Origin of the sequence: Paenibacillus pasadenensis (genome assembly GCF_023715725.1) — a bacterium.
GTDB lineage: Bacteria > Bacillota > Bacilli > Paenibacillales > Paenibacillaceae > Paenibacillus_O > Paenibacillus_O pasadenensis_A.
Genome location: NZ_JAMBOT010000002.1, coordinates 401,720 through 632,405, shown reverse-complemented (window position 1 = coordinate 632,405; position 230,686 = coordinate 401,720). Strand labels below are relative to the sequence as shown.

220 protein-coding genes, 2 tRNA genes, 1 other RNA gene, 3 pseudogenes and 1 riboswitch (2 of these 227 cut by a window edge) are annotated in these 230,686 nt (G+C 52.6%); of the genes and pseudogenes, 61 read left to right on the top strand and 165 right to left on the bottom strand.

From position 1 onward, the window contains the following. The 15 genes from lysA to M3223_RS08155 form a co-directional block, all read right to left on the bottom strand. On the bottom strand, positions 1-1,157 hold the 5' portion of the coding sequence (gene lysA, locus M3223_RS08225) for a diaminopimelate decarboxylase (RefSeq protein WP_251560787.1). 175 nt of this gene lie to the left of the window's left edge; the window shows 1,157 of its 1,332 coding nt (coding positions 1-1,157); its start codon is at positions 1,155-1,157; the stop codon falls past the left edge of the window. A 148-nt stretch (positions 1,158-1,305) separates the two neighbouring features. Then, entirely contained in the window at positions 1,306-3,039 is a 1,734-nt protein-coding gene (locus M3223_RS08220) for a spore germination protein (RefSeq protein ID WP_435368004.1), read from the bottom strand. Positions 3,040-3,859: 820 nt separating this feature from the next. Beyond that, positions 3,860-4,288: a stage V sporulation protein AB gene (locus M3223_RS08215; RefSeq protein WP_251560786.1), complete on the bottom strand. Its 429-nt coding sequence runs from the start codon at positions 4,286-4,288 to the stop codon at positions 3,860-3,862. After that, a complete protein-coding gene (locus M3223_RS08210) occupies positions 4,281-4,937 on the bottom strand; it encodes a stage V sporulation protein AA (RefSeq protein WP_251560785.1) in 657 nt (218 codons plus the stop codon). The genes M3223_RS08215 and M3223_RS08210 overlap by 8 nt, the downstream gene beginning before the upstream one ends. 114 nt (positions 4,938-5,051) lie before the next feature. After that, positions 5,052-5,807 (bottom strand): RNA polymerase sporulation sigma factor SigF, encoded by a 756-nt coding sequence (gene sigF / locus M3223_RS08205; protein WP_251560784.1) that lies wholly within the window; start codon positions 5,805-5,807, stop codon positions 5,052-5,054. An 18-nt stretch (positions 5,808-5,825) separates the two neighbouring features. After that, on the bottom strand, positions 5,826-6,287 hold the full coding sequence (spoIIAB, locus tag M3223_RS08200; protein ID WP_251560783.1) for an anti-sigma F factor: 462 nt from the start codon (positions 6,285-6,287) through the stop codon (positions 5,826-5,828). Then, positions 6,284-6,637 (bottom strand): anti-sigma F factor antagonist, encoded by a 354-nt coding sequence (gene spoIIAA / locus M3223_RS08195; RefSeq protein ID WP_251560782.1) that lies wholly within the window; start codon positions 6,635-6,637, stop codon positions 6,284-6,286. Before spoIIAA ends, spoIIAB begins: the two co-directional genes overlap by 4 nt. 115 nt (positions 6,638-6,752) lie before the next feature. Beyond that, positions 6,753-7,940 (bottom strand): D-alanyl-D-alanine carboxypeptidase family protein, encoded by a 1,188-nt coding sequence (locus tag M3223_RS08190; protein WP_435368003.1) that lies wholly within the window; start codon positions 7,938-7,940, stop codon positions 6,753-6,755. A 301-nt stretch (positions 7,941-8,241) separates the two neighbouring features. Then, on the bottom strand, positions 8,242-8,415 hold the full coding sequence (locus tag M3223_RS08185; protein ID WP_251560780.1) for an aspartyl-phosphate phosphatase Spo0E family protein: 174 nt from the start codon (positions 8,413-8,415) through the stop codon (positions 8,242-8,244). Positions 8,416-8,527: 112 nt separating this feature from the next. Then, positions 8,528-9,349, bottom strand: coding sequence for a purine-nucleoside phosphorylase (locus M3223_RS08180; RefSeq protein ID WP_251560779.1), 822 nt, complete (start codon positions 9,347-9,349; stop codon positions 8,528-8,530). Positions 9,350-9,377: 28 nt separating this feature from the next. Beyond that, a complete protein-coding gene (locus M3223_RS08175) occupies positions 9,378-10,346 on the bottom strand; it encodes a tyrosine-type recombinase/integrase (RefSeq protein ID WP_251560778.1) in 969 nt (322 codons plus the stop codon). A gap of 211 nt (positions 10,347-10,557) precedes the next feature. After that, positions 10,558-10,794, bottom strand: coding sequence for a DUF4227 family protein (locus M3223_RS08170; RefSeq protein ID WP_251560777.1), 237 nt, complete (start codon positions 10,792-10,794; stop codon positions 10,558-10,560). 158 nt (positions 10,795-10,952) lie between these two features. Next, entirely contained in the window at positions 10,953-11,411 is a 459-nt protein-coding gene (locus tag M3223_RS08165; protein WP_251560776.1) for a Fur family transcriptional regulator, read from the bottom strand. 87 nt (positions 11,412-11,498) lie between these two features. Then, a complete protein-coding gene (spoIIM, locus tag M3223_RS08160; RefSeq protein ID WP_251560775.1) occupies positions 11,499-12,134 on the bottom strand; it encodes a stage II sporulation protein M in 636 nt (211 codons plus the stop codon). 102 nt (positions 12,135-12,236) lie between these two features. Continuing rightward, a complete protein-coding gene (locus M3223_RS08155) occupies positions 12,237-12,818 on the bottom strand; it encodes an NUDIX hydrolase (RefSeq protein WP_251560774.1) in 582 nt (193 codons plus the stop codon). 78 nt (positions 12,819-12,896) lie between these two features. On the opposite strand from M3223_RS08155, the gene mciZ reads away from it, so the two are divergent. Beyond that, entirely contained in the window at positions 12,897-13,085 is a 189-nt protein-coding gene (mciZ, locus tag M3223_RS08150) for a Z-ring formation inhibitor MciZ (protein WP_251560773.1), read from the top strand. Positions 13,086-13,170: 85 nt separating this feature from the next. Here mciZ and M3223_RS08145 read toward each other — a convergent pair whose 3' ends face one another. Further along, complete coding sequence (locus M3223_RS08145) at positions 13,171-14,301, bottom strand: M20/M25/M40 family metallo-hydrolase (protein WP_251560772.1); 1,131 nt, start codon at positions 14,299-14,301, stop codon at positions 13,171-13,173. Between the two features lie 152 nt (positions 14,302-14,453). Between M3223_RS08145 and prli42 the strand changes: the two genes are divergently transcribed. Then, positions 14,454-14,552 carry a stressosome-associated protein Prli42 gene (gene prli42, locus M3223_RS08140; protein ID WP_251560771.1) on the top strand — a complete coding sequence of 33 codons (99 nt, stop codon included), beginning with the start codon at positions 14,454-14,456 and terminating at the stop codon, positions 14,550-14,552. A 131-nt stretch (positions 14,553-14,683) separates the two neighbouring features. Here the strand turns inward: prli42 and lipB are convergent, their stop codons facing one another. The 5 genes from lipB to lpdA form a co-directional block, all read right to left on the bottom strand. Further along, complete coding sequence (lipB, locus tag M3223_RS08135) at positions 14,684-15,358, bottom strand: lipoyl(octanoyl) transferase LipB (protein ID WP_251561015.1); 675 nt, start codon at positions 15,356-15,358, stop codon at positions 14,684-14,686. A 47-nt stretch (positions 15,359-15,405) separates the two neighbouring features. Beyond that, entirely contained in the window at positions 15,406-16,791 is a 1,386-nt protein-coding gene (locus tag M3223_RS08130; RefSeq protein WP_251560770.1) for a dihydrolipoamide acetyltransferase family protein, read from the bottom strand. 92 nt (positions 16,792-16,883) lie between these two features. Then, positions 16,884-17,867, bottom strand: a complete 984-nt coding sequence (locus tag M3223_RS08125; RefSeq protein ID WP_251560769.1) for an alpha-ketoacid dehydrogenase subunit beta — start codon at positions 17,865-17,867, stop codon at positions 16,884-16,886. A gap of 2 nt (positions 17,868-17,869) precedes the next feature. Beyond that, positions 17,870-18,892 (bottom strand): thiamine pyrophosphate-dependent dehydrogenase E1 component subunit alpha, encoded by a 1,023-nt coding sequence (locus M3223_RS08120; protein WP_251560768.1) that lies wholly within the window; start codon positions 18,890-18,892, stop codon positions 17,870-17,872. 100 nt (positions 18,893-18,992) lie between these two features. Beyond that, positions 18,993-20,420 (bottom strand): dihydrolipoyl dehydrogenase, encoded by a 1,428-nt coding sequence (gene lpdA, locus M3223_RS08115; RefSeq protein ID WP_251560767.1) that lies wholly within the window; start codon positions 20,418-20,420, stop codon positions 18,993-18,995. A gap of 184 nt (positions 20,421-20,604) precedes the next feature. Here lpdA and M3223_RS08110 point away from each other — a divergent pair, with 184 nt between their 5' ends. Beyond that, the gene (locus M3223_RS08110; RefSeq protein WP_251560766.1) at positions 20,605-20,889 is read left to right on the top strand and encodes a DUF2627 family protein; all 285 of its coding nucleotides are present in this window, start codon (positions 20,605-20,607) and stop codon (positions 20,887-20,889) included. 80 nt (positions 20,890-20,969) lie between these two features. Then, complete coding sequence (locus tag M3223_RS08105; RefSeq protein WP_251560765.1) at positions 20,970-21,359, top strand: hypothetical protein; 390 nt, start codon at positions 20,970-20,972, stop codon at positions 21,357-21,359. Between the two features lie 237 nt (positions 21,360-21,596). Here M3223_RS08105 and M3223_RS08100 read toward each other — a convergent pair whose 3' ends face one another. From M3223_RS08100 to M3223_RS08085, 5 genes and pseudogenes are all read right to left on the bottom strand, one after another. Next, complete coding sequence (locus tag M3223_RS08100) at positions 21,597-22,019, bottom strand: hypothetical protein (protein ID WP_251560764.1); 423 nt, start codon at positions 22,017-22,019, stop codon at positions 21,597-21,599. Positions 22,020-22,576: 557 nt separating this feature from the next. Beyond that, a complete protein-coding gene (locus tag M3223_RS08095; RefSeq protein ID WP_251560763.1) occupies positions 22,577-23,410 on the bottom strand; it encodes an N-acetylmuramoyl-L-alanine amidase in 834 nt (277 codons plus the stop codon). Between the two features lie 197 nt (positions 23,411-23,607). Continuing rightward, positions 23,608-23,701, bottom strand: a pseudogene (locus M3223_RS24640) (sporulation transcription factor Spo0A); the annotation flags it as partial. A gap of 225 nt (positions 23,702-23,926) precedes the next feature. Beyond that, positions 23,927-24,673: an N-acetylmuramoyl-L-alanine amidase gene (locus tag M3223_RS08090; RefSeq protein WP_353057683.1), complete on the bottom strand. Its 747-nt coding sequence runs from the start codon at positions 24,671-24,673 to the stop codon at positions 23,927-23,929. Between the two features lie 58 nt (positions 24,674-24,731). Further along, entirely contained in the window at positions 24,732-24,959 is a 228-nt protein-coding gene (locus tag M3223_RS08085) for a phage holin family protein (RefSeq protein WP_353057682.1), read from the bottom strand. Positions 24,960-25,067: 108 nt separating this feature from the next. Between M3223_RS08085 and M3223_RS08080 the strand changes: the two genes are divergently transcribed. Then, positions 25,068-25,430, top strand: a complete 363-nt coding sequence (locus tag M3223_RS08080; protein WP_251560761.1) for a phage holin family protein — start codon at positions 25,068-25,070, stop codon at positions 25,428-25,430. A gap of 49 nt (positions 25,431-25,479) precedes the next feature. Here the strand turns inward: M3223_RS08080 and M3223_RS08075 are convergent, their stop codons facing one another. The 34 genes from M3223_RS08075 to M3223_RS07910 form a co-directional block, all read right to left on the bottom strand. After that, complete coding sequence (locus M3223_RS08075; RefSeq protein WP_251560760.1) at positions 25,480-26,004, bottom strand: hypothetical protein; 525 nt, start codon at positions 26,002-26,004, stop codon at positions 25,480-25,482. Positions 26,005-26,020: 16 nt separating this feature from the next. Continuing rightward, positions 26,021-27,292 (bottom strand): hypothetical protein, encoded by a 1,272-nt coding sequence (locus tag M3223_RS08070; protein ID WP_251560759.1) that lies wholly within the window; start codon positions 27,290-27,292, stop codon positions 26,021-26,023. A 335-nt stretch (positions 27,293-27,627) separates the two neighbouring features. Next, a complete protein-coding gene (locus M3223_RS08065; protein WP_251560758.1) occupies positions 27,628-28,308 on the bottom strand; it encodes a tyrosine-type recombinase/integrase in 681 nt (226 codons plus the stop codon). A gap of 265 nt (positions 28,309-28,573) precedes the next feature. Then, positions 28,574-29,398 carry a sporulation transcription factor Spo0A gene (gene spo0A, locus M3223_RS08060; RefSeq protein ID WP_251560757.1) on the bottom strand — a complete coding sequence of 275 codons (825 nt, stop codon included), beginning with the start codon at positions 29,396-29,398 and terminating at the stop codon, positions 28,574-28,576. Positions 29,399-29,593: 195 nt separating this feature from the next. After that, on the bottom strand, positions 29,594-30,919 hold the full coding sequence (gene spoIVB, locus M3223_RS08055; protein WP_251560756.1) for a SpoIVB peptidase: 1,326 nt from the start codon (positions 30,917-30,919) through the stop codon (positions 29,594-29,596). A 117-nt stretch (positions 30,920-31,036) separates the two neighbouring features. After that, a complete protein-coding gene (gene recN, locus M3223_RS08050; protein WP_251560755.1) occupies positions 31,037-32,737 on the bottom strand; it encodes a DNA repair protein RecN in 1,701 nt (566 codons plus the stop codon). A gap of 33 nt (positions 32,738-32,770) precedes the next feature. Next, the gene (gene ahrC / locus M3223_RS08045) at positions 32,771-33,220 is read right to left on the bottom strand and encodes a transcriptional regulator AhrC/ArgR (protein WP_285891200.1); all 450 of its coding nucleotides are present in this window, start codon (positions 33,218-33,220) and stop codon (positions 32,771-32,773) included. Positions 33,221-33,223: 3 nt separating this feature from the next. Continuing rightward, a complete protein-coding gene (locus tag M3223_RS08040) occupies positions 33,224-33,691 on the bottom strand; it encodes a hypothetical protein (RefSeq protein WP_251560753.1) in 468 nt (155 codons plus the stop codon). A gap of 145 nt (positions 33,692-33,836) precedes the next feature. Then, a complete protein-coding gene (locus tag M3223_RS08035; RefSeq protein WP_251560752.1) occupies positions 33,837-34,658 on the bottom strand; it encodes a TlyA family RNA methyltransferase in 822 nt (273 codons plus the stop codon). Between the two features lie 64 nt (positions 34,659-34,722). Next, a complete protein-coding gene (gene dxs / locus M3223_RS08030; RefSeq protein WP_251560751.1) occupies positions 34,723-36,618 on the bottom strand; it encodes a 1-deoxy-D-xylulose-5-phosphate synthase in 1,896 nt (631 codons plus the stop codon). A 100-nt stretch (positions 36,619-36,718) separates the two neighbouring features. Continuing rightward, positions 36,719-37,615: a polyprenyl synthetase family protein gene (locus M3223_RS08025; RefSeq protein WP_251561013.1), complete on the bottom strand. Its 897-nt coding sequence runs from the start codon at positions 37,613-37,615 to the stop codon at positions 36,719-36,721. A 14-nt stretch (positions 37,616-37,629) separates the two neighbouring features. Further along, positions 37,630-37,893: an exodeoxyribonuclease VII small subunit gene (gene xseB / locus M3223_RS08020; RefSeq protein ID WP_251560750.1), complete on the bottom strand. Its 264-nt coding sequence runs from the start codon at positions 37,891-37,893 to the stop codon at positions 37,630-37,632. Beyond that, positions 37,890-39,248: an exodeoxyribonuclease VII large subunit gene (xseA, locus tag M3223_RS08015; protein ID WP_251560749.1), complete on the bottom strand. Its 1,359-nt coding sequence runs from the start codon at positions 39,246-39,248 to the stop codon at positions 37,890-37,892. The genes xseB and xseA overlap by 4 nt, the downstream gene beginning before the upstream one ends. A gap of 4 nt (positions 39,249-39,252) precedes the next feature. Beyond that, entirely contained in the window at positions 39,253-40,107 is an 855-nt protein-coding gene (gene folD, locus M3223_RS08010; RefSeq protein ID WP_251560748.1) for a bifunctional methylenetetrahydrofolate dehydrogenase/methenyltetrahydrofolate cyclohydrolase FolD, read from the bottom strand. 48 nt (positions 40,108-40,155) lie between these two features. Continuing rightward, positions 40,156-40,599 (bottom strand): transcription antitermination factor NusB, encoded by a 444-nt coding sequence (gene nusB / locus M3223_RS08005; protein ID WP_251560747.1) that lies wholly within the window; start codon positions 40,597-40,599, stop codon positions 40,156-40,158. Positions 40,600-40,726: 127 nt separating this feature from the next. Next, positions 40,727-40,957 carry a DUF2273 domain-containing protein gene (locus M3223_RS08000; RefSeq protein WP_251560746.1) on the bottom strand — a complete coding sequence of 77 codons (231 nt, stop codon included), beginning with the start codon at positions 40,955-40,957 and terminating at the stop codon, positions 40,727-40,729. A gap of 13 nt (positions 40,958-40,970) precedes the next feature. Further along, complete coding sequence (amaP, locus tag M3223_RS07995) at positions 40,971-41,531, bottom strand: alkaline shock response membrane anchor protein AmaP (protein WP_251560745.1); 561 nt, start codon at positions 41,529-41,531, stop codon at positions 40,971-40,973. 83 nt (positions 41,532-41,614) lie between these two features. Continuing rightward, entirely contained in the window at positions 41,615-42,022 is a 408-nt protein-coding gene (locus M3223_RS07990; RefSeq protein ID WP_251560744.1) for an Asp23/Gls24 family envelope stress response protein, read from the bottom strand. A 108-nt stretch (positions 42,023-42,130) separates the two neighbouring features. After that, complete coding sequence (gene accC, locus M3223_RS07985; RefSeq protein ID WP_251560743.1) at positions 42,131-43,507, bottom strand: acetyl-CoA carboxylase biotin carboxylase subunit; 1,377 nt, start codon at positions 43,505-43,507, stop codon at positions 42,131-42,133. Positions 43,508-43,531: 24 nt separating this feature from the next. Further along, positions 43,532-44,017, bottom strand: a complete 486-nt coding sequence (gene accB / locus M3223_RS07980) for an acetyl-CoA carboxylase biotin carboxyl carrier protein (RefSeq protein ID WP_251560742.1) — start codon at positions 44,015-44,017, stop codon at positions 43,532-43,534. 276 nt (positions 44,018-44,293) lie between these two features. Then, entirely contained in the window at positions 44,294-45,037 is a 744-nt protein-coding gene (locus tag M3223_RS07975) for a SpoIIIAH-like family protein (protein ID WP_251560741.1), read from the bottom strand. Positions 45,038-45,111: 74 nt separating this feature from the next. Continuing rightward, positions 45,112-45,753 (bottom strand): stage III sporulation protein AG, encoded by a 642-nt coding sequence (gene spoIIIAG / locus M3223_RS07970; protein WP_251560740.1) that lies wholly within the window; start codon positions 45,751-45,753, stop codon positions 45,112-45,114. An 18-nt stretch (positions 45,754-45,771) separates the two neighbouring features. Then, positions 45,772-46,527 (bottom strand): stage III sporulation protein AF, encoded by a 756-nt coding sequence (gene spoIIIAF, locus M3223_RS07965; protein WP_251560739.1) that lies wholly within the window; start codon positions 46,525-46,527, stop codon positions 45,772-45,774. A gap of 31 nt (positions 46,528-46,558) precedes the next feature. Beyond that, positions 46,559-47,800, bottom strand: a complete 1,242-nt coding sequence (gene spoIIIAE / locus M3223_RS07960; protein ID WP_251560738.1) for a stage III sporulation protein AE — start codon at positions 47,798-47,800, stop codon at positions 46,559-46,561. Between the two features lie 4 nt (positions 47,801-47,804). Beyond that, the gene (gene spoIIIAD, locus M3223_RS07955) at positions 47,805-48,200 is read right to left on the bottom strand and encodes a stage III sporulation protein AD (protein WP_251560737.1); all 396 of its coding nucleotides are present in this window, start codon (positions 48,198-48,200) and stop codon (positions 47,805-47,807) included. A 24-nt stretch (positions 48,201-48,224) separates the two neighbouring features. Beyond that, positions 48,225-48,428: a stage III sporulation protein AC gene (gene spoIIIAC, locus M3223_RS07950; RefSeq protein ID WP_251560736.1), complete on the bottom strand. Its 204-nt coding sequence runs from the start codon at positions 48,426-48,428 to the stop codon at positions 48,225-48,227. 13 nt (positions 48,429-48,441) lie between these two features. Next, positions 48,442-48,960, bottom strand: a complete 519-nt coding sequence (gene spoIIIAB / locus M3223_RS07945) for a stage III sporulation protein SpoIIIAB (RefSeq protein ID WP_251560735.1) — start codon at positions 48,958-48,960, stop codon at positions 48,442-48,444. Beyond that, on the bottom strand, positions 48,957-50,024 hold the full coding sequence (gene spoIIIAA / locus M3223_RS07940; protein WP_251560734.1) for a stage III sporulation protein AA: 1,068 nt from the start codon (positions 50,022-50,024) through the stop codon (positions 48,957-48,959). Before spoIIIAA ends, spoIIIAB begins: the two co-directional genes overlap by 4 nt. 118 nt (positions 50,025-50,142) lie before the next feature. Further along, on the bottom strand, positions 50,143-50,409 hold the full coding sequence (locus M3223_RS07935) for a YqhV family protein (RefSeq protein ID WP_251560733.1): 267 nt from the start codon (positions 50,407-50,409) through the stop codon (positions 50,143-50,145). Positions 50,410-50,605: 196 nt separating this feature from the next. Beyond that, entirely contained in the window at positions 50,606-51,871 is a 1,266-nt protein-coding gene (locus tag M3223_RS07930) for an aspartate kinase (protein WP_435367997.1), read from the bottom strand. 172 nt (positions 51,872-52,043) lie between these two features. Next, positions 52,044-52,601 (bottom strand): elongation factor P, encoded by a 558-nt coding sequence (efp, locus tag M3223_RS07925; RefSeq protein WP_251560732.1) that lies wholly within the window; start codon positions 52,599-52,601, stop codon positions 52,044-52,046. A gap of 24 nt (positions 52,602-52,625) precedes the next feature. Beyond that, a complete protein-coding gene (locus tag M3223_RS07920; RefSeq protein WP_251560731.1) occupies positions 52,626-53,693 on the bottom strand; it encodes a M24 family metallopeptidase in 1,068 nt (355 codons plus the stop codon). 48 nt (positions 53,694-53,741) lie between these two features. After that, on the bottom strand, positions 53,742-54,191 hold the full coding sequence (aroQ, locus tag M3223_RS07915; protein WP_251560730.1) for a type II 3-dehydroquinate dehydratase: 450 nt from the start codon (positions 54,189-54,191) through the stop codon (positions 53,742-53,744). A 163-nt stretch (positions 54,192-54,354) separates the two neighbouring features. Continuing rightward, positions 54,355-54,882 carry a YqhR family membrane protein gene (locus M3223_RS07910; RefSeq protein WP_251560729.1) on the bottom strand — a complete coding sequence of 176 codons (528 nt, stop codon included), beginning with the start codon at positions 54,880-54,882 and terminating at the stop codon, positions 54,355-54,357. 171 nt (positions 54,883-55,053) lie between these two features. On the opposite strand from M3223_RS07910, the gene M3223_RS07905 reads away from it, so the two are divergent. Together M3223_RS07905 and M3223_RS07900 are read left to right on the top strand one after the other, a co-directional pair. Continuing rightward, positions 55,054-56,037, top strand: a complete 984-nt coding sequence (locus M3223_RS07905) for a DUF1385 domain-containing protein (RefSeq protein WP_251560728.1) — start codon at positions 55,054-55,056, stop codon at positions 56,035-56,037. Positions 56,038-56,069: 32 nt separating this feature from the next. Continuing rightward, the gene (locus M3223_RS07900) at positions 56,070-56,393 is read left to right on the top strand and encodes a hypothetical protein (protein ID WP_251560727.1); all 324 of its coding nucleotides are present in this window, start codon (positions 56,070-56,072) and stop codon (positions 56,391-56,393) included. 74 nt (positions 56,394-56,467) lie between these two features. Here the strand turns inward: M3223_RS07900 and mntR are convergent, their stop codons facing one another. After that, positions 56,468-56,893 (bottom strand): transcriptional regulator MntR, encoded by a 426-nt coding sequence (gene mntR / locus M3223_RS07895; RefSeq protein WP_251560726.1) that lies wholly within the window; start codon positions 56,891-56,893, stop codon positions 56,468-56,470. Positions 56,894-57,085: 192 nt separating this feature from the next. On the opposite strand from mntR, the gene splB reads away from it, so the two are divergent. Continuing rightward, on the top strand, positions 57,086-58,132 hold the full coding sequence (gene splB, locus M3223_RS07890) for a spore photoproduct lyase (RefSeq protein WP_251561011.1): 1,047 nt from the start codon (positions 57,086-57,088) through the stop codon (positions 58,130-58,132). Between the two features lie 120 nt (positions 58,133-58,252). On the opposite strand, the gene M3223_RS07885 is transcribed toward splB, so the two are convergent. From M3223_RS07885 to yidD, 3 genes are all read right to left on the bottom strand, one after another. Beyond that, positions 58,253-58,963 carry a cytochrome c biogenesis CcdA family protein gene (locus tag M3223_RS07885; protein ID WP_251560725.1) on the bottom strand — a complete coding sequence of 237 codons (711 nt, stop codon included), beginning with the start codon at positions 58,961-58,963 and terminating at the stop codon, positions 58,253-58,255. Positions 58,964-59,005: 42 nt separating this feature from the next. Next, complete coding sequence (metG, locus tag M3223_RS07880; RefSeq protein WP_251560724.1) at positions 59,006-61,009, bottom strand: methionine--tRNA ligase; 2,004 nt, start codon at positions 61,007-61,009, stop codon at positions 59,006-59,008. 409 nt (positions 61,010-61,418) lie between these two features. After that, entirely contained in the window at positions 61,419-61,634 is a 216-nt protein-coding gene (gene yidD / locus M3223_RS07875) for a membrane protein insertion efficiency factor YidD (protein WP_251560723.1), read from the bottom strand. Positions 61,635-61,826: 192 nt separating this feature from the next. Here yidD and M3223_RS07870 point away from each other — a divergent pair, with 192 nt between their 5' ends. From M3223_RS07870 to M3223_RS07860, 3 genes are read left to right on the top strand one after another with little or no spacing between them, the layout of a single operon-like run. Then, positions 61,827-62,828 carry a Gfo/Idh/MocA family protein gene (locus M3223_RS07870; RefSeq protein WP_251560722.1) on the top strand — a complete coding sequence of 334 codons (1,002 nt, stop codon included), beginning with the start codon at positions 61,827-61,829 and terminating at the stop codon, positions 62,826-62,828. A gap of 12 nt (positions 62,829-62,840) precedes the next feature. Continuing rightward, the gene (locus M3223_RS07865) at positions 62,841-63,785 is read left to right on the top strand and encodes a helix-turn-helix transcriptional regulator (protein WP_251560721.1); all 945 of its coding nucleotides are present in this window, start codon (positions 62,841-62,843) and stop codon (positions 63,783-63,785) included. Positions 63,786-63,790: 5 nt separating this feature from the next. Next, positions 63,791-64,900, top strand: a complete 1,110-nt coding sequence (locus M3223_RS07860; protein ID WP_251560720.1) for a Gfo/Idh/MocA family protein — start codon at positions 63,791-63,793, stop codon at positions 64,898-64,900. Between the two features lie 67 nt (positions 64,901-64,967). Here M3223_RS07860 and M3223_RS07855 read toward each other — a convergent pair whose 3' ends face one another. From M3223_RS07855 to M3223_RS07835, 5 genes and pseudogenes are all read right to left on the bottom strand, one after another. After that, positions 64,968-66,923 (bottom strand): stalk domain-containing protein, encoded by a 1,956-nt coding sequence (locus M3223_RS07855; protein WP_251560719.1) that lies wholly within the window; start codon positions 66,921-66,923, stop codon positions 64,968-64,970. A gap of 124 nt (positions 66,924-67,047) precedes the next feature. After that, positions 67,048-67,269, bottom strand: coding sequence for a hypothetical protein (locus tag M3223_RS07850; protein WP_251560718.1), 222 nt, complete (start codon positions 67,267-67,269; stop codon positions 67,048-67,050). 117 nt (positions 67,270-67,386) lie between these two features. Next, complete coding sequence (locus M3223_RS07845; RefSeq protein ID WP_251560717.1) at positions 67,387-67,587, bottom strand: hypothetical protein; 201 nt, start codon at positions 67,585-67,587, stop codon at positions 67,387-67,389. Positions 67,588-67,768: 181 nt separating this feature from the next. Then, positions 67,769-68,909, bottom strand: a pseudogene (gene tnpB, locus M3223_RS07840) (IS200/IS605 family element RNA-guided endonuclease TnpB). 153 nt (positions 68,910-69,062) lie between these two features. Continuing rightward, a complete protein-coding gene (locus tag M3223_RS07835) occupies positions 69,063-69,554 on the bottom strand; it encodes an Hsp20/alpha crystallin family protein (RefSeq protein WP_251560716.1) in 492 nt (163 codons plus the stop codon). A gap of 178 nt (positions 69,555-69,732) precedes the next feature. Between M3223_RS07835 and M3223_RS07830 the strand changes: the two genes are divergently transcribed. From M3223_RS07830 to M3223_RS07805, 6 genes are all read left to right on the top strand, one after another. Beyond that, on the top strand, positions 69,733-69,972 hold the full coding sequence (locus tag M3223_RS07830; protein WP_251560715.1) for a spore germination protein: 240 nt from the start codon (positions 69,733-69,735) through the stop codon (positions 69,970-69,972). Next, positions 69,969-70,184: a spore germination protein GerPB gene (locus M3223_RS07825; RefSeq protein WP_251560714.1), complete on the top strand. Its 216-nt coding sequence runs from the start codon at positions 69,969-69,971 to the stop codon at positions 70,182-70,184. The genes M3223_RS07830 and M3223_RS07825 overlap by 4 nt, the downstream gene beginning before the upstream one ends. Positions 70,185-70,217: 33 nt before the next feature. After that, complete coding sequence (gene gerPC / locus M3223_RS07820; protein WP_251560713.1) at positions 70,218-72,452, top strand: spore germination protein GerPC; 2,235 nt, start codon at positions 70,218-70,220, stop codon at positions 72,450-72,452. Between the two features lie 5 nt (positions 72,453-72,457). Next, on the top strand, positions 72,458-72,796 hold the full coding sequence (locus M3223_RS24455) for a hypothetical protein (RefSeq protein WP_353057675.1): 339 nt from the start codon (positions 72,458-72,460) through the stop codon (positions 72,794-72,796). Then, positions 72,793-73,269, top strand: a complete 477-nt coding sequence (locus M3223_RS07810) for a spore germination protein GerPE (RefSeq protein ID WP_251560712.1) — start codon at positions 72,793-72,795, stop codon at positions 73,267-73,269. The genes M3223_RS24455 and M3223_RS07810 overlap by 4 nt, the downstream gene beginning before the upstream one ends. Before the next feature lie 117 nt (positions 73,270-73,386). After that, a complete protein-coding gene (locus M3223_RS07805) occupies positions 73,387-73,566 on the top strand; it encodes a hypothetical protein (protein ID WP_251560711.1) in 180 nt (59 codons plus the stop codon). 151 nt (positions 73,567-73,717) lie between these two features. Here M3223_RS07805 and M3223_RS07800 read toward each other — a convergent pair whose 3' ends face one another. The 10 genes from M3223_RS07800 to M3223_RS07755 form a co-directional block, all read right to left on the bottom strand. Then, positions 73,718-75,682 (bottom strand): glycoside hydrolase family 15 protein, encoded by a 1,965-nt coding sequence (locus M3223_RS07800; RefSeq protein WP_251560710.1) that lies wholly within the window; start codon positions 75,680-75,682, stop codon positions 73,718-73,720. Next, entirely contained in the window at positions 75,664-77,127 is a 1,464-nt protein-coding gene (gene glgA / locus M3223_RS07795; protein ID WP_251560709.1) for a glycogen synthase GlgA, read from the bottom strand. Before glgA ends, M3223_RS07800 begins: the two co-directional genes overlap by 19 nt. A gap of 258 nt (positions 77,128-77,385) precedes the next feature. Continuing rightward, the gene (gene glgD / locus M3223_RS07790) at positions 77,386-78,498 is read right to left on the bottom strand and encodes a glucose-1-phosphate adenylyltransferase subunit GlgD (RefSeq protein ID WP_251560708.1); all 1,113 of its coding nucleotides are present in this window, start codon (positions 78,496-78,498) and stop codon (positions 77,386-77,388) included. Next, positions 78,495-79,658 (bottom strand): glucose-1-phosphate adenylyltransferase, encoded by a 1,164-nt coding sequence (locus M3223_RS07785; protein ID WP_251560707.1) that lies wholly within the window; start codon positions 79,656-79,658, stop codon positions 78,495-78,497. The genes glgD and M3223_RS07785 overlap by 4 nt, the downstream gene beginning before the upstream one ends. Positions 79,659-79,676: 18 nt before the next feature. Then, complete coding sequence (gene glgB, locus M3223_RS07780; protein ID WP_251560706.1) at positions 79,677-81,593, bottom strand: 1,4-alpha-glucan branching protein GlgB; 1,917 nt, start codon at positions 81,591-81,593, stop codon at positions 79,677-79,679. Positions 81,594-82,037: 444 nt separating this feature from the next. Next, positions 82,038-82,697 carry a transcriptional regulator gene (locus M3223_RS07775; RefSeq protein ID WP_251560705.1) on the bottom strand — a complete coding sequence of 220 codons (660 nt, stop codon included), beginning with the start codon at positions 82,695-82,697 and terminating at the stop codon, positions 82,038-82,040. A gap of 145 nt (positions 82,698-82,842) precedes the next feature. Further along, positions 82,843-83,313, bottom strand: a complete 471-nt coding sequence (locus tag M3223_RS07770; RefSeq protein WP_251560704.1) for a disulfide oxidoreductase — start codon at positions 83,311-83,313, stop codon at positions 82,843-82,845. Positions 83,314-83,315: 2 nt separating this feature from the next. Further along, complete coding sequence (locus tag M3223_RS07765) at positions 83,316-84,047, bottom strand: DsbA family protein (protein ID WP_251560703.1); 732 nt, start codon at positions 84,045-84,047, stop codon at positions 83,316-83,318. 154 nt (positions 84,048-84,201) lie between these two features. Further along, positions 84,202-86,490 (bottom strand): hypothetical protein, encoded by a 2,289-nt coding sequence (locus M3223_RS07760; RefSeq protein ID WP_251561010.1) that lies wholly within the window; start codon positions 86,488-86,490, stop codon positions 84,202-84,204. Between the two features lie 88 nt (positions 86,491-86,578). Next, a complete protein-coding gene (locus tag M3223_RS07755) occupies positions 86,579-87,151 on the bottom strand; it encodes a GNAT family N-acetyltransferase (protein WP_251560702.1) in 573 nt (190 codons plus the stop codon). A gap of 114 nt (positions 87,152-87,265) precedes the next feature. On the opposite strand from M3223_RS07755, the gene M3223_RS07750 reads away from it, so the two are divergent. Next, positions 87,266-88,498: an aminopeptidase gene (locus M3223_RS07750; protein WP_251560701.1), complete on the top strand. Its 1,233-nt coding sequence runs from the start codon at positions 87,266-87,268 to the stop codon at positions 88,496-88,498. An 87-nt stretch (positions 88,499-88,585) separates the two neighbouring features. Here M3223_RS07750 and M3223_RS07745 read toward each other — a convergent pair whose 3' ends face one another. Further along, positions 88,586-90,556 carry a PAS domain-containing hybrid sensor histidine kinase/response regulator gene (locus M3223_RS07745; RefSeq protein ID WP_251560700.1) on the bottom strand — a complete coding sequence of 657 codons (1,971 nt, stop codon included), beginning with the start codon at positions 90,554-90,556 and terminating at the stop codon, positions 88,586-88,588. Between the two features lie 174 nt (positions 90,557-90,730). Here M3223_RS07745 and comJ point away from each other — a divergent pair, with 174 nt between their 5' ends. Next, on the top strand, positions 90,731-91,219 hold the full coding sequence (gene comJ / locus M3223_RS07740; RefSeq protein ID WP_251560699.1) for a competence protein ComJ: 489 nt from the start codon (positions 90,731-90,733) through the stop codon (positions 91,217-91,219). Positions 91,220-91,242: 23 nt separating this feature from the next. Here comJ and M3223_RS07735 read toward each other — a convergent pair whose 3' ends face one another. The 4 genes and pseudogenes from M3223_RS07735 to M3223_RS07720 all read right to left on the bottom strand — a co-directional run bounded on the left by M3223_RS07735 (position 91,243) and on the right by M3223_RS07720 (position 94,607). Next, positions 91,243-92,052, bottom strand: coding sequence for an acyltransferase domain-containing protein (locus tag M3223_RS07735; protein WP_251561009.1), 810 nt, complete (start codon positions 92,050-92,052; stop codon positions 91,243-91,245). A gap of 101 nt (positions 92,053-92,153) precedes the next feature. Further along, a pseudogene (locus tag M3223_RS07730) lies at positions 92,154-92,282 on the bottom strand (SDR family oxidoreductase); the annotation flags it as partial. An 86-nt stretch (positions 92,283-92,368) separates the two neighbouring features. Next, positions 92,369-93,085, bottom strand: coding sequence for a response regulator (locus M3223_RS07725; protein ID WP_251560698.1), 717 nt, complete (start codon positions 93,083-93,085; stop codon positions 92,369-92,371). Next, the gene (locus M3223_RS07720) at positions 93,069-94,607 is read right to left on the bottom strand and encodes a DUF4118 domain-containing protein (RefSeq protein ID WP_251560697.1); all 1,539 of its coding nucleotides are present in this window, start codon (positions 94,605-94,607) and stop codon (positions 93,069-93,071) included. Before M3223_RS07720 ends, M3223_RS07725 begins: the two co-directional genes overlap by 17 nt. A gap of 180 nt (positions 94,608-94,787) precedes the next feature. On the opposite strand from M3223_RS07720, the gene M3223_RS07715 reads away from it, so the two are divergent. After that, positions 94,788-95,228, top strand: coding sequence for a ribonuclease domain-containing protein (locus tag M3223_RS07715; RefSeq protein ID WP_251561008.1), 441 nt, complete (start codon positions 94,788-94,790; stop codon positions 95,226-95,228). 82 nt (positions 95,229-95,310) lie between these two features. After that, entirely contained in the window at positions 95,311-95,589 is a 279-nt protein-coding gene (locus M3223_RS07710; protein ID WP_251560696.1) for a barstar family protein, read from the top strand. Positions 95,590-95,653: 64 nt separating this feature from the next. Here the strand turns inward: M3223_RS07710 and M3223_RS07705 are convergent, their stop codons facing one another. From M3223_RS07705 to M3223_RS07695, 3 genes are all read right to left on the bottom strand, one after another. Next, a complete protein-coding gene (locus M3223_RS07705) occupies positions 95,654-96,403 on the bottom strand; it encodes a C40 family peptidase (protein WP_251560693.1) in 750 nt (249 codons plus the stop codon). A gap of 257 nt (positions 96,404-96,660) precedes the next feature. Beyond that, the gene (locus M3223_RS07700) at positions 96,661-98,061 is read right to left on the bottom strand and encodes a hypothetical protein (protein ID WP_251560691.1); all 1,401 of its coding nucleotides are present in this window, start codon (positions 98,059-98,061) and stop codon (positions 96,661-96,663) included. A 181-nt stretch (positions 98,062-98,242) separates the two neighbouring features. Next, on the bottom strand, positions 98,243-99,331 hold the full coding sequence (locus M3223_RS07695) for a glycosyltransferase (RefSeq protein ID WP_251560689.1): 1,089 nt from the start codon (positions 99,329-99,331) through the stop codon (positions 98,243-98,245). A 191-nt stretch (positions 99,332-99,522) separates the two neighbouring features. Here M3223_RS07695 and M3223_RS07690 point away from each other — a divergent pair, with 191 nt between their 5' ends. Beyond that, on the top strand, positions 99,523-107,304 hold the full coding sequence (locus M3223_RS07690) for a beta strand repeat-containing protein (protein WP_251560688.1): 7,782 nt from the start codon (positions 99,523-99,525) through the stop codon (positions 107,302-107,304). A 58-nt stretch (positions 107,305-107,362) separates the two neighbouring features. On the opposite strand, the gene M3223_RS07685 is transcribed toward M3223_RS07690, so the two are convergent. Beyond that, on the bottom strand, positions 107,363-110,674 hold the full coding sequence (locus tag M3223_RS07685) for a DEAD/DEAH box helicase (RefSeq protein WP_251560686.1): 3,312 nt from the start codon (positions 110,672-110,674) through the stop codon (positions 107,363-107,365). Positions 110,675-111,171: 497 nt separating this feature from the next. Between M3223_RS07685 and M3223_RS07680 the strand changes: the two genes are divergently transcribed. The 4 genes from M3223_RS07680 (at position 111,172) to M3223_RS07665 (ending at position 116,793) form a co-directional block, all read left to right on the top strand. Next, positions 111,172-112,677: a right-handed parallel beta-helix repeat-containing protein gene (locus M3223_RS07680; RefSeq protein ID WP_435368002.1), complete on the top strand. Its 1,506-nt coding sequence runs from the start codon at positions 111,172-111,174 to the stop codon at positions 112,675-112,677. 244 nt (positions 112,678-112,921) lie between these two features. Beyond that, positions 112,922-114,439, top strand: coding sequence for a choice-of-anchor Q domain-containing protein (locus tag M3223_RS07675; protein ID WP_251560682.1), 1,518 nt, complete (start codon positions 112,922-112,924; stop codon positions 114,437-114,439). Positions 114,440-114,678: 239 nt separating this feature from the next. Continuing rightward, entirely contained in the window at positions 114,679-116,235 is a 1,557-nt protein-coding gene (locus M3223_RS07670) for a right-handed parallel beta-helix repeat-containing protein (RefSeq protein WP_251560680.1), read from the top strand. Positions 116,236-116,376: 141 nt separating this feature from the next. Next, complete coding sequence (locus M3223_RS07665) at positions 116,377-116,793, top strand: hypothetical protein (protein WP_251560678.1); 417 nt, start codon at positions 116,377-116,379, stop codon at positions 116,791-116,793. Between the two features lie 415 nt (positions 116,794-117,208). On the opposite strand, the gene M3223_RS07660 is transcribed toward M3223_RS07665, so the two are convergent. From M3223_RS07660 to melA, 5 genes are read right to left on the bottom strand one after another with little or no spacing between them, the layout of a single operon-like run. Beyond that, entirely contained in the window at positions 117,209-118,162 is a 954-nt protein-coding gene (locus tag M3223_RS07660) for a 1-phosphofructokinase family hexose kinase (protein WP_251560676.1), read from the bottom strand. Continuing rightward, positions 118,152-119,021: a class II fructose-bisphosphate aldolase gene (locus M3223_RS07655; protein ID WP_251560674.1), complete on the bottom strand. Its 870-nt coding sequence runs from the start codon at positions 119,019-119,021 to the stop codon at positions 118,152-118,154. The genes M3223_RS07660 and M3223_RS07655 overlap by 11 nt, the downstream gene beginning before the upstream one ends. An 18-nt stretch (positions 119,022-119,039) precedes the next feature. Continuing rightward, positions 119,040-120,101 carry an SIS domain-containing protein gene (locus M3223_RS07650; RefSeq protein WP_251560672.1) on the bottom strand — a complete coding sequence of 354 codons (1,062 nt, stop codon included), beginning with the start codon at positions 120,099-120,101 and terminating at the stop codon, positions 119,040-119,042. Between the two features lie 44 nt (positions 120,102-120,145). Next, positions 120,146-121,078 (bottom strand): carbohydrate kinase family protein, encoded by a 933-nt coding sequence (locus tag M3223_RS07645; protein ID WP_251560669.1) that lies wholly within the window; start codon positions 121,076-121,078, stop codon positions 120,146-120,148. A 4-nt stretch (positions 121,079-121,082) separates the two neighbouring features. Continuing rightward, on the bottom strand, positions 121,083-122,390 hold the full coding sequence (gene melA, locus M3223_RS07640) for an alpha-galactosidase (RefSeq protein WP_251560667.1): 1,308 nt from the start codon (positions 122,388-122,390) through the stop codon (positions 121,083-121,085). A 227-nt stretch (positions 122,391-122,617) separates the two neighbouring features. Here melA and M3223_RS07635 point away from each other — a divergent pair, with 227 nt between their 5' ends. Further along, positions 122,618-123,382, top strand: coding sequence for a DeoR/GlpR family DNA-binding transcription regulator (locus M3223_RS07635; RefSeq protein ID WP_251560665.1), 765 nt, complete (start codon positions 122,618-122,620; stop codon positions 123,380-123,382). 4 nt (positions 123,383-123,386) lie between these two features. On the opposite strand, the gene M3223_RS07630 is transcribed toward M3223_RS07635, so the two are convergent. From M3223_RS07630 to M3223_RS07615, 4 genes are all read right to left on the bottom strand, one after another. Further along, on the bottom strand, positions 123,387-124,424 hold the full coding sequence (locus tag M3223_RS07630; RefSeq protein ID WP_251560663.1) for a LacI family DNA-binding transcriptional regulator: 1,038 nt from the start codon (positions 124,422-124,424) through the stop codon (positions 123,387-123,389). Between the two features lie 229 nt (positions 124,425-124,653). Next, positions 124,654-126,006: an ABC transporter substrate-binding protein gene (locus tag M3223_RS07625; RefSeq protein ID WP_251560661.1), complete on the bottom strand. Its 1,353-nt coding sequence runs from the start codon at positions 126,004-126,006 to the stop codon at positions 124,654-124,656. 19 nt (positions 126,007-126,025) lie between these two features. After that, positions 126,026-126,856, bottom strand: a complete 831-nt coding sequence (locus M3223_RS07620) for a carbohydrate ABC transporter permease (RefSeq protein ID WP_251560659.1) — start codon at positions 126,854-126,856, stop codon at positions 126,026-126,028. Next, on the bottom strand, positions 126,856-127,755 hold the full coding sequence (locus M3223_RS07615; RefSeq protein ID WP_251560657.1) for a carbohydrate ABC transporter permease: 900 nt from the start codon (positions 127,753-127,755) through the stop codon (positions 126,856-126,858). The genes M3223_RS07620 and M3223_RS07615 overlap by 1 nt, the downstream gene beginning before the upstream one ends. 227 nt (positions 127,756-127,982) lie before the next feature. Here M3223_RS07615 and M3223_RS07610 point away from each other — a divergent pair, with 227 nt between their 5' ends. After that, on the top strand, positions 127,983-128,465 hold the full coding sequence (locus M3223_RS07610) for a hypothetical protein (protein WP_251560655.1): 483 nt from the start codon (positions 127,983-127,985) through the stop codon (positions 128,463-128,465). A gap of 96 nt (positions 128,466-128,561) precedes the next feature. On the opposite strand, the gene M3223_RS07605 is transcribed toward M3223_RS07610, so the two are convergent. The 5 genes from M3223_RS07605 to M3223_RS24450 all read right to left on the bottom strand — a co-directional run bounded on the left by M3223_RS07605 (position 128,562) and on the right by M3223_RS24450 (position 135,433). After that, complete coding sequence (locus M3223_RS07605; RefSeq protein WP_251561007.1) at positions 128,562-130,898, bottom strand: histidine kinase; 2,337 nt, start codon at positions 130,896-130,898, stop codon at positions 128,562-128,564. Between the two features lie 69 nt (positions 130,899-130,967). After that, complete coding sequence (gene kdpC, locus M3223_RS07600; protein ID WP_251560654.1) at positions 130,968-131,543, bottom strand: potassium-transporting ATPase subunit KdpC; 576 nt, start codon at positions 131,541-131,543, stop codon at positions 130,968-130,970. Positions 131,544-131,568: 25 nt separating this feature from the next. After that, complete coding sequence (kdpB, locus tag M3223_RS07595; RefSeq protein ID WP_251560652.1) at positions 131,569-133,590, bottom strand: potassium-transporting ATPase subunit KdpB; 2,022 nt, start codon at positions 133,588-133,590, stop codon at positions 131,569-131,571. Between the two features lie 31 nt (positions 133,591-133,621). Next, entirely contained in the window at positions 133,622-135,289 is a 1,668-nt protein-coding gene (gene kdpA / locus M3223_RS07590; RefSeq protein ID WP_251561006.1) for a potassium-transporting ATPase subunit KdpA, read from the bottom strand. Between the two features lie 72 nt (positions 135,290-135,361). Continuing rightward, positions 135,362-135,433, bottom strand: a complete 72-nt coding sequence (locus M3223_RS24450) for a potassium-transporting ATPase subunit F (RefSeq protein ID WP_353057680.1) — start codon at positions 135,431-135,433, stop codon at positions 135,362-135,364. 277 nt (positions 135,434-135,710) lie between these two features. Next, a riboswitch (cyclic di-AMP (ydaO/yuaA leader) is annotated at positions 135,711-135,907 on the bottom strand. Between the two features lie 378 nt (positions 135,908-136,285). On the opposite strand from M3223_RS24450, the gene M3223_RS07585 reads away from it, so the two are divergent. Both M3223_RS07585 and M3223_RS07580 read left to right on the top strand, forming a co-directional pair. Further along, entirely contained in the window at positions 136,286-136,768 is a 483-nt protein-coding gene (locus M3223_RS07585; RefSeq protein WP_251560649.1) for a hypothetical protein, read from the top strand. 133 nt (positions 136,769-136,901) lie between these two features. Beyond that, a complete protein-coding gene (locus M3223_RS07580; protein ID WP_251560640.1) occupies positions 136,902-137,375 on the top strand; it encodes a YjcZ family sporulation protein in 474 nt (157 codons plus the stop codon). Positions 137,376-137,453: 78 nt separating this feature from the next. On the opposite strand, the gene M3223_RS07575 is transcribed toward M3223_RS07580, so the two are convergent. Further along, positions 137,454-141,536 (bottom strand): carbohydrate-binding protein, encoded by a 4,083-nt coding sequence (locus M3223_RS07575; protein ID WP_251560637.1) that lies wholly within the window; start codon positions 141,534-141,536, stop codon positions 137,454-137,456. A 342-nt stretch (positions 141,537-141,878) separates the two neighbouring features. Between M3223_RS07575 and M3223_RS07570 the strand changes: the two genes are divergently transcribed. Next, positions 141,879-142,358 carry a hypothetical protein gene (locus tag M3223_RS07570; RefSeq protein ID WP_251560635.1) on the top strand — a complete coding sequence of 160 codons (480 nt, stop codon included), beginning with the start codon at positions 141,879-141,881 and terminating at the stop codon, positions 142,356-142,358. A 340-nt stretch (positions 142,359-142,698) separates the two neighbouring features. On the opposite strand, the gene M3223_RS07565 is transcribed toward M3223_RS07570, so the two are convergent. The 4 genes from M3223_RS07565 to M3223_RS07550 all read right to left on the bottom strand — a co-directional run bounded on the left by M3223_RS07565 (position 142,699) and on the right by M3223_RS07550 (position 147,804). After that, entirely contained in the window at positions 142,699-143,382 is a 684-nt protein-coding gene (locus M3223_RS07565) for an SDR family NAD(P)-dependent oxidoreductase (protein ID WP_251560633.1), read from the bottom strand. 163 nt (positions 143,383-143,545) lie between these two features. Further along, on the bottom strand, positions 143,546-145,639 hold the full coding sequence (locus tag M3223_RS07560; RefSeq protein ID WP_251560631.1) for a CocE/NonD family hydrolase: 2,094 nt from the start codon (positions 145,637-145,639) through the stop codon (positions 143,546-143,548). A gap of 3 nt (positions 145,640-145,642) precedes the next feature. Further along, positions 145,643-146,806, bottom strand: coding sequence for a dipeptidase (locus M3223_RS07555; protein ID WP_251560629.1), 1,164 nt, complete (start codon positions 146,804-146,806; stop codon positions 145,643-145,645). Positions 146,807-146,823: 17 nt separating this feature from the next. Then, the gene (locus M3223_RS07550) at positions 146,824-147,804 is read right to left on the bottom strand and encodes an ornithine cyclodeaminase family protein (RefSeq protein ID WP_251560627.1); all 981 of its coding nucleotides are present in this window, start codon (positions 147,802-147,804) and stop codon (positions 146,824-146,826) included. Between the two features lie 211 nt (positions 147,805-148,015). Here M3223_RS07550 and M3223_RS07545 point away from each other — a divergent pair, with 211 nt between their 5' ends. Next, on the top strand, positions 148,016-148,486 hold the full coding sequence (locus M3223_RS07545) for a hypothetical protein (protein ID WP_251560625.1): 471 nt from the start codon (positions 148,016-148,018) through the stop codon (positions 148,484-148,486). Positions 148,487-148,606: 120 nt separating this feature from the next. Here the strand turns inward: M3223_RS07545 and M3223_RS07540 are convergent, their stop codons facing one another. Continuing rightward, a complete protein-coding gene (locus M3223_RS07540; protein ID WP_251560623.1) occupies positions 148,607-149,725 on the bottom strand; it encodes an alpha/beta fold hydrolase in 1,119 nt (372 codons plus the stop codon). 143 nt (positions 149,726-149,868) lie between these two features. Here M3223_RS07540 and M3223_RS07535 point away from each other — a divergent pair, with 143 nt between their 5' ends. Further along, entirely contained in the window at positions 149,869-150,438 is a 570-nt protein-coding gene (locus M3223_RS07535; RefSeq protein ID WP_251560621.1) for a TetR/AcrR family transcriptional regulator, read from the top strand. Between the two features lie 87 nt (positions 150,439-150,525). Here the strand turns inward: M3223_RS07535 and M3223_RS07530 are convergent, their stop codons facing one another. Both M3223_RS07530 and M3223_RS07525 read right to left on the bottom strand, forming a co-directional pair. After that, positions 150,526-151,452, bottom strand: a complete 927-nt coding sequence (locus tag M3223_RS07530; protein WP_251560619.1) for a sugar phosphate isomerase/epimerase family protein — start codon at positions 151,450-151,452, stop codon at positions 150,526-150,528. Next, positions 151,442-152,251, bottom strand: coding sequence for a phytanoyl-CoA dioxygenase family protein (locus M3223_RS07525; protein ID WP_251560617.1), 810 nt, complete (start codon positions 152,249-152,251; stop codon positions 151,442-151,444). Before M3223_RS07525 ends, M3223_RS07530 begins: the two co-directional genes overlap by 11 nt. A 182-nt stretch (positions 152,252-152,433) precedes the next feature. On the opposite strand from M3223_RS07525, the gene M3223_RS07520 reads away from it, so the two are divergent. Next, a complete protein-coding gene (locus M3223_RS07520; RefSeq protein ID WP_251560616.1) occupies positions 152,434-153,246 on the top strand; it encodes a helix-turn-helix domain-containing protein in 813 nt (270 codons plus the stop codon). Positions 153,247-153,331: 85 nt separating this feature from the next. Here the strand turns inward: M3223_RS07520 and M3223_RS07515 are convergent, their stop codons facing one another. The 3 genes from M3223_RS07515 to M3223_RS07505 form a co-directional block, all read right to left on the bottom strand. Further along, positions 153,332-154,372: a hypothetical protein gene (locus M3223_RS07515; protein WP_251560614.1), complete on the bottom strand. Its 1,041-nt coding sequence runs from the start codon at positions 154,370-154,372 to the stop codon at positions 153,332-153,334. A gap of 191 nt (positions 154,373-154,563) precedes the next feature. Further along, the gene (locus M3223_RS07510; RefSeq protein ID WP_251560613.1) at positions 154,564-160,176 is read right to left on the bottom strand and encodes an S-layer homology domain-containing protein; all 5,613 of its coding nucleotides are present in this window, start codon (positions 160,174-160,176) and stop codon (positions 154,564-154,566) included. Positions 160,177-160,634: 458 nt separating this feature from the next. Next, positions 160,635-163,370 (bottom strand): adenosylcobalamin-dependent ribonucleoside-diphosphate reductase, encoded by a 2,736-nt coding sequence (locus tag M3223_RS07505; protein WP_251560611.1) that lies wholly within the window; start codon positions 163,368-163,370, stop codon positions 160,635-160,637. Positions 163,371-163,552: 182 nt separating this feature from the next. On the opposite strand from M3223_RS07505, the gene M3223_RS07500 reads away from it, so the two are divergent. The 3 genes from M3223_RS07500 (at position 163,553) to M3223_RS07490 (ending at position 167,496) form a co-directional block, all read left to right on the top strand. Further along, complete coding sequence (locus tag M3223_RS07500) at positions 163,553-165,394, top strand: DEAD/DEAH box helicase (RefSeq protein ID WP_251560609.1); 1,842 nt, start codon at positions 163,553-163,555, stop codon at positions 165,392-165,394. Further along, positions 165,391-166,335, top strand: coding sequence for a YqhG family protein (locus M3223_RS07495; RefSeq protein ID WP_251560607.1), 945 nt, complete (start codon positions 165,391-165,393; stop codon positions 166,333-166,335). The genes M3223_RS07500 and M3223_RS07495 overlap by 4 nt, the downstream gene beginning before the upstream one ends. Before the next feature lie 159 nt (positions 166,336-166,494). Continuing rightward, positions 166,495-167,496, top strand: coding sequence for a hypothetical protein (locus M3223_RS07490; RefSeq protein WP_251560605.1), 1,002 nt, complete (start codon positions 166,495-166,497; stop codon positions 167,494-167,496). An 18-nt stretch (positions 167,497-167,514) separates the two neighbouring features. Here the strand turns inward: M3223_RS07490 and M3223_RS07485 are convergent, their stop codons facing one another. Then, the gene (locus M3223_RS07485; protein ID WP_251560603.1) at positions 167,515-167,697 is read right to left on the bottom strand and encodes a YqzE family protein; all 183 of its coding nucleotides are present in this window, start codon (positions 167,695-167,697) and stop codon (positions 167,515-167,517) included. A 126-nt stretch (positions 167,698-167,823) separates the two neighbouring features. On the opposite strand from M3223_RS07485, the gene M3223_RS07480 reads away from it, so the two are divergent. Next, positions 167,824-168,567, top strand: a complete 744-nt coding sequence (locus tag M3223_RS07480; RefSeq protein WP_251560600.1) for an N-acetylmuramoyl-L-alanine amidase family protein — start codon at positions 167,824-167,826, stop codon at positions 168,565-168,567. Here the strand turns inward: M3223_RS07480 and M3223_RS07475 are convergent. The 3 genes from M3223_RS07475 to M3223_RS07465 all read right to left on the bottom strand — a co-directional run bounded on the left by M3223_RS07475 (position 168,532) and on the right by M3223_RS07465 (position 171,379). Continuing rightward, positions 168,532-169,365: a divergent polysaccharide deacetylase family protein gene (locus tag M3223_RS07475; protein WP_251560598.1), complete on the bottom strand. Its 834-nt coding sequence runs from the start codon at positions 169,363-169,365 to the stop codon at positions 168,532-168,534. The two genes, M3223_RS07480 and M3223_RS07475, sit on opposite strands and share 36 nt — an antisense overlap. A gap of 131 nt (positions 169,366-169,496) precedes the next feature. After that, positions 169,497-169,832, bottom strand: a complete 336-nt coding sequence (locus tag M3223_RS07470; protein WP_251560596.1) for a c-type cytochrome — start codon at positions 169,830-169,832, stop codon at positions 169,497-169,499. A gap of 119 nt (positions 169,833-169,951) precedes the next feature. Continuing rightward, positions 169,952-171,379, bottom strand: a complete 1,428-nt coding sequence (locus tag M3223_RS07465; RefSeq protein ID WP_251560594.1) for an MDR family MFS transporter — start codon at positions 171,377-171,379, stop codon at positions 169,952-169,954. A 113-nt stretch (positions 171,380-171,492) separates the two neighbouring features. Between M3223_RS07465 and M3223_RS07460 the strand changes: the two genes are divergently transcribed. Beyond that, complete coding sequence (locus M3223_RS07460) at positions 171,493-172,086, top strand: TetR/AcrR family transcriptional regulator (protein WP_251560592.1); 594 nt, start codon at positions 171,493-171,495, stop codon at positions 172,084-172,086. A 57-nt stretch (positions 172,087-172,143) separates the two neighbouring features. Here the strand turns inward: M3223_RS07460 and M3223_RS07455 are convergent, their stop codons facing one another. The 3 genes from M3223_RS07455 to M3223_RS07445 form a co-directional block, all read right to left on the bottom strand. After that, the gene (locus M3223_RS07455) at positions 172,144-172,842 is read right to left on the bottom strand and encodes a polysaccharide deacetylase family protein (protein WP_251561005.1); all 699 of its coding nucleotides are present in this window, start codon (positions 172,840-172,842) and stop codon (positions 172,144-172,146) included. A 247-nt stretch (positions 172,843-173,089) separates the two neighbouring features. After that, positions 173,090-173,173, bottom strand: a tRNA-Leu gene (locus M3223_RS07450). 51 nt (positions 173,174-173,224) lie between these two features. Further along, entirely contained in the window at positions 173,225-173,626 is a 402-nt protein-coding gene (locus tag M3223_RS07445; protein WP_251560589.1) for a winged helix-turn-helix transcriptional regulator, read from the bottom strand. Between the two features lie 124 nt (positions 173,627-173,750). Here M3223_RS07445 and M3223_RS07440 point away from each other — a divergent pair, with 124 nt between their 5' ends. Continuing rightward, a complete protein-coding gene (locus M3223_RS07440) occupies positions 173,751-174,473 on the top strand; it encodes an SDR family oxidoreductase (RefSeq protein ID WP_251560587.1) in 723 nt (240 codons plus the stop codon). A gap of 90 nt (positions 174,474-174,563) precedes the next feature. Here M3223_RS07440 and M3223_RS07435 read toward each other — a convergent pair whose 3' ends face one another. After that, positions 174,564-177,236, bottom strand: a complete 2,673-nt coding sequence (locus tag M3223_RS07435) for a family 78 glycoside hydrolase catalytic domain (protein WP_251560585.1) — start codon at positions 177,234-177,236, stop codon at positions 174,564-174,566. 128 nt (positions 177,237-177,364) lie between these two features. On the opposite strand from M3223_RS07435, the gene M3223_RS07430 reads away from it, so the two are divergent. Further along, positions 177,365-178,231 (top strand): AraC family transcriptional regulator, encoded by an 867-nt coding sequence (locus M3223_RS07430; protein ID WP_251560583.1) that lies wholly within the window; start codon positions 177,365-177,367, stop codon positions 178,229-178,231. 41 nt (positions 178,232-178,272) lie between these two features. On the opposite strand, the gene M3223_RS07425 is transcribed toward M3223_RS07430, so the two are convergent. The 9 genes from M3223_RS07425 to M3223_RS07385 all read right to left on the bottom strand — a co-directional run bounded on the left by M3223_RS07425 (position 178,273) and on the right by M3223_RS07385 (position 186,092). Continuing rightward, a complete protein-coding gene (locus M3223_RS07425; RefSeq protein ID WP_251560580.1) occupies positions 178,273-179,955 on the bottom strand; it encodes a DUF4091 domain-containing protein in 1,683 nt (560 codons plus the stop codon). A 282-nt stretch (positions 179,956-180,237) separates the two neighbouring features. Then, entirely contained in the window at positions 180,238-181,428 is a 1,191-nt protein-coding gene (locus M3223_RS07420) for a NupC/NupG family nucleoside CNT transporter (protein ID WP_251560578.1), read from the bottom strand. A 478-nt stretch (positions 181,429-181,906) separates the two neighbouring features. Further along, a complete protein-coding gene (locus M3223_RS07415; protein WP_251560576.1) occupies positions 181,907-182,449 on the bottom strand; it encodes a methylated-DNA--[protein]-cysteine S-methyltransferase in 543 nt (180 codons plus the stop codon). 22 nt (positions 182,450-182,471) lie between these two features. Next, positions 182,472-183,956 (bottom strand): DNA-3-methyladenine glycosylase 2 family protein, encoded by a 1,485-nt coding sequence (locus M3223_RS07410; RefSeq protein WP_251560573.1) that lies wholly within the window; start codon positions 183,954-183,956, stop codon positions 182,472-182,474. Positions 183,957-184,118: 162 nt separating this feature from the next. Further along, a tRNA-Leu gene (locus M3223_RS07405) sits at positions 184,119-184,205 on the bottom strand. 89 nt (positions 184,206-184,294) lie between these two features. Further along, positions 184,295-184,765, bottom strand: coding sequence for a hypothetical protein (locus M3223_RS07400; RefSeq protein ID WP_251560571.1), 471 nt, complete (start codon positions 184,763-184,765; stop codon positions 184,295-184,297). A gap of 20 nt (positions 184,766-184,785) precedes the next feature. Next, entirely contained in the window at positions 184,786-185,007 is a 222-nt protein-coding gene (locus M3223_RS07395) for a hypothetical protein (RefSeq protein ID WP_251560570.1), read from the bottom strand. A gap of 103 nt (positions 185,008-185,110) precedes the next feature. Further along, the gene (locus tag M3223_RS07390; protein ID WP_251560568.1) at positions 185,111-185,440 is read right to left on the bottom strand and encodes a hypothetical protein; all 330 of its coding nucleotides are present in this window, start codon (positions 185,438-185,440) and stop codon (positions 185,111-185,113) included. Between the two features lie 79 nt (positions 185,441-185,519). Further along, on the bottom strand, positions 185,520-186,092 hold the full coding sequence (locus M3223_RS07385) for a xanthine phosphoribosyltransferase (protein WP_251560566.1): 573 nt from the start codon (positions 186,090-186,092) through the stop codon (positions 185,520-185,522). A gap of 155 nt (positions 186,093-186,247) precedes the next feature. On the opposite strand from M3223_RS07385, the gene M3223_RS07380 reads away from it, so the two are divergent. Then, on the top strand, positions 186,248-187,297 hold the full coding sequence (locus tag M3223_RS07380; protein WP_251560564.1) for a YkvI family membrane protein: 1,050 nt from the start codon (positions 186,248-186,250) through the stop codon (positions 187,295-187,297). Here the strand turns inward: M3223_RS07380 and M3223_RS07375 are convergent. Then, entirely contained in the window at positions 187,294-188,436 is a 1,143-nt protein-coding gene (locus tag M3223_RS07375; protein ID WP_251560562.1) for a glycosyltransferase family 4 protein, read from the bottom strand. The genes M3223_RS07380 and M3223_RS07375 overlap by 4 nt on opposite strands. A 226-nt stretch (positions 188,437-188,662) precedes the next feature. Here M3223_RS07375 and M3223_RS07370 point away from each other — a divergent pair, with 226 nt between their 5' ends. Beyond that, positions 188,663-189,832 carry a GGDEF domain-containing protein gene (locus tag M3223_RS07370; RefSeq protein WP_251560560.1) on the top strand — a complete coding sequence of 390 codons (1,170 nt, stop codon included), beginning with the start codon at positions 188,663-188,665 and terminating at the stop codon, positions 189,830-189,832. A 26-nt stretch (positions 189,833-189,858) separates the two neighbouring features. Here M3223_RS07370 and M3223_RS07365 read toward each other — a convergent pair whose 3' ends face one another. From M3223_RS07365 to M3223_RS07340, 6 genes are all read right to left on the bottom strand, one after another. Beyond that, entirely contained in the window at positions 189,859-190,572 is a 714-nt protein-coding gene (locus tag M3223_RS07365) for an HAD family hydrolase (protein ID WP_251560558.1), read from the bottom strand. Further along, positions 190,569-191,303 carry a metallophosphoesterase family protein gene (locus M3223_RS07360; protein WP_251560556.1) on the bottom strand — a complete coding sequence of 245 codons (735 nt, stop codon included), beginning with the start codon at positions 191,301-191,303 and terminating at the stop codon, positions 190,569-190,571. Before M3223_RS07360 ends, M3223_RS07365 begins: the two co-directional genes overlap by 4 nt. A gap of 66 nt (positions 191,304-191,369) precedes the next feature. After that, positions 191,370-192,101, bottom strand: a complete 732-nt coding sequence (locus tag M3223_RS07355; RefSeq protein ID WP_251560554.1) for a DUF4247 domain-containing protein — start codon at positions 192,099-192,101, stop codon at positions 191,370-191,372. A gap of 11 nt (positions 192,102-192,112) precedes the next feature. Then, entirely contained in the window at positions 192,113-192,619 is a 507-nt protein-coding gene (locus M3223_RS07350; RefSeq protein ID WP_251560552.1) for a DUF4178 domain-containing protein, read from the bottom strand. A 31-nt stretch (positions 192,620-192,650) separates the two neighbouring features. Further along, a complete protein-coding gene (locus M3223_RS07345) occupies positions 192,651-193,067 on the bottom strand; it encodes a DUF350 domain-containing protein (protein WP_251560550.1) in 417 nt (138 codons plus the stop codon). 65 nt (positions 193,068-193,132) lie between these two features. Further along, on the bottom strand, positions 193,133-193,801 hold the full coding sequence (locus M3223_RS07340) for a PspA/IM30 family protein (RefSeq protein ID WP_251560548.1): 669 nt from the start codon (positions 193,799-193,801) through the stop codon (positions 193,133-193,135). A gap of 210 nt (positions 193,802-194,011) precedes the next feature. On the opposite strand from M3223_RS07340, the gene M3223_RS07335 reads away from it, so the two are divergent. After that, positions 194,012-195,091 carry an AI-2E family transporter gene (locus M3223_RS07335; protein ID WP_251560546.1) on the top strand — a complete coding sequence of 360 codons (1,080 nt, stop codon included), beginning with the start codon at positions 194,012-194,014 and terminating at the stop codon, positions 195,089-195,091. A gap of 68 nt (positions 195,092-195,159) precedes the next feature. On the opposite strand, the gene M3223_RS07330 is transcribed toward M3223_RS07335, so the two are convergent. Then, a complete protein-coding gene (locus M3223_RS07330) occupies positions 195,160-195,924 on the bottom strand; it encodes a DUF3891 family protein (protein WP_251560544.1) in 765 nt (254 codons plus the stop codon). Positions 195,925-195,959: 35 nt separating this feature from the next. Then, complete coding sequence (locus tag M3223_RS07325) at positions 195,960-196,835, bottom strand: GNAT family N-acetyltransferase (protein WP_251560542.1); 876 nt, start codon at positions 196,833-196,835, stop codon at positions 195,960-195,962. A 155-nt stretch (positions 196,836-196,990) separates the two neighbouring features. On the opposite strand from M3223_RS07325, the gene M3223_RS07320 reads away from it, so the two are divergent. From M3223_RS07320 to M3223_RS07305, 4 genes are all read left to right on the top strand, one after another. Beyond that, positions 196,991-197,254, top strand: coding sequence for a substrate-binding domain-containing protein (locus M3223_RS07320; RefSeq protein ID WP_251560540.1), 264 nt, complete (start codon positions 196,991-196,993; stop codon positions 197,252-197,254). After that, complete coding sequence (locus tag M3223_RS07315) at positions 197,251-198,255, top strand: N-acetylglucosamine kinase (protein WP_251560537.1); 1,005 nt, start codon at positions 197,251-197,253, stop codon at positions 198,253-198,255. Before M3223_RS07320 ends, M3223_RS07315 begins: the two co-directional genes overlap by 4 nt. A gap of 2 nt (positions 198,256-198,257) precedes the next feature. Next, positions 198,258-199,562, top strand: coding sequence for a 6-phospho-beta-glucosidase (locus M3223_RS07310; protein WP_251560535.1), 1,305 nt, complete (start codon positions 198,258-198,260; stop codon positions 199,560-199,562). A gap of 176 nt (positions 199,563-199,738) precedes the next feature. Further along, complete coding sequence (locus tag M3223_RS07305; RefSeq protein ID WP_251560533.1) at positions 199,739-199,954, top strand: hypothetical protein; 216 nt, start codon at positions 199,739-199,741, stop codon at positions 199,952-199,954. Positions 199,955-199,973: 19 nt separating this feature from the next. On the opposite strand, the gene M3223_RS07300 is transcribed toward M3223_RS07305, so the two are convergent. Genes M3223_RS07300 through M3223_RS07290 form a run of 3 tightly spaced genes read right to left on the bottom strand, consistent with a single transcriptional unit; the run spans position 199,974 to position 201,157 of the window. Continuing rightward, positions 199,974-200,594: a nitroreductase family protein gene (locus M3223_RS07300; protein WP_251560531.1), complete on the bottom strand. Its 621-nt coding sequence runs from the start codon at positions 200,592-200,594 to the stop codon at positions 199,974-199,976. 34 nt (positions 200,595-200,628) lie between these two features. Further along, positions 200,629-200,940 (bottom strand): hypothetical protein, encoded by a 312-nt coding sequence (locus tag M3223_RS07295; RefSeq protein ID WP_251560529.1) that lies wholly within the window; start codon positions 200,938-200,940, stop codon positions 200,629-200,631. A 7-nt stretch (positions 200,941-200,947) separates the two neighbouring features. Next, on the bottom strand, positions 200,948-201,157 hold the full coding sequence (locus tag M3223_RS07290; RefSeq protein WP_251560527.1) for a YwbE family protein: 210 nt from the start codon (positions 201,155-201,157) through the stop codon (positions 200,948-200,950). Positions 201,158-201,389: 232 nt separating this feature from the next. Between M3223_RS07290 and M3223_RS07285 the strand changes: the two genes are divergently transcribed. Continuing rightward, complete coding sequence (locus M3223_RS07285; RefSeq protein WP_251560525.1) at positions 201,390-203,078, top strand: DEAD/DEAH box helicase; 1,689 nt, start codon at positions 201,390-201,392, stop codon at positions 203,076-203,078. Positions 203,079-203,214: 136 nt separating this feature from the next. Then, positions 203,215-203,313, top strand: a complete 99-nt coding sequence (locus M3223_RS07280) for a YjcZ family sporulation protein (RefSeq protein WP_251560523.1) — start codon at positions 203,215-203,217, stop codon at positions 203,311-203,313. A 193-nt stretch (positions 203,314-203,506) separates the two neighbouring features. On the opposite strand, the gene M3223_RS07275 is transcribed toward M3223_RS07280, so the two are convergent. From M3223_RS07275 to M3223_RS07255, 5 genes are all read right to left on the bottom strand, one after another. Beyond that, on the bottom strand, positions 203,507-203,842 hold the full coding sequence (locus M3223_RS07275; protein WP_251560521.1) for a CD3324 family protein: 336 nt from the start codon (positions 203,840-203,842) through the stop codon (positions 203,507-203,509). After that, complete coding sequence (locus M3223_RS07270; RefSeq protein ID WP_251560519.1) at positions 203,805-203,948, bottom strand: hypothetical protein; 144 nt, start codon at positions 203,946-203,948, stop codon at positions 203,805-203,807. Before M3223_RS07270 ends, M3223_RS07275 begins: the two co-directional genes overlap by 38 nt. 278 nt (positions 203,949-204,226) lie before the next feature. After that, on the bottom strand, positions 204,227-205,072 hold the full coding sequence (locus M3223_RS07265; RefSeq protein WP_251560517.1) for a pseudouridine synthase: 846 nt from the start codon (positions 205,070-205,072) through the stop codon (positions 204,227-204,229). 129 nt (positions 205,073-205,201) lie between these two features. Continuing rightward, entirely contained in the window at positions 205,202-206,020 is an 819-nt protein-coding gene (locus tag M3223_RS07260; RefSeq protein ID WP_251560515.1) for a GTP pyrophosphokinase, read from the bottom strand. An 18-nt stretch (positions 206,021-206,038) separates the two neighbouring features. Then, entirely contained in the window at positions 206,039-207,136 is a 1,098-nt protein-coding gene (locus tag M3223_RS07255; RefSeq protein ID WP_251560513.1) for a quinone-dependent dihydroorotate dehydrogenase, read from the bottom strand. Between the two features lie 215 nt (positions 207,137-207,351). On the opposite strand from M3223_RS07255, the gene M3223_RS07250 reads away from it, so the two are divergent. After that, entirely contained in the window at positions 207,352-207,492 is a 141-nt protein-coding gene (locus M3223_RS07250) for a hypothetical protein (RefSeq protein ID WP_251560511.1), read from the top strand. A gap of 15 nt (positions 207,493-207,507) precedes the next feature. On the opposite strand, the gene M3223_RS07245 is transcribed toward M3223_RS07250, so the two are convergent. From M3223_RS07245 to M3223_RS07235, 3 genes are all read right to left on the bottom strand, one after another. After that, the gene (locus M3223_RS07245; protein ID WP_251560509.1) at positions 207,508-209,109 is read right to left on the bottom strand and encodes a L,D-transpeptidase; all 1,602 of its coding nucleotides are present in this window, start codon (positions 209,107-209,109) and stop codon (positions 207,508-207,510) included. A gap of 178 nt (positions 209,110-209,287) precedes the next feature. Continuing rightward, complete coding sequence (locus M3223_RS07240) at positions 209,288-209,524, bottom strand: ferredoxin (protein WP_251560507.1); 237 nt, start codon at positions 209,522-209,524, stop codon at positions 209,288-209,290. An 87-nt stretch (positions 209,525-209,611) separates the two neighbouring features. Then, positions 209,612-210,892, bottom strand: coding sequence for a DNA polymerase IV (locus M3223_RS07235; protein WP_251560505.1), 1,281 nt, complete (start codon positions 210,890-210,892; stop codon positions 209,612-209,614). Positions 210,893-211,082: 190 nt separating this feature from the next. Here M3223_RS07235 and cimA point away from each other — a divergent pair, with 190 nt between their 5' ends. After that, positions 211,083-212,702: a citramalate synthase gene (gene cimA / locus M3223_RS07230; protein ID WP_251560503.1), complete on the top strand. Its 1,620-nt coding sequence runs from the start codon at positions 211,083-211,085 to the stop codon at positions 212,700-212,702. Between the two features lie 64 nt (positions 212,703-212,766). Here the strand turns inward: cimA and M3223_RS07225 are convergent, their stop codons facing one another. Then, a complete protein-coding gene (locus M3223_RS07225) occupies positions 212,767-213,318 on the bottom strand; it encodes a TlpA family protein disulfide reductase (protein WP_251560500.1) in 552 nt (183 codons plus the stop codon). Positions 213,319-213,431: 113 nt separating this feature from the next. Here M3223_RS07225 and M3223_RS07220 point away from each other — a divergent pair, with 113 nt between their 5' ends. Then, a complete protein-coding gene (locus M3223_RS07220; protein ID WP_251560498.1) occupies positions 213,432-213,902 on the top strand; it encodes a Mov34/MPN/PAD-1 family protein in 471 nt (156 codons plus the stop codon). Here the strand turns inward: M3223_RS07220 and M3223_RS07215 are convergent. The 3 genes from M3223_RS07215 to M3223_RS07205 are packed head-to-tail and all read right to left on the bottom strand — an operon-like array spanning position 213,876 to position 217,119. Next, entirely contained in the window at positions 213,876-214,610 is a 735-nt protein-coding gene (locus M3223_RS07215) for an exonuclease domain-containing protein (protein ID WP_251560496.1), read from the bottom strand. The two genes, M3223_RS07220 and M3223_RS07215, sit on opposite strands and share 27 nt — an antisense overlap. A gap of 19 nt (positions 214,611-214,629) precedes the next feature. Beyond that, positions 214,630-215,700: a DUF294 nucleotidyltransferase-like domain-containing protein gene (locus tag M3223_RS07210; RefSeq protein WP_251560494.1), complete on the bottom strand. Its 1,071-nt coding sequence runs from the start codon at positions 215,698-215,700 to the stop codon at positions 214,630-214,632. A 60-nt stretch (positions 215,701-215,760) separates the two neighbouring features. After that, positions 215,761-217,119 (bottom strand): ammonium transporter, encoded by a 1,359-nt coding sequence (locus M3223_RS07205; RefSeq protein WP_251560492.1) that lies wholly within the window; start codon positions 217,117-217,119, stop codon positions 215,761-215,763. 403 nt (positions 217,120-217,522) lie between these two features. Here M3223_RS07205 and M3223_RS07200 point away from each other — a divergent pair, with 403 nt between their 5' ends. Next, positions 217,523-217,960 (top strand): MerR family transcriptional regulator, encoded by a 438-nt coding sequence (locus tag M3223_RS07200; RefSeq protein ID WP_251560490.1) that lies wholly within the window; start codon positions 217,523-217,525, stop codon positions 217,958-217,960. Between the two features lie 32 nt (positions 217,961-217,992). After that, complete coding sequence (locus M3223_RS07195; protein ID WP_251560488.1) at positions 217,993-218,676, top strand: zinc metallopeptidase; 684 nt, start codon at positions 217,993-217,995, stop codon at positions 218,674-218,676. A 76-nt stretch (positions 218,677-218,752) separates the two neighbouring features. Here M3223_RS07195 and M3223_RS07190 read toward each other — a convergent pair whose 3' ends face one another. After that, the gene (locus M3223_RS07190; protein WP_251560486.1) at positions 218,753-219,415 is read right to left on the bottom strand and encodes a rhomboid family intramembrane serine protease; all 663 of its coding nucleotides are present in this window, start codon (positions 219,413-219,415) and stop codon (positions 218,753-218,755) included. A gap of 103 nt (positions 219,416-219,518) precedes the next feature. Between M3223_RS07190 and tpx the strand changes: the two genes are divergently transcribed. Beyond that, positions 219,519-220,031, top strand: coding sequence for a thiol peroxidase (gene tpx, locus M3223_RS07185; RefSeq protein ID WP_251560484.1), 513 nt, complete (start codon positions 219,519-219,521; stop codon positions 220,029-220,031). A gap of 82 nt (positions 220,032-220,113) precedes the next feature. Here the strand turns inward: tpx and M3223_RS07180 are convergent, their stop codons facing one another. The 3 genes from M3223_RS07180 to M3223_RS07170 form a co-directional block, all read right to left on the bottom strand. Then, positions 220,114-220,503: a DUF1499 domain-containing protein gene (locus tag M3223_RS07180; RefSeq protein WP_251560482.1), complete on the bottom strand. Its 390-nt coding sequence runs from the start codon at positions 220,501-220,503 to the stop codon at positions 220,114-220,116. A 96-nt stretch (positions 220,504-220,599) separates the two neighbouring features. Further along, a non-coding RNA gene (ssrS, locus tag M3223_RS07175) (6S RNA) lies at positions 220,600-220,785 on the bottom strand. Positions 220,786-220,852: 67 nt separating this feature from the next. After that, positions 220,853-221,632: a YesL family protein gene (locus tag M3223_RS07170; RefSeq protein WP_251560480.1), complete on the bottom strand. Its 780-nt coding sequence runs from the start codon at positions 221,630-221,632 to the stop codon at positions 220,853-220,855. Between the two features lie 175 nt (positions 221,633-221,807). Between M3223_RS07170 and M3223_RS07165 the strand changes: the two genes are divergently transcribed. Further along, positions 221,808-221,894, top strand: coding sequence for a YjcZ family sporulation protein (locus M3223_RS07165; protein ID WP_251561004.1), 87 nt, complete (start codon positions 221,808-221,810; stop codon positions 221,892-221,894). Between the two features lie 180 nt (positions 221,895-222,074). On the opposite strand, the gene M3223_RS07160 is transcribed toward M3223_RS07165, so the two are convergent. Beyond that, positions 222,075-223,703, bottom strand: a complete 1,629-nt coding sequence (locus M3223_RS07160; protein ID WP_251560478.1) for a DEAD/DEAH box helicase — start codon at positions 223,701-223,703, stop codon at positions 222,075-222,077. Between the two features lie 164 nt (positions 223,704-223,867). Here M3223_RS07160 and M3223_RS07155 point away from each other — a divergent pair, with 164 nt between their 5' ends. From M3223_RS07155 to M3223_RS07145, 3 genes are all read left to right on the top strand, one after another. Continuing rightward, complete coding sequence (locus M3223_RS07155) at positions 223,868-224,701, top strand: YitT family protein (RefSeq protein WP_251560476.1); 834 nt, start codon at positions 223,868-223,870, stop codon at positions 224,699-224,701. 157 nt (positions 224,702-224,858) lie between these two features. Then, positions 224,859-225,047 (top strand): hypothetical protein, encoded by a 189-nt coding sequence (locus tag M3223_RS07150; RefSeq protein WP_251560473.1) that lies wholly within the window; start codon positions 224,859-224,861, stop codon positions 225,045-225,047. A gap of 142 nt (positions 225,048-225,189) precedes the next feature. Further along, positions 225,190-226,377, top strand: a complete 1,188-nt coding sequence (locus M3223_RS07145) for a putative glycoside hydrolase (protein WP_251560471.1) — start codon at positions 225,190-225,192, stop codon at positions 226,375-226,377. A 101-nt stretch (positions 226,378-226,478) separates the two neighbouring features. Here the strand turns inward: M3223_RS07145 and M3223_RS07140 are convergent, their stop codons facing one another. The 6 genes from M3223_RS07140 to M3223_RS07115 form a co-directional block, all read right to left on the bottom strand. Beyond that, complete coding sequence (locus M3223_RS07140) at positions 226,479-226,682, bottom strand: DUF3906 family protein (protein WP_251560469.1); 204 nt, start codon at positions 226,680-226,682, stop codon at positions 226,479-226,481. A gap of 21 nt (positions 226,683-226,703) precedes the next feature. Continuing rightward, on the bottom strand, positions 226,704-227,672 hold the full coding sequence (gene pfkA / locus M3223_RS07135) for a 6-phosphofructokinase (RefSeq protein WP_251560467.1): 969 nt from the start codon (positions 227,670-227,672) through the stop codon (positions 226,704-226,706). A gap of 58 nt (positions 227,673-227,730) precedes the next feature. After that, the gene (locus tag M3223_RS07130) at positions 227,731-228,813 is read right to left on the bottom strand and encodes a tetraprenyl-beta-curcumene synthase family protein (protein ID WP_251560465.1); all 1,083 of its coding nucleotides are present in this window, start codon (positions 228,811-228,813) and stop codon (positions 227,731-227,733) included. 23 nt (positions 228,814-228,836) lie between these two features. Then, positions 228,837-229,154, bottom strand: a complete 318-nt coding sequence (locus M3223_RS07125; protein ID WP_251560463.1) for a hypothetical protein — start codon at positions 229,152-229,154, stop codon at positions 228,837-228,839. Positions 229,155-229,429: 275 nt separating this feature from the next. Next, positions 229,430-229,627, bottom strand: a complete 198-nt coding sequence (locus M3223_RS07120; RefSeq protein ID WP_251560461.1) for a cold shock domain-containing protein — start codon at positions 229,625-229,627, stop codon at positions 229,430-229,432. A 103-nt stretch (positions 229,628-229,730) separates the two neighbouring features. Beyond that, positions 229,731-230,468 carry a methyltransferase domain-containing protein gene (locus tag M3223_RS07115; RefSeq protein ID WP_251560459.1) on the bottom strand — a complete coding sequence of 246 codons (738 nt, stop codon included), beginning with the start codon at positions 230,466-230,468 and terminating at the stop codon, positions 229,731-229,733. A gap of 177 nt (positions 230,469-230,645) precedes the next feature. On the opposite strand from M3223_RS07115, the gene M3223_RS07110 reads away from it, so the two are divergent. Beyond that, positions 230,646-230,686, top strand: the 5' end (the start) of a protein-coding gene (locus M3223_RS07110) for a hypothetical protein (RefSeq protein WP_251560458.1). The gene runs 193 nt beyond the window's last position; 41 of the gene's 234 nt are visible here — the first part of the coding sequence; the start codon lies at positions 230,646-230,648; its stop codon lies off the right edge, out of view.

The window sequence follows — 230,686 nt, the reverse complement described above, 5'->3', positions numbered from 1 at the left end:
CAGAATACAGCGAGCAGATCTCCGGTTTCTGCCTTTGGAAGCTGCAGATCCCAGATCAGCATGTCGCCGCTTTCGCAGCATTTGCCCGCTACGGAAACCGTCTCGGCAGCCGGCTCAGTCGCACGGTTCGCCAGAACCGCTTCATACTTGGACTCGTAAAGAGCAGGACGCGGGTTATCCGTCATGCCGCCGTCAACTGCGATGTATTTGCGAACGCCGGGGATGTCCTTGTTGGTGCCGACCGTGTACAGCGTCGTGCCGGCATCGCCGACGATGCTGCGGCCCGGCTCAACCCAAATTTCCGGCAGCGGGTAAACGGCATCCGTAAAGTTGACGCGGATCGCGTCGGTAATAGCGCCGATATATTCCTTAACCGGAAGCGGGCTGTCCTCGCTCGTGTAACGGATGCCGAAGCCTCCGCCAAGATTGATGACGCGGAATACCTGTCCCAGCTTGTTGCGGACGTCGACCGCGAACTCGGCGACTTTAGCCGCAGCCATGCGGAAGCCTTCCACCTCGAAAATTTGCGAGCCGATGTGGGAGTGAACGCCAAGCAGAACAAGATTGTCCAGCTTAAGCGATTCCTCAACCGCCTTGAATGCTGCTCCGCCCGCGAGGTCAAAGCCGAATTTGGAATCCTGCTGGCCGGTGGAGATGTAATCATGCGTATGAGCCTCTACACCAGGCGTAATGCGCAGCAAAATATTAGCCTTGCGGCCTTTGGAAGCGGCAATTGCGTTCAGCAGCTGCAGCTCGGAGAAATTGTCGGCAACAAAACAGCCAATGCCGGCATCAAGCGCCATTTCGATTTCGAAAGGCGTTTTGTTGTTGCCGTGGAAGTGGATGCGCTCAGCCGGGAAGCCGGCCTGCATAGCCGTATGCAGCTCGCCGTCGCTGACGACGTCAAGGGACAGGCCTTCCTGCTCGGCGATGGCGCACATGGCCACCGTGCTGAACGCCTTGCTGGCGTATGCAACCTGGAAACGGAAGCCGGAAGCCTTGAACGCTTCCACATACTCGCGGGCGCGCTGGCGTACAAGCGCCTCGTCCACGATGTACAGCGGGGTGCCGAACTGCTCGGCGAGATCCTTCGTATCACATCCGCCGATTTCTAAGCGGCCCTGGTCGTTAATTTTGGAGGTTCCGTGAAAATACATTGATCCATACCTCTTTCTCCCCGGCAACAGCTAAAAAGGGGTTCGTTTGTCCTATTATGACATAAGTATAAACGAACCCCGGCAAAAGGAGAAATGGATTTTGTGTCGTTTCATTTGCATTTCTTACATTAGGGGTTGCCCAGGAGGCTTAGTTCGGTTCGCCGCGCGGCATTTTGTTCTGTTGCTGCGGCCTCAGCAGATTCGGGCGGGTCTTGTTTTTCATCACCGGCAGCCGCAGCAAAATGTTAAGCATGCCGCGCGGGTCAAACGGGATGAACGGCCACAGGTAAGGCCGGTTGAACGAACGCTGCATGCAGAGCATGATGAACACAGCTGTCCAGCCGATGACGAGACCCGGCACATGGAACAGTGAAACGAGACAGATCAGCGCCAGCCTTACAATCCGGTTTGCCAAACTAAGCTCATAACTCGGCGTTGCGAACATGCCGACCGCCGCCACGGCCATATAAAGAATAACCTCGTTAATGAACAATCCCGTCTGCACCGCTATATCGCCGACGAGTATCGCCGAAACGAGCGATATGGCAAGCGCCAGCGGCGTCGGAGTGTGAATGGCGGCCATCCGCATCAGATCGATGCCGGCCTCCGCGAGCAGAAATTGAAACACCAGCGGAATTTTGCTGAACTTGTCGGGCCCGATGAACGCCAGCGACGGCGGCAGCATGCCGGGATTAATCGCAAACAGCAGCCAAACCGGCACAAGGAACAACGAGCCCAATATGCCCATAAAACGAATCCAGCGAAGATAGGTGCCGATAAACGGCGTTTGCCGGTTCTCCTCCGCATGCTGCACCAGATCAAAAAAGGTTGTCGGCAAAATCATGACGCTTGGCGAGGTATCCACAAATACAGCTACGCTGCCCTCCAGCAGATGCGCCGAGACGACATCGGGGCGTTCCGAGTAACGAACCATCGGGTATGGGTTCCACCCCCGTTTGACGGTCGCCTCCTCCAGCTGTTTGTCCGCAAGCGGCAGGCCGTCAATCTGCACGGCGGATATTTTATCGCGGATCGACTCCAGCAGCTCTTTATCTACGATATCGTCAATATAAGCGATACAGACGTCGCTGCGGGTCCGCTCGCCGACGCGCAAAATTTCGTAACGAAGCATAGGATCGCGCAAACGGCGGCGCACAAGCGATACGTTCATGAGCAGCGTCTCGACAAAGCCGTCGCGGGAACCGCGCACGACCCGCTCCAGCGACGGCTCCTCCGGACTGCGGATCGGGAACGATTTTGCATCCAGGATGAGCATTCTCGGCTCGCCATCGATAAACATGCCGGTGGAGCCGCTCAACACGGCCGTCAGCATCATGTTCCAGTCATCCTCTTGCTCCACCTGAACGGCCGGCACATATAACCTCATGAACGATTCCAGCGCGTCGGTGGTAATGCTGTCTGATTGCAGAAACGTAAGCCGCTGCAAAACCTCCGTCATAACTAGGCCGTTCGTCAAGCCGTTTAGCATGAAAAAGGCGGTTTTTCTGCCGCCAAGCGTCATTTCGCGAACGATGACGTCGAAGCTTGTTTTGTAGCCGACCTCTTCCTTCAGCCGGTCGACAACAGCTTCAATGTCTTCCGGAATCGGCTCCATATCGCCGTCCGTCCCCGGGGCCGCATTAGCGCCCTCTTTATCTCCAGCCTTCTTCTGCTTTTCACGCCCCCCGTCATCATGACCGTGGTGCGCATTTCGGTTCCGTCCCGATCCTTCAGCGGATTCTTCCTTGCGGTCCGGGCTGCGCTCTGCACGAAGCTCCTTCCCGCCGCGGCGCGGGTCTTCTTCTCTGTCTAAAGCTGCTTCACCGCTCCCGCCCTTTGCTTGATGCGAGCGTCCTTCCGATTCCTTGCCACGCCGCTCCATTTTTATATGCTTCGCGCCTTCCCGGTGGCCAATGCCCGCTTCACGGGCAAGCTCCCGATCAGACATGGGCTTCATCTCAGCGTCCCGGTCATGCATCTCGGCTTCCTCACGGCCATGTTCTGCAGCGTCCCGGCGGTCGCTTTTGTCTCTTTGATTCGCATCCTTGTCACGCCTGCCGCTGCGGCCGGCCTCGTCTGGATGCGTTCGAAGATGCTCAGGATTGGCGCTCATGCGCGGCGCTTCATCCCGGTCCTTTTCCAATTCGGCAGGTTTCGCATGGCGCTCGCGCAGCTCCGCATCCCCGTCTCCGTCCTGCAGCAGCGCGTCGGCAAGCTCGTCCAGCCCATCGTCAAACCGGTTCTGGTCTTTGCCGTTTACAGCGAATGAGCTTTCCCGAGTCTCTTGTCCTCGCACCTGCGTGCGATCCGTGTCAAGCCGGCGCTCGTTGTGCTTCCCTTTTTCCTCATCCAGCAGCGCTACCCAATCGTCTTCGCCAGCTGAATGCTCTCTGGCTGCCTCCGGCTCACCAGGATCGGCCGCTGTTTCCAGCAGCAGAGCTTCCATCCAATCTTCTCGCCCGTCAGAGCTTTCCCGGTCGGAACGCCTTGCTATAATCGGCTGCGGAATCCGTTCAGCCTGATCCTGGCGGTCGACTTCTTCCAGCAGGCCTTCCCATTGTCCGTCGCCCGTTTCACCGTCATCCCGGTCAAGCTCCCGTTCAGGCGATCCTTCTTCCTTGTTCTCCTCGCCGATCCGTCTTACACGCTGCCATTTCGTCACGCAGCATCACCCCTCTTTGGTTTGAACTTTTCCAGAAGCGTTACCATTGATAAACGAGCCAATCGAACAGCGAGCCCACCGTTTTGCCCAGCACCATCGCCATGACTAAAGCTCCCAGATAAGCGGTAAGCCGCAGACGCTTGGCCAAAATCGGCAGTACGTTCATAACCTCAGTAAGCGCAGCTGCCAGCATGCCGATGAAAATGCCGCAGAGCAGACCCGGCAAAGGAAGCGCGAGCTGCGGCGGTAATGACAGCTTCCATTCAAAAAAGTCCGCCCATGTCCAAAACAGGGAGCCGCCGACAACCGCTGACTCAAACACGGCGGACAAACGGAACGCCCGGGACAGCTGGGCAAGCCGCGGAATAAGATCAAACACGATCAGCAGCGCTACCATGCCGCTGCCAACCGCTACCCCGCCGGCTAGACCAAGCAACGCCATAAACAATCCCGCCAGTAAATCAGTCATGCTCCTGCCCCTCTACGCGGCTGGCTTTTTTGCGCATTTCATCGGAAATGACGTACGCATTAATATTTTCCTGATAGTTGTACATTTCAAGCTCCAAGGGGTTAGGCTCCTCGTTCAGCTTTTTGCGGAACAGATGGTTGAAGAACAGCACCATACCGAGGCCTACTCCGATGGAATAAGGAATCTGGAACCAAAGCGGATGGAGCGACTCCTTCCCGGTAAGCAGCAGCGCCAGCCGTTGATGAACCTCCTTCATGCTCACATCCGTGTGAAAATTCATAATCGCAAGGCCCGCTCCGAAAAATAACAGCAGCCATGCGCCTGCCAGCACCGCCATGCGCGGGGATCTGGAGTCCTGCGTTTCCACCATGATCAGCACCTGCGGGTCTCCATACGTTTCCACGTCGGCATCGGGGGCCGTTTCGCGCAGCGCCTTTATAATCTGCAGCACATCGATTACGACGCGGTTGCCGTCTTCCGGCCGGTGGGTATAAAGCGGGATGCGCCTTAGCTGCTCCGTCAGCCCTTCTTCAGCAAGCAGCCTGGCGACCGAGCCGAGCAGCACCGTGCCGCCCGGCGGACAGGAAATTCGCTTTTTCATCCTCAGGTAAACGGTGCGCCCCCCGGAATGATGTCCTCTGCGCGGCATGGCACCGCCTCCTTCCGGCAACATTTCCGTCTCCTGGTTAGTATGGAACAGCCTTGCTGCCGCTACTCTTATCCATGCCTTTTTTTGCACAGCCAAAAAAAACCAGACCGCCCGTCATTGGGCGATCTGGTCTTTAATGGACTGCAATATTTTTTTCTCCAGGCGCGATACCTGAACCTGGGATATGCCCAGCCTTCCAGCCACCTCGGACTGGGTTTGATCGCGGTAATAGCGCAGATAAACGATGAGCCGCTCCCGCTCGCTCAGGCCTCCGATCGCTTCATTCAGCGCCAGCTTGTCGAACCAGCGCTCACTTGATTCGTCGGCAATCTGATCCATCAGCGTGATGGGATCGCCATCGTTCTCAAACACCGTTTCGTGAATGGAAGAAGGCGGTTTATTCGCTTCCTGCGCAAACACGACATCCTCCGGCGTGATGCCGAGGAATTCCGCCACCTCGCTGATTGTCGGCAGCCGGCCGAGCGTTTTGGACAACTCATCCTTCGCCTTGCGCACCTTGTTCGCCGTTTCCTTGAGCGAGCGGCTCACCTTAAGCGTGCCGTCGTCGCGAAGAAACCGCTGAATTTCTCCGATAATCATCGGAACCGCATAGGTGGAGAATTTCACGTCATAGCTAAGATCGAATTTGTCAACTGACTTGAGCAGCCCGATGCAGCCGATTTGGAACAAATCCTCCGGCTCATAACCGCGATTCATGAAACGCTGCACGACAGACCACACCAAACGAATATTGCAGCGGGCCAGCGTATCTCTGGCAAGCGTATCCCCGGACTGGCTCAGCGCGATCAGTCGCTTCACCTCTGCATCGTCCAAAAACGGGCCCGCGTTCTTTTTCAGATCGGCATCCATGATTCAGCCCCTATGCGCCTAATTGTACAGCGCTTTTTTGGATTCAATGCGCTTGGTCATGGCGATTTGCGTACCGCGTCCGGGCTCGCTGGTCACCTCAAAGCTGTCCATGAAATTCTCCATAATCGTAAAGCCCATGCCGGACCGCTCCAGCTCCGGCTTGGACGTGTAAAGCGGCTGGCGCGCAAGCTCCAGATCCTCAATGCCATTGCCCTCGTCGGCAATGACAATCGTAACGGAATCTCCGCTAATTGCTGCGCGAATATGCACCATTTTGCTGGAGTTGCTATCGTAGCCGTGAATAATTGAATTGGTTACCGCTTCGGAGATGACCGTCTTAAGATCGTTCAGCTCCTCCATCGTCGGGTCCAGCTGCGAAATGAACGCAGCGACGGCAACGCGGGCAAAAGCTTCGTTTTCGGATTTGGCGCTGAAGCTCAGCTTCATTTCATTGGCCCCGGCCTGCTGACGCTCGCTCATAAAGCCACCTCCAGGCTTGAGAGCGCTTCGCTCTCTTTGTCATGAATCGGCATAATTTTGAACAGCCCCGACAGCTCGAACAGCCGGTAAACACCAGGACTGGCCTCGCAGATGACCATTTTTCCGCCACGGCTTTTAAGCAGCTTATAACGGCCGAGAATAACGCCAAGGCCAGAGCTGTCCATGAAAGCCAAATCCTTCAAGCTCAGCACCACATCGGTGCTGCCGCCTCTCAGAATCGCTTCCTCCATTCGGACCCGCACCGTGTCGGCTGTATGATGGTCAAGCTCGCCCTGCAATCGGACAATCAAAACATGGCGCTGATGCTCCAGATCCACATGAAGACTCATTGGCGCTGCACACTCCTCCCGTTGAATGGTGGAAGATTTCTCTTTTGCAGCGCCGCTTTCCTGCCTGACGACAAAACTAGAAGCAGGCCGTCAGGCTATGACATTTCTCGCCGATTTAGCTGAACAGGCTGCCTGTGGAGCGTTTAAACAGCTTCCACCAGCCGGCGCGTTCGACGGATACCGGCATTTCAAGCGGGAATTCCTTGATGACCTTATCGCCCTGATACACAATCAGCTTGCCGACGCGATCCCCAAGTTTAACCGGAGCTTTTACAGGGCCGTCCCAGACGATCTCATGACGGATGTCTTTAGCTGCGGCGCCTTTTTTCATCAGAATGCTGTAGTTATGCTGAGCCGTAATCGGCAGCTTTCCTTGTACGCCTTTTTCAACCGTCAGCGTTCCCATGCTGTCGCCTTTTTTCAAAATCGGATAGTTGGCGTACTGCGCGAATGAATAATCCAGCATGCCCGACACCTCGGCATTGCGCGTTTTGGTGTTCGGTTCGCCCATAACGACGGCAACAAGCCTCATTCCATCCCGCTTCGCGGTAGCAGACAAACAGTATTTAGCCTCGCTCGTATACCCGGTTTTCAGCCCGTCCGCTCCAGTGTAAAAACGAACGAGTTTATTCGTATTGACCAGCCAAAACGGCTTCTCGCTGTCCTTCCGCAAGTAGTCCTGGTATTGTCCGGTATATTTCGTAATTTGGCTGTGCTTGAGCAGCTCGCGCGACATAACGGCAATATCATGCGCCGAGGTGTAGTGATTCGCCGCCGGAAGTCCGTTCGGATTGGCAAAACTCGTGTCCTTGAGGCCAAGCTGAGCCGCTTTTGCATTCATCATCGCGACAAATTCAGCCTCGGTTCCGCCGATTTTTTCAGCCATTGCGACAGACGCGTCATTGCCGGAAGCCATCGCGATGCCCTTCAGCATATCGTCCACCGTCATCTGTTCGCCGGGCTCCAGAAAAATTTGCGAGCCGCCCATCGATGCGGCATATTCGCTCGTCGAAACTTTGTCGGTCAGCTTCAGCTTGCCGTCTTGAATGGCCTCCATTACAAGCAGCATCGTCATAATTTTCGTAATGCTGGCCGGAGGCAGCTTGTCATGACTGTTTTTTTCGTAAATGATCGTCCCGCTATCCGCATCCATCACAATGGCGGAACGGGCGGACGGAGCGAGATCGCTTCCGGTTGCCGACGGTGCGCCTGACACATTGGCTTCGGTGTTGTCCAGCGCGCTTGGCAGCTGCAGTCCGGTGTCCGGGTTAACGTAAGCAAACGCAGGCTGCTCCTGCGGCATTGCGGTTCCCGCAAAGGCGGGAGCGGCTGCGGTCAGCTGGAGTACAGCTACGGCAGCGGCAAGAATAACCGATATTCTTCGTTTCAACACATGTTCCCTCCTAGTGAATGGGTCAACTGCCGCTGTCGCTAGAGACAGACGGCATTCTACTTGTTTCCAGTATCGCCCATTTAACAGAAGGTTATTCCGCTAGAAAACACAAATAACGGGCAGAGCCGCCGCAGCTCCGACGCAGTAAACGTCGAAAGCTGCGGGCAAGCTTGCCCGCTTTGCGATCCTTGAGCCGAAGGCTTAAGGCGAATTATTTGCGCAGTCGAGTCAATCTCTCTTCCTGCACCCGAACGATAAGCAGGTCAAGAGATTGGCTAATCTGCAGGACCTCTCCGTCAAACAGCGTGTTATGCAGCGCTGCCGTTTCTACCATCTGGCCCCGCAGTCTTTCGATTTGCTGATGCAGCTGAACGTTTTCCGTCATTACATTCCTCTCCAAGTTTCATGATTGGTCACGGTCATCATATAACGGAGAGTAGAAAAAGGCTGTCATAACCCGTCGAGACTAAAGAATTATTTTCAGCCCATTTCTAGTACTAAAGACGTGAAACAAGCGTTTGCACAAGACTTAAAAAGCGGGATTTGACACGTTCTGTCGTTTCAATGACCTCTGTGTGCGACAAAGGCTGATCCAAAATACCTGCTGCCATGTTCGTAATGCACGAAATTCCAACAACTTCCATGCCGCAATGGTTAGCCGCAATGACCTCTGTCACCGTGGACATGCCGACTGCGTCCGCCCCCAGCGTGCGCATCATGCGGATTTCCGCCGGAGTCTCGTAAGAAGGACCCATAACAGCCAAATACACGCCTTCGCGCAGCTGGAAGCCCTGCTCATCCGCAATGCCTTTGGCCACGTCGCGCAGGCGGCGGCTGTAACCTTCGGACATATCAGGGAAGCGCACGCCGACATTGTTGTCATTTTGTCCAATGAGCGGGTTGCGGCCCGTGAAGTTGATATGATCGGAAATGAGCATCAGGTCGCCGTCCGCGAAGTTGGTGTTGATGCCGCCCGCTGCGTTTGTAACGACCAGCTTGTCCGCTCCAAGCGCTTTCATGACGCGGACTGGGAACGCCGTAAGCTCAGCCCCATAACCTTCGTACATATGGAAGCGGCCCTTCATGAGCACGACCGGAACGCCGGACAGAGTGCCTACCAGAAGCTCGCCAGCATGGCCTTCAACCGTAGAAACCGGAAAATGCGGAATATCGCTATAGGAAATCGTTACAGCTTGTTCAATATAATCAGCCAGTACGCCGAGTCCGGAACCCATAATTAAACCGACCTGCGGCTTGACCGGGCTTTGGGAACGAATAAACTCTACGGCTTCCTGGATTTGTTTGGCTTGTGTGTTCATTTGTCAATCGTCCTCTCGTCATTAAAAATTAACTGTCGTTCCGGCTGCCTTCAATGCGGACGCCGGAACGGGGATGCGCTTGTTCGTACACATCCTTGACTCTGGGCCGGTCGGGTCCGGCGTAACGCTCGGTCGACACGATGCCCTCATGCCCCATCATTTCCTGCACGGCCCGCAGATCGGCCCCCCGCTCCAGCATATGAGCGGCGAATGAGGTGCGCAGCGTATGCGGCGTAATCGCTCCGCCGTCCTCGATGCCGGAGCTGCGGGCATGCTTCTTGATGATTTTCCAAAATCCTTGCCGGGAAAGCGGCTCCCCCGACACATTCAGAAAAAGCTGGTCCGGGCCGGCAACTCCCTTGCGGGCCAAAGAGCTCGCTCCGGCCCGCTGTTCCAGCAGCACCGGCCTGCCCTCGCGCAAATAAAGCGCCATCCAGCCTGCGGCAATTTGGCCAAGCGGCACAATTCGTTCTTTGTTGCGCGGGGAGCACACTTTGACATATCCAAGACCCGGCTGAGGATCGCCGGACTTCATCGCCAGCAGCTCGGACACGCGGACGCCGGAGCCGTACAGCAGCTCAAGCATCGCCTTGTCGCGCAGTCCGGCCGGAGAATCCGTCTCCGGGGCATTGAGCAGCTGCTCTACCTGGTCCAGCGTCAGCGGCACGGGCCTCGCCAACTCACCGCGGGGCAGCTCCACATGCATGGAGGGGTCGCGGTCGGTGTAACCGACCTTAGTCAAAAAACGGTAAAAGGAACGGATGGATGCAAGGCGGCGGCTGACCGTCGAGCTGCGGCTGCCTTCCTCGCGGCAAGCCTTCAGATAAGCCGTCAGATGATGGCGTCCTACGCTGCCGATTGTGGACAACCCTTGGCCTTCCAGCCAGCCGATTGCATGCTCCAAATCCCGTTTGTACGCATCGTAAGTTGCCGGCGACACTCTGCGGCCGTTCTGCAGCTCGTCCAGCCAGGCATACAGGCACTGAGTAAGGTCCATTTCCTTCCCCCCTCGCTCCACAGTATAGACGCTCGGATGCCGTTCTGCAAACATCCGTTAAAGCGCCTTCATTTTGTCACAAAGCCGCCGCTTCAATGCATTTTTATGAAATCCATTTCGCTGCTGCGGCTAAAGCGGCTTACGCAAAAAATCAGCCCGGAACAGCTGTCCCGGGCTCATCGCTTACGGTTATCGAGTTGATCGCAGGCAATCATTCGCCATTGTAATAAAACCAGCGCAAACGATCCATGATGGAGCCGCCCTCCGGCGGGACCTCGTACGGCTGTTCGAATACTTTCAGCGCCTGTCCGCGTGGAACCGCGTACGGATCAAGCGGCCTGATCCAGACTTGAGCGAGCTGAAAGCCTTCATATACAATGGCGGTTAAACAAGCAAATATTGCCGCAAAAACAAGCCTGGACAACCATCTGCGCACAGAGACGATCATTTCCCGGGCCGCCCCCTTTCCCATAAGACAAGGTATGCGCAGCAGGAAAGGGTTATGTCCCGGTCCTCCGCTGGAGCCTTGAGGGGACCGATTAAATTAAACAGCTCCGGCATTCATCGCCAGCCCGTAAATAGGGATGGACGATGAATACGGAGCTGTTAGGGCTTCTTCGAATCGTTGGCTTCCCGGCAACGCCGGCAAATGCCTTGGAAATCCAGGCGGTGGTCCAGCACGGTGAATCCGAATTCTAGTTCCAGCCGTTCCTCTAGAGGTCCGAGCCAGTCCTCCTTGATCTCTTCCATCGATCCGCACTGCACACAAATCAAATGATGATGATGATGCTTGCTGTTATCTGTTCTCAAGTCATAGCGGGCCACGCCATCGCCGAAGTTCATCTTCTCCACGACGTGCAGCTCCGTTAGTAGCTCCAGCGTGCGGTAAACGGTAGCGAGACCGATCTCAGGCGCTTTGTCCTTGACGAGCATGAACACGTCCTCGGCGCTGAGATGATCCTCTTCGTTCTCGAGGAGAACGCGTACGGTTGCTTCACGCTGCGGGGTCAACTTGTAGCCCTGCGACTGGAGCTGCTGCTTAATGGAATCAATCCGGGCTTCCATAACTTTCCCCCTTGCCACAAGAAAACCGGCTAGCCGCCGGCACTTATGAATCTATTATAGTTGCAAGCTGAACCCCAAGTCAATGATTCAGCCCGCAATGAGCCACTCCGCAGCCCAAGCCATGAGCGCGGGCGACAACCACGCATCAAGCGCCGATGCCCCGGCAAGCACCAAGAGCATCCCGGCGGTTGTAACCGCAAGCGTTGAAGCTGCGGGCAGCAGCGATCCGGAACGGCGGATGAGGCGGAAGCGGATTATAAACGTTGCGAATGATATAGAAGCCGCGCTTGCCGCAAGATATGCCGGCACGCTGAGCAAATTCGCCGGAAGCACCGACAGAAGCGAGAAGGCAAGGCCTTTTCCGCCATGCTGGATCGCCAAAGTTGCCACGGCGAAGCCTACCAGCACGCCTTTGAAAAAATCAAGCGCCAGAATGACCGGCAGGCCAATGACCGCCAAGCCCATCAGCGCAATGACGAGCAGCCAGCGGCCGTGCAGCCAGAAGCTTTGCCAAAATTCCGCTTTACCGCCCTCGTCTCCGGAACCATGCTGGGCCAGCTGCAGCAGGAACACGTTCAGCTCCTCCTGCAGCACGCTCCGCTGATCCCCGTCGAGCCCGCTGGCCAGAAGCGCTCCGAATATAACGCCTGCACCGAACAGAATCGTCAAAAAAAGGAGCAGCACACGCTGCTCCGTACCCTTTTTTACCGCCGCAGCAAGCATATTTGCCCCTCCCTCTCCGAAGCAAGTCCGTTGAGGACAGCATATGCTCAGGAAGAGGAGAATATGATGCTTGTTATGCCGCCTAGATGTCGCAACCTGACATCAGCCGCGCAGACCGATCTGTCCGGTATGCTTGGAAAGCTTCCATAGATAAACGGCCATAAGCGTTTTGGCGTCGCCAATTAGTCCGCGTTCTATATAATCCTCGGCCTGCTCCATTGTGAGCGCCTCTACATGCAGCTCCTCATCCTCGTCAGGCTGACTTTCTCCCTGCTCCAGTCCTTCTGCTACGTAAAGATACACCTTCTCGTCCGCAAATCCGGGTGATGTGTAGAACGCGTCGACGAGCCGGACCGAAGCGGCGGTAATGCCCGTCTCTTCCTTCAGCTCGCGCGCTGCGCATACAGCCGGATCTTCTCCCGCATCCAGCTTGCCGGCTGGAATTTCCACCTGGTATTTGTCCATCGGCTTCCGGTACTGCCCAACCGTCAGCAATTTTCCGTCCACAATGGCGATTACCGCCGCTGCGCCGGGGTGACGGATAATTTCCCGTGTTGACGTCGCGCCGCTAGGCAGCTGTACCTCATGCACCTGAAGCGAAATGATTTTCCCCTGGAACTTGGTCTCGCTGGAAAGCGTAATTTCCGGTCCGGGCATGCTGCCTGCCTGTTTTGTGTCACTCATGCGCTGTTCCTCCTTGGAATAACTTGTCCCATCTCCGCATATCGTGGTCATATCTTCTATCGGAGGGCGGGATTTCGGATGAAAATGTACTTGGGTGAAAAAGAGCTTCGGCTTGTTGGAAAAGCATGGGAAATTCGCCACACGCTGCGCAAATTAAGCCGCGAATCGGACAAGCCCGGAAAGTTGAAAGATCGTTCAACGCGCGGAGGAGCGGCCGAAAATGCGGCGCCTGGACAATTGCAGTCCTTGTTGAACCGGCGATCATAAATCGGAGCTGCCTCTGAGGGGGCTGAAGCCCCTCAAAACCTTGCTGGTCATCGACTCTGTGAGCGAACACGTTTAGTTAAACCATTTAGCCCTGAGCTGCCGTGCGCGTAATAATCGCCGTCACCAGTTCAGCCGTGCGAACCAGATCATCCGCTTTAAGCTGCTCTTTAGTCGTGTGGATATGCTCGTATCCAATAGCAAGATTGACCGTAGGCACGCCTAACCCGTTGAAAATATTGGCGTCGCTGCCGCCGCCGGAATGGAACGTCCGCGGCGTCAAGCCAATGGAGCGAATCGCCTCGGCAGCCGCCTGCACAACCGGTGAATCGTCGCCATGATTGTAGGATGGGTACAGGAGGAGATCCTCCAGCTTGCCCGAAGCACCGAACTCCGCCGCCGTTTGCTCCACCGAGCTGCGCATCGCCTCTACCTGGCGCTTCAGCTTGTCGCCGTCGATGCTCCGAGCCTCCGCCAGCAGTTTTACATAATCGCAAACGACGTTGGTCGCCCCGCCGCCTTCAAAGCTGCCGATGTTAGCCGTCGTCTCGTGATCAATGCGCCCAAGCGGCATACGCGCAATCGCTTTGGATGCAACCTGAATCGCGCTGATTCCGTCTTCGGGGTTGACGCCGGCATGAGCGGAGCGGCCCGTTACGTGGATCGTCAGCTTGGACTGGGCAGGCGCAGCGGTCGCGATGCCGCCGATTTCACCGTTGGAGTCCAGCGCGTAGCCGAATTCCGCACGCAGCTTTGAGCGGTCAAGCGCCCTGGCTCCGGCCAAACCCGATTCCTCGCCAACGGTAATGACAAACTGCACCTCGCCGTGTTTGGCGCCCGTTTCCTTGAGCACGCGGATTGCCTCAAACATCGCAGCCAGTCCCGCCTTGTCATCGCTGCCGAGAATGGTCGTGCCGTCGCTTCGCAAGTAGCCGTCCTCGTCGAGGCGCGGCTTAATTCCGTTTCCGGGTTTCACCGTATCCATATGCGAGGTAAAAAAAATAATCGGAGTCCCGTTCGAGCCGTTGGCTGCCAGCGTTGCAAACAGGTTGTTCGCGCCGTGTCCAGTCGCAGCCGCAGCTTCATCCTCCTCAAGCGCCAGGCCCAGCTCGGCGAATTTGGCCTTCAGAACCTCGCTAATAGCGGCTTCATGACCCGTTTCGCTGTCTACCTGTACCAATCCCATAAATTCTTCGATCAGCCTGCTGCGGTTTATCATTACAGCCACCGTCCTCTATTATGTAAAGTTTCATTCAATCGATTTTGGATAGGTAATCCGCTATTTTCCCGTAATGTCAGCTTGGCTTTTACCCCTCTGATTCGTTACAATAGAGTCATATGGGTTGTCCGCCCCGGAAGGAGAGGATCAAGTTGAACCAACCAAATCGCGCCGTCAAAATCGTTGTTTATGTCGTGCTGATCACCCTCCTGGTGACCACGATTCTTTCCAGCATCGGCCTGCTGCTGTAAGCGTTATTTCACAGGCTTAACGTCCGGCTTTTCGGCCGCATTTAGCCGTTGTTGCCGGCCTGACAACTGCCTTAGAAGAACGGGACTGCCCTTCAAAGGGGCCGTCCCGTTTTGCGTTTGCTCTATCAGCGTCAGGCGGGATGAAAGCCGAACCGTTTCATAAAATGAGGCAATATCTCCCTCGCGGCGCGCTCCAGCTCCATCGTTTGTCCGGTCAAATCTTCAAAAGAGGTTACCCCAAACTCCTGAATCCCGCACGGAACAATACCGGTAAAGCCTTCCTTTCCGATACCTGCTTTAATGTTTAGCGCAAAGCCGTGGCTCGTCACAAATCCCCGGCGCAGACGCGACTTGTTAAATTTAATGCCGATCGCAGCAATTTTGTCATCCCCGACCCACACCCCGGTGTATTCCGGCTTGCGGCTGCCCGAAATGCCGTAATCCGCCAGCCAGTCAATGATGACCTGCTCCAAATCCCGCAAAAAACCGTGCAGATTCAGCCCTTTGGCATCCAAATACATAAGCGGATATCCAACCAGCTGGCCGGGGCCGTGATAGGTGATGTCTCCGCCTCGGTCAATCTCGTAGACCGAAATGCCTCGCTCGCGCAGCTCTTCAGGAGCCAGCAGCAAATGCTCGGGATGCCGGTCCGTACCTAGCGTATACGTCGGCGGATGCTGAAGGAGGAGCAGCGTTTCCACGCGCTCCCCCCGATCGATTTCGCCGACGTATTCTTTTTGCAGGTCCCAGGCTTCGCCATAGTCAATGCTGTTAATGTAACGTGCGGCCAACGGCCGCGTGATGATATTCGTTTCCACCTGTGATCCTCCTGCTCTGGATGCCCGCGCAGCCTTTAGTACAGCTGCGTTTCCGAATTATAGCTCTCCAGGTTCTCCTTCACCCGCTGCAAGAAGCGGCCGCAGATTACACCGTCCAAAATCCGATGGTCCAGCGACAAGCAAATATTCGCCATTGAGCGTACGGCCAGCATGTCGTTGATGACGACCGGCCGTTTGACGATCGACTCAAACGTAATAATTGCCGCCTGCGGGTAGTTAATAATCGGCTGAGTGAGAATTGCCCCGAAGGAGCCTGTGTTGTTGACGGTAAAGGTGCCGCCCTGCACATCGTCCAGCTTCAGCTTGCCGTCCCGCGTTTTGCGGGCAAGCGTTTCGATCTCATGCGCCAGGCCGGCGATATTTTTCTGGTCGGCGTTGCGAATGACCGGAGTGACAACAGAATCCTCCGTACCGACCGACAGAGAAATATTGATGTCCCGTTTAACAATAATTTTGTCAACCGCCCAAACGGAGTTGATAATCGGGAAGTCCTTGATTGCATTGACGACCGCTTTGATGAAAAAGGCTAAGTACGTCAAATTTGTACCTTCGCGCTTTTTGAAGTCGTCCTTAAGCTTGCTGCGCAATACGACCAGATTGGTCACATCCACCTCAATCATCATCCAGCCGTGCGGAATCTCCGTCACGCTCTGGCGCATGCGGGAAGCGATCGTATTGCGTACAGGCGTTACGTCAATAAAATATTCACCGCGCCCAGGGATCGACTGTCCCTCTACTTCAACAGAAGGAATACGCGGCGTTTCCGTAAGATGAAGTCCCGAAGAGCGTACCGGTCCTTTTGCCTCGACAATGCGGTCGCCGGGCTGAATCATCGTCGATTCCGGCTGGGCTGCTGCCGTTTGGCCAGAAGATGCTGCCCGTCGTCCGGCTGCTGCACCCGTTGCGGCGCCTCCGCCTGCGACATAGGCTAAAATATCTTTCCGCGTTACGCGTCCGCCTGCTCCTGTGCCCGGGATATCGGCCGGATTAATTCCATGCTGTGAGGACAGCTGCAGAACAGCCGGTGAATAACGGCCGCGCATTGCTGAATCGCCTAGCTGCGGCCGGGCCGGGCCTGGCGGCGCAGCCTCAACCGCAGAGTCCGGCGTCTGTGCTGCAGCTGACGGCGCTTCCGTTGCCGCGCCTGCTCCGGCTTCGGTTTCAATCAGGCAGATCGGAGTCCCGACCTCTACCGTCTCCCCGACTCCGACCAGCACTTTAACGAGCGTGCCCGTAATCGTGGATGGAATTTCCGCTCCGACTTTTTCAGTAATAATTTCGCATAACGGCTCGTACATGCCCACCTGATCTCCAGGCTGCTTCAACCAGCGCTCAATTGTCGCGCTTACGACCGATTCGGCCAGCTGGGGCATAACGATCTCCTGTATCGTTGCTTTCATCGTATCGCTCCTTGCCGGGACAGCTGCAGCCGGAAGCTGGCGCGCTGCCCTCGGGATACATTACCTATCAAACATTGTGGTGATTCACTGTATTAATAGAGCGCCAGCTCTCTCATCGCTTCAAGCACTTTATCCTTATTCAGCATAAAAAACTTCTCGCCCGGAGGATTGATCGGCATCGCAGGGACGTCAGGACCGCATAAACGGCGGATCGGCGCATCCAGCTCATAGAGCATTTCCTCAGCGATAATGGCTGACACTTCAGCCCCGATGCCGCCGGTTTTGTTGTCCTCATGAATGATGAGCACTTTGCCGGTGCGGCGCGCAGCTGCCAGAATGCCTTCCTTGTCCAGCGGCTGAAGCGTACGCAGATCCAGAATATGCGCGTTAATGCCTTCCTCCGCCAGCTCCTCGGCTGCCTGCATTGCAAAATGCAGCGGCAAGCTGTAGCTGATGACCGTAATGTCGTCGCCTTCCCGCAGCACATTGGATTTGCCGATTTCGATCTCGTAGTCCCCTTCGGGTACCGGACCTTTAATCAAGCGGTAACACTTTTTATTTTCAAAAAAGAGGACGGGGTCGGGATCGCGAATCGCCGCCGTCAGCAGCCCCTTGGCGTCAGCAGGCGTGTAAGGCGCGACGATTTTAAGTCCCGGCGTGCCAAAAAAGACCGATTCCGGGCACTGGGAATGATACAGCCCGCCGAAAATGCCGCCGCCGATCGGCGCACGGATGACGACCGGGCAAGTCCAATCGTTATTGGAACGATAGCGGATTTTGGCCGCCTCGCTAATGATCTGATTCGTAGCCGGAAACATAAAGTCCGAATACTGCATTTCAGCGATCGGCTTCATGCCGTACATGGCAGCGCCAATGGCGACGCCTGCAATCGCCGACTCCGATAGCGGCGTGTCCATGACGCGAGCTTCGCCGAACTGCTCCTGCAGCCCTTTAGTCGTCGTAAATACTCCGCCCTTTACGCCAACATCCTCGCCGAGCACAAATACGTCGGGGTCGCGCTCCATCTCTTCCTTCATGGCGAGACGAATTGCTTCAATATAGTCCATTACCGGCATGATTATCGTCCCTCCTGTGGCGCGTCGCCCGCATACACATGCCAGAGAGTGCTCTCCGGCGTCGGGAACGGTGCTTCATCCGCATAACGCGTCGCTTCATCCAATTCCCGGCGGATAACGGCAGCCAGCTCGTCTTCCTGCTCCTCGCTCCAAATTCCGGTTGCAAGCAGATATTGTTTATATGCAGTTACGCCATCGCGGGAGCGGTTCTCTTCCACTTCCTCTTTGGTCCGGTAAGCGAGGTCGTTGTCGGAGGTTGAATGCGGCGAAAGCCGGTACATCATTGCCTCAATCAGCGTCGGGCCTTCGCCTGCGATCGCGCGCGCTCTGGCTTCCTTGACCGTCTGGAATACAGCCAGCGCGTCGTTTCCGTCCACGCGCAGACCGGTGAAGCCGTATCCGAGCGCCCGGTCGGCCACTTTGCCGCCCAGCTGCTTGTGAACCGGAACGGAAATGGCATACTGGTTATTTTCGCACATCAGAATGACCGGCAGCTTATGCACGCCAGCAAAGTTGCAGCCTTCATGAAAGTCACCCTGGTTGCTGGAGCCTTCGCCAAACGTCACAAAGCTAACCCGCTGCTCCCCCTTCATCTTGGCTGCCAGCGCAATGCCGACCGCATGAGGAACTTGAGTCGTAACCGGGGAAGAACCCGTGACGATGCGAAGCTTTTTATGTCCAAAATGGCCCGGCATTTGCCGGCCGCCGCTTGTCGGATCTTCCGCTTTGGCAAATACGGAGAGCAAAAGCTCGCGCAGCGTCATGCCGACAGAGAGGACAAATCCGTAATCCCGGTAATAGGGAAGGTAATAATCCTGTGCGCGATCCAGCGCCCAAGCCGCCGCAACCTGCGCAGCCTCCTGGCCGATGCCGGATACGTGGAAGTTAATTTTGCCTGCACGCTGAAGCAGCAGCACCCGCTCATCAAACATGCGTGCCGTTCTCATCATCTTATACATGTCAATAGCGTCCTGGTCGGACAAGCCAAGCTCGCGATGCCGCGAATCTACTTGTGGTCGGCTCATGAAAGAACCTCCTCTTTCTCCCAGGCTTAATACCTGGTACTAATACTTGATAGTAGTATTATAACTCTGCCCGCACGAAAAGAAAACCTTTGCTCGGCTTCTAGAAGTTTAGCGACTTACCGCTAATGGCCAGCATCGCTTCACCAAGCGCTTCCGATAAGCTTGGATGAGGATGGAAGCTTGCTCCTACTTCCCAAGGAACCGCATCCAGGAACTGCGCCAGGGAAGCTTCAGCAATAAGCTCCGTTACATGAGCTCCAGCCATATGAACGCCGAGCAGATCATTTGTAGCACGGTCGCTGATTACTTTGACAAACCCTTCCGTATCTCCTTGCACAATCGCCTTTGCGATCGCGGCAAACGGAATTTTTGCTACAACCGGATCATACCCTTTTGCCCGAGCCTGCTCTTCTGTGTAGCCGACACTTGCCGTTTCCGGCCTGCTGTAGACGCAGCGCGGAATCCGATGGTCGGACAGCGGATGAGGTTCAAGGCCAAGCAAATGCTCTACGGCAAAAATACCTTCATGCGCGGCTGCATGCGCAAGCTGGACACCGCCGGTAACATCGCCAATCGCATAAATATGCGGCTCAGCCGTCTGCAGCGTTGCTTTCACTTTAATCCAGCCGTTTTGCAGCGCAATATCGGTATTTTCCAAGCCCAGACCTTCTACGTTTGCCTGACGGCCAACGGAAATAAACAGCTTGTCCGCCTGCAGCGTTTCATCGGAATCACCGTTTTTCACCGTAACGGAGACGCCTGCAGCGCTTTTGACCAGGGAATCGGCCTGAATCATAGCTCCGGTAACAATGCGAACTCCGCGCGAAGCCAGCGCTTTGGAGATTACTGCAGAAACGTCCGGGTCCTCTGCCGGCAGCAGCCGGTTTGCCGCCTCAACAAGCGTCACCTTCGTCCCAAAATCACTCAGCATCGATGCCCATTCCACCCCGATCACACCGCCGCCGGCAATCAGCATCGATTCAGGCAAAGACTCAAGGCGCAGCGCATCGTCGCTGGTCAGCACATATGTTCCATCCGCCTCCAAGCCCGGAAGCTGGCGAGGCCGGGAGCCTGTTGCAATGATAAGGTGATTCGACACAACGGATTCCATTTCGCCGTTCTCCAGTTCAACGGCCAGCGAACCGCTTTTTGGAGAAAAGATAGACGGGCCGACAATCCGCCCTTTTCCGTATACAATTTCGATGCCGTGTTTTTTCATCAGTCCCATAAGCCCGCGGTGAAGCTGCTCCACCGTTTTGTCTTTACGGGCCTGAACGGCGCCAAAATCGAGTTGAACCGCTGCCCGGTCCACTTTGATTCCATATGTATCCGCTTCAAGCAGAGAGGCGTAGATTTCGGCGCTTCGCAGCAGCGCTTTGCTTGGAATACAACCTTGATGGAGACAGGTGCCCCCAATGCGGCCCCTTTCTACAATAGCTACCTTTTTTCCTTCTTGAGCGGCGCGGATCGCAGCCGAGTAACCTCCCGGTCCGCCTCCCAATACCGCTACATCCACTTGAATTGGCATTGCATCATTTCCCTTTCCCAAGCGCGGTCATTCGCGCAGATTGTTGTGATCGTGAACAACATGCTAGGGAATATTGTACCTTTTTTGCGGCCCGAATAACACTGCATGGACAAGGCTGTTATGTTTGAAGTAAGATTAAATATGGACAACTCTGCATCTAAGGCCGGATTAAGGAGAGAACACCATGAAAGTAGTTATTTCCAGGTTTGTTGCTATTCTTATTCTCGTCATACCTGGCATCATCGCCTGTTACGGTTTTTTGCAAATGAAAAAAGCAACCTTTGATTACTTTGCTGCTTTTGGCAATGATGCCGTAATTCCTGACTTTAACTGGATTACGTTTATTGTCGGTTTTATTCTTTTTGCAATAGGCATCGGTTTCATCGGCGGCTGGATTTTCTTCCGCGACCGAAAGCATAATTATGTAGCGCCGCGCTTCAAAAAGAAACGTCCAAGACCCAACGTTTGACCCTACATGGCATTGGCACAAGCAACATCTCCTCCTCAGCCGTACAATACATTATCCAACAAGGAGAGGAGATGCTTTGAATGTCTTGTGGCTGCAATCGTAATCGCATTTGCCCTGATGAGACAGTAGTCGATCCGGTTCAAACCATTTACCGTGACCAATATCATCCCCAACTGGTGCGTGTCGTTCATCCTGTAGAAATCGTAACTCGCCATCATTGCTTCCCTGTTCGCTGCGACGTATATAAAGTTTTCTGTCGCAATGAATTTGTCGGCGGCCCTGAGGAAGGCGTTCCTTATGACAATGATAACGGATATGCCAATGGCGCGGCTAATGGATTTGCCAACAATTACAATAACGCCTACGAAAACAACAGAGTTATGGAAAATGGCGTTTACGGCGATTTTGACCGCCCTACCATTTCCCGCAAAAAACCTAAAAAATCTTCTAAAAAACGCTCTAAAAAATAATGGCTTCATTCTGATAAAGAAGACCGTTGCGGCCTGTGCCCAACGGTCTTCTTTTTGCAGATGTCGATCCGATTGATTCATGCTATCTAATGTCAATCCGGCCGTAAATTCGTTTTCCAATTCCTAGTATACTTTAATACGGAAGCTTGTCAATAAACGTGTTTTGTCGGAAATGGTCAGTTATTACCGAATAAAATAGTTTAAATAAATTTTCTTGGATTATTTTTCATTTATTAATTATACTTTTTGAATTTTAAAGGTGAATTTCCAAGTCGCTTGTTCTCCAGAATAACGTCCCCGATTTTCTTCAACCGTTACATTTAAAGATTTAGTAATCGTCCCCTTAACGGAAGACACTTTAATGGATTTGTTTGCTGCGCCTTCTTCAGGAATTTTGTCCTGTTCTTGAGCCTCGGCTTTAAGCTTGATCGTATCTGAGCTTTTTAAAGTAAGCGTAACGGAGCTACCTTCTTCGAGTTCTTTCCCATTGACGTAACTGCCCCACCACCACTCGTTACCAACATGATTGTTTTCCACAAGTTCAGCACTGACTAACGTTACTTTTACTTTAATTGTTTTGGGTGCCGCCGATAGCGGCTGAATAGCCAACGTAAACATGATGATTAAGATTAGCGTAATTCCAATAAATTTAGTTCGCATAACATCCTCCGATTAGGTATTTTTACCCATTTAGCCTATCATATCATAGTTAAATGGTATATAGAGGATATATATACTATGGTTGCATAAACATAGAAAAAGAGCCAATAGCGGCTCTTTTAGTAACAAAAATTTTTAGTTCTGATTGTTCATCATGCCAGCCAGCTGCTTCCAAGCTAATCCATTGTCTGCTCGGTCCCGGGACGGCATAGTTTTCACCTTGTCAAAAAATAACGATTCGCTACGGTTTGACGAATTCGCCAAAAAGGATTGTATTAGAATAATCAATGCCATCAGGACCGTGCAGGATATACTGCCATAAAATGCCAGACTTCAAATCAAACTGTTGAATCCTATTCGCAGATCCTTGAGGTCCCTACCACTGATAAATGCTCGTCGTTTGTCCACGCATCAAATACAATATTTCGAGGCGCTTCATGAATGCGGTTAATTTGATCCCACGAACGCCAGTTTAAATTTCGTTGCTGGTTCCAGCGTTATTTGGGGTCATCATTTCTCCCTCCAACTTAGCTCTCTAATCTAGTTTAAATAGATTTCTATTCGTTCCAAAAATAAATTGTTTTTGTTTTCCCATCCCATTCCAGCTTTTTCTTTGTCACCTGAGCAAGCTCGGCGGACCATGCGTAAGTGACCCCATCCTGGTTCACCGTAGACTTCATCACCGTTCCGTCCACACTGGTTAAGCCTGACTTACTGTCCCAAGCCACTTCTGCGCCCAACGCCTCGCCAATGGCTCTGATTGGCGCATAGGATCGGCCATCTATGAGAATTCCTTTCGCAATAACATGATCATCTACAGCTACTTGGATACCTCTGTCAGAGATATGCGTGTCAGAGGTTAACTCCGGTTGAGTCAATGCCTCATAAGCAGTCTCAACATCTTTAACCATATCCGCCCAAGATTTGCCCCATTGTTTTAAATATGCGATTGGATCGGTATGAGTAGTGCCTCCTAAATTTCTGCGAACCCAATCATGGGACACTAAAGTCACGCCATCCATAACGCCTAACTTGCGCTCATTCAGCTTTAACGCTGCAAGCCAACATGTGCGCTTGTAAATTTCATTAAATTCTGCCGCTGATTGAGCGGAGCACATCTCAATATTAATAAATCGATTGTTCCCATTTCCGCATCCCCAGGACTTAAATTCCCATTTGGCACATTGAGTCATAGAAGTGCCATCAACGAAAGCATGGACAAATGCTTTACGGCTCCTCCAATTGCGCTTGAAGTAGGAAACTTCACTGTCCATGCTGTCACCGGGACACTCCGTATCATGGATACAAACGCCTTCCCAAGCTGCAATTCCGTTTCTGTACGCTTCGCTTGGAAGGTCAGGAATCAAATCTACATGAATGTCATAACTCATCGCCGTTCACCTTATCCTTTTTATATACGTTGGAGCTTATCCCCCCTCTATCCTATTCCGAAGCTCTTATAGTGCTATCAATAGTAGAAGCAAATAGGCTATTTCAATAGATTTGACAAAGGATTTAATATAACAAAAAACACCCCTCTACTGGTTGATGTAGCAACCAATAAAGGAGTGAATATAATTCAGTCAGATTAGCTTATTTTATGCTCAATCCGCAGCTTGTCTGCTACCCATCGCGATGAATTCGCTGTTGGTAGGTTTCGACTTGCTGATGTTAATCGTGTAAGGTCAGGCGTATCAAGGGTTCTTAGGGTATCATGACATCTATAACTTCAAACACGTTATTGGCTTGTTATTGGAAAGTTTATTGGTTAAATTGCTTTCCATTTTTCAGTATAACTCAATCCCATAGCTTGTCAATGAATGTAATTTGTATACTAAGTATAAATTTGCTCCAAGACAAAAAAAAAGCCCATGCTTTATCAGCACAGGCTTATCATCATGTTATTTCTAATAGTGAACCGTCTTCGTCTTCCCATTCCATTCAAGCTTGGTATTCGTTACCTGAGCAAGCTCACCAGACCAGCCATATGTAATGCCATCTCGATTCACTGTAGATTTAATTACAGTTCCATTTACGCTTGTCTTGGCTTGCTTATCGTCCCAGACAACAACTTTACCTAAAGCTTCTCCAATAGCTCTAATTGGCGCATATGAACGTCTATCAATAAGAATACCTTTACAAATCACTTTATCATCTACAGCCACATTGATAACCGTTTCCTGTTGCTTTGCTTCATTTGATAAAGCTTCATACGCTGTCTCAACATCTTTAACCATATCTGCCCAAGATTTGCCCCATTGTTTCAGATAGCTGATGGGATCAGAGTGATTCGTACCACCGAGATTCTTGCTCACCCAAGCATGAGAAACAAGTGTAACGCCATCTATAACGCCTAATTTACGTTCATATAGCTTCTTGGCTGCAAGCCAGCATGTACGTTTATATAGCTCGTTAAAGTCAGCCTGACTATGCGCTGAACACATCTCAATATTGATGAACCGACTATTCCCGTTTCCGCATCCCCATGACTTATATTCCCATTTGGCACATTGAGTCATGGAATCTCCATCAACAAATGCATGAACGAATGCTCTACGGTTCCTCCATTCACGCTTGAAGTATTTTACTTCGCTCTCATCGCTATCTCCGGGACACTGTGTATCATGAATACAAACGCCTTCCCAAGCACCAATTCCCTTCCTATATCCCTCTCGTGGAAATCAGGAATCAAGTCTACACGAATGTCATAACTCATCGCTGTTCACCTTTTTCCTTCAGTACGGCAATAAGGCTCTTTAATTGACTGGGCATAGGAAGCTTCATTCGTCCATAGTTTTCCGCGATACTGATCGCTTCATTAGCCATGAAGAAGTAAATCGCACCTGTCATGAGGCTCAGATTCCCTTCGAGTCCAAGGAAATTATCTGCATGATAAAGGATAATGATTGCCAGCCACATCCCTGTTTTCTTTAAATCGATTTGTAGTGCTGAATAAGATTACACAGGTGCAGGTTGATGAAATTGTTGGAGTAGTGGCTCCGTCTTAATTGACGGGGCTTTATTTATTTTATAAGGAGATAATTACATATGGAACTATTTATTAAATCAACAATTGGAGCGGTTGGGACTACACTATCCTTCCTATTCATCCTTACTATTGCAGATTATGTGACGGGAATGTGCGCCTCAGTAATTGAAGGTTCAGGCTTAAGTTCACGTATTGGATTCAAGGGACTGTTAATAAATTGTTGGAGAATCTCAAGCTATAACAGGAGGGATACTGTGAAGACAAAACTCACATATCGGCTAATCTTATTAGTTACTTCACTGATACTTTTACCATTGTCAGAAGAAACATGGCAGAGTGTTATACTATATGCTACGGCTGCTTATAGTGGATTAAGTTTAGCGGTTTATATTATGGTCAAAGTAAGGAAGAAAAGTGTATGAAAAAAAGCAGTCTATCGCTATGGATGGGCTGCTTTTTTTCATTAAATAATTAGCTAGTAAGTTGTGGCAAATTAATGTTGATTTCTTCTTTTACTATAGGCGTAACTGTTTTTCCTTCTTGTTTGACAGATGTAATAATCATCTTAAGACTTTTGGATTGTTTAAGAGTTATTTTTTGATTCGCTCTAATTTGAAATACATCAATCAAACCATCTTTTGTCGCTACTCCACTAATGTTCGATACTTGACCAGAGTCACTAACAAAACTAACATCAAATACGCGCCAAGGAACTTCCTTTCCCCTGTAATACCACTTTTTATACCATAATCCATATTGAATCTCTTGACTTTCGGGGTAATAGTAAAGATCAGTTATAGATATATTTAAATTTTTTAATTTATGTTTAGGAACCTTTATTGGAATTGGCGTCTCGTCATATTGGTCATAAGTGATGATCATAGGTTGAGTATAACCATTCTTTAATTTTATAATGTCCCAATCAATGTATACATAAATGCAACATAGAATAATGAATATACTTGCAAAAATACCAATACGCTTTTTGTTAGTCATGAGGACTCCTTAAAAGTTAATAACCTAATTGTCCTAGTCCATGCGACCAATATCCTCTGGAAGCAAGATTACTGTTATAAATGTTCACTGCATTGCTACCAACTGTTACATTTGACATATCAAGCGCTGAAGACCTAGCAGAGTGCCCCCATCTAGCATTATTATAGCCTTTTACACTATCGTAATCCCATATAAGAGTCATAAGTCCTTTATCCCAATACTGGACAACTTCAACTTGTTTATTACTATGCTTAGTCGGATCTTCAACTGTCGCTTCTTTTCCACCTTGGAATTCATACTCATTCTCTCTTACGATTTCAGCAGCTTTGTTAATTGTATCATTTAGCGTTTTAACTACACCAAACCAACCTAACCATCCAAGTGCAGTAGCCCTTGCAACGTCCCACGCTGCCATAATAAGTGAGATACTTGTATCTGCATTAAACACCTGTGATTTCATTTTTACTTGGTTAAATGCATTAACAGTTTCAAAAACTCTAACATGACTGTTACCTGAATAACCTAAGTCTTTTAGTTTTTGCGAAACAAAGCTAGTCCCATAAACCTGCTTAGCTGTATATCGTCTCTGAAACGTCTCATGTGATGGAGCAGGATATACTAATACGGGTGTTGCTGCTACCGCACGTGTCGACCTCGAAAGAGGAGTATTTCCCGATTCAATTGCACCGTTTTCGAATGAAACAGTCGGAATATCATTTACAAAATCAATGGTCGTATCTGGTAAAGCCTCAATTTCAGCGAACTTTTCTTCTTCTAGAAGCTTATCTATTTTCTTAAGTTCTTCTTCGGTTCTTTCTTTGTTTATATCTTCTTTCTTATCATAATAGTCACCTTTAACATTGTTAAAATTCTCTTCTGCAATTCCTGTGGTAGTATCAGATACTGTCTTACGTACTGTACCATCATCATAATAGGTAACAATAGTTCTAATATTACCTTCTTCATAATCAATCATTATAGATTTAATTCCATCTTCCATAAACAAGACTTGGTTTACTTTACTGTTTTCTGGAACAAAACTTTTAAACAGTGCGTTATCATAGATCTTCGAAAATTCATCCTCAGAAACTGGGGAATTATTCAAAACTACTTTAAACAACTCATCTAACTGTTGTTTCTCTTTATTAATCTTAATTTTATTTAGTGCATCTTCTTCTTTTTCTAGGTTACTCTCTGTGGCTACTGGAAGTGGTGCAGAAGCTAGAGCTAATTGACTTCCCAAAATAGAAATTATAATAAGTCCAGAAACTACGGTTTTCGCAAACAATTTAATACTCCCCTAAATATATCATATTCTGCTCCGGCCAGATCCAGTAAATTAATACTAATTTAATAATAATTTATTATCTATAGGTGAATAGAACCATTAAAACCATTTTTTGTATCTATGTAAATCCACTCCAGGCGAAACAGATTTTTACTCGCATAACCCTTATCCCGCTATAGATATTAATTTAAAGGCCGAATCGCTTTTAACCCCTTATACTTTCCCTCACTCAGCTCTAAAACGCCTGCACAAGCCTCCTAGAGCGTTCTAACTACACATAACAAAGAGGCCCTTCGGATTGATGTGCCATGAGCCTGCTTTGTTATGGATGTTAATTAGAGCTTGTCCATTCCCATTAGTGGGCTATGTCTTTGATATTTCTTGCTTATCTCATTGTCCGTAAAGTCAAGATAAGCCTTCTGCGTTACCTCAACTGAGCTATGACCAAGTATCCTAGATAGGGTAAACCAATCTCCCCCATTTAAAATATAGTACTTCGCAAAGTTGTTCCGAAGTTGATGCGGGTGAATCTCCACCCTCGCTCTTTTACCAGCATCCCGTAGAGCCTTCTCAAAGTTCCTGATTTCCAGTTGTGTACCCGTAGTGGTTGGAAATAAAAATGGGCTGTCATTGTAGCGATCACGATAACGAAGCCAGCTCTTAATGTCCTGAGCCATCTTAGATGAGAAATAAACATATCGTTGTTCCTTATTCTTCGTGGTAACAGCCAAAATGCTTTTATGTGGCAAATCAACGTTTTCAGGAAGTAATGACAAACACTCCCCTATCCTCATTCCCGTATCAAGAAGTAAACGAGTAACAATCCAGTTTCTAAAGGCATGAAACTTACTCATGTCAAATTGATCCAAGACACGCTTAATTTCTTCTTCAGCTAAGGTTGGCTTTATCTTGCAATGCACTTTTGGGTTAATAATTTTCTCAATTGAATTCTTGGTGATTTCACGCTCTATTATCTCCATAAAACCAATTGAAGAAGACCTTGATGATACAGACATAATTAGCCATTATCGTTGTCTAATAATTGTTTATTAAAGTCTGATTTGTTTCTCGGGCTGATCAGTCCCTTAGCACGGTCCTGAAGATACTTGATGTATTCCGTCAAAATAAAACACTCCTTCACTGGTTTTTATAACAACCAATAAAGGAGTTGAATTTATACACATCATGATGGAAAGTTTATGGTTTCACCTAGATCAATTTGGTGTTAGTTGGTCAAATTGATCTAGACCCAATCCCTTGAAACCCTTACCCCATCTACGTTCAGCTTACTTTATGCTCAATCCGCAGCTTGTCTGCGACCATCGCGATGAATTCGCTGTTGGTAGGTTTCGACTTGCTGATGTTAATCGTGTACCCGAACAGGTGGCTGATGCTGTCAATGTTGCCGCGCGTCCAGGCAACCTCGATGGCATGGCGGATTGCACGCTCAACGCGAGAAGGCGTTGTTTTGAATTTTTCGGCGATCGCCGGATAGAGCGTTTTGGTTATTGCCCCGAGAATTTCGATGTTGTTGTAAACCATCGTAATTGCTTCGCGCAAATACTGATATCCTTTAATATGTGCAGGAACGCCGATTTCATGTATGATGCTCGTAATGTTGGCGTCCAGGTTTTTACCTTTGGCAATCGGCACCACATTAGACTTGATCATGGACGAAGCCGAGGAAGAGAATGAGCTGGAAGTGGACGAAGCAACAACCGTTTGATTGCCGACAAGCTGGCGTACGCGGTTCGCCAGCATCTCCATGTCAAACGGTTTTAGAATGTAATACGACGCTCCGAGTTGAACCGCTTTTTGAGTAATGTTCTCTTGACCGAACGCCGTCAGCATGATGATTTTAGGCATTGGATGAAGACCGCTTTCCCTCAAACGCTCCAGTACACCAAGGCCGTCTAGATGCGGCATAATAATGTCTAGGATCAGGACATCGGGAAGACGGTCGGCTTCTTTGAGCAGTCGCAGCACTTCTTCACCGTTGTAAGCAATACCGGTTACTTCCATATCGTCCTGTTCCGTAATATATTCGGACAATAAATTTGTAAATTCACGGTTATCATCGGCAAGTAAAACCTCAATCTTGGACAAGGGAAGTCCTCCTTCATGGCGATGGAATGGTCTCTTATTGGCTTGTTATATCGATTCGACACACCAAATGGATTTCCTTCTGTCGAATATTATTTTTCTTTCTTTTTGGAGCTCAATTATGTATAATAAATAATTTACTACATATGCCGACCTAATCGTATAAAATTCGACAAAATTACAGAAAAAATCTTAAGGCTAGGAAGCCTTAAGATTTTTATTTGCTGTACGGAGCATAATCCCTGCATCTTGGAGCATCCATTCAATAAAGCATCCATAACCGGAAGATGGATCATTAACGAACACATGAGTAACGGCCCCAATTAACTTGCCATTTTGAATAATTGGACTTCCTGACATCCCCTGTACAATCCCGCCAGTCAGCTCAAGAAGCTTTGGATCGGTCACTTTTATAACCATGCCCTTAGTGGCAGGTTGTTTTTGTTTGCTGACATGACTGATTTGTACGGCGAATCGTTCCACTTTCTGGCCGTTTAAGACGGTGAGAATTTCAGCTGGCCCTTCCTTAACCTCTTCTGAAAAAGCGACTGGAACCGCATCAGCTCGATAGCTGTGACCGGGAAGCTGATTCATCTTTCCAAATATGCCAAACGGCGTGTTTCGCTCGATATTACCTAAAATGTTTGCTTCATTGACGAACGTCGCTCTTTTTTCACCTGGTTCGCCATTTTGACTTTTGTTAATGGAAGTTACATTAGACTCTAAAATTTGTCCTTCGCCAACTTCAATTGCAGTACCCGTATCAAGATCTGTAATAACATGACCTAAAGCGCCATAAACGCCTTGATCCGGAGCATAAAAAGTCAACGTACCAACGCCTGCAGCTGAATCCCGAATATAGAGACCGATTCGCCACGCGCCGTCTTCGTAATCATAAGCTGGTTTAAGCTTAATTGTCATGAGCTTGCCTGAGCGTTTGACAGTAAGCTTCATGGAACCTTTGTTTTTACCGGCTTGCTCCGTAAATTGAGCAATCTGTTTGACCTCGCGTACTTTATGACCGTTAATCTCCATAATTAAATCGCCTAATCGGATACCGGAAAGTTCACCAGGAGAAACTTTAGAATCGGCATTTTCATGTACGAGATGATGGCCTACGACAAGAACACCGGATGACTTAACTTTTACTCCAATCGTCTGACCGCCTGGAATGACTTTAAGATCGGGAACGACATCAACATGGACTGTTTTAAATGGAATTTTCCCAAACAGCTTTAACGACAGTGTAGCCTTACCGCTCTGGCGTGATTCGATGGAAATCGGTTTTTTCAAATCCAGGGTCTGTCGGTGCTTCGCTTGCCCGTTGACTTGAAGAATATTGGAATCCACCGTCATGTCCGCATGGACAGGCATGTTGTATTCCAGCCGTTTCAGCTGCCCGGAGAACAAACGCAGTTCATTCGGAAACGAGGCATAGTTCAGGAACGGACTGGAGATGCCGATCATGCAAACGAAGAATACGAGAACTAATCCGAACCACCGCTTCCGCTGGTTGGCGCTCATGATTTCACGCTCCCTGTAGTTCCATCGCTTGACGATTGGTCTCGCCATTTGCGTACCTATAAGGTACCCTGCCCCCCCTGATTTATGTCCGATAAAACATTCCCTGAAAGCCTGCCATTAGGCGCCTTTTTGACGATCTGCCAACACCAGCATTTCTTGAGCATGATGCCTTGTTTTGTCCGTTACCTCAACTCCGCCCAGCATGCGGGCCAATTCTTCAATACGCTCCCGGTCGCTCAGCTCTTTAACTGAGGTAACGGTGCGTTCACGCACGATGTCTTTGCTGATCTCATAATGGTAATCAGCCATGCAAGCCACTTGTGGCAAATGGGTGATGGAAAACACCTGGCATTTGCCAGATAATTGCGACATTTTTTCCGCTATCGCTTGGGCAGCTCGTCCGCTCACTCCCGTATCCACTTCATCAAAAACAAGCACAGGCACTTGATCAATTTCGGCAAAGATGCTTTTTAATGCAAGCATAATACGGGACATTTCACCGCCAGAAGCAATTTTGCTGAGCGGTTTAAGCGGTTCCCCGGGATTGGGCGCGAGAAGAAATGCCGCTTCATCAATTCCGTGCAGAGACAGCTTATAAGGTTCTTGATCCGATTGGGTTTCCATATTGGCCCGGAACAGAGTTCTGCTCATTCCCAAATCCTTAAGCTGAGCTTCAACCGATGCCGACAACAAATCAGCAGCTGCCCGCCGTTTATGAGAAAGCTCTTCAGCCAAACGTGAGCAATTTGCATGTGCTTCCTTTAATGCTGTCTTCAAGGCACGAATATGGTCATCGCGATTTTCAATCAAATCGGCCTCATGTTTAACCTTTTTGTAGTAGGCCATAATATCAGGAACCGTATCGCCGTATTTACGGCGCAGACCGTTTAGTATCGTAATTCGATTTTCGATATCGGCAAGCCGCACAGGGTCGCTTTGAATCGTTTCTTTATAACCGCGCAGCTGATGAGCTGCATCTTCAGCCTGATAATAAGCGTTCTTCAGCTGTTCCATAAGCGGACCAAGCAAACTGGGATTGTAGCTCGAAATATCATCCAGCTTCGCGATTGCTGTACTAATGGAGTCAAGAGCGCCGCTGTCGTTCAACAGCTCGTATGCAGAAGTTGCATGGTTCATAATTTTATCCGAATGGGCAAGCTGGTCTTTCTCTTCCAGCAGCTGTTCCCACTCGTCCTTGCGCAAATTGGCTGATCGGATCTCTTCCATCTGGAATTTATACAGATCGAGCATTTGCATGTTTTGACGGCTGGAGTCCATGGCGTTTTTTAAATTGCCACGCAGTTCTCCATAACTAAAAAAGGCGGCTTGGTATTGTTTTTTTAGGGAGGATACCTCTTCGCCCGCAAATAAATCCAGCCATTCCAGATGCTGTTCGCTTCGCAGCAAGGATTGATGCTCGTGCTGTCCGTGAATATTCACCAGACACTCGCCGATTTCTCTAAGCATCGTCATGTTGGCAATGGAGCCGTTAATACGGCAGGAGCTTTTCCCTTGAATCGTGAGCTCTCTGCGAATTGTAAGCAAATCCTCGGAAGCTGCCTTGAAACCGAATCGGTCCAGCACATGCCAAACCGGGTGTGTAGGTGCAAGATCAAAAGAGGCCTCCATCTCCGCTTTGTCACAGCCGTAACGAACCATATCCGATGATCCTCTTCCCCCGATAAGCAGGATGAGCGCATCAATTAAAATGGATTTTCCGGCACCGGTCTCTCCTGTAAGGACATGAAATCCGTCATGAAACCCGACAGTGACTTCTTCAATTACGGCAAGATTGCGGATGGACATTTCGCGAAGCATAGAAACACTCCTTTGATCCCATAAGGTTTAAAATCAGTTCATCATAGCGAGCAGCTGCTCGACAATTTTGCTCCCAAATTCTTTGTTGCGGCAAATGAGCAAGATGGTATCGTCACCGCTGATGGTTCCCATAATTTCCGGCCATTCCATACCGTCCACAAGTGAAGCGATGGCATTAGCCGTACCAGGGAGACATTTCATGACGACCAGATTTTCCGCTTGGTCAACATGAAGAAAATTGTCCAGCATAGCCCTTTTCAGCTTGTTAACCGGAATAAAACGCTGCTCCTGCGGAAGAGAATACTTGTACCTTCCGTCCTCCGCCGGGATTTTGATGAGCTGCAGCTCCTTAATGTCTCTTGAAACTGTGGCCTGTGTCACTTGCAAGCCTGCCGCCCGAAGAGCCTCAACAAGCTCATCCTGAGTTTCAATGACGTTGCGTCCGATAATTTCGCGGATCTTAACATGCCGCAATCCTTTCATCATTCAGGCCTCCTTCAGTGTAGGTTCTGCGTTGATATCGAATTTAACCGTTCGTATTGTTCTGTCTTCGCTGTCTATAATTAGTATACCCTCGAGCTCCGGGAGCAGTAGGCTGAACACGAGCAGCCGATCTCTTAAGCCGCTGCCTGTCCATTCCATCGGCTGGCGGTCCCGGACGAGCTTCACCGCATACATGCTGTCGCCCTGCACGGCTACGTAATCCACGTACAGCCGGCTTGACATTTCTTGCCCGTCCAGCTCGACAACGAGCGGCACGCGGTGTTTGCCGGAAACGACCTCGTACCCTTGGGCTTCAAGAAAGAGCACATGCGGGTCATCCGGCGCAAGTATTTCTCCCCGCCCAAGCACAAGCCGCTTCATTCCCTTCGGTTCATGAAGCCAATTGTAGAAGGCACGATAAATCCAGAAGCCGATTAAGAGCGCGGCGAGAATCATGATAATCCCGTCCATGAAACCCCCTCCTGGTTCATGATGAGGGATAGTTTCGATTCAGGAGCGGGATTATCCTCCTGGAGATGAGGAGAAAATTCCGAACATTTGTTTGCTGAAACCAGAATACCAGAACATGCGTTTGTCTGTAAAGAGGAAATCGGAATTATTTGCCGGATTGAAAATGGCCTGCCGCTTGGCGGACAAGTTCTTCCATAACGGCAAACCAGGCGTCAAGCGGCTCCGGCTTGTCGTCCTTCACCCAATGAGCGAGGAACTCGATGTTTCCTTCCCCGCCTGTTATTGGAGAGAATGTGAGATGTTTAAGATTGAAGCCGGCCATAGCCGCTTCTCCCGCAACATGCTGCAGCACTTCCAAATGCACAGCCTGATCTCTTATCACGCCGGATTTGCCGACCTTATCGCGTCCCGCTTCAAACTGAGGCTTAATTAATCCGACTACATCCGCCCCAGCCGGAATTAATGGCGAAAGCGCAGGGAGAATCAGCTTGAGCGAAATAAACGAAACGTCTATGGAAGCACAATCGGGCGGAGGACCTTGCAAATCCTCGGGCTTCATGTATCGGAAGTTAACGCGCTCCATTACGCCTACTTGAGCATGCTGGCGCAGCGACCAGTCAAGCTGATTGTAACCGACGTCAATGGCATAAACGTATTCCGCGCCATGCTGCAGAGCGCAGTCGGTAAAGCCGCCTGTCGACGCTCCAATATCAAGCATCACGCGGCCCTTCATATCGATGCCAAATTCACGAATTGCTTTCTCTAGCTTCAAGCCGCCCCGGCTGACGTAGGGGTGCAGGCTTCCTTTTACTTTAATGGTTGAGTCTCTTTTCACTTTGGTTCCGCTTTTGTCCACCGGTTCGTTGTCCACCAGCACAAGACCGGCCATCAGCGCCGCTTTGGCCTTTTCCCGGCTTGCATAATAACCTAGCTCAACAAGCAAAACGTCGATTCGTTCCTTGGTCATTCCAGCTCTCCTTATAACCGTAGAATGGCCTGCAGCCGGAAGCGCCGCAGGCCATATAGATTGATTAATGCTGATTAGTTGCGCGCTTGCGCTTCGGCTGCAGGGCGACCGCCTCCGCGGCCAAGCGCTCTGGCGTCAAGCCGCATGCGATGCGCTGTTCCTTAATTGTAGCGTGCTCAATAAATTCGTCGGGAATGCCAATCAAACGAACTGGCACGCCTGAACGCCCGGTCAAAGCGTAATGCTCCAAAATGGCGCTTCCGAGGCCCCCTTGCACGGCTCCTTCTTCCATTACGATAAGCGGCAATCCTTCATCCGCCAGTGCATCCAGCATCGCCGTATCAAGCGGTTTGATAAAACGCGCGTTCACGACTCTGAGCGACAATCCGTCGCGGCGCAGCAGCTCAGCCGCCTCTTCCGCAACCTGAACCATCGGCCCTACAGCCATGACAACGGCAGAATCGCCTTGCCGGACAATGTCCCATGTACCGATTGGAATCGGCGTCATGGCCGGGTCCAGCTCAACGCCTGTTCCGTTCACACGCGGATAACGAACCGCAATTGGGCCGTCATTATAATCAACGGCTGTTTTCATCATGTTGCGCAGCTCGTTCTCATCCTTCGGCATCATCAAAACCATATTCGGAATATGACGCATAAACGGGATATCGAACACGCCATGATGCGTTTCTCCGTCCGGTCCGACAAAGCCGGCCCGGTCGATAGCAAAAATGACATTGGCATTATGACGGCAAATATCATGCACAACCTGGTCGTAAGCCCTTTGCAGGAAGGTGGAGTACACCGCATATACCGGCTTCATGCCTTCCATCGCCAGCGCAGCGGACATCGTCGCCGCATGCTGTTCGGCAATACCGACATCAATCATCCGGCCCGGAAAACGCTCGGCGAACTTCATGAGACCCGAGCCTGCAGGCATCGCAGGCGTGACGGCAACGATCCGGTCGTCGCGTTCGGCAAGCTCAATCAAGGCGTTTCCGAAAACATCGGTGTACATCGGCGGTCCGACAGCTTTGAGCACTTGGCCGGATTCGATTTTGTACGGCGTAATGCCATGCCATTTGAACGAATCTGCCTCAGCCGGCTTGTAACCCTTCCCTTTAACCGTGACGACGTGAATGAGCACCGGTCCCTGCACCTGGCTCGCCTGCTGCATCGTGTCTAGAAGCTGCTCCATATCATGTCCGTCAACGGGACCGAAATAATGGAGACCGAACTGCTCAAACAAGATTCCGCTAACGAGCAAATACTTCAGGCTGTCCTTGAAACGCTCCGCCGTTTTAGCCAGCTTGCCGCCGATTGCCGGAACTTTTTGCAGCAGCGATTGCAGGTCTTCCTTCGCCTTCTGGTAATGTCGGTCCGTACGAATGCGGCCCAGGTAGTGATGCATCGCGCCGACGTTCGGAGCAATAGACATCTCATTGTCGTTTAGAACGACAATCATGTTCCGCTTCTCATGGCCGATATGATTCAAGGCCTCCAACGCCATACCGCCGGTAAGCGCGCCGTCGCCGATGACCGCAACCACTTTGTTTGTTTCGCCTTTGTAGTCCCGAGCCATAGCCATGCCCATTGCTGCTGACAGCGATGTGCTGCTATGGCCGGCTTCCCATACGTCGTGTTCGCTTTCGGCGCGTTTGACGAACCCGCAAAGTCCGCCCTGCTTACGGAGCGTATCAAAGCGGTCCATCCGTCCCGTCAATATCTTATGCACGTAAGACTGATGACCCACATCAAAAATAAACTTATCTTTAGGGCTGTCAAATAAATAGTGCATCGCCAGAGTAAGCTCCACGACACCAAGATTCGGCGCCAAATGTCCTCCGGTGACGGACAGTTTATTCACGAGAAAATCTCGGATTTCACCCGCCAGCTGTTCCAGCTCCGGCACGGAAAGACTTTTCAAATCTTGAGGTCCGTTAAGTTTGTCGAGCAGCACGATAGGTTCCTCGCTTTCGTGAGCGGCATACGATTATGCCGTCCCGTAAGTACACATTATTCTTCATTATACCATAGAAGACAGGCTGAAACCTGCTTCCTTACCGATCGCGGTTCATGAGATAGTCCGCAAGCTCCAACAGCCGTTCCGGCCGGCGCAAATTCGCCGCCAACAGCGCCTGCTTCGCCTCATTGGTCAACCGCTCCATAATGCTGCGGCTTTCCTCCATACCGACCAAATAGGGATAGGTTACCTTGCCGGCAGCCGTATCGCTATTTGTTTTTTTACCAAGCTTCTGCTCATCTCCAACCAGATCAAGAATGTCATCCTGAATCTGAAAAGCAAGACCGATCTTGCGGCCGAACTCGGCCACCTTTTCCAAAGCTTCGGAATCAACACCGCCAAGCCTTGCACCGGCCGTTACTGAGAAGACGATTAAGTCGCTCGTTTTGTGTTCATGAATATATTCCAGCTCGGCCAACGACGTTATGCCCTGCTCCCCTTGCATATCGGCCGCTTGCCCGCCTACCATGCCGGATGCGCCGGACAAACGGGCAAGATCCTCTACGATATCCAGTACGGTTTCCGCTTGAGCTCCGCGGTGGCGGGCGGATGCCGCAAGGTGAAACGCATGCGTGAGCAGCGCGTCGCCTGCCAGAATCGCCATTGCTTCGCCGTAAACACGGTGATTGGTCGGTTTCCCGCGTCTAAAATCATCGTTATCCATAGCAGGAAGATCATCATGAACGAGTGAGTACGTATGAACCATTTCAATTGCGCAAGCAACCGCCACAGCAGCTTCGCGGTCGCGCTCGTCGCCGCGGGCAGCCTCGGCAGAGGCCAGCACAAACACCGGGCGCAGCCGTTTGCCGCCAGCTGCCAGTGAGTACGCCATTGCTTCACGAAGCTTCTCGGGAACGCTCCACTCGGGCGGCAGCGAATGCTCCAGCTCAGACTCTACGAGCCTTGCGGCGGAGGACAGATAATCCTTCAGCATCACTTGGCTGTCGCTCACCGGAAGTCACCTCGATCATCAGACTCATCCGTGAACGGCTCCGTCTTCAGCTGCATACCGCTATCGAGCAAGGATTCGATTTTGCGCTCCACCTGCTCCAGCTTGCCTCCGCACAGGCGGGACAGCCTCATCCCTTCCTGAAAGAGCTCGATCGCGGTTTCCAGCGGAACGTCGCCGCTTTCCAGCCTCTCGACGATCTCCTCCAACTGCTCCATCGCCTGTTCGAAGCTAAGCTCCTGCTCTTGAGTCTCCTTGCTCATTCCTGTTCATCCTCCTTGATCGACCATACCTGGCATTGAGCGCTCCCGTCAGTCAAGCGAACATGAATCAGGTCGCCGAGCTCCAGATCCTTTACGGAACGGACCAGGTTTACGTTGCGCTCTTCGTAAACAAGACTATAACCGCGGGCCATAACTTTCAGCGGACTCAGCGCATCCAGCTGTCGCATGCCCGACAGCAGCCTGTGCCGGCTGTCTTTGACGCCGCCTTGAGCCGCCTTAATTAACCTCTCCTCAAGCCGACCTAGCTCCTTACGCGCTTCACCGGCGCCGCGTTCTGGCGAACGGGAGGCTAATCTTCTCTGGATTTTATCCAGTCTATGCCCGGCTTGCTCCGGATGCCGCCGAATTCGGTCCTCTAGCCTTTGTTTCAGCCGGTCCAGGCGCTGTGCCTGATCCAGCATGTAACGGCGAGGATGCACAAAATAAGGGGAACGGCGCGCACGCAGCAGCCGTTCTTTGCGTCTGCGCACGCTGTCCTGCATCGCGGCATGAAGCCTCTGGTCGAGCCTTCCTATCGTCTCTTTGAGCTCCGCCATATGCGGAGCAGCCAGCTCCGCAGCCGCCGTCGGCGTCGCCGCACGGTGATCGGCCGCAAAATCGGCAATGGTAAAATCGGTCTCATGACCAACAGCAGAAATAACAGGAATAAGCGAGGAAGCAATAGCCCTTGCCACCGCTTCCTCGTTAAAGGCCCATAATTCCTCGAGTGAGCCCCCTCCGCGTCCAACAATCAACACATCAGCTTGTCCATGCCGGTTCATCGCTTCAATGCCGCGGACAATGGATGGCGCAGCGTTTTTCCCCTGCACTACGGCAGGATAGATCAGAATCGCCGCTGCCGGATAACGGCGCTGCAGCGTCGTTATAATATCCCGGATTGCCGCTCCTGTCGGAGAGGTAACAACTCCGATTACGGAAGGGTAGCGCGGCAGCGGGCGTTTGCGCGACTCATGAAAGAGCCCCTCTTCGTCCAGCTTCGCCTTGAGCTGCTCGTAGGCAAGATATAAGCTGCCAAGGCCGTCCGGCTGCATGCCGGTACAATAAAATTGATAATTGCCGTCACGTTCATATACGGAAATATTGCCTCTGGCAATCACCTTGGCGCCTTCGCGCGGGATAAAAGGCAGCCTTTGGTTATGAGTGGAAAACATAATGCATTTGAGACGGCTGTCTTTATCCTTGAGCGTAAAGTACATATGGCCGCTGGAATGATGCGTGAAATTGGAGATTTCCCCCCGAATCCATACGTCGCCGAGCAGACGATCCCCTTCCAGCTTCATCCGGATATAACGTGTCAGCTCTTTGATGGAATAAATGCGCGGTGAATCTGCCACAGCTTTAAACTCCCGCCTTCAGCTTCGCCGCCTTCAGCGTGTTCTGCATAAGCATCGCAATTGTCATTGGGCCAACGCCGCCCGGAACAGGCGTAATTGCCGAGGCTTTTGCCGAGCAATCGTCATAATCGACGTCTCCGGCAAGCTTGCCGGTATCCAAACGGTTAACGCCGACATCGATTACAACCGCGCCCGGCTTCACGTAACGGCTGTCAATCGCCTTAGGCTTTCCGATTGCGACGACCAAAATATCCGCTTCAGCAGCGATCCGCTCCATATTAGCCGTACGAGAGTGGCAAACGGTAACGGTAGCATTTTCACGAAGCAGCAGCATAGCAACTGGTTTGCCGACAATGTTGCTTCTCCCGATAACAACCGCATGTTTGCCGGAAATCTCTGTTCCTGTGCGCTTAATCAGCTCAATAATACCGGCAGGCGTGCACGGAAGCAGGCTCTCGTCGCCAATGACAAGATTGCCTGTGCTCTGCGGGCTGAAGCCGTCTACGTCTTTCTCAACCGCGATTGCGTCAATGACGGATTTCTCTTGGATATGTTTAGGCAGCGGAAGCTGCACGAGAATACCATGGACCTTTTCATTTTGGTTCAGGCTGTCGACAAGCTCCAGAAGCTGCTCCTCCGTCGTATCCTCCGGCAGACGATGCACCTCGGAATGAAAGCCCATTTCAAGACAGGTTTTTTCTTTGCTGCCGACATAAACGGCGGAAGCCGGATCCCCGCCGACGAGCACTACAGCTAAGCCAGGCACGATGCCTTGCGCTTTCAATTTTTCTGTCTCTTGCCGTACCTCTTCCCGAATTTCCTGCGCAATCCGCTTGCCATCAATAACCTTCGCACTCATGAGAAATCTCTCCCCTCGGAACTATAACCTCTCGTTGTTACGCCTGGATCAGGATTTGAGCTTGTCCAGCTCGGCAATCAGTCTTCCCAGTACCCCGTTGACAAACTTGCCGGACTCGTCCGTGCCAAAATGCTTCGAGAGCTCAATCGCTTCGTTAACAACCGCTTTTGGCGGCACATCCGTACGAAACACCAGCTCAAAACAAGCCAGCCGCAGCACCTGATGGTCCACTTTGGACAGACGGTCAACCTGCCAGCCAGTCAAATACTGCTGCAGCATGCCGTCAATCGCCGCTTTGCGCTCCAATACGCCGAGCACGAGCTGTTTCGCAAATTCGCCTGTTTCTCCCGCGTCCACTTTGCCGGCACCTATTTCATTTTCGTCCCGCGCCTCGGCAAGCAATGTCGCAACGGCTTCTTCAGCCGTAACCTCGTTCATTTCCATCTGGTACAGACTCTGTACCGTAATTTCACGCGCCAACCTTCGTTTCATAATGCCTCCCAGCCAAAGCTCGTAATGTAGTATAGGAATTTTAAAAAAACCTATGATCTCCTCCCTGCTCCGAACAGCCGCGCTCCAGCGCGGCAAACGTGTCCGAAGTACGGAGGAGACCACAGGATCAGCGAAACCTTTGAAATCTCTCTTCCAGCCATGCTGCAAGCCGTCTCCAGGACACTAGCGGCTCTCCGCCGGTATCTTTGCGGACGCCAGCCGCATAGCCGATCCACAGCAGCAGAGCGACAAACAGCATATCCCAGAAGCCTGAGATCAGAAACACAAGCGCCAAAAACAAAGCGGTTCCGACTCCGGCTATTCTGCCGCCGTAACCTTCCAACCACTCTCTCCACATCGCTGTCCGCCTCCTATTCTACACGGCTCTTGAAGGAAGGAGAAGGAATGACATTGGCTACAAATACAGATACGGCCGCTACCGGAATTCCCGTAATTTCCTCCACATGATCCTTAACCGCACGCTGAATTTCTTCCGTCAGCTGAGGAATGGACGACTCTCCGTCGACAACGGCGCGAACTGCGATATCAAGACCAGCCTCTGCTGTAGTGATTCGCGTCTTCATATCCTTAACACCGCGCTGGCGTCCGGCTGCTTTAAGAACAAGGCTTTCCACCGTATCCATGGAAATCCGAATATCGCCAAAGTCGTTGCGTTGGTCGATGGAGGACGATGAAACACCCTTTGTCCGCAAGGAAACGTAGAGCATTCTCAACGTAATAAGCAAAATGACAGCAGCTCCTGCCAGCATGGAGATATTAACGATGCTGCCAAGCTTGTACCATTCATTAACGAATGATTCCGTCACCGCTTCTCTGATGCCTCCCGCACTGAAAACAATTGCGATAACGGCAACAATGCCAATCACAATGCTGTATAAAAACAAAAGCAGCCTGTCCACAATTCGGCTCAAACGAGATAGACCTCCTCTATAAAGCGGAATAAACCCCCTTGCGCCGAGCGGCAGCCCAATCACAAGGGGGTGATGGATTCAATCTATTTAACCCGGTGGGCAGCATCTTCCTCTTCAGGACGCTCCCCTGACTTGAAGTAAACGTCATGGATATGTACGTTCACTTCGACTACGATCAAGCCCGTCATCATTTCAATGGACTTCTTAACGCTGCGCTGAATTTCCGCTGCGATCTCAGGAATCGGATTGCCGTATTCCACAATGATGGACACGTCGACAGCCGCTTCGCGGTGCCCGACCTCAACCTTCACGCCTTTGGACAAATTTTTGCGCCCTAGAAGCTCCGCGATGCCGCCTCCCAGACCGCCGCTCATTCCAGCTACGCCTTCAACTTCGACTGTCGCGAGTCCCGCGATAACCTCGATTACTTCCGGCGCAATCTGGATGGTGCCGATGTCTGTTTTCTCGTAGTCTACCGCTATGATGCTCATCCCTTAAGCGCACCTCCGCTTGATAGGTTCCCCGGCCCTAATGCCGGGGGCTCATCCGTTTTCATATTCCTATACTATAACATTCCATGGGTTTTATGACAAACGGATTCAAGCGTTGACGGCTTCGTCGCCGTAAGGCTTGTTCACATCATGTTCTTCCAGGAATTTAATGTCGAAGCTGCCGCCGAGGAACACCGGATGCTCAAGCAGCTTCAGGTGGAACGGAATCGTCGTTTTGATCCCATCCACCGCAAATTCGGAAAGCGCACGTTTCATCCGGGCTACCGCCTCGGTCCGGGTCGGCGCCCACACGATGAGCTTGGCGATCATGGAATCATAATGCGGCGAAATAGTATAACCCGGGTATGCCGAGCTGTCCACACGCACGCCAATGCCGCCTGGCGGCAAGTAAAAGCCGATTTTGCCTGGAGAGGGCATGAAATTGCGGTCGGAATCCTCCGCATTGATCCGGCATTCAATAGAAACTCCGTTAATCTGGAGATCCTCCTGTTTGAACGAAAGCGGATTGCCTTCCGTAACGGAAATCATCTCTTTGATCAGATCGATGCCGGTAATCATCTCAGTCACAGGATGTTCAACCTGAATACGGGTATTCATCTCCATGAAATAGAACTGCCCGTCCTGTCCAAGCAGGAACTCCAGCGTGCCGGCGCCGCAGTATTCAACGGCAAGCGCGGCGCGCACAGCCGCTTGTCCCATCCGTTCCCGCATTTCCTCGCTCAATACCGGACATGGAGCTTCCTCGACCAGCTTCTGGCGGCGGCGCTGCACGGAGCAGTCGCGCTCGAACAGATGCACGGCGTTCCCGTGCCGGTCGGCCATGATCTGGATCTCGACATGTTTCATGCCGGTGAGGTATTTCTCCAAATATACGCCGGCGTTGCCAAACGCCTTCTGAGCTTCCTGCTGTGCCGTCGTAATTTGCTGAACAAGCGCCTCTTCCGTTTCGGCGATACGGATGCCTTTGCCGCCGCCGCCGGCCGTCGCTTTAATAATGACGGGATAACCGATCTCACGCGCAATGCGGATTGCTTCATCAAGATCTTCAATGATGCCGTCCGAGCCGGGAATGACCGGCACGCGGGCGTCTTTCATCGTTTGTTTGGCCATCGCCTTGTCGCCCATCCGGGTAATCGCAGAAGGGGACGGGCCGATAAATGAAATATTGCATGATTCGCAAATCTCGGCGAAGTCGGCATTTTCGGCCAGGAAGCCGTAACCGGGATGAATGGCGTCGCATTCCGTCAGCGTGGCGACGCTCATAATGTTCGTCAGGTTCAGATAGCTGTCCTTCGACAACGTCGGACCGATGCAATAGGCTTCGTCCGCCAGACGCACATGCAGCGATTCGCGGTCAGCCTCGGAATAAACGGCCACCGTTGCGATGCCGAGTTCCCGGCAGGCGCGGATAATGCGCACGGCAATTTCGCCGCGGTTGGCAATCAGGATTTTTTGGAATTTCAAGATGCTTGTCTCCTCCCTGCGAAGTTATTCCGGACGAACCAGGAACAACGGCTGGCCGTATTCGACCAGTTGGCCGTTTTGCACAAGCACCTCGACGATTTCGCCGCGCACTTCCGCTTCCAGTTCATTCATCAGCTTCATCGCTTCCAAAATGCAGACGACGCTTTTTTCGGTCACTTTGCTGCCCGGCGTCACATATGGAGGGTTGTCCGGAGAAGAGGCGGAGTAAAAAGTTCCGACCATCGGCGATACAATGGAATGCAAGTTTTCCTGAGGCGCCTTGGGGGCTGCTGCGGCAGGCGCGGAAGCTGCAGCCGCTGGGGCTGCTGCAGCTGGCTCTGGCGCAGGCGTATATGTATGGACAGCAGGCGCGTTCTGATAAACAACGGCTTCCGTTTTGCCAGGCTTACGGATAAGCAGGCGGGTTCCTTCATTCTCAATTTCAAGTTCCGATACGGAAGTCTGGTCAATCAACTCAATCAGCGCTTTAATTTCGTTAAGTTTAAACATCCGATTCACTCCTTCGACGGTTGCAGCATAGATAGCAGCATTCATGCCGCTCCAGCCGCGCTGCTAGCCTGAGCCACCAGCTCCAAGCGGCCAGACGTAGTGTATTATAGCACAAGCCCTTCTTCAGGACGAGTGTCAATGCCAGACTAGCGTTGAAAGAGATGTCGCGACTGTGTTTAAACCGGCTGTTTATGCCGATAAATCCGCATTTCCTGCAACATGAACAAGAGCCTCCCGGAATGATCCGGGAAGCTCTTGTTTTCATTCCTTACTCTGTTAAGGCAGGTACTGGACAAGCACATCGCCTGCGCTAATGTTCAGCGAAGTGCTTACTTTGGTGATGATTGCGGCCGCTTGGCTGCGCTCCAGCTTCTGGCTTTGAACGACCACTTTGACCGACTCGCCATTTTCGTCGATAACGACGTTTTTGAAGTCTTTCTCAAGCTGATCGCGCAGGTCGGTCAGTTTGCCTTGACGCAGTTCGAAGCTGTCCAGCTCAGCAATTGCTTTGGTGGATTCTTCTGCGCTAGCCGAGGAAATTTCGCTCATCAGCTTCTCGTACTCCGCATTGACGCGCTCCTGGGAGCGGGTTCCCATGTCCTGGAACTGGCTTGCAGCTCCGCCTGTTTCAAATTGCTCGAGCACAGCCTGATCTTCAGGGGACAAGCCGGTTTCCGCAGAGGTTTCCTTATCCGCATTTTTCTCTTCTGCCTGTGTTCCGCTGTCCTGCGTGCCAGACCCTTCGGTACCTTGCTGCGCTCCGTCCTTTGAATCCTGTCCGCCAGCTGCCGATGCTCCGTCCGTTTCAGCAGCTTCTGCAGCAGCTTCTTCGTTCACAGCTTCGCCGCCGGTCACTTGATCGACGTCGATGCCTTCTACGACCTCTTGCGCGCCTGCCTGCGTCTGAGCATCTGTAATCCCTTTTGAGCCCGGGCTATCCGTCAGCAGGTAATACGCGGACAGCACCACCATCAGACTGAGCATCGACACAAGCCAAATTGTTTGACGTTTGGAATTCATAATTGTTAACCCTCCTTGAATTGGTAAATTCGTTTTATTCGCTCTTATACCGGCCTGGCTTTCAACCGCCAGCTTCAGCCTGTTTTGCGGGGTACGATTGAGATCGCCGACAACGGAACGTCCATGCCGCGTTCCACCGCTTCCGCTATAATCCGCCGCACCGTAGCGTTTTCCGCCCCTTTTGCAACGACAAGAACCCCCCGGATTTTCGGCTTGATGATTTTGGTGACGACCGGCTTCTGCTCTCCGGATATTTCATACATGACAATTTCCCCGCTGTTTGTCATCTGTGTCACATGGCGTTTGCCCCCGGATTTATCCGTTTCATTCGTCGTCTGCTGCGAGTTGTTCTCGTTTCTTCCCCAAATCATTTCCTCGGTCGAGTCCACCGTGACAAGCACGCTTACGGCACCGACCCCGACTATTTCCTCCAAAATTTCCTTCAAGCGGTTTTCCAAAGGTGTCTCAATGCTCGTAAAATCCGTTCCCGCGCTTTGGATTTTGCCTCCCAGCACGCTTTGTTCCTCTCCGGACGGCAGCTGGGCTTCTCCTCCGGGCAATGTCCCTACTTCACGAAAGTTGAGCACATTGCCCGCGATAATGAGCGCCGCCCCGATGCCGCCAAGCACAAGCAGCCAGCGCAGCGATTTGATCCGGCCGGGACCGCCGGGCGCGCCTTTGGCCGCCTGCTCCAGCTTTTCCCACCATTTGGCCAAAAAAGCCTCCCCCTTTCCCTAGCCGTTTCGGGACGGCTCCTGCCGGACCTGGACGCCTGCGGCTCCAATCTGCCAACCGCTGCTGACCAAAGCCCGAATTCTGCGCTCCAGCTCGGGCGGAACGCCCGTTTCTTCCGCTGCGGGATCAATTACCGCCCCCATTGCCGGCAGCGCCTCCTGTTCCGGCGCCGCATCTGGTTCCTGCTGCTTTTGGGCTGTCTGTTCCGCCTGCACTCCGATGTCCACCGGACTGACCTCTTCAATTGCTGTTGAATTCATTCCGGCCTCTTCGGAATCCGCCTTGCCGCTTCCGTTTTCGGCTGCGAGCGTTACGACTACCGAGGAGATGACGCCGCCTCCCTTGCCGTCCCAGACGACCGCTGCGTCAACTCCGCTCACCCCGGCACCGGTTTCCTGCTCCACCGCTGCGGCGATTCCTGCCTCAAGCTGTGTTCGGGCAAGCGCTACGGTTTGTTCCTGCGAGCTGCCTGCCGCAACCTCGGCTTTCCGCAAAATTTCGTCCAGCGACGGCATTTTCGCTTGAGAATTTTCCAGCTGGCGGCTCCATTCGGAATATCCAGCTTCAAGGTTCCGCTGAAAATCCCCCTGCACCAGCCGCAGGAGCGGCGTCAGGATGACCAGCAGAATAATCAGTCCCGTCACAAGCCTGGCATATCTCTGCATCCTTTCATTCGGGAGGAGCAGCTCCACCAGGGCGGCCAGCAAAATGACCGCGACCACATCCCGCAGCCAGCTGCTCAGCCAGTCCAGCACAACCGCCGCCTCCTTTCAAATCAACCGGATGTCACCTCATCATAATCGCTGCATTGCCAGCAGTAAGGATGATGGTCACGGCCAGAAAAAACATCAGGCTGACCGCCGCTAAAGCGCCGAAGACGTAGAGCATCGTTTTGCCGATTGTGCTCAGGCAGACCGTGATTGGACTTGAGCCAAGCGGCTGCAGCACCGCTCCGCATACATTGTAGATGGCTGCCAGCACAAGAATTTTTATGGCCGGCAAGGCGCTCAGGAAGAGCAAAATGATGACACCGGCAAGCCCGACCGCGTTTTTGGCCAACATTGAAGCGGAGATGACCGTATCCGCCGCATCCGAGAACGTTTTGCCGACGACCGGCACAAAGCTGCCGCTGATAAATTTGGCTGTCCGCAGCGTAACTCCGTCCGTCATGGAGCCGGTCGCTCCTTGAATGGAAACGACTCCGAGGAAAACGGTCAGCATGACACCGAGCAATCCGGCTCCGATCGTGCGCAGCATGTTAGCCAGTTGGGTGACCTTGAACCGGTCCGAAATCGCGCTGGCAATATGCAGGACGGCGGAGAAGAACAGCAGCGGGAACACCACCGTGTAGATCAGCGTGCCGACTAGATGAACCATGAATACGATGACGGGATGCAGCAGCGATACCGTGACGAGACTCCCTGTGCTGGCAATCAGCGTCATTAACAGCGGAACCATGGCCATCATGAATTGAATCATCGTTTCGATCGCCTCTCTGGCATATCCGATCGCGACATGAAAGCTGTTGACGGCAAGGACGATGAGCACCATGTATGCGACGGCATAGGCGACCGTGCTGACCGCCTGCCGTTCAAAAGCGGATTGCAGCGTCTGCAGGATGGAGCTGAACACGGCCAGCAGGACGATGGAGACGAGCAGCTTGGCGTTATAGAGCACCTCGTGTGCGACCATGTTGAGCAAACCTTTCATGATAACGGCCGGCTTCATTCCTTCTCCGCCCGGCGTAATCATTTCGATGAAGCTCGGCATCGCTCCCTGTGGAAAATAACCTCCATACTGCTTCATGAGGTCGTTCCAGTAAGACTCCACCGCGTCCGTTCCATAAGCGCGAGCCTGCTCTCTCGCCAGCTCCTCCGTCATCCCTGCCGCCTGTCCGTTGGAATCGCCTGGAGCGGCAGTTGCTGCGTCGCTTGGCGCTTCCGCAGCAGCTATTCCCGGCGCCGCCGCCAGGAACACTGCCGCTAGCAGCACCATCAGCGGAAGCAGCCTCGTCCAGCTCCAGCGCATCCCTTCACCCCCCGGCCGGCAGCAGGCCGACTACCGTTTCGACAATAACATTGATAATCGGCACCGCCAGCACAAGGATCAGTACCTTTCCGGCAAACTCCACCTTGGCCGCGACGCCGTCCGCTCCCGCATCCCGTATAATCTGAGCGGCGAATTCCGCGATGTAGGCGATGCCGATCATTTTCAGAATCGTCTTCAGATAGACCGAAGGGATGCCTGAGCGCTCTGCCAGCTGCTCCATCGTGCCAATTACCGCCTCAATTTTGCCGACCATAAGCAGGAAAATGAATATTCCCGCGAACATGGCGAGCAGAAAGGCGAAGATTGGCTTCTGCTCCTTCAGTACTAGCACTAGAATTGCAGCTAAAAGGCCGATCCCGGCAATTTGAACCATTTCCATATGCTTCTCCCGCCCCGCCGCCAGCTACTCAAACAGGAAGATCGTTTTGATCTCCTGAAACAGGTCGTTCAGCATCCGCACGACCATGAACAGCACAACGACGAATCCGATCAGCGTCACCCAATGCGCCATATCCTCTTTGCCCATCTGCTTCAGCACCGTGTGGATCATCGCTATGATAATGCCGATGCCGGCAATCTGGAAAATAATGCTTATATCCATTGTCATGTCATCGGCACCCCTAAACGATCAAAATGACGACCAGCGCGGCGATAAGAATGCCAAGGCCCCGGGAAAGCTTTTCGTAGCGCGCCTGATCGTCTCTGGCGCCGCTCTCTTCAACGAGCAGCTGCTGCTGCGCCAGCTTCAGATGTTTCAGCTGATCCTCACGGTCGCTCATGCCAAGGATGGAGCCTAGCCGCCGCAGCGCAGTCAGCTCTGGCTGCTTGAGCGCCGTCAGCGGGCCGTACGAGGAGATCGCTTCTTCCCATCCGGCTTGAAAATCGGCCGAGCTCCCGTCCTCTATCCGCTCCGCCGGAGCCCTGAGCATGGACGCCAGCGGCTCAGCCATCGGAGCGGCGATTCGCTTGAGCGCCTCCGGCAGCGGCGTGTAGCCGTAGCCGATTTCCGTTTCGAGCCGCTGCAGTCCTCCGGCCAGCTCGCGCAGCTGCTGCGGGCGCTTGGCAAAGCGGGCTGCCTGTATAAATCCGATCAGCGTGCCGGCAACCAGCACCAGCACGGCACCGATCGCTTTAATCACGGGGCAGCCCCCCTTTTGCCGGCAGCTGTCGGTTCACGCGCCGTAGGAGCCGCGCGCCGCTTAGCCTCAGGGATGGGGTTTACCGCCATGCTGCTCGCCGCAAAACCTGGAGCGGTATCCCCGAGCTGGATAATCCGTGTCCGAAACCCGGTTCGCTCCCTTCCCAGCACAACACAGCGGGTGAACGCTCCTTCGGCCAGCAGCTCCCTCAGGATCGGCCTGCCTTTAGCCTCGTCCAGGCTGGAGGCATGTGCGGTCGCAAGCACCGCCACGCCGGAATGCGCCGCTTCCCTTAATGCCGCAGCATCCTCCGCCCGTCCGATTTCATCAGCTGCAATAACTTCCGGCGACATGGAGCGAAGCATCATCATCAGCCCCTCCGCTTTGGGGCAAGCGTCCATTACATCGGTACGCGGCCCGATGTCAAAGGACGGAATGCCCTTCACCGATGCGGCGATTTCGGAGCGCTCGTCCACAACAGCTACCCGCCTGCCCGGCCAGTCCGTCTGTCCCGGGCCTCTCCAGCTTCCGTAACTGACGATTCGCACCAGATCGCGCAGCAGAGTCGTTTTGCCGGAGCGAGGCGGGCCGATCAGCAGTGTGGAGTGGATGCTTTTGCGCCGATCGTCTCCGAGACCGGCGACGATGCCTTCCGCAGCTCCGACAGATTCCCTCGCGATTCGGAGATTAAAACCTCCTATATCCCGAATCGCTTTTACCTCTCCGCCCTCCAGAACCGTTCGCCCGGCTAGTCCGATCCGATGCCCGCCTGTCACAGTGATGTAGCCTTTCTTTAACTCTTCCTCTACGGCATAAAGCGAGTGGCCGGTCAGTTTGCCGAGCATTCTGCGGCAAAGCTCTGCATCCGGCCGATACGACTGATCCGGGTTATCCGTCCATGCGCCATGGAGGCTGAGAAACCCAGATCTGCCGCCGCTGACAAGCTCGAGAGGCCGGTTCTCACGGATTCTGACCTCCTCCAGCGCATTCAGCACGGTATCGGGCAGCCGCTCCAGACGTTCCTTCAGCTCAGCGGGCAGCAGATGGGAAATAGGCTTAAGCATCGCATTCACCTTCCCGGTGTTTGTCCTCTTTTACATTCAAAAATAGGCTTGGCTCATCCTGTATGTTTAAATGTATGCCTTCTTGTCCGCATTATGACCTCGAATCTAGCGCACCACTCTATTTTTTAAAAACACCGATTAATAGACAGGCAATGCCGGCTGTTAGCCACAGCAGCTTGGAAGGCGACAGCTTAAACGAAAGGCCTGCCAGCCCGATTGCCGTTGTAGAAAGGAGTATGATAGGGCCGACAAACGCTAGCGAGGAGTTGACGACTAACGCCTTGTCCACCTGATTCAGGCGGAGCATTAACAGTGCCGCCATAATTTCGATAGAGCCGGAAACGATTCGCAGCGTGCTCATTGCCACAACAACCTTGTTCATCATTCAAACCACCTCTTCCGCAGCTTCTTTCTCTCATCCTATGCGAGCTTGTCTGAATTTATGGGCTTGTTCGGCGTCACTTTATGACACTATGGGAACAAAAAAAAGCGCCTCCGGCATAAACAGGCCGGAAACGCTTTGTTGTGGAATTAGACCAATTGTACTCAAGCAGAACCGAAGCTCTGCAACGGGCAGACGATTAACGGCGCTCCGAAGGGCCGCCGACAAATACTTGCTCCGCCGTATCCAAACCGTAAGTCGTATGCAAAGCACGAACGACTTCCTGGAGCGGCTCGGCCGCGATTACACAGGAGGTTTTGATCTCTGAGGTGCTGACCATCTTAATGCTAACGCCCAGATCGGAAATAGCGCGGAACATACGGGCCGCAACGCCCGGATTGCTCACCATTCCGGCGCCGACGATCGACACCTTCACCAGACCGGTCTCGGAAGACGTTTCACGATAAGGAACGGTAGAACGAATACCCGCGATGATCGACACCGCGCCTTCAGCATCGCCGCCTGCCACAGTGAAGCTGAAATCCGCTTTGCCGTCCTGCACGCCGCTTTGAACGATCATGTCAACGTCGATTCCGCCGTCAGCCAGCGCGCCGAACACGCCTGCCAATACGCCGGGAACGTCCTCAACGCCTATAATGCTGATACGCGTTACGTCCTTGTCAAATGCTATGCCGCGTACTACGATTCCTTGTTCCATCACTGCTTCCTCCTTGACCGTCGTTCCCTCGTTGTACGTGAAGCTGGAACGAACGACCAGCTTCACGTTGTTATGCTTCGCGTATTCTACTGCGCGCGGATGAAGCACAGCCGCTCCGAGATGAGCCAGCTCAAGCATTTCGTCATACGAGATTTCAGGCAGCTTGCGGGCGTTTTTCACGACGCGCGGATCAGTGGAATACACTCCGTCGACATCGGTAAAAATCTCGCATACATCCGCCTCAATCGCTGCGGCAAGCGCAACGGCCGTTGTATCGGAGCCGCCGCGTCCAAGCGTCGTAATCTCGCCTTCATCCGTCATTCCCTGGAAACCGGCAACGATGACGATGCCTGCGTCATCCAGCGCTGCATGAATGCGCGATGGCTGAATATCGGTAATTCTGGCCTTGCCGTGCAGCGCTTCGGTGAGGATGCCCGCCTGCCAGCCCGTCATGGAAACGGCTTTGCGTCCTAGTGCATGTATGGTCATCGACAGCAGCGCGACCGAAATCTGCTCGCCTGTCGTCAGCAGCATGTCCATCTCTCTAGCTGGCGGATTCGGATTGAGCTGCTTGGACTGTTCAATCAGATCATCCGTCGTATCCCCCATCGCCGATACGACCACGACAACCTTATGGCCCGCATCCCTGTTTTCCACGATTCGTTGTGCTACCCGCTGCATGCGTTCCGTCGTGCCGACCGAACTGCCGCCGAACTTCATTACGATCAACAAGGTTTCACTCACCATCCTATGCAAATACAATCAAGTACAGATTATAGCACATTCCCGCATTGCAGAGTAGATGATTTTCTTAATGCCCCAGGCTGGGGCAAAATCAAACAGCCGTCCGGAACACCGGACGGCTTTGTATTAAAATGCAGCGGCGTTCCAGACAGGAACGGCAGTGCAATTGATCAGCCTACGCGCGGGAGATATAGCGGCCTTCGCGGGTATCGATCAGCAGCACGTCGCCTTCGTTGATGAACAGCGGAACCTGAACCGTAAAGCCGGTTTCCACCGTTGCGTTTTTGGTCGCGCCTTGGGCCGTGTTGCCTTTAACGCCAGGCTCGGTTTCCGTTACTTTCAGCTCAACGCTGTTTGGCATCGTGATGCCGATAATCTCGCCTTTGTAGCTGGCGATATGAACGTTCATATTTTCCTTCAGGAAATTGATTTCCCATTCCAGCTGATCCTTGTCCAGGTTGAACTGGTCGTACGTTTCGTTATCCATAAAGGTGTATTCGTTGCCGCTGTTGTACAGGTATTGCACTTCGCGGTTTTCGACATGAGCGCGTCCAAGCGTTTCGCCAGCACGGAACGTTCTTTCCACGATGTTGCCGTTGCGGAGGTTTTTAAGCTTGGTGCGAACGAATGCGGCGCCTTTGCCCGGTTTAACATGCTGGAACTCAATTACAGTAAAAATATCGGTTTCTACTTCAATCGTAAGGCCGGTTTTAAAATCGTTCACTGAAATCACAGGTGATTCCTCCTAAGATGGGTTTTAAAGCACAATCAATTGTTTGGTCGAAGAAGTTAAAATCCGGATGCCGCTATCGGTAATGACAACGTCGTCCTCGATGCGCACACCGCCGAAGCCCGGAATATAAATACCAGGTTCAACGGTAACGACCATGCCCGGTTTTAGCACCGTATCGCTTCGTTTGGACAAACCCGGCTGCTCATGCACTTCCATGCCGAGGCCGTGGCCAAGGCTATGGCCGAAGCAGTCGCCGTATCCGTACTTGGCAATCACATCGCGGGCCAGGGCGTCGGCTTCCTTGCCGGTCATGCCGGGACGGATATGATCCAGCGCATGAAGCTGGGCTTCCAGAACGATGTCGTAAATTTCGCGGTGTTTGTCCGACACCTCGCCGACGGCGACGGTGCGGGTAATATCCGAGCAGTAACCGTTGTACAGCGCGCCGAAGTCAAGCTTTACAAACTCATTGCTGCCGATGATACGGCTGCTGGCCACGCCATGCGGCAGCGCCGAGCGTTCGCCGGATGCAACAATCGTATCAAAGCAAGAGGAATCTGCGCCGCCTGTGCGCAGAAACACTTCCAGCTCCAGAGCGATATCGGACTCCTTCATACCAGGCTTGATTAAACCTTGGATGTACTGGAATGCGCGGTCGGCAAGATCGGCTGCTTCCTGCATAATGGACAGCTCCGACTCATCCTTAATCATCCGCAGCTCTTCCACCAGTCCGGGGGCCGGCACAAGAGTGATGCCTTCCAGCGTTTTGAACCATTTCACGAACTGTGCGTACACGGTATGCTCCTGCTCAAAGCCGAGCGAGGAAATCCCCTCGCCGCGCAGCAGCTCTCCAACATTGGCGATCGGATCGGGACCGTGCTCCACAATGTCGAAGCCTTGCACCTGCTCAGCAGCTTGGACCGTATAGCGGAAGTCCGTCAAAAACCAGCTCTTAGATGCTGTGACGAGCACCCATCCGGCCGATCCGGTGAATCCGCTTATGTATTGGCGGTTATAACCGCTGCCGATCAGCAGCGCCTCCAAGCCTTGGGTTGCCAGCCTCTCGCGAAGCTTGTCCAGCCGGTGCTTCATGACGCCAGCCACCTCCTCTAAGGCAGAATTACCATGCGGACCGCACGGTTACGCCCCTTTACCCGCTTCCAAATGATCCAGCAAAGCCTTCAGGCCAAGCGAATAGCTGGCTGCGCCAAAGCCGGCAATTTGTCCCACCGCTACTGCTGCCGTCACCGAGACATGCCGGAAGGCCTCTCTTTTGTGGATATTCGACAGATGCACTTCAACGGCGGGGATTGCAACAGAGCTCAGCGCATCCCGCAGCGCATAGCTGTAATGCGTGAGCGCTCCCGGGTTCAAGAGCAGGCCGTCCGTATTGCCATATGCGGCATGTATACGGTCGATCAGCACACCCTCGTGATTGGACTGGCAAAAATCAAGCTCGACACCTGCTTCTGCTGCCTGCTCGCGAAGCATCGCCTCAATATCCGCCAGCGTAACCGTGCCGTAAACGCCCGGCTCCCGAACGCCAAGCATGTTGAGATTCGGGCCGTTTAATACGAGAATTCGGACCATTCCCGTTCCTCCAATGCCAAGACGTCAAGCGATACGAACCGCACAACTTGCTCCTGCAGCCCGTATTCGCCGCAATACAAGATGAACGCCGATGCCGGCGGTTCATTCCCGTAAAAAAGGCTACTTGGCATTCTACCATAAAAAAGGAGCCGTTGAGAAGGGCTCATTCCTCCCGGCGCGGCTCCCGCGAGGCTTCGTCGGTGAACTCAAAGGCGATGGAATAACCGATAAAAACGCCCCAGACCGCAAACAGGCACAGCTCTGAAAGCACTCCGTCCCATCCCATCCGGTTAACGGGCTGCGTCATGCCGAGCAATGGACCGAATGCGACAAACAGCAGCGTCCACCATAGCAACCCGTAAATAAACCCTGCCCAAGGCCCTTGTGAGCGGCCGAGCAAAATCTTGTACAGAAAAGCGGCGGCGATGGAAAACAAAATAAAAAACAGGACGCCTGAAATATGTCCCCAGTTCGTTTGCAGAAAAGAATGCTGATAAAACGGTTCAGCCAAAAATCCCGGCAGCACAGGCGTAAAACGGAACGTATACATTAACCAATGGACAAGTCCCCAAATCAGGCCGGCCCAAAAGCCGATCATGAGACAAAATTTCCACGGATTCGTTTGTTGGCGGCGATAAGGGCCTCGCTCTCTTCTCCTCTCTCCAGAAGCTGCGGCAGCGGATGCGCTCATTGTTGTAAACCTCCTCCAGTGTAATGAAGGTAGTATGCACCAGAATGGCTTTGAATACCGCGTCTGCCAGCGCTTATGTCCGCTGGAATTGAAGAAGCTCATCAAGTACAATAGACATAAGCAGATTCAGCGGGACTTGAAACCGCTGCAACACAGAGGAAGGTGAGTCCGTTGTCAGAATCCAATACATCCATTTACGGCGGACAAGCGGTAATTGAGGGCGTCATGTTCGGCGGGCGCAATGTCAACGTTACGGCTGTCCGGCGTAAAAATGACGAAATTCAATATTTTGAAGTTCCAGCTCCAATGAAGAAGCGCTGGTATCAGCCGCTCAAAAAAATTCCTTTTGTGCGCGGCGTAATCGGAATTCTTGAGTCAAGCGCCAGAGGCTCACAGCATCTCAACTTTTCCATGGAAGCTTATGCCGAGGATAGCGAAGACGACGACAGCAAAGCTGAAGCGGAGAAGACTTCTACAGCTAAGCCTGAGAAAAAGGAAGGCTGGAGCCTTGCGATGGTTTTTGGAGTCGCCGTCGCCGGGGTAATAAGCTTTATCGTCGGCAAAGTGGTGTTTACCGCGGTGCCCGCAATTGTTGAAGAGTTTTTATTCGGCGGCAAATTCAATAATATTGTCGTGCACAACCTGCTGGAAGGCGCCATTAAAATCGGATTTTTATTAACTTATCTGTACCTTCTGTCTTTAACCCCAATGATTAAACGGCTGTTCCAGTATCATGGAGCCGAGCACAAAGTCATTACCGCTTACGAGAACGGCGTTGAACTGACTGTAGCCAATGTCCAGAAGTTCACGCGGCTGCATTACCGCTGCGGCAGCAGTTTTATTATTTTTTCCGTGTTAGTCGGCGTCATCGTCTATTCCTTCTTCACCTGGGATACGCTATGGGAGCGGGTCTACATTCGTCTGCTGCTGCTTCCGGTCGTACTTGGCGTATCCTACGAAGTTCTCCGGTTCACGAATTCCTTGCGCGAAGTGCCTGTGCTGCGTTATCTCGGTTATCCGGGCCTGTGGCTGCAGCTTCTTACGACCAAGGAACCGACGGACGATCAGGTAGCAGTATCGATTGCCTCGTTCAACCGCATGCGCGAGCTGGAAAAGGAAATTAACGCTCCGCGTCCGGCCGGGCAGGCGGTTTAATCTCAGCAGTCAACGAAAGGCGGAGGGTCAATATGAAGCGAAGAACAACAGCGATAGGAACAGGCATTGTGGCGGTTCTTGGGGCAATCGGACTCATCAACATGATCGCCCAGCGCAATTACTCCGCCATGCTTTTTCCCTTGGCGTTAATCGCCCTCATCTGGGGTCTTTATAAGTGGTATCCCAGGTGGGCTGCTTCAAATTCCGGCTACAAGCCGCGCAATACGACCGCTTCCAGAACTGCAGCAAAACCGCGTCCAACAGCATCTGCTGCCAAAACCCGCACCCGCAAAGCTTCGCCTTTCCGCGTTATTGAAGGCGGTAAGGATGATGACGGAATGCCTAAATATCACTGACAAAAAGGCTGTTCCCGCGGGGGAACAGCCTTTTTCATTCGAGATTAATGATGAATTCCGTTGAACTTGAGCCATTAAGCCTCGGTGTCCAGCTCGCTGCGAACTCCGCGCAGCGCTTCGAGACGCTGAGCGTCCCGCCGGAAGTATTCAACCAGCGTTTCGATGCAAGTAATGGAATCCCAGCTCAAATGATGCTCGATTCCTTCCACATCCCGGTAAATATTTTCCTCCTGAACGCCGATCACCTGCAAAAACTCCTCCAGCAGATGATGCCTTTCCACTAGCCTCTTGCCCATTTTTTTGCCTTTGCTGGTTAGCACCAATCCCCGATACTTTTCGTAAATGAGGTACTGGTCCTTATCCAGCTTTTGAATCATTTTGGTTACGGAGGAAGGATGGACCTCCAGTCCCTCCGCTATATCCGAAACGCGGGCGTAACCCTTTTCCTCGATCAGCTTATAGATCCGCTCCAGATAATCCTCCATGCTCGGTGTAGGCATGTAAACCCTCCTAACCGGCCGTACACCTGCGCTGGTGACTGCCATGCTCCTTAGTATCATACAACGTAAGGAAATAAAACTGCAACTTTGCTCCTGCCCCTAATTTACCGGTTTGGAGCGCGACGGCCGAGGCTAAACTAAAACCCGTACTCATTCCGCTCGTTGAGGAGGATTGGCCCTGTGAGCACAACAATGGAAAGACCGCGTACGGGCCGGCCGGATGTGTTTGTGCCGGAGCTCGTCTATTTTGAACCTGATTCGCTGAATTATCCAAAAGGCCGGCGCATCCACGAATGGGCCGTGAAACAAGGCTTGCCGATTCGTATGACAACATCCCATAACCGAATCACTAATCTTCCCGGAGACAGCGAACTGGAGCAGTATAAAATCGCTAAACGGACGCTTGTGGTCGGCCTCCGCAAAACGCTGACCTTTGATCAATCCAAGCCTTCGGCTGAATATGCGATTCCAATTGCGACCGGCTGCATGGCTCACTGCCATTATTGCTATTTGCAAACAACGCTCGGAGCGAAGCCTTATATCCGCGTGTATGTAAATACTGACGACATTATGGAAGCTGCCCGCGGATACATTAAAGAGCGAATTCCGCAAATGACCCGCTTTGAAGCGGCCTGCACATCCGATCCGGTCGGCCTGGAGCCGATTAGCGGCTCGCTGGCTGAGCTGATCGAATTTATGGCGGAGCAGGAATTCGGGAGATTGCGTTTTGTCACCAAATTTCATCATGTTGATTCTCTGCTCGGCCTCAATCATAACGGGCATACCCGCATCCGCTTCAGCGTCAACGACCGTTATGTCATTAAAAACTTTGAACCCGCAACATCCCGCTTTGAACAGCGCATTGAGGCGGCAGGCAAAGTGGCGCGCGCCGGTTATCCAATCGGATTCATCATTGCGCCGATTATTTGGCATGACGGCTGGGAAGAGGGATATGCCGAGCTGCTTGAAAATCTGGCCAAGACGCTTCCTTCCGGCATTCCCGACCTGACCTTTGAATTAATTCAACACCGCTTCACCAAAACAGCGAAAAATACGATTGAAAAGCGCTATCCTAAAACAAAGCTGGAAATGGATATTGAAAAACGCAAATATAAATGGGGCCGCTGGGGGCAAGGCAAGTACGTTTACCCCGATGAACAGGCAAATGCGCTCCGCATGTTTATCTCGGAGCGCATTTTTGAACACTTCCCGCAGGCTACAATTGATTATTTCACATAAGGCAGAAGTTCGTTGAAAGAGAAGCGAAGCCAAAGATCGAGCCCGGAGAAGCGGCAGCGTTCGCCTTTTGACGATCGGAGGGCCGATTTTTGGCGCAGCGGACGATTTTCAACGACCCCTCTAGAATCTAAGCCATTCCGGCGTGATGCTGTTCAGGTAGACCGTAATCATAAACATGCGGTCGGTGAACAGCAGAACGCCCATTACGATCATAAGCGCCCCGCCTACCTTCATCATGATCGAGGAATATTTCTGAATCCAACGCGCTGATCCGATGAAAAAGGCCATCACAAAAAACGGAATTGCAAATCCGAGCGCATAAGCAGTTGTAAGTGCGAACCAGGTTCCCGGATCGGATGCAGCAAGCGCAAGAATTCCCGCCAAAATCGGTCCGATACACGGCGACCACCCCGCCGAAAACCCTACACCAAAAATGAATGATCCAACGTACCCTGACTTCAGCTTGACAGGAAGTTTAACATCTCTCATCAATGCTCTAGGCTGGAACAAGCCGATTAAAAACAGCCCCATCAGCATAATCAATATAGCCGACAGCATGCGGATCAGATCCTGATAGTCTGCGAACAGCTCGGCCAGCTTGTTTGTGCTGTAACCGAGCGTGTAATATACGGCGGAGAATCCAAGGATAAAAAACAGCGTGTGGCTCATCGTGCGTTTGCGGATTTCGGCGCCGGGTTTCTCGCTTTTAAGATCCGACACCGAAATTCCGGTTACGTAGGAAAGATAGGATGGATAAAGCGGCAGGCAGCATGGCGAGATGAATGACGCGATGCCGCCAATAAACGCCAATCCGATGTTAAGACTGGACATAAGCGGGGAAATCCCCCTTTCGCATAGGTGAGCTCGCTTAACCTACTTTACAACAGCGCCGTTTGGCATGGAATCCGGCACCGTTGCAAGCGTCAGCTGGTCGCCTTGGGATGCTGCCAGAATCATGCCCCGCGACAGCTCGCCACGCAGCTTGACCGGCTTCAGATTCGTTACGCATATTACTTTGCGTCCCACCAGCTCTTCCGGCTTGTAAAACTTCGCGATGCCCGAAACGACCTGTCGCTGCTCGAAGCCAAGATCCAGCTGCAGCTTCAGCAGCTTGTCGGCCTTCGGCACAGGCTCAGCTGCGATAACCTGGGCTACGCGGAGCTCTACCTTGGCAAAATCGTCGATGCCGATCTCTTCTTTCAGCTCCGGGACCTCTGCTGGAGCCGAAGCGGCTGCTGCGGACGTATTCTTGTCACCGGTTGCCGCTTCTGCCCCTTCGACAGGCTTGGCGCCGCCGGAAATCGAGCCTACGATATAAGCGATTTCCTCCTCCGCATCGAGACGCGGGAACAGCGGGTTTCCTTTGACAACGCGAGTTCCGCCTGGCAGAGATCCGAAAGCGCGGGTGCTGTCCCAAACCGACAGTTCTCCTTCACCAACTCCAAGCTGCAGGCGGATTTCCTTCGGAGCATGAGTCATAAACGGCGTCAGGAGAACCGAAACGATGCGCAGCGACTCCGCCAGATGGTACATCGCCGACGCCAGCTCCGGGCGGCGCGCCTCGTCTTTGGCAAGCACCCAAGGCTGAGTTTCATCGATGTATTTGTTCGTGCGGCTCACAAGCTGCCATACCGCAGACAGCGCGACGGAGAACTCCATCTTATCCATAGCCGCTTCAACCGCGTCGATCGTGTCGGCAGCCTGCTTCTGCAGCAGCTCGTCAAACAGCGTTACCGTTCCGGAGAAGGCTGGAATTTCGCCTCCAAAATATTTGTCGATCATCGCAACGGTCCGGTTCAGCAAATTGCCGAGATCGTTGGCGAGGTCAAAATTGAGCCTTTCCACAAAACCTTCCGGCGTAAACGTGCCATCCGAGCCAAACGGAACCTCGCGGAGCAGGAAGTAGCGCAGCGCATCCAGGCCGTAACGCTCCAGAAGAACGACCGGATCGATAACATTGCCCTTGGATTTGGACATTTTGCCTTCCTTGACAAGCCACCAGCCGTGTCCGAACACCTTTTTCGGCAGCGGCAGGTCAAGCGCCATCAGCATAATTGGCCAATAAATCGTATGGAAACGGACAATTTCCTTGCCGACCAGATGTACGTCAGCAGGCCAGAACTGGTTGTATTTTCCTTCATTATCCGTGCCGTAACCAAGCGCAGTAATATAATTCGAAAGCGCGTCAATCCATACATAGATGACATGCTCGGGATCGTTTGGAACTTTAATGCCCCATTCAAACGTCGTCCGCGATACGGCGAGGTCTTCCAGACCTGGTTTGATGAAGTTGTTGATCATCTCATTTTTACGGGACTCCGGCTGAATGAAGTCGGGATGCTCCTCGTAATATTGCAGCAGACGATCCGCATACTTGCTCATGCGGAAGAAGTAGCTTTCCTCCTTAACCAGCTCGACAGGGCGTCCGCAGTCCGGGCAGTTGCCGTTTTCGAGCTGACGCTCCGTAAAAAACGATTCGCACGGCGTGCAATACCAGCCCTCGTAGGTTCCTTTATAAATGTCCCCTTGGTCGAGCAGCTGCCTGAAAATTTTCTGCACCGGAATTTTATGCCGTTCTTCCGTCGTGCGGATGAAATCATCGTTGCTTATTTCAAGCTTGGTCCACAGCTTTTGAATGTCGGAGACGGTGTTATCGAGAAATTGAATCGGCGTCAAGCCTTTTTCGGCTGCGGTGCGTTCAATTTTTTGTCCATGCTCGTCGGTTCCGGTCAAGTACCAGACGTCATATCCTCTCGCCCGCTTGTAGCGGGCCATAGCGTCGCCAGCCAGCGTGCAGTAGGCGTGACCGATATGCAGCTTGCCGCTTGGATAGTAGATTGGCGTTGTAATATAAAACGACTTGGCTTTGTCAGTCATAATATCTTCTCCTTTGATTTGAATCGGCAGCGTTGGGCCGTAAACCTATCGGGTTTTCCGGAAATACAAAAAGCCCCCGTCCGCAATGGGACGAGAGCGGGAGCGCTTCGTGGTACCACCCAAATTCCCTTCCCTCTCCAGTCGGAGAATAAGGAAGGCTTCGTGTCGCCGTTCCGGCCGGAACGGCAATTCGCCATTAACGCCGGCAGCCGCGTTTATCCCTTGCGCCACATTCTGTACGGCGCTCGGAACAAATCCCTCAGGGACCATCTTCGTCTCTCTCCTCCGGCCGGCTTGCACCAACTTGCCCGGCTCTCTGGAACGGCGGCGGAGAAACTACTCTTCCCGTCATCGGATTACGTATTTAATGGTAATAATACCGAATGCCTTCCGTACCTGTCAAGGAACGTCAGGGAACCGGATCAATCCCTCCGGGATGAAACGGATGGCATCGCATAATGCGCCGCGCCGCAAGCCAGGAGCCCTTAGCTGCACCGTGTTTTTCAATCGCTTCCAGCGCATAAGCGGAGCAGGTCGGATAAAACCGGCAGGTCGGCGGCTTGAGCGGCGAAATGACGGTGCGGTATACATGAATCGGCGCTTTAACCACTCGTTTAAAGCTCAATGAGCGGCCCCCTTCCCCATCCTTTTCTCTACTGTTTCTATTTTGAAGCAGAACGATACAAGAAGCAACCCGACGTAATTTTGCATATTTAATGTCCTTTTTGTACACTATCTTCTGTCACAGGGCTATGATACTTTAAAGACATGTCGCATTATCTTAGACACTCGAGAATCGAAGGGAGATTAATTCCGAATGAAAATCCGCATTGCTAAACTCAGCTACTGGCATGTCCATGCCTGGGACTATACCCGTAACGCCAACGAACATCCCGATACCGAAATTACAGCTGTATGGGACGAGCTGCCGCAGCGCGGACAGGAAGCCGCCGAAAAGCTTGGCGTTCCTTTCTATTCGAATCTTGATGAAGTGCTGGCCCGCGATGATATTGACGCCGTTATTGTGGATGCCCCAACGTCGATGCACCGTGATGTAATGGTTAAGGCCGCACGCGCAGGCAAGCATATTTTTACCGAAAAGGTCGTCGCTCCGACTACAGCAGAGCTGAACGATATATTGAAAGCGGTTGAAGAAGCAGGCGTGAAGCTTACCGTTTCGCTTCCGCGCCTGTACGATGCCTACACGGTCGCTATTCGTGATGTGCTGGCAAAAGGGCTGATTGGCGAACCGACCCAAGTCAGAGTGCGCATGGCGCATGACGGAGCAATCGGAAACTGGCTTCCGGAGCATTTTTACACGCTGGAGCAGACAGCCGGCGGCGCCATGATCGACCTCGGCTGCCATCCGATGTATTTGACCAGCCTTTTCCTCGGCGGCCTGCCGGAAAAAATCACGGCCTCCTACGGTTATGTCACGGGACGCGAAGTCGAGGATAATGCCATTGCCCTGCTCTCTTATCCGAATGGAGCGATTGGCGTGGTGGAAGCCGGCTTCTCCAGCAAACATTCCCCGTTCCAGATCGAAATCTCCGGAACGCAAGGCACGCTGCTCTACGGGATGCCGGAGGACCGCCTGCTCGTGCGCAGCGAACAGCTGGACAAAAAGATCTGGAGTGAGCTTCCGCTTGCGGAACCGCTGCCGAGCGCGTTCAGCCAATGGGTCAGCCATATTCAAAACGGTACGGTTGCCGAGGAGAATCTGCAGCTCGCAAGTAACCTGACCCGTCTCATGGAGGCGGCTAATCTGTCCGCAGCCCAAGGACGCAGCATTCAACTTTCCGAGCTTTCCGAAGCATAGGGGGAACAACGCGTGGCCAAACTCTATGCCCCGATGCTTGTAAAGCCGGACATCCTGGACCGGATGGAGTTAAGCTTCAACTGGGGCCGCTACCGGCTGCGCGTGCTGCGTCTGCATTTGGATCCTTTTCCAAGAGGCTATTTTATCCGGTTTCATAAACATTCGGAATATGAATTCCACTTCATCGCCGCCGGATACGGCCAGGTTACACTGGAAGAAGGAGAGTTCGATCTCACGGAGGGCATGTTCTACTTGACCGGGCCCGGCGTGATGCATCAGCAGCTTGGCGGCGAGGATGAAACCATGTACGAGCTGTGCCTGCATATCGACATCAATCCTCTCCACGGGCCCTTTCCCGACGAAGAAGATTGGGAGGCTTTAGAGGCGCGCAATTGCATAGAAACGCTAGACCGGTTAGGCGCCTTTCCGAAGCATGACCGCAGTATGGCGATGCCTTGGTTTCTCGCCGCTTATCAAGCAGTCGCCGAGGCGCAGCCCGGCTGGGCGACAACCGTCAAGCAGGCCGTAATTCAAATTCTGCTGCGCGCCTCGCATGCCGCTCTCGATAGCCCTCCGGCCGTACGCCAGCTGGAGCGAGACATGGCCAGCTACCGCTTTCAGCGGGTAACACAGTTCATCCAGGACAATTACGCCAGCCCGATTACGCTGAAGGAAGTTGCGGAGCGGATTCACGTGAGCAGCCGCCAGCTGCAGCGCATTATGAAAGACCAGGGCGGCGTTTCCTTCAGCGAATATTTGGAGCGCTGCAGGCTGGACCGGGTATGCACGGCGTTGGCGGAAGGAGGCTCGTCCATTGAGCAAATTGCAACGGACAACGGCTTCCAAAGCGGCAACTACTTGCATTACGTCTTCCGCCGCAGATTTGGAATGACCCCGAGCCGATACCGCGAAAACTCTCGAAGTCTTCCGGACTGGCAGCATATACACAAGGAGTGACCTACATGTCCACTCAGACTCTTCGAATCGGCATCATCGGCAGCGGCGGAATCGCCGGCATGCATGCCGCTTCCTATAAAACAATCGCAGGTGTCGAAATTGCAGCCGTTGCCGACGCTATCCCAGGCAAAGCTGCTGAATTTGTAGAGCGGCACGGCCTTACCGGCACGCTTGCATTTGACGATTACCGCGAGCTGCTGAAGCTCGATCTAGACGGAGTCAGCATCTGCACGCCCAATTCGGCGCATCGCCAGCCGACTGTAGACTCTCTCAACGCTGGCAAACATGTGCTGCTCGAAAAACCGATGTCCGTCACACTGGACGAAGGCCTCGACATGGTGCGCGCCTCCCGGCGGAACGGACGCATGCTCACGATCGGCTTTCAGCCGCGTTATGATCCGAACATGAAGCTGATTCAGGATATCGTGCGCTCCGGCAAATTGGGCAAAGTTTATTATGTCGAAACGGGCGGCGGACGCCGCCGCGGCATGCCGGGCGGAACGTTTATCCGCAAAGAGCTGGCAGGCGCCGGAGCGATGGCCGATATCGGCTGTTACTCTCTTGATATGGCTCTGAATGCGCTGGACTATCCGAAACCGCTGACCGTTTCAGCCAGCACCTTCAACCATTTCGGCCGTAACCCGCTCTACCATCCTGAGGCCGACCGGTTCGATGTGGAAGACTTTGGCGCGGCAATGATTCGCTTCGAAGGCGACTTGACGCTTCATTTTAAAATCAGCTGGGCAATGCATCTGGACTCCCTGGGAACGACCAACTTCCTCGGCACGGATGCCGGCCTGAAAATAACGCCGTTTGGCCAGGGCAACTGGTCCGGCGTATGGGACGGTAAAGTCGGCAGCATCCAGATGTACCATGACTTCATGGGCGGCCAGACGATGACGCAAATCCCAATGATCGAGCATCAGCTGGATCTGTTTCGGGAAAAGGTGCGCGACTTCGTGGATGCCATCCGCGAAGGACGGGGAGCCCCTATTCCCGGCGAGCAAATTTTGATTCAACAGGCGATTATCGACGGCGTGCTCCGCTCAGCGGAACAGCGTGCCGAAGTAAGCGTAACCGTACCGGATTATGCTGGCGGGTCCGCTGACGAATAGATTTCTAACAAGAAAAGCCCAGGTCATTTGTCATGACCTGGGCTTTTCTTTGTGCTTAATATGAGAATCAGCTTTTCTCTTCCGGCAGCGGCTGGAAGAGCATTGCAATCGGCAAATTGCTGCCGGAAGCGATCAGATAGGTCAAATTCAGCGTTTCAACTGTGTTACCCGAGCGGTATAAAACCATGGCCTCATTTTGCGAGCGCAGCCAGCCATTTTTGGGAACCGGTACGAGAGTGCCGTTCACCAGAAACGCGCCGGTATACAAGCCGCCGCGCGGATTGATGGCAACTAACGTCCGCGGAGCCAGCCGGATGTTCATTTTATAGAGCACGCCGAAGTTGCCGCGATTCAGCTGCAGAGATCCGTCCGTGTTATCGTAACCGTCCAGATAGGGATCCAGCTTGTTGTCGCCAAGCACAATCCGCTCCGGTTTATCGCCAAGGATGCCTTCAATGTCAATCGCACGAGTTGCATTGTTGAACGATCCGCGGGTATGCTTGCCGTCAGCCGGCATCAGCTCCATCCGGTTCACTTCCTTCAGCGGGTCCTTGCCGTCGGCGACGACAATAATGCGGAAGCGCAGCGTCTCATCAGAGGTCACATCTGCGTAACCGGAATAAACAAGTCCCGGCTTGATCGCCCCGGCCGAGATTTCAGTCAGCACCACTTTGGACTCGCCCGGTTTAACGCTGGTGTATTTCACTGGCGGGTTTTTGGTCAGAGACTCCAAATATCGCACGGTAGACATTTTACCCGTAGAATCCTCGTATTGCGCCGGTCCGCCCGTCCCGGTATGTTTCACGCCGAATTGGGCCGTCCGCCAGCCTTCGTTCGTAACGACCAGATACATGCGGAGCGGAATGTTCGTTGTGTTTTTGTTATGGAAAAGCAGCCTTATTTCGCCTTCAAACTGGTCGTCATAGGCGATTCCCTCCGATGTCCATAATTCCGGGCTGTTGCTGCGTACAAGCTTGGAAGGCTCGGAATGATAGTCATACGACAAAGCCGGAATGTTCAGCACAGATTTCCCATCAATGGGGAAAATATTGCCGATATCCGTGAACAGCTTGCCATACTCCTCGCGGGAATACAGCACCTCGTTCGAAACGGTGATCGTTTTGGTTATGCTAGACGCGTAACCTTCCTCATCCGTAACCTCCAGCGTGACTGACTTCTCTCCCGGCTCAAAAAACACATCCTGCTTCCCGATCCAGTATTCCTTCAAATCACTCGTTGAATCATCTGTGCTCAGGTTCATATAATTGATGCGCTCGCCAATCCGGTAGACTTCTTTATCCGTACGGAAATCCGCATTCGGCGGCTGATTCGGCGCATGCACCTGAAAGGTAAGCGTAAACGGTTCGCTCCATTCCCCGGTAATGTCCTGCACCTTGCGGGTAACCGTATAAACGCCTGGCTCAAGAAACACCTCCTGCCGCCCCTGCCATTCCTCGTTCTGTAACGGCCCGCCGTTCGGTGAGCTGAAATGATCGATGTAGGTGACAGGATCGCCGGTATAAATTTTAGCCGGCTGCACGCTGAACGCAGCGCTTGGCTTGGTATCCCAGGCGAGTTTCACTTTGGTGCCCGAAGCCGTTAATTTGCTGTTCGTGGCTAACGCCCAGGTGCGGACCGGCACCATCAGAGAGCCATTTAACGAAAAGGACGTAGCTGGTCCCGTCATCTTTTTGCCGTTAACCTTGTATTCCCGCGTGTTCATTCGAAAACGAATTTCTTGTCCCGCGCTGCGCGCGATGGACTCCTTCGATTTGGCGTCGTAAGAAATAGTATAACCGTAGCGCGCCGCCATCGAGCTAAAGGATCCATATGAAAATCCGTTTTTAATCGTCAGAGGCTGAGCTCCGGTGTAAGCTGTGCCGTTAAGCACCATCGTTTTGCTGTTTTTTGTCAGCACAAGCTCATTGGAAGCGCCAAGCGCCTCCGCCGGAGCTGATGCGACGCCGCTCAGCAGTGGCAAAGCCAAGAGAGTAACCGTCAGCAGCCATTTCAATCGTTTCATGCTTCGACTCCTTTTTTGTCGGACTGCACCGGATGCCGTGCTATCCCTATGTCGTAAGCATTAACGCTAACTGGCCCCCAAAGTTGCGATTTTACAAGGAAACGTCATAAATTCGCCATATGGCTTAACCGTTTAATCTCATATTTGTCAGAAATGCCGCAGCCATTAAAATAAACAGCAAAATAGCCCCGATGGCAGCGAATGTCCGGCGGCGGCGGTGCCTGGAGAGCAGCTCCGGCGAATCTTTGCGATGCAGCGCATCCGCATAAGCCCGCTGCAGGAACATATACCAAATCAACGTCGCCACAAATCCCATATTGCTAATAAACCATATTTTTTGCCACATCAGAAAGCCTCTTTCCTTCTCATAAATGGATTGAATTAGATCCAGACCGCCCCTGAAATCTTCGATAGACATTAAAAAAACCGCAAAAGCGGTTTTAGTCAAATGCAATTGATAGGGCTAGATATACCATAAATCCAACAAAATGTAGAACACAATCGCACTGATCACGCCTCCTGCGAAGTAAAACCAGCCTTGCCGGAAGCGCTGCTGGAACATTCTCAGTACGCCAAGACTAAGCAGTGAAAATATGAGCAGAATGAAAACTGCCCCCAGGACAAACAATCCTGCGGAAACATTGCTAACGTCAACGGCTGTCACCTTGGACACTCCCTTATGTATAATTCAGTCTCTTAAAATCATAAAGGAAGCGTTTGCCAAACGCAACCGCATGCGCTCATCCAATTTTGACGCTATGTTCACAATTTAGACGGATCGCCTTGAACGCTCCCACCACCTGGAGAGGTGGAGGATTCTTGCGAACAGAGAAGCATCCTTCTCTTTAGGAGCAAGCGATCCCTGCGGTTCCCGCAGTTGAGTTGGGATGTCCCAACAAACGTAGCCCTTCTTGCCTGATGTTCATGCTCGCGTTATGATCCCGGTCGTGATTCGTGCCGCAACGAGAACAACTCCATTCCCGCAGGCTAAGCTGTTTCACGTCGCGATTTCGGTTTCCGCACACATGACAAAGCTGACTGGATGGATAGGTTTTTGCCACGGTCTGAATTTGACGGCCATACCAAGCCGCTTTATAAGTCAGCATCGTGCGAAGCGTGGCCCAACACGCGTCTCCAATGGACTTGGCCAGCTTGGAATGTTGCATGAGGTGACTTACCTGCAGCTCTTCCAGGCAGATCGTTTGGTTGTCACGAATCCACTTGGTCGAGAGCTTGTGCAAAAAGTCCTGTCGGCAGTTGGCGATTTCCTCATGAATCCGAGCGATCTTCTGCTTCGCCTTGGCATAATTTGAACAACCTTTTGTTCGCCGCGACAAGCGGCGCTGCCAGAAAGCCAATTTTTTTCGAAGGTGCGGAGATGCTTCGGATTGGACACGACTTCCCCGTTGCTGCACACCGCAAGCGATTTGAGACCCAAGTCAACACCTATGCCTGTTTCCAATTCAGGAAGCGGCTCCATCTCCACTTCGCATAGAATCGAGACAAAGTATTTGCCTGTTGGGTTCTTCCGAATTGTAGCGGAGAGGATTCGTCCCTCTACGTTCCTGGACTTGGCAAACCGAACCCAACCCAGCTTAGGCAGCTTCAGTCGGTCGCCTTTAATCGCAATGTTATCGTTGGTATATTTCGTGGTGTAGCTTTGTACAGGATTCCGCTTCGATTTAAAACAAGGGGCCTTATTCTGCCTCTGGTGAAACCGTGCAAAAGCATCCGCCAGGTTCCGTACACTGGATTGCAGAGCCATGCTGTCCACTTCTTTTAGCCAGGAAAAGAGACGCTTGAGGGAAGGCAGTCCGATGGCACAGGTGTTGTAGGTCAGCCCTTTTCCTGATTCTTGGTAGGTTTGATTCCACTTTTCAAGGAAGTGTTAAAGACATAGCGGGCGCAGCCGATGGTTTTATGGATGAGCGTCCGTTGTTCTTCGGTGGGATAGATGCGAAAGCGAAACGCCTTGTGATGCACCATGCAACCATCACCTCCGGTTTTGCGGTCTCCCTCAATTATAGCACATACGTTCGGTTTATACATCCAAAAAATGCCGATTCATCCCCTCCTTGTAGAAGGTGGAGTATTCTCGGCAATTTTAGATAAATAAAGAGCGAAGGCAATTTCCCCCGCTCAGTCGGCTCCATCTTCAATTGAAATATCAATATAACGTCCGGCCTGCTTTTTTTTCATGCGAATCTTCAGCACGCCTCCGCGCAGCACCGCACGGGTGGATCTGGGCATAATCGGGCTTGGCAGCTTGAATATTTGTGGTTTTCGCCCGGGCAACCCTTCCAGCTTAAGCCTCTCTTCTTTGGCCAACACACGCAGTGTATCCCAGTCGGGATCACCATTCATGGGCACTTTGAGCAGCAAATACTCCCGCCCCTCGCTCCATTCCGCTTCGACGGACGAAACGGCCGCTTTGAAGTCCTTCTCCTTGCTCTCCTTGTCATCCGCCTGCTGCATGCCTGACAATCCAGCTGAAGGATTGCCGCTCATTGCGCTTTCCATCATCCCTCTAACAAAACCTGCAACCCACTCCGGATCTTTCATTAATTCGAAGCCGCGGGGGAGCTGCTGTTTGGACAGCCAATCCTGCATCCGCTCGAACTTGCCAGTCATGGGCATTCGCCTCCTCTATGCCCTACGGTATGCAGCCGGGCTCAATTTGGTGACAGCTGCCGACTTTTAAGGCTCGGCTTTTGGAACATTTGGGCGAATGCCGCATATAGTGGAGATACAAGAGGCAGCCGGCACTCATGCGAACTGCCTATACCTGCCGATTCAGAGGTGATGAAATATGCCAGCTGCGATAGGCTTTGTCAACATCGTTAGTGTAGGTTCCAGCGCAGTGGTGCAGTTTGGGGACAGTGTGCAAATATCCCCGTCCAGCACCTCCAAAACATATGCCGGTTCCGGTTCCTTTTTGACAGGCGGACTTACCAATGCAAATAACGGGCTGAGCGCCACCAATACGCTAGACCCGGATCTGCAGGATAACTCCAGCAACGAAATCGCATCAGGAGCTAACGTGATATGAATCTGACCGTTCACCAGTCGATTACAATTCAGCAGCTGCGGGTGGATAGCCTGACGAACAGCTCCGTGCTGCAAATCGGAAGCGCAGGATCAATCCGTCCCCTTTCCCAGCTGTACAACTCCGGCGGCTTCACCCATCCTGCAGATGAGTTGACCGCCACGGATGAAAACGCAAATGCAATTAATTTTGTTCCGCTTCCTAATCCAAGCTAAAAAAGCTAATCGATCAAGGAGGTGACCGAACGGATGGAGCATAAGGAATCTTTCGCTGCTAGACAGGCACCTGGAATTCAGCAGCACGCGGAGGCTCCGCAAGTACATCCGGATCGTTCTTATCCCCTATCGACAGCGCTCGGCTTGTTGACGGGCAAGGGCGGAAAAGGCTTATCTGGCGGTTTAGTGCCCGGTCTGCTTGGCAAAAGCATGAACTGGCCGGGCCTTGGCGGAGCGTTTCCCGGCATGATGGGCGGAAACGGCATGGGCGGCGGATTCGGAGGAAAATGGGCGCCCTATCCCGGAATGATGCCGGGAGGCTGGCCGCAGCAAGGAGCGCCGATGCCAGCCAGCCAGCCGTATGCCGGGTGGGGCGCACAACAAGCCTTAGCCCCCGCACTCCATCCGGGCTGGCCTGCAAATCAAGCTCCGCCGCCTAATCCCGGATGGGGGCAACAGCAGGCGGCTCCTGTTCCCCCTTCCGGTTGGGGACAGCAGCTGGCGGCTTCTACTCCCCCTCCCGGATGGGGGCAACAGCTGGCGGCTCCTGTTCCCCCTTCCGGTTGGGGACAGCAGCTGGCGGCTCCTACTCCCCCTCCCGGATGGGGGCAACAGCAGGCGGCTCCTACTCCTCCTCCCGGATGGGGGCAACAGCAGGCAAAACCTACCGTTGTTGGAGGGCTTCCGGTCGGCATGCAGCCTGCCGGAAGTTTTGCCGCCCCTCCCGGCTTGCAGCCCGCACCATCTGCCGTGCCATCGCCCGCATTCCCTGTGATTCCGGGTATTCCAGGTACTCAAGCGGGTAATGCGGAAGCTGAAGAGGTGGACAGCGCTGGAATAGTAGGTAGCAATACTGTCGAAATTCCAGGGACCACTATAGTCGTTACCCCTGAGGGAACGACGGAAATTCCCGGAGGTTGGCAGCCGTCTTCAGGTGGGCCTGTCCCTTCATGGGGGCCAGGCACCGTTTTTTTAGGCGCACCGCCAGCCGGATTATCCCAAGGAGGCTGGCCTGTCGGCAGCGGGATTCCCGGTTTGGATCCAAGCTTACTGCAGGGCCTGGACGAGAAAAAGTTTGAACAGCTTATCAGCGCCCCAAATTCCGATTTCATGAAACAATGGGAGAACTACGAAGGATGGCCGTTTCCTGGGCCTCCTTACACGATTGTACCGGACGAAAATCCCGTAAATTCCGCCGTATTGCAGTCGGTTTCAGATGAATCGCATCCATGCACGGGCAACCTCAACGATCCGTCCTGTTTGCAGCTATGTGTGAAATCTCTCGTTGCAGGGTGGTCGGAGCAGCAGCAATATAATGTGCAGCTTGCTGCTTATGTGAGACAGCTGGCAGCTCAGCTGCAAGAGCTTGAATCGAAACCGTCGTATACGATTGAGAGAATAGAATACAATTTTGATCAGCTTAAGGTTGAGCAGCTTGACGGCACGCTTAATATCGGCATGACGGCTCCTTCGGAAAGCCAGCTGCAGGAATTGGGACAGCTTTCATTACCGGCAAACATCAACGTCGAGAATGGCGGTGCAAAAGTTTATCCGCTGCCTATTCCGCAATCGGCTGCAGCTGGTATAGCGTCGCAAGCAGCTAAAGCTCAGGCTGCAAGCTCAGCCGCTGCGGCAAAGTCAGCAGCGCAGACTCCATTTCAGCCCGCAATTCCCGGCGCTTTCACCACACCAGCGCAACCAGGCTTCGGAGCAGCTCCAGGCTTAACGGCCAGCCAGCCGCCTGCCGTTCCGGCGCATCCAATATTAGATCCTGGAGCCGCAGCTATACCAGGCTTTTCAGGGACTCCAGCTGCACCGCCGCAAGCAGCATCTGCCGCTCAGCCTGCGAACGGAAGCCCGACCGGATTTCCGCCAATCGGAGCTTCTCCGGCTCCCGGCAGCGCCCAGCCCGCCGTAATGCTTCCGGGTTTTACCGACATACGCGATTCAGTGAATACATGGTTGAATGCTAATGCCCATATGAAGCTGGACGCTGCAGCTAAATCCAGCAAAGTGCAGCTGGATCCCTCCCATCGCCAAATGGTCATTGAAGATGTTCGGAGGCAAATCCCTGAAAGAATTCGTTTATATATGAATGAAGAGCTGGCCGGGCTCGGGAATTCCCAGGGAGATTCTCCCGAACAAACGCGTCTCGCCCCGGAAAAGCTGCACCGGACGGCTGAACGTACGGTCAGAGATGCAGAAACCGCGCTTAAAAACTACGTCCAGCAATTATCTAGCATAGCTCCCCCTGAAAGGAAGCGGTGATTCAAATGGCAATGAATGTCCATGTTACGAATCATGTTTTATCTGTAGGCTGCGTGGAAATACTTGGCGTCGCAGCATCCTCCCTTTTTCAAATCGGGGATACGGATTCGATGGTCATGTATTCGATTTTTGACACCCCTCCCGAGGCTATAATCGTCGGCCCATTCGCTCCTCTGCCCGAGCCGGACAATAATACTGAAGCGGGAGTCATTCAAAATCCAGGCGGTCAAACGATTGTTCCGGTCATTGAAGAAAGCGAGTCTCTTCAATCATCCTCAGGAGCGTTAACTCCGTCCAATAATGTCAATCGTGCAATACCTTCTTCCAGAGGGGGCGCGCGATGATTGACTCCGACGCTTCCATTCGAACTGCTTACATCGGCTCCGTTGAGCTGATCAGCATCGGATTGTCTTCCGTTGTTCAATTCGGAGATACCGGAAGAATACACTCGCGAACTAAAGTTTTGGCCGTTCAGCGCCAGCTCGATCACAGAGTCGGAGGAGAGGTTGAGTTTGACCGCTATCCCCTGTTTTACAAACCGTTTGCCCAATTAAAAGAAAGCGCCGATGCTGCCGATGTTCGAACGATTCGAACGAATCCAACTCCGGGCATTCAAGTTGGCTCGGTAAGCGTCATCGCTTACAGCTCAGCAGCCGTTATGCTTACAGGCAATGCCGTGGAGGCAGAGCTGGAAACTCGTCTGAAGCACTTTAGGCAATTTGCCTATGCCTTATCCGCAACTTCCGCTTCAGAAGAAGCGATCAGCGAGTTAATCGTAAATGCCGAAGTGCCAGGAAGCGAAGCCGAGTCGACGTAACCGTGATAGTTGCCGGGTCCATGCGCGGAAAAACCGCATAAAGTGTGGATGTGGAGTTCAGCCGGTATTCATGAAGGATGCGGAACTTCGCCACTATACGTGCGGGAGGCATTCACCATGGGTTATGGAGTCGAAAATGCAGCAGTAGGCGGCGTTGGAGCCGCTAACTACCCTATCGGCGGCTACGGAGGCGGCTGCGGCTGCGGAACGGGCTGGGGCGGCCTTGGTTCTGGCATAGGCGTTATTCTGGTTTTATTTATTCTGCTCGTTATTATTTCACGCGCCTTTTTCTTTTAACTGGACCTTATCATCCAATCTTTTGTTGAGCGCTCCATGCAGCTATAGTTGCTGCATGGAGCGTTTTAATTACCTCTCTAAATTTTCGAAACGGCAACCAGTAAAGACAAAATCCCGCCCTCTTAAGAGGCCGGGATTTTGCTGATGCCGATCATTTCAAGGAAAGCTCCTTATACTTCGCGGCATATTTGCAGACACTCTGCACAAAGGTAGCATGCGACCACGTCAGCGGCGCGACAGACAGCGGGCTGCCGTCATACGGATTCAGCTGCTCAGGCAGCACGCCGCTTTCCAGCGCTTGGGATACTACCCATTCCAGCGTACGGCGGGGCGCTTCAAGATCGGACAGCTTGCTGGCGGAATCGATCTCATAGTTCGCCACCCATAACGTACATATAATCCACGGATTGCCCGGCACCTTATCGATTTCACCGGACTGCTGGAAGTAGTAGTCGTTCGTATAACGAGCGATGCCGCCGATATGGGTGCGTACCGCCAAACCGTCGCGAATCGACTCCATCGTGCGGATAACGCGGTAATCGTCAGCCGGCAGCACGCCGAACTCCAGCACAGCGAACAGGCTGCTTTCCAGCGTCATATCTTTGACCCAGCCGCCGTCCTTCTGCACGAGACCGCGGGCAAACCGTCCGCTTTCTTCATCCCACAGATGCGTCAGCATGCCCTGCTTCAGCTCTTCCGCAGTACGCCGGTAATGATCGCTGCGCTCATAGTCGCCGAACAGCTCGGTGAAGAACGAAGCTGCCATAAGACCGCCGTAAACCGAGGCCGCCGTGTACGTCCAGATCCCGTAGCGCTCCTCCCATAAGTCATAACTCGGTTTGGGAAGCGACAACGAATGCTCCATATATCCGCTCAAAAATGCTGCAGCTTTACGAATCAGCTTGCTGTACATCGACTGAGGAAGCTCGATCACCTGATGCCGCTGATAGTCCCGCCACAGAGCGAACAGCACAAGCGCCGTTTCATCCTCCTGAATCGGCAGCCTTTTGGCTCCCTGCACGGTGTACGGATGCCAGCTCGAGCCGACCGTACCATCGGGATTAAATTTGTGGTTTAGGTAACCTTCCGGCGTTAACGCATCGGTGCAAAATTGAAAAAATGGAGCAATTACGCTCTGGTAACCGGCAAGCGACATCGCATCCGCGACAAGCGCTCCGTCCCGAGGCCACATGTAGCTGTAATGGTCGCGGTTATACTGCAAAATATCGGTGTCGTTCGCTGCGATAATCGCGCCGCGCTCATCGGTTTGCGTCCGTACCATCAGCAGGCTGTGGCGGAACATGCGCCCTACCTCGGGCGGAAGATCGCCCAGATCCTTCTCCGCCCGGTTCAGCCAGTGATTCCAGTAGACGACAACGCGGCTGAGCAGTTTTTCGGGATGATTGTCCTGAACGTATTGATTCAGCTTTTTGACCTCTTCGAGGCTTTTGCCGATTGACATCCAGTAATAAATTGTCTTTTCCCCTCCGGCCGGAATCGAAGTGCGGAAGCTGATCGTGCTGTCAACCGAGCCTTGCGCAATCGCATTGCCCATCAGCACTCCATCCTCGGCGTCGCGCCATGTCCCTTCCGCAGAGTGGAAACGTTTGATACCGGTGGAGTACTGCGTAATGCCGCCTTCCTCCGAGAAGCCGTTAAACATGAAATAAGACGAACGCTTATAATGAAACAACGTATGGTTGTCGGGATAGTAGGCGGCGGTGTCGCCAACCTCAGAGCCGTCAATCATCAGGTCCTGATGAAAAAACAGCCGGAATTCTCTTTCCCGGTTCGCATGGTTGCGGATCACCACACGTTTCAAATAAATCGTTTCACGCTGGTGAATGCCGTCGTTCATCTGCAGCTCGGTCTCTAGACCGTAATGGCGGGCCGTCACATCCGTGACGAGCGAATCCTCGATATACCCGAGCTTTTTGTCCCAAGCGGCATCCTCCAGCCAGGTGAATTGCCCTTCCGTCCACAGGCCAAGACGGCAATACTGTCCGCCGACATGATTGAGCTGTCCGACAAAAGGATAATAAATATCCCGGATGTAACAATTATGGTCCAGGTTCAGGAGCATTTTGCCATTGCCGATTACGAGGTGACGGGCCATGTTTCCTTCTCCTTCCGCTCTGGTGCGAGTTGTTCGTAGAGGCCGATATAGGCTCCGGCGGAACGGCTCCAGCTATAATCGTCCAACGTTCCGTTGTGAACGATTTCCTTCCAGACTTTTTCCTTGCGGTAGAAGCCGATCGCTCTGCGGATCGTATGCAGCAGATCATGCGCATTGTAATTCGCAAAGCTGAAACCGTTGCCCTCGCCAGTATATTCGTTGAACGGCCGGACTGTGTCCCGAAGTCCTCCAGTCTCGCGGACAATGGGAACAGTGCGGTAGCGCAGCGCCAGCAATTGGCTCAGCCCGCAAGGCTCGAATTGAGAAGGCATCAGGTACATGTCCGATCCTGCGTAAATACGGCGCGCCAGCCCGTCGTTAAAGCCGGTGCGAATGCTCACCTTGTCAAACCGGGTATACGCGGCGGAGCGGAACATTTCCTCATACTTATAGTCACCTGATCCCAGCACGGCGAACTGCACATCCTCCTCCAGCAGCTCTCCTAACACGCCGTCGATCAGATCAAATCCCTTTTGCTCCACAAGCCGCGAAACGATGCCGATAACCGGCACGTTCGGATTTTGCGGCAAGCCCATCTCCTTCTGCAGCGCCAGCTTATTGCGCCTTTTCCGCGGCAGAGAGTCGAGGTAAGGCGTATCAATCGCCGCATCGTTCATCGGATCAAACAGCTCCGTGTCGATGCCGTTCACAATACCGCTCAAATCGCCTGAGCGCAGCCGCAAAATGCCGTCCATGCCTTCCCCGTAAAAAGCGGTTTTGATCTCATCGGCATAAGAAGGGCTGACCGTAGTCAGCTTGTCGGCGTACAGCAATCCGCCCTTCATGCAATTGGCCGCATCGTTATGCTCCAGACCGTCCCAGCCGAAAATATCCGGTCCCATGCCGACAAGGTCCATCATCTGCTGTTTGCCGAATACGCCTTGGTATTTCAGGTTGTGGATTGTAAATACCGTACGTACTCCAGACAGGCGGTCGTCGCTCCAATAACGGCGCTTCAGCAGGAACGGAATCAGGCCGGTCTGCCAATCATGACAGTGAATGACATCCCATATGTCCTCCATGCGCCGCGCCGCTTCCAAAACGGCGATACTGAAAAACACAAACCGCTCCGGGTCGTCGTCGTATCCGTACAGGCCGCCGCGCCGGAAATAATATTCATTGTCGATCAGGTAATAGATAACGCCGTCGACTTTGCCCTTGAGCAAGCCGCAATACTGCATGCGCCAGCCAAGCTGGACAGAGAATACATCCACCGTTTCAAAATGCTGCAGATGCTCCGCCGGAATCGTTTCATATTTAGGCAAAATGACCCGCGCGTCGACGCCTTCCGCCAGCAGCGCCTTGGGCAGCGCTCCGGCAACATCGGCCAGCCCGCCTGTTTTGGCGAGCGGGACCGCTTCCGAAGTGGCAAACAATACTTTCATAACGTATGGTTCCCTCCATATAGGCCGTTCCTGTTGCGGATTGGCTCTATCTACTCATCGCAGCTTATTTTCAATGACCTGATGAATCAGTTCCCGCTACGCCAAAGATTGGCCCTCTGATCGCTGTTGATCTCCGATTTCTTTGAACTTAACCTATTGAGGTTGAAATCGGACATCAAAGGCGAACGCTTCCGCTTCTCCGGGCTCAATCTTAGGCTTCGCTTCTTTTCATCAGTTCCTTGTAATTTCACCGTTCTGTCAAATCGTTTTCCGCTTACCAGCCAAGAACGGCAGCCCTTCCGCACCGCGAATATCCCGGCCCGGCTCAACATGGCTTTCCTTGTCCAGAATGACCCGGTCCAGAGCCGTTCCCGCACCAATGATGCCGTTCTGCATCACGATGCTGTTGCGGATGACTGCGCCTTTACCGACATGCACGCCTCGGAAAAGCACGCTATTGATAACGGTGCCTTCAATCTTGCAGCCGTTTGCGATGAGCGAGTTGCCCGTTTTGGCCCCTTCCAAATAGCGGGTAGGCGGCTCGTCCTTTGTTTTGGTCAGAATAGCGCCAGGCTTGAAAAACAGCTCGCGCCACGCTTCAGGACGCAGCAGATCCATGCTTGTCCGGTAATAAGCGTCCACCGTGTTGACGACGCCGAGATACCCTTCATATAAATACCCATAGATTCGGAGACTGTCGACACGGGATAAAATGGCATGGCGCACCAGATGATCCTGTCCCTGAGCAAGCGAAGTCTGCACGAGATCCATTAGCAGGTCTTTTTTCATCACGTAGATTTCCATGGAGTGGATGTCAGATTCCATATTGCCAAAATGATCCTGCATCCCTTTGACGCGTCCGCCCTCGCCGAGCTCCACCTTGCGCGTTTTGCCGCCGAGCAGATCCGCCTGTTTTTTGCAGACAACGGTAATATCCGCATCGTTGCTTTCATGGTATTGGATAACGGCGTCCAGGTCGATGTTGCATACCATATGGCTACGCGTTACAACGACATACTCCAGCTTGCAGCGCTGGAAGTAATCCCGGTTCTGATAAAAATGGAACAGGTCGCCGCGGCTCAGCTCATGAATGTTGTCGGTAGCAGGCGGAAGAATAAACAGTCCGCTCTGGCGGGTGTGCAGATCCCAAGGGCGTCCGGAGCCGAGATGGTCCATCAGCGAGCGGTATTTCGTATGCGCAAACACCGCAACCTTGGAGATGCCGGAATTCACCATGCTGGACAAAATAAAATCGATCAGCCTGTAACGCGCTCCAAACGGCACGGTAGCCGGGCAGCGGGAAACGGTCAGGCTTTCCAGCTCATCCGTTTCGTGAATCAGGTTGACTACGCCCATCGCTTTGTTGATCATGGCTGCTGCACCTCCTGAAGTTGGGACACATTCACCTTATCATAGCTGGCTACAACGGCGATTTCTCCGCTGCCCCGTTCGCCGAGCGTCACTCCCGGCTCCACAACCGCATTTTCGCCTACAATCGTGCGATACACTTTGGCTCCAGCGCCAACGACGGCTCCCGGCATAATGACTGATTCTTCAATCACGCAGCCTTCCCCGATCTCCACGCCGCTGAACAGCACGGAGCGGTTCACCTGGCCCTCCACGACGCAGCCTTCCGTAATCATCGACTCGGTAATGGAAGCTGACGGAGATACATAGTGCGCCGGGCGGTTATGTCTCGTCGAAAAGATGCGCCAGTCGCTGTCGCCAAGATCCAGCTGCGGCTCGCAGCCCAGCAGATCCATATGCGCTTCCCACAAGCTTTCAATCGTGCCGACATCCTTCCAGTACCCTTTGAACGGATACATGTGCAGGTGAATGTCATCCTCCAGCATCGCCGGAATGATATCCTTGCCGAAATCATGGGACGACTTGCGGTCCGCTTCGTCGCGAATCAGGTAACGCTGCAGCACCTTCCAGTTGAAAATATATACTCCCATCGACACGACATTGCTGACGGGATGTTTAGGCTTTTCTTCAAAATCGGTAATCCGGCAGTTGTCGCCGATAATCATCGTCCCGAAGCGGCTGGCCTCCTTGATGTCAACCTCCAGGCCCGCAACGGTCACGTCCGCTCCAAGCTCTTTATGATGCTCGAGCATCTTTTCATAATCCATTTTGTATATATGGTCGCCGGATATAATAAGCACATATTCCGGTTCGTAACGATCAATAAATCCCATGTTCTGGTAAATGGCGTTGGCTGTCCCTTTGTACCAGTCGCCACCTTTGGACTTTACGTAGGGCGGGAGAACGGCCATGCCGCCATCGCTGCGGTCAAGACCCCAAGGGCTTCCGATGCCCAAATACCGATTCAGTACGAGCGGCTGATATTGGGTAAGCACACCAACGGTGTCTATTCCCGAGTGCATGCAATTACTGAGTGTAAAATCGATGATTCGGTATTTGCCTCCGAAGTGTACGGCCGGCTTGGCCAAATCCTTCGTCAGGACGCCGAGGCGTTTTCCTTCTCCACCGGCAAGCAGCATCGCAATCATTTCTTTTTGGCCCATGGTTCCCAACTCCTCGTGTCAGTGTGTTCCCCGCGATTGAAACTCTAGCAGCTGAAAGGACAGCGGGGGCAGATGCAGGTTAAGGCTGAAATCTCGGCCATGCATTGGTGCTTCTGTACTGGAATAACGGGCCGGAAGCTCCGAGGAGGAGCCCCCGAATATGGAATCGTCGCTGTGCAGGAGGAGCTTGTAACGGCCCTTATCCGGCACTCCGACTTGGTAATCCCCATAGTGATTGAGCGAGAAGTTGGCGACAGTAACGGTGTAATTCCCGCTTTTGCCCTTGCGAATGAACGAGATTACGCACTGCTCTGAGTTGTTGACATCGATCCACTCGAAGCCCTCGGGATTAAAGTCCTGCTCCCATAACGCTCCCTGCTTGCGGTATAGTCCGTTAAGCTTGCGGACGTACTGCTGCATGCTGCTGTGGGAGTCGTACTGGAGAACCATCCAATCGAGAGATTCGCTATCCTTCCATTCGTCAAATTGACCGAATTCTCCTCCCATGAACAGCAGTTTCTTACCGGGATGCGTCATCCAAAATCCGTAAAAAGCCCGCAAGCCGGCAAACTTTTCCTCGTAGCTGCCCGGCATTTTGTTCAGCAGCGATTTTTTGCCGTGGACAACTTCGTCATGCGAAAGCGGCAGGATAAAGTTCTCGGAATAGGCGTACATCATGGCAAATGTAAGCCAGTTATGACGCTTGGGTCTTTCGGATGGGTCCAGCTGCATGTAGCGGAGCATGTCGTTCATCCAGCCCATGTTCCATTTAAAATTAAAGCCCAGCCCCCCTTCGTGTACGGGAGCGGTTACGCCGGGTTCGGCGGAGCTGTCCTCCGCAATCATCAGCGTGTTCGGGAAATAGCGGAAAACCGCTTTGTTCAGCCTTTTGAGGAATTCGTCGGCATCCAAATTGCGCGTTCCGCCATAAATATTGCGGGTCTGCTGCTCCGGTGACTTGTCCATCGTCAAATCCCTCATGCTCGCAACCGCGTCAACGCGAAGACCGTCGATATGGAACATGTCCATCCAATAGAGCGCATTGGAAATCAGGAAGCTCTGCACTTCGGTGCGGCCGTAATCAAAGGAATTGGTGCCCCAGAGAGGCTTTTCGGCCAGACGCGGGTCGCTGCCTTCAAAAATGGGGGTGCCGTCGAATTCGCGCAGCCCCTGCTCGTCTTTGCAGAAGTGTGCAGGAACCCAGTCCAGGATGACGCCAATGCCTTTGCGGTGGCAGCGGTCAATGAACTTCATCAGGCTTTTGGCGGAGCCGTACCGGGCCGTCGGAGCAAAAAAGCCTGTAATCTGATATCCCCAAGACTTGTCAAACGGATGCTCTGCGAGCGGCATGAGCTCGATGTGGGTGTAACCCATTTTTACGACATAATCCAAAATTTCCGCGCCGATCTCGTCATAACTGTAGAAAATCTCTGGGCCTTTGATTTTCCACGTCCCCATATGCATTTCATAGACGAGCATCGGCTGGTCGTAGGGGGAGGTCTCTTGTTTGCGTGTTTGCCACTGTTCGTCCTTCCAGTTGTAACTCGTCAGGTCAGCTACAACGGAGGCGGTGCCGGGTCTGAGCTCGCTAGCAAAAGCAAACGGGTCAGCCTTCAGCAGGCGTCGTCCGTCCGAAGTGTGAATTTCGTATTTGTATAAATCGCCAGCCTTTAGGCCAGGCACAAATAGCGTCCATACTCCAGTGTCGGCGACCGGCTCCATCCGGTGCTCAGCGCTGTCCCAGCCGTTAAAATCGCCTACGATGCCAACATCGGCTGCATTCGGCGCCCAGACGGTGAAGCGTACGCCTTTGCGGCGGTTTTCCAGCTTAATATGAGCCCCGAAGGTACGGTAAGCAAAATCATTGTCGCCTCGGTTGAACAGATAAACGTCTTTTAATAAAGCCTTATCCTGCTTTTCTCTAACTGCGGGCATGGGGACACCTCCGGAGAATTAAAGATGAGGCAGCGGCAATCGCTTCAAGTCGGTTTCATGGTAGTAAACCTCTTCTAGCAATCCTCTTCGACATCGAGTCGGAAGAGTCCTACACGAATCGAGGTTATTTTTCTCCTGGAGGCAGATGAATTTATATGGAAAACGCTTGCCTTGGAATGTAAACGCTCTTACGAAGGACGTGCCTTAAACCTTTACCCGGTGCGGGGTTCAGCCAATCAGGGGGAATGGCTTAGCCGAATGCTCTAACGAAACTGACAAGGCTTATTTAGCGAAAATGAGCGCTTTTTAAGTTTTAACGCAACTGAGCGGCGTTATATGGCTTATTTGGGAGTATTTCCGCCTCTTTTCCGCCCAATAAGCGCTCTCAGTTGCGTTAAAATTTCAAATCCAGCCTTTTAGGCGAAATAACGCGTCTCAGTTGCGTTACCAGTGGAACTCCCGCAATTGATAGGTCCGGTAACGCTTGTTACCACTCGCAACAACGATCCATTGCAGCTCAACAAGCTTGTGAAGAATCGTCCTGGCATAAGAATCGGTAATCCGCAAATGAGCGGCAAGATCAGCAGGCGTAAACGGCAGCATTAGCCTTCTCGCAAACCGGATCGCCTCCGCCTCAGGGCTGGACAGTCCAGCCGGAGCATTGGAAGCGACAAATTTGCCTAAAAACGAAAGAATCAACTGCTGGCAACGCTTTGTCTCCTCGGTTATGGACAAATATGCGATAGGAAGAAAAATCCAATCGTCCAGCGCCAGCAAACTATGTCTCCAGCACAGATCCTTAAATCTCCGCACATCAAGATCCCGGGCGTGAGGCCCAAACCCCTGAATCTCAATTCCACCTTTAACTCCTCCTCCTGGCAGATAGGCCAGATCAAGATAGCGATATCCATGATTAAAATCCCTTACCTCCCATTCCGGGCGCAAACAGTCAAATGATTTAACCGCAGGGAACCATACCAGCCGCAAAAACTCCAGCGTTCCATGTCCCAGCCCTTCATTCAACCGTTCGCGCCTGCGCGGGCTTTTCTCCTGCTCGATTTCGCCATTTAACCACTCTGTCAAACTTAAATCGAATAGTGCCATTTCCGCTCACCCTTCTCTTGTTAATGTTTATGTGAAAAATAAAACGCCGCTCCGCCGAAGCGCCCTCTAAAAAAGAGAGTTGCTTCGACAAAGCGGCGTGTGCTTCACGACCATTAGTTCAACTGAATGTACGACTACGCCTAGCCTAACGGCGGCCCTTAATGTGCAGGCAGCCGAGAATCAGCGTAAATGCTGTCAGTGACAGCAGAGGAATCGTGATGAAGCCAAGCCAGTTCAGGTAATCTACATTACAAGGAATGCCGGATTTGCAAGGCACCAAGCCCGCCATAGAAGGATTCCAGATCAGGAGGTTCTGGTACAGCGCAATCGCGATGCCGATCCAGGCCAGCGGGATGACATACCGCACGACGGCGCGGTCGCCTTTGTACACGGCAATGCCAAGAATAATCGCGAGCGGATACATAAAAATACGCTGGTACCAGCAAAGATCGCAAGGAATGAACCCGCGTATTTCGCTGAAATACAAGCTGCCGAGAGTTGCCGTCAGTGCAACAATCCAAGCAAAATATAAGCGGTATTTCTGCCAAAATCCAAGCTGCTCCTCAACCTCTTCCTCATCAAACGAGGATAAATCGAATTGAGTGGAATTATTCATTCTTAACCGTTCTCCTTAGGGGTTGGTGGGTTAAGCTTGCTTTCAATCGCAGCTTTGATGTCATTATAGCTGTTGAATTTAACTTGTTTGCCGTCAATTAAAACAGCTGGTGTGCCGCCAACGCGAAGAGTGAATTCGGCAAGTTTGCTGTACTCTGCAATCTTGTCTCTGCCAGCTCCGGCATTGATATCGCTGAGCAGCTTGTCATAATCCACGTCAATTTTGGCGTCCTTTGCAATTTGCACCAGGGTGTCCGGCGTTACCCATCCTTTGTTCTCCTCGCCTTGATTCGCATAAAGCGCATCGTTGTAAGCCCAAAATGCTTCCGGATTTTGGCGATAGACAGATTCGGCTGCAATCGCCGCCGTTTCTGAATCTTCACCGATGAAAGCATAGTTGGCGAAGTACAGGGAAACTTTGCCGGTGTCGATGTAATCCTTCACGAGGCTTGGCTTAACCGTCTCGGAAAAGTTTTTGCAAGCCGGGCATTGATAATCGCCGAATTCTACGATTTTGACTGGAGCGTCCTCTTGGCCGAGGCGCGGCAGCTCGCTGTATTCAAAGGCATACGGTTTAGATGCATTTTTGGATGAATTATTGATGCCAAGCACAATAACAACAGCAATGAAAGCTAAAGCAATTGTTAGCCAAATTAGAGCTCCGTTTCCTTTTTTCTGCTTGGCTGGCGGGATATAAACAGCCCTCTTTTTCTTTTTCGTATTAGATTGGCCCAAGCGTAAGCTCATCCTTTCGCAACTATAAAGTGGCTTTCATTTTTTAAAAGAGTAATCCTTCGTGCAACTTACTAAAGTATAGCCACCCACCAAGAATAGCGTCAAGCATGGAAATAACTGAAATAAGGGGCATATATCGACTATTTTGTGAAGCTCAATTACCGGCGTACCAGGAAAAATCATCCACCATCAGCTTGCCTGAACCGCTGTTCTGTGAGCGGAACCGCAGCTCCGCGCTTAACGGCGCTTGCAGGTCCAAAGCGGGATTAACCCGCAGAAACTCTGCGAATGGAATCCGCATCGTCTGACGGATCGTTTCAGGCGGATCATCATATTTTCCTTTGCCGATCTGACCGTCGAGCCACGAGACTCGCATAAATCTCTCCTGCCTCGGTGCTGCCAACGCTGCAGACAGCTCAACAAGCGCCTCTTGTCCGTGCCGGTCGCGAAGCGCGACAGACAAAACGACCGGCTCCGGCGAACAGAGCCCGCCGTCCGTGCATAACTCCCGGCTGCGGTTAGCAGCGGTAAAACGTAGCCCTGCATCGTACGGTGACGGCAAATCCTGTCCGACATTGCCAGGATATGGCAGCCCCGTTAGCCTCAGCCAGCCGTACGTCTCCTTCTCCCCGTCCAAGCCGGACGGCCTCTTTAATTCCAGCTCACTAGCAGCTTGCCACGAAAACACAGCTCCGCGGCTTCCTTTGTCATCTCCCGTACGGTCCTTCAGCGTCTCAACGGACCATGCGAGCTGCGGAGATGCTGCTGCTGCAACGCCGTCTCCCGGCCTGCTTTTGTCTGCAGCCTCAAAATCCGCAAACGGTTGATCATCAGACGCTGCAAATTGCGTAAACACGTCCAGCCCTTCCGGCACTGGAGCTCCCGTCGCCAATTGCTGCCGTGCATGCTCATCTCCCGTCAAGACAGCATCGGCAAATGCTCCAATATATAAAGCGGCAGCGGTCCGCTGCTGCCTTCCGCTTAAGATATGCTGCTGATTTAACAGCAGCCCGCCGGGAAGCGCTTGATCCATCGTTCCCCAGTCGCTGTTAAAGCGGCTATGATTCGCATCTTCAATGTATACCGTGCTTTTAAAGCCGTTGAAACCGGGAGAAAAGCTTGTCCGTCCGTACTGCCGCTCGCCGTAAAATACGGTCAAATCCGCATCCCGCGAGCCATGCAGCGTCAAATAGCTTACATGATTAAGCTGTGCGCGTTTACCGTCCACGTTCATGTCCGTCGGCGCAAGCGCCGCGACTCCGGCGATAGCAGAGCTAAGCTCCTTCTCTTCGGCTCCAAACCAGCGACCGGCGTCGGCTGCCATTGCCGCAGCCTGACCGCCGCGTGAATGCCCGATCAGCAGCACCTTTTCCGTATCCAGCTGTCCAGAAATCGGTCCGCTTGTCTGTTCGGACAACCTCCGCAGCTCCTCCAAATGCTTCAACAGCATCCAGGCGCGCAGCTTCATATCCGTTTCGGATATTCCGCTCCACGGCGAATAATTAAAAAAGTTCTCATCGACGGAAACGGCGGCATAGCCTTTGCTTGCTAGCATTTCCCCGAGATAGGCATAACCTTGGTCGGACGGCTGCTGCGCAATGTGGTTGCCGTGAACGATAAGCACAAGCGGAAACGGCCCAGCTCCTTGCGGCATCCAAAGCGTACCGTTAACGGGTAAACGCTCGGGTTCAAAACCCCAGTACCAGGATTGCAGCCAGCTCCAATCGGTTAACAGCTTGGAGCCGTCGACCGTGCTGGTGACAATGTCCGCCTTTGAGCCAAACTCCGCTCTTCTTCCTGAACCGCTTCCGTAAGTAAGAACGGAATAAGCGTATTTTCCATCGTGTACTGTTCCTGATTCCCCAGCCGACTCTGCATTGTCATCCGCGCTGCCGCCGATTCCAGCAAACGATACGCAAGAAACGAACGAAACAAGCAGAAGTCCAATCGCAGCTGCAACGGTCAGCCGCCCTGGTCCGGGCCGCCTCTCCGGCAGCCTGGACCAGATAAATGCCAGCGCCAGACCGGCACTGCCTGCCGCAAGCGCATACGCCGCAGCAATCGTTAACGCGGCGAACAGCTTGGTTTGCAGCACAAGCAGCACGGCTAACATCCCTCCAAACAGAGTGACGCAGCTGCCGGTGAACAATCTTGGCCACGGGACCCGCATCAAGGCAAAAAGCCAGGCAAACAGCCAACAACCAAGCGCCAAAAGCATAGTGCCAACGAGCACTGCCGCCATCAGGTCCAATCCGGCGCCAAAGCCGAGCGGCAAGCCTTGGGATACAGCACCGCATAATAAAGCTGCGGCAAGCCATATCCCTCCCAGCGATTTTCTCCAGAAAAGAGCATCTCGCCCGGCAGCAGGTGGAGTACGAAGCAGCCAGCCCGGCGCCGCTATCTTTTTCCGCTTGCTGCCCCGCAGCGCTTCGTTAAGTTCCATTGACACGGCAAAGCTCCCCCAGGTCCTCTAGATGTTCGCACACTAATTATACCAAACGCCCGAGCAGGAAAGCCGCTTGGCAGTTATTTCAACCGATATCTTGCCCGCGTTTCCATTCATGCGCCAGCAGGCCGTAAACAGCATGGTCCCGATATTCCAGCTCCCCGGCCGTTTCCAAGCATTCCTCCTCGCGCAGCACACCCTCCTGCGTGAAGCCAAGCCTTTCGGCAACGGCACGGCTGCGGACATTGTCGGTCCTGGCCCGGATTTCCATCCGGTTCAGATCCAGCGTGGCAAAGCCAAATTGCAGCAGGCCGGCGGCAGCGGCTGTCATAATTCCCTGGCCCTGCCTGGAGGACTCCAGCCAGTAGCCGAGCGAGGCTTTTCTATGCCGGAAATCCAGTTCCTGAAAGCTTATGAGCCCAAGCGCTTCCGCCCCTTCGATGATGACGGCGGACATCGCCTCACCTGATTTATAGCGCTTACATTCAAAGCGGACATAATCCTTCATATCGGCGGCCGTGCCGATCTGGCTTACCCATGGAAGCCAAGGCTGCAGCGCAGCGCGATCGCGGTCCACCGTGCGGTAAAGGGCTTTGGAATCAGCCGGCTGAAGCAGCCTGAGCAGCAGCCCGCGCCCGATCTCGCAAGTAAACATCATCGTCCCCCTCTCCATCCTGTCAAAGCCCATCATACCATGGCATTTACCTTTTTCGAACAGGATCGTGTACAATAGTGACTGTATAACGTCTAAATTGAAAAGGTGGCTGATCTCTTGAGCAAATTGCAGCAGCAAATTCAACGCTACGCAGAGCTTATTATCCAAGTTGGCGTCCGCATACAGGCCGGCCAAAAGCTGGTCATAAACGCTTCGCTTGATTCCGCCGATCTCGTCCGCCTTCTCGTTCGCAAAGCGTATGAAGCCGGAGCTTTTTCCGTAAAGGTCATTTGGGCGGATGACGCCATAACCCGTACGCGTTATGAGCTTGCCCCGGACGACGCATTTTTGGAAGAGCCCAAATGGCTCGCAGGAGAATTGCAGGAGCTAGCTGAACAAGGCGCCGCTGTCATCAGCGTAGTATCCTCCGATCCCGATCTGCTGAAGGGCATCGCCCAGGAGCGCATCGTCAATCATCAGAAAACGTACGGCAAGGCAATGTCTACATACCGTCAAATGATGCAGTCCGACAAAATCAGCTGGTGCGTCGTCGCAGCTCCTTCCAAAGCGTGGGCGGCGAAGGTATTCCCCGGCTCTACCGAAGAAGAGCAGTACGTTAGCCTGTGGAACGCCATTCTTAAAGCAGTCCGGTGTGACCTGGAGCAGCCGATTCAAGCTTGGGATGAGCATATCGCGAATTTGAACGCCCGCTCCGAGCACCTGAACGCGCGCAAGTACAAAAAGCTTCATTACACTGCTCCCGGCACCGATCTTACGATCGAGCTCCCTAAAGGTCATCTGTGGGTAGCGGCAGACAGCATCAACGTGAACGGAGTGTCTTTCGTGGCGAATTTGCCGACGGAAGAGGTGTTTACAGCAGCCAAAGCCGATGGAGTGAGCGGTTATGTGTCCAGCACAAAACCGCTCAGCTACGGCGGGAACATTATCGACAACTTCAAGCTGACCTTTGAGAACGGCAGCGTTGTCAAGGCAGAGGCCGAGCGTGGGCTTGAAACGCTGGAGGGACTGCTGGCGATGGACGAGGGAGCCCGCCGAATTGGCGAGGTGGCGCTAGTTCCTTACGACTCCCCCATTTCCCGGTCCAATATTTTGTACTACAACACGCTGTTTGACGAAAATGCCTCCAACCATCTTGCGCTTGGCAGCGCCTATGCCTTCAACCTTGAGGGCGGCAAGGAAATGTCGCAGGACGATCTGGCCAAAAACGGACTCAACACGAGCATTACCCATGTTGACTTTATGATTGGCTCCGCCGACATGAACATCGACGGCATTACCGAGGACGGGACCGCCGAACCGATCTTCCGGAGCGGAAACTGGGCGTTCTAGTCCATCCAATCACGCTTTGGACACATACAAAAGGAGCAGGCAGCCCTTGGGCGCCTGCTCCTTTTTGCAGTGTCAACGGCAATCCGATTATTCGCCGTAATCTATAGCTGAGGTTAGATTATTTTTGGGAGAAGCCCAATACTTTGCAAGCGCCTGCTCCAGCATGTCCCGCCGGATCGGCTTGCTGAGATAATCGTCCATGCCTGCTGCCAGACAGGCTTCACGATCGCCTTTGAGGGCATTTGCCGTCACCGCAATCACATATGGCTGACGGTCCAGCTGCAATGCTTGCAGCTCTTGCATCGTCTCCATTCCATTCATGACCGGCATTAAAATGTCTAGGAGAATGAGATCATAACAGTTGTTACGCCGAATTTCCTCCAAAACCTCTGCCCCATTGGCAGCCAGCACAACATGATGGCCCGATTTCTCCAGCATTTTGCGAATGACGAGCTGATTAATCTCATTATCCTCACCAATTAACACGCGCAACGGACGAGTGTTCTCGCTAACTTGCGGGACGCGAACCGGCGCTGCCAGCTCCAAAGGAGCAGCACGGCATACAACCCGGAACGTAAACGTCGATCCTTCTCCAACAACGGAACGTACCGCTATCTTTCCGCCCATAATCTCTACAAGCCTGCGGGAAATGGCCAATCCAAGGCCGCTGCCTTCCACAGTGCGCGTCAAATAATTGTCGAGTCGGGTGAACGGATGAAAAAGCTGCGGCAGCTCCGATTCGGAAATGCCGATTCCGGTATCCTCAATTACGCCTTCCAGCTCAAGCTGATCGCCTCTTTGCTCCACCAGCCGGAACGAAACCTTGATTGATCCGCTGTCCGTAAATTTCACGGCATTGCCGATTAAATTAAGCAGTACTTGGCTGAGCTTGCTTTTGTCGCCGATCAGTTGAGCTGGAATCCGTTCGTCGTTCCACACCTCAAGCTTCAGCCCTTTTTGCACCGCGTTAGGCATCTGAATGGCTAGCAGCTCGCCGGTGAGCTCGGACAGACGGAACGGCTCGTGATTAAGCTCGGACTTGCCGGATTCCAGCCGGGTAAAATCGAGCACATCGTTCACGATGTTGAGCAGCGAATGGCCGCTTTTACGAATCAATTCCACATACTCGCGGAGCTCACCCTCCAGGGAGGGGGAACTCAAAAGAAGCCGGGTCATTCCGATAACTCCATTCATCGGATTGCGGATTTCATGGCTCATCATCGCTAAAAACTCGCTTTTGGCGCGAGTCATCGCTTCGGCCGCTTCTTTTTCGATCAACAGCTTTTTTTGCTCGCTAATATCCTTGGCAATCATGTAATACCCCGTGATCTCCCCGTTGATGATGATCGGAGCAATCGAGGCGAGAATTTCGCAAACGCTTCCGCTGCTGTGCTGAATTCCGGTTAAGATGCGCTCCACCGTCGCATCTCGATGTGCCTCCGCCAAGATCGGACCAATCCGGTCCACTAGCGCATAGGGGGAAAAATCTTTGCCAACCAGCTCTTCCACCGGTCTTCCAAGCATCCTCTGGGCGACATTGTTATAGTTGATGACCCTGCCTTCAAGATCGAGAGAAATAACGGCATCATGATTGTATTTTTTGAGAGAGGTGTAACGTTCTATCGTCTCCTGCAGCTTAAGCTCGAATAATTTGCGTTCTGAAATATCGGCTAGCGAGATCAGATAGCCAGCTTGATTGCCGCCATCATCCTCAAGGCCGTATCCTGTCAGCTGTACAAAAAGAGTCTGCCCGTCGCGCTTTCTCAGCTCAAGCTCGCAGCTGCACGGCTCTTTGCTCCAGAGCGTGTCCGGCCACTGGCCTCCAGTTATCCCCGAGGACATAATCTGGCTGAATTCAGCCGCGCTTTTGCCGCGCATCTCCGCTTCTTCCCAGCCAAAGCTGACGGTAAAAGCTCGATTGATCAGACTTATCCGCTGCTCATTGTCGAACAATACAAGCGCATTCGGATTGTGGCTCACAACAGAAGCCAGAATGGCTCTTTCTGGCGGCAAAACCATTCCTTGATTACCGGTCTGGCTTATCGGACGGTTATCCATTTGTATGTTACCACTCCCGCTAATGACTGTTTGCTGATGATACTTCAATTTATATTAACCACTGTCTGGCCGAATTTGTACAGTCTCTTGGAAAAAATATGGAGCAAGCCGCCAATCGATCTTTTTGTCCGTTATACTGGATATGACTAGCAAGTATGAAGAGAGGTGAAATGAATGCGTACTATTGCAGACTCGGAACTGCTTATCTCCTACTCGCAAATTGCCGTTTATCGGAGCGGTTTGCAGCATCCGTATTCGGATTGGACGGAGGAGCATATCCAACAGGGCTTCGCATGGAGAGACGGCAGCGTGTCCTTCAGCACACTGGACGATATCCGCAGCCGAGTCGAAGTGTCGACGGGCACCGAAAGACCGCCGCTAACCGGCTGCATTCGAGCGATTGCCGTTCCGTTTCAGACGGATGAGAGCGGAGTCGGCGTAAGCAGCATCCTGTCACAGCACATATCGGCGCTGCTTCCTGCCGGCATGTACGAGCTGATCTTTATGGCATACGAGCCAAAAGCCGGGGCAGAAGGAACATTAACCGGGCATTATCGAATTCACTTTGTCCCCTGCGCATCGCCAAAAGCGGAAATTCTTCTGCAGGACAACGGGCTGGAGCCGCCGTCCCCTCTGCAGATGAACGCCGAAGCTGCCATGTAAAGAGCCGAAGCAGCAATTTGAGCTTAAGGGACTGGATGCAGCCGGACGCCGCTGCCCGAGCCGAATGTCCGGCCAGACGCAAGCCACCATTTCAACGCTCGCTGCAGGCTTGTCCGTTCCTCATACTGGAGCGGATTTTCCTGCAGGCTGCCGAACACCCATTCCTCGCCCTTTCGGCATTCCTCATCCGTCGCATAAATCTCGAACTGTTTTTGAAAATGTGCAATATTGGACGAATCTCCAAGCAGCTCACTTAAACCCGGATAGAGGAGCCAGGAATGGCAAACGAACACCGGCGATATGCCTCTGAAAAAATCCGCCGCCTCCTGAAATGATGCCTCGACCGCCTGCGGCAGCAGCGGCTCACCCTCGGGAATATGGACGTTAAGCACGATTTGATCTTTTTTGACTCTCGAACCGTTCAGCTCGACCTCCGTCTCCATGACGAAGGGCTGAAACTGCAGCCGGCCTAGACGGAACAGCTTGAGCTGGACATGCTCCTTAAGCCAGCTGTACTCCGAAATGCCGAATTCGCCGTTTTTCCGGTAATACATGTCACTCCATATTCGGATATCTGAAAACGTATCCCAATACACCTTGTCGCTTATTCCCCGACGTTTATAGGCGGAATAAACATCCGCTGCGAATCGGACAAACAAATATAGGAGCTGCACATGCAGAGCGGCTTCATGCCGGATGCCTCGGATAAAAGCGCGCGAATCGCGGTAAAACGCCGCTTTAAGGCGGGCATAGTCAAGCTCGTCCATTCTGTAGCCGCGGATCAGCGCCTTCGCTCCGTCCTCAAGTCCGATGCCCTCGCAAAATTGTTCCATCTGCACGGCGATCCCTGCCTTCGGCGATAATGTGTATCAGGGGAGGAGCTCCCCCCGCTCCCTTACCTAACCTCTATTGTAAACGGCGGAACGATTCCGGACTAGCCAAAGATCTCTCCGACGTTTACATGCATAACCTGCCCCGTAACAAACCGGGAATCGTCCGACGCCAAATAGACCCAAGCCGGAGCCAGCTCGAACGGCTGTGCAGGCCGCTCCATCGTTTCTGCATCCTTAAGCAAAAAGCGGATTGCACCGCGCTTAAATCCAGCGCAGCGTGATCCGCTTTTTCTATGATTCCGATGACACCTATTAATTACCGTTCCGACTGCTCGACCGTCAAAAACCGATACCCGATGCCCGGCTCCGTCGCAATATAGAGCGGTTTGGCAGGGTTGTCGTCCAGCTTTTTGCGCAAATGTCCAACATAAATGCGAAGGTAATGGCCTTCCGATTCTACATGAGCGGAGCCCCACACCTGCCTGAGCAGCTGTTTTTGCGTCATGACCTTGCCCGCATTGAGCGCAAGCGTCTTTAGCAAATCATACTCCGTTGGCGTTAGCTTGATCCGGCTGCCGGACAGCTCGACGAGCCGCTGTGCCAAGTCGATCGTCAGCTGCCCGAAACGAAGCACCGGTTCCGTTGCGTTTGCCCCTGCCGCATGGCGGAGAGCTACGCGAATACGAGCGACAAGCTCGCCCATGCCAAACGGCTTTGTCACGTAATCATCCGCTCCGCAATCCAGCGCTTCAATTTTGTCTTCTTCGCGGTCCGTTGCCGTCAATACGATGACCGGCACTGGCGACCACTGCCGAATCTGCTTCAGCACATCCATTCCTGATCCGTCCGGCAGTCCAAGATCCAGCAAAATAAGATCGGGATGATTCATCGATGCTTGCAGCAGCCCGTCTGAGCCTGTTTCGCTCTCCAGCAGCTCGTACTGATGGGCTTGAAGCGTTACTTTTAACAGCTTGCGTATTGGCGGTTCATCCTCGATTAAAAGAATTCTCGCCCCTTTACGATTCTCGCTCAATTATCTCTCCTCCTTGCTCATCTAACGGAAGCTGCACGGTAACAGCCGTTCCCCGGCCTCCGATTCCCTGCCCGGCTGATATGCTTCCTCCATGCAGCTCGGCAACCCCTTTGGCTATGGCAAGGCCTAACCCGGTGCCCGTTAAATGAAGCGCGTTGCCGCCTCTGTAAAATTTATCGAATATTTTACTAGACTCTTCCTCCGTAATGCCGATTCCCTCATCCCGCACAATTAACAGCGCATATTCACCCTCTGACCGCGCCTCCAGCTCAATCCGGCTGCCTTCCGGGGAGTACTTGAACGCATTGCTGATCAGATTGACCATCATCTGCTCCAGAAGCACCGGATCGCCTCTAAGCAGAGGAACCGGCTCGGGCAAAATAAGCGAGACGCTGCGGCTGCCGCGCGCTTCGCGAAGCTGTCGAAGCACAGCCCCAAGCAGCTCGTCTGCACCAAGCCAGTCGCGGCGCAGCTTGAGCATGCCCCCTTCAAGGCGGACCATGCCGAGCAGATTGGCAACGAGCCGGTTCATTCGCTGCGCTCCGTTGTGGATCGAATGCAGAAGCTCCCGCTGCTCCTCCCCGGTCAACAGATTGCCTGATTCCAGCAAACCGCTGCTAGAGCCGATAATTTCAGCCAGCGGAGTCCGCAGCTCATGCGATACCGAATCCAGCAGAGCAGCCCTCATCCGCTCGGATTCCGCCGTAATCACAGCAAGCCGCGCCTCTTCGCCTCGTTTGATGCGAGCAATAGCACCGGCGGCAAGATCGCATAAAGCGGCAAGCCGCAACCGCTCCTCCTGTTCCAGTCCGATGTCGCCAGACGGGCTGCGAAATGATACAGCCCCATGCACACTGTCCTCAGCTAGCAGCGGTAAATACACCTCTTTTCCATTCGCAGCTCGCGGAGAACGCCGTCCCGCAGCCTCGCCGAGCCTCATCGCTCTTTCCGCCGCTTGCAAGCCGGAATCGATCTGTCCCTCCGGGAAGTTCGCCCCTGCTTCGTCGTATCGCTGCAGTCTTCCAGCCCCGTCCGGAACATAAACGACGGCTTCCAGGCCGGACATTTCCCGGATTCCGCCGCAAAAAGCTTCCGTCAGCCTTGGCAGCTCCGTTATATCCGACATGCTCCGGCTCATGCCGTACAGTATGGCCGTCTGCCGCTCCCTCTGCAGCGCCTGTCTGGCCTGCCGCTTCAACCGCTCCGCAAGCGCCGAAGTCATCAGCGCAACGGCCAAATAAACGGCAAAGGAAATCAAATAGCGCAAATCTTCCACATCGAAGCTCAACTCGGGAGGGACAAAAAAGAAATCAAATGCAATAATTCCTAACACCGCGGCAAAAACCGCCGGTCCCTTCCCTCCATAAACGGCGCAGAGGAGCACGGGAAATAAATAAAGAAGAGCCGCATTAACCGGCTCCATATGCAGCGGCGGCAGCAGCAGCACAACCGTCAAAACCGCAATGCCGGCTGCAGCGCCCGCATAGATAAGCCATCCCCGCTTTTCCGCATATGCCTGCATATCATTCGTCCTTTCTCCAACATCGTACACTCATTATAGCTCAGTAACCGTATTTCTCCAGTTCTCGTTTTTACATTGTGTATAAATGTTACGCGACAATCCGTATATCACTATATATAGAAAATGATGGTATAATCCAGAGCATGCCGTTATCCAAATCTTGTTAGGAGGAATGAAATGATGAAAGCAGCTTTAAGATTATTTGCCGGCCTTGCATTGGTGTTCGCGCTTGTGCTGGGCAGCGCGCAGCCGCTCGGAGTGTCTCCGGTGCCAACAGCGGCAGCTAATGCAGCGGCAATAACCGATTACGCCGGAATTATTCATTATCTGAAAACAAACGGCGAGCTTCCCCCAAACTTTATGACCAAAAGTGAAGCTTATGCCGCTGGCTGGGTAGCCAATCAAGGCAATTTGGCGGAGGTTGCTCCGGGTTACAGCATTGGCGGAGACGTCTTCCAAAACCGCGAGGGCAAGCTTCCGAAAAAAAGCGGGCGCACCTGGCGCGAGGCGGACGCCTATTACGAGTCGGGATTCCGCGGCCCGTACCGCGTCCTTTATTCCAACGATGGACTTTACTACACGACAGATGACCATTACGTGACCTTCACCAAATGGAATTGACCATGATAGAATAATCTGGGAAACCTCCCGGCAGGTCCTTTGGTTTTCGCTCTTACTCATGAATGAAGGCAGGCGAATCGGAATGAGAGAAATCCTTCTCGACGGATCAAAGCTAGATTCGGCGGAAGCCATTCACAATCTACTGGCGAAGGAACTAGCCTTTCCGGACTATTACGGCCGCAACCTGGATGCTTTATGGGATTGCCTGGAGGACTGCTGGAACCCGCCACTGGCAATACGCTGGGTCCATTACGCGGAGAGCAGGTCAAAGCTGGGCAGCCAAAACGCGGAGGCGCTCCTGCAGCTGCTGCTCGATTTTCAGAATGAACACAAAGATTTTTCTATAATCTCGGAAGAATAGCGAAAAACAGCCCCGCTCTCCGGCATACGCCGAAAGACGGGGCTGTTTAATGCAATAAGAACTATTAAAAAACGCTTCTAGCAGATACGTAGCGGTCTTTCCAATAACCGCTATCGAGCGGGCTAATCAGAACTCCGTCCGCCGAAGGGGCGTTATGAATGAATTGTCCATTTCCCATATAGATGCCTACATGATTAATGACGCGGTTATTGCTTCCAATCGTATCGAAGAAGATCAGGTCTCCGGTTTTCAGGTTGGCACGGCTTACCGCTTTGCCCTGGCTTTTCTGAGAGCTTGTCCCCCATTTCAGGTCAACCCCGACCTTTTCGTAAATGAATTGGGTGAATGAGGAGCAATCGAAAATAAGCTTGGACGGATTACGGGTACCGAAATCATACGTCACTCGCCCCATGTAACTTTTAGCCAAAGAAATGACCTGGCTGCGCTTGGAGCTGTTCTCTTCTTCACCCGAACCTTCTCCGCCGCCGGATTGCCCACCGTCTTGATAGGAAGAATATTTGTCAGCTGAGGAAATAAACCCCTTTTCCCCTTTAGCGGTTTGCACCTGCAGCCAGCCGCTGCCTGCCTCATTAACAACCGCTACCTTCTCTCCCTTTTTCAGCATACGTAGAATATCACCGCTTGAGCCTGGCTTGTCCCGCAAATTGACTCCATATGTAATTGTCGTATTGTAAGAGACAGCGGCATAGGCCGTATTAGAAGCCGGGACCCAGACTGCGCCTAATGCGCTTAAGCCGATTGTTGCGCTTAAAGTGACTCCAAGCCATTTTTTTGTAACCCAGTTGTTGTTCATCGTTGGTAGTATCCTCCTTGGGTTTGTCTGGTACCAAGCTTAACAGATTTGAAACAGCCTATTATTTTCCACGAAGAGCCTGAAGCCGCTATGAGACTGGAATTATGATACTTTGTGAGAAAATGATGAGAAAGCTCTAACCAAATGTTGTTATTCATTTAGCATTAAAGAAGTGCCGGAAATACCCAAAGCGGGAATTTCGGCACTTCCTCCAAACCTATTCAGTTAACGGCGGTTACAAAGTCCAATGCCGCCTGTTATGGAGCCTGAGTTACGAGTACGGATGATGTCAGATTGTCCATGCCGGACTGATTCAGATGCAGATTGACATAAGACCCGCCTGCATCGGAATTTTTAATAGGGCCAAATGGAGAACCGCCTGCATGAATATCGCTATAAATTGTCGCTTGATACATCGATCCGACAACCCGTACAGATGTGATGGAGTCGTTGCCGACAAGACCGTTGCGCAAATCTAGGTCTGAGCTTGTCAGGCGCTGCATCCTGCCTTCTCCATTTGGATGCTGGTACAGGTAAACTCCCGGCAGATCCTGGTTATTATCGTCTCTCAATACGTACTTGTAAGAGAAATTGCCCCAGCCGCTAACCATGTAAGAAACAACGAGAGCCGGATCATAGAAGATCGATCCCTTTTCCATACCTGCTTGTCCGTCGCGATAGCTCCAATTCCACGGCGCGTTCGCGGCATTATCCGAACCTTCGTCCCCGCTGAATTTACCGAATTCGCTGAACAGATTATCCGGGCCGATCTCATTTCGCTTGGACCAAAGCTCGGTAGCCGGCTGCAGCCAATAGCTTACGTTTGTATAGTCCAAATTGTTTTTGGCATTTCGAATCGTCGTATTGTTGTAGTAGTTAAACGTTCCATTATAGGAAAGCCTCATCCCGCCAAAGCTCTGATCAACAGGCGTGTTGTCCCCGTTCCATTTCATGAGATTATGCCCGGAACTGCTGGTGCCGGATAAAAAGTCCCAGCTTCCGCCGTTGAAAGTGACAAAAACTTCAGGATGCGATCCGGCCATCCGAATGCCCTGAGTGTCGAAGTCGTCGTTGCTGTTTTGCAGACCGCTTCCGTACGGATGAACTTGAGACTGATAAAACTTGCCATGGCCGCCCAAAACGACCATTTGCGGTGCGCCTAATCCGCCGTTCTCGTTTCCCTTTCGTACAACGACCAGCATGCCCTCCATATCATTTTCATGGCGTCCGCCCTCATCATGGTCATCGTCCTTGGGATAGTACAGATAATAGCCAATGAAATAATGCGTTTCAGTTTCTTTGACATCGTAGTAGATGAGAGGCAGAAGAGCATCCTTGTAGGCAGACAAGTTATTCCAGTTGTTTCGGGCGTTCCAGTCTCCGTCGTAATCGGCGGCCGTCGGGTAGTCTGCATACAACTGGTAGTCATAGATGCCGTCCAGACCCGCTTTTCTAATTGAGGTCAGATTGTCGCCTTTCTCTCTTACGTTTTGGTAAAAGATTGGTGAAAATTGTGCAGCTACGTCCCGATAATACATCCATTGGGGATCATTTTGCATCACCTTGGGGAAATACCCCGCGGCATAACTAACCGGCTGGCAGACAAACGGCAGGAGCAACAACAACGCAGCAACTGACAGGAATAACCTTTTCAACATGATTCAACACCTCTCCTCGTATAATTGATGTCTAGACAATTTGATCATAATATTGATTTGTAAAATTTATGCAGTTTAAAATAGCGAAGTCGATTAACGAACCATTAAGGTTTCATAGACATCTGGAACGTAAAAAAGAAGGCCCGATTCAGGCCCCCGTTAAGTCCGTATTGAGTTGGCTTTAGTGCAACGGCTCAAGTCCGTGAGCGTCCTGAAAATATTTCCGGTTATGCAGCATACTGGAATGCCCCGGAAACAGCTTCAACGCTTCCTCGTTATGTTCGTGAGCTTTAACATGCTGGCCCAAGCGGTCATAACAAAGACATAATTGCAAATGAGGATACCATGTGCTTGCCGCACGGTCAGACATCCCCATCGTTGACGGCGCTTCAATCGTTGTTGCCAGCTCGTACCAATACGCTGCTGTGGAGTAACTTCCTGCATCAAATAAAGCATTTCCGATGGAGCAGCAAATCTCCGGCCTCGGTTTATCATAGGTGAGCGCTCTTAAAGCAGTCTGCACACGAAGTTCCGGCTGGCCAAGCGATTCATAACAGGTGGACAGCTTCAAGCAGGCTTGAATATTATCCTCCACCCAACCCTCACCGGTCCGCAGCATCGTCTCATAATGCGCCGCAGCCTCATCGTAAACCCCGTGATCCTTCAGCTCATTGGCAAAATAATAGAGGTCCCGGATATTAAACGCTTCCCCTTTTTCCTGCCGGCTCCGGTAAATACGCAAATTGCGATCCGTGTATGCTTTATCTTTATCGTGCTGCACCTCTGCTTCACTATCCAAATAAGTGCCGTACGCATTCAAATACTCGTGGACAGCCCCGATCCATTCAAACCCGCAGTCGCGCCGTACGATCCGGTTGCGCCTCAAGCTGGTCAGCACTTCTCCTTGAGCGTTTCGGCTAAGCACATATGGCATTGTCACCCGGCAAATGGAAGGATCGATGGTACGCTTGAGCTGTTGGATGATTGCAATGTCCTTTGGCTTTAAATAATCGTCCGCATCCAGCCACATGATGTAATCGCTAGCCGCCTTGGAAAACGAATAATTCCGTGCAGCGGCAAAATCGTCCACCCATTTAAACGGCTCCACACGCGCGCCGAACGCCTTGGCAATTTCGACGGTACGATCCGTTGAACCCGTATCGGTGATAATAATCTCATCCACAATGCCTGTTACGGACTCCAGCACTCTTGCAAGCACCGCTTCCTCATTTTTAACGATCATGCAAAGGCTGATCGTAATCAAGCTCATCCCTCCTTCTGTTTATCCGTATTCCGGCTTCAAAACACTCATGACAGCTATCGTTGACGAATTGCATGCTGCAAAGAGATTCATTCCAGTTCTCCCTCACACGAACAACAGCATGTCGCATATACCATTACAACGAATGAAGTCGATTTGCTTAATCCATATGCGGATCGGGATGAGGGGATGTGCAATGAATGGCAGGCAAAAAACGTACAGGAACCACGAAGCGCCAAGGCGCTTCCGGCGGCCAGCAACGGCTTGCATCATCTAAGGAACGGCGCATCCGCCTTTATCCCAATGATGCTGCCCCTAAACGAAAGTCGCCTAAAGCGCCGAAAGAACAGAGCTATTCCGTCAGCCAAAACCGTTCAGACGGTACACTCGACGAAGAGCTTGCGTTATTAATTGAGGCAAAGAAGAAACAGCTGGCCAAACGGAAAAAGAACCGTTGCTGTCATAAATGCAGGAAAAAGAAATGCCAATGCCACCACCATCATCATTGCCATCGATGCCAGCGGGGTCCGACAGGGCCGACTGGACCGATCGGTCCCCAAGGGCCGCGTGGACCAGCAGGAAATGCAGGCAGAACGGGGGCTGCAGGAAGCACTGGCTCTACGGGGGCAACAGGAGCACAAGGTGATCCCGGTGTGACCGGGGCTGCAGGTGCCGCAGGCCCTGCTGGAGCGGCCGGTGCCGCGGGGACTCCCGGCGCAACCGGAGCGACAGGCGTTACGGGTGCCGCTGGCGCCGCGGGAGTTGCTGGAGTTACGGGTAACACTGGGCCGACCGGAGCCGTAGGTACGGGTTTTACAGGGGCAACTGGAGCTACTGGCGATCCTGGTGCCACTGGTGTTTCAGGAGCCACAGGCGCTACGGGGGCTACTGGTTCATCTGGAGCGACGGGTGCTACAGGTGTGACTGGGGCAACAGGATTTATCGGGCCGACCGGAGTTACTGGGGCGACTGGGGTTACGGGCGATCCAGGATCTACTGGAGTCACGGGAGCGACTGGCCCCACAGGCGCGACTGGGGTTACGGGTTCGACTGGTGATAATGGAGCGACCGGAGTAACAGGTTCTACCGGTGATACTGGTGCTACTGGGAGCAATGGCGCCACCGGAGTTACGGGAAGCTCTGGCGTTACAGGCGTTACTGGAGCTAATGGGGCAACCGGCGAAACTGGACCGAATGGAGCTACAGGGGCGACAGGTGCCATCGGGAGCACTGGAGCAACCGGCGCGACTGGGATTACCGGCAACACTGGTGTTTCCGGTGCTACTGGTGCTACTGGCGGCACTGGCTTTACCGGCTCTAATGGAGATACAGGCGCGACAGGTATCACCGGTGCTACCGGTCCTACCGGCACTACCGGTGTTACAGGCGTTACCGGTACGACTGGTTTTATGGGAAATACTGGAATAACGGGCTCTACGGGTGTCACCGGAGCTACCGGTTCGACCGGTACTACTGGCGTTACGGGCGCTTTTGGGGATACGGGAATGACTGGAGCCACAGGAGATACTGGTGCCACTGGAATTACTGGAGCAACGGGAGTTACGGGAATGACCGGAGCTACAGGCAGCACTGGACCAACTGGACCAACTGGCTTTACCGGTTCTACTGGGGATGTGGGTGCTGCAGGTGCCACTGGCGTTACTGGAGCCATTGGGGATACAGGAGCAACTGGCGTTACGGGCGTGACAGGAACGACTGGAACTACGGGTGCTACGGGTGCTTCGGGTAGCACTGGAACTACGGGTCCAACTGGCCTTACGGGTGCTTCTGGGGATATGGGCGTTACTGGGGCCACTGGAGCTACTGGGGTTACTGGAGCGACCGGATCCACTGGCAGCACTGGACCAACGGGGCCAACTGGCTTTACCGGGGATACGGGCTCTATGGGAGCCACCGGCGTTACTGGCGCTACTGGGATTACTGGAACGACTGGAGCCACAGGCAGCACTGGACCAACGGGGCCAACTGGCTTTACCGGCACTACTGGGGATACGGGCTCTACTGGGGCCACTGGAGTTGCTGGCCCTACCGGTTCAACCGGCGTTACTGGGGTTACTGGGGTTACTGGGGTTACTGGAGCGACCGGATCCACTGGCAGCACTGGACCAACGGGGCCAACTGGCTTTACCGGGGATACGGGCTCTACGGGGGTCACTGGCGCTACTGGGGTTACGGGTGTGACCGGAGCCACGGGTATCACTGGACCAGCTGGGCCAACTGGCTTTACCGGGGCTACTGGGGATACAGGCGCTACCGGAGCCACTGGAGTAATTGGAGCGACCGGTGCCACGGGTGACACTGGAACAACTGGCTCGACCGGTACAACCGGTGTGACAGGAGCAACTGGAGCTACAGGTGCTTCGGGCAGCACTGGACCAACGGGCCCAATAGGCTTTACCGGTTCTACTGGAGCTTCAGGTACTACGGGGGTTTCCGGAGTTACTGGGGCCACTGGCGTGACGGGCGTGACAGGAACTGCGGGTGCAACGGGTACTTCGGGCAACACTGGACCAACAGGTCCAACAGGCTTTACGGGTGCTACTGGGGATACCGGTGCTACGGGGGCCACTGGAAATACTGGCCCTACCGGGACGACTGGCGTTACGGGCTCTACGGGGACTAATGGAGATACAGGCTTTACCGGTACAACCGGTGTTACGGGTGTGACAGGAACGACTGGAGCTACGGGTGCTACGGGCAGCACTGGACCAACAGGTCCAACTGGCTTTACCGGCGCTACTGGGGTTTCTGGAGCAATTGGGGCTACGGGCACTACCGGGACAACCGGCTTTACCGGGGCTACTGGAGATACAGGCCCGACCGGTTCTACTGGCGTTACCGGCTCTACTGGTACTACGGGCGTTACGGGCGTGACCGGAACGACTGGAGATACGGGCAGCACTGGACCAACGGGTCCAACAGGTTTTACCGGTTCTACTGGGGATACGGGAACGACTGGTGTAACCGGAGTTACTGGCCCTACCGGGGTCACTGGGGATACGGGCGCTACCGGAGCCACTGGAGTTACCGGCACAACCGGCATTACAGGTGCTACTGGGGTTACTGGAACGACTGGAGCCACGGGCAGTACTGGACCAACGGGTCCGACAGGCGTTACAGGGACGATTGGAGCTACGGGCGCTACCGGTATAACTGGCGCTACTGGGGTTATTGGAGCGACTGGAGCGACTGCAGCGACCGGTGCCACGGGCAGCACTGGACCAACGGGTCCAACTGGCTTTACCGGTTCTACTGGGGATACGGGCGCTACGGGGACCACCGGTGTTACTGGGTTTACGGGAGTAACCGGAGACACGGGAGGCACTGGACCAACTGGACTTACCGGTACCACTGGCGTTACGGGATCTACGGGAGTCACTGGCGCAACTGGTCATACCGGATCCACCGGTGTTACTGGCTCTACTGGGGTTACGGGCGTGACCGGATCCACTGGAGTTACTGGCGCTACCGGACTGACTGGAGTTACAGGTACAACCGGTGTTACTGGCGCTACTGGAATGACTGGAGCCACGGGTAGCACTGGACCAGCGGGTCCAACAGGTTTTACCGGTTCCACTGGGGATACGGGCTCCACGGGCGCTACCGGAGCCACTGGAGTTACAGGCGTTACTGGTGATACGGGCGTTACGGGCGTGACCGGAACGACTGGGGCTACGGGCAGCACTGGAACTACCGGTTCAACTGGCCTTACGGGCGCTACGGGGGCCACTGGGGTTACAGGGGTCACTGGAGCGACTGGTGCCACGGGCAGCACTGGAACTACAGGTCCAACAGGCACTACTGGTTCTACTGGGGATACAGGTGCTACGGGGGCCACTGGCGTTACAGGATCTACGGGGGTCACTGGCGCTACTGGCCTTACCGGGGCCACCGGGGATACGGGCTCTACGGGAGCCACCGGTGTTACTGGCTCTACTGGGGTTACGGGAGTGACCGGAGCCACGGGCGTTACAGGCCCGACCGGTTCAACCGGCGTTACAGGAGCCACTGGGGACACTGGAGCCACGGGCAGCACTGGAGCAACAGGAACGACTGGAGCTACCGGGGCTACGGGCAGTACTGGTCCAACAGGTCCAACTGGCTTGACCGGGACGACTGGGAATACGGGATCGACGGGTGCTACCGGAGTTACTGGTCTTACCGGTACAACCGGCGTTACCGGGCCAACCGGGAATACGGGCGCTACCGGAGCCACTGGAGTTACTGGCCCGACCGGTTCAACCGGCGCTGCTGGGGTTACTGGAGCGACCGGTGCTACGGGCAGCACTGGACCAACGGGTCCAACAGGCCCGACCGGGTCTACTGGGGATACGGGCGTTACAGGGACCACTGGGGCCACTGGCGTTACGGGAGTGACCGGAACGACTGGAACTACGGGCAGCACTGGACCAATTGGGCCAGCTGGCTTTACCGGTTCTACTGGAGTTACGGGCTCTACCGGACTGACTGGAGTTACCGGTACAACCGGCGTTACTGGCACTACTGGGGTTACGGGAACGACCGGAGCCACGGGCAGCACTGGACCAACGGGTCCAACCGGTTTTACTGGTTCTACTGGGGATACGGGCGCTACCGGACTGACTGGAGCTACCGGTACAACCGGCGTTACTGGCGCTACTGGGGTTACTGGAGCGACCGGTGCCACGGGCAGCACTGGACCAACTGGCGCTACCGGGGCCTCTGGGGATACAGGTGCTATGGGGGCCACCGGTGTTACTGGGTTTACGGGAGTAACCGGAGCCACGGGTGGCACTGGACCAACTGGACTTACCGGGGCCACTGGCGTTACGGGTGCTACGGGGGTCACTGGCGCTACTGGCCTTACCGGTACAGCCGGGGTCACTGGGGTTACGGGCTCTACGGGAGCAACCGGTGTTACTGGGGTTACTGGAATGACCGGAACCACGGGCAGCACTGGACCAACTGGGCCAACTGGCTTTACCGGGGCTACTGGAGATACAGGCGCTACGGGGGTCACCGGAGCCACGGGCCCTATTGGGACAACTGGCGTTACGGGAACCACTGGCGCTACAGGAACCACTGGGGTTACCGGAGTTACTGGGGATACTGGCGCTACCGGAGCCACTGGAGTTACAGGCCCAACCGGTTCAACCGGCGCTACTGGAGTTACTGGAGCGACCGGAGCCATGGGCAGTACGGGATCAACAGGTCCAACAGGCTTTACCGGGGCTACTGGGGATACGGGCGTTACAGGGTCCACTGGGTCCACTGGCGTTACGGGAGTGACCGGAACGACTGGAGCTACAGGCAGCACTGGACCAACGGGTCCAACAGGCCCGACCGGGTCTACTGGGGATACGGGCGTTACGGGGGCCACTGGCGTTACGGGTTCTACTGGAGTCACCGGTGTTACGGGCTCTACGGGAACTACAGGCGTTACTGGAGCGACTGGTGCCACGGGCAGCACTGGACCAACGGGTCCAACAGGTTTTACCGGATCTACTGGGGATACGGGCTCTACCGGAGCCACTGGAGTTACAGGCCCTACCGGGACAACCGGCGCTACTGGAGTTACTGGAGCGACCGGAGCCACGGGCAGTACTGGACCAACAGGTCCAACTGGCTTTACTGGGGCTACTGGGGATACAGGCGCTACCGGACTGACTGGAGTCACCGGTACAACCGGCGTTACTGGCGCTACTGGGGTTACTGGAGCGACCGGAACCACGGGCAGCACTGGACCAACAGGTCCAACTGGCTTTACCGGCTCTACTGGGGATACGGGCTCTACGGGAGCCACCGGCGCTACTGGGGTTACTGGGGTTACTGGAGCGACCGGAACCACGGGCAGCACTGGACCAACGGGTCCAACTGGCTTTACCGGGGCTACTGGAGATACGGGCGTTACGGGGGCCACTGGCGCTACTGGCCTTACCGGGGCCACCGGGGATACGGGCTCTACGGGAGCCACCGGCGTTACTGGCGCTACTGGAGCGACTGGTGCCACGGGCAGCACTGGACCAACGGGTCCAACAGGCCCTACCGGTTCTACTGGGGATACAGGCTCTACGGGAGCCACCGGCGTTACTGGCCTTACCGGGGCCACCGGGGATACAGGCTCTACTGGTGTTACGGGCTTGACCGGAGCCACTGGAGTTACTGGAACGACCGGGGCAACCGGAGATACGGGCTCTACGGGAACTACCGGCGTTACTGGAGCGACCGGAACCACGGGCAGCACTGGACCAACGGGTCCAACTGGCTTTACCGGGGCTACTGGAGTTACAGGCGCTACGGGGGTCACCGGAGCCACGGGCCCCACCGGGACAACTGGCGTTACGGGCTCTACGGGGGGCACTGGCGCTACTGGCCTTATCGGGGCCACCGGGGATACGGGCTCTACTGGAGCCACCGGTGTTACTGGCTCTACTGGGGATACGGGCTCTACCGGACTGACTGGAGTTACAGGCGTTACAGGAACCACTGGGGCAACTGGTGTTACAGGGGTCACTGGAGCGACTGGTGCCACGGGCAGCACTGGACCAACGGGTCCAACTGGCTTTACCGGCTCTACTGGGGATACGGGCTCTACGGGAGCCACCGGCGTTACTGGCGCTACTGGAGCGACCGGAGCCACGGGCAGCACTGGACCAACGGGTCCAACTGGCTTTGCCGGGGCTACTGGAGATACAGGCGCTACGGGGGTCACCGGAGCCATGGGCCCTACCGGGACAACTGGCGTTACAGGAACCACTGGGGTTACCGGAACCACTGGGGATACTGGCGCTACCGGAGCCACTGGAGTTACAGGCCCAACCGGTTCAACCGGAGATACGGGCTCTACGGGAACCACCGGCGTTACTGGCGTTACTGGCGCTACCGGGGTCACAGGAGCAACTGGTGCCACGGGCATCACTGGACCAACGGGTCCAACTGGCTTTACCGGGGCTGTTGGGGATACGGGCTCTACCGGAGCCACTGGAGTTACAGGCCCAACCGGTACAACCGGCGTTACTGGAGTTACTGGAACGACCGGAGCTACGGGCATCACTGGACCAACGGGCCTAACAGGCTTTACCGGGGCTACTGGGGATACGGGCTTTACGGGAGCCACCGGCGTTACTGGACCCACGGGCGGCACTGGACCAACTGGACCGACCGGTACAAGCGGCATTACGGGTGCTACTGGAGTTACAGGTGCTACTGGAGCGACTGGTGCCACAGGGAACACTGGCGCTACCGGGCCAACCGGTAGCACCGGATCTACAGGCGTAACGGGTACCACTGGCATTACTGGACCAACTGGACCGACCGGAGCTACTGGCGCTACCGGCATTACTGGACCAACTGGACCGACCGGAGCTACTGGCGCTACCGGCACTACTGGCATCACTGGCGCCACCGGCGCTACTGGAACTACCGGCACTACTGGTGCCACCGGCGCTACCGGCTCGACTGGTCCAACGGGCTTCACTGGAGCTACCGGGCCAAACATTTTAGCAAACGGCTTTTCGGCAACACGAGCGCCAAGCTCAGCTTCAACCAGCACTCAGTTGGCGAATTGGACCACGGCGTCGCCGTTTTACACCGGTACAGGATTCAACGCAACAACCGGCAACTACACCGTCCCCGTGACCGGGCGGTACTCGATTGAAGCGACGCTAAGTTATTCAACTACAGCGGCGCTCTCCATCTCGCTTGGCCCCGCAATCAACCCATTGTTTGTCATACGCCGAACTTCACCTGTTGTAACGGATCTGGTCACCGCCTTGTTCCCGATTCTTGACGTCAATATACTTTTGCTGCTCACGCTCAGGGCTATTCTCGGCTCATCCACCGTGACGATGACAGGCGAGTACGCCTTAAATGCAGGCGATGTAATCGGCATTTTTTACGTCTCAAATGGCTTAACGATCAACCTGAACCTTGGCGGGGCCGCCTCTTCCGTCTCCACCTGGTCCGTACACCAAATGACATGATGCTGCGCAAAAAAACTCCGGTTCCGCTCCCCAAGCGGTTAACCGGAGTTTTGTTTTTTTAATGACCAGGCAAGCCGAGCAAATCCAGCAGCTCCTCTTCGGATAATGCCGCAGGCTCAGCACCGCCAGGCTGGACAAGCTCTTCCATCAAACCTTGCTTGCGCTGCTGAAGCTGAACCATTTTGGCCTCAATTGTGCCTCTCGCAAGAAGGCGAATGACATGCACCACTCTTTTCTGCCCAATCCGGTGCGCACGGTCCATAGCTTGCTGCTCAACGGCAGGATTCCACCATAAATCATATAAAATGACGGTGTCCGCTCCCGTTAAATTTAAACCGGTCCCTCCAGCTTTCAAGGAAAGCAAAAACACATCCCGCTCTCCCTCGTTAAAACGACGGCACATCGGCACTCTATCCCGGGCCGGCGTCGAGCCGTCCAATTGAAAACAAGCCAGCCCTGCATCCTCCAACCGCCGGCGAATCAAACCAAGCATCGTCGTGAATTGGGAAAATACAAGCGGGCGGCGTCCGGACTCCAGCGCATCTTGAATTAATCCCACCAGCTGCTCCAGCTTGGCTGAGCCTCCAGCATAATCTTCCACAAACAGAGCGGGATGACCGCAAATTTGCCGCAATCTTGTTATCCCCGCCAAAATTCGAATGCGGTTTTGCTCCAGCTCGTCTTTATCGATATGCTTCAGCGCCTCCTGCTGCAGCTGCACCAGATAAGCGGCATACAATTTCTTCTGCTCCGGCAGCAGCTCGGCGCTTTGCAGCGTCTCAATTTTGTCAGGCAGCTCCTCCAACACGCTGCTTTTCAGCCTTCTCAACAGGAAAGGACGTATCCGCAGCGCCAGCTCTTCTCTCCGAAGCTCCTCAAACTGTTTTTTGCTCCCCAGAAGACGGGGGAAAATAGCATGAAAAATCGACCAAAGATCAGCAGCATGGTTTTCAACGGGCGTACCGGTTAAAGCAAATTTGTAACCCGCCGTCACCTGAGCCACCGCTTTGGCCGTAAGCGTCGACTCGTTTTTGATCGTCTGAGCCTCGTCCAGAACGAGCGCAGTATAAGGATGAGCCGCATACACCTCCCCGTCCAAACGGAGCTGCGGATAGGATGCTACCACGATGTCCGCCTCTTGCAAGGACTTTAGCTTGTGCAAACGCTCCTTTTTCGTCCCGTCCGGAATCAAAACACGCAGGGTCGGCGCGAATTTTTCCAGCTCGGCAGCCCAGTTGTACACTAGCGATGACGGGCACACCACTAGAGCCGGCCGACGTTCGGAGCGAATTTCCGGCAGAATGGACAGCATAAACGCTAACGCTTGAAGGGTTTTTCCTAATCCCATTTCATCCGCCAAAATACCTCCGAAACGGTAAGCCGCCAATGTTTTCATCCATTGATAGCCGAGCTTTTGATAATCTCGAAGCACGTGGTCCAGCTCAACCGGAAGCGGATAATTTGCATGCCCTGGCTGTTTAAGAGCTTGGAGCAGCTGTTTCGCTTGTTCAGTGGATTGAACAACCCGATTGGACACCGCTGCATCAAGCAACGGCACTCCCGCAGCCGCTGGCAGCCGGTATCCGTACGAGGTTCTTTCCGCATAGGTGAAACCTGTCTCGTTAATGTACCGGATCATTTCCTGATAGGCATCCGATTGCAGAGGCAGCAGCGCTCCATTGCGCAAACGGTGGTAGGGCCGCTTTTCCTCCAGCGAACGCAGCACAGAGCGAATCTCTGATTCGGGAACTCCATCCAAATCAAATCGAAATTCCAGCCAGTCCGTGCGTTCGTCAGGGTAAACCCGGACAATAGGCGTCTGGGCTTCAGGGTGAAGCCGCGTTTTTACCGCCGTTGTGGCATACACCTGAACAAGCCGCTCCAAACGAGGCAGCACCGTATATAAAAAGTGAAACTCATCCTCTTCGCTGTCCAAAAAACAGCCGCGCTCGGTCATGCTCATCCGGCCTTCATTCATCAGCTCTAGAATGTCATACTCTTTCTCGCGGTCGCGCACGAGCAATTTCCCCGTTGTTCGCGGCTCCTCTTGCTGAAGCGGCCGAAAAACCTCTTCCCCATAGTGAAACTCTATATCTGCCAGCAGTCTGTCCTTTACCCGATCTAAATACAGCTTTGCTTTTAGTGGAGGATGCTCGATCCGCTGAGCCATTGCGCTGCTTAACCGCACCTTTGCCAGCCTTCCGAGCCCGGGCAGCACATGCCGGCTCAGCTCTTCCAGCTGGTCCTGGTTAAGGCTGATTTTGGCATCCGGAGCCAACCGAAACAGCTGCTGCAATGCAGTCAGTCTTTCACATGCCTCGCTCCCGCAATCATGCAGCTTGCCGCCGTGCAGCGCGGCGCCGTAAGCAGCCAACACAAGCAATTCGCCAAGCCCTTCAGCCGAAAGAACTCCTCCCCCGTTTAAGCCGGAAGAAAGCTCAAAACTTAAGTCCATCGATCCGGTCCGGTGCACAGTAAAGGGCTGTTCATGCTCTCCATGCCTCAATCGAGCCTCGGGACTAACCTCAGCCAACTGAATAATCATCGGCCACTCTGCCGGAGGAATTTCAAGCAGTTCTTCCCGATGCTGGCTATACAGCCCGGCATTCTCCCAGCGCAGCAGCTTTTCGGTTGAAACAATCTTTCCCAGCTGCCGGATTAAAGCGGCGGTCTCTTGTTTGAACCGGTGTTTTTCCGGGTCGAAAGCCGATTTGCGCGTAATTGTTGCCGGACGCCCTTCCGTTACTCTCTCTAGAAAACTTCTCACGCGGAAAATGGGCTGCCAGCCTCCTTCGATATGAGCGCTGAGGCTGACGGCAAACAAAAGCGTGTCCCTCATGATTTTGGGCTGAAACTTTAGTCTCATGTCCAGCGGTTCGCGTTGGTCAAATAACGCCGGACGAGTTAAGGACGAACCCGCACGCGGCTTACGGATAAACGCGGCCATAAGTTTGGCGAGCGCATCCGAGCCTGGCTGCGTTTGATTCTTGGTAACAGCAGGCTCTAACTGCTCCGCTGTACGAGTTGACGCCGGTTTATGGGCAGCGCGCAATCGCGAGTTGACAGTTGATTTTTCCTTCTGCCGCTGTTTCACGGCATATAGGACAGCAGCGATATGTTTACAGCTTTTATTATAGGAGCCGAGTGACGGGCAGGAGCTGCAGCTCGCCTCAGACAGTCCGTGTTTTCCAAAAGCCAGCTCTACCCGCGCGGCATCTTTGCCAATAATGTCGGCAGACAGACGATCCCCTTCCAGGGACCATTCATGTAAGGCGACAAGCCCCTCCGCTGCCAATTCCTTCCCCTTACGGCTGGATAGCTTGCCGCAGCGGAGTTGAATTTCGGATTCACTCCATAGTTCCTTGTCCATATCTTGCGTCTTCCTTCCTCCATCCAGATCAAGCCTAGCTGAAACGGAGGCATACGCCTCACGCCACTCACAATTGTCTCTATCATAACATGGAATTGGGAGCGATTTGCCTGCATTCGAGGAGCAGTTTCCTTAATTATAAATATATAGAAATTAAAATTAATAACAATTTTACAGAGAATAAAACTTCTTTTTTTAACTCATAAAGTGACTTCACATATTAATTACTCAATATTAATTATTAATTGTTAGGTTAAATCAGTCATTAATTAAAATCACGAATGAAAAAACTCCTAAATCGCATTGACACTCATTTCGGAAAATGTTATAACCGAATTGCGTCAATTTGCGCAATAATTAAGCGATTTTACGCAAAAACATCTTGCTATGCTGGAGGTGACGAGCGATAACGACAGCATTGTATCGGCACAAGCAATGCCAACCCATCGAATAAAGGAGAGTATTTCATGAAACCAAAAGGCTATAAAATCGGAGCAATGATCTCCGCAGCAGCAATTGCTTTTTCCGCATTTCAATTGATTGGATCCCCGCCGACTGCCCATGCGGCAACCTCCTATTACGTGTCTACTTCCGGCAGCGACAGCAACTCGGGAACTAGCACAGGCTCAGCCTTTAAAACGCTGCAAAAAGCCGCCAACACAGCAGGTCCCGGCGACACAGTTAATGTGCTGGCAGGCACATACAATCAAAAGCTTAAAATTACGAATTCCGGAACCTCTTCCGCACCGATTACATTCCGCAACTACAATACCGATGTTGCCGTTATCGACGGTACCGGCTTACCCGTAAGCGGCATGGAAGGCATTGTTCAGATTACAAATGCCAGCAATATCAAGGTTCAAGGCTTTGAGATCCGCAATTACAAAACGTCTACAAACGGAAATGCAGCGGTTGGAATTTTTGCTACCGGATCCGGCAGCAATATTGAAATCAGGAACAACAATATTCATCATATTGCAAGCACAGCAACACCTGCAGGCAGTGATCGTGAAGGACGGGATGCCCACGGAATCGCTGTTTATGGAACCAGCACAACGGCCTTTAGCAATGTTACCGTTGATGGTAATACACTGGCTAACCTCACCTTGGGATCCAGCGAAGCGCTCGTGCTTAACGGCAACGTTGACGGATTTTCCGTAACCAACAATACGATCCACCATTCCGATAACATCGGCATTGATATTATAGGCTTTGAAGGCAAAGCTCCTAACGAATCAGTAGATCAAGCGCGAAACGGCGTTGTCAGCGGCAACTTAATCTATAATGTCAGCGTTCAAGGAAATCCTTCTTATCCTTCAACGGACTACTCGGCAGGCGGAATCTATGTCGATGGCGGCAAAAACGTTGTCATTGAACGCAACCGCAGCTACAACAATGATATTGGCATAGAAGTGGCAAGCGAATGGCCGGACAAGTCCACCTCCTATATTACCGTTCGTAACAATCTTGCTTACAACAACAGCTACACGGGAATCGCCATCGGCGGCTACGATACGAATCGCGGCTCTACTACAAACAGCAAAATCGTCAACAACACTCTTTACAATAACGATTTGGTCGGCCAGGAAGGCGGTCAGCTGCTCGTTCAATACGATACCAGGAACAACATCATCAAAAACAATATTATGGTCGCCAGCTCCTCCAAAATTTTGATTCAAAATCAGTACACTCAAAATACAGGCAATGTCGTAGACTACAATCTGTACTATGGCGTTGGCGGGACATCGGGCTTGACCTGGAACTGGAAAACTTCCGGTTACACCAGCTTCAGCACCTACAAATCCTCAACTGGCAACGATGCTCATTCAGCGGTAGCAAATCCGCTATTCGTTAGCCCAACAACAAACTTCACGCTAAGCACAGGCTCTCCGGCGATAAACGCCGGCCACACGGATACCGCTATTATCGGCTCTACTGATCTGGCAGGACTAACGCGCGTCCTTGGCGGCACTGTTGAAATTGGTGCTTACGAAAAGCAATAATTACGCATAAACAGGCTGCTCCAGCGATGGAGCAGCCTGTTTCATTCCACATGAACAATCGAATTGATTTTCACCGTTGACACTGTTTTCGGAAAATGTTATAAACAAGTTGCAAGGTTTGCGCAATTTTGTCTAATTGTTTTGCGCAATAAATAATACGCTTTCATTAGGAGGTGAACCGGCAGAGACGACATCCAGAGATCGGCATAAGTAAATTACTTTATCGGACAAAGGAGAATCATTAATGACTAAATTTAAAAGCGTTAAACTGGGAGCTATGGTGTCCGCAGTAGCAATCGCCTTCTCCGCGTTTCAACTGATCGGTGCTGAATCTACCGTCCATGCCGCAACATCCTACTACGTTTCCACATCCGGCAGCGACAGCAATTCAGGAACAAGCACAGGCTCCGCTTTCAAAACGCTGCAAAAAGCGGCCAATACGGCTAATGCGGGAGACAACGTATTTGTCATGGCCGGCACCTACAATCAGAAGTTAAAAATCACCAAATCAGGAACGTCCAGCTCGCCGATTACATTCCAAAACTACAATAACGGCGCCGTTGTGATTGATGGCAACAACTTATCCGTTAGCGGCCGCGAGGGTCTTGTTCATATGGCCAATGTCAGCAACATTAAGGTTAAAGGCTTTGAAATCCGTAATTTTAAAACAACAAGCTCCGGCGCCGTCCCGGTAGGCATTGCCCTGGAGGGCTCAGGCAGCAACATCGAGCTTCGGAATAATAACGTAAATAATATTAAAAACACAGCTTCAAGCAGCAGAAACGCGCACGGCATTTCCGTTTACGGAACCAAAACAACTCCTTGGAGCAATATTACGATTGACGGCAACACGCTGAGCAACCTCGTCTTGGGAAGCAGCGAGTCGCTCGTGCTTAACGGCAACGTAGATGGATTCTCCATTACGAATAACATCGTCCGTGATAACGACAATATCGGCATCGACATTATCGGCTTCGAGCAAACAGCACCGAGCGGATATGACCAAGCTCGCAACGGCGTTATTCGCGGCAACAGCATCTCTAATATTGCCGTTCAAAACAACCCCGCCTATGATAGCGACTGCTACTGTGCTGGCGGCATTTATGTCGATGGCGGCAAAAACGTCGTGATCGAACAAAATCGCAGCTTCAACAACGATATGGGAATTGAACTGGCTAGTGAATGGGACGGGGGCTCCACTTCCAACATTACGGTGCGTAACAACCTCGTCTACAACAACCGGTATACCGGAATTGCCATCGGCGGTTACGACACCCAGCGCGGATCTACTGTAGACAGCAAAATCGTAAACAACACCCTGTACAACAATGACACGGTCGGCAACAACGGCGGACAGCTGCTGATTCAATTCGATACGCAAAATAACATCATTAAAAATAACATTATGGTCGCCAGCTCCTCCAAAATTTTGATTCAAAATCAATTCACCGAAAACACCGGCAATATCGTGAACAACAACCTCTTTTATGGTGTTGGCGGAACTTCGGGCCTCAAATGGGTTTGGAAAAATGTATCCTACACAAGCTTCAGCTCGTACAAATCCGCGACCGGTAACGACGCCAGCTCTCTGCTGACCAATCCGCTGCTCGTTAGCCCTACGACTAACTTCACGCTTGGCAGCGGCTCACCGGCAATTAACGCCGGCAGCACGGATACGGCAATTATCGGCGCACTCGATCTCGCTGGCAACGCGCGCGTTCAAGGCGGTACGGTCGACATCGGAGCTTACGAGAAACAATAATGATTTCAAAAAGGCTGTTCCAAAACGGAGCAGCCTTTCCTCTCCCCAAATATCAACGCGATAATGACAAAATAGTTGCATTTGCAAGCTTATACATACTAATGTAATAGTTTTTGCTCAATTTTCTATGAAATTAGTAACAAAAAACCCTTAAAAGTTGACATAATATTTAAGTAAATGATATAAAACTAGTGAAATAGTAATCTAAAATCCGTTTATCGATAAAAGGAGACCCCATGATGATGCTCACACAAAAAGGGTTTAAGCTTGTCCTTATGGCTACTGCTGCAGCGACCGCTATTACAGCGTTCCAATATGCCGGCAATGAAACGATCGTGCATGCCAGCTCCTCCTACTATGTTTCTACGAGCGGCAGTGACAGCAACTCGGGAACGAGCACTGGCTCCGCTTTTAAGACGCTCCAAAAAGCTGCCAATACGGCAGCCCCGGGAGATACGGTTTATGTGCTTGGCGGTGTCTATAATCAAAAGCTGAAGATTACTAAATCCGGCACGGCTTCCGCTCCAATCACCTTCCAGAGCTACTCGAACGCAAAAGCTGTCATCGATGGAAGCGGGCTAAAAATTTCGGATCAAAGCGAAGGACTCGTCGAAATTTCCAATGCCAGCAACATTAAGTTTAAAAATTTTGAGGTTCGCAATTTCAAATCCTCCGTTTATGACGAAGTCCCGATGGGAATTTACATATCCGGTGCGGGCAGCAATATTGAGTTGAGCGGCAACAAGGTGCATCATATTGAGAGCAATGCCAAAGTAATCCAAGACGGCGACGATTGGACTGGCCGCAATGCGCATGGTATCGCTGTTTTTGGAACAAAGTCTACCGCTCTCAAAAATATTACGATCCACGGCAACGAGCTGTCTAATCTTGTGCTTGGCTCCAGCGAAGCGCTTGTGCTGAACGGCAACGTAGATACGTTCAAGGTGACCAACAACCTTGTCCATGACAACGACAACATCGGGATCGACATAATCGGCTTTGAGGACGTTGCTCCTGCAAACGATCAGGCCCGGAACGGATTGATTAGCGGCAACACCGTTTACAACATTTCAGCTACCAAAAACCCATCGTACGGACCGGTTCCGAATGATCAGTATTCCGCAGGCGGAATCTACGTAGACGGCGGCAAAAATATTGTTATTGAGCGCAATAAAAGCTATAAAAACGACATCGGCGTGGAGCTGGCCAGCGAACATTACGGCAAATCCACAAGCGGAATCACGCTGCGCAACAATTTGATCTACGCCAACAGCTACACCGGCATTGCCATCGGCGGATATGATACGGAACGCGGCTCCACCGTCGACAGCAAAATCGTCAACAATACGCTTGTGCAAAACGATACGATCGGGTATGAAGGCGGCCAAATCCTGCTTCAGTACGACACCAAAAATAACATCATCAAAAATAACATCCTGGTCGCCAGCTCTTCCAATATTATGATCCAGAATCAATATACAAAAAATAGCGGCAATATTGTGAACTATAACCTCTACTACGGGACTGGCGGCGCGAACGGATCGGAATGGACTTGGAAAGATTCGACCTATAAAAGCTTTGCCGCCTATAAAAAAGCCACTAAAAACGATGCAAACTCTTTGTTTGTCAATCCGCTTTTCGTAAATGCGGCGGCCCGCGACTATCGTCTGAGCGCTGCCTCCCCCGCTGTGAACAAAGGAGAGAAGCTGGCAACAACTATAGGTGTTACCGATCTGGCTGGTAAGACCCGGCTTCTCGGCGCCTCGGTTGATATCGGAGCCTACGAGTACAAATAAAGCGCCTATATGCAAAAAGCGATAGCGACAGAGTAGAGCCCCTCTCTGTTGTTATCGCTTTTTTTGACATGCAACGATTAGCCCAAACCTTTCTTTCTACTCTACATACAATAGAATTATATATTTTGGGGAGGAATGAAAATGAGCAATGAACGCGCGGCTTTAAGCAATTTCAAGAGCAAAGGTTCAAACATCGGAATCATTCTTGTTTTATTTATCCTGCTCGTAATAGTAGCCAGTCTTTTTTGCGGATATTCAATTATTAGAGGTACTGGTGAGGATCAATCTATTACAGATTCAAGAAGGTTCGATCTGGAAAACAACACGGGTTACAATTTAACACTCACGGACAAAAATAATGAGTTTGAAAGGCCGGGACCACCGCTCAATCTCGTTATTCCCCCAAACAGCAGTTATAATTTTGAGGTACAAGCATCCCCTGCCACCCCCCATACAGCCACTGCAACATTCACGGTTACTTTGCCCTATATTGGATTTGGATCTTTTGATACCTCGCTGTACTCTGCAACAGGATCGGGCGGCGGTTCAATGTTTTGATTTAGTAAATATTCCCTCTTATAATCTACACCTGGTTTCCCAAAATAATCAGTTTGAAAAACCCGGTCCACCTGAAAATTTGATTATTCCTTCAAACAGCGCCTAAAGCTTTGAGGTCCAGCGATCCCGAGTCGCATCTCATATAGCCACCGTAAAATTTGACGTTAGCTTGCCCTATATAGGTTATGGCAGCTTTAACGCTGATTTATTCTCAAAGGCGGATTGGGGTGTCGGCACTTCAGGATGGACCGTTACCAATTTTAATTCTTCCTATATAACATATGAAATCAATGGTACACTGCTTAGGATTTTAACCCGGTAATAAAATTATTGAATCGGTATATCCTGAAAGAGCCGTCTCATTAGTCGCTTCCGACGACTTATGAGACGGCTCTTTTGTTCGCGCGATTCCCTTCTACCAACGTTCTACCGTTGTCAACGCAGACAGCTTTGCCGTGTCAGCCAAGCTGATCTTGCCCGTGCTGCTGGAGATCGCATTGGCAGCCCCAGCGGCCGTCGCCAGGCGTAATGACTGTGCGATGTCAAACCCTCTGGCATTCGCCACCGTCCAGCCGGCTACAAAACAATCTCCGCTGCCGACGGCGTTAACGGCGTCGACGGCCGGAGGCACTGCGCGCCATAACTCCCCATCACCCGTTGCAGCAATACAGCCTTCCTTGCCAAGGGACACGATCAGCACTTTTACGCCTTTTAGCGCAAGCTCTGAGGCAAGCTGCTGGACCGCTGCTTTATTCCGCGGATCGGCTCCGGTCCACTGGCGGAACTCCTCTTCATTCGGCTTGACCGTATGCGGCCCGGCTTCAATTCCCTTGATTAACGCCGTACCGCTAGTATCCAGTACGGTAACTGCTCCTTCGGATCGGGACACAGCGATCAGCTCGGCATAATAATTGTCTTTAAGCCCCTTCGGCAAGCTGCCTGACAATGTCATCCAGCCGCCCTCTTCGCTCAAAGCCTTCCAGCGGCCGATAAATTCAAGCGCTTCCTCCGCTTTTACTTCAGGGCCGGATTCCAAAATCTCGGTGGATATGCCGCTGGAATCATCAATAATATTCAAGCACATTCTCGTTAGCCCCGAAACATACAGCCATTCCTGTCCGATTCTGGACTCGTAAAGAGCGCTTTGAATCCACTCCCCGTTCTCCCCGCCTAAAAATCCGGCGGCTTTAACCTGCACGCCAAGGGAGGCTGCCGCTCTGGAGACATTCAGCCCCTTGCCGCCTGGCGTCGACTCCTGCATGCTCGCTCTTTGCACACTGCCGATGGATAGCTTTGGCACATGCAGCCGTTTGTCTACGGCGGGATTCAGCGCTCCGCATACGATAGCCGGTTTAAGCTCAGGATACATGATCCACCGCGCGGCCAACCGCGCCGCACATGCGGATTTTTTCTTTAGCAGCCTCGCGAAGCGCATCCTTCGCCGGCTTCAAATAATGACGAGGATCGTCAACTGCCGGATTATCCGCAAACACTTTTTTGATCGCATCTGAAAATACAATGCGAAGCTCGGTGGCAACGTTCATTTTGGCCATACCCAGCGCAATCGCCCGTTTTACCTGCTCTTCCGGAATTCCGGAGCCGCCATGGAGCACAAGCGGAACCTTTACCCGCGAGGCAATGCGACCTATCCGGTCAAAATCGATATTGGGCTCGCCCTTATAAATGCCATGAGCCGTACCAATGGCCGGCGCAAGCGTCGCAACGCCGGTCGCCGCAACAAATTGCGCGCATTCATCCGGATCAGCAAGCGTAGCCTCATGATCTTCCACCGTAATGTCGTCTTCAACGCCGCCTACTTTTCCGAGCTCCGCTTCAACATTAATACCGATAGCAGCGGCTAGCTCGACAATTCGCTTTGTGTCCGCTACGTTTTCCGCAAACGGCTTCATCGAAGCGTCAATCATAATGGAAGTATATCCGGCGCGGATACATTGGACGATCATCTCAAACTCATGGCAGTGATCCAGATGCAGCGCCACTGGAACATGCGTCTTGGACGCAGCGACCCGCGCAGCGGTTACAATATAATCAGCCCCAAGATGTTTGACCGTGCCCATCGTTGATTGCAAAATAACAGGAGCGTTAAGCTCTGTCGCCGCTTCTACGACAGCCTGAAGCATCTCAAGCGTATGAACGTTGAATGCGGTAACGGCGTAACCGTTCGCCCGCGCAGCTTGAAGCAGCGGAGTTGATGAGACCAAAGACATCGTTATTCCTCCTGATGATCAAATAAGGACCACTTGAGTCAAATTGCGAGGCTCGTCGGGATTGTTGCCGCGCTTCAGAGCCGTAAAGTAACCATAGTATTGTAGGAACGGAAGCGCAGCTGCAGCACGTGCTTCATCAGAAGCACCAACCAGGCCGGTTTCCACAAATGTATCCGCAAACGCGGTATCTTCACCCGCGGCGGAGGCTGCAACGACAACATGAGCTCCGTATTCCTGCATTTCGCGCGCAACCTTCAGCTCCGCATCGCGGGACTGATCGGACACAAGCACAATGACGCATGTGTGCTGATCGACGATTGACTTTGGACCGTGCCGGAATTCCAGCGTGCCAAAGCTTTCCGTCCATGTATTGGACATTTCCTTCAGCTTCAAGCAGCCTTCCTCGGCAATGCCGAACATGGCTCCCATGCCAAGAAATACAGTACGGTCAAAATTCCGGGCGGCTACAGTCGCTGCCGCAAGCCGTTCGCCCTCCTGTACCCGCGCTTCCTGAGCCTGCACGAGCTGCTCCAGCTCTTTCAGACGTTCCTCAGACCGGTCGGACACAAGCGCAATCGCCGTTTGCATGCCAACGATCATACTGGCGAGCGATTTGGTCATAACGGTGCTTTTTTCCGCTCCCAGTCTGGATACAAGGCTGTCGCCAAGCTTGGCCATGGAGCTGTCCGCATAACAGGTCACTCCAGCCAGCCGCCAGTTGTCCAATCCTTCCACCGATTCAAGCGCTTTAACAACTTCCGTTGATTCCCCGGAACGGGATACGCCGATTGCAACTGTGTTTAAATGCTCCAGCACGGCTTGCCCCCTGATCAGCAGCAGTTCGGAGGACGGCAGCGCAGTCGCCGGACGTTTAAGCCAGGAACGGTAGGTTGCCGCCATTGTGATCGCTTGGTAATAGGATGAGCCCGATCCTAAAAAGAGCGTCTGCTGCACGGCATTGTCGCCCAGGTAGCTTTCGGCCCATTCCTTGCGGCGAAGCGCTTCTTCATAGGCTTCTTTCAACGCCTGCGGCTGCTCGGCTATTTCCCGGTATGTGTGGACTCCCATGACTTGCTTCATCGTTTTTGTCACTCCTCAATTTCGTCGTCATGCAAGGCAGAGTTCTAGGGCTGGGCTTGCCAAAACTGCTTCAAGTCCTCGATGGTCAGGCTCCCTGCCCCTCCGATACGCAGCGTCGACATCGCTCCGCATACATTGGCATACGTTAACGCTTCCTGTTCCGGCTTGCCGTTCAGCCGCGCCGCAATCAAACCGGCATTGAAGGAATCGCCAGCTCCGGTCGTATCGACCGGCGACACCCGTACAGGTTCCCCTTCAATTACGGTGCCGTCAGGCTTAATCATCAGCGCTCCGGCAGAGCCTCTTTTCACCGCTACATATCCACGGCGCTCCGGCAGATATTTTGGCAGCTCATTAATGTCGCTGCACTCAAAAATCGCCATTGCCTCTTCCTCGCTCGGCAAAAACCAATCGGTCCACTCCAGCAATTGCTTCAACCTTTCGCGGTCCCACTGCTCGTCCGGGTCCCAGCCCACATCAAACGACGTCGTAAGACCGGCTTCCTTCGCCATGCGGAACAGCGCCGCCCAATGCTCCCTCATTCCTGCCTGCAAATAATAGGAACCGAAATGAACATGGGAAGCTCCGGCAAAAAGCGAGTCCGGTATAAGCTCAGGCGTTACGGAAGCGATGGAGCCGAGATAGGTGAGCAGCGATCGGTCGCGGCCGTCCGTCAGGGACAGCGTTGCTCCCGTGCGCATCGTAGCGTCAAGCTTGACATTCCCGGTGCCAACGCCGAAATTTTCCAGCTCCTTGACGCAAAACCGGCCAAAATCGTCATCACCAACGATCGATACCAGTTCTACTTCAAGGCCTAGTCCGGCCAGACCAGCCGCGGTTATCGCCGAAGAGGATCCCAGCGCAAGCCGAAAATCCTCCACCAGCTTTTCGCGATTCGGCTCCGGCTGGATGCCGCTGCCTGCAAAAATTAAATCCACATTAAGCTCTCCGACCACGATAACTTTTGCCTGATTCATCGAATCACTTCCAATCTGGAAGATATGGACGATCTGCTTCCCACAGTTCCTCAAACATGGCTTTGATCTCAGCAGGCGAGCAGGCAGCGGCCGTCAGCGGGTCGATATAGAGCGCCTGCAGCGCTTTCTCGCGGTTTTTCTCCAGCACTGCCTGTACCGCCAGTTCGAAGAAGGCCATGTTGCTGCGGCAAAGCGCGGCAAGATGCTCGGGGAGACGGCCGTAGCGGGTTGGCTGCACGCCTTTTTTATCCACCAGGCAAGCAACCTCGACCACGCCTTCAAATGGAAGATTCTCGATCAAACCGCGGTTCGGAACATTGCCGTAAATCACATTCGGCTTCTCGTTCACGATGCTGTCAATAATGACCGCAGCATATTCGTCGCTTCGCTCCAGCTTGATCTCTTGCTCGCCCGATATCATTCGTTCGATTTCCTCGTCCGTCTCCTTGCGCCACACCGGCCATTCATTGGCGTAAAAGCCTGTGGCGCCGTTGTACCCGGCAGCGCAGTAACGATCGATCAGATCCTGCCGTTTGCGGTAATAAGGGATATATTCGGAAAAATGACCGCTGGATTCCGAAACAAACGCGCCGAAATGACGGGCGAAATCAAAGCGAACCGGATCTTTTGCAAGAAAAGCTTCATCGGACATTTTTTCGAACAGCGCCGGATACTGATCCTGGCCGTCCACTTCGAGCTTCGTAAACCAAGACATATGGTTAATGCCGCCGCAGCGCCAGTCAAGCTTTTCATATGGAACACCTAAGTATTTGGCGAGCTGCTGGGACGAATGCTGGATGGAGTGGCATAACCCGATTACCGGCAGGCTCGTCGCTCTGGACGTTGCCAGCGTAACGGCCGACATCGGATTCGTATAATTAAGAATGAGGGCGTCGGGACAAAGCTCTTCAATATCCCGGACAATTTCCAGCCATACCGGAAGCGTGCGGAGCGTTTTGAACAGCCCCCCCGGTCCAAGCGTATCGCCAATGCACTGCTTTACGTTATAACGAAGCGGAATTTCAAATTCATTACGGACCGTTTCAAGCCCGGCAACCTCAATCTGGTTAATAACAAAGCGGGAACCGGCAATTACGTCTCTGCGGTTAGTCGAGGCTTCAACGATCCAGTTTTTCCCGCTCAGCTCGATCAGCCGCTGCACCAGCTTTACCGACAGCTCCAATCTTTTGGCATCGACATCGACCAGGGCAAATATCCCTTCATTAAAATCAGGAATTTGCAAAATGTCGGATGCTAAGTGCTTGGTAAACATGCTTCCCGAACCGATAATCGAGATTCGCGTCACCGACATACCCTCCATTCATATTTTTGATCGTTCACAATCATTATTAGGCATAATTTTGACTGAGTCAATTTATTTTTTTGATATTTGACCGGGATTCCATCCTTTTAATGATCGTTTTCAATCTTTTTGTGGACGAACTCAATCGTTTATGCTATTCTGAGGAAAGAAAGCGCATTAGTTAAAGAAAGCCCGAGGCCTCGCAAGCGAAACCTCGGGAACAAAGGGGATTGTGCATGAGCAAGATTGCGGCCCGCCGCGACGGGATTATCGCGCTCCTCAAAGAGCAGGGAGCCGTGAATGTAGCGGAAATTATGGATAGGTTCGGGGTATCGGAAGCAACAGCCCGGCGCGATCTTGAAACGCTTGAGCAGGAGAAAAGGCTCGTACGCATGTTTGGCGGAGCTGTCCTGGAGAGCGTTCGCAAGGAAGTCCCGTTTTATCGCAAGATGGAGATGAATCCGGAAGAGAAGAAAGAAATTGCTGAAGTATCCTACTCCCTCATTCATGAAGGAGATGTCATCGGGCTAACCGGAGGCACAACTTGCATGTTCATCGCCCGCAGAATTATTCAGCAGCCATTTGAGCGTTTGACCGTTGTGACCAACTCGCTGAATATCGGTTTTGAGCTGGCTGGTGTTCCCGGTCTTGAGCTGATTTTGACCGGGGGCGTTACCCGCACCCAGAGCTACGAGCTGTCAGGACCGCTGGCGGATACCATTCTGGAGCGGATTACGATTCAGAAGACCTTCCTTGGCGTCGATGGAGCCGATCCGGTGCGCGGATTGACTACATTTAATGAGCTGGAAGCCAATACGAACCGCAAAATGATGCAGCAATCGCTTGAAACGTATGCTCTGGCCGATCATACGAAGCTTGGCCGCTCCTCCCTCTTTTTAATCGAGAAATGGCGTGGTGTCACATCGCTCGTAACGGACCGCGGGGCAAGCCGCGAGCAGTTGGAGCCTTTTCAAGACGCAGGCATTCGGGTATTGCAATAACCGGCTATTTTTTAGATTTCACTGAAGATTGGCGGATTTTCAGCTCGAACGGAACCGAGATTTTTACCGGAACGGGATATCTGCCCTGAATGTAGTCGATCAGCGTTTTGGCGGCGATATTTCCGATTTCCAGCTTCGGAATATGAACGGTTGTCAGCGGAGGCGAACAGTATGCGGACAATTCAATGTTATCGATCCCGGCGAAGGCGATATCATCAGGAATTCGCAAGCCGCATTCGTTGGCAGCCCTCATAGCCGAAATGGCAATCATGTCGCTCGCCGCAAAAATTGCGGTTGGGCGTTCTTTGTTTTGCAGGAGCTCTTTCGTCATCTGGTAGCTCTTCTCGACATCCCAGTAACAGTCAACAACCCACTCCGGGCGTACCGCAATGCCAGCTTCCAGCAGCGCATCTCTATACCCTCTGTAACGCTTTTCTTTCTCAATTTCCTGGGACAGTCCCGAACCGCCGATAAATGCGATCTCTTTATGCCCCTGCTGCAGCAAATGCCTTACGACCGCCCTGGCCGCTTCAACCCGATCATACGTTACGCGCGGAATACTGGGGTCACTCCCGTCAACAACGATTAGATGAGGAATTCTTTGTTTGAGCTGCGAATAGAGCCCCGGTTCCAAACCTTCAACCAATATAAGCCCGACTGGTGTATTTTCATATAAGATACGATTCAACACCGTTGGATTGCGAAGATCGTCAACCGATTGCACAAAAGCCAGCTCATACCCCATCTCTGCAATACCTTTTTCGATACCTTCCAATATTCCAGAAAAATACGGGTGGTTATACTTGTTCTGCGTTACCGCTAAAATACAGCCTAACGGCGATCCGATCGTGGCATGATGCTTTTTGTCGCTGTCATGTCCTCGTGCCGATTTGGTTGGCTGGTAGCCAAGCTCAGTGACAGCATTCCATATTTTTTCGCGTGTTTCCGGACGGACGGAATGGGAAGCCTCATTATTGACTACACGTGATACCGTCGAGATGGACACTCCGACTCGTTCAGCGACATCTTTCAGCGTTGTCACTTTTTTGCACTCCTTTGTCTCTTTTTGTCTAAATTTTTGCGCAAATATAAAAGTACTATAATCATACGGTTTCCGCTCAATTAATGTCAACCGGAGAAGTCTGCAATTGCAGCTATTACACATGAAGCCGCAGAAAGCGGCAGGGCATCGAGCCTGAGATCAGGATCGATGCCTGTTGGAGCCGCTTGTCCTGCTGCCTTGTAATCATGCTGCGTTTGCGATTGACCGTTTAATTGCCGTAAGCCTTTTTGATATCTTGCACCGCTTTGTCCAGCTCGCCTTTGCCGGAGAGAGGATTGGCTAGCTTTTGCGGGATGATCTCCCACAATAATTTTTCTTTGCCGTCAAAAAACGGAACCGGTATCGCATATTTCTGGGAATCGAGGAAGACCTGTTTGTTATACCCTTCGTCCTTGGCGTGATAAGCGTCTGCCGCCTGTTTGTTCGCCGGCACGGACTGGCCCTGCTCCGCGAGCGCAATTTGCCCTTCCGCTCCGGAAAGCCAGTTCATCAGCGTCCAAGCCGCTTCATCCTTTTTGGAGGATGCGCCGATGGAATAACCTGTAACCTGGATAACGGTTTTTTCTTCTTTGAACTTCGGCGGCAAAATGGCCTCGAATTCAATGCCGGCCTGTTCATACTCGGTTGCATTCCAGCTGCCGCCGAAGCCCATGGCAACCTTGCCTGTCGTCAAAGCAAGGAACGGGTCCTTGGAAAGCGTTTGGGATTGACCGTAATTCGGCACCGCGTATAGCTCCGTAATATAACTGCGGAATGTTTCCAGCACCTGCATGGCCTCCGGAGATTCCATCGCAAACGCCTTGTTCTCGTCAACAAGTTTTGCTCCGTTGGACCAAAGCTGGGATTCCAGCACGGAATCCGCCGAGCCTGCCGGGTCCATCACTAATCCCCATTGAACAACGCTTTTTGGATTAAAGCCTTCCTGATCTGCCGTTTTGCCCGCTTTATCCACGGTCATCTTTTGCGCGATTTTAATGAATTCATCCCAGGTCATTTCTCCAACTGGCGGTTTAACCCCGGACGGATTGCTTTTTGGATCTGCAAACAGCTTTTTATTGTAGTACATAATGATGGTATTGGCGTCGCGGGGAAGAGCATATTGCTTGCTCTCGGATTGCAGCTTGCCCAGCACATTCGGCTCAAATTGGCTCGTATCAAAGCTGTTTTTGGACATAAGCTCCGTAAGGTCCTTCATGGCGCCAAGCTTGGCGTATTTATCCAGGTACGCCTCATCCATTTTGAATACATCCGGCATTGTCTTGGAAGCGGCCTGCGCCGTAATTGCCGTCCAATACGTCTCCCAGTCCTTGGAGGTAATTTCCACCTCAATGTCGGGGAACTTCTCGTTGAATTTTTTCAAAAGCTCTTTCGTTTGGTTGACCTCTTCCTGCGTTCCCCATTGCATAAACGTAATTTTTGTTTTGCCCGTTCCGCCAGGCGTCGAGCTGGACGCTGCAGTCTGTTCACCGTTATTGCCGCCGCTGCAGGCTGCCAGAATGAGCGGAATGCCAAGCATTGGAATTAGCCATTTGATTGCGCTTTCAGACCCTCTTTTAACCATGAGAACACTCTCCCTTTTTTTATTTGATTCCCGACATAACAACGCCTTCGACGAAGTACTTCTGTGCTGAGAAATAAATAACGGCGATTGGCAGCAGCGCCAGGAAAGACCCTGCAGCCATCATCGGAAGATCCTGCGAGTTTTTGCCCATTATCAGCTGCAGTCCGACACTCATCATCTGCAGATCCTCGGATTGGATGAAGATGAGCGGAGTGAAATAGTCGGTCCAGGTGAACACAAAGGAGAAAATAAAGCCGGAGATGAGAATCGGGCCGGATAAAGGTAAAATGACGCGGCTGTAAATCGTCCAGTAATTGCCGCCGTCGACATAGGTTGCTTCGTCAAGCTCTCTTGGCAGAGTGAGAAAGTATTGGCGGAAAAGAAAAATGAAGTATGGACTCGCCAGCAGAACCGGAATCGTGAGCGGAAGCCAGGTGTCGTACCAGCCGATTTTGCTGAACAGGATGTACATCGGAATAAGCGTAACCTGGGAAGGGATCATGAGCGTAGCGAGCACAACGACAAACAGCGGCGCGCGCAGACGGGACTTCAACCGGGCAAAGCCGAACGCGATGAGCGAGCTGGAAATGATGGTGCCGATTCCGTTGATCGACGACACGATAAACGAGTTCATAATCCAGCGAGGCATTAGAGTCATCGTTTCAAACAGCCTCGTAAAGGAGCTGAACGTAAACGGAGCCGGAATCAGCTCGGGAGGAAACACATACGTTTGCGCCTGGGTTTTCAGCATGGTGGACAGCATCCATAGAAGAGGGCCGATAAATAGCAGCAATCCAAATAGTAGAAACAGATAGGAAGAAGTGCGGGAAATGAGCTTTTCGGCTTGCATCAACGCTTGCCTCCCTTTTTGTCTTCGCCTTCGTAGTACACCCAGCGGTTGGAAGATTTCATAAGCGCAACGGTAATTACGAGAATAATCAGAAACAGCACCCATGACTGGGCCATGGCGTATCCAAAGTCAAGATCGCGGAAGGCGACCTGATAGGTGTTCATCATGTAGGTTTGAGAGGAGTAATCCGGACCGCCCTTGCTCAGCAGCATCGCTTCCGTAAACATTTGGAAGTAGTAGATGACCTGCATGACAACTGTAAACAGAATGGACGGCGTCAGCATCGGCAGCGTTATATTGAAGAAAGTGCGTACGGGACCGGAGCCGTCGATGCGGGCCGCTTCGTAAAGCGAGCGCGGAATGCCTTTTAGTCCAGCCAAAAATACGAGAACCGAACCTCCCGACATCCACATGCCAATTGTGATAATTACCGGTTTAATTAAAGCTTCGCTGTTCATCCAATCCACCGGATTGCCGCCAAGCCATTGAATCGCCGTATTGACAACCCCGTCCCCGGAACCGAACAAAATCATCCAAATGACAACGGTTGCAACAGGCGGTACGAGGTATGGCAAATAGTACAAGGTACGGAAATAACGAATGCCGGGCACTTCGATGTTGAGCATCAGCGATAAGACGATTTGAAAACCGACCGTAATCGGAACGCCGATGAACACAAAATAGAGCGTATTGCGCAAGCTTTTCAGATAAACCTCATCGCTCCATAGCCTGGAGTAATTGTCAAAGCCAATCCAACTCGGAGCCGTAATCGCATTGTAATCCGCGAAGCTGTAGGTCAGGCTTGCCAGCGCGGGGCCGACGAAGAAGCATAAAACTCCGATGATCCACGGGGATATGAATAGCAGGAATACTCCGTCTTCCTTCCAGGTTTTAACCAATATCCTCTCTCTCCTTTACGAATCGGGCCAGTTCGTTTGCGCAAATTCTATCTTTAATTTACGCAAAAAATGATGATCCGTCAATATAGTTGCCGAAAAAATCCTTGTTTCTTGCGGAAGCAAGGTGTGCGCAAATTTTCCGAGTATATACCGTTCCCTATTTTTGTGTTTCTCATAACCTAGTATGAACAACTCCATGATTAGTTTTAAAGGAAAGGAAGAATGGGATGCAACCTATTGGGAAAGAAGTAACGAACAGCAGCAACCGCCCCAGTTCCGGTCCAGGCATCATTGTTATCCTGTTTATACTTCTGGTTATAGCCGTTTCCGTCTTTAGCCAGCCTTCGGCGGCATATGATGACCCGCAAATTGGCCCCCTATCCGTAATCTTTACGATAATAAACAACTCAAGCTATCCGTTTAGGTTGAATGCTCAAAACGGGGCCGGTTGTGAAACGGCTGCTCCTTCCATAATTGCCGCCAATGGCGGTTCGGCCTCCTTTGCAGTTAAAAAATCATTTCCTGACATCAATCGTTGTAACACTTTTTGGAATATTTTGAATCAAGATGGGAAATCCGTTGAAGAAATTAGAATAACAATGGTGGTGAATGGCCAGATTTTGGGTACTAACTTTTTTGACATCGTAAACTTAGACACTCCAATCAAGCTCGCTATAAGCGGCACAACCGTAACGTTTACAAATAAATAAAGAATCGGTGGCATATTTCAGAAAATCAGTTAGCTGCAAACGCTAAACGAGCCCTGGAGAAGATGCTCCGGGCTCGTTTTTTACCTATTCTGTTTATTAAGCTTCGCCAGGTTCAGGCTTGGAGCGAACCGGATCGTAATCGGCAACGACCAGCACATCCAGATGCCTTGCGCTCCGCAGCAAGGCGGGTACAAATGCCCGCTGCCTTGGCTGCAGCAAGCCGATTCTCCCGGGCTGTCCGACAATGATTTGGGTTGCTTTTTTTTGCATGGCGCAGCCAAGCAGAGCTGCAGCCGGCGTCTCGCCTGCGGACCGAGGCAAAATCAGGAACGATCCGCCCAGCCGCTCGGCAAGCTGTTGAAGCTTATCCAGCCTTGCTTCGCTGTGTTCGCCCTCCGTTTCTCCTTTTTGCACAAAAATAACGTACCAATCCGCCTTCAGCCGATAAGCAATACGGAAGCCGCGGCGGATAAGCCGTTCGGCGCTCGGTCCGGCCGTTACCGCGACAAAAATGACCTCCTCCCTACGCCAAGGGCCGCGCAGAGAATCCCTCCGGTCCCATGACTCCAGCCGTTCGTCCACATCGTCGGCCAGCTCCCGCAACGCAAGTTCGCGAAGCGCGATCAAATTTCCAAGCTTGAAAAAGCGTCCCAGCGCCTGCTCCACTTTGTCGGCAGCATATATTTTTCCCGCTTTCATCCGCTCCTGCAGCGCCCTTGGCGACACATCGATAAGCTGAACCTCGTCAGCCTCCCGCAAAATCCGGTCCGGCACCGTCTCTCTGACGACAATTCCGGCAATCTGCTCAACCGCATCGTTTAAGCTTTCCAAATGCTGTACATTCATCGTTGAAATGACGGAAATACCGGCCTCCAAGAGGACAAGCACATCTTCATACCGTTTTTTGCGGAGACTGCCGGGAATATTCGTATGCGCCAGCTCATCCACAAGCACAACCTCCGGCTTTTCCTGCAAAATGGCCTCAACGTCCATTTCCTCCAGCAAAGCGCCTCTGTACTTCGTTTGCAATCGCGGCACCGTCCTGAGCAAGCCCAGCTGAGCCATTGTATCCGCCCTGCCATGCGTCTCCAGCAGTCCGACCACAACCTTAACGCCTTTTTTCAGCAGCTCGTTCCCTTCCCGCAGCATCGTATAGGTTTTGCCGACACCCGGCGCCGCCCCAATATAGATTTTGAAGCTGCCTCTGCGGATTTGCCCAATCTGCTCGCGTATTTCATGCTCCGTCAGGCGACGGTACCGCTTGTTGGGCTTGCGGCTCGGAGTATGCGCCGGCAGAATCCGTTCGCCCTCTGAATGAGCCCGATCAGCAACAAAAAGCAGATCGATGTTGCGCGTTATTTTCAGCAGTCTGTTGACGACAGATCCTTTCCAAATATCCTGCCACAGGCTTTGCCGGGAGTGTCCCAGCACGATGCGGGTCGCCTTCTGCTGCACGGCATATCCCATCAGCCTCGACGGCAGCTGCCGCCGGTGGCGGATCGGCAGCTCCTCAAAGCTGCCCCCAACTTTTTTCGTCAGCAAAAGAAGCGATTTGCGGAACGCCTCCGCTTCCCCGGCCAGTCGTCGTCCGGCTATGTTAAACGATACGATGTTAAGCTCGCCGCCCAGCCGCTTGGCAACCTGCTGCCCGCGCCGCACAAGAATGGAGCCGTTCCAATGATACTGCACCGAAACGAGAATACGCTCCGCAATGCCGGAAGTACCGTACAGGCCAAGCTCCTCTCGATGTTTCTCCAGCGTTTCGTTCACATCCTCCGCTAATAAACGCAGAGCCAGCTCCCGCAGCCGAGCCATATTGCCGCGATGCAGCCATTCCGGCGGCTGCGCCAGCCGGCCTTCCGCCGCCCGCTCTAGCAGCGTTTCCGGCGTTACGTCGATGAGCCGCACTTCGTCGGCAAGCTCCAGCACATGTGCAGGAACCGGATGAGGCACATTTACGCCTGTCCAGCTGCGAGCCATCTCCGCTGCGCCTTCTATCTCGTAAATGTTCACCGTCGTAATGACGCTGATGCCCTTCGCGAGCAGCGCCTCGATCTCCTGCAGGCGGGTCGGCATTCGAGCCCAATCCCGATTGCGGTGCGCCAGATCGTCAATAAGCGCAACCTCGGGATTCCGTTCCAGCATCCGGCCCAGATCCAGATCCGTGCCGGATGTTTCCTGAGTGCTCCAGTCGATGCCAGGCACTGACTCCAAATCTCCGATTTGCGAGACGGTCTCCGCGCTCTCTGCGCCGTTCAGCGCGCCGATTACCGTGTCCAGCCCTTGCCTGCGCAGCTCATGCCCTTCGCTCAGCATATGGTACGTTTTGCCGGAGCCGCTGAAAGCGCCAATTAAAATTGTCAATCTGCCGCGATGCAGCTTCATGATGGAAGCAAGTATTTCCTCCGCCGATTTGCGTCTGAACGGCTCGATGCTCATGGCTGACTCCCCCTGACATGGCAATGCCCGCCGCATCCCGAAAGATGCGGCGGGTCATTCGCCTTATTGCTGCACAAGCTTTTGCAATGCCAAATTAAGCTTCAGCACATGAACTCCCGGTTCCCCGAAAATGCCGAGCTGCCGTGGCAACGTGAACTCTTCGACCAGCTTCTCCAGCTGTTCGGCAGGAATTCCCGTTAAGCTTCTAATGCGGGGAATTTGTGCTTTTGCTCCAGCGGGGCTGATTTGCGGATCAAGCCCGGAGCCCGAGTTAGTGATGAGGTCGAGTGGCAGCCGATCTACAGGCACCTCCGGATTGTTGGTCCGCCAATCCTGAATCGATTGCTGCACACGGGCCAGCAAGTCTGGGTTGGATGGTGAATAGTTTGGCGTGCCGGAACCGGCTCCATTGTACTCAATGCTTGAAATCCGGCCGTGGAACCACTGCGGATCGGTGAAATTTTGGCCAATAAGCTCCGAGCCGACAATGCGGCCCTTTGTATCGTATATTAAGCTTCCTTCCGCCTGTTTTGGCAAAATCGCTCCCGCGATTCCGGTTACCGCCGCATTGTATAACACTCCGCAAAGCGCCATCAGCACAAGGCCGAGCCGCAGGCTTCCCATTACAATTGATTTCATAGAGCTGCTTCCTTTCCGAACAGGTTTATACCCATAGTCCCACGACGAGATCAATCAGCTTAATTCCAGCAAACGGGACGATTACACCGCCCAGGCCATATACGAGCAAATTGCGCTGCAGCAGGCTGGACGAGCTGCGTGGCTTATAAGCGACGCCTTTCATGGCGAGCGGAATTAACATTGGGATAATAATCGCGTTGAAAATAAGTGCGGACAAGATTGCCGACATCGGCGAGTCCAGCCGCATAATATTCAGAGCCTCCATCTGGGGGATCGCTGCCATAAACATGGCTGGGATAATGGCAAAATACTTGGCCACATCGTTCGCTATGCTGAACGTCGTCAGCGCGCCGCGTGTCATGAGCAGCTGTTTGCCTATGGCGACAACCTCGATAATTTTGGACGGATCGGAATCGAGATCGATCATATTGGCCGCTTCCTTCGCCGCGGTCGTGCCGCTGTTCATCGCAATGCCGACATCTGCTTGAGCAAGCGCCGGAGCATCATTTGTGCCGTCGCCTGTCATCGCTACCAGCTTGCCCGCCGCCTGTTCGCGGCGAATTACGGCGATTTTATCCTCCGGCGTGCTCTCGGCGATAAAATCGTCCACTCCCGCCTCGCGGGCAATCGTCTGCGCCGTCAGCGGATTGTCGCCTGTGCACATAATCGTTTTGATGCCCATCTGGCGCATCTGGTCGAACCGCTCGCGCATGCCCGGTTTTACCGTATCCTTCAGGTAAATGACGCCATATATTTTGTCATCAGCGGCAACAGCAAGCGGCGTGCCTCCGGCGGAAGCGACCGCATCGCTCTGTGCGTCCAGATCAGACGGAATCGCCCCGCCCTGTGCGGACACCCATTTTTTGACTGCATCCACCGAGCCTTTGCGCACGCTCCGGCCGTCAGCCAAATCAATGCCGCTCATCCGGGTTTCCGCCCGGAATTCAATCCATTCGCCTTCTGCGGAGCTTGGAACGGGCAAGCCTTGTTTTCTCGCCAGCTCCAGCACGGAGCGGCCTTCAGGCGTCTCGTCCTTGAGCGAGCTTATGACCGCCCATTCCGCAACCGTTTGCTCTTCGGTGCCGCCGACTGGAATAAACTCATTAGCCATCCGGTTGCCGTAAGTGATCGTACCCGTTTTGTCCAAAATGATCGTATTAATGTCGCCGGCAGCCTCAACAGCCTTTCCGGACATGGCAATGACGTTAAACTGAGTGACCCGGTCCATACCGGCAATGCCAATAGCGGACAGAAGCCCGCCGATCGTGGTTGGAATGAGACAGACAAGCAGAGCGATAAGAATCGGAATATCCAGCTTGATGCCGAGATAATTCCCGAAAAACGGAAGCGTGACAACGACGAGCAAAAAGATCAGCGTCAAGCTCGTCAGCACGGTGCTGAGCGCTATCTCATTCGGCGTTTTCTGGCGTTTGGCGCCTTCTACAAGCGAGATCATCCGGTCCAGAAAGGATTCGCCGGGATCGTTTGTTATTTTGACCCGGATGCAGTCGCTGAGCACCTTTGTGCCGCCGGTAACCGAGCTGAAGTCGCCGCCCGCTTCTTTGATAACAGGTGCGGATTCGCCGGTAATCGCGGATTCATCAACAGACGCAAGCCCCTCCACAACCTCCCCGTCGCCGGGAATCCATTGTCCCGCAGCTACTTGCACAATGTCTCCTTTGCGCAGCTCGCTTGAAGGGACCTCGCGCAGCGCCCCGCCCTCTTCCCTATAGGCGGTTATGTCGCGTTTGGAGTGTTTGAGCGAATCCGCCTGAGCTTTGCCCCGTCCCTCTGCCAATGCTTCCGCAAAATTCGCAAATAGCAGCGTAATAAGCAGAATCGCCGCAACGCACGCATTAAACCATAACGGCGTTCCGCCGCCAAAAGCATCTGGTGCAGCAACAAGCACAAGCGTAACAAGGAAGCCGAGCTCAACCACAAACATGATTGGGTTGCGAATCATAATCCGCGGATCCAGCTTAAATACAGATTGTTTCAACGCCTGCCGGACGATTTCGCCGCCAAGCGCTTTTTGTCGATGACTCATTCAGTTCGTCTCCTCTTCTCTAACTAATCCGTCAAGGTTTTAAGGTCAGCTGCTCCGCAATTGGTCCTAGCACAAGGCTTGGGAAAAACGTCAGCGCGCCGACGATCAGCGCCGTGCCGAGAAACACAACCGCAAACAGCCCGGTGTCGGTGCGGAAGGTGCCTGTCGTTTCGGGCACTTTCCGTTTGGCGGCAAGCGATCCGACAACAGCGAGCAGCGTAATGACGGAAATGTAACGTCCGAGGTACATAACGAGCCCCGTGCTAATGTTCCAGAACGGCGTATTGTCTCCCAGCCCTTCAAATCCGGAGCCGTTGTTAGCCGCCGCGGAAGTGAATTCATACAGCACCTGCGTCAACCCGTGAAAACCCGGGTTGGATACCGTTTCAGGATAAACAAACAGCGCAATCGCCGACGGGACAAGAATTAGCACGGGATGAACAAGCAGCGTGACGGCAATAAGCATCATCTCTTTGCCTTCCAGCTTTTTGCCCAGAAACTCAGGCGTTCGTCCGACCATGAGCCCGGAAAGGAACACCGCCACCATGGCGTACAACAGCACATTCATAAAACCTGCCCCTACACCGCCGAATACGGTGTTCAGCATCATATTGACCAGCGGCACCATGCCTCCGATCGGAGTCAGGGAGTCGTGCATGCCGTTGACAGCGCCCGTCTCCGATGCCGTTGTGACCACGGAATAAAGCGCAGTTTGCGCAACGCCAAGCCGCGTTTCCTTGCCCTCCATACTCCCCTGTCCGCTGTCTGCGCCAAGCGCGTTCAGCGCGGGATTGCCTGAATATTCGGCAGTTAGCGACGTACTGAGCATGACAATAAACAGTACGGCCATGGAGACGAACAGCACCCGGCCTTGCTTGGCGTTGCCAACCATTTTTCCGTATACAAACGGCAGGGAGGTCGTAATCAGCAGCATCAGCAGCATTTGCAGCATATTGCTAAGCGCACCGGGATTTTCAAACGGATGCGCGGAGTTGGCCCCCATAAAGCCTCCACCGTTATTGCCAAGCTCCTTAATTGCCAGAAAGGAAGCCATCGGTCCGCGTGCAATCGACTGTTCTCCGCCCTGCAGCGTTTGCGCAACTGCGGTCGGCTCTAGTGTCTGAGGCACGCCAAGCGCAACGAATACGAGGGCGGATACAAATGCAATCGGCAGCAAAATGCGTGTTATCGACCGGGTCAGATCGACAAAAAAGTTGCCGAGCGGTTTGCCCGCGAGCCCGCGCATCATCGCGATGACAACAGCGAGCGCTGTTGCCGGCGATACAAACATCATGAACACAATAGCGATCATTTGCGCCAAATAAGAAAGGCCGCTTTCACCGCTGTAATGCTGCAGATTTGTATTGGCCATAAAACTAATGGCGGTATTAAACGCCAACCGAGGCTCCATGTTCGCGATTCCGCTCGGATTAAGCGGTAAATACGCTTGCAGGCGAAACACGAGATACACGAGCAAGGTCATCATTCCATTGCTTATAACTACAGAAGCCGCGTAGGTTTTCCAGGTTTGCTGTTTAGGCGAGATGCCGCCAAGACGGTAAATGACGCGTTCCAGCGGGCCGAACCATTTGTCCAAACGTGTTTGTTCCCCGTTGAACGCTTTATACACGTACATGCCTGTCGGGCGTGCCAGCAGCGCGACGAGCAGCAGCATAATTCCAATCGATATCCATGCCATCATGAATGAGAGCTCCTTCGTACTCAAACTATATTCCGATTAAGCGTTTAACTACCGGATCATGCTCCCCGGTCAAAACTTTTCCGGATGCAGCAAAACGTAACCCAAATAGACGAACACGGCGGCAATAAGCGCGCCCAGCATCCAGATCAATTCTCTTCCCTTCCTTCCGAAACATGCTTGCCGGCCCACGCCAGCAATCCCAGCATACAAGCGGTCAATGCGGCTACGAGGCCGACCATGGCTATATCCATCAAGAGAAATTTTCCCCTTCCGCGAACAATTCTTTTGGTACAAAAGCTGCTGAAACCCGTAATTTGGGCGCAAAAAAACCACAGAGGCTACGGCCCCTGTGGTCGCTAGCGATCACAAGCGTCATCATCCTCTCTCCCGATTAAAGCCCTGTCAAGACCATCGTCCTGTTCTGGCTCAATCACGCTGACGAGGTTAGCTGTCGGATTCGGGCGGTGAGAGTCGCCCTACCCGCAGAATGGATTGCCATGGCTCCATCACTGCAGGATTCACCCCGGATGACCGTTCTTCCGACTCTCACATCGGAATGGCGGCATCATATGGTTCCCCCGTTTTCCTGATTTGGAAATTAAGCGTTGTAAAGTCAACTAACTTGAGACGAATCTTACGCCTCGATGTCTAAATCTGTAAAGGCCGGCCAAAGCTCAAAAACAATTCCTAGAGCCGGATTAAAGAAACAAACAGGAAGTTAATCTCTTCGATTCTCTATTTTTCTCGGCTTTTCTTTCATTATCTTCATTCCGGCGGCAAACAGCCCTGATTTTTACGACATTTTTATTTGTTCGTTTCGCACGCCAGCGTTACGATTGGATTGCGGATGTTCGTGAAAAATGGTCTGTCAGGAAATGCGGGGCGGTCAGACGGCTGTTCTGAATCTATGAGAATAAGGCTATGCCGCCGTGTCATTCTAGCTGCTTCTTTCATACTGTACTTAGTAATTCAAGTATGGTTGGAGTGATTAGGATGAATAATCTGACTTTAAAGATCAGCCGCTGGGACGTTTCTAATCGTGCCGTTATTTTAATCTTATTTATACTGCTCGTTATCGTAATCCGTTTGTGCGGAAACGAACGGAATTCGGATGAAAATGATGCAGGAGTTAGGGCAGAGTATAGCTTTAATCTAGTTAACAATTCCGAATATCGGCTTGAGTACGATCACATCGTAAGTGGCACACTGACTGAAATAAATGATGCACCTCCGTCAAGCTCAGCAAGGCTGACCATACAAGGCACTACATTTAACGTGAGCGCCACCGTTGTTTACAACGTAATGAATCCGATCACCGGCTCTCTCATCGGCCAGCTTCAATTTACTCTGTATACATGGCTTTATGTCGCGCCTGAGACAGTTCTCAGACTCTATAGAGTACGGGATGTTTCCTCTTCTTCCACTGCCATTGGATGGGACACTGACTCTAACACCATCACGGTTATGAATTCGTAGAGCTTTCTGTTAAACAACGGGATCAAAGTTAGCAATCTTAGATTTGATGATAGGTTCAGGATATATACCCGTGTCATCCTATTTTCTTCTTTCATACTGTATATAAAATACAAGTATTATTGGAGTGATCAGGATGAACGATAAGGCTTTAAGCATCAGCAATTGCGGAGGTTCAAAATTAGCTCTAATTCTAGTCTTGTTTATCTTGCTCGTGATCATAACGAGCAGCGCTTGCGGATTTAGATCCGATGATGATGATGATGGAGGATCCGGCATCGCGGCGACTTACGGGTTTAATTTAATTAATAATTCAAGCTACGCTCTCCGCTACTATCAAACATTATCAGGTACAGTAGTCAGTCCGCCCAATGTGGCTCCTTCAAGCACAAGAACGCTGTACATGCAGGGCGCGTCAAGCGGAACATCCACGGCTAGAGTTGTTTATCGAGCGTATAATGTGAACAACGCTCAAGTAGGATCCATTCAATTCACAATGCAGGTCGGAAGATCGGGCGGCAACATACGCTATGACGTTCTCAACATTTCCGCAAGCGGTTCAATCCGAGGAGACGGCGCGGGCAACGATATCGAATTTTATAACGCATAATAATAGCCCCCTTCTAAATGCAAAAGAGAAGCTCCCCCCCTGCTATCAGGCGGGGAAGCTTCTTTACCATGGAACGATTCAGTTCTCCTTGATTCTCAGCTGATCCAGGTTGACTCCGCTGGTTCCGGTCGTGACGAGACGAATCTTATGCGCGCCTTTGGACAAGTCCGCCGTAAAAGTCACTTCCGACCAGTTCTGGTTCCAGTGGCCCGTGCCTGGGAAGGCAAGCGAGCCGCTGGCTTCCTTGCCGTCAATAAGAAGCTTCATCGGACGGTTCGAGCTTCCGTTCGCATAACGGAAACGAAGCGTATAGTTGGATTCCGGAACGTCGGCCGTCCATTCTACGTAACCTTCACCGCCAGAAAAATTAATAAATCCGGTGCCATTCCAGCCCGTGCCTAACGAACCGACTGTTCCGACGGACCGAGCTGCGGTTTCTGCTTGAAGCGCGGCATCAAACAGCTCAGGTGTCGGCGGTACCGTCACTTCGGTTGCAGTGATGCTGTCCAGATTCACGTAATAGCTGCCCACTGTTTCCAGCTTAATCGTATGGGCTCCGGCAGTTAACGGTACGGTCACCTGCGCTTTGCCCCAAGCTGCGTTCCAGCTCCCTGTTGACGGGAAGCTGATGTCCGGAGTTACGGCAGCTCCGTCAATGATCAGCTTCGCGGTCGTTGAGCCAGCGCTGCCGTAAGCATAAGCGATATCAATCAAGTAATCGCCAGCCGCTGGAATCGTTGTGTTCCATTGCACGTAACCCGGGGCGTTATTAAAATTGACAAAACCGCTGCCTGTCCAGCCCGAGCCCAGATTTTTGACGCTGGCACTCGTATTAAACGTTCCGTTCTCCGCCTGCAGCACAACCTGTTGAGGCGAAGGAGCGGATGGCGGCTGCGGCAATCCCAGCACCTCAAGCTGATCCATATGCGTGACGCTGCTTCCAGTTGCCGCTAGCCGAATTTTATTAATTCCAGCCTTCAGGTATTGCGTTGTGGTTACAACTCCCCAAGGAGAATCGCCGGCTCCAGCCGTGCCTGTCTCCATAAAAGACAGCTTGGCGGCAACAACGCTGCCGTTAACCGAGAGATCCGCTTTACGGTCTACGCCGGTATTTTTGTAGCGGAATTGCAGCGGGTAACGTCCCGATTGAGTTACCGGTACCGTCCATTCCACATATCCCTGCGTATTTTTCATATCAACATAACCTGTGCCGTTAAAGCCTGTTTCTGCCGAAGCGACAACCGCGCCAGTTGCACGCGCCGCCTGCTCAGCCTGAAACACAACGGAAGCAGAGAATACTTCCGCTTTTGGCGCTCCGGCAGCCGGTTTAGGAACAACCGTGTCGCTCATTGGCACGGCATTCAGTGCAATCTCATTGGAAACGAGCTCGTACTGTCCGTCCATAATTTTGACGCGGTCGATGTTGATCCCCGCTCCGGTAGCCGCTTGCTCGTTCAGATCAGGACGGCTATGCATTTGGCCCGTGTAGCTTATGCGAATTTTATGCGTGCCATATGCCATTTCAGGACTTGTGTATACCAGTTGGCTTGGAACTTCTCCGTAATTGCTGAAAAAATCAATGCTTCCAGCCGCCTGGTCGTTAATTTCAACCGTAGCGATACCCATATTTCTTGCCTTGGTGCCGTAAACGCGGATTTGCGTTCCTGTAAACGTCATTTCGGCATAAGTATCTCCGGCAACCCCGGTAGACACAACATGTTCATCACCATTGAAACGGCCCGTTTGGCCCGTCTGCACCGTCCAGCCGCTGCCGGCGAATGTAAACTGGCCCGCTCCTGCGCCGTATACGCTATCGTTCACCGTTGCGCCAAGATCGGCTTCAACTTTGACCTTAACCGCACCTGTCTGGCGCAGCTTGGACTGGACATAAAATCCGGTCAAGCCGTCTGTCATTTGCAGCGTTTCACTTCTGCTCGACGATGTGAAAACGGACTCTCCCGGACCGGACAGCTCCTTGATTCTAACATTGGCATCGCCATAGTACGCGCGCTGCCCGTTCGCGTCGAGCAGCTCGGGAATTAACCAAGCCACATCTGAGCCGTCAGCAGCAATTTCATTGCCGGTCGTGGCATTCAGCTTCAGAGAAGCTGCTCCGTCATAGGTGGAAGCGAACCTTTTGTCCGTTTTGAGCAGATTATCGTTTGCGTCATACGACCTTGCTTCCAGTATCGAGCTTGGCGACCATACTAAATCTTGACTCAACGTAAACTTAAACATCCCCTGTTTTGAACTTGTAACATAGTTTGGAGCTATTTTGCCGAGCGAGGTTCCATTATGAAACAGTTCTACAGTTGCCGCATTGCTGATGACGTAGAATTCCTTCTTGTTGGAATCCTTTTTCCATTCGCTTGCGATATGCAAGACATCGCCGACAACGGAACGGTCCATCTGCGACTGATAGAAATAGCCGAGCCAGTATTTATTAAGCGCATCCCGATAAGGTCCAGTTACGCCTGCCGCCCGGTACTCATTCACGCTTTTGCCAAATTGATCATTTACCAGCGGCGTAATATATCCAAACGACTCCCAGTGCAGCAGACCGGCTATTTGCGGCGAGCTGTAAAAGGTCTGGAATTTGCTTGCATCGTCAAGCAGCTGCTTCAGCTTGCGGCCTTCCGAATCGCCTGGAACAACAAAAGAAGAGCCAAGCGAGTTGTTGTACTCGCCAATCCAGTGCGGGAATTTTTTTGGACTAACCGCTTGTCCTGGCGGAGCGTAGTTATGTGACGAGTATACATCAGCTATTTGTTCATAATCCCCATGCACCATTTCCTGAACGGTTGGACGGGACGGGTCGATGCTTTTGACCATCGCATTTAATTGCGCATGCCAAGGGCCGATCGTAAGCGTTTCATTCGGCACCACGCTCCACATGAAAATACTGGCGTGGTTGCGGTCGCGATACACCATCGAGCTGAGCGACTGCTCAAACAACGGCTTTTGCACGTCGTTTAACGTATTCATGCCAAACGCTTCTTCTTCGACAAGCAGACCGATTTTATCCGCCTCATCTAAAAATTCCGGATCAGTCGTGTAGTGGGAGGTGCGGACTACGTTTGCTCCAAGCTCAAATTTTAGCATCCGAGCGTCCTTGCGCTGAAGCCGATTCGGACCGGAGTTGCCGAGATACGGCTGCTGATTGTGCTTGTTGTAGCCAATCAGCTTAGTTTCAACGCCGTTCAGAAAAAACTTGCTCGTTTTATTTGTGCTGTCGCCTGTAATGGCAACCCACTTCAAGCCAATATTAGTCGACAGCTCGTCCACATAGGAGGAGCCGATACGGGTCTGCACCTTCATTTTATACAGATACGGATCATCGATCGTCCACAGGTGAGGGTTTGCGACTTGCTGAACAAAATCAAACCTCGTCTCGGCGCGTGCGCCTACTGTGACCGTTTGCTCGGAAACGGCAACGACTTCACCGGTCGCGTCCACAAGGGAAGCTTTAACGACCGCGTCACGGCTGGACGGATTTTCGTTGCGGATGTTAACCGAGCCGGTCACGTTCACGCCGCCGCCGCTGTTTGGAGTGGTTACATAATAAGGCAGCGCAGCATATACCGGATCGGTCATATGCAGCTTGACGTCGCCGTGAATGCCGCCGAAGGAGTAAAAATCGCCTTGATACGGCATCGTGTTTGCGTGGGGCTGATTATCTACCTGCACGGCGATGACATTATCAAAATTGCCGAACTTGATATAGTCGGTAATATCAACAGTGAATGAGGTATGAATACCTCTGCCTTCACCAGCAAGCTTGCCGTTGACGTACACTTTGTTAATTTGTCCGGCTCCCTGGAACTCTACGGACACACGCCGGCCCGCATATGTATCTGCGATCGAAAAATGCCTGCGGTACCAGTTGACCGTCTGCCATTCCGGCGGTGTTACGTCGAACAGTTCAATGTCGGAATTGGAGTGAGGCAAATTGACTTGAGCCGCTCCGCTCTCATCCAGATCAGGCGCTTGGCCGTTGGGGACGTTGCTATTAAAAAATAGCCAATCCGTATTAAAGTTCCATTCTACCCGGTTATTGTTCTGGCTTACATAAGGTGCAGCCTCAGTCTTCATAGGAAGCACCGGAACCGCCATCACAATAAGCAATCCCGCAACGACAACCTTTTTAAACCATCCTCGCATGTTACATACCCTCCGTTCACATAGTATATTTCGGCTGAATTTGCTTCTACTCCTTCCTGCTGCCCGAAGTAAAGGTAACGCTTTCATTATGCTGAATCCGCTCTGTATTTGCCTATATGCAATCTATAATTCGCATCCTCCCATTCTGACATTAATCGGTTAAACCGCGGAACATCAAGGCTTCCCGCGCTTCCGCAGAACTTGCTGGTTCATAATTTCAATGTTATTTTTCGATGATTGGCTATCAGATTCTTCCGGTTTAGCCCCTTTGGTTGAATGACCGTGTCTTATTATCTTCCTCCATCATACTCTGTACTACTATAGTAGTTTGGGGTGGACACAATGGAAGAATGGCTCAAAATTAGCGGTTGGGGCGGAAAATCGAATTGGGCTTTGACTTTAGTCTTGTTTATCTTGCTCGTTATCATAACGAGCAGCCAATACCTTTATCGAATGGAAGAGGATGAAGGCCAAGCCGGAATTTTGGCGATTTACAGTTTTAATTTATACAATGATTCCAGCTTTTACATCCGGTATAATACAGACTCAAATGGGACACCAAGCACTTTTTTGTCTCCCCCTCCTTCACCTGTAGCACCGAAAAGCAGTGCTGCGTTGAAAATGGTTGGCCCGGACAGGACAAACATTGGCATTGATGTTAGTTATATCGTGTTATCGGATAGCGGAATATGGGGAAACGCCACATTTAGGATATCAATCCTTGCAAGTAGCTCGGCCTATAGTGTCAGTAAAGTTTCAAATTTCGGAATCATTAATGTCCTCGATTCAAATAGCAATACTATCAGAATTATTAAGTCATAATTCGGTATTTTAACATGATAAAGGTCTGGCGGGAGCTGAGCTCCTGCCAGACCTTTGCCTTGCAAGCGGAATGAGACATTTACTGCTTTGTAACCCGAACATCATCAATTTGCAGTGTAGTTCCGCCTGGCGAATCTACTTAAAAACCGACGGAAATCTGGCCGTTCGTGACCATAATATCGCTGACGCTAATATACTTCCAAATACCGTCTTTGCTAATATTCGCGTGGATCGGAGATCCGCCGTAATTCTGAATTTCGGCCCGGGCTACGCGCTTAAAGTCCGTTATTCGTCCGCTACAGGCAACGCTACGCGGGCGATCTATGCCATGTCGGTCTCCTTAGGGCAATAATACCTCGATGATTTGCCTCGCCGTTTCCTGCGGAGTTTTCAGCAATCCAGACAACTGCGCTTCTCTGAACTGGCCCGCAGCTGGAATAGCGGCTTGCCGCGCTTCCTGCTGTAAGCCTGTGTCAATCATTCCCGGCCATACGGAAACAATGGCAACGGAAGAGCTGAAATGCTGCTGCTCAAGGGCAACGCATCGGGTGAATACATCCAGTCCCGCTTTGGCCGCTGAATACACGCTCAAACCAGGGAGATGATAGTTGGCCGAAGCCGATGAAACGTTCAATATCCGTTTCTCGATCAAATATCGGTTTGTGTGCCGGATAAACAACGAGGTCAGAACAATCGGCGCAAGCAGATTTATGTTGAGGTTGTCGGTTATTTCTCCTGTCACAGCTTGGTCAATAAAGGAAGCCGGGGCGATGACGGCGGCATTGTTAATTAAATAGATTCCTTCGACATGGGACCCGTCGATCCGCTGGAAAATACGGGCCATTAACGATTCGATCTCCTCTGTGCGGCGCAGATCGAACTCCAGTTGCTCCACCAGTTCGTTTTCCAGCGCCGGATTTTTTGACCGCGAAATGCAAAACAATTGATGATCGGGAGATATAAGCTGCTCGGCAATCGCTTGGCCCATTCCTCTGGATGTTCCTGTGAGGATGAAATATTTCATTGTCCTGCCCCCTCAAACATTCTGGTAGATTATCCGTTTAATTTATTCATCTGGCCGAAATTTCAGTAACAGTCCGGTACAAATATCCATTTTGCCAGCGGCGGGCAGAAAAAAACAGCCGTCTCCTCAGAAAAGTTCAAGGAGACGGCTGGAAGCTAAAAGTTTAACCAAGCACAGGCAGAAGTACATGGCTTGGATACTGCTCGGAGTGGTGAATGGTTTGCGTGGCCGGAATCGGCTCCGGGTCGTCATAGGGATTAAGACCCGTGTTCGAATTCGGGAATGCGACCATTTTGCTGGACGACGTAATCGAAAATCGGATCCGGTGCCCCGCTGCGAAACGATGGGCAATATTCGGCATGAATATATCAAACCGCTCCACCTGCCCAGGCGTCAGCAGCTTCGGCTTCTCATAGCCTTTGCGGTATTTGGCGCGGACGATATAACTGGAAAGCAAAATCGAGTTATCTTCTTCGTCTACATCGCTTAGCGAGACGACCCAATCGGTATCAACGGCGGAGCTGGAAGCGTACAGAACTGCGGCGAGCTCGCCTGCGACCGTGACAGCATCCGCCAGCTTCTCGCCTGTGTAACAAAGCATGTCCTGGCGAAGCTCAATTGTGCGCCGGTTCTCCGGCACCCGTTCGCCAGCATCAACGACGGGATCAGCCGGGTTATAAACGTACACATCCGGAGTGGCCTCAGGCTGAGCTGACGCTGTCAGCTTACCGTCCCCAAAAGCCGAGTTCGCCCGGCCTCCGCTATGCAAATAAAATGGCTTAACCGCTGCTTCCGCTGGCGTCCACTCCGCGGAGGTACGCCATTTATTTTCGCCGACGACATAATAACGGGCGCGCGGCTCGTAATCGATGCCATTGTTGAAGCCTTTCAGGAAACGGTCGAACCAGCGCAGCACGTTTACATCGTAATCGTACACAACAGCGTCTGCGCCAAAAGCGGTTCCTTGCAGATCGCGGGCCCGGTTCGGACCGTGCTCCCACGGACCAAGCCAGATTTTGCGGTTCGGAACGTCATGCTCGGTGAGCAGGCGCCAGGTTTCCGATACGCCGGGGCTATCGCCGTCATACCAGCCGGATATAACGAACATCGGAGCTTGAATCTGATGAGCGCGCTCCGAATGCGTACAGCCGCGCCAGTAGTCGTCATACTCGGGATGCTGGCTCCACAGGTCCCACGGGCCGGAGCTTTTGCCGATCATCTGCTGCGGAATGTCACGGAGCGGGCGCGCATCAACTGCTTTAACCGGATCAATCGTAATTCCGCCGAATAGGTCAAAATTCGTTCGCGTGCCGACCGACTGCGCCAGCGTCCAGCTAAGCAACGGCCAAGAGCATACCGTGCCGCCTCTGCGCACCGTGTCTACAAAAGGCGAGCCGACATTCACTTCATTCACGACTGCTTTTAAATTGGGATGACCGCTTGTAGCAGCCGCCATCACTACGTATCCCAGATACGACGCACCCCACATGCCAACATCGCCGTTTGACCAGTCCTGCGCGATGATCCAATCAATCGTGTCGCTTCCGTCCTCGCGCTCGTAATAAAACGGAACAAGCTCCCCTTCGGAATCAGCCCGGCCGCGCACGTCCTGGTTTACAACGGCATATCCTTTATTCGCCCAGCGCAAGCAGCTTTCTTTACGAAGATGCCGGTCATAACAGGTTCTCACCAAAATAGCAGGCAGCTTGGTTCCAAGTTCAACGCCTTCCGGCAAATAAACATCCGTTGCCAGCTTGACGCCGTCACGCATCGGAATGAGGTATGTGCCAAGCTCGTTCACGCCGTACTCCGGCTTGGACAGCTTTGGATCGTCATAAACGACGAGCGGAGTCAGCTTTTCAAACCCCTCTTGAACGATCAGCTCCATCCCGTACCGGTTAGGACAAAGGAACGCGATAATTTCGCCCTCAAGCGTCACAATATCCACAGCGGTATCGTTGCGTTTTGCCCAAACCTGGGACTGCCGGCCGTTTTCGTCCCGGTACGTCAGATGGCGGTCATACGTCTCCCCGTTTTCGACGTTAACACGTTCGCCTGTCCATTCCGCCTTGCGGTACAGGGGCAGCGCTTCGCGGATTTTGGAGAGCGGAAGAACGTATTTAGCCCGCTCATCCAGCACATGCTCCTGCATTTGCGTACGCCGTCTCGCGTCCACCTTAGCATGCAGCACCTTATCGTCCGTGAACCGGATCTTGCCCTCATACACGCCAGCACAGTAAAAATTAAATGTTGCCATCAGCTAGCTCCCCCATACTTGTTGGAATACGCGCAGCCAGTTGCCGCCGATGATTTTGCTGACCTCTTCATTGCTGTAGCCCCGCGCGACAAGCCCCCGGGTAAAATTGATGAACAAGCCGTACTGCTCAAAGCCGTGAATCAGCTCCGTGGAAGGCCCGTCTCCTTTGGCAAAACCAAGCTTTGGCGCGATATGCTCCTTAAAATAAACGAGCGACCAATCGACGTCGCTCATCGGCCAGTCGGTGCCAATCCCGACATGATCCGCTCCGACCAGCTTCACCATATAATCAATATGATCAAGCACATGATCGATTGACGTGGCTTGCGGGTCTTCGTGTACGAACCAAGGCATCGCAAATACGCCGATTACGCCGCCGGTAGCGGCAATCGCTTGCAGCTCCTCGTCGCTTTTGCAGCGGCGGTGCGGGTAAATCGCCTCCGCTCCCGTATGGGAAGCAATCACCGGCTTGTCTGAGAGGCGGCAGGCGTCCAGCGTCGTTTGTTTGCCGCAATGGCTCGTATCAACAACAATGCCAAGCTCGTTCAGCTTGCGAATAAAGCTCATTCCGAAGTTGGAAACGCCGCCGTTCGCCAGCTCCATGCAGCCCGAGGCGATGGCGTTCTGATTATTGTAAGTAAGCTGCAGCACGCGCAAGCCAAATCCATGCAGCGCCTCAAGCAAGTCGAGGTTTTTGCCAAGTCCGGCCGGGTCTTGCGCCGTCACGATGCCGGCTTTGAGGCCCTTCGTCTTGGCAGCTCGGATATCGGCGGCAGTTAAAGCTTTAACGAGCCAATCGACCCGGTCGAACTGCTCCTGCACCTCGCCCATGCTCGTCATAATTCCGTTGACGTCGGATAAGTCCAGCTCGCGGTTGCCTGCCGTAATGCCGGAGCGGTACCATTCGTCCTTGAATTCCGCCAGCTCGCCGCGCACTGACATGCCGCGAAGCCTCTTTGCCGGATGGGCGCTGTAAGCCATCGGGTCGTCCATTAGCGGCTCGCATTCCTCGCGTATTTGACGAGAAACTTCCGCAGGAACGACCGTTGGCGAGAGCGGCCCTTGAAATAGCAGGTCGATCACAATGCTGTGTTCGTGAATATCGCGCGCTCTTTGTTCTTGCTCCGGTGATAATTGAAAATCATACACATTGGATTCATCGCTCATGCTGTCCGGTCACTCTCCTAGATGGCAATTGTAACGCCTTTGCCTTGCTGATTGGCCTGGCTGTACACATACGCTGCGGCTGCCAAATCCTCTACTGCAAGTCCGAGCGATTTAAACAGCGTCAGCTGTTGCTCCGAGATTCTTCCTGGAATGCGTCCGAGCAGCGCTTCGCCAAGCTCACCGACAATATGATTGCTGCCAAACGCACCTTCGTTAAGTGGAATCAGGTAGTCTCCGGCTTCATTTTCAGCGGATTCCCGGCGATCCACATAGAGGCTTGACCGCTGGACGATTCCCGTCGCCAGCTCGCGGTCATTCGGCCTACAGGCGCCGACCGCATTGATATGTGCTCCATCGGCAATCCACTCCGATTGCAATACAGGCGTTGTGGAAGAGGTAATTGTGCAGATGATATCGGCGCTTTGCACGGCCTGCTCGGCTGTCTCTGAGGCGGTAACCGTGAGCCGCTTGCCGTACTTGGCGCTCATTTCGGATTGAAAGGTTCGGGCATGCTCGCTGTTTCGGCTCCAAAAGCTGACGCGTTCAATCGGGCGCACATGAAGAATCGCTTCCAGATGGCTGCGCGCCTGCTCGCCTGTGCCGATGAGCGCCAAGGAGCGCGAGTCCGCCTTGGCTAGCAGCTTCGTTGCGGCTGCGCTGACAGCAGCGGTGCGAATCGCAGTCACCTGACGGGCATCAACGACAGCTTTCATTTCGCCGTTCCCGGCATCGAATAAAGCGATCACGCCCTGATGCGACGGAAGTCCGGCACTGTGGTTATGGGGAAACACGCTGATCAGCTTTGCTCCGACGATATTTTCCCGAACTAGATATGCCGGCATCAGTCCCATTAATCCGCCATCGCGGACGGGGACGACAGATCTCAGCTGCTGCTCGGCTTGCCCGGCTGATAAATCCTTTAGCGCCTCTTCCATCAGTCCGATACAGGCTTCCATGGACAATAATTCGGACACCAGGTCCCGGTCAATGACGATCATGAAGTGCTCACCTGTTTCAAAGGAGATAATGAATATACTGTATATTTTATACATGAAAACTTAGGAGCACAACTTGCAGCCCCATAAAAATGATTCAAAAAAGGAAACGGTTCCGGTCTTGGCACAGGTTAATCTTCGTTATTAGAAAACGTCTGGCACCAATCTATCAATACCCTCATATATTATGTTACCAAAATAGGAGGTGATAGAAATGGCCATACAATTTTTAGATGAGCGCTTGTCTACTTTACTCATTGATAGCAGCGGCACCGAGCTCCTCTCGAATACCCCGTTATTAATTGGAGATATTGGGCTTCAGGTAGCAGCGGCTCAACTTGTGCCTGAGCATCTGACAAGTGTTCGAGTGTCTCTGACTGGAATGATAGGAATTAGAGAAATTGAAGGACCTATGGAACTCAGTTTGAACTTTACGATTAGAATTGAACGAAATGGGACGGATACGTTTGGTTCCGGCACCGTAATATTCGAGGAGAATTTCATCTTGATAGGAGAACCGGCATTCAGCCCGCTAGCTGTTGTTGCGGGCGACTTCCCTCCCGCAGATGTCGTCATGGAAGGACAAATTCGCTATACGATGTTTATCAGCCTTCCTAGAGGGACACCAACATTAACCGGTCCGGTGACTTTTAACGGCAGCGCGGCGACTGGAACGACCATTTAAAGCCAATAAGCTTTCACCAAAAATCCCCTCCAAGTAGACTTTATTCGCTTTTACACGAAGTCTGCCTGGAGGGGATAATTTAATTAAGGCCGCTTTTTTATGCACGAGGAGAACCTAGCGTTATGCTTTTAAAAAGTTAATTATATCGTTAAAAACCAACTCGCGATATCCGACCTGACAATGCTGCTCTCCGCCCGTTTCTTTGGTGTATACCTTCGTCGTGATAGATCCCGCGTTGATTAATTCTTTTTCAATTTGCGGCAGACGGCTGATCGGCACATACTGGTCATCCTCTCCGGCCGTCAGCAACACATCCTGGTTGATCAACGGGCCGATCCCTTCCATTGTATGTTTACTTAAAGATTTCAGTAAATTAAACGGTGTTTTCTCTCCGGTATTTTCCATTCCTTTTTTCATTTTCCAACTTAAATCGACGCTTTGCTTCATCATGCTTTCAATCATGGCGTTAACCTGATCCGCCTTATTGGCATCTAAAAGCGCGCTCAGCTTGTTCCAGATATCTTCAGGCATCCGAATCCGGAGCGCATCCAAACCGCAGTAGAAAATATTAAAAGCAATCGCTTTATCGATACGTTTTTCAAAAGCGGCAGCTCTCATCGAAAAGTAACCGCCCCATGAACATCCCATCAGGCTAACGCGGTCGAGCTTAAAAAAATCAATAACGATTGAAACAGGCTTTTCCCAGTTATGAATGAACTTCAAACCATTTTTAAGCGCGTTGCCTTGCCCTGGACCGTCAAAAACAATAATATTATAATCAATGCCTTTTAAAAACTTCATCATCTTGACCATTTCTTCCAAATACGAATCATATCCGCCAAATACGATCAAGGTTTTCTTGGCGCCAGGAGTTACCAGCTTAATCGCTGGCATATAGGAATGTTCATACGGGATTTGGTAGGACTCATATTCAAAATCATTAAACCCTTTATAAAATGTCTCATGATATTTTTGATAAATTTTCTCTTTGACTGGATCCGACTCATTCATGTAAAATTCGGCAGCCTCGTAATAGACGGATGCTATATCATAATCCTGACGTTCTTCTCGCATGACCGCATATTCCAACCAGGCTTTATGCCAGTTATCCATGTCCGTCAATCTTGGCACTATGCCTTGCAAATCGCTGTTTACCCGCTCGTCATCCAGATAATAATCACTCACAAACCGGTTAATTTGAAAGTTAAATTGTTCATCGGCAACAAATTGTTTAAACATACAATCCCTCCTCATAGTTAATACAAAGCAATGGTAACTCGAGGGGATTCACTCAACAACCTGCAAAAGATCTCTTTAAGTACGATTTCAAACGATTGAATGCAATACGTTCGAAAAGCAACGTTTTGAAAGGAATTGATTGCATGAAAGAAGATGTTCGGGTATACAAAACAAAAAAAAATATTGCTGACGCATTTATCCATTTATTGGGTGAAAAGGATTTCATCTGCATCACAGTTAAAGAAATTTGCGCCTTTTCATTAACTAGTAAATCCACTTTTTACAGCCATTATATCGATAAATACGATCTGCTGGAGAAACTCGTCAGGCAGCACGCCGACTCGTTCAAAACGGGAGCTATGATGCGTTTTCAATCCATTAAACAAGGCAATGTCAATGGAGTGTTCGAAAAGATTTTGGATCAAATAACAGAGGATAAGGCGGTAATTTCCGCATTATTAGACGTACATATATCTTCGGCGGATTTTCAGGTGGAATTAGAGAGTATTTTATATCAAACTTGTTTATCCTTTCTGGAAAAGGAAAGCGCGTCGCAAGAGACATCGCTTGACTATCTAGCCCGGATGTATGCTGCCAATTCCATGGTAATGATACGCTGGACTTTAAAAAACGGTAAAGACAAACAAGCAGTTAACCTCGTTCATCAAATTCAGGAGTTTATTTTTCAAGATCTTCTCATGATTAAAAGCTGACTCTAGCATGGGGATGCCTGCATACCTTTAAATCCACTGAAAATAGCCGTGATCCCATTCCATTTGGAACGAAATCACGGCTAATTATTATTTTTCGGCGAGATGCAGCAGTTTATCGTTATTAACCTTCGCCCATAACTCCCGAGCCAATCTAGCAAACAGCAGAGACTGCGTCCAGCGATCGCTCAGCTCCCGCTTCACGCCGACCTCACCGCGCACGGTTATTGCATATAGCGGCGGACCCAGCTCGCACACAAACGGCAGCACGTCTCCTGCCTGCGCCGCTTGGCGCCAGTTGCTCATCCCACAAAGCCACCAGCGCAGAAAATGCTTCAGCATCGGCTCATCTGCGTTGCTTTCTGTTTCAATTTCAGCGATGCTGACGTCTGACGGAATGCCGACCTGGATCTGCTCCCCGTTGGAAACGCGCGCATGAATGCTCCTCGTCCGGGTAAGCAGCTCCTGCAGCAGCAGCTCTGCTTCGTCCGAAACACCGACCATCTCTCCGGCAACGACATAATGGGAGAAATCTATCGTCAATTCCAGCTTGGCAAGGCTCTGCACATACTCAGCCGTCCGCAGCAAATCCTGCGTAATCGTTCCGCGATGCGTCTCAATAAACGTCGGAATTCCTGCTTTGCGTGACACCTCAGCCATCTCGCCCAGCATCTGTACAGCAGGCTCTCCGGTCAAAAACGGCTTTAAAACCTGGACATTAACAAAATCAATCTTTCCAAATAAGTTCGCTTTATGCAGATATTCATCCAGCTCCCCCGCCGAGCTCAGGTGAGCGGTAGTGCTGTACGAAAGTCCGTACTGCTCCAATAGACGATTCCAGTCAGCAGCTTCTTCATCATCCGGCAGCCCGCCGTGAATACCGTCAAAACCGGCTTCAGCGATGCGCCGAACCTTTTCCTCCATGCTCCATTCAGCGCCTCCATTGTCCTGGCCCAGCCCGGTCATCCCCCACCAGGACATCAGCACCTCTAGCCGAGGCTCTGGATTAGTGCGCATAGGGCGACTCATGCTCCACTCCGCAAGGACCTCCGTCGGGATTGGTCTCCAGCTCTATTGTAGTTCCATCCGCGCGATACAGCGGGTTGTAATGCGATCCAATACGGGTAGCTGAGGCGTTAGCATAGTGGCAAATAAAGGAGCGGCGAAACCGGTCCTTCGTTTTATTGCGATAGGAGCCGTGAATCAGATTCCCGTTGAAAAAGAGCACGTCGCCCCGTTCCATTATGGCCGGAACTGCCTTGCGATCCTTTGGCGGCTTCACATAATGGGTCGTAAAGGACTCCTTTGCATCCGATTCATCCGGGCAAACGATATCGTAAGTGCTCGTTTTGGGCACGACCAGCAGCCCGCCGTTCTCCTCATCTGCCGCATCAACCGCCGTCCATGCAGCGATGCAATTGCCCGGTTCGACCTTTAAATAAAAATTGTCCTGATGCAGTGCTTGCCCGCGTGCGCCCGGCGGTTTGTAATAGAACATGCTTTGAGCCGCCAGCGGCTCCTCTTCAAACAAATCGGTCAGCACCTCTAGCACCGGCTGGTGCAGCATAAACCGTCTCGCGGTCTCATTAAAATGGTGCGGGTGCATGACCCGAGGATATCGCTTCAAAGGATCGCTTGATTGTTGATCGAGCTCTGGCTCAAAATAACCAGGAACGGCCTTTAGGCTAATTTCCTCAAAGGTCTGATCCATCTCCACCAGCTGTTCTTCCGTAAACAGGTTTTTGACGATTACATAACCTTCCGTGGCAAACTGCCGCTTCTGCTCATCCGTTAACACATGAAGATTAAAGCTCATTCGTGAGCCCTCCCTATCCTGCGGAATAACTCAAGTATAAAGCTGCAAGGCCGCTTTACAGAAGGAAGGATGCTGCTAACTATTCATACGATCCTGCTATCTTGGCGAATCCTCACTTGTGTGGGGCAGCCTGTTAAACTAAGCTATAGGTACCAATTCAAGGTGAAAAAAGGATGGTTCTCATGGAGCTCGACCGTGCATCCAATTTTGATAAACAGGCGAGCGGCGTCGTGATTGCCGGGCATTTTAACGAGTCCGATACTTATGAAACGAACCGCCCAGACGGAATGAGCGATTGGCTCATTACATTTACGCTGGACGGCGAAGGATTCTTCTTGGTCGATGGCCGGGAACAGCGCGTCAAAGCCGGCGATATCACGCTGCTGAAGCCTGGAACGCCGCATCGCTACGGCACGCCAAAGGGCGGGAGCTGGCATTTTGTCTGGGCGCATTTTGTTGGCGGGCATATGGATGCCGGCCTGCTTCCAAATGAAGCTCTCAGCAACCGGACAATCGAACAGCAAGCCGTGCGGAGCCGCATTTTAACCGCTTTTCAACGGATCATTTCCGATTCCAGAGAGCGCGGAGCTTATTGGCATGAGTTATGTTTAAGCGCGCTGCGGGAAATATTGATGCTGCTGGCCAAACAGCAAACGAGCGGATTGGATCCGCGTATTGAAGAAACACTCCATCTGCTCGCCCAGCGGATGCAGGAGCCGGTGCGCATCGAAGAGCTGAGCCGTTCCGTTGGGCTGTCTGCATCGCGATTATCGCATCTTTTTAAAGAGAATACAGGGGGATCAATTGTCGAGGCTTTAAACCGGATGAGGGTCAAACAGGCTGCGCTGCTGATCGCCCATATGAACCGGAGCGCAGCCGAAGCGGCTCATCTGACTGGCTTTCAGAATTACAACCACTTTACGCGGCAGTTCCGCAAGTACATGAACGTAACCCCAAGTGTTTATGGGAAAAGCTTTCGGGTGCAGGAGAGATGAGCACATACGATAATTCACCATAGTTACACAAAAAAAAGAGCTCGCTTCCCGCAGCAGCGCGGAAGTTGAGCTCTTTTTTGACTTTTCAGTAACTCAATGGTTCCAGAACATTTTCCTTGTTTGAAAGCAGGGTCAGCAGCTCTTCAAAAAGCTCTTTCTCCTTCGAGCGGATCTCCCCTAATTTGAAACAAAAATCAGGCACATCTATTTCAGCGTCTTTAACTAGACGTTTGACCAGAGTATTTCGTAAAATCAGCAAGTCGGTTTTCATTTTTTCGAATTCTGCCACCAGGTTCGTATCGCCCGGCAAATACCCGCAGCTTTCTAAATACTGAATCCGTTCAATCATGCATTTTTTATGCTCCCAAAGCATGTGAAGCGGTTTAACTTCTCTTCTTATATGTACTTCATGCTGCAGCTTCTCCATGTAATCGTCATAGACATCCAAGCCATACCGTACCTGTGCAGCGGATTGATGACTGGCGAAGGAAGTTTTGCATTCCAGATAGTCTTGAGCGTACTGGATAAACTGTTTTAGATTAAACTCTTTATAGGCGCTATAGATAAAATCCGTATTCGTCATTTTCCCAATTTTATCGAAATTGCTGCGAATCAGGCTGACGCAAGCATGATCGCCGAGCAGATAGGAGTCGATGAATTCGTCAAATGGAAAGGTAAGCTTGGCAAACATCCGGTTTTGATCAAAACCGATTGCGTATAACTCTTTTGCCTCCAAATCATATCCATAAATCAGATTTTGATGGACAAACGGCTGCAAGTTATACGAAAGCTTATTGGAGAGGTAGTTTTCATCCGTATAGGCTTCTACATAAATATTGCTGTCAATATGGCTGACAATAAAATCAATGATATTGGTTACGTTAAGCGCCGTTCGCTGCATGGTAAAGGATTGCTGCATGAAAGGATAAAACGATCCAATTCCGTCATAGGAATAAAAATCGATTTTAAATCCGTCGTTTACGAGATTATAATGCGAATAAAGTTGGATATAATTGCAAAGATATACCGGCTTGTACTCATCGTAATTCAACAAAATCGCTAGAGGATGCGCATGATGCAATAACCCGATAACGGGAGGAATCATAATCGGCAATTCTTTTTTCATCAACATTCCCCTTTCGATATGAGCTAACTTAGTTGGGGTTGTCTCGATGCCGCGCTCTTCATGCTTTTCATCCCATCCGTATCTTACTCTTTATCCCAGTAAAGTACAATATCTAGCAATTATCTCGCCAAAAAAAGCACCCCTGGAAGTCATCGAATCGCCGATGCCCGCTCCAAGGGGTGCGTTTTAAGTTACTCTGCTTTTACATCCGTTAATGCCGATTGCAGTAATTCATTCATTTCGCTATTTAACTTTAATAGATTCAGCACCATGACAACGGCTTCAGCGCGAGTCACTTTTCCGTAAGGCCGGAAGGTGCCGTCCGGATAACCGTTTACAATTCCCGCACCCGACGCTAACTGTACAAACGATGCAGCATATGCGCTGACTTGATTTGAGTCTTTAAACGCAGCCGTATTTTGTTCTGGCAAACTGCCTGCAGGAATCAAATGAAGCAGCATGGTGACCATTTCTTCTCTCGTAATGGTCTGATTCGGTCGGAATGTGCCGTCGGCATAACCGTTCGTGATGCCATGTCCCGCTAATGCAGCAATGGAAGAGGCAGCCCAATGCGAATTGATATCCTTTAACGACCACGGTTCCTTTCCGGTGTTTTCAATCTGCAGCAACTGCACGATTAAAGAAGCGAATTCACCGCGAGTAATCGTTCCATTGCCACGAACCGTACCGTCCTCATATCCGCGAATACCGCCTAATTTTGCGATTATTTCAATAGACTTAGCCGCCCAGTGGCCAGCCAAATCCGTGAATGTTGCGGCATCGTCTTCACCCGCTGCAAGCGCAAGCTGAGCACGAAAACGAGCGAATACTTTTTCAGTGTCAATGATATCCGGTTGAAACAACGGCTGGTCCCCATTTGGCGTTGGTGTTGGCGTCGGCGTCACTGTTGGTGTTGGCGTCGGCGTCGGCGTCGGCGTCGGCGTCACTGTTGGCATCGGCGTTGGTGTCGGTGTTGGCGTTACTGTCGGTGTAGGTGTTGCTGTTGGCGGAACAGCTGTAAACTTCACTTCCGCCTTTTGCTCCAATACGATATTCGTGTTAATGCCTGAAACGACAGCTTCAAATTGCACGTTCTCCGCATACTGATTTACAGCGGTAAACTCAGCCTGACCATCGGCATTTGTTACAGTCACTTCGCCTGTCACTTGTGCACGGCCGTTTAAAGCTTGCAACGAAACTTGGTAATCCGGTAACGTATGTCCGTAATCGTCCTTTACCGTCACCGTTATTTTCGCTTTGCTCGCTCCATCCGCTTTAACCTCGTTCGGTATCAATTTAATCGTTGAGGCCGAACGGCTTGCTGCTCCTGCAACATATGTGACCATTACCGTCCCCTGAAATTCCTTCTGTTCCGCCACATCAAACGCATGATAGGTACGGATCGCTATCGCTGTGCTGTTAACGAAAAACTTCGCCTGCCCATTCGTATCCGTAGCCGCACGCCAGCTGCGGTTTGTACTGCCCTCTACAAGCTCAATCTCGCGATTAGCCATGGGCTGACCTTCTTGATCCTTTACAGTCACCGTAATGGTTGCGTTTGTCGTTCCGTCCGCCACAATTGGCGCTTGCGCATCTGTAACGACGGTGGAAGCAGAAATGTCTACAGGGCTAGTCGTAAATTTCACCTCTGCTTCGCCAAGAAGCTGATCCTCCCCATTAATGGATACATACACTTCGTATCGCTTTGTTCCTTCCGTTTTTGCTACAGTAAAAAGGGCTTTTCCGCTTCCATCGGTTATTTGCTGCTCTATTGCGGCACCATCGTCCATTAACGAAACGGTTAAACCGCTTAATTGATGCTGATATGCATCTTGCACCGTTACTGTAATCGTTGCGTCAGCAGTACCGTACGTGACAACGATACTGGAAGCGTCGGCATCAGCATCTCCAGCTACAAAAGATAGATTAGCCCGTTGTTGAAGTTCGGATCCGGTAAGCACATCTGTTACATACACAGTGATATCTTCTACAGCTGAACTGGATACTTGAAAATTGGCAACACCGTCCGTACCGGTGACGGCAGCCCATTTCCGGTCCGCATCACCTTCTACTTGCAAGTGCAGATTCCGGTCTGTCACCAGCTGACCGTCCGTATCCCGTAAATAGACCGAAGCCGTAACAACGGACACGCCATCGGCCACAACCGTTGAAGTAGAGACCACAATGGTTGAGTTCTCCAGGTCCAGCTCTGCAGGTTCCGCATCATTTAGAATGATTTCATCCATTCGAGTCCAATGCGCCGCATCTTCTTTTACGGTAAAACGAATGTACTTCGCTTCCACTTCTTCAAATTCGACCGTTTGCTCGTTTACTTTATCGAGCTCACCCGTTTTAACCCACGTCGTTCCATCCGTAGATACTTCAATATCCGATTTCCCTAACAAGTCCGAAGTATTGTTTGCAACAAGCGTTACGGAATGGACTTGCATCGGATATCTTAATTCTAGCTGGATGTAATCGCCTGCGCTTTGGGTAGAGCCGATCCAGGTGAACGTATTTAAGTCGCCGTCTGCAGCGTTTTGCCAGGCGTATTCCGGTTTCCAAGGCTGTTTATTTGCAGAGACTACAATTTTATTTTCGGTTAACTTCTCCATTATTTGGGCCAGCTTGGAGTAAACCGAATGGATCCGATCCTGGTCGGATGTAAAATCGACGACTGCGAATTCCGCTTTGCGAATTGCTGCGTCATACCGTTTTAATGTCTCTTCATCAAACAAACTTCGGTCAACAGGGAAATTCATAAGCTCCGTAAGTTCTGCAACATCGCTTAATCCTTCTGGAATGGTTCCAGATTGGATAATGGTTATTTGCTCGTTCATTTTTTTAGATATCCAGCTCATGTGAACAACGTCTTTGTTTGTTATCGCTTTGTCTAATAGGTCGACATTGAAGGAAAAGCGCTCCATTAATTTTCTGTTTTCTTCTGTAATAACGGTTTGATCCAATAAATCGCGCGCATCCTGCAATAAACTGTAGATGTGGTTTAATCCTGCAAAGCTAAACACTTTAAATTCGGAAAAATTCCCGCTATAGTTGTCGCCAGGCGTTAACACAAACATTTGGAGCTGCTGATATTTGATGTACCTTGCTTTTTTATTATTGTTTAATTGAACAACATCCGTTCCTTTTGAACGGCCTTGAGCATTTAAATCTTCATGAACCATTTCCCAGTTCATCAAGTCGCTCGAAATATAAATCTGGTATTTAGTAGGTCTTTCAAGAAAATCAATTTCGATTCGGTCCATATCGTACTCTGCTCCTAAATCTACATAAAACCACGCGTTGTCTTTTCGTTCTAACGAAACCCTTGTGGCAGAATCTCCATCAACTGCGTTTGCGCCTAAAAACCGTCCTTCCACCTCTAAGCCGGATACTGTAGTTGGTTTATTCAGCGCCAGATTCCGATAGTCTAAGTTGTCTATTCCAGTCATTGAATCATAGGAAATAAATGTATTCGTAATCGAGAAATGATCGATCTTGCCTATTAAATCCTCACCGATTTTTTGAGTCGGTAAAATAAACGTTGAAGATTCCGGTGTTGTGAATTTGTCCTCCAAATAACTTGCGGTACCTTCATAAATTCCGTCAATATACAAATTCAACCCGCGTTTATCGCTAGTGAGCATTACATTTTGCCATCGGCCCGTTTCAATGTCCGCATCAAATATAAATCGGTAGCCTTTTCGTTCGTAACCGATTTTAGATGTTCCCTGATAATTTAAAAACATTTTTCCGTCCTCGCCATTAAATAACAGCGCGTTATCCTTTGTGTTTTCATCGACTAAAACATCAAATTTCACCGTATAAGGGAACCCTATGCTATTAAAAGGCAAGCTCATGTGGCCGCTTCCGTCAAACGCCAACGCATTTCCGCTTCTTCCCACTGTTGACTGTAAACCAACGATTTCTGCATCGTAATGGTTTAGCGAAAGATCAGCACCGGGATCGTTTGTTGTGTCGAAAGTATAGTCCGCAACCGTTTCATCAACGCTCGGAACAACTCTCCCCGGATTAACGCCTGGCGCTGTATCTGCTATTGCTGATATTCTGGATTTAAACTCAGCAAAAGCAGGGACATTATTATCGCTGCCATACCAGTTTTTTTCGCTCATCAGCATGATCTGATCCTTGAATCTCGTAAACAGATCAAATTCAGACATGCCCACTTTGCGGTCATTCCATAAAGCCGCTAACCCGCCTTCCAGAAGAGGATGGGCCGGAGAAACATTCGTTCCACCGCTTAACGTATTTACTCCCCAATCCTTGTAAAGACGCTCCAAAGGCAGGAAATCTTCGTATCCGGTGCTTGTTCCCGGCACGACATAGAGATCGTGGGATGAGTTAATAATGCTGTAGCCGTCCTTGATCATTTTAGGAAAATCAGCCCATGAATAGGCCCAGTAGTTGGTGCTGACTCGTTTGTCTACAGGGATGTCACCGACGATTCCTCCCCCGCCTAAAGAGGCCCACATGACGGGATGGAGACCTTTATCATTAATAAATTGGATCATTTCATCTAGATACACTAAAAAATCACTCGCAAACTTAGGCGCTCTATGATATTCATCCGCACCAATATGAAAATTATTGCTTTGGAATACAGGGTCATCGCCATCTAAAAATTCGTTAAGCATTTCTTTCACAAATGCGATTGCATTGGGATTCGCCAAATCGATATGGGATTCATCCAGCATGATTGACGGGTCATGCAAAGCGATAAATCCGCTATGAGCAGGAGTATCGATTTCCGTGAGGACATCAATTCCTAACGGCTTCACGTTTTTTTGGAATTGCCTGTATGCTTCTTGAGTGTAGGTCTCGCCTGGTTTATTTCCGGAATTCAGCAGCGGGAATTTTTTGCTTTCCACTCTGAGCGAGGAGGCTTGTTCACCGCCGTCGTCGTTAATATGAACTTGAAATCGATTTATTTTATAGTAGGCCATGTATTTCGCTATTTGTTCCAGGTAATCTAAAGGCATATAAAACCGGGCGACGTCAATCATAACCGCTCTTACATCATAAGCAGGATAATCTCGAAGCAAGCCTTTAGGAATGGTATGATTGTTGTTTTGCGAGGCAATTTGAGTTAGAGTTGTTCCGCCGTATAACAGACCTGTAGCGGTTGGGGCATCAATCTCGATCGTTTCATTAATGGAAATAGAATATCCTTCGCTGCGCAGTTCAGATGAATTGGAGTTTTTCAGATAAATATCTCCTGCAACGGGAGCTCCGACTTCAATCGCTACCTCCACACCAAGCATTTCTTTCATATAAAAAGCGATCGTTTCAGCTGCAGTCTGAAATTCTGCTTGTTCAATTTTAATTTTGCTTGTAGGAGAAAAAGTGAAATTCCCCTCATGTCCTTTCCATTCGCGAATTCCGGGAATAACGTTTGGCCGTGCATTATCGCCATTTTCATGATTGAATTTCCCTGGAACTTGAACGGTAACATCTTTATCGGATAGGAAAGCTTCGTCTTGCGGATTGGTTTTATGAACGACTTTGTACATGATTTTTACATTCATATCTTCCAGCGGCTCGTAAATAGTTCCGTCCAGATCAATGACCGAATCATTAGACGTCGCAGCTAATAACACCTTGTAGTTCGCGTTATTAACTGGGGGTAAAATCAGTTTATTGTTCGAAATGGAAGGCGCAACATTAATAATACTCTGCAATAAATCATCGGCATTGCTTGTGCCTTCCGCATCCGTTTTTACTGAAAAACCAGTCAGGACTAAAATAAAAGAAAACACAAATGAGAGCATGATTTTATAAGCCATTTTCATTCCCCTCCAATTAATATGAATGATGATCCAAAGCGTCGACGAGACACCACCTCCGTTAGTCATTTGCTGTAAATCAATTCCTTTTGCTGTGTGCTCTAATGATGGAAAATACGATATTGGCAGGCTCTAAGCATCGTTCATCTCGCCTTCTCTCGTTGGCTCGAGATGTATGCTCGAATGATTTTGATGAGTGTTCCATCTGTGGGGGAGTTTAGGTTAATCTTTTGACCAAGCTGCTTTCGCATAGAGGGGAATACCGTATTGATCGCATGAAATTTTGTAAGCGCTTCCGGATTAGTATACCTTTTCAGGACACCCGGAAAAATAGCTCTATTTTGGATTTGGTACCTCTATATTAGGGGCAAGCTTCACAAATAGAAACAGGGCAGTCCCGGTCACCTGTGTGACTTAATGGACAGCCCTGTTTAGATACTATTCAACTTACAACATTTTTACCCGCATCTGCTGTACCCGCAGTTGCCGCAGGTTTTGCAGCCTTCCACGTTCAGCAGCGCCGCGCTGCCGCAAGAAGGACACAGATCGAGCGAGCCGCTGCCGGTTGCGCCTGTATAAGCGTGTCCGCCTCCATCTGCTTGGGACAGACCGACTGCGCCGCCGTTCCCATAAGTCAATGCAGGCTCGTCCGCCAAAGCTGGAGCTTCCTGAGCGGCCGCTAGCCCGGCTTCATTGGCGTATGACGCCGCTTCCTCCCGCGAATAGCTGACATGCATCTCAAGAGCCTTAGCTACGGCATCGGCAATCGACTCGACCCGGTTTGCGCCAAAGCCGATTGCGCCGGAGCCGCCGATGCCTTTGAGATGTTTGGTCAGCAGCTCGACCTTTTGTCCGTGATCGCCGTAACGAAGGAACAGCGAGCAGACGCGTCCAAGCGCTTCCGCCATGGCAAACACGTCGGAGCCGGCTTTGCCGACGTTAAGGAAGATTTCCCCCGGCGTGCCGTTCAGGTCGTTGATTGTAATGTACGCCATGCCAAACGGCGTGTTTATTTTATAGGTCGCTCCGCGCAAAATTTGCGGACGGCGCTTGTATTCGTTATCGATGACTTTGCCCGTTGCGGCGGACGCGACCGGTTTGTCCAGCTGCGCTGCGCTTGCCGAGATCGCTGTGCCGGCCGTTGATGCCCCTGCGGCAGCAGCCGTTACGGACGCGCCAAAAGCTGCCGCCGCTTGCGCGCCTGCGTCCGAAGCTTCAACGATCCCCGCTCCCTCTGGCTCGCCCTTGGCGTCCTCCGCTTTCTCTTCCTTCGCCGTGCTCAGCACCTGCACGTCCCGGCTGCCGTCACGGTAAATCGTAACGCCTTTGCAGCCCAAATCATAGGCCAGCTCGTAGAGACGGGTCGTCTCTTCAACAGTGAAATCGGACGGGCAGTTCGCCGTTTTGGAGATGGAGCTGTCCACCCAGCGCTGAATTGCCGCCTGCGCCCGGATATGATCCTCTGCCGAAAGATCCATCGCGGTCACAAAATGCTCCGGCAGCTCCTCGCCGGGATGCGCGTCCTTCCATTCCTGCGCAATCGGCACCAACTGTTTGTCAAAGCCGAGACGGCTTTGCCGGAAATATTCAAAGGCAAAATACGGCTCGATGCCGGTCGAGGTGCCGACCATGGTGCCGGTGCTGCCCGTCGGAGCCTGCGTCAGCACGGTGACGTTGCGGATGCCTTGGGCGCGCACCGCCTCGCCGACTTCCGGGAAGCGCTCCGTCATATTTTTCATAAATCCGCTCTGTAAGTAAAGCTCCGCATCAAACGCCGGGAATGATTCCTTCTCCGCCGCGATTTCCGCTGAAGCCAGATAAGATTCACGGGCGATAAACGCATACAGCCGGTCAAGGAAGTCCAGCGATTCCGGGCTGCCGTAACGGATGCCAAGCCGGATCATCAGCTCCGCTAATCCCATCGAGCCGAGGCCGACACGGCGCTCGTTTTTCTGGTTTTTCTCGTTTTCCGCAAAATGATAAGGCGTCGTATCGATGACGTTGTCGAGGAAACGGACGGACCAGCGCGTTACGCGGCCAAGCTCCTCCCAATCGACGTCATGACGGCTTTCGTCGTAAAACTTGGACAGATTAATCGCCGACAGGTTGCAGACGCCCCAGGCTGGCAGCCCTTGCTCGCCGCATGGATTGGTACAAATAATCGGGTTAAAATACCAGCTGTTCGACATGTCATTGTAGTACTCCATAAACACAACGCCGGGCTCGGCCGATTTCCAGGCAGATTCCATGATGGTCGCCCACACCTCGCGCGCCTTGACGGTACGGTATGGCTGCACCGTTCCTCCCAGCTTGCGCCAAGCGGACAGATCGCCGTTCCAGTGCTCGTCATAAAGCGGATCCTTCGTGTCCGGGAATACCAGCTCCCACTCGCCGTCTTCTTTAACGGCCTTCATGAAGCCGTTGCTGACGCATACGGACAGATTGGCGTTTGTGACCTCGCCCATTTTTTGCTTCACCGTAATGAAGTCCAGCAGATCGGGATGCCAGTCGTTAATCATGAGCATTAACGCGCCGCGCCGGCTTCCGCCCTGCTCAATCAGTCCGGTTGTGTAGCTGAACAGTCCGCCCCAGCTGACGGAGCCGCTGGAGGAGCCGTTCACTCCGGCAACGACAGACCTGCGCGGACGAAGCGAGGACAGATTAATGCCGACTCCGCCGCCGCGAGCCATAATTTCGGTCATTTCAGCCAGCGTTTGCATAATGCCGCCCCGGCTGTCATGCGGCGATGGGATGACGTAACAGTTAAACAGCGTCAGCTCGTCGCTCGCTCCCGCACCGGCCGCGATGCGTCCGCCAGGCACAAGCTTCCAATCCTCCAAAATATAACGGAAGCGCTCCTCCCACAGCTTGCGGCGCTCGGTATCCGGCTCCGCCGAGCTCATCGCCTTGGCGAGCCTGCTCCACATTTCCTCCGGCGTTTTCTCCGCTGTAAGCGTCAGCTTTTCTACGTCGGATTCCACCACTGCTCCGCTGCGCGTGCGTACGGTCGCTTTTGTCCCGCTGCGGCCAATGATCTCTCCAACTTCCTTGGTCGGAAATTTGGGATCATCCTTCGTCAGCACAAGCACCGTGTCGCCTGTTCTCGCTTCCCGCGGATCGGCCTTTTTCCAGGCGTACCGGTCGAGGAAAATTTTTTCGCTTAGCCCTTCCAGTCCCGTTACCTTCGTTGTCATCGTATTCGCCACTCTCCCTTGGTTTGTACGATCATGCCTTCCATATCTCGTGTCTCATTTTCAGTATACCCTACTAGATATTGATTTGCATGTTGTTGTTCATCCGTTGATTAAACGCTTATTGAACCTCGTTCCTTGGGGCATACTGGAAGCATTGAAGACAAAGAGAGGGGCCGAGAGAGATGACAAGAACCGTCAAAGAAGGCGGAGCGGGACGGCTGCATCCGCTCGTCGATCTGCGCATGGACCGCGCCTGGTTTGAGGAGCTGCAGTCCCGGATCGACCGCAACGGTCCTTGGGATGATTGGACGTTGTACCAGCTTGCCATGGAGGCGGAGCACTCGCGCCGTATCGAAAGTTTTGAAGAGCTGCAATGCGTCCGGTTCCTGAACGGCCTGGAGCCGATGAAACATCAGACCGATACTGCTGTGCGCGTGCTGCACGATATGGGCGGCAGAGCGATTTTGGCCGACGAGGTCGGGCTTGGCAAAACGATTGAGGCCGGACTGATCCTCAAGGAATACATGGTGCGGGGGCTTGTGCGCAAAGCGCTCATCCTTGTTCCGGCATCGCTGGTCCTGCAATGGGTACGCGAGCTGAATACCAAATTTGGCATCACCGCCATTGCGCAAAAACGCGCGCACACATGGAATTACGATGTTGTGGTCGCCTCTATCGACACCGCCAAGCGCGACCCGCATCGGGAGCTGCTGCTTGGCACCGACTACGACATGCTCATTATCGACGAAGCGCATAAGCTGAAAAATAAAAAAACGACCAACTATCAATTCATTACACAGCTGCGCAAAAAATACTGCCTGCTGCTGACCGCCACGCCGGTGCAGAACGACCTGGAGGAGCTGTACAACCTCATTACGCTGCTTAAACCGGGCCAGCTCGGCGGACACGGCGAGTTCGCCTCCAACTTTGTTGTTGGCAAACGCACGCCGAAAAACGAAGGCCAGCTGCAGGAAGCGCTGTCGTCGGTGATGATTCGCAACCGGCGCGGCGAGGGCGACGTGAAGTTCACCAAACGGATCGTGCGCAACATTCCGCTGCAGCTTTCCACCGAAGAAATGAATCTGTACGAGGCGGTCACCACCTTCGTGCGAGAGCGTTATGAGGAAAGCGGCGGCAATCTGACGAGCATGCTGTCCATGGTGACGCTGCAGCGCGAGGTTTGCTCCAGCCGCGATTCCGTGTTTCTGACGCTGGTCAATCTGTTCAAAAAGACGGCCGAGGATTCACCGGTACGGGGTAAGATCTGGGAGCTGATCGAGGTCATCAAACAGATCAAATCCAACACCAAAGCGGAAAAAGCGATGGAGCTCGTCCGCGAGAGCGACGGCAAGGTCATTATTTTCACGGAATACCGCGCCACGCAGGAATACTTGCTGCAATATTTTCGGGGCTCGGACATAACGGCTGTTCCGTACCGGGGCGGCATGGGACGCGGCAAAAAAGACTGGATGATGGATCTGTTCCGGGGACGAGCCCAGGTCATGATCGCCACGGAAGCCGGCGGCGAGGGCATCAACCTGCAATTTTGCAGCCGCATTATCAACTTCGACCTGCCCTGGAACCCGATGCGGGTTGAGCAGCGGATTGGACGTGTGCATCGTCTCGGCCAAACCGAGGATGTGCAGATTTACAATCTGTGCACGCTGGGAACAATCGAGGAGCATATCGTGAATCTGCTGCATGAAAAAATCAATATGTTCGAATCCGTCATCGGCGAGCTGGATCATATTCTGGAGCGTTTTGAACAGGAAGAGACGATGGAGCAGCGGCTGGCCCGGGTTCTGCTGGAAGCCCGCGACGAGAAGGATCTGACGCAAGGCATCGAGCATCTGGGCCATTCCATCCGCAAGTACGCGGAGCAGCCGGCGGAAACGGAAAACACCGCTATGCCTGAAGAAGCGGAAGCCCCCGCTCCCCGTAGAGGATCCCGAGCCGCGCGCCGCCATGCGATCAACCGCCTGCTGGACGGCGCATCAACGATTGTGGAGGTCGATTCGCCTTGAACGACAAACAAATTCAGCGTTTTGTCTCACGCTATGTGGATGCCACCGGCTCCCGCATCGTAGAAAAGTCGCCTGCTCATATGACAGTTAAGCTCTCCCCCGCCGCCGACCGCGAGCTGACGAACCGGCCCTATTACTGGAGCTACGTTGATCGTGCCGGGGTCGAGCCGGAAACGATGACCTATCTGTTCGTTACCGACAGCAAACGTTACGACGAACAGCAGCTTCGCCAGGCGGAAGCGGAAGCCTCCGCCGAGCTAGGCGCGCTGGACCAGGCGGCGCATGATGCGCTCAGCCGGTCCATCGGATTTGTGCATGGGGCTATCAACGGCGTTCGGACGCCGCGCGAGGATCTTTATTTTGGCTCACGCAAGCTGGATCAGCTGTTTGAAGCAGCCCGCGTTGGGGGCAGTTACGTGTATCTGTTCCAAGAGCCGGAGCGCCGCTCTCTCAATCCGTTTGATTCCATCGCGTACACGGCTTGGCTTGGAGTCAATTTGCGGGTGGAATTCGCCTGCGATATGAAACGCGAGGAAATCCATTCCTACGGAATCTCGCTTGCGACAGGCAACATCCAGGAGAACTTCCACGAACGTCTGTCTTCGCTGCGGCTTACGCCTAAGTTACCTGCCAATGTGCATACGGCCCGCAACGGGTTTACGCTGGCACGGGCTCTTGCAACGGTGGAAGCGCATTTGGAGAAAAAGCTGCGCGGAGCAGATTTCAGCTGGGCGGAAGGGGCTGCGCGCAGGCTGGAGGAAGAGCTTGCTATTTTGGCTCATTATTACGAAAAAATGCTGGAATCAGCAGAGGATGAGCATAAGGACGCAATAGCAGCCCAATATGAGACAAAACGTCAGGAAATCCGCTGGCAGTATGAGCCGCGGGTGACGGTTTCCGCGATAAACTGCGGAGTTTTTCATCTTGAGGGAATCGACTGACCAATTGCGCTAGAGAACGGCAAGAACAGTCAAAGGTCGCCCGCCAGCATGCAACAGCCTTCGCCGGCGGGCTTGTCTACAATAAAGGTATAGACCGGTTGGACCGGCGACAGCATTCGGGCTATCATAGCCGCTACGATGATCGGAGGAAACGCCATCATGAATCTGAAAGCAAAAGCAATTGTTGCCGCTTCGCTTGCCCTGCTGATTTGTACTACCGCAGCCGCTGCGGCAAATTCTGATGCTTCACCTGCCCAACGTTCTGTTCGCAGCGCTTCCAATCAAGGAAGCGAATTTATGAATTCGCTGAAAAAGCAAGCTGCGGCTTGGCAGGACGAGCTGTCCGCTCAACCGGAATTCGCTGCCTGGAGCGGGGCCGCTTTAAAGCTGGAGCCGCTTGGGCCCGGCGGGCACTCTTGGCTGGCAACCGTAACAGACGCCGGAACCGGCCAGTCCGTCGGTTATATGATTGTGCACGCCAAACCGGATGGCGGCTTTACGCTTGGCGAGTACGGAGCAGGAGATGCTCCGCTTTTTGAAACCTCCCGTTTGGAGGAAGGGCTGCGCAAAGCCAATTTAACCGTTGCCAAACGCAGCAAGCTGTATATATCCCCTGCTGTTTCAGTGTGGAGGCTGACCGATGCAAAAGGCCGGAATTATTATGCCGACGCTTCGTCCGGGGAAGTTTTGCCGCTGCACGATAATCAGTGGCTGATGGAGGCGGCTGGGAAAGCCGCCTCAGCCGCACGATTGAAAGCAAAAAACACCGGCGCCCGCCATTATGTGAACGCTTCCAAATATGCACACGCCAAATTTGTTGCCGCTCAGCCGTTAACGGGCTCTATCATGCCAAAATCAAAAATCCGCAAAGCAATTTTGCTTAAACCTGACGATCCATTCCGGAGACTCGCATGGCTGATTGAGCCTGCGTTATCCGACTCCAGCAAACAGCGTCTGCTTTCCCTGATGGATGCGGGCCGCAGAATCGATTATTCAGCCGAGCTATATGGCGGGTCCATCCGGCTGATTGGACAAGCTTACGGGTATCATAGCTGGTCGGATGGACGGAATTTTGGCGCTTTTTCCATTGCAGGCGCGGAAGGCATCCGTTATTGGCCGTTGGAAGAGGCAGCCGCTTCAGGAAGCTTTTATCCCGTGTAACGGCAAGCTTCTAATCCATTAACGCCGAAAACCGCGCAGCCACATCGAAATTCCCATGCCTGACATGCCAAACCAGCGTGTCAGCCATGGTTCTTTGCTTTGTTTGCGATGCTTGCGGTTTTCCTTATGCACCTTGCGGGGAGTCTCGACATAACGAACAAAACGCACCGTGATATCCTTAATCCACTCTTCGGAATCCATATGATTCTCCCCCTTTTCCTCAATAACCTTAGTATTTCCGCTGCCGTCAGCCTTCAAACGCGAATAGTTCCTCCTCTTCGTGGAAAAGTATGTAGGAACTTGAACTTGCGGATGGAGGATTCTTTCATGAAACTAGCCAAACTGGCTGGCGCAACACTTGCGATTTGCCTCTTTTTTGGATATTCGGATTCCATGTACGCCGCTGCCCTGGCTGCCGCGCCTGCAAATGAGCAGGATAACCTGCCGTTTACAGCGCCTGGGCCGAATTACCGCGGCGCGCTTCCTTACGCGGAAGTATTAATTGACGCCGGCCATGGCGGAATCGACGGCGGAACCTTTCACGAGGATGTTCTGGAAAAACATATTAACCTTGCGGTATCCAAAAAGCTTCATGCTCGGTTGCAGCAGCTCGGTGTCAGCTCCGTCCTCAACCGAAGCGACGATTATGCTTTAAGTGACGATAACCGCTGGCTGGGCAGCCGTTCTCGCCATCAAAGGGATTTATCTCAACGCACGGAGTTAACGCAAGAAATTCATACCGGCTTGCTCGTCAGCCTGCATGTCAACTGGTCGAAGCGCTCTGCCGCTCATGGACCCGTTGTCCTGCATCAAAAAAATCGCGGAGAAAGCGCTCTGCTCGCCTTATGCATTCAGGATGCGCTCAATCAGCAGCAAAAAACAAACGAGCTGCCGAGAGCCGGCAGCCCGTTTTATTTGTTAAACACCGTCAAACAGCCTGCAGTTATTGTGGAAATGGGCTTCATCAGCAATGAAGCGGACCGGCGTATGCTTACATCGGACAAAGGCCAAGACAAACTTGCCGAAGCGATTGCCTCAGGAGTTCGGCAGTACAAGCTTTTCTTCCGCTGAAGCAGGCAGCAGCTCGGAGGCGCGCACAAAGCGGGTTCCGGACATTGAAGCTGCCGCTTGGCGAAGCGCCGTGGAGGTTAATACGCCCGGAACGCCAACATGCCCGATCGTTATGCAATCCGCCTGCTCCTTGGATTTTTTCATCAGAACGGTGATTTGCTTGGATATATGGCCTGCGGTGTAAACATCGTCCAGGAAAACATCGTTATTCAGCAGCGGGACGCCAAGCTCCTTCGCTACTTTAGGAATTACGGTTTTGTAGGTCGTACGGCTGTCCAGAAAAAATAAGCCGCGCTCTTTGCAGACGGCCAGCACCACCCGCATGATCCGCTCGTCCGCCGTAATTTTGCTGCCCATATGGTTGTTCATGCCAACTGCATGCGGCACTGCCTCAATTGCCTTTTCAACCGCCTGCCGCACCTCGGCGTCCGTCATCGTACTGACCAGAGCTCCGGGTCCAAGCCATGAGCGCTTGCCCTGATTCGGCTCCATTGGCATATGCACGATAACGTCAAGGCCAAGCCGATGAGCCTCCTCCGCATCCTCGCGGGTTGTGGGCATAAAGGGCATAACCGCCGCCGTTATAGGCACCGGCAGCTTGAACATTTCGTCTGTCCCCTTCATGTTGTTGCCAAAATCATCGATGACGACGGCAACTCTTCTCTGCTGAACCGATTCAGCCGCAGTTTCGCCGATTGTTGCTGGAGCGTCGGAAACAGCCTCTGCGGAATGGACACTTGATTGCAGGAGCATAAAAGCTAGCGCTGCTGCCGTAGTGATTCGCTTAACTCGCTTCATTCACGGTCTCTCCCTTCCCTTGTTAGGATGGTAAAGTCATTTTGCTCCGTCAAACGGCGAATATGCGCCGCTCCAAGGAGGGAAGATCCGTCAATTAAGCTGGATTTTGGGCTGCATGCGCAGCTGTTCTCTTATTTTTTCTCGGCGAGCCAGGTAGCTAGCTTGTCAATCTCTTCCGGTTTAAGACGTTTTCCGAAGCTTGGCATTCTGCCTTTGCCGTCGCGGATCGTCTCAATCAGCTGATCTTTGGTCAGCGCGCTGCCAATTTTCTGCAGATTCGGACCGGAGCTGCCCTGCAAGGAGCCTCCGTGACAAGACATGCAGTTGCGTTTGTAAAGCGGCATCGGGTCGGACTCCGAGACTTGTTTATCTGCGTTTCCGCCTGCCCCGGAGCCGCATCCCGCAAGCATTACAACAGCTGCACATGCAGCGCCGAATTGAACCCATTTTTGTTTTAACCTGCTCATTTTTTACCTCCGAATTTGTTCATATTGGGCGTATTATGCCCGGGCAACAGTCAAAAAACCTTCCGGACCTCGTCCGGAAGGCTTGGCACATTGTACCGATACCGCTTAATTCGACACGATTAGCGGTTTTCCTTTTTCACTCTTGGCAGCATCGCCGCCGGAATTAACGCCAATGCCGATAAGGCAATTGACCACTTGAACGTATGATCAAACGCGACAGCTGCTGCAGCCGCATCATGAGTCATGACCGAATCAAGCTCATTCTGCAATATAATCGCGATAACCGAGGCTCCAAAGGCCCCTCCGATTTGCTGCATAATGCGCGTGGTGCTGCTGGCATGCGGAATATGTTTTGGCGATAGCCCCACATAAGCAGAAGCCATAACCGGCATAAATACGGCTCCAAGCCCTGCTCCGCGCACAATTAAAGCAGCACATAAATAGAAATAACTCGTATCTGAGCCGACCTGGGTGAACGGCAGCGTTCCAAGAATCGTAAGCAGCGTTCCGGCAAGAACAACGGGGCGAGAACCGATCCCATCCGTTAATTTTCCAGCCAGCGATCTTGTCAGCAGCATTCCGATTCCTTGCGGGACGAGCAGCAAGCCTGATATAAGCACGGACTCCCCGCGGATTTGCTGAAAATAAAGCGGCATCAGCAGCATCGCCCCGTAAGTAGTCAACCCGGATAAAAATAGCAGCGCAGAGGATACCGTAAAGGAGCGCACCCGGAACAGCTTGATATCAAGCAGCGCCTTGTCTCCTTTCTTTAGCGCATAAACGATAAAGCCAGCTAACAGCGCCAGTCCAGCCGCTACGGGAATCAACACCGCCGCATGCCCAAAGCCATGGCTGGAGCTTACCTCTCCGAGCCCATAAATGATAAGCACAACAGCCGGCGACAGCATGAGCAATCCCAGCAGATCGAGCCGCAGCGTTTTGCCCTCGCTTTTTTCATGAGGAAGCCCTCTCCACGCCATAACGATTGCAACAACACAGAGAGGAACATTTACGAAAAAGATCCAACGCCAATTCAGATGATTAATGATTAGACCGCCAAGCACGGGGCCCAAAATGGGTCCGAGCAGCGCCGGCAAAGAAACTGCAGCCATTGATTTGCCCATCTTTTGCCCGTTTGAAGCGCGAACGCCCATCGTCTGCATAATTGGCATTAACAAACCGCCGCCGATCCCCTGAATAATACGGAAAACGATCAAGCTTTCTATGTTCCATGCGAAGCCGCATAACACAGAGCCAAGCAAAAACACCAGGAGCGAAAACAGCCACATCGGTTTGCCGCCAAAACGTTCCACCGCCCAGCCGGTGATAGGAATGACCATGCCGAGCGCCAGCAAATAGCTGGTAATGACCCATTGAATGGTCGAGACAGTCGTATTAAATTCACGGACCAAAGTATCAATGGCCACATTGGTTATAGTCGTATCAAATAACGGTGCCAAAATGCCAAGCATTAAAATGAACATCATCTTTTTCGAAGCCGCTTCGTTTGAGGCCGGATTTAGCGCTGTGGCGTCTTGTTTTCCCATGACAATCACTCCTCGATGAACATATAAGATACTTTAAGTTTCTTATTTGAGTTTATGATATACTGCCCTTATAAGAAATGCAACGTATTTTATTTGAGAGGTATGAAGCTAATATGTCAAATACTCAGGAACAAGACAAGCTGAAAACGCGCCGCAGAGGCAAGGAGCTGGAAGCGGCCATTTTGCAGGCGGTAAGAGCTGAGCTGAAAGAGCGTGAGTATGCCGCTGTCACAATGGAGGGCATCGCCGAAAGGTCAGGAACGAGCAAAGCGGTGCTGTACCGCCGCTGGGCCAACCGTGCAGAAATTGTGCTCGCTGCAATCAGGGAGCGCGTTCCCCTTCCGCTTGAGGAAGTTCCAGACTTCGGTAATGTTAGAGATGATGTTTGCGGCATTCTGCGTTCGATGAATCTGAACAATACGCAGCTGTTATCCAAGGCGATTTACGGAATTATCTCGGAGCTCGGCGCAATGCCGCTCGCCTCTGTGCTGTTCCCTGAAGGCCGCTCAAGCAGATCAATGTCGATTGTGCTGCAGCGGGCCGTTGAGCGAGGGGAAGTATCGGGAGAAGCCGTTACACCCCGTTTGCTTACTTTGCCCATAGACCTGGCACGTAATGAAATCATTTTGTACAATGAACCGATGTCTGAAGAAACGATTGCTGAAATTGTGGACCAGGTGTTCCTGCCGCTTATCCAGAAGCGTTGACGGTGCTTGCAGCAAAAAAAGGCTTCCTATCCGCTATTAGAAGCGGCAGGAGGCCTTTTATTGGCTGTTACGAAAAGAGCGCTGTTTTTGATGCGCCATTAGTTCCGAAATGGTTACCATGCGGTAACCGCGCTTTTTCAGCTCAGGCAAGATGATTTTTAAAGCTTCAATCGTTTGATTGGAGCCGCTGACATAATCATGCAGCAGTACGATATCGCCGTTCCGAGCATTTTTAAGAACTTTGTTGACGATTTTGCCCGTCCCAGGGCTGTTCCAATCCTTTGTATCCTGGTGCCAGGACCATAATACGATCGTATAACCGTGCTGCTTCGCAATTCGAATGACCGTATCGTTATAATAACCGCCAGGCGGCCGGAACCATGGACTAGAATGTTTCGTTATCGCTTTTATTTTTTTCTGGACGTTGTCCATTTCGGCTGCAATGGTTTTTTCGCTGATTCCCCCTCTGAAATAAACGTGAGAATCCGTATGATTGGCTACCTCATGTCCTTCCGCAGCTTCACGCGCCGCAATTTCAGGATATTTATCCAGCCGGTACCCAATTACAAAAAAAGTGGCTTTCGCCTTATACTGTTTTAACAAGTCCAGAATTTGCGGTGTTGCTTTTGGACTCGGCCCGTCATCAAATGTCAAGGCAATCCATTTTTCATCCATGGGCACTTCCCAAACTACATCTCCTCGAGCTTCATAATAACTCCGGCCATGTTTAGCGGGACTGCCCGCAAAACCGCTCATGACAAAAAAACACACGAAACAGAGGACAATTCGTCTGTTTGATTTTTGTGACATAAAATCCCCTTCACCTGGATGTTGATTACTACAGTAGTATGGTGTTTAGATAATTGAAATATGTGAATGGGGTAAGATCACTAGATTCAAACTTCTTTGAGGAAATAATCGTGGAATGGACGTGAGATAATCAGCGGCCCATTAGAGGAAAAAAGAAAAACCCTTCCGAAGAAGGGTTTTGTTGAAAATGGAATGCGGTCGAGAGGACTCGAACCTCCACGGTATTGCTACCACTGGCACCTGAAGCCAGCGCGTCTGCCAATTCCGCCACGACCGCGTAATCACAAGAAAGAATATATCACGCGAAGATTAGGCTTGTCAACAAAAATCAGGAAAATAATTCATCGTTTTCCTCTTCGCATAATAAACGTTCCATTTCATTCCGGTCCACATTCGCCAGCCCCCACTTGCAGATCATCTCCAGCAGAGGGATCAGCGAGCGGCCTTTGTCGCTTAGATTATATTCCACTCTTGCAGGAACTTCGGAATACAACGTCCGTGTAAGGAGCTCATGCGCTTCTAATTCACGGAGCTGTTTGGTCAACGTTTTATGGGAGATCCCGTCAATGTATTTCATCAGTTCTCCAAACCTTCGCGCAGGCTGTTCATACAGCTCATAGAGGAGCATCACTTTCCATTTGCCCTGAATCATCTGCATCGTTGCATCGAATTCATTCATGTATTTGTACCGGCGCGTGTCCGCAATCGGCTTATCATCCTGGTTTTCCATTCTCGCGATCCCCTTTCATACGCACCTTGAGGTTACCTAATAACCTGAAAGTGCATACTGTTCTCGTAAGAGTTTACATTATACACTTAACTGCAAATGAAACATAGAAAGGAAGTTGTATGGTATGACAAAAGGTTTTGTAGCGATTACTGGAGCGTCCTCGGGCATCGGAGAAGCTACAGCTAACTATTTTTTGGAAAAAGGACATAATGTACTGCTGCTCGCCCGCCGAATCGAGCGTCTGGAGAAATTTCAAGGCGAACAAGTTAGGATAGCCAAAGTAGACGTAACGGACGAGGCAGCGCTGAAAAGCGCCATTCAGCAAGCGGCGGACAAGTTCGGCCCCATCCAAGCCATGATTAACAATGCAGGAGTCATGCTGCTTGGGGATGTTGCAAATCAGAGCAGCGACGAGTGGAAAACAATGTTTGATGTGAATGTGCTCGGTTTGCTGAAAGGAATGCAGGCCGTGCTGCCTTCAATGATTGAACGTAAAACCGGCACCATTATTAACGTCAGCTCCATTGCGGGCAAAAAAACCTTTACGGATCACGCTGCGTATGTCGGCACCAAGTTTGCGGTTCATTCCATGAGTGAAAACGTCCGTGAGGAAGTTGCAAAACATAATGTGCGGGTCATAACAATCGCTCCTGGCGTTGTTGAGACGGAGCTGCTCGGGCATACGACCAGCGACGAGATTAAAAGCGGATATAACGAATGGAAAAACTCCATCCAAGGAGGACTCTCTCCTCAAACAGTGGCGGAAACGATCTATTTTGCTTTCAGCCAGCCGCAAAACGTAAATATTCGGGAGATTGTTCTGGCTCCAACGATGCAAGTCGGGTAACGATCGGTCACAGCTAGAAAAGAACAGGCGCCAACCTCAGCAGAGGCCAGCGCCTGTTTCCGATTTCAAAAGAATTGGTTCGCTGTTAACTCACTTTTCTCCCAGTACAAAGCGATAGGTGCCGGATACGGCCTGGACAACGATCCCAAGCTCTCCTTCTTCAATAAGCTCAATACCGTCTGCTTCCCGAATCAAACCTCCGCTTTCGCTAATTTTCCCGGCATAAGAAGCCGGGAATCGAACCTTCGCGGTCGTATTAACCGGAATCTCGATGTCCAGCTCCAGCCTGTCCCCGTACTTTCGCCATCCGGAGCGGATAAGGCCGTAAGGCGATTCAAGCTCAGCTGAAGCATGATCAAGCATCTCGCCGCCGAACATAGGCTCAATTCGAATCGAGCGGTACGCCGGCAGCTCCCCGTCTATATCGATGCCGGCCACACGCCGGTACATCCAATCGCCAATCGCGCCATAGGCGTAATGATTGAACGAATTCATGTCGGCGCTCCAAAACGATCCGTCCGGCTTCACGCCGTCCCAATGCTCCCAGATCGTGGTCGCTCCTTTGGAGACGGAATACAGCCATGAAGGATAGCTTTCCTGCACAAGCAGCTTAAGCGCCGTCTCATGGTAGCCGTTGTCGGAAAGGGCAAAACAAAGATGCGGAGTGCCTACAAAACCCGTCGTCAAATGGAAATCCTGTTCCGCGACAAGCCTGTTCAGCTCTCTTGCCACCCGTTCCCGCGCCTTGCCCTCAACAAGCTCGAACGCCAAAACAAGGGCATGCGCCGTCTGTGTCGGAGCCGCCAGCCGTCCGGCCGGTGTCATGAATTCACGATTGAACGCCTCTCGTACCCGATCCGTCAGTTCCGAATAACGTGTTACGTCTTCCTCTTTGCCAAGCACTGCCGCCGCATTGCGGACCAGGGAGGCCGAATAGGCATAAAACGCCGTGCAAATGAGATCCTTCGGCGTTGCGCCGTCGCAGCTGTCGGCTTTGCCGTCCAGTCCGAGCCAGTCGCCAAAATGGGACCCCGTATTCCACAAAAATTCGTCCTCACCCTGCCTGCGAATGTATTCAACCCAGGCTTTCATGCTTTCAAACTGATCTTCCAAAATGGAGCGGTCGCCATAACAACGGTAAACGGTCCACGGAACAATGACTGCCGCATCCCCCCAGGCTGCGGAAGAATGATCATGCAGCACATCCGGAATAACATGCGGCACCCCTCCGTCCGGCTCCTGATCCGCCTTGAGATCCCGCAGCCATTTGGCAAAAAACAGGCTGACGTCATAGTTAAACGCGGCTGTCCGCACAAAAACCTGCGCATCTCCCGTCCAGCCCAGCCGTTCGTTTCGCTGCGGACAGTCCGTCGGCACATCCAGAAAATTGCCTCTCTGCCCCCATACGATATTGCGGAACAGCTGGTTTATCTGCTCATTCGAGCAATGGAACGAGCCAGTTCGCGGCATATCCGTATGCATAACCTCGGCAGTAAAGCCGTCCAGCGGCACCGCTCCAAGCTCCTGCCCCGGAAAACCTTCCAACCGGACGTAGCGAAAGCCGTAAAAGCTGAATTTTGCCGCATAACTTTCCTCGGCCGCTCCTGAAGCCGTATAAACCAGCTTTTGCTTCGCCGAACGGAGATTCGCCGTATAAAAATTCCCTTCGCTGTCGAGAATCTCCGCATGCTCCAGCATAATCACCGTGCCTTCCGGCACATTCAGTTTGAGATGAACTCTGCCAACCAAATTCTGTCCGAAGTCCAGCACCGTTTCGCCATTTGGCGTACGGAGCAAGGCAATCGGACTGATCCGCTCGGTTACCCGAACCGGCAAGTGCTCCTGCGCGGTCAGCCTTCCGACTGCAGGGGACGCCTTCACCGCTTGTTTCCAGGCGCTGTCGTCAAAGTTTGGCTGCAGCCAGCCGTTCGGCTCAAGGCGCGCATCGTATTCTTCACCGTGATAGATTTCGGACGAGAGCAGCCCTCCCGTAGACGTTTTCCAGCTTGGGTCTGACGTTATGATGCTTTCGCTGCCGTCCTGATGAACGACATGAAGCTGAAGCAGGAGCGCTCTCGTGCTGCCGTAATGATTGCGCGAATTTTGCCACACCAGCTCGCCTTTGTACCAGCCGCTGCCGAGAGCTGCCCCAAGCGCATTGTTTCCCTGAACAATCAGGCCGGTAACATCAAACGTCTGGTACTGGAGCCGATCCCCGTAGCTGGTCCATCCCGGCGTCATCAGATCCTCTCCGACGCGCTGTCCGTTAAGATGGACCTCATACACCCCCGCTGCCGTAACGTACAGCCTCGCGGCTGCTACCGGCTGCAAGGCCTCGAACTCCTTGCGGAGCAAGGGGGACGCTTCGTCGTCCGGCGCATAGAGCTCAGGATCGGCCGAAATCCATTCCGCCTTCCAGTCCGTCTCTTGCATAAAAGATGTTTCCCACCAGTCCGATTGGCTCCATGGCGAAGGCTCACCGCTTTTATCCCAAGCCTGCACCCGATAATAATAACGGGTTCTGGAGCGAAGCGCCGGACCGTCGTAGGCAATCTGGATCGACTCCGCGCTCTGGACGCGCCCTGTATCCCATATCGGTTTATCGAAGCAATCGCTGGCCTCGGCCACCTGAAGCCGGTATCCGCTCTGAGCGGCTCCGCGTGCGGCGCTTTCCAGCTTCCAGCTGAATCTAGGCTTTGCGGCGTCTAATCCCAACGCTTCATTCCGGTACTCGCAGGCAGTGCTTTTTATAGTCAATGTCACGGCAAAAAGCTCCCTTCACATCTATTCTCGCAATCGTTTTCATCTTATAATGAAAACCACCCCCTTGTAGGCGGCATTACCGACATTTGAAGGGGGGGGTTGCGACAACGGAAAGGAGCACTGGCAAAATGGTCCAACGAGTCATCGGTTCATTGCAAGGTGTTCACTTTTTTGAAGCCAATCTTCCGATTTATGTGAACCGTGCCGTCGAAAGTTATGAGCTTCATGAACATACGCATGATTTTGCGGAAATTTCTTATGTTGCGGAAGGCAGCGGTGTCCACTATGGAGACGGGAGCTCTCTTCCGGTCTCGCAGGGCGACGTAATCCTGATTCCGATCGGCGTGTCCCACGTATTCCGGCCTACCTCTCCCGATGCGGCAGGTCCGCTAGTCGTGCAGAACTGCCTGATCGATCCTTTTAGGCTGTCATCGTTTATTCACTATGTTCCTGGCGGAACGCCGCTGCTGGCGCTGCTTGCCGCAACGGGCATTAGGCGCTTCCGGGACAAGGACGGGGAATGCGGCAAGCTGTTCCAGCGGCTCTACTACGAATATGCAGCCCGCAGACCGGGCTGGGAAGCCTCGCTCCACGCCGCGCTTTTGCAGCTTCTCGTACATCTTCAGCGGCTGAACACGGAGGCAGCAGACAGCAGCGTTCCCGTTCATGCGATGCTGGAGGAGGCATTGCGGCATCTGCACCGCTGCTACGACCAGCCTATTCCCACATCTGAGCTGGCTCGTATTGCAGGGCTTGGGGAACGGCAGCTTCAACGGCTGTTCGCCAAACATACCGGCATGCCGCCGCTTGCGTACCAGCAGCGGCTGCGCATCCGCGAGGCTTGCCGTCTGCTGCGCGACACCGACGGGAAAATAGCCGCGATCGGCTCTGCCGTCGGTTATCAGGACTATGCCCATTTTACCGCGTTATTCAGACGAATTATGGGCTGCGCTCCGGGGCATTACCGCAAACAAGCCCGTCTGGAGCCGGTGTGACCGGCGGCCGGATCGGGCTTGTCTCTGTTTATTTACGGCCGTCAGCTTATAGATACGCTTGGCAGATGGGACTTGATAGCAGCGTTAATGCGCTCCCTGCAGCGGATCAGCCATTCATCCTCTCGAGGGTAGACGGCAAAGGTCAGCGGTTCAGCCAAATCCTCCTCCAAAATAGCTACCGTCTGTTCGCGTCCAACGAGAGATTCCAGCAGGCGCAGCGCGCGAAGATCCTGCAGCCCCTCATGAAACACAAGCAGCCTCATTGAATCAATGGGAAGGCCGTCCTCCCCCGGATAAACGAGGTAGGCGTCTCCGGACGGGAACCCGTAATCGGAATCGGTTATTTTGAAAGGGTCCACCGCTTTCCGGGAAAATTGCGAGTACCAGAAATTAAAGCCCCAGTGCAGGAAGCCGTGAATCTCGTATTTGTAGAGCTGCATCCCGATAATCCGGTTACGCGAGGACGGCATGCTGAAAAACCGGTTGGACACTTCTTTATATTGATCGCAGCAGTAGTACGTCCATCTCTCGCCCTCTACGATTGGCAAAACGTCATCCGCATGGTTTGTTGGAGGAATAGGCGTATGCACAAGCCCCTTGACGTAAAAATCAGGTGCGGACAGCGCATCGAGAATTGGCAGACCGTCGAGATGCTCCCGCATCAAATCGCTGGCGCTTTCATACTCGGCCAAATGCTCCAGCTTCGGCTCGTCGGAGATGTGGAAATAACACCGGTCCTGAAGTCTGTGTTTGCGGATGAATTCCATCAATTCCGGAAGCAGCTGCCCAAGAAACTGTTTGTAAGGCTCCCCTGTAGAATCAGTCTCCCAGCCGAAAATCTTTTTCTCTTCTCCATTTTCAAAAGCAATCACCTTAGGAGCGTGTTTCGCCCCCCATTGAGTGAACAGATGCGAAAATTCAAAATGACGAATGCCTCGGCGATTGCAAAGCTCCACCCATTTTTCCAGCAGGCTGAAATCGAAACGGTAACGGTTATCGCCGGTGATTTCCACTTGAACCAGCTGAACAGTAGGACGGTCAAGGCCGGGAGCTGTATCTAATGGCAGCGTGAACAACGGTGTCAAAATCATGCTGCCGCCATACCGGACGTACGTTTGCAGGTAGTTATCAATAAGCTCCCAGTGGCGGTCGCTAAACACATTAACGTTGTAGTACGTGGCCAGGCAATCGGCATGAAACCATTCCGTATGAACCAGCTGCTGTTCCGGCAGCGTGCCTGGCAGCACCTCCAGTTCAAAGTCGGCTTGCGCGAGCTCCTCGGATTGTGCGGAGGTGAAAATGATTTTTATAGGATGCACTCCCGGTGTAACGGAGAGGTCAAGCGAAACGGTTATCCAGACGCTTCTCCATTGCCCGGGCACGCTGACCGCACCTTCGGCTTTTTTATGCGGATATAACGGATCGGGATAAAGTCCAGGCGTAACTCGAACGACATGAGCGTCATGGTCAAAATAATTAAGCATTTCAGCCGGGACAAGGCCGACTTGCCGAATCGAAATAACTGAAGCCAGGCTTCCCTCCGCGTGAACGCTTATTCCCTTGAGCAAACGTTCCGAGCGGTAAGCGACCTGGAAGGAATAGGTCTCATTTGATAAAGCCGAAGCGCGTGAATGCGAACCTGCATCCAGATCGCAATCGGCAAACACTTTAATCAGCGAGCTGATGCATCTAAGTTCTAATACGGGACTGCTTGAAGCTGTCACAGTAGATCATCCTTTCTCCATTAAACCTGAAACCTAGCCGAGTACGACACTGCCAATTGTAGCCAATGATTCGTCCCGGAGTAAGGTTCACATTTATTTTTTTGTAGCAAAAAGCATACTGGACCATGTAGCATTTATCTCAATTGCTCTCAATTTTCTAGAAATAAGGCGGAAAAGCGGCTGTTCAGCACAAAAGAGGGCCTATTACAACGCTGCACCGAACATGCAGCATCATAATAGGCCCTCCTATTTCACATCTGACAAAACGCGATTGGAATTACATTATAGGAACAGACCGGCAACAGTAGCCGAAAGCATGCTGACCAGCGTAGCTCCGTACAGCAACCGGAGGCCAAAGCGGGCAACGGTATTCCCCTGCTTCTCGTGCAGCCCTTTTACAGCACCGGCAATAATGCCGATCGACGAAAAGTTCGCAAACGAGACCAAAAATACGGACACAATCCCAATCGTCCGCGAAGACATGATGCCTTCTTTTGTAACGTTAGCCAAATCAAGCATCGCCACGAATTCGTTGGCGACCATTTTTGTGGCCATAATTTTACCGGCTTCAACAGCCTCGCTCCAAGGAACCCCCATAAGGAAGGCAACCGGCGCAAAAATAAAGCCCAGTATCTCCTGGAACGTAATGCCGAACAGCAATCCGAACAGTCCGTTGATCATCGCAATCAGCGCGACAAAACCGATCAGCATTGCAGCGACTACAATGGCCACCTTAAAGCCGTCCATAATGTACTCGCCCAGCATTTCGAAGAACGACTGTTTCTCCTCTTCTTGTACCTCAAGAATGTCCTCTTCCTTGGATACTGTATACGGATTTAAAATCGACGCGATAATAAAACCGCCGAACAGATTCAAAACTAACGCCGCAACGACGTATTTGGGCTCAATCATCGTCATATATGCCCCAACGATGGACATGGATACCGTCGACATTGCGGATGCGCACAGCGTATACATGCGGTGCTCCGGCAGCAGGCCGATCTGCTTTTTGACGGAAATAAACACCTCGGATTGCCCCAAAATAGCGGAAGCAACCGCATTGTACGATTCCAGCTTGCCCATGCCGTTTACCTTGCTAAGCCCTAAGCCGATGTATCTAATAATAAACGGCAGTATTTTAGTATATTGCAAAATGCCAATCAGAGCGGAGATAAACACAATCGGCAGAAGCACCGACAAGAAGAACTGCGTTCCTTGGCCCTCGTTCAGCAATCCGCCAAACACAAAGTTAACGCCCTCCGCCGCATAACCAAGCAGCGCTTCAAACACGGAAGAAAATCCACGAACCAGCGTCTCGCCGATGGTCGTGTTCAACAATATAAACGCCAGGACAACCTGTAATATAATCAACTGCGCCAGCGGCCGATAGCGGATGCGCCTCTTATCTTTACTCGCCAGGTAGGATAATGCAAATATGACCACCAATCCGGCAATCGCAATCAAATATTTCATTTGAAGTACCTCCTTATTCCGGCTTACCAACTTACACAATCAAATTTCCATATCACGAAGTATGCGGCAATATGTCCAACTATATTCGCCTGTCTCCCCGCTGACTCTATTTACCCGAAGACGCCGTTTCTATGTCAGGTTCTGCTTTTATTTGTATAAAAGGCAGCGTGTACATTCTCACCACCATGTCTTTATTCCGCGAAAGCGATTTCAGAATCGCTTTTAAAATTTCATGGAACAAAAAAATCCCCGTTCTGCCGGAAAAAAGCAGATCAGGAACCTGTCATTGTTCATGCAATACGGTAAAAAAGGAATTACACCTTTATCTCATTGCTGACACTAGAACCTGAATATATAACTCGTCTTCGATTCAGCCATGGGCTGAGCGAGACAAAGAACATCCTATCATTTGCGCGACAGGCTTGTCAAACTGGGGTCATTTACCGGTTTAAACAAGCCTTGCGCCGACTCATTCCCTCTACAATGCCGTGCCTTTAGCCGGAATATAAAGCTTATCCATGTTTACTTTCTCCAGCTGCAGCAGCTTGATTTTTCGGTCTATTCCGCCGGCATAACCGGTCAAACTGCCTTTTGCGCCTACAACCCTGTGGCATGGAACGATGATTGAAATCGGATTATGTCCAACAGCTCCGCCTACCGCCTGTGCTGACATAGTGGCTTTGTCCAATCTTTTCGCCATCATTTTGGCAATTTCACCGTAAGTGATAACTTCGCCATAGGGAATTTCGCAAAGAATGTCCCATACCGTATTGCGGAACACATTTCCCTGCGGCGCCAATGGCAGCGTTAACTTAGGCTGATCACCATTAAAATAACGCTCCAGCCATTCCTCGGCAAGCTTAAAAACAGGAAGCGACGGTGCTGGCTCATGATTGCCCAATGTTGCCCCATAGTATTTTTGGCCCTGCATCCAAAGCCCGGTAATATTTGTTCCGTCGCTGGAGATTGTCATGGACCCGATAGGAGAATGAATTTCTTTTGTGTACTGGTTGTTTTGCATCGCTACAAACACACCTTTTCAGCTAGTTTAACGAATTCCACAAGTTGATCGTTGCATAGGAACGCCAAGGTCTCCATTGCTCTGCTAACTCTAGAATTTCCTTGGGTGAATACCCGCTCAACGCTTTTTTAACACCATAATCGGTATGCGGGAAGGCATCCGGCCAGCCCAGCGCCCTCATCGCGATGTACTGCACGGTCCAAGGTCCAAATCCAGGCAGTTCGAGCAGGTTTTTTAGTTGAAGATCAGGATCGCTGTTTCTCGACAGCTCCAAATCGCCATTCAGCAGCGCAGATGCCAATGCATGAATCGATTTTGCTCTTGCGCCCGTCACGCCAAGCACTCCGAGATGGTTTTCGATAGGACCTTCCAGGCTGCAAATCTCTTCCGGAGTCGGAAACGTATGCGTCAATTCTGCAACCGGAGTAGATATTGCGCTGCCATACGCGGAAACAATTCTCGTTGCCAACGTTCGCGCCGCCTTTACGGTTATCTGCTGTCCCAGCACAGCGCGCACGGCCATTTCGAAGGAATCGAAGCTCCCCGGGAGCCTTGTACCTGGTACGCACATGCCCTCTTTAATCCGATTCATCACCGCGAGTTTATCGTAAATTTCCGCAGGGTCGCTGTGCAGATCAAATAAATGTTTGATCCGCATGAGCACCTTAGGCAGTACCGGCAGCAAGGTTCCGGAAATGGTCAACGCAAGCATATTCTTTTTTTCGGCATGCTGCACTGAAATCCAGCCCCGGTATATCGTCTGATTATGCCGCAGGACAACTGTTCTGTGATACGCATCGTCCGTCACCAGCTCTACGCCAGGGATTGACCGCCCTCCAAGAAAGGCAAGAATGCCGCTCCAAAGGTAAGGAGGTCGATATCCCAGATACAGCGTAATGCTGTCATGGCCGGCTAAAGGAGCGGGCTGCGCTTGTTTGCGAAGCGCTGACGGCGACATCCGGTAATGTTTTTTGAACACGGCGTTAAACCGGCGGACACTTCCAAAACCGGCTGTAAACGCTACGTCGGTAACCGGCAAAGTTGTGTCGGTCATTAAATTTTTTGCCAATAACAGCCTGTACGTTTGCAAATATTGCACAGGCGAAACGCCGTACTCCGCCATAAAGGAGCGGCGCAAATGCCTGTCGGTGACATGCAGCTCCTTCGCCAGCTGCTCCATGCTGCTGTCGTATAAACAATCGTCTTCCATTAAAAGCGCAGCTTTCCGGGAAAGACGGGATGGCGCATCGATCGGCGCAAAGCCAGGCGCAAGCTCCGGCCTGCATCTAAGGCAAGGGCGGAAACCTGCCGCTTCTGCCGCAGCGGCGCTGTTATAAAAAGCGCAGTTTTCTTCCTTCGGCATTTTCACGCGGCACACCGGCCGGCAATAAATGCCCGTTGAAGAAACAGCGACATAAACTCGCCCGTCAAATCGGGCGTCATGGGATTTAAACGCCGGATAGTAGATTTTATGATCAAGGGGAGCGGTCGGCTTGACCTTCGTCATCGCGCATCTCCTTTCTGAATCAACTTAACATTTTCGTTAGTATACCACTTCTGAAAATTTAACCTGGTCATTTTCGGACATCATATTTTTGAAATTTCGCCGCTCGAAAATTGTACACAAAAAAACCCTTCGAATAAATTCGAAGAGTTTCATAATTAAGGATGGTGCGGTCAAGAGGACTCGAACCTCCACGGTATTGCTACCACTGGCACCTGAAGCCAGCGCGTCTGCCAATTCCGCCATGACCGCATTTTGCTGCGGGATTACTCCGTGCAACGAAAGTAATCTTATCATGGCGTATGAGGACAAGTCAATTGTTACGGCAAATGTTCCGCAATTCAGACAACATAGTAACGATGGGCCCGCAGAACAGGTCCGCTTCCGTCCCGCTGCTCCCCTGGAGCTTTGGCTCCGAATGCAGGAGCTTCACCATACGCAGGCTCGGAAGAGCTGTCTGCAGCCGCTCCCGATGCGCTGCCAAACCCTTCTGGAACGTATCCGTACGGATTGTCTGCTGGCGGCTGAGGCACTGGCGGCGAGCCGTACGCTTGCTCTGTAGCGGGAGGTGAATCGGCGCTTGCAGCTGCCTGCAGCTCCCTGTCAGCAGCACCAGGAGGCATGCCGTAAGGCTTGTCCATCAGCTTGAGCTCCTGGCCGTCAGCCGCTGCCGGATACAGCTCATCTCCTCCTGTAGGCAGCCTTCCTTTTTTATCTTCCAAAATCACCGTGCCGCATACGGGGCATTTATTCATCGTGACTCCATTATGCTCGGACTCGTTCATCATCGTAAAATCTTCCGGACAAATCATTGAAATCCCTCCTGTTATGTTCAGGGTTCAACGATGCGGGGAGATGACGCAGACTGGTAGGAATAACTGCGGCTAAGCTTAACAACTCGTTTGTTGGGCCTGCGGATCATGACGGAATCGTCATCCCAGGCTACAACGATGCCAACAACATCGTTCTGCTCCATCTCATCCCGGACAACCCTGACCTTTTCACCCGACTGGCGATACTCGTCCAGCAGGTTTTCATCGACGGTTCGATTCATTGTATTTACCCCCTTTTGTACAAGCTTAATCTTCCATGCTCCACTCGTTCAGGAAGAAAAGGACCCCCAGGCCCCTGCAGGGCAGTTCTGGAGGTCCCTCATGTTATTCGGCGTTTCCTACATGTTCCTTTGTATCGTTCGTTTCGAACCATTCGTCCAGAACTCTGGAGCTCATAACCCGTTTAGAGATGTAGTCGGCCTGGCGTTCCGTGAACTGGCCTTTCCATTCCATACCAAGCTCTTCGCTCAACTTGACGATTGTCAGCAGCTCCGACCAGGCGACATATCGCTTGTACCAGAAAAACTGCGGATGCTCAATCATGTACGGGTAGAGATCGTCGAATTCGGTATGCTTGCAATCGAGCGCGCGCTCGAAATGAATTTTGGCAGCGGACAGCTTGGCTTCGAAGAAATCGGCAGTTACGTTTTCCATCGCCTTGTGCCTCCCCTTAGTAGGTCTCTTTACTCCCCCATTATAGGTGAAATGGAAGCTATGGGGAAGGGTAGAATTTTTACTCTTCAAATGTAATTTGACCGTTGTCCAGGGAACGGATTTTTACCAGCGACTCCACCCGGATGCCGTTCTCCCGGAGAGTTTTCGCCCCTGCCTGGAAGGACTTTTCCACAACAACTCCCAGACCGATCAAATGCGCGCCGGAGCGCTCGATAATGCGGACGAGGCCGCGAGCGGCATCGCCGTTCGCGATAATATCGTCGATGAACAGCAGCCGGTCATCCGGAGAAAGAAGCTTTTTTGATACCATCAGGTCGGTAACGATGCCTTTTGTAAAGGACGGCACGCGCTCGGAATAATGATCGTTGTCGGCGATAAGCGTTTTTTTGCGGCGGGCAAACAGCATCGGGACATTCAGCTCCAACGCCGTTGCAAAGCTGACCGGGATTCCCGAGGATTCAACCGTAATGACCTTGGTCACCCGCTCCTCCTTAAACAACCGTGCGAATTCCCGCCCCATCTCCATCGTCAGCGCCGGATCAACCTGATGATTAAGAATGGCATCCAATTTTACGACATCGTTCGACAGAATGGAGGCTTCCTGCAAAATTCTTTGTTTTAATTGTTCCATCAGAACCCTTATCCCTTCCATCCGAATTTCTTTTCAGTTAAATTATCATAGCTTGACGTTTCCTGCAAGCGGATTCGCCCCTGCCTCGAGGCATGCCTGTCCCCGCTCGAACATACGATGTAAGGATAAGACGGACGAGTATCGGAGGCGGAGTTATGCCGGGACGTGTTGGACGAGTGCTGCAGATTGGATTTACCTATATGGGCACCGTAGTCGGTGCCGGATTCGCCACAGGACAGGAGATCCTGCAATTTTTTACCCGTTACGGCCAATGGGCTGTGCTGACGATTGCGCTGGCGACGATTTTTTTCATCTGGCTTGGGGCCAAAATGATGCTGCTCGCCGGTGAAATTGGCGCCAAATCCTATGAGGATCTCAATAAAGCGCTGTTCGGCCCCAAAATTGGCCAGCTGGTCAGTTATTTCATGCTCGTCGTGCTGCTTGGCGTAAACGCCGTTATGCTGGCCGGAGCAGGCACGATTTTTTATGAAAACTGGAATATCTCCTATCAGATCGGACTTACCGTTACCCTAGTCGCCTGTTACCTGATGCTGCGGCGGGGCATGACCGCCATTCTCATGGTGAACAGCATCGTCGTGCCGTTTATGCTGCTGTTCACGGCCATCGTGCTGTACGATACGTTCAATTCGCCTGGCGCAGACCGCTGGATTACAATGCCGGCCGAAGATTCCATGCTGCGAATATGGAGCGCGCCGCTGCTGTACACCGCTTTTAATCTCGCTATGGCTCAAGCCGTCCTCGTACCGCTCGGAGCGCAGCTTAAAGATCGGACAGCCATCCGCTGGGGCTCGCTGTTTGGAGGCATCGGCATCGGATTTATGCTGCTTGCAGGCCATATCGCCCTATCCGCTCATATGCCGGGTATCCGCCAGTTCGAAATTCCGATGGGCGGCATCGCCCGCCAGCTCGGAACGGCCATCCAGTTCATTTATATTTTTCTGATTTTTTCCGAAATTTTCACAACGCTGATCGCCGATATTTACGGACTCGCCCTTCAGCTTCAGCAGCGGGTTTCCATTCATCGGAACACACTGTTGATTATCATTCTGGTCATTTGTTATCTGCTCAGCCAGATCGGCTTCGGGCCGCTCGTCAAGACGTTATATCCGCTGTTTGGGATGTTCAGTCTCGGCTGGCTCATTCTCATAATGCTCAAAAAAACGGGAAAACGGCGAGGGAGCTAACCTCTCCCCGCCGCTTCAGGCGCCGTCTCCAGATAAACCTGCTTCAATTGCGAGATAACTCTCGTGAGCGAGTAGGCTTTTTTGGCTTTGTCCCAGGCCGCGCGGGCGAGCTGGTAGCGGAACGTCGGATCCGTGATCATCCGCTCCAGCGCTATAGCAAGGGCTGCCGGATCATCCGGCGGCACAAGAAGCCCGTTCACGCCTTCCTCGATCTGCTCGCCGATGCCTCCGACATTGGTGCCGACAAGCGCCAGCCAGCAAAGCGCAGCCTCCGCGAATACGCTGCCGAACGCCTCCGCCCTCGAAGGCAGCACGAACACGTCGAAAAACGGCATGAACTCCTCCGGATGCAGCATATAGCCGTAAAAAATAATGTCGTCATACAGATTCAGCTCAACCGCAAGCGCCTCCAGCTCTTTGCGGATCGGTCCGTCACCGATAATGTGCAGCACGAACGGATGCCCCTTCTGTTTCAATTCTGCGCAGGCGCGAAACAGGACATCCAGCCCCTTTGCCGGAACGAGCCGGCAGACGGTAATAAGCTGCGTCACTTCATTTTCGTGGCTGATCGGCTTGAAGCGGCGCTCATCAAAACCGTTGGCGATAACGCCTATCGCTTCCGGGCGCTCCACATAACGTCCAATATAATGCTTGAACGAATCCGACACGGTCAAAATCCGGTCAGCCGAATGCTCAAGCTCACGATAGATCGAGGTCAGAAATTGATGCTCCGGCCCGTTTTCCTCGATTTTCCCGTTCAAAATAAGCTCCCGCTCGTAGCTGGAATGGATAGTGACGATTAATGGCGTATCCGGAAATACCTGTTTCATCACTAGCGCCGCCACGGGATGGTGGGCGTGAATGAGGTCATAGTTGCGCTTAATGCGCATTTTAGTCCACCACAGGTAGTCGCTGAGCGTCTGCAAATACTTGGCGGCAATCGGGTTATCCCGGTACGGGCCGGCGTCAAACGTATGGAGGACAACCTCCTCCGTTCCTTTGCCCCGAATCCGCTTGGGCAGCGAGAACAGATCGCTCGGCCAGCCGACCTTATTAAACCGGTCCTGCATGTACGGAACCATTGACGATACGCCTCCGGGCTGTTCCGGAGGGAAAAACAATGCCTGCAAAATTTCCATAGCTGTTGTCTCCTTCAAAAGCGATGCCAAGTTATAATGGAACATGCGTTCCCTCTAACGAAGGGGCGTCGAACAGCCGATACCGCTATTAGTCCGGTGAAAAAGAAGGCTGAGCATGAACAACTGCCATCCGCTTATCACCGCGCTTCAATCGGCGGATTCCATTCCGCCGTGCCTGACTTATGACCTAAACCAGGCCTATGCTGACAAGACGGAGTGTATTCCTATGATGAACTGGCCCCAACCTTCGGCAATTCAACTGCTCGCTTCCGCCAGCTCCATAACGGTGCTGGCACTGATGATATTCATGGGGGTGAAGCTGTACCGCAGCTACCGCCGCCATCCCGTTTACCGGCTGCTCATTCTTGTGCTGCCACTGCTGATGATCCGCCAGTTCATGCTGCTGGCCGGCATGGATCAGGGAGAATCGCCGCCGCTGCTGCAGCTCGCAACCCGAATGCTTGGCATCTTTACCTTTATCATTATAAACTTTGTGTTCATGAAATTATATAGCTCTCCCGGAGCCAAGCTACGCGGCGCGCCGTTCACGATTATGGCTCTGCTGACGGTGCTTATCGCAGGAGCCGAGGTGCTGTTAAATCCTTCGCTGCTCAGCGGCACGGAGCAGGTCCGGTCCGTACCGTTTGTCGCCCTTGATTTTTACGGCATCCTGGTCAACTTCCTCATCCTGCTGGATACGCGCGGGGTCGAGCTGCGGACCAAATATTCCGCCAGCCTAATCGTGTATTTTGCCGCCGATCTTGCTCTGGTGACAGACCGCTACGTCTTCCAAGGCGCCGTCCCTGCGCTGCTTATAATCTCGCGCATGCTGCCAGTCGTATATTTTACGCTGCTGTTCCTGCTTCTGTTCGAATGGGTTGTCGAGCGTTTGCTGACCACCTACCGCTCCTCGATTACGGACGGGCTCACCGGGCTTTACAACCGGCGCCACTTTCAGCAAAAGGCAGAGCTGCTGCTGCGCCGCGGCAAGGGAATCGCCGTCATTTTCTGCGATATCGACAACTTCAAAAAGCTTAACGATACTCAGGGTCATCACCGCGCGGACGGAGTGCTCAAGCAGATTGCCGAAATGATGCGCGAGCTGGCGCAAGGGCTAGGCGCTGCGGGACGTTACGGCGGAGAAGAGCTGTTGCTCGTGACCGGCTCTAGAGAAAGCGCCTCCGAGCTGGCGGAGACGCTCCGCAGACGGATTGAGGAAGAAACGATTGTTACCGTAAGCGTAGGGGTCAGCTTCTCGAGGTCTGGCGTAAGCGTCGAACAGATCGTGAAGGAAGCGGACGAGGCGATGTACCGTTCCAAAACAACAGGAAAAAACCGCGTTACGATCGTCAATGCGCCTTCGCGCGGCTCCAGATCCAAAAAGGCAGCTCTCTAGGGAGCTGCCTTTTTTTCAGCTATGCATTATGCGCCGCTGCTCAGCCGCCGTTCGGAAGCGGCCGTTTGCCCGGAGACGATACGGATTGCCGCCGGCAGCTGCGCCAGTTCCGTTATAACGGCATCCGGCAGCGCTGGCGCCTCGTCCGGCCACGGCTGGGCGCGCTTCAACCAGACGGACTTCATGCCGCTGAAATAGGCGCCTTGAATATCGTTGAGCGGATGATCCCCGACATAAAGCGTTTCTACCGGCGAAACGCCAAGCTCGCGAAGCGCCTGCGAAAAAATATCGGGATGCGGCTTTTTAATGCCAGCCGATTCCGAGACGACGATGGACTCGAACCATTTCTCGATGCCAGCGATGCCGATTTTGCCGCGCTGAATCCGGTCTACGCCGTTTGTGACGATTCCGAGACGGTAATAAGGCCGCAGCGCGGCGAGCAGCTCCTTGGCGCCGCACATCGGCGTTGCGCATTGGACATATTCCCGCTCGTAAAAGGCATACAGCTCCTCCCAGCCGGCATGATTGCGGCAGGGCAGCTGCTCCGGAAGCTCTCGAAACAGCTGCGGTTTGTTTTTGTAGCCATCCTCGTCCAGCTCGATTAACCGTTCAATCCACCTTAGCCGCTGATTCTGAGGAACATCGGCGTATTTTCCCGCAAACCGCTGCGCGAACTCGTGAAAGCCGCTGCATCGGTCAAGCAGTGTATTGTCGAGGTCAAACAGTATCGCTCGAATCATCGGCTGCCTCCTTCCAATCCGCGGTAACGCGCTGTCAACAGCTCTTGGCGGTAAGGTTCAAGCTCCGGCATGCTGGCCTCCTCGGCCAGACGGACTGCCAAATCGATATCGTAGGGAACCCGAATCAGCTGAAGCGAAAACGGCGCCGGCTGTCCGGCGTTTTCCACTCCCTCTATCACGGCGTATGAGGCTAGCGGGACATCAAGCGGATTGCCGACACTGCCGGTATTGAACAGCTGCCTGCCTTGAATATATTGCGAAAAAGCTTGGTGGATATCGCCATATCCGAGCACGTCGGCTAACTGGCCGCCCTCTCCCGGAGGCTGAAACATGGACATACGATCCTCTTCCGAATTCCAGGGCTGAATGCGCCGGTAAACGCTTTGCGGCGAAGCATGAACAAACCGTACAAGTCGCCCGCTCATGCGCAGCTCCGTGCTAAAAGGCAGCTCCTGCATATAACGCAGCCGCTCGCCGCCTAGCTGGCGCTGATGCCATCTCAGCGTCTCGTTGTCCGTGGCGTTGCCGAGAAATTCATCCCAGTTGCCGCGAATAACCCGTTCGCAGCTCTCCCGGATGACATCGACCGCTTCCGCAGAATCGGGGCCTTTGCCAGCGAGATCGCCCAGGCAAAAAATCCGATTGATCGAGCGCGAGCGGACATCGTCCAGCACCGCCCTGAGCGCCGGCATATTACCGTGAATGTCGGATAGGATCGCGATTCGCTCCATATGTCCCCTCCTTGAAAGCGGTTTACTATCACCTATATGAACAAATAAATCAACTGAGTCCTTAATTTATCTGCGCCTGATCCGGCCGGATTTGCCGAAGCCGGTTGACGGAGATTTTTTGCGCGGCGATGTCCATGATTTGCCTGGCGAAGAGCCTGAGTTTTGCGAGCCCCGCTTGATGCTGCCTCGGCTTTCCGTCGAGCGGTCCAGCCATCCGCCGCTGTCGGCCGGCCGCTCCTTGACCGAGCCTCCGCGTTTTGTAATGTAGCCTTTGCCAGGCGCAGTAAGCGGAGGAGCTTTCCGGATGTCCTGTTCGGAAGGCTTGCGGAAGCTGCCCGTTGCAGGCTTGTATACGTCCCGCCCCGTATAACCCCGGTACTTGCCATGGCGTCCGGCTGCGTCGAACAGCTCTCCAATTAATGCGGCTGTAAGATAGGCTTCAAGAAACGAAGGGCTGTAATTGCTGCGGACATACTGGGTGCTGCTTACTTCAATCAGCGTGTCCTGCGGCTCGGCAGTATCTCTTTGAAGATGATACCATTTATCGCTGTAAACGAGAAACATTCGTTCATCGCTTTGCGGCGAAATTTGCTGCGGCGTATGTTCGCCCGCTAGCCTTGCTGCGACTTCCGGTACCGTCTCGCCCGCAGCTCTGTAAACGTAGGAGGTGCTGGAGCCTTCACCGCTCACGGATTCCAGCGGGTACTGCCGCCCAAGATCCGGCGAGCCGCAGCCGGCCAGCAGGCCGGCAAACAGCGTTAAGGCAAGCAGCCATTTTAAAGCGGCGTCCAACCTCATGTCAGCGCCTCCTATCGGCCTCGAAGCACCTTGACGTCAGCCGCCAAAATTTTCTCGCCTTCGTATAAAAGAAAACGCCCCTCCTGCCATTCAATGCGCAGCAGCTTGCGGTCGTCAGACTGATATTGCCAAACATGCAGCTCGCCGGACGGCTGATGCGGCGCACGGCCTTGGGAAGACACAGGCGAGGAATACTGCTCTTCCAAATAATACTCCGTCCCGTCAAGCTCCATCGTTGAAGGCACTTCCTCAATGGAATCCAGCCTGCCGTCAATCGGCGTGTACAGCGTGTACTCTGTCTGCTCTCTGTCCTCGATATGCAGGTATCTCAGCTCGGCGCCGTCCTGCAGCGTCAGAAAGGTTTCCTTGCGGCGGTAATTTCTCGAATGTCCAATCACTTCGTACGTAATAAGGGATACTTCGCATATATCTCCGGGGCCGAGCGTAAGGACGCTTTTTTCCGGCTGCGGCGGCTCCGGCTTGCGCATCAGATTGGCTACACGTTTGAACAGGCTCATCCTGCTTCCTCCTTGTTATGGTTAGCGAAAATTAAAGGGTAGACGCGACAATTAAAGCTCCCGTTAAATGGAGCGAGCCTGCAAGCAGGGCATGAGCGATTTTCCCGTCACGCGTCCCCTCGTCCAGATGAAAACCGGCAAAACGGTCAAGTAAATAACGGACAAGAGCTTCCAGCACAAGCAAAATGACGAACGAAAGCGCGGAAACGAGCAGCGCTTCCGGAATGCTGTAAGACGTGCGTATCGACTGAGCCAGAATATAACCTTGAGCAAACAGCTTCATCACAAAACGCGTCGTCACCGCCACATTGCCATTGCGCATCTCGGTCAGATCCTTATAACGGGTAAACAGGGAATCAACAACCATTAATACGGCAAGCAGCAGCGCCCCTGCCGCAGTCCAGGCAAACGTGCCGGTCAAAATTCGCAGCGCATCCTCCAGCGTCATGGACAGCCTCCTCGATTAAGGAAGGGGCAGCCGGCGGATTGCCGCCAGCCTGCCCCTATCCATGCTTAGTTCTTATCGTATTGTTTCAAAAGCGCGGCGAGCTCGTCTTCAACCGCTTTGTCGCGGCCGAGCGTTTCGAATTCTTCATCCAAGGAATTGCCTTTGTCGTTCATCACATTGCTCGCCTCGGCTTGAGATTCCAGTCCAAGCACCTTTTCTTCCATCCGCTTCAATCCCGCCATTGCCGTATCTGCTCCGAAGCCGTTCATCGACTTGTTGATTTCCACCTGGGCTTTGGCTGCATTGGCGCGGGCGACAAGCGTCTCGCGTTTGTTTTTCAGGTCGGTCAGCTGCTTCTGCATTTGAGCCAGCTTTTCGCGAAGATTGTCCGCAGCCGCCTTGTTGGTTTCGTATGCGGTACGGTATTCGTCGCGTTTGGTCTCTGCAGCCTTTTTCTCCTCCAGCGCCCTGCGCGCCAAATCGACGTTTCCGGCTTCCGCTGCGGCATGAGCTTGCTGGAGACGTTTTTGAACGAGCGCTTCCTGCTCCTCATACTGCTTTTTGAACCTTTTCTCCAGTGCGATTTGCGCGGCTACCGCTTTTTCCGCATCCTCAAGATCGCTGGCCATATCGCGAATATACTGATCGGTCATTTTAACCGGATCCTCGGCTTTATCGATCAAGGCATACACATTGGACAGGGTAAGGTCTCGCAGTCGTTTGAACAGAGACATAGATAGTTCCTCCTTGAATTTACCATATTGGTTAAGCACTGAATAGCTTTGAACTAATGTTTTGCATCTTTCCCCTTATACGCCGCCCCTACCGGATGGTTTCCAAAAATTTTAAAAGCCCGTTCCGGCGGCGCCAGCAGGGTTAGTCCTGCGATTTCAAGGGTATACAATGGATAAAATAGTCAACGTGTGAACGGAGGTTGTCCCGCCTTGAAAATCGGCAGGTTCTATCAGGCATGCATCAGCGTTATTCTCGTTCTTGTTATTTTATATCTGCTGTCGCGGCTTGAATTCCTGTATCGCCCCGTAATGCTCGCTTTTAACATTTTGCTGCTGCCCTTTGTCGTGTCCTTTTTTTTCTATTACCTGTTTCGGCCGCTTGTCACGCAGCTCCATCGATGGAAAATGCCAAAGTGGCTCGCCGTCATCGTGCTGTTTATTTTTCTCTTCACGGTTGTCGCCCTGCTCGTTGTGCTTGTATGGCCGACGCTTCAGTCGCAGACGGTCGCCTTTGTCGAAAATCTGCCCGCGCTTGCTACAGAGGTTCAGAATCAGCTGACATTCCTGCAAAACCAAAGCTTTGGCGGCTTCAGCCTGCAGGAAATCGACTTTTCCTCCAAAGTGTCCGAGTACTTGGAGCAAGCCATCAATTACGCATCCGTCTATTTGGAGAACGCCGTTTCCATCGTTACTACTTTAGCGCTGGTCGTAGGTACGGTTCCCGTCCTGCTGTATTATATGCTCAAGGAAGACCGCAAAGGTTATACGTCCTTTGTCCGTTTTTCGCCGGTTAAATATCGCGCCGACGCCATTGAAATTTTCAACAGCATCGATAAAATGCTAAGCGAGTTTGTCATCGGGCGGGTCGTCTGCTGCCTGGCTCTCGGAGCTTTTGCCTATGTCGGCTTTCTCATTGTTGATCTGCCCTATTCGCTGATGCTGGCCATCTTCGTCGGAGCGATGAACATGATTCCATACATCGGGTCTATCATCGGCTCCATCCCATGTGTTCTGATCGCCTTCACGGATTCTTTTACTACAGCCGTCTGGGTGCTCGTAATTATTTTGTTGGCCCAACAGCTGGAAGGCAATCTGATCTCGCCGTTTGTATACGGCCGCACGATGGACATTCATCCGTTAACGACCATTGTGGTCGTGCTTGTCGCTGGCGCGGTAAGCGGCATTGTCGGCATTATGATTTCGATTCCGGTGTATATGATTTGCAAAATCGTTATTTTGCAGATTGCCGAGCATTTTGAACGCAAATCGATGCCTGACGGGGCGACTTAAGGTTTGAAATGGTGATGAAAAATGTCCGTTGCGCCAAAGCCCGGCCCTCCGATCGCTGACGTCAAAGGTTACGCCGGATTGGACCATTCCAAAGTCTGCGTTAACAGCGGGCAGTTCAGGTAAGCAGCAGCAATGCCCATTTCCGAGATGAGGGTATGGGGCACATGTTTGTACAGGAGCGTCGTCACGACCGTTCCCTGCAGCGCCTTTTCCGAAAGGAGGAGGCGCTCTTTTGCTGCCCATTTGGCGCTTAGCCTCTTCCCGGATGCGGTCAGCGCTTCCGAGCCTGCAAACCCGGCGCGGTACCAAGGATGCTCCTCCGCTCCCGACGCTTCAGGCCGGTTCAGGCAAACATATAAAGATAGGCCGTCCAGCAGCTGCAGCAGCTTTAAATCACGTTCCGTTTCTTTCCTCGCCGCCCGCATATTCATCGCCAGCCTGTGCTGGCGAACCTCTTCACGCCTGCGAAATCCAAGGCTCGCCTCGTCATCCATCCCGGCAAAAAACGAACTGTAAAAATAGCTGCACAGCAGCCCTGCATACGGACTAACCGCCTCAACCTCATCGATGCCGCGTGTATAAAAGGCGATTTTGGGAAGCGGCGGGTAATCCTCAAACGTATATGGGCGGTTTTCTCCATCGTTCCAGACAGGAGTCTCATCAAGACCGATCCAGCCCCGGTCATGCTGTCCCGCCGCGTAAATGATGTCCGCTCTCCTCGCGCCTGCAGGCAGCAGCTCCGGCGCTAACGAGCGCGCAAGCTGTTCCGAAAGCTCCGCATGATCATGCTGGCGGATTAAAATAAAGCCTTCCTCCGTTGCTCGAATGATCATGGTTGATCGCCTCCTCTACGTTTTTCACACAAACTTTAGGTATCCAATACAAGCACGGAACGGATGAAGGCTATGCGCATTTTCTCCCGCTGCATGTTGCGCATGCTGCCGGAGTAAAGAGAGCATTGGCTCGCGGCGAGCAGACAGCCTTGATTTCTCGCCTCTTCAAGCCTGGCCCGGATAAGCAGGCGCTGGAATCCGAGCGAGCGATACTCCGGCAGCGTTGCGGCAAAGGTCAGATTCGCCAGCTCCCCGTCGCAGCGCAGTACGCCGGCCGCTGCAGGCACGCCGTCTGTCTCGCCAATCCAGAAACTCCAGCCGGGCCGCGTCATCAGCATCTCGTTGTTGAGTGCAACAGGTTTTATCCCGTTTTCGCCAATGCCCGTCGACAAACAATGAATGCGGGCATAGGTTTCAATATCGCGAACAGAAGCTCTACGGATGCGGCAGCGCGGGGATTGCAACGAATTAAGCTCGCTGGCGAGGATTCCGTCTCCTGCGCGGTCTAAATGTCCTTCTTCACTGCTTTCTGAAGAACGGAACCGGATAAACGTTGCGGCATGATGGTCGGCAAGCCTGTAACCCCTTTTTCCAAGCTCTTTGAGGAAAGTTGCGGAGGCTCTATGCGGACTTAGCTCCAGCCTGACCGGCTTTTGCCGCTCCCGATAAAACCTCTCCAGCCGTTCCAGCTCCGGCAATATGCCCTCATGAGTTCCTTTAATGACATTGAACTGCGGCCATGGCATTGTAGCGCTGTAAAGCGCCGCCATTCCATCCAAACGTTCGATTTCGATGCCTTCGGGATTGCCCGTCCTCTCCCTTACAGCTTCAAGCCGGTCCAGATTCGCCTCCAGCTCCGCTTGTTCGGCTAAAACCGCGTCTTCTTCCAGCAGCACAGCATTGTTGGTCATCCAACTTCCCCCCAGGCATCAATTCGTTTCTCCTGTTAGATCCAGTTAAACCCAAAAGCGCATGTTTAACCTATTCGCTGCGAGATAGGAATCTCCCCCTCGGATGCGGAACGGAGCCGTGCGTCATTCGCCGCTGTTGGCTTTACGAATGGCTATTGTCAACTATAACCCCGCTAGGCTTATCCGTGCCGCGTGACATGTCGATTGTTGGTTATGACGACCAAAACCTGGCTGCGCTGCTCCGCCCCAGACTGACAACAGTCGCGCAGCCGGTGCTGTCCATCGCCCGCAGCGCGGTTGAAGCGCTTCTCGTGCAGCTTGAGGGTAAAGAGCAATCGTTGCCCGTTGTGCTCAAGCCAGAGCTTATCTCCAGAGAAAGCTCCGCTCCGCCAAGCCGACAAAAGGAGAATCAGCTATGAGCCTATATCTCGGCATTGACGCCGGCGGAACAAAAACCTATGGCCTGCTTGCCGATTCACAAGGTCGTCTGCTCGGCAAAGGCTCGGCCGGTAACGGCAATCACCAGAACGGGTACGAGGATGCCAGAAGCAACCTGAACCAGGCGATATCCCAAGCTTTTGCCCAAGCCGGAGCCGGAATTGAGGATGTGGCGCATACGTGCTTCGGCTTAGCTGGCGCGGACAGGGAAGCCGACTTCAGGCTGCTTCATCCGCTTGTGCACAGCTTAGGCTTCACGGAGCGTTATACCATCGTCTGCGACACAATGATTGGTCTGCGCGCCGGTTCACAGCACCCATACGGCGTGAGCGTTATTTGTGGCACCGGCGTCAACTGCGCCGGACTTAACCGAGCCGGAACCGCATATCAATGCGGAGGCTTCAGCTATCTGTTTGGCGATTTTGGCGGCGGCGGCGGACTGTGCACCGAGGTGTTCCGTACGGTCATCCGCGCGTGGGACGGCCGCGAGGATGAAACGCTGCTGACGCCGATGCTGCTGGAAATGCTGGGATACGGCAGCGTGCAGGCGATGTTCGACGATTATTTGGACCGGGAATTAACCGTTCCTGTCGACGCGACCAGGCTGCTTTTCCGCGCAGCGGACAAAGGCGACGCCGCAGCGCTGCGCATTCTTGCCAAGCAGGGAGATGAGCTGGCTCTATCCGTCAAAGCCGTCATTCAAAAGCTTGGCATGTCGGGCGATACGTTCGACGTGGTTCTAGCCGGCAGTTTGCTTACACGCGGAGACAAAGGATGGATTAGCGGGCCGATCGCAAAGATGGCGGCACACGCCGCTCCCTTGGCATCGCTAGTGAAGCTGGATACGGAGCCGGTTATCGGTGCGGTATGGGCTGCAATAGAGGCGGACGGCCAGCCGGTTTCCGCGGAAATGTACACCCGTATGTGTGAGTACCGGGAATTTAACGATATAGCAATCGCAGATACGAAAGAGAGGAATTAACGATGAGAAATGGCCTGAAAATCGCTATCATTGGCGGCGGCTCCTCTTACACTCCGGAGCTCGTCGAAGGGTTCATCCACAGTTACGACAGCCTGCCCGTCCGCGAGTTATGGCTCGTTGATATCGAGCCCGGACTTTGGAAGCTCCATATCGTTGGTGAGCTCGCCAAACGGATGGTAGCACGCTCAGGGCTCCCGATTGCAATCCATCTTACGACCGACCGCCGTGCAGCGATTGCAGGCGCCGATTTTGTAAGCACTCAGATGAGAGTCGGCATGCTGGAAGCGCGCGGCCAGGATGAAGCCATCCCGCTGAAACACGGGGTCATTGGGCAGGAAACGACCGGCCCCGGCGGAATGATGAAAGCGCTGCGCACTATCCCCGTGCTGCTGGACATTTGCCGTGATATCGAAGAGCTCGCGCCTGACGCTTGGCTGCTTAACTTCACCAATCCCGCCGGAATGGTAACGGAGGCGATTCACAAACATTCCTCGGTCAAAAGCATCGGGTTGTGCAATGCTCCGATCGGGCTGCTCAAATGGCTGGCTGGCAAGTACGCCGCTTCGACCGACCGCATATATGCCGAGTTTGTCGGTTTGAATCATCTGCACTGGGTCAGCCGCGTGTCCGTTGACGGAATTGACCGGCTGCCGGAGCTTGTAAAAGGCGACGACAGCTTTGCCGCCGCCAATGTTTCCGGCTCCGATTGGGACACGGAATTCCTGCAAGGCTTAAATGCGCTGCCCTCCTATTACTTAAAATATTTTTATATGACCGACACCATGCTCGCCGAGCAGCAGGCTTCCTTGAAAACCCAAGGCAATCGCGCCGAGGTCGTGAAGCGGGTTGAAAAAGAGCTGTTCCAGCTGTACAGCAATCCCGATTTGCAAGAAAAGCCAAAACAGCTTGAGCAGCGCGGCGGCGCATATTACTCCGAGGCGGCTGTTAATCTGATGCGCTCGCTCTATAATGGAACCGGCGATGTGCAAACGCTCAATGTGCTCAATAAAGGAATTCTCCCCTTCCTGCCGGACGACGCCTGCATTGAGGTCAACTGCGTTGTAACGGCGGCCGGCCCGGTGCCGCTGCAGCTTACATCTGTTCCAGAGCCGTCGCGCGGTCTAATTCAGGCGGTAAAAACGTACGAAGCGCTGACGATTCAGGCGGCTGTGACGGGCGACCGCAGCATCGCTTTGCAGGCGATGGCGCATCATCCGCTTGTGCCGTCCATAAACGTTGCCAAGGCGCTGCTGGATGAAATGCTGGAAGCAAACCGGGTTTATTTGCCGCAATTTTTTTCTGCTTAAACACCCAACCCGCTCTGCAAAAGGCCGACCCTCCAATCGCTGTTGACCTCTGATTTCTCTGAATTCACTCCGCATCCGGAGGAAGAAATCCGACGTCAAAGGCGAACGCTCCGCTTCTCCGGGCTCGGTCTTTGGCTGCGCTCTTTTTGGCACCCGTCTTAAATTCGGGATAAGGGTTGCTTCATTCATCTGGAATCGTACCGCTGAGGATCGTCATGGCGGGCAGCGCAGTGCTCGGCATCGGGAATAAGCAGCAGCTGCGGCCATCGCCGCTCGCGTCAGGCATCAGCACATTCCACCAAGCGTCTCCGCGTAAAACCAAGCCGGCTCCGATCATTTACCAGCAGACGCCCGTACGCAAAACAACCAGCCCTACTGGGCCGGTTGTATAGGAATCATGAATTGCCAGGCCTATTTGAACACCTTGACGCGCTCTTCAATGGGCTGGAACTGCTTCTCCCCTGCCGGAGCGGCAGGTTTGCCAAACGGCATTTGAGCAATCAGCTTCCAGGTTGCAGGCACGTCATATTCCTTCTGCACCTGCTCGTCAATGAGCGGATTGTAATGCTGCAGCGTCGCTCCAAGCCCCTCTGCTTCAAGCGCTGTCCAGACAACCAGCTGAAGCATGCCAGAGGAGTGATTGCTCCATTTGGGGAAATTGTCCTGATAAGACGGATATTGCTCCTGAAGGCTGCGAATGACGGCCTCATCCTCAAAAAAGAGCACGGTTCCGTAACCAGCCTTAAAACCGGCTATTCTCTCCTCCGTCGAGCCGAAGCCTTCTCCGCCGCCAGTAACGACGCGCAGCGTCTCCAGCGTGAGGTCCCATAATTTGTCGGACTGCTCGTCAAATAACACTACAACTCTCGCGCTTTGGGAATTAAATGCCGAAGGGGTATGCTCGACAGCCTCTTCCACAATGGATGTTACCATGTCGACGGGAACAGCTTTTTCCTTCGTAATGGCGTAAAGAGAGCGGCGGTTGCGGATTGCTTCAAGAAACGCTTGGGATGACATTCGGAATCCCTCCATATTCGTTTTATGGCTGCGACACAACTGAAAAAGTTTACCCGGATTGTCCGATTTTGAACCGGAGCAAATGCTCGTCCAAACCTTGTTCCCGTAGTATTCTTTCCTGGTGCGAGCCGAATAAATCCATATGTGGGTAACGTCCCCTGCGGTGAATATAGTTGGGGAGCAGGCCATGCCTGAGACACCATTCCTCCAGACGCGGCAAATCGCAGCATCCGACCTTCGTCACGCTTGTAACGCCCGGGAAACGCTCATCGAGCCAAAAGTGGGTCAGAAACGCAATTTCTCCCCGGTCTACGGCGCTTTTCCAGGCATTCAGCTCCTGGCGGCCTATTCCGAATGCCATAATCTCCTCACAGCCCCCCGGTGTATTCTACGATAGCCTTCACGCGGCCGACCTGGCCGTCCTCCAGACGGACTTTAATTCCATGCGGATGGGACGGGGACTTCGTTAAAATATCCTTGATAATGCCTCTCGTTAACTTGCCTGTCCGCTGATCTTGCTTAAGTACGATATCTACGGTCATTCCGGACCATAGGCTGCTACGTTGGCTGACGGTCATGCTTTTCACACCTTTTCTTTTCTTTAAAATGAGTCGTTTAAGCTCGGGGCTGATGCGTCACAGAGTACCATACCGCGCAGCCAATGGCAAAAAATACGGGTAAGCGCGTTTTGACGATGTGCAAGCTGCCGCCGCAACTGTTATACTGAGGCCATAAGCGGCAGCGGCTTTTACGAGTCAAGGGACAAACCAGAGACCTGCCTGCACTAATCCGAAATGAGGAATTTCCATTATGTCATCATCTTTTCAAGCTCTTGGCATCCGTGAGGAGCTTAGCGCCTTGCTGCACCAGGAGGGTATTATTACGCCAACCCCGGTTCAGGAAACCGCTATTCCCGTTTTAATGAAAAACAAGGATGCTATCGTTCAGGCGCAGACCGGCACTGGCAAAACGCTGGCGTTTGCGCTCCCGATTCTGGAGAGCATTCATTCCAATAAAAGCTACACTCAAGCTCTTATTTTGACGCCTACCCGCGAGCTGGCGATCCAGATTACGGGCGAGCTCTCCAAGCTGGCTCCGCAGCTTGGCGTATCGGTTCTTGCCGCTTACGGCGGCCAGGATGTGGAATCGCAAATCCGCAAGCTCAAAAACGCTCCCCATATCGTCATAGCAACGCCTGGCCGGCTGCTCGACCATCTGCGCCGCGGAACGGTTACGCTCAGCTCGATCCGCATGCTGGTGCTTGACGAGGCAGACCAAATGCTGCACATGGGCTTCCTGAAAGAAGTTGAAGCCATTATCGACCAGTGCTCGCTTAAGCGGCAGACGATGCTGTTCTCCGCTACGATGCCGGGTCCGGTCAAACAGCTGGCCGCACGTTATATGGACAACCCGGAAGATATCCGCATCCGCAGCACGGCTGTAACGCTTGATGCAATCAGCCAGCTCGTCGTGGATACGACCGACCGCAATAAACAAGACCTGCTGCTTGCGATGCTCGATGCAGAGAACCCTTACTTGGCCGTCGTATTTTGCCGCACTAAGCTGCGCGCCAAAAAGCTGACGGAGGCGCTGCAGGAAGCCGGCGTACCGGCGGACGAGCTGCATGGCGATCTGACACAGGCAAAGCGCGAAACCGTTATGAAACGGTTCCGCAGCGCTAAGCTCCAAGTGCTCGTCGCTACGGATGTCGCTGCTCGCGGTTTGGATGTAGAAGGCGTCACGCATGTGTTCAATTATGATTGTCCTTCCGACGGCGATACGTATATCCACCGCATCGGACGTACCGGCCGAGCCGGGGAATCCGGCAGAGCGATTACGTTTGCTACGCCGCGCGACCGGATGAGCCTGGAGACAATTGAGCAAAAAATCCGCGCCAAGCTGAAGCATGCACACGGCTCCAAATACGGAGTCGGACACGCATCCCAGCAGGACCAGGCGGATGAGCAAGACCGTCCGCAGCGCAGCGGCTCCTCGTCGCGCAGCGGAGCTGGAGGCGGCTTCGGCAAATCAAAAGGAGCGGGACGCGGCGGCGCTTCGTCTCGCTCTGGCGGACCGCGCTCTGGCGGTCGCTCGGGGCAAAGCTCGCGCGGCTCAGCGGGACGCTCAGCCGGAGCCGCTGGCTCTCGTGCTGAAGGCCGTCCGGCTGGCGGACGTTCAGCCGAAGCCCGCACAAGCGGCGCTCGCACTGCTGGCGCTCGCTCAGCTGAAGCCCGTACGAGCGGCGCACGTACAGCCGGCGCAGCCAGCTGGAGCGACGAGCCGCGCAGCGGCGGCGCACGCGGCGCTTCCGGCGGCGGCTCACGCAGCGTTTCCGGCGGCGCTCGCTCCAGTTCAGCGCGCGGTGGATCAGCAGGCCGCAGCAGTAGTACAAGCGGCGGCGGCCGTTCCTTCGCCAAACCAGGCGGACGCAGCTCCAAGCCGCAGCAAGGCGGCCGCTCCAACAGCAAATCGGGCGGCCAAGGACGGCGCCAGCGCTAAGCTGTACGGATTTCCTCCTATGAAGCAGCCCAATTTTCAGGCTTAGGGCGAATGTCCTGACCTTTTTGGCGGGCGGGCATAGACTGATGTATAAAGCAGCCTTAGCTGCCGGATTAGTCGAAGGAGGGAAAATTCCATGTCCTTTGCTGGCTTTGGTGCAGGATATAACAGCACCGCCATGATCCTGGTGCTGTTCATCCTACTTGTTATCATCGTTCAAGTATTCTGCTTCTAACGGCTTTGCCGGCCTCGCATATAGATGCCGCATTTGCCGCACAAATGCGCTCGTATAGCGAACAAACCTCCCGCTCTGATAAGTGCGGGAGGTTATTTTTTATAACGTCAAGAGGCCGCCTTCTCCGGGAAGGCGGCCTCTTCTATTGACGATTCCTCAAGCAGTCTCCGCAAGCCGCCGCCGCGGCGGCTGCTTAGGAGCGGCTTCCTTCGTGGCGGATCGACGCGGCGGAGCCAGCGACCGACTCCAGACGAACTCCGGCGGCACGCATTTTCACAACGATCTTGCGAAGGCTTTCTATCGAGAGATGGAATTTCCCTTCCAGCTCGGCGAGCGAAAGCCCCCTCAAGTAACAACGATAGATGTCCTCGTTGCGGCGCTGAATCATTTTGCGCGAGCCGCTCAGCTCGCCCCAGGCAGCGCGGCGCTCCTGCTGCTTCGGAATGTAGATTAGTTCCCCGTTAATGTATTTCTGCAGCTCTTTCAGCAGACTAGGGGGAAGCACGTCTTTTCCATTTTTGTAATTCAATTGTTCCTACCTCCTCATATGCAAAACCATTCACAACCAAACGGCGGCTTGCAGCAACACGCATGCCAAGAACAACTGCACCAGCTTCAAAAGTTACATTGTCCATCTTTAACTGCCTCCTTTCGAAAATTAACCTCAGTGGGTTTGGCTCTTAGCCATCTTCATTCTATTCGAGTGCGAGCGATACATTTCCTGCCTGCTTCAAGAAAAAGACTAAGGGAGGCCGGACGGCCTCCCTTATGGCACGGGTCTCCGCTTACGCGGAGACCACCTCGTATGCCTGATCCATTTGTATCAGCCTCCTTCCAGTAGAGGATGCGTCGGCCCGACATCTATATTAACGCATAGTTTCCCAACATCCGGCAAGAAACAACATGGCTATAATTATTCTTTACCGCCCGTCCGCGCTTCCTTTAGCGCCTCCGGCTGCAGCAGCCGCATTTCCTCCTCCGTCAGCTCCCGATAGCTGCCGATAGGCAGCTGCTCGTCCAGAGCAAGCGGCCCCATCGACACCCGTTTGAGATAAACGACTCTGCCCCCGACCGATTGGAACATTCGCTTCACCTGATGGAACTTTCCTTCATGGATCGTCAGACGAATCTTCGATACGATTGGAGCCGCCTGCTCCGCCGCTTCCTGACCGCCTTCAGCATTCAGCTCTTTGCCGCTTTCAGCTGTTTCTGCGGGCTCCGCCCGCTCCCAGGAGATCACCTCCAGCTCTGCCGGCAGCGTCACATAACCGTCGTCCAGCTCCACGCCTTGAAGGAATCGCTCCTTCTCCCATTCGCCTACCGGCTCCGGCCCCCTAACGATCGCCTCGTACGTTTTGGGCACATGTTTGCGCGGCGACAGCAGCTCATGCGCCAGCTGGCCGTCATTAGTAAGCAGCAGCAACCCTTCCGTATCCTTGTCCAGCCGGCCGACTGGGAACGGCTCCAGAACCCGGTCCTCAGGAGACAGCAGATCGATAACAGTGCGCTCCCGCGTATCTTCCGTAGCCGAAATAACGCCGGGAGGTTTATGCAGCATGATATAAATTTTGTCGCGGTATCGGACAGGAGCACCGTCCATGGCAACGATATGCTGATCCGGGTCGACAATGCGCCCGCTATCCTTTTCAGGCTTTCCGTCCACCGTTACCCGGCCTGCCTTGACCGCTTTTTTAATTTCTGATCTGGAGCCGCGCCCCATCGTTGAGAGAAGCTTATCCAGCCTGATTTTTTTGCTCATCGCCTTGCCTCCTTCATTTATGCCGTTTGAACAACGTCTGCTGACTTCGTTTGCCCGTCAGCTCCTGCCGAATGAAAAAAAGCAGGGCCGGTTGGCCCCGCTCCATCAGTTCTCATGCTTGGCGTGTATTCAGCCTTGATCGTCCTGCTGCGCCGAGCCTCTGCGCGCTTTGAGCAGGGAGGTCTGAATGTCGCCCAGCAGCTGCTTAAGGCCAAACGTGTCGTTCTGCTCCCACAGCTCATTGAATCGCAGCTGGAACTGCACCGCCTCCCGCACCCTGCGGTAGAAGTACAGATCCTGTATATCGCTCAGCACTTTGCCGACGATGTTGGAGCCTTCCTCAAACCCGATCTGGGCGTCGAGGATCTCGCGGCGGATGCTGGACATTTCATTATCCAGATTAAAAGCCGCCTCGGCCGCCTTTCGCAAGCGAAGCCTCACTTCGTCAGGCAGGCTTTGTTTATATTTGTAGTTGAGCGAATGTTCAATCGTCGCCCAGAAATTCATCGCCAGTGTGCGGATCTGGACCTCGGCCAGCACTTTTTTGAAGCCAAGCGCAGTCTGTACAGGATATTCCACGATCATATGGTAGCTGCGGTAGCCGCTATCCTTATAATTCGTCACATAATCCTTTTCATAAACGAGCTTGAGATCCTGCCTTGTCCGGACGATGGCGGCCACGCGGTTGATATCATCCACGAACTGGCACATGATCCGGATGCCGGCGATGTCCTCGATGCCTGTCTCGAGCTGCTCCATCGGAACGCCGAGCCGCCTTGCCTTCTCCAGAATGCTGGATATCTTCTTGACTCTGCCGGTTACAAACTCGATTGGAGCGTAGGCTTCCCGGGCCTTGAGCTCCGAGCGCAGCGTCTTGAATTTAACTTTCATTTCCTCCACGGCTTGCTCGTAAGGCTGCAAAAAAAGATTCCAATCCCGGCTGTCCATCCGTCCGCCTCCTGTCTGTCAATGATGATCGGCGCCGACCGCTTCCGTTATGTTTGCATATCCGTCCTTGCGCAGCAGATCCCTCAGCCCGACCGCTATTTCCTTCACGATGCCAGGACCGCGGTAGATCATTGCCGTGTAAATCTCCACGAGGGAAGCACCGGCACGAATTTTGCGATAGGCGTCCTCCGCTGTGAAAATGCCGCCTGAGCCGATTATCGGAAGCTTGCCGCCCGTCATCCGGTAAAGCTGCGAGACAACCTCCGTTGATCTTTCCGTCAACGGACGTCCGCTAAGCCCTCCCGACTCTCCCGCATTGGAATGGGTCAAGCCTTCCCGGCTGAGCGTCGTATTCGTCGCAATTATGCCGTTCACTCCGCTTGAGGCAATTGTTTCCGCCGTAAGCTCAAGCTGTTCGGCCGTCATGTCTGGCGCGATCTTGACGAGAACCGGTTTTGCGTCTGCTCCGGCTTTGCGGCCCTGCTCCCGAATTTCTCCGGTGACGGCAGTCAGCAAAGTGCGCAGCTCGTCGCCATGCTGCAGCGCCCTTAGGTCCGGCGTATTCGGCGAGCTGATATTTACGACGAACAGATCGGCGTAAACGTACAGATCCCGGATGCAAGTTATGTAATCTTCATGGGCGAGCTCATTTGGCGTCGCCTTATTTTTGCCGATGTTGACAAACACCGGAATTTTACGGCTGCGCAGCGCTCCAAGCCTGCCCGCCATAGCCGCAGTGCCGTCATTGTTAAAGCCCATCCGATTAATGAGCGCTTCGTCGGAGGGCAACCGGAACAGCCTCGGCAGCTCATTGCCAGCCTGCGGGCGCGGCGTCACTGTGCCTACCTCCATAAAGCCGAATCCAACGCTGGAGAAGCCCGGTACGGACTTGGCGTTTTTGTCCAATCCGGCGGCCAGCCCAACGGGATGACGGAAATTAAGGCCAAAAAGCTCTGTATGCAGTTCCTGCATATTCGGAACGCCGTATACTCCTTCAAGCACAGAGGTCATTCCAGGCACTCGCGCTGCTTGATGCAGCCCATCGATTACGAGATGATGCGCTTTCTCCGGGTCCATGCTAAAAAACACCGGCTTGGCTAACGATCGGTAAAGCAACCTACTCACTCCGTTTCGGTCTGAAAATGCTCTGCCCTTCAGTTTATCGCGTTCAGCAGGAAAAGAAAAGAGCGCCGCCTGAAGGCAGCGTTTACAATAGCCTGTACCGTTGAATTTCCGCCTTGCGGCTATTGCCCAAGCCCTCGGCAAGCGATTACAATATAAGGGCTGGTTGGACCAGCCCAAACGAACTCGAAGTGAAAGGGGAAAGTACGATGAGCACTCCGAAACGCAAGCCCCCTACCATGAAGCAGGCCAAAAAAGAAGAACCGAACCGGAAAGCGATTGCTATTTTTTCCGGCGTATTCGGCCTTCTTGCCGTTCTCATCATCGTCCTGCTTGTCGTTTACTCCTGATCCGGTCAGGGCGAACTATAACCAATCGTAAACTTTATTCGGATTTTCCTCATTCGACACGGGCCGCACGCTGTAGCGGCTCTTTTTCGCATTCGGCTTCTGCGGCTCCAGCTGCCCGAGTCCTCCGGACTGAATCGTGACAGGCGTGCCAATCGGCACCAAATCAAACAGCTCCTCCACATCGGCACGGCTCATTCGCACACAACCAAGCGACTTGTCCTTGCCGATGGAATCGGGCTCATCGGTGCCATGTATCGCATACCGGGTATCCGATAAGGTCATCCCGCGGCTGCCAAACGGCCCGGTCGAGCTTCCGTTCGGATTGCGGACCTTTTCGCTGACAGCAAACTGCCCCAGCGGAGTCTTGGAGCCGCCTAATCCGACGGGATAAACGCGAACGGCAACCGGTCCGCTCATCAAAGCCAGCCGGTAAGATTTAATATCGACCACAATGCGCAGGCTTTCCGACATGGCGGCTGCCAGCTCGCCTTGACCGGAAGTCTGGCGCTCTTGCGCGGCTGCGGCTGATGTTCCGCCGGACGCTGTTCCGCCCGTTTCCGCTGCACGCGCTTCCTCCAGCCATTCCGGAAACCTCTCCTTCATACCTTTCCCTGCTCCGGCCAAAATATTGTCGGGGTACGGACGTGTCAGATCGCTTAAGCTTGCCGGCCACTTTCCGTTCATTCGCCTGTAGCTGCGGATTCCGCTTACAACCGACCACCTTTGCTCCTGAGCGGCTTTCATCGCTGCAAGCTCGGCGTCTACTGCAGAATTTAGCCCGGATTCGCAGCGGCATTCCTCACGCCCGGCCGGCTCATCTAGCACATAAGATCCGTTTTTGTCCGCACGCGATGCGAAGGCAGTGCCAACTGCGGGAAGCTCCCAGCGGAAATGTCTTCCCGCCTGCGGCAGCGTAACCGCCACTGCTTGCCGGTTTCCGTTGTCCTTGCTTACTGCAGAGGCAGCGGCAGCAGCTCCTTCTGCAAACGAACGGCTGTCTACCCACACAAGAGAAGGCTTGTCTTTTCCCGGCGAAACGGCTGCAGCAGCTGGCTGCTTCTCCGGCTTTTCGTTAATTTTTGTTCCATCCTTACTCTCAGCGGCTGCTCCTGGCTGCTCCTCCTGGACCGTGCCCGGCGCTTGAGAAATAGCCGGCATCAACAATACGCCTAACAAGGCGGCAAGCAGAACGACGAGCGGTTTCCAGTTCTGGCGAGGCTCCTCATTCCATGAGTCAAGCAGCTCATCCGCAGGAAGCATGCTGTTCTCGTACGGATGAGGCGTGTTTTCATACGCTTCGTAGATCGGACCCGATCGAATGTAACAATAATTGGCCTTCCCTTCTTTTCCTAAACGGGCGTACGTTTTGCCGAGCAAAAACCAGGCCATTTTGTTATGCGGATGATTAGACACATATTTTTTTAATTCGCCAAGCCTCCGCTCCAAAGCTGCTTCAGTCAGAATGGCAGCATGGCGGCTGTCTACCGCCTTCTCAGCCGGGACATTACGCCCTCCCGATTCCGCAGCTTCTCCCTTTTCGGCCGGTGCAGCAAGCTCTCTCTCCCTGGCTTTTGACGGTTCATCGTCTGAGCCGCTTTTTGATGCCCACCGCTTCATGCTCGTTCTCCTTTCCTTAGGCAGGATGATCTAATTGTTTATCGGCATCCCGCCGCCGCTTCATTTGAGCAAATGGACGCATCCTTTAGCGCACCAGACCTTTCCTCTGACTGTTTCCCGTTTACTGAACGCGCAAAAAAACCTGTCCGGCATGCCGGACAGGCGGTTAACGAAATGATTACATATTAAACGGCTCATCCGCGATTTTGATGGAGTCCGTCGGGCAGCCGTCGCAGGCATCCTGCAGATCGTCAAACAGATCGTCCGGAATTGCCTTCGTGCCGGTGTTGCCGTCTCCTTCATAGATCGTTTCAGCAAGACCCTCGTCGTCGTAATCGTAAATGTCAGGAGCCACAGCGCCGCATGCTCCGCATGCGATGCAAGTATCTTTATCGACCCATGAGTATTTAGACATGGTGTTTCCCTCCTCCAATAAGTAAAGCCTACAGCAATGATATATAGGTATTGTTATTATTACCCGTTGTGAGCCTGTCTTTACACATCAATTTATAACAAAATCCTCATCGATTTGCAAGGATGTACCGCGAATCTTACGGTTGCGGATGAGCGTTGACGGATCATCGCCAAGCATGCCTGCGGTTAACACCGCGCTTTCGCCATATTTGTCGCGCAGAGCGTCCATTGCCTTGGTCAGCGCTTCACGCTTCGGCTCGCTTTCGTAGCTGAACAGATCCAGCTGCACCGCCGCGCTCTCCTTCGGTTGGAGATTATGCAGCGTAATGCCAAGCAGCCGGACGGGGGGCGGCTCCGGCCAATGCTCGTCGAACAGGCGGCACGCCTCGCGGTGAATCGTTGGCGCATCCTCAACAGGCACGTCCAGCATTCTCGATCTTGTAAATGTTGTCATATCGGGCAGCCGGACCGTTATTTGCACGCCGCAGGCGACAAACCCTTTGCGGCGCATTCTGCGCGCCGTCTGGTCCGCCAGATTGAGCAGCACGCGGTGGATTTCCGGCTTTGCGCTGACATTAGCAGGAAGCGTTGTTGTATGCCCGACCGACTTGTTCGGCTCCCGCAGCTCGCGTACTGGCGAATGGTCGATACCGTTGGCGGCATTTTTCATCGAGGAGCCGTATACGCCGAACTGGCTGGTGAGCAGCGCTTCGTCTGCGTTGGCCAGCTGGCCGATCGTGCGAATATTCAAACGCCGCAGCTTGTCGGCTGTTTTGCGGCCGACGCCGAACAGCTGGTCGCAAGGTTTGTCCCATAAAAGCTTGGGCATATCGCGGATGCGCAGCACGGTAAGCCCGGACGGTTTTTTCATATCCGATCCCATTTTGGCAAGCAGCTTGTTAGGGCCGATACCAACGGAGCAGGGCAGCGACAGCTCCATCGCAATTCTCCGCTGAATCGTTTCCGCAATTTCCAAAGGAGAGCCGAACATGGAGGATCCGCTAATATCGAGATAACACTCGTCAATCGACACTATTTCCATCAACGGGCTGTAATTGCCTGCAATTTCCTTGAAGCCCCTGGAGTACCGCCGGTATAGATCAAAATCGGGGGAGATCAAAATAAGCTCCGGGCATAGCTTAAGCCCTTGCCGGACGGTCATGCCGGTGCGCACTCCGCGGGCGCGCGCGGGATAGGAGCAGGTGACGATAATTCCCTTCCGCTGCTCAACGCTGCCCGCAACAGCCGTCGGTTTGCCCTTGTACAGCTCCGGCTGCTCTGCCTCATGGACGGAGCAGTAGAAGGCATTCATATCAAGATGCAGAATGACTCTGCCCTTTCTTGCACCTTCGGCGCTATTCCCGTTCATGCCGTCTCCCCCTTCCTTAATTACTAGAATACTCCTGCCCCAATTCACGGTCAATAAAGCCCCTTTTGCATAAAAATATGCGCTTAACTCTTCTATCCGGCTAAAGCGGAGTGCTATAATACAATAATATTATCAAATCGCAACTTTTACGCTGCGCTGAGCTAAGACATTAAAGGGGGACTCTCAGTCTATGACCCAGGCCATCTCCATCTTCGACACTACCCTCAGGGACGGCACCCAAGGCGAGGGGATTAGCCTGTCTGCGGACGACAAGTTAAAAATTGCCCAAAAGCTTGATGAACTGGGAGTTCATTATATTGAAGGCGGCAATCCTGGCAGCAACAGCAAGGACATTGAATTTTTCCAGCGGGTGCAAAAGCTCGGGCTGAACGCTAAGATTACCGCCTTCGGAAGCACAAGGCGCAAAAACAGTCTGGCCGAACAGGATACGAGCCTCATCCGCATCGCCGAATCCGGCGTACAGGCCGCCACGCTTGTCGGCAAGTCGTGGGATTTTCACGTGCACACGGCGCTCGGTACGACATTGGAAGAGAATCTTTCCATGATCTATGACTCCATCGCCTTTTTAAAGCAGCGCGGCCTGGAAGCGATTTTTGACTCCGAGCATTTTTTCGACGGCTTCAAAAACAATCCGGACTATGCGCTCGCCGTACTCAAACGCGCGCAGGAAGCCGGCGCCGACTGGCTTGTTATGTGCGATACAAACGGCGGTACGATGCCGGGGGAGATTTCAGAAATTGTGCGGCGCGTCCGCTCGGAAATTTCCGCTCCGCTCGGTATTCATACGCATAACGATTGCGAGCTTGCCGTCGCTAATACGCTGGCCGCGGTACAAGCCGGAGCGACTCAGGTGCAGGGCACGATTAACGGATATGGCGAACGCTGCGGCAATGCCAATCTGTGCTCGATTTTGCCTAGCCTTGAGCTTAAGCTCGGTTACAGCGCGGTTGGCCCCGAGAAGCTGCGGATGCTGACTTCCACCGCTCGTTACATTAGCGAAATCGCTAATGTCAGCATGCCTGTCGGCCAGCCGTACGTCGGCAACGCTGCTTTTGCCCATAAGGGCGGCATCCATGTCTCGGCGATTCTTAAGGACTCCAAAACCTATGAGCATATCGAGCCGGAGCTGATTGGCAACAAACAGCGCATTCTCGTCTCCGAGCTTGCGGGACAGAGCAATGTCATCTCCAAGGCTCAGGAGCTTGGTCTGGACGTCAACAGCAATAACGAGAACACAAAAGCCATTATGGAACGCATCAAGGATTTGGAGCATCAGGGATACCAGTTCGAAGCGGCCGATGCCAGCCTTGAGCTGCTGCTGCGGGACGCGTTCGGCGGTCTTGAAGAAGTATTTGCCGTTGAGTCCTTCAAAATTCTGCTGGAAAAGACTTCGCACGGAATGGTTACCGAAGCGATCGTTAAGCTGCGTGTCGGCTCCGAAACAGTCTACACCGCCGCCGAGGGCAACGGACCGGTCAATGCACTGGACAACGCGCTCCGCAAAGCGCTGCTGCCGTTCTACCCTCGCATTAACGACATCCATCTGGCGGATTACAAAGTCCGCGTGCTCGACGAAAAAGACGCTACGGCCGCCAAGGTGCGCGTGCTGATCGAATCCAGCGATTTCTCCAGCAGCTGGAACACCGTCGGCGTATCCGGCAACGTTATCGAAGCCAGCTGGGAAGCGCTGCTGGACAGCATTCGGTATGCCCTGCTTGGCATGGACAGAATGGAATCCGGCGGCAGTGACGATGTCATCCGCTTGCGCAGCGGCGTCGTTAACCACTAACTTCAGCGTAAATGCAAACAGCCCGGAATGCCGCGATATCGCAGCTTCCGGGCTGTTTAATTCATTATTTTGAAGAGTTCTTCAGCAGAGCTTCCAGCTTCTGCTCCCATTGCTTTTTGGTTATGACGCCGGTGATGCGCTCCTTCACTTTCCCATCCGTACCAACAAGCAGCGAAGTCGGGAAGTTGCTTACCTTATACGCCTGAGTCACCTTGCCGTCACGATCCATCGGAATCGGGAAGGTCAGCTTTTTCTCTGCCACGAAATTGCGCGCGTCGCGCTCCCGGTCATAACTAGTGGAGTTTACGCCGTAGAAGTCAATCCGGTCTCCGTATTTTTCAAACAGCTCCTGCAAATCCGGCGCTTCCAAATCGCATGGGCCGCACCAAGACGCCCAGAAGTTGACGAGTACGGGCTTTTCTCTTTTCCCTTGAACCGTATAAGTTGTGTTGTCCATTCCAACCAGGCTGAACGGCGGAGCCGCATAACCTTCCTTCGGCTTCGAATCGCCGCCCGCATTCAAAAAGGCCATGTTGAAAGGCAAATTATCGCGTGCGACCCAAACTCCAATCAGCACGGCAGCCAAAAGTATTCCTGCTGTCATGAATCGTTTCATGCGTAACCTTCCTTCGCTGCGTCTTCCTCTTCCTATTGGACATGGTATCATGATGATGCGGCGGACTCAAGCGAGCCTAATCCAGCTTTTGGCCAAGGAGTGAAATTGCTTTCATGTCAGATTATGTAACTTATATTCAAACTGAGGCTTTGCAGCAGCTCATCGCAATTTGCCGGTCAGGCATGCCTGATGAAGTTTGCGGCCTGGTTGCATACCGCACTGACGATCCAAAACGGGTTGTGTCAGCTATTATGCCGCTCCAGAATGCACACCCCTCTCCCCGCCATCACTTCGAGCTCGATCCTGCCGAATGGGTATCCGCCTACTTTCAGCTGCTGCGGGATGGATACAGCGTTGCAGGCATTTACCATTCCCACCCGAACGGACCGGCTTTCCCCTCGGAAACGGATCTTGCCCAACGGCTCTGGGAGCCCGCACCGCCCAAAAACAAACCCTCCGGCTCCGCCGAAGGGTTGCAAATGTGGATTATTTCGCTGGCGGATTTAGAAGCGCCATTAGTAGCCGTATTTGCGCCGTCTGCTCAAGGCGCCAAGCGTTCAGTGCTGGCTGAGGTAGGCATATAAATCGCCTAGCGTATGAATGTTGCGGGAACGGATACGGGCCAAATACGTCAGCCACAGCTTTGACTGCATCACACAGTCCTCCAGCGCGTGGTGGCGGCGCGTAATTGGTATGCCCTCCTCCTCCAGCAGCTCATCCAGCCCGTACGCATCCCGGCCCGGCTGCAGCCATTTGGCGACCATCATCGTATCCAGCACCCGGTGAGTGAGGTTGCATTTGAACGTTTTCCACAGCGCAGCGTTCAGGAACTGTTTGTCATGCCCGCTGCCGTGGGCGATCAGCAGCCTTTTCCCGCAAAATTGCATGAACTGGTGCAGCACATCGGGCAGCTCGGGAGCATCCTCCGCCATCGCGCTCGTAATGCCCGTCAGCTCGGTAATATGCAGCGGCACTTTCCGCTTCGGATTCACAAGACTGTAGAACGTTTTGCCCTCCACCGGCGTCCCGCCCCGCAGCAGCAGCGCTCCAAAGCTGATGATTTCATCTCCATTATAAGGATAAAAACCTGTTGTCTCGAGATCGAACACCACCGTCTCCAGCTCGCTAAAGGGGGTATCCAGCAAGGAGTGCTTGCGCAAATCGCGGTTCACCGCGCGCATGAATGCCATCTGCTGCGCATTCTGCGCTCCCAGCATGGACGCGATGGCAGGCGTGACGCCTCCCATTTTGTACAGCTGCCACATCCGGTTGACGCCTTTGCTTTCTTTCATGGGGACTCCTTTCGTCCTGTCAGAGCCTGTTCATCGTCTGGCGGTATACTTTGCGCTGCAGCTTTTTCCCGAGCTTCAGTCCGCTTTTAAGCTCCTCGGACAACTCTTTGGTGAGTTTTCCAGATGACAGCTTTCCGTTTGTCGTGAACTGTCCGTTTTCGAACTTCTCCGTCGTCAGCATTCTCAGCCGCAAAAAGAGCCTGAACGTGTCAATCCACTCCGCGGCCTCCTCCGTTTCCACCAGTCCCAACTGCTCTAGACTGCGGATTCGCTCCAGCGTTGAGCTTTCCCTCAGATTGGCCTCGATGGCGAGCAGACGGATCGCATTGACCATTGGAATATAGGCGCCGTATTTGATATCTATACTTCCGGCATCCTCCCCATACTGTTCCTTGAGCAGCTGTCCAAATATGTTAAGCAGCACTTTATGCTTCATTGTATTCTCCAGCATGCGCTTCACGATAATCGGCTGGCTCAACACATCTCCGTAAAAACAATCCTTGAGCTGGTCATGCAGCGATCCGTCTCCATAAACACAGCGGCTGTCCGCTACAATGAGCAGATAACGCACCGATTCCCAGGCTGGTTCCGCGAACCATCCGTTCAGCTTGTCCTTCCATCCCGAGACCGGACAACACCAATCCGCGTTGCTGCTTAACACATTTCCTTCACAGAGAGGATACCCCGTCTCCAGCAGCAGGCGCACTATCCGGGCCGACAGGTCTGAAAAATACTGCCGGTTCCGCTCCTGCTCCGCTGCATCATAAGAATCCGCGTAGATCAAGCCGCTGTCCTGATCGCTTAAAAGCGTTTGTTCCCGCCGGCCGCCGCTTCCGAACAGTAAATAGGCAAAAGGCACGGGGGGAATACCGTTCCCGAGCCGTGCCATCTCCTGCCCAGCAAGCTGAATGGCGCGCCGTACAAAAGCGTCGTGCGCGTCATTCAACTCGTCATAAAAAAGTTCGGTTTGCTGCCGGGGCAGCCGTGCGGCCATCCGGTCGTGAACAAGCTTGCGGTAACGATGCAGAGCGGCGGAATCGTCGGCATGGGCAATCCCGTACAGAAGCTGCTCCCATCCCGGATCAGTCATTCGGCCTTCTCCCCCTTATTGCCTATTCCAAGCTCATGATGAGTGCATGCCGAAACGTTGTCAAGCTTGGATATTCGTAGAGGAAGCCTTTTTGAGCTGCTCTGGATAACCGTAGTTGCCGTGCTCGCTCAGGTCAAGTCCTGCGATCTCCTGCTCCTCCGTTACGCGCAGTCCCATGACCGATTTCATGATGCCAAGCAGGATAAAGCTGACTACAAGGGCGAACACGCCGCAGATTACAACACTTTCAAGCTGTACCCACAGCTGATGCCAGGAGCCCGTATCGATTATGCCGCCTTGACCGATGCCGACCTTGGCCGCAAGTTCTTCCGTTGCAAAAATGCCGTTGGCCAGCGTACCCCATACGCCGGCGGCGCCGTGTACGGAAAGAGCGAAGATTGGATCGTCGATTTTCATTTTTTCGAAGAAACGCGTGCTGTAGAACACGAGTACGCCGGCTACAAGACCGATCACAACAGCCGCCCACGGATCAACGAACGCACAGGATGCGGTGATGGCGACCAGACCGGCAAGCGCGCCGTTCAGCGTAGTACCGATATCCGCCTTGCCAAGTACAGCCCAAGAGATGAGCAAGGCTGCTACTGCGCCGCCCGCCGCCCCGAGCTGGGTGTTGAAAGCAACATATCCGAAAAATCCGTCGCCGACCGCTACCGTGCTGCCTGCGTTGAAGCCGAACCAGCCGACCCACAGAATGAGCACGGACAGCGCCGTGAACACTTGGTTATGGCCGAGAATCTCGTTAGCCGAGCCGTCCTTGTTGAACTTGCCGATGCGCGGCTTGAGCAGAATCGTTCCGGCTAGCGCAGCCATAGCGCCAGTCAAGTGAACCACCGTCGAGCCGGCAAAGTCCTGCGCTCCGTCTTGCGCCAGGAAGCCGCCGCCCCAAATCCAGTGTGCGATAACAGGATAAATGATGGCCGTAAACAGAATGGTGAAGATCAGATAAACCGACAGCTTGGCGCGCTCTGCGAAGCCGCCCCAGGCGATGGACAGCGATACAGCCGCGAAAGCTAGCTGGAATAAAAAGAACAGCGTTGGCGGAAGCGCATTGTCCACCGAAGTTTTGCTTGGATCGAAGAAGAAATCTCCCCATCCGAAGAAGTCGTTGCCTGAACCGCCAAATGCGATACCGTACCCTACTGCCCAGTAAATCAGAGAACAAAGGCCGACGGTGAAAATGGTTTTCCCTGCTACATGCCCTGCGTTTTTCATGCGGGTGGAACCCGTTTCAAGCAGAATGAATCCGCCCTGCATGAGCAGCACCAAAATTGCCGCCAGCATAACCCACAGCGCGTTAAGCCCCATGTTAAGCGCTGCAGCGGAAGGCTCCTCCGCAAACGCCATTGCCGGGAAAATAACCAGCATCGCGCAAATTGAAATCAGCATTTTTTTGACCAAGACGACCACTCCCTAATGTGATGTTATCTAACATTCTAGGAAAGACTTATTGCCATTATAGTCAGTGGCGTCCACTTTGACAATACGCTTTTTAACTGAATCGAAAATAATGTGGAACAATCTCTATTCATATCGTAATCAATGTTAAGTTTTTATTGATATTCACGAAGCTTATCCTCTATTCTCTTCTATAATATTCGTGTTTCATGCAATTGAGAGCTATTCCTCTTTCTTATAGAGCATGAAATCTTCGACTGCTTCCATGTCAGGTTTTACAACAATCAAGTTTTGAGTGCCGCTCAAGACAAGGCTGGAAGCCATTTGGTTTGACGGCATGAAGCTTTAGCGATTATCATAGTTTTCATAGACTGAGCATGGTTTAAATTAAGGATGGTGGAGTAGAATGGCTGAACATCTGCTCAAAATCGGGGCTTTATCCAAGCTTGCAGAAGTAGGCGCCCGAACGATTGATTATTATACGAAGCTTGGACTCATTCACCCGGAAGGGCGCAGCGAGGGCAATTATCGTCTCTATAGTGCTGAAACCTTGGAACGGCTCAAGCGTATAGAACAGATGAAGAAAGAAAAATATACGTTGGACGAAATCAAGCAAGCTCTTGACGGCTGGAACGACGTCTCCTCTGTCTCGCAGGTCACGCAAAAGCTCAGCGATCTTCAGCTGCATCTGAGCCAGCTTGAGCGCGAAGTGAAGGAGCTAGAGCCCGTCATTCAGAATTTAAAGCCGAAACAGGCTAATAAAGCCGTACAGCGACTCATTCCGCAAACAGCGGCTTGTATTGAGGCGCTTATGCTGATTCTGAACAAGGGCAACTTTATGTAGCCGACGAAGCATCTGAAGATGGAGGGGATTTTATGTTGTTGTTTCACCCGATGGATTTTCTCATCCTGATCGCCTTCGCGCTTTCAATTTGGGCGCAATTCAGGGTTAAGGGCACATTTAACCGCTGGTCCGAGGTACAGGCAATGAGCGGAATGACAGGATATGACGCAGCTCGCCGCCTGCTCGACGCAAACGGGCTTTACGACGTGCCGATTGAACCGGTCGCCGGCCGCCTCTCTGACCACTACGATCCGATTCACCGTGTGGTGAGACTTTCGGAGCCGGTATACTATGAAAGCTCGATTTCGGCGATTTCCGTCGCCTGCCATGAGGTGGGACATGCGATTCAGCATAAAGTCAGCTATCCGATGCTGACGCTTCGCCACCGGATTTTCCCGGTTGTGAATTTTGCCTCCGGTATCGCTCCGTTTCTGCTGATCGCCGGTTTCCTGTTCCAAGCAACCGGACTTATCGGCGTGGGTATCGTCTTCTTCTCGGTTGCCGTAGCGTTCCAGCTGATTACTCTGCCGGTCGAGTTTAATGCCAGCAGCAGAGCTCGCGAGCTGATGATCTCCGAAGGATTCATTTCCAACGAAGAAGAGCGCGGCGTAGCCAAAGTGCTTAATGCGGCGGCATTGACGTACGTGGCAGCCGCCCTGGTCTCCTTGCTTGAGCTGATTAAGTACATTATGATTTTTTTCCAGCCTCGCGATTAGCATAAAATAAGCAGCCCCCTTGAGATTCTTCTCAAGGGGGCTGCTTATGGTTTAACGGCTCATTTCGTGTCAGGCTCTAACGAGAGCGGCCGCGACGGTATCTCTCTTTATTGTCCATTGCTGCGTAAAGCAGATAACCGCCGATCAGGCCGCCCAAATGCGCATACCAGTTAATGTTGGAGTAAAACAGCATCGATATGACGCCAAGGCCAAGGATCATGTAGATTGTTTTCACAGAGCCTTCGTCCATCATGCCCTTGCGATGCAGCGCCATAAACAGATAAGCTCCGTACACTCCATAAATCGCCCCAGAAGCGCCTAAGGAAGCATTCATATTCACATCTGACATTCCAGCCGATAACAGCACGATGAACATAACCGCGCTCAGCAGATTGCCTGCAATGCCGCTAACGATAAACAGCACCAGATACCGCCACGTGCCAATCAGCCGCTCCAGCGGAGGCGCAAATACGAGCAGCGCAAACATGTTGAAAAACAGATGCTGCAGCCCGCTATGCACAAAGATCGATGTAACGTACCGCCATGGCTCCTGAAAGCCGTACGGGTTGTCAGGATAACCGGCGACATGATTCCATTGCATGAACAGCATCTGGTTGGTAAGACGATCGTTGGTCAGCGCTTGCCCGCAGAAGAGAATCAAATTCAGTACAATAAGTATCGATGTAACGGGATAAGCCTTCAAGTATCCGCGGAAACTTTCATAACGCAGAAAAATCAATGGAGCGTCCCTCCTTAACCGATTGGACAACGGGGTTAACAACCGTTTATAATTGACTAGCATTTGCTATTACTCAGGTACAGGCTGAAGGAGGATATTCCATATGGCACAGGAACGTCAAGCAAGCTTAAAGGGAAACCCGATTACACTGGTGGGCCCGCAGCTTCAAGCAGGAGATAAAGCTCCCGATTTCACCCTCAACAAATCCCTTGTCGACACCGTTAGCCTTAACGATTATGCCGGCAAAATCAAGCTCATCAGCGTAGTGCCTTCAATCGATACCGGTGTTTGCGACGCGCAAACGCGCCGTTTCAATGAAGAAGCCGCTAAGCTCGGCGAAAGCGTTGCGGTTCTGACCGTAAGCGCCGACCTTCCATTTGCTCAAGCCCGCTGGTGCGGCGCTGCAGGAATTGATCAGGTTACTCTCCTGTCCGATTACAAAGGCAACGAGTTCGGACAAGCTTACGGCGTTTATATCAAAGAACTTGCCCTTGATATGCGCGCAATTTTTGTTCTTGATGCCAACAACACCATTACTTATGTCGAGGTTCTCGGCGAAATGACAGAACACCCGAACTACGAAGCGGCGGTTGAAGCAGTACGCGCACTTCTGTAGGCTGTTCAGCTTAGCTGATCGAGCCAGCTGAAACACAAAAGCGAGCCAGGACCTCCGGTCCTCCGCTCGCTTTTTTGCATGTTCAGGAAGTTGTTTTGTAGGAGGCCAGCTTTTTGTCCAGCGTACGGAAGATGTCTTGAATGACTCTGTAATTGGCGCCAAGATCACCCAATGAACCGCGGGAAGCGGAATAGATGTCAACTGCAGACGTAACTGGGCCCGTCCCGATTACGGAGACGGTAATATCCATCGTCCGGCCGGTCACAGTTCTTTTCTCCAGCACGATTTCACCAACAGACGGCACATCGTGAAGCACCTTATAGCCCTGCATCTTTTTGAGCGTGGACAAAACTTCCTCGAACGCTTTATCCCTCGAAAGCTTATAATAATGGGATTTCAGCAATGGGTCCTTCGCTCTGTCCCCTGACTGTTCAAAGCTGCGCAGCAGACCAATCAGCGTCCGTTTCAGCAATGGTGATTCCCCCTCCAACGTCTATGTATGTACGTCTGGCTGCAAGCATTAAAAAAAAGGCTCTGACAGCTGTCAGAGTCGTTAATAACTCTAATAAAAGATCCCGCAATGCCGTCCGACTTGCTTGTTTCTGAACCCGCTCTCGCAGGTGGGTGTCCTCAGGTCAGCCTTTGAGATCCTCCATAAAATGAAGGCATGTCAGCCGCTGGCCGATGTTGAACTCCCGGGAAACAGCCATTGGTTCAAAACAATTTAAAGCCGTAACGGGCATCGCAGGATGTACTGTTATTATAAACTTTGAAGGCGCAAAAGTAAAATCCCGCGCCTTTCCATTATCCGTAATACAGCATTATTTTTGTTTGCCTTCGCCAAGCTCCGAGTCGACAACGTCCGCGTCCTCTTCGGCTAGACGATTTTTCTCCTCCATTTGGGCTTGTACCTTCTGATACACCAAATAGAAATTCCAAAATGCGAAATATGCGATAATGCTGCCCATGAAAAACGGAATCAAAAACGTAACTTGCATGAAGCTGATGTACAGGATAAAGCCGCTTACAATCGCCGTCGAGAAGGAGCGAAGCGGTCTTCCAATCGTAATCAGAATCGCATTTTTGATCAGCTGGAACGTCTTCATGTGGTAATGGACAACCATCGAAAAGAAATTAAACACCGAGATCGACAGCAGCAGCAGCAGACCAATGAATATATACGATACAAGCTGCAGATCGGGGTTGCTCATATAGACCCGGTAGTCCACAATCATTATCGCGAACAGCAGCGCGTATAAAATACCGCCGATCATGCTCTGCACATAGTTCTGCTTGTAATTGACAAAAAAAGTTTTAAAAAGCGGAACGTCAACATCGCCCATTACCCATTTGCGGGCAACGCCGAACATGGCCGCTGTGGCCGGAAATAACGTAAATGGCGCAGCAACAAGCGCCAGGAACATCCAGCTCAAAAAGCTTTGCGTAGCGTCGACTCCTTCAACTCCGGTCGACAGAAGCGCCGTCAACACCAAAAATGCAAACGGAATGGAACAGATGATCCAGAGCAGATTAATGACCGCAAGCCTCATAATCCATTCGGATATGCGGTAAAACCCTCCCATAATGCCTTTCATTTCCATGTGCTGTTAATCCCCCCTGCTGATAGCGGTTACGGTTTCATTTATCTATTATAACGCTTTCGCGCGCAGAAGCCCAACTATTCCTTGCTCCTGACATCCGTCCTGTCCGTTGTAACATCTCCTGAATATAGTAAGATTAGCTTCACCCATCCAATCATGTTAAGGAGGTGCCGGTATGGGCGTTTGGGGCTCCAACAGCACTGCAGCCATTCTTGTGCTGTTCATTCTTCTGGTCATCATTGTCAGCGCGTTCTGCTACTAATTTGCTCCTCGGCGGCGGCGGACTACGGGAAACCCTTAGGGGAACAGAACATCGCCGTTAACGAAGCATCATTTGGGCAGGGCTAGAGCATGAGACAATTCATGTTATCTCGAGCGCAAGCAAAAAAAGCCGGACGACCGCTTAGCGGCCGTCCGGCTTTTTCGTATGAAACGCTCCGGCTTATTGGTTCACAAAGTCGTCGGAGGAAAACTTCGGACGACGCTGTTCGCCGCTTCCGCTGCGGTTCTCGCTGTTGCCGCGGCTTTCGTAGCTGCGTCCGCCTTCAGTTCTCGGCTTGTAGCCGTCACGGCTGCTGCCGCTGCGGTTGCCGCCGTAGCTGCTGCCGCCGCCGCTTCCGCCGCTGCCGTAACCGCTGCGTCCGCGAGGGGCGCCGCTTCCGCCGCTGCCTCCAGGTCCGCGATTACCGCCATAACCGCTGCCCGTGAAACGGCGTCCGCTGGAACGAACGTCTGGACGGCGTTTTTTAGCGCGGATCGGATCTTCCGGAGTCAGCTCGATGTTGATATCCTTCTTCTCGCCGGTAATCAGCTTGATTGCAGACGCAAGAAGGTTAACGGAGTCATACTGCTCCAGCAGTTGAATGGCAATGCCTTTGTATTCTTGGAATCCGTCGGTTTGGACGATTTCCAGAATACGCTCAGCGGTGATGCGCTGTTTGCCTTCGATCGCTTCCGCCAAGGAAGGAACAGGCTTTTTGGAGATGCGCTGGCGCGTCACCTTCTCAATGAAGTGCAGGTGATCCGTTTCGCGAGGCGTAACGAAGCTCCATGCCGTGCCTTCTTTGCCTGCGCGTCCAGTACGGCCGATACGGTGTACATAGCTTTCCGGATCTTGCGGAAGGTCAAAGTTGATAACATGCGTCACGCCGGATACGTCGAGACCGCGAGCGGCTACGTCCGTCGCCACAAGCACGTCGATGCTTCCGTCGCGGAATTTGCGCATTACGTTGTCGCGCTGATTCTGGCTCAGGTCGCCATGCAGGCCGTCGGCGGAATATCCGCGCTTCTGAAGAGCTTCGCTCAGCTCGTCAACACGGCGCTTCGTGCGGCCGAAAATAATAGCAAGGTCAGGGCTTTCCATGTCGAGCAGGCGGGTAAGCGCGTCGAACTTCTGGCGCTCATGCACCTCGATGTAGGCCTGTTCAATCGTCGGAGCGCTTACCTGTTTCGGAATGACCGATACATGCTCTGGATTTTTCAGGAACTGCTGTGCCAGACGCTGAATGTTCGGAGGCATCGTTGCCGAGAACAGCATCGTTTGGCGCTCTTCCGGAACAAGGCTCAGGATGGAAGTGATGTCTTCCATGAAGCCCATGTCCAGCATTTCGTCCGCTTCGTCGAGAACGACATGCTGCACATCGTCGAGCTTGATCGTTTTGCGGTTAATATGATCGAGCAGGCGTCCTGGAGTACCGATGATAATTTGCGGGCGCTTCTTGAGGGCACGGATCTGGCGACCGATCTCCTGTCCGCCATAAATGGGGAGGGAACGTGTGCCTTTGAACCGGGAAAGCTTGCCAATCTCTTCGGCGACCTGGATCGCAAGCTCGCGGGTTGGTGTCATAATCAGCGCCACGATGCGCTCTTCGCTGGACGGAATTTTGTTGATGAGCGGAATTCCGAATGCAGCGGTTTTACCCGTACCGGTCTGTGCTTGACCGATGAGATCGCTGCCGGCCATCGCGATCGGGATTGACTTATCTTGAATCGGGGTGGATTCTTCGAATCCAAGCTCCGTAATTGCCTGCAACACTTTAGGGTCCAGGCCAAATTCAGCAAATGTTTTCAAATCTTATCCTAACTCCTTCTCTTTGTGAAGCTCACTTCAAAAATATCCTGTTAAGTATAGCACAAAGAACCTGATGAATACCAGTCGCCCGGAAACAGCCATACTACATTCAAGTGCACGATTTGAAGGCCGGCACGATTTGGCTGGCCAGGTAGGAGGAAGCCATGAAGCCGTTTCGAGCGATTACCTCCTGGCTTGCGGTTACTGCCGGGTCCCTGCTTATCGCCGCCGCCTTTAATATTTTGCTCATACCCCAGCAGCTGCTGAGCGGTGGTTTGTCGGGCATTTCGATGATGATCGGTTATTTGACCGGCAGCAATATTGGATGGCTGTACATGGCGCTTAACATCCCTGTTTTGATCTGGGGCTGGTTTACGCTTGGCCGCCGCTTTGTCGGTTGGAGCGCCTATTCCGTAGCCGCCGCCACTTTATTCATGCAGCTCATTCCCGCAACTCCGCTCGCGCAGGATATTTTGCTCTCTTCTGTGTTCGGCGGCATCCTGCTCGGCTTTGGCACCGGCCTTTGCCTGCGTGCAGGCGGCTCCTCCGGCGGCTTCGACATCGTCGCCTCCATCGTCAGCCGCAGCAGAGATTTGCCGGTAGGCATGTTAATTTTTGTACTGAACGGCCTCGTTATCGGAATTTTAGTCTTTTTTACCAACAATTGGGACATCGCCCTCTATTCCCTAATTTCCATCTTTACGGCGGGTAAAGTCGTCGATCTGATTCACATTCGCCATCTCAAGGTTACCGTATTTATTATCACCCAAAAAACAGACGAATTGCTCGCCCGCATGCTTGCCCGTCCTCGCGGAGTCACGATCATCAAAACGCAAGGAGCTTTCACCCATCGTGAAAACGATATGCTCATGACGGTCACAACCCGCTACGAGCTGGAAGAACTGAAGCTGATGATTCGCAAGCTGGACCCGAAGGCTTTCGTAAATATCGTTGAAACTGTCGGCGTCGTTGGCGACTTCAGGCGTAATTCCAGCTAACTGAACCCGGCGTCCGGCAGGGCTCAAGCGGATTTGTCAGCGCCGCCCTTTCCTACGCCGCTTGCATGGGGTATACTGGAGTTATCCCGTAGTTCATTGTTTCATGCCCAGCGTTCTTGCCCTGATATCTCATGAGAAAGGGTGATGCAAGGTGGATATGGAAACGGTCAAACTTTCGAGGATTGTGGAAAAACTGGCGCCTGAGCTTCATTCCTTCCTTACGGCGCATGAGCTTGATCTCAAAATTGTTCTCCGGGACGGCTTCTCGGTTCTCGAACCGGCGGATGCCATGGAGATCGTGCAGCACAGTATTTGCGAACACCAGAAGCTCACGCTTTTGCATTAACTGATCCGGTCTCAACGGCCGGATTAGCGCCCGCCACTCCTGGCGGGCTTTTTCATTGCGGCTTGTCCCGCAATTTTTCTGTGTCAGCATCCCGGATATTGTTTTATAATTTCAAGAGACGAATACATAGGGAGAGAATGGAATGGAAATGATCTACAGCACATTGCTGCTGCTGATGCAGCTGCTTTCAGGCAGCGGCGGCGCCGAGTCCGACGCCTCGCATCAAATGATGGCCTCTTACATTAACGGTGCCGCTGGAAAAACAATCGTTGCCGTTAAACAGGATGACGTTAAAGCCCCTGATGCCGGAGGAGCTTATAGCAAAAAGGACCCTCAACCGGACGCTCCCGAGGTTAAGGGCATATATGCGACAGCGCACAGCGCAGGCGGAGCACGGCTGGATAAGCTGCTGTCCTTGCTGGACCGCACGGAGCTGAACAGCATGGTCGTAGATATTAAGGACGATTACGGTTATATTACTTATCCGACCGATAACGCCGAGCTGCTGAAGATGGGTACGGCCAAAAAATACATCAAGGATTTGCCAGCGCTAATGACGAAGCTGGAGAAACACGATGTGTATCCAATTGCCCGCATTGTCGTGTTTAAGGATACAGTGCTTGCCAGAAAAAATCCTGAGCTGAGCTTTGTGCGCAAGGACGGCAGCATATGGCAAAACGGCAAGGGCGACAGCTTTGTCAACCCTTATTCCAAGGAAGTCTGGGACTACAACATCGCCGTTGCGAAGGAAGCCGTTAAGTTCGGCTTCAAGGAAATTCAATTCGACTACGTCCGTTTCCCAGAGGGCTTTGAGAAAAAAGCCGACTCCCTTAAATTCACCAAAAACGAGCTCAACCGCGTGGACGCCGTAGCCGGCTTTGTCAAATACGCCCGCGAGCAGATGGCCGATCTTGGCGTGCGGGTATCGGTTGATATATTTGGTTATGCGGCATCCGTTCCTGCTGCAGAAGGCATCGGCCAGGACTTTGTGAAAATATCCAAATATGTTGACGTCATCAGCCCGATGGTTTATCCAAGCCATTACTCCACCGGCTGGTACGGAGCCAAAGCTCCTGACCGGGCGCCTTACGACGTAATTAAAGGCTCCATGGTGGATACGCACAAAAAGCTCGACCCGTTGGGAAGCTTCAAGCCGGTTATCCGGCCGTGGATTCAGGACTTTACGGCAAGCTGGCTTGGCAAAGGCAACTACATGAAGTACGGCAAGGCTGAGGTTGAAGCGCAGATTAAAGCATTGAACGACACCGGCGTGAAAGAATATTTACTGTGGAATGCCGGCAATAATTATACGGAAGCAAATTACAAATAAAGTTTTAGCACTTATTCCATTCTTCATGGTTAAGCAAAAAGCTCCGCCCCTCGTAGAGGGGCGGAGCTTTTTGCGGTGACTCTTTTTCAGATAACTACCGTCTAACCTTCAATCAAATAACCGCTGCCGGGATCGGTGCGCTTTTTTTCCACAATCGCAATCGATTGCAGCTCAGGCATATGGAGATAATGGCGCTGCACATGGCTTTCCACATAGGAAAAAGCCTTCTCGTCGTTTGCAGCCAGCACGATCAGATGCGCTTGTTGGCCTTCGGGAAGCTGAAGCTCAATTTTGTACAGGAACAAGGCTCATTACTCCTCTGCTGCTTATTGGGAAAGACGCAGCGCCAAATTGTACAGATCCATGTTGAAAGGTTTCTTCGTGTTGACAACCAGATCGATATCCGTCGCCGTCAGCTCGCCCTTGATGATGCCGCAGGATTTGCCGGAGTTGCCCTCCATCAGCTGGCGCACCGCAAAATCGCCAAGCTGGCTGGCCAAAATGCGGTCGTTATGCGTTGGAGCCCCGCCGCGCTGTATATGGCCAAGCACCGTTACGCGAGGGTCGATGCCGCAGCAGCCCGTAATGTGGTCCGCCACATCCTGGCCTTTGCCGGCGCCTTCCGCAACGATGATGATGCTGTGGCGTTTGCCGTGTTTGAAATTATCCTGCATCCGGCGGGAAACCTCATCCAGATCGTATGGAACTTCCGGTACGAGAATGGTTTCGGCGCCGCTGGCAAGACCGGCGTACAGCGCGATATCGCCGCAATGGCGTCCCATAACTTCAACAACCGAAGAACGCTCATGCGACGTCATTGTGTCACGCAGCTTGTTGATCGCATCCACAACGATGCTAACCGCTGTATCAAATCCGATCGTAAAATCGGTGAACGGGATATCGTTATCAATTGTGCCTGGCAGGCCCATCGTTTTGATGCCGAGCTTGCTGAGCTTGTTGGCGCCTTGGTAGGAGCCGTCGCCGCCGATGACAACAAGGCCGTCAATGCCGCGTTCACGCAGCACGTCCGCACCCTTTTGCTGTCCTTCCGCCGTCAGGAACTCTTTACAACGGGCTGTCTGCAAAATCGTGCCGCCGCGCTGAATAATATCGCCGACGCTTCGCAGGTCCATCGGGCGCAGATCGTCATTAATCAGCCCCTGGTAACCGCGTTGTACGCCGTACACCTCCAGGCCATGATAAAGAGCGCTGCGCACAACTCCGCGCACAGCTGCGTTCATGCCTTGTGAATCCCCGCCGCTCGTAAGGACGGCAATTGATTTGACTGCTGACATAAGTAGGTCCTCCAATGACGCTATAGTATAAAAAACAGGTTAACCACAATAAGCGGAGCTAGGCCCGAATACGGCGAATCCAGACGCTGTTCATCAGGAAAAACCGGCGGGCAAGCGGACTTCGTTTCATCAAATATCGTGAAACCCGCTTCACTTCCGGCTGCACGCTGACCTTGGGGTCAGATAAGTACAGGGCCAGCAGCCCTTCCACGATCAGCCGGTGAAAGCCGGGGTCCGGAAGCCGCCTAATATCTTCCCGAGCCTTTTCCACAATGAAACCGATGCGCTCCGCCGCTTCTTGCGGGTCCCGGTAATAATTGCAGAAGTTCAAGTCTCCCCCAGCCCGGTCCTCGTCCTGATCAATTAAATAATCGAGCAAGATATGAAGTCCGCATACGTAAGGAAAATAACAGTCACGAACCGCTCTAGCCCGCTCCGGCGTCAGCGCAGGGTCGGCAGCGGCGGTGAACAGAGCGAACATGCCGAGTGTGGAGCCCGTCGCCGCAGCGAATTCGTTCCAGCCCATGTGCGGCAATTCGTCCCGGTTGCGTTCCCACCAGGCGAGCAGCTGCTCTTCGCGCAAGTCTTTGCGAATATGCTTATACACCTGCAGATCGCCGTACAACGACACCAGACGGGTAATCTCAGGCTGGGCGGCGGCATAACCCGGGAGCAGACGAATTTGATTCTGGCAAGTTCGTACCAGATGATGCAAATATCCCCCGTCATCCTGCTCCTGCCTCAGCGCATAATAGTTCGTCAGCTCCGCGTATGGATCGACAGCGTCGAGCATCGAACGGTGCAGCAGGCGAAAATCATCCGCATCAAGCGACGTGCTGCGGTCGCAGAGGTTGTCCAAATAATCGCTTATCGTCTGCAGCGCTACGATGAGCGGAAGCAGTAGATGGCGATTACTGGGGTCCAATATAGCATAAACGGAGCCGCCCTGGCAGTGAAAACGTTTGTCTGCCATGCTAGCCAGCGCCTGAGCACGCAGCTCAGGATCTGGTATTCGCAGCGCCCGCTGTTTCAGCCCTTCCAGTTCGGCGGATACGCCGGGAAGCACATAACGGTACACTCGGTACATTAAACGGAGTGGCTTGGACGGAGCTTTAGCGGCTCCGATTGCCCTTTCATTCATCATTGGCGCCTCCTATGCTTGTCTCAGGAATGGCGCCGCTGTTCAATCTCTTGATTGACGCGGTACCAAATATGCAAATCGTTAATTCGGCTTGCCAACTCGGCAATATCGGAATTGAGCCTGCAGGATGCCTCAAAATCGTCTTCGTTGTCGAGCTGATGTTGTGTGCGGACGATTTCGCGCTCCAGCGCAAAGATGACATCCGGTATGCGGCCGCGGATCAACTCCCATTGCTCCACAATCCCCATCTGCTCCGCAACGTCATACTGCTCCCACTCCCGGTCGAATACTGGCAGCGGTATTCCGAGTCTAACATCCGTATGGAAATATCGGTCCCTCATCGTAAACCTCCATTGATACTTTACCATCCTGATGCCCTAAAATCCAGTGTCGAAGCCGAAAACGATGTTCCTCCAGGCGGATATTTGTGCAAAGCTTTCATTCTATGTAAGCAGCAGCCGCAGAGACCGATATCATTGACGGGTGCAGCAATATATTTTAAACAAATCCTCCCGATGGCTGCGATTACGCTCAGCTCAAGAGCCCGAATATAAAAAATAAGGCCCCTTCGCAGGGGCCTTATTCCTCTATTATAAGCTAATCCGCAGGGCGGATCTTATAATTTGATTACGTTCGCAGCTTGTGGACCGCGGTTTCCGTCAGTGATGTCGAATTCAACTTCTTGACCTTCGTCGAGGGTCTTGAAGCCTTCGGATTGAATTGCAGAGAAGTGTACGAATACGTCTTCGCCGTTCTCGACTTGAATGAAGCCGTAACCTTTTTCTGCGTTAAACCACTTAACTGTTCCTTTCAAATGAACAACCTCCTAAAATGACGCTGCTTGAAGCAACGAATAAGCCCATTATACACACGTGCGGAGCAGAATGCAATGCACCGCTTTTGATTATATCCATTCTTTACCTGTTTTCTTTTTCCAGAGCTGGGATTTTGATCTCCAACCGCTCGGCCGACTGGGGTAAAAACGGCAATTGGGACGGATGAAACGAAGGCTCTCCGCCTGCGGAACGCACCGCTTGAAGCAGCATATCCATCTGCTCAAACCTTTGGCTGCGCAGCGACAACAGCGGATAAACCAGCACGCGTCCGCCCGGACGGCATATGCGCATCAGCTCAAGCAGCGAGCTCCGGTGAAAATCAAACCCGAATTGCTCCGCGTAAAGAAAAAGAAAATGGCTGCAAAAAACAAGATCAAACGAATGGTCTGGAGCCGGAATTTTGGGAAGAAGTGCCGATATATATCTTTTTTCCGATAAAGCGCTGCTGCGATCCGCAGCGCAAATGTCGAGCGAACTCAGCCGATTGCGCTTGTGAATGTCCAGATCGCCGTAAAAGCTCCAATCGTAATGTTCCTTCAGCGCCTCGAGCTTGGCTGTAGACAGCTCGATCTCCTCACGGGCAGACGCCTCCCAGCTCGCAAGCGGCTCTCCGTACCTGGGATCAAACGCATAACTGTCCGCCCCGGCTGCCCGAGCGGCCGCCGTAAACGATGAAGCTCCTGCCGCTGCATCAGCGATACGAAGCCCTCGAACATCTTTCTCCCCCACGCCAAACATTGCCGAATACTCCTCAAAGCTTCTGCAGGTCATGGCAACGCCTAACTGCTCATAATGCTCCCGGTTCATCCTTTTCTCCACTGGCTCATCTCTCCTCAGCTCATCTTGCCTGCCGGTCTCCTGCCGGCAGCGCGCCCCTATGCCCTGTAAGGGAAAGGGAATAGCCCCATCTTATCCCGCTTCACGGTTGCTTTACAACGTTTTTTAGCGCTATTATGGTGGGATAAGCCGCACAGGTATTGAAGGAGGAACAGCAGCATGATTAAAAAACATCTTATTTATAAAACGGATAAATACAA

Bases quoted from the DNA above. Each gene is read 5' to 3' on its own strand.
- M3223_RS08220 (WP_435368004.1), bottom strand. From the start codon at position 3,039: ATGGAGCGGCGTGGCAAGGAATCGGAAGGACGCTCGCATCAAGCAAAG.
- M3223_RS08215 (WP_251560786.1), bottom strand. From the start codon at position 4,288: ATGACTGATTTACTGGCGGGATTGTTTATGGCGTTGCTTGGTCTAGCC.
- M3223_RS08210 (WP_251560785.1), bottom strand. From the start codon at position 4,937: ATGCCGCGCAGAGGACATCATTCCGGGGGGCGCACCGTTTACCTGAGG.
- sigF (WP_251560784.1), bottom strand. From the start codon at position 5,807: ATGGATGCCGATCTGAAAAAGAACGCGGGCCCGTTTTTGGACGATGCA.
- spoIIAB (WP_251560783.1), bottom strand. From the start codon at position 6,287: ATGAGCGAGCGTCAGCAGGCCGGGGCCAATGAAATGAAGCTGAGCTTC.
- spoIIAA (WP_251560782.1), bottom strand. From the start codon at position 6,637: ATGAGTCTTCATGTGGATCTGGAGCATCAGCGCCATGTTTTGATTGTC.
- M3223_RS08190 (WP_435368003.1), bottom strand. From the start codon at position 7,940: ATGCCGCAGGAGCAGCCTGCGTTTGCTTACGTTAACCCGGACACCGGA.
- M3223_RS08185 (WP_251560780.1), bottom strand. From the start codon at position 8,415: ATGACGGAAAACGTTCAGCTGCATCAGCAAATCGAAAGACTGCGGGGC.
- M3223_RS08180 (WP_251560779.1), bottom strand. From the start codon at position 9,349: ATGAACACACAAGCCAAACAAATCCAGGAAGCCGTAGAGTTTATTCGT.
- M3223_RS08175 (WP_251560778.1), bottom strand. From the start codon at position 10,346: ATGGACCTTACTCAGTGCCTGTATGCCTGGCTGGACGAGCTGCAGAAC.
- M3223_RS08170 (WP_251560777.1), bottom strand. From the start codon at position 10,794: ATGATCGTCTCTGTGCGCAGATGGTTGTCCAGGCTTGTTTTTGCGGCA.
- M3223_RS08165 (WP_251560776.1), bottom strand. From the start codon at position 11,411: ATGGAAGCCCGGATTGATTCCATTAAGCAGCAGCTCCAGTCGCAGGGC.
- spoIIM (WP_251560775.1), bottom strand. From the start codon at position 12,134: ATGCTTGCTGCGGCGGTAAAAAAGGGTACGGAGCAGCGTGTGCTGCTC.
- M3223_RS08155 (WP_251560774.1), bottom strand. From the start codon at position 12,818: ATGAGTGACACAAAACAGGCAGGCAGCATGCCCGGACCGGAAATTACG.
- mciZ (WP_251560773.1), top strand. From the start codon at position 12,897: ATGAAAATGTACTTGGGTGAAAAAGAGCTTCGGCTTGTTGGAAAAGCA.
- M3223_RS08145 (WP_251560772.1), bottom strand. From the start codon at position 14,301: ATGATAAACCGCAGCAGGCTGATCGAAGAATTTATGGGATTGGTACAG.
- M3223_RS08130 (WP_251560770.1), bottom strand. From the start codon at position 16,791: ATGAAAGCAACGATACAGGAGATCGTTATGCCCCAGCTGGCCGAATCG.
- M3223_RS08125 (WP_251560769.1), bottom strand. From the start codon at position 17,867: ATGCCGGTAATGGACTATATTGAAGCAATTCGTCTCGCCATGAAGGAA.
- M3223_RS08120 (WP_251560768.1), bottom strand. From the start codon at position 18,892: ATGAGCCGACCACAAGTAGATTCGCGGCATCGCGAGCTTGGCTTGTCC.
- lpdA (WP_251560767.1), bottom strand. From the start codon at position 20,420: ATGCCAATTCAAGTGGATGTAGCGGTATTGGGAGGCGGACCGGGAGGT.
- M3223_RS08110 (WP_251560766.1), top strand. From the start codon at position 20,605: ATGAAAGTAGTTATTTCCAGGTTTGTTGCTATTCTTATTCTCGTCATA.
- M3223_RS08105 (WP_251560765.1), top strand. From the start codon at position 20,970: ATGTCTTGTGGCTGCAATCGTAATCGCATTTGCCCTGATGAGACAGTA.
- M3223_RS08100 (WP_251560764.1), bottom strand. From the start codon at position 22,019: ATGCGAACTAAATTTATTGGAATTACGCTAATCTTAATCATCATGTTT.
- M3223_RS08095 (WP_251560763.1), bottom strand. From the start codon at position 23,410: ATGAGTTATGACATTCATGTAGATTTGATTCCTGACCTTCCAAGCGAA.
- M3223_RS08080 (WP_251560761.1), top strand. From the start codon at position 25,068: ATGGAACTATTTATTAAATCAACAATTGGAGCGGTTGGGACTACACTA.
- M3223_RS08075 (WP_251560760.1), bottom strand. From the start codon at position 26,004: ATGACTAACAAAAAGCGTATTGGTATTTTTGCAAGTATATTCATTATT.
- M3223_RS08065 (WP_251560758.1), bottom strand. From the start codon at position 28,308: ATGTCTGTATCATCAAGGTCTTCTTCAATTGGTTTTATGGAGATAATA.
- spoIVB (WP_251560756.1), bottom strand. From the start codon at position 30,919: ATGAGCGCCAACCAGCGGAAGCGGTGGTTCGGATTAGTTCTCGTATTC.
- recN (WP_251560755.1), bottom strand. From the start codon at position 32,737: ATGCTTCGCGAAATGTCCATCCGCAATCTTGCCGTAATTGAAGAAGTC.
- ahrC (WP_285891200.1), bottom strand. From the start codon at position 33,220: ATGAAAGGATTGCGGCATGTTAAGATCCGCGAAATTATCGGACGCAAC.
- M3223_RS08040 (WP_251560753.1), bottom strand. From the start codon at position 33,691: ATGGACGGGATTATCATGATTCTCGCCGCGCTCTTAATCGGCTTCTGG.
- M3223_RS08035 (WP_251560752.1), bottom strand. From the start codon at position 34,658: ATGACCAAGGAACGAATCGACGTTTTGCTTGTTGAGCTAGGTTATTAT.
- M3223_RS08025 (WP_251561013.1), bottom strand. From the start codon at position 37,615: ATGCTGAAGGATTATCTGTCCTCCGCCGCAAGGCTCGTAGAGTCTGAG.
- xseB (WP_251560750.1), bottom strand. From the start codon at position 37,893: ATGAGCAAGGAGACTCAAGAGCAGGAGCTTAGCTTCGAACAGGCGATG.
- folD (WP_251560748.1), bottom strand. From the start codon at position 40,107: ATGAGTGCGAAGGTTATTGATGGCAAGCGGATTGCGCAGGAAATTCGG.
- nusB (WP_251560747.1), bottom strand. From the start codon at position 40,599: ATGAAACGAAGGTTGGCGCGTGAAATTACGGTACAGAGTCTGTACCAG.
- M3223_RS08000 (WP_251560746.1), bottom strand. From the start codon at position 40,957: ATGTGGAGAGAGTGGTTGGAAGGTTACGGCGGCAGAATAGCCGGAGTC.
- M3223_RS07990 (WP_251560744.1), bottom strand. From the start codon at position 42,022: ATGAGCATCATAGCGGTAGACTACGAGAAAACAGACATCGGCACCATC.
- accB (WP_251560742.1), bottom strand. From the start codon at position 44,017: ATGTTTAAACTTAACGAAATTAAAGCGCTGATTGAGTTGATTGACCAG.
- M3223_RS07975 (WP_251560741.1), bottom strand. From the start codon at position 45,037: ATGAATTCCAAACGTCAAACAATTTGGCTTGTGTCGATGCTCAGTCTG.
- spoIIIAE (WP_251560738.1), bottom strand. From the start codon at position 47,800: ATGCGCTGGAGCTGGACGAGGCTGCTTCCGCTGATGGTGCTGCTAGCG.
- spoIIIAD (WP_251560737.1), bottom strand. From the start codon at position 48,200: ATGGAAATGGTTCAAATTGCCGGGATCGGCCTTTTAGCTGCAATTCTA.
- spoIIIAC (WP_251560736.1), bottom strand. From the start codon at position 48,428: ATGACAATGGATATAAGCATTATTTTCCAGATTGCCGGCATCGGCATT.
- spoIIIAA (WP_251560734.1), bottom strand. From the start codon at position 50,024: ATGCTTAAGCCTATTTCCCATCTGCTGCCCGCTGAGCTGAAGGAACGT.
- M3223_RS07935 (WP_251560733.1), bottom strand. From the start codon at position 50,409: ATGATGAACAAGGTTGTTGTGGCAATGAGCACGCTGCGAATCGTTTCC.
- M3223_RS07930 (WP_435367997.1), bottom strand. From the start codon at position 51,871: ATGGTGAGTGAAACCTTGTTGATCGTAATGAAGTTCGGCGGCAGTTCG.
- M3223_RS07920 (WP_251560731.1), bottom strand. From the start codon at position 53,693: ATGAAGCACCGGCTGGACAAGCTTCGCGAGAGGCTGGCAACCCAAGGC.
- aroQ (WP_251560730.1), bottom strand. From the start codon at position 54,191: ATGGTCCGAATTCTCGTATTAAACGGCCCGAATCTCAACATGCTTGGC.
- M3223_RS07910 (WP_251560729.1), bottom strand. From the start codon at position 54,882: ATGAGCGCATCCGCTGCCGCAGCTTCTGGAGAGAGGAGAAGAGAGCGA.
- M3223_RS07900 (WP_251560727.1), top strand. From the start codon at position 56,070: ATGAAGCGAAGAACAACAGCGATAGGAACAGGCATTGTGGCGGTTCTT.
- mntR (WP_251560726.1), bottom strand. From the start codon at position 56,893: ATGCCTACACCGAGCATGGAGGATTATCTGGAGCGGATCTATAAGCTG.
- splB (WP_251561011.1), top strand. From the start codon at position 57,086: ATGGAAAGACCGCGTACGGGCCGGCCGGATGTGTTTGTGCCGGAGCTC.
- M3223_RS07885 (WP_251560725.1), bottom strand. From the start codon at position 58,963: ATGTCCAGTCTTAACATCGGATTGGCGTTTATTGGCGGCATCGCGTCA.
- metG (WP_251560724.1), bottom strand. From the start codon at position 61,009: ATGACTGACAAAGCCAAGTCGTTTTATATTACAACGCCAATCTACTAT.
- M3223_RS07870 (WP_251560722.1), top strand. From the start codon at position 61,827: ATGAAAATCCGCATTGCTAAACTCAGCTACTGGCATGTCCATGCCTGG.
- M3223_RS07860 (WP_251560720.1), top strand. From the start codon at position 63,791: ATGTCCACTCAGACTCTTCGAATCGGCATCATCGGCAGCGGCGGAATC.
- M3223_RS07855 (WP_251560719.1), bottom strand. From the start codon at position 66,923: ATGAAACGATTGAAATGGCTGCTGACGGTTACTCTCTTGGCTTTGCCA.
- M3223_RS07850 (WP_251560718.1), bottom strand. From the start codon at position 67,269: ATGTGGCAAAAAATATGGTTTATTAGCAATATGGGATTTGTGGCGACG.
- M3223_RS07835 (WP_251560716.1), bottom strand. From the start codon at position 69,554: ATGACTGGCAAGTTCGAGCGGATGCAGGATTGGCTGTCCAAACAGCAG.
- M3223_RS07830 (WP_251560715.1), top strand. From the start codon at position 69,733: ATGCCAGCTGCGATAGGCTTTGTCAACATCGTTAGTGTAGGTTCCAGC.
- M3223_RS07825 (WP_251560714.1), top strand. From the start codon at position 69,969: ATGAATCTGACCGTTCACCAGTCGATTACAATTCAGCAGCTGCGGGTG.
- gerPC (WP_251560713.1), top strand. From the start codon at position 70,218: ATGGAGCATAAGGAATCTTTCGCTGCTAGACAGGCACCTGGAATTCAG.
- M3223_RS24455 (WP_353057675.1), top strand. From the start codon at position 72,458: ATGGCAATGAATGTCCATGTTACGAATCATGTTTTATCTGTAGGCTGC.
- M3223_RS07810 (WP_251560712.1), top strand. From the start codon at position 72,793: ATGATTGACTCCGACGCTTCCATTCGAACTGCTTACATCGGCTCCGTT.
- M3223_RS07805 (WP_251560711.1), top strand. From the start codon at position 73,387: ATGGGTTATGGAGTCGAAAATGCAGCAGTAGGCGGCGTTGGAGCCGCT.
- M3223_RS07800 (WP_251560710.1), bottom strand. From the start codon at position 75,682: ATGGCCCGTCACCTCGTAATCGGCAATGGCAAAATGCTCCTGAACCTG.
- glgA (WP_251560709.1), bottom strand. From the start codon at position 77,127: ATGAAAGTATTGTTTGCCACTTCGGAAGCGGTCCCGCTCGCCAAAACA.
- glgD (WP_251560708.1), bottom strand. From the start codon at position 78,498: ATGATCAACAAAGCGATGGGCGTAGTCAACCTGATTCACGAAACGGAT.
- M3223_RS07785 (WP_251560707.1), bottom strand. From the start codon at position 79,658: ATGGGCCAAAAAGAAATGATTGCGATGCTGCTTGCCGGTGGAGAAGGA.
- glgB (WP_251560706.1), bottom strand. From the start codon at position 81,593: ATGCCCGCAGTTAGAGAAAAGCAGGATAAGGCTTTATTAAAAGACGTT.
- M3223_RS07775 (WP_251560705.1), bottom strand. From the start codon at position 82,697: ATGGCACTATTCGATTTAAGTTTGACAGAGTGGTTAAATGGCGAAATC.
- M3223_RS07770 (WP_251560704.1), bottom strand. From the start codon at position 83,313: ATGAATAATTCCACTCAATTCGATTTATCCTCGTTTGATGAGGAAGAG.
- M3223_RS07760 (WP_251561010.1), bottom strand. From the start codon at position 86,490: ATGGAACTTAACGAAGCGCTGCGGGGCAGCAAGCGGAAAAAGATAGCG.
- M3223_RS07755 (WP_251560702.1), bottom strand. From the start codon at position 87,151: ATGATGTTTACTTGCGAGATCGGGCGCGGGCTGCTGCTCAGGCTGCTT.
- M3223_RS07745 (WP_251560700.1), bottom strand. From the start codon at position 90,556: ATGGATAACCGTCCGATAAGCCAGACCGGTAATCAAGGAATGGTTTTG.
- comJ (WP_251560699.1), top strand. From the start codon at position 90,731: ATGCGTACTATTGCAGACTCGGAACTGCTTATCTCCTACTCGCAAATT.
- M3223_RS07735 (WP_251561009.1), bottom strand. From the start codon at position 92,052: ATGGAACAATTTTGCGAGGGCATCGGACTTGAGGACGGAGCGAAGGCG.
- M3223_RS07720 (WP_251560697.1), bottom strand. From the start codon at position 94,607: ATGCAGGCATATGCGGAAAAGCGGGGATGGCTTATCTATGCGGGCGCT.
- M3223_RS07715 (WP_251561008.1), top strand. From the start codon at position 94,788: ATGAAAGCAGCTTTAAGATTATTTGCCGGCCTTGCATTGGTGTTCGCG.
- M3223_RS07710 (WP_251560696.1), top strand. From the start codon at position 95,311: ATGAGAGAAATCCTTCTCGACGGATCAAAGCTAGATTCGGCGGAAGCC.
- M3223_RS07705 (WP_251560693.1), bottom strand. From the start codon at position 96,403: ATGAACAACAACTGGGTTACAAAAAAATGGCTTGGAGTCACTTTAAGC.
- M3223_RS07700 (WP_251560691.1), bottom strand. From the start codon at position 98,061: ATGTTGAAAAGGTTATTCCTGTCAGTTGCTGCGTTGTTGTTGCTCCTG.
- M3223_RS07695 (WP_251560689.1), bottom strand. From the start codon at position 99,331: ATGAGCTTGATTACGATCAGCCTTTGCATGATCGTTAAAAATGAGGAA.
- M3223_RS07690 (WP_251560688.1), top strand. From the start codon at position 99,523: ATGGCAGGCAAAAAACGTACAGGAACCACGAAGCGCCAAGGCGCTTCC.
- M3223_RS07685 (WP_251560686.1), bottom strand. From the start codon at position 110,674: ATGGACAAGGAACTATGGAGTGAATCCGAAATTCAACTCCGCTGCGGC.
- M3223_RS07680 (WP_435368002.1), top strand. From the start codon at position 111,172: ATGATCTCCGCAGCAGCAATTGCTTTTTCCGCATTTCAATTGATTGGA.
- M3223_RS07675 (WP_251560682.1), top strand. From the start codon at position 112,922: ATGACTAAATTTAAAAGCGTTAAACTGGGAGCTATGGTGTCCGCAGTA.
- M3223_RS07670 (WP_251560680.1), top strand. From the start codon at position 114,679: ATGATGCTCACACAAAAAGGGTTTAAGCTTGTCCTTATGGCTACTGCT.
- M3223_RS07665 (WP_251560678.1), top strand. From the start codon at position 116,377: ATGAGCAATGAACGCGCGGCTTTAAGCAATTTCAAGAGCAAAGGTTCA.
- M3223_RS07660 (WP_251560676.1), bottom strand. From the start codon at position 118,162: ATGTATCCTGAGCTTAAACCGGCTATCGTATGCGGAGCGCTGAATCCC.
- M3223_RS07655 (WP_251560674.1), bottom strand. From the start codon at position 119,021: ATGTCTTTGGTCTCATCAACTCCGCTGCTTCAAGCTGCGCGGGCGAAC.
- M3223_RS07650 (WP_251560672.1), bottom strand. From the start codon at position 120,101: ATGAAGCAAGTCATGGGAGTCCACACATACCGGGAAATAGCCGAGCAG.
- M3223_RS07645 (WP_251560669.1), bottom strand. From the start codon at position 121,078: ATGAATCAGGCAAAAGTTATCGTGGTCGGAGAGCTTAATGTGGATTTA.
- melA (WP_251560667.1), bottom strand. From the start codon at position 122,390: ATGTCGGTGACGCGAATCTCGATTATCGGTTCGGGAAGCATGTTTACC.
- M3223_RS07635 (WP_251560665.1), top strand. From the start codon at position 122,618: ATGAGCAAGATTGCGGCCCGCCGCGACGGGATTATCGCGCTCCTCAAA.
- M3223_RS07625 (WP_251560661.1), bottom strand. From the start codon at position 126,006: ATGGTTAAAAGAGGGTCTGAAAGCGCAATCAAATGGCTAATTCCAATG.
- M3223_RS07620 (WP_251560659.1), bottom strand. From the start codon at position 126,856: ATGCAAGCCGAAAAGCTCATTTCCCGCACTTCTTCCTATCTGTTTCTA.
- M3223_RS07610 (WP_251560655.1), top strand. From the start codon at position 127,983: ATGCAACCTATTGGGAAAGAAGTAACGAACAGCAGCAACCGCCCCAGT.
- kdpC (WP_251560654.1), bottom strand. From the start codon at position 131,543: ATGAAATCAATTGTAATGGGAAGCCTGCGGCTCGGCCTTGTGCTGATG.
- kdpB (WP_251560652.1), bottom strand. From the start codon at position 133,590: ATGAGTCATCGACAAAAAGCGCTTGGCGGCGAAATCGTCCGGCAGGCG.
- kdpA (WP_251561006.1), bottom strand. From the start codon at position 135,289: ATGGCATGGATATCGATTGGAATTATGCTGCTGCTCGTCGCGCTGCTG.
- M3223_RS07585 (WP_251560649.1), top strand. From the start codon at position 136,286: ATGAATAATCTGACTTTAAAGATCAGCCGCTGGGACGTTTCTAATCGT.
- M3223_RS07580 (WP_251560640.1), top strand. From the start codon at position 136,902: ATGAACGATAAGGCTTTAAGCATCAGCAATTGCGGAGGTTCAAAATTA.
- M3223_RS07575 (WP_251560637.1), bottom strand. From the start codon at position 141,536: ATGCGAGGATGGTTTAAAAAGGTTGTCGTTGCGGGATTGCTTATTGTG.
- M3223_RS07570 (WP_251560635.1), top strand. From the start codon at position 141,879: ATGGAAGAATGGCTCAAAATTAGCGGTTGGGGCGGAAAATCGAATTGG.
- M3223_RS07565 (WP_251560633.1), bottom strand. From the start codon at position 143,382: ATGAAATATTTCATCCTCACAGGAACATCCAGAGGAATGGGCCAAGCG.
- M3223_RS07560 (WP_251560631.1), bottom strand. From the start codon at position 145,639: ATGGCAACATTTAATTTTTACTGTGCTGGCGTGTATGAGGGCAAGATC.
- M3223_RS07555 (WP_251560629.1), bottom strand. From the start codon at position 146,806: ATGAGCGATGAATCCAATGTGTATGATTTTCAATTATCACCGGAGCAA.
- M3223_RS07550 (WP_251560627.1), bottom strand. From the start codon at position 147,804: ATGATCGTCATTGACCGGGACCTGGTGTCCGAATTATTGTCCATGGAA.
- M3223_RS07545 (WP_251560625.1), top strand. From the start codon at position 148,016: ATGGCCATACAATTTTTAGATGAGCGCTTGTCTACTTTACTCATTGAT.
- M3223_RS07540 (WP_251560623.1), bottom strand. From the start codon at position 149,725: ATGTTTAAACAATTTGTTGCCGATGAACAATTTAACTTTCAAATTAAC.
- M3223_RS07535 (WP_251560621.1), top strand. From the start codon at position 149,869: ATGAAAGAAGATGTTCGGGTATACAAAACAAAAAAAAATATTGCTGAC.
- M3223_RS07530 (WP_251560619.1), bottom strand. From the start codon at position 151,452: ATGCGCACTAATCCAGAGCCTCGGCTAGAGGTGCTGATGTCCTGGTGG.
- M3223_RS07525 (WP_251560617.1), bottom strand. From the start codon at position 152,251: ATGAGCTTTAATCTTCATGTGTTAACGGATGAGCAGAAGCGGCAGTTT.
- M3223_RS07520 (WP_251560616.1), top strand. From the start codon at position 152,434: ATGGAGCTCGACCGTGCATCCAATTTTGATAAACAGGCGAGCGGCGTC.
- M3223_RS07515 (WP_251560614.1), bottom strand. From the start codon at position 154,372: ATGAAAAAAGAATTGCCGATTATGATTCCTCCCGTTATCGGGTTATTG.
- M3223_RS07510 (WP_251560613.1), bottom strand. From the start codon at position 160,176: ATGGCTTATAAAATCATGCTCTCATTTGTGTTTTCTTTTATTTTAGTC.
- M3223_RS07505 (WP_251560611.1), bottom strand. From the start codon at position 163,370: ATGACAACGAAGGTAACGGGACTGGAAGGGCTAAGCGAAAAAATTTTC.
- M3223_RS07500 (WP_251560609.1), top strand. From the start codon at position 163,553: ATGACAAGAACCGTCAAAGAAGGCGGAGCGGGACGGCTGCATCCGCTC.
- M3223_RS07490 (WP_251560605.1), top strand. From the start codon at position 166,495: ATGAATCTGAAAGCAAAAGCAATTGTTGCCGCTTCGCTTGCCCTGCTG.
- M3223_RS07485 (WP_251560603.1), bottom strand. From the start codon at position 167,697: ATGGATTCCGAAGAGTGGATTAAGGATATCACGGTGCGTTTTGTTCGT.
- M3223_RS07480 (WP_251560600.1), top strand. From the start codon at position 167,824: ATGAAACTAGCCAAACTGGCTGGCGCAACACTTGCGATTTGCCTCTTT.
- M3223_RS07475 (WP_251560598.1), bottom strand. From the start codon at position 169,365: ATGAAGCGAGTTAAGCGAATCACTACGGCAGCAGCGCTAGCTTTTATG.
- M3223_RS07470 (WP_251560596.1), bottom strand. From the start codon at position 169,832: ATGAGCAGGTTAAAACAAAAATGGGTTCAATTCGGCGCTGCATGTGCA.
- M3223_RS07465 (WP_251560594.1), bottom strand. From the start codon at position 171,379: ATGGGAAAACAAGACGCCACAGCGCTAAATCCGGCCTCAAACGAAGCG.
- M3223_RS07460 (WP_251560592.1), top strand. From the start codon at position 171,493: ATGTCAAATACTCAGGAACAAGACAAGCTGAAAACGCGCCGCAGAGGC.
- M3223_RS07455 (WP_251561005.1), bottom strand. From the start codon at position 172,842: ATGAGCGGTTTTGCGGGCAGTCCCGCTAAACATGGCCGGAGTTATTAT.
- M3223_RS07445 (WP_251560589.1), bottom strand. From the start codon at position 173,626: ATGGAAAACCAGGATGATAAGCCGATTGCGGACACGCGCCGGTACAAA.
- M3223_RS07440 (WP_251560587.1), top strand. From the start codon at position 173,751: ATGACAAAAGGTTTTGTAGCGATTACTGGAGCGTCCTCGGGCATCGGA.
- M3223_RS07430 (WP_251560583.1), top strand. From the start codon at position 177,365: ATGGTCCAACGAGTCATCGGTTCATTGCAAGGTGTTCACTTTTTTGAA.
- M3223_RS07420 (WP_251560578.1), bottom strand. From the start codon at position 181,428: ATGAAATATTTGATTGCGATTGCCGGATTGGTGGTCATATTTGCATTA.
- M3223_RS07415 (WP_251560576.1), bottom strand. From the start codon at position 182,449: ATGCAAAACAACCAGTACACAAAAGAAATTCATTCTCCTATCGGGTCC.
- M3223_RS07410 (WP_251560573.1), bottom strand. From the start codon at position 183,956: ATGACGAAGGTCAAGCCGACCGCTCCCCTTGATCATAAAATCTACTAT.
- M3223_RS07400 (WP_251560571.1), bottom strand. From the start codon at position 184,765: ATGATTTGTCCGGAAGATTTTACGATGATGAACGAGTCCGAGCATAAT.
- M3223_RS07395 (WP_251560570.1), bottom strand. From the start codon at position 185,007: ATGAATCGAACCGTCGATGAAAACCTGCTGGACGAGTATCGCCAGTCG.
- M3223_RS07390 (WP_251560568.1), bottom strand. From the start codon at position 185,440: ATGGAAAACGTAACTGCCGATTTCTTCGAAGCCAAGCTGTCCGCTGCC.
- M3223_RS07385 (WP_251560566.1), bottom strand. From the start codon at position 186,092: ATGGAACAATTAAAACAAAGAATTTTGCAGGAAGCCTCCATTCTGTCG.
- M3223_RS07380 (WP_251560564.1), top strand. From the start codon at position 186,248: ATGCCGGGACGTGTTGGACGAGTGCTGCAGATTGGATTTACCTATATG.
- M3223_RS07375 (WP_251560562.1), bottom strand. From the start codon at position 188,436: ATGGAAATTTTGCAGGCATTGTTTTTCCCTCCGGAACAGCCCGGAGGC.
- M3223_RS07370 (WP_251560560.1), top strand. From the start codon at position 188,663: ATGATGAACTGGCCCCAACCTTCGGCAATTCAACTGCTCGCTTCCGCC.
- M3223_RS07365 (WP_251560558.1), bottom strand. From the start codon at position 190,572: ATGATTCGAGCGATACTGTTTGACCTCGACAATACACTGCTTGACCGA.
- M3223_RS07360 (WP_251560556.1), bottom strand. From the start codon at position 191,303: ATGGAGCGAATCGCGATCCTATCCGACATTCACGGTAATATGCCGGCG.
- M3223_RS07355 (WP_251560554.1), bottom strand. From the start codon at position 192,101: ATGAGGTTGGACGCCGCTTTAAAATGGCTGCTTGCCTTAACGCTGTTT.
- M3223_RS07350 (WP_251560552.1), bottom strand. From the start codon at position 192,619: ATGAGCCTGTTCAAACGTGTAGCCAATCTGATGCGCAAGCCGGAGCCG.
- M3223_RS07345 (WP_251560550.1), bottom strand. From the start codon at position 193,067: ATGACGCTGGAGGATGCGCTGCGAATTTTGACCGGCACGTTTGCCTGG.
- M3223_RS07340 (WP_251560548.1), bottom strand. From the start codon at position 193,801: ATGTCTCTGTTCAAACGACTGCGAGACCTTACCCTGTCCAATGTGTAT.
- M3223_RS07330 (WP_251560544.1), bottom strand. From the start codon at position 195,924: ATGATCATTCGAGCAACGGAGGAAGGCTTTATTTTAATCCGCCAGCAT.
- M3223_RS07325 (WP_251560542.1), bottom strand. From the start codon at position 196,835: ATGACCAACAATGCTGTGCTGCTGGAAGAAGACGCGGTTTTAGCCGAA.
- M3223_RS07315 (WP_251560537.1), top strand. From the start codon at position 197,251: ATGAGCCTATATCTCGGCATTGACGCCGGCGGAACAAAAACCTATGGC.
- M3223_RS07310 (WP_251560535.1), top strand. From the start codon at position 198,258: ATGAGAAATGGCCTGAAAATCGCTATCATTGGCGGCGGCTCCTCTTAC.
- M3223_RS07300 (WP_251560531.1), bottom strand. From the start codon at position 200,594: ATGGAGGGATTCCGAATGTCATCCCAAGCGTTTCTTGAAGCAATCCGC.
- M3223_RS07295 (WP_251560529.1), bottom strand. From the start codon at position 200,940: ATGGCATTCGGAATAGGCCGCCAGGAGCTGAATGCCTGGAAAAGCGCC.
- M3223_RS07290 (WP_251560527.1), bottom strand. From the start codon at position 201,157: ATGACCGTCAGCCAACGTAGCAGCCTATGGTCCGGAATGACCGTAGAT.
- M3223_RS07285 (WP_251560525.1), top strand. From the start codon at position 201,390: ATGTCATCATCTTTTCAAGCTCTTGGCATCCGTGAGGAGCTTAGCGCC.
- M3223_RS07280 (WP_251560523.1), top strand. From the start codon at position 203,215: ATGTCCTTTGCTGGCTTTGGTGCAGGATATAACAGCACCGCCATGATC.
- M3223_RS07270 (WP_251560519.1), bottom strand. From the start codon at position 203,948: ATGGACAATGTAACTTTTGAAGCTGGTGCAGTTGTTCTTGGCATGCGT.
- M3223_RS07265 (WP_251560517.1), bottom strand. From the start codon at position 205,072: ATGAGCAAAAAAATCAGGCTGGATAAGCTTCTCTCAACGATGGGGCGC.
- M3223_RS07260 (WP_251560515.1), bottom strand. From the start codon at position 206,020: ATGGACAGCCGGGATTGGAATCTTTTTTTGCAGCCTTACGAGCAAGCC.
- M3223_RS07250 (WP_251560511.1), top strand. From the start codon at position 207,352: ATGAGCACTCCGAAACGCAAGCCCCCTACCATGAAGCAGGCCAAAAAA.
- M3223_RS07245 (WP_251560509.1), bottom strand. From the start codon at position 209,109: ATGAAGCGGTGGGCATCAAAAAGCGGCTCAGACGATGAACCGTCAAAA.
- M3223_RS07240 (WP_251560507.1), bottom strand. From the start codon at position 209,524: ATGTCTAAATACTCATGGGTCGATAAAGATACTTGCATCGCATGCGGA.
- M3223_RS07235 (WP_251560505.1), bottom strand. From the start codon at position 210,892: ATGAACGGGAATAGCGCCGAAGGTGCAAGAAAGGGCAGAGTCATTCTG.
- cimA (WP_251560503.1), top strand. From the start codon at position 211,083: ATGACCCAGGCCATCTCCATCTTCGACACTACCCTCAGGGACGGCACC.
- M3223_RS07225 (WP_251560500.1), bottom strand. From the start codon at position 213,318: ATGAAACGATTCATGACAGCAGGAATACTTTTGGCTGCCGTGCTGATT.
- M3223_RS07220 (WP_251560498.1), top strand. From the start codon at position 213,432: ATGTCAGATTATGTAACTTATATTCAAACTGAGGCTTTGCAGCAGCTC.
- M3223_RS07215 (WP_251560496.1), bottom strand. From the start codon at position 214,610: ATGAAAGAAAGCAAAGGCGTCAACCGGATGTGGCAGCTGTACAAAATG.
- M3223_RS07210 (WP_251560494.1), bottom strand. From the start codon at position 215,700: ATGACTGATCCGGGATGGGAGCAGCTTCTGTACGGGATTGCCCATGCC.
- M3223_RS07200 (WP_251560490.1), top strand. From the start codon at position 217,523: ATGGCTGAACATCTGCTCAAAATCGGGGCTTTATCCAAGCTTGCAGAA.
- M3223_RS07195 (WP_251560488.1), top strand. From the start codon at position 217,993: ATGTTGTTGTTTCACCCGATGGATTTTCTCATCCTGATCGCCTTCGCG.
- tpx (WP_251560484.1), top strand. From the start codon at position 219,519: ATGGCACAGGAACGTCAAGCAAGCTTAAAGGGAAACCCGATTACACTG.
- M3223_RS07170 (WP_251560480.1), bottom strand. From the start codon at position 221,632: ATGGAAATGAAAGGCATTATGGGAGGGTTTTACCGCATATCCGAATGG.
- M3223_RS07165 (WP_251561004.1), top strand. From the start codon at position 221,808: ATGGGCGTTTGGGGCTCCAACAGCACTGCAGCCATTCTTGTGCTGTTC.
- M3223_RS07155 (WP_251560476.1), top strand. From the start codon at position 223,868: ATGAAGCCGTTTCGAGCGATTACCTCCTGGCTTGCGGTTACTGCCGGG.
- M3223_RS07150 (WP_251560473.1), top strand. From the start codon at position 224,859: ATGGAAACGGTCAAACTTTCGAGGATTGTGGAAAAACTGGCGCCTGAG.
- M3223_RS07145 (WP_251560471.1), top strand. From the start codon at position 225,190: ATGGAAATGATCTACAGCACATTGCTGCTGCTGATGCAGCTGCTTTCA.
- pfkA (WP_251560467.1), bottom strand. From the start codon at position 227,672: ATGTCAGCAGTCAAATCAATTGCCGTCCTTACGAGCGGCGGGGATTCA.
- M3223_RS07130 (WP_251560465.1), bottom strand. From the start codon at position 228,813: ATGAATGAAAGGGCAATCGGAGCCGCTAAAGCTCCGTCCAAGCCACTC.
- M3223_RS07125 (WP_251560463.1), bottom strand. From the start codon at position 229,154: ATGAGGGACCGATATTTCCATACGGATGTTAGACTCGGAATACCGCTG.